Here is a 230686-nt window from a genome sequence, read left to right on the forward strand (position 1 = left end):
TGACCGGTCACTCTGGAGCCGGGAAAAGTACCCTGCTTAAGCTTATCTGCGGTATTGAGCGGCCAAGTGCCGGAAAGATTTCGTTCAGCGGCCATGATATTAGCCGCCTCAAGAGCCGCGAAGTGCCGTTCCTGCGCCGTCAGATTGGTATGATCTTCCAGGATCACCATTTGTTGATGGACAGAACCGTTTACGACAACGTGGCGATCCCGCTGATCATCGCGGGTGCCAGCGGTGAAGACATTCGCCGCCGCGTGTCTGCGGCACTGGATAAAGTTGGCCTGCTCGATAAAGCGAAGAGTTTCCCTATTCAACTTTCAGGCGGCGAACAACAGCGCGTGGGCATTGCTCGTGCGGTGGTGAATAAGCCTGCGGTATTGCTGGCGGATGAACCGACCGGTAACCTTGATGATGCGCTCTCGGAAGGGATTCTGCGTCTGTTCGAGGAGTTTAACCGTGTGGGCGTAACGGTTCTGATGGCGACACACGATATGGGGCTGATTTCCCGCCGTAATTATCGCATGTTGACGTTAAGTGACGGCCATTTGCATGGAGGCCTGGCAGGTGAATAAACGCAGCGCGCTCAATCACATAAAGCGCTTCAGCAACAAGCTGGATAAAATCAACTCGCTGAATAAGTTAGGGGATTTAGGTCGCTCGGTGAAAAAACGCGGCAAAGGGCCTCAATCGAAAAGCAAATCCCTCAAGGGCGGTGTGAACGAACAGTTCCGCTACGCCTGGCAGGGGGCTGTTCAAGATTTACGCAGCAAGCCTTTAGCCACTTTCCTGACGGTCATGGTTATCGCCATTTCTCTCACACTGCCAAGCGTGTGCTACATGGTTTACAAAAACGTAAATCAGGCCGCCACACAGTATTATCCTTCGCCGCAAATTACCGTTTATCTCGACAAAGCGCTGGATGACAACGCCGCGCAGCAAGTGGTGGGTGCGATTCAGGCAGAAGAGGGCGTCGATAAAGTTAACTATTTATCACGTGACGAAGCGCTGGGCGAATTCCGCAACTGGTCGGGCTTTGGCGGCGCGCTGGATATGTTGGAAGAGAACCCGTTGCCTGCGGTTGCCGTGGTGAATCCGAAACTGGATTTCCAGACCACAGATCACCTGAACACTCTGCGTGACCGTGTCGCTCGTATTAACGGTGTCGATGAAGTGCGCATGGATGACAGCTGGTTTGCGCGTCTTGCCTCGCTGACAGGTCTGGTAGGGCGTGTTGCTGCGATGATTGGCGTGCTGATGGTTGCCGCGGTGTTCCTGGTGATTGGTAACAGCGTGCGCCTGAGCATTTTTGCCCGCCGCGACTCCATCAACGTGCAGAAACTGATTGGTGCGACGGATGGATTCATTCTGCGCCCGTTCTTGTACGGCGGTGCGTTATTAGGCTTTAGCGGGGCGTTTTTATCGCTGATTTTGACCGAAATTCTGGTGTGGCGTTTGTCATCTGCTGTGACCGAAGTGGCGCAAGTATTTGGCACAAAATTCGATCTGACGGGCTTAGGTTTCGACGAATGCCTGCTGCTGCTGCTGGTTTCATCCATGAGCGGCTGGTTGGCTGCGTGGATAGCAACAGTACAACATTTACGTCGTTTTACCCCAGAGTAAAAATTTTTTGATATACTAGTCCCCTGCTACGAAGTACCTATCAGCAGGGGACTCGTTCCCACCTCGGTAAGCGTTTCTCCTGCCATGTTTCATAGCTCTGTCACATTTTGTGTGCAATCTATGCACAGCTTTACACGGAACTTGTGGATAGCATCACTGTCTGAGTTTACTGTGGGTGGTACGGTTTGGCGCTTGACGTGGAGTCAGGTGTGGCACTGTGTAGCAACCTGTACGTTAGTCTCTAAGAGAGGGTTTGAATGACCAAAGAAATGCAAAATTTAGCTTTAGCCCCTGTTGGTAACCTGGAATCTTATATTCGGGCCGCTAACTCCTGGCCGATGTTGACGGCTGAGGAAGAGAAGGAGCTTGCTGAAAAGCTGCATTACCAGGGCGATCTGGAAGCAGCGAAAAGGCTGATCCTGTCTCACCTGCGCTTTGTTGTTCATATCGCTCGTAATTACTCGGGCTATGGCTTGCCGCAGGCTGACTTGATTCAGGAAGGTAACATCGGCCTGATGAAAGCGGTGCGCCGCTTTAACCCGGAAGTGGGTGTCCGCTTGGTGTCCTTTGCTGTGCATTGGATCAAAGCTGAAATTCACGAATACGTTTTGCGTAACTGGCGTATTGTGAAAGTGGCAACCACTAAAGCACAACGTAAGTTGTTCTTTAACCTGCGTAAAACTAAGCAGCGTCTGGGTTGGTTCAACCAGGACGAAGTGGAAATGGTCGCCAACGAGCTGGGTGTTTCCAGCAAAGATGTCCGTGAGATGGAATCTCGCATGGCGGCGCAGGACATGACGTTCGACATGGGCAACGACGACGATTCAGACAGCGCGCCAATGGCTCCGGTGCTGTTCTTGCAGGATAAGTCTTCTAACTTTGCCGATGGCATTGAAGACGACAACTGGGAATCGCACGCGGCTGATAAACTCAGCGATGCCATGTTGGGGCTGGATGAACGCAGCCAGGATATTATCCGTGCCCGTTGGCTCGATGAAGACAACAAAAGCACGCTGCAAGAACTGGCCGACCGTTATGGCGTTTCTGCCGAGCGTGTGCGTCAGCTTGAAAAGAACGCGATGAAAAAACTGCGCATGGCCATCGAAGCGTAAGTTCTTCCGTCAGATAAAAAACCGCCTTCCGGGGCGGTTTTTTTATGCCCGTCACTTTCCCATTCTTATTGTGAAAAAATTGTTATTCCAAAAACCGCAAATTCGGGTATGTTTTTAACTCTGAGTGCGGCGAAGGCACACGCGGTATTCGTAAACCAAAAATAAAACCGTGCCAAAACAACACAACAAATACCAATCACAACAAGAATGGGGATTCTCAGGATGAACATGAAGGGCAAAGCGTTATTGGCTGGTTGTATTGCACTTGCGATGAGCAACGCAGCATTTGCGAAGGATATCAAAGTAGCGGTAGTTGGGGCGATGTCTGGCCCGGTTGCTCAATATGGCGACCAGGAATTTACCGGTGCAGAACAAGCAGTTGCGGATATTAATGCCAAAGGCGGCATCAAAGGCGACAAACTGGTTATCACCAAATATGACGATGCTTGTGACCCGAAACAAGCCGTGGCGGTCGCCAACAAAGTGGTTAACGATGGCATCAAATACGTTATCGGCCACCTGTGTTCTTCTTCCACTCAGCCTGCGTCTGATATCTACGAAGACGAAGGTATTCTGATGATCACCCCTGCGGCTACAGCGCCTGAGCTGACTTCGCGCGGTTACAAATTAACAATGCGTACCACAGGACTGGACTCCGATCAGGGCCCAACGGCTGCGAAATATATCCTTGATCATGTGAAACCGAAAAACATCGCGGTGATTCATGACAAACAACAGTATGGCGAAGGCCTGGCGCGCTCCGTTCAGGACAACCTGAAAAAAGGCGGCGCTAACGTGGTGTTCTTTGACGGTATCACCGCAGGTGAGAAAGACTTCTCCACGCTGGTGGCACGTCTGAAGAAAGAGAGCATCGACTTCGTTTACTACGGTGGCTACCACCCTGAAATGGGCCAGATCCTGCGTCAGTCTCGTGCAGCAGGCCTGAAAACTCAGTTCATGGGTCCAGAAGGTGTAGCGAACGTTTCATTGTCTAACATTGCTGGCGAATCTGCTGAAGGCCTGTTAGTCACCAAACCGAAGAACTACGACCAGGTTCCTGCGAACAAACCGGTTGTAGATGCAATCAAGGCGAAGAAACAAGATCCAAGTGGCGCATTCGTATGGACAACTTACGCAGCACTGCAATCACTGGCGGCGGGTCTGAACAAGTCAGAAGAACCAGCTGAAATCGCTAAATACCTGAAAGGCGCAACGGTTGAAACTGTAATGGGTCCGTTGAGCTGGGATGAGAAGGGCGATCTGGAAGGCTTTGAGTTTGGCGTGTTTACCTGGCATGCCAACGGTACTGCGACCGACGCCAAATAAGCATTAAAATACCCACTCTCAAGGAGTGGGTATTTTTTGGTGGATGACGCTGGCGCTTATCCACCCTACGCAAACCTGGCCCGTAGGTCGGATAAGCGCAGCGTCATCCGACGCATTCATATCACTTCTTCCAGCCACCACTCTGAACTTCAAACCCAACCGCCTGCATAAACGCCGTCATCACATCACGGTCTTCCACGCCTGCATCGCTCATCCACCAACCGGTGATGTCAGGATTATCGCGAATCACTTCTTCGACCAGATACTGCCCCACGCCACGGCGACGGGTGATTTCTCGTACCCGCAGCGAATCCAGCGTGGCTTCATGGCCCGCAAGCGTAACGCGCACCGCGCCGAGCAGTCGCTCATTAAATTTTGCCGCGTAAATTCTGTGGGTATCACTAAGCGTAAGCGAGGCGCTGGAATATTCCGGCCAGATCTTAGCGAGATCGATCTCATCCTGGGCACTACACTCAAACAGACGAATGATGGTGAGTTTCATAAGCGAGCTAACCAAAAAGCGGGAAAACCCCGAGTGTAACCAATTTATTTGCGCCAGACGCTTTCTCTTTTATCTGTCATATACCAGACGATTAATTTTCGCGTCAAACATATGCCAGTTCGATAAATGGCAGATTGAAAAATGGTCAGTATAAAACCCTAAAACCTAGTGATTTATTCCGCTCTTTGTATCGCTATTTTATGCTGAAAAAGCTGCTTTTTTTTGTTTATCTCTTAGCAAATACAGAATAATATCTTTGCTTAATAGCCTGAAAAATAGAGAGTTTAGCCTTAAAAATTGTAAATTTTAACGCTAAACCCTTAAAGGCACTCATAAAAATGGTTAAAGGCTAAAAAACGTTCAGTTTGTTTTTTGCCCAAAATAAAACCACAAATCACGAACAGGAATTGGATCTATGAAAATGAACGCGAAGACATTACTCGCTGGGGTTATTGCGCTGGCGGTGTCTCACGCGGCAACCGCAGCTGATATCAAAGTTGCCGTTGTTGGTGCTATGTCTGGCCCGGTTGCGCAGTGGGGCGACATGGAATTTAACGGTGCTCGCCAGGCAATCAAAGACATCAATGCAAAAGGCGGCATCAAAGGCGACAAACTTGTCGCGGTTGAATACGACGATGCTTGTGATCCGAAACAAGCCGTAGCGGTTGCCAACAAAATCGTTAACGACGGTGTGCGCTATGTCATCGGCCACCTGTGTTCTTCTTCCACTCAGCCAGCGTCTGATATCTATGAAGATGAAGGCATCCTGATGATCACCCCGGGTGCGACTAACCCAGAGCTGACGGCTCGCGGTTACAAAATGATTATGCGTACCGCAGGCCTGGATTCTTCCCAGGGTCCAACGGCGTCTAAATACATCCTGGAAACCGTAAAACCACAGCGTATCGCTATCATTCATGACAAGCAGCAATACGGTGAAGGTCTGGCGCGTTCTGTACAAGACGGCCTGAAGAAAGGCGGGGCGAACATCGTCTTCTTTGACGGCATTACTGCGGGGGATAAAGACTTCTCCACGCTGGTGGCGCGTCTGCAAAAAGAGAACATCGACTTCGTTTATTACGGCGGCTACTACCCAGAAATGGGCCAGATCCTGCGTCAGGCACGTGCCGTTGGCCTGAAAACTCAGTTTATGGGTCCAGAGGGTGTGGGTAACGCATCGCTGTCCAACATCGCGGGCAGCGCGGGCGAAGGCATGTTAGTCACCATGCCAAAACGCTATGACCAGGACCCAGCGAACAAAGCTATCGTTGATGAACTGAAAACTGAGAAGAAAGACCCAAGTGGCCCATATGTCTGGATCACTTACGCAGCGGTGCAGTCTTTGGCGACAGCACTTGAGCGTACTGGAAGTGCAGAACCTGCTGATTTAGTAAAAGATTTGAAAGCAAACGGTGCGAAAACCGTGATTGGGCCGCTGAACTGGGATGAGAAAGGCGATCTGAAGGGATTTGATTTTGGTGTCTTCCAGTGGCATGCCGACGGTTCGTCTTCTGTAGCGACGAAATAATAGTAGCGGCAACTCTGGGTCATCCCACTTCTCCGGCGGCTATGCGCCGGAGAGGGTATAAATAAGGTTATTGTATGTCCGAGCAGTTCCTCTACTTCCTGCAACAGATGTTTAACGGCGTCACGTTGGGCAGTACTTACGCGTTGATCGCCATCGGTTACACCATGGTTTACGGCATTATCGGCATGATCAACTTCGCCCATGGTGAGGTGTATATGATCGGCAGCTACGTCTCGTTTATGATCATCGCAGCGCTGATGATGATGGGCATTGATGTGGGCTGGATGCTGGTTGGTGCAGGTTTTATTGGTGCAATTGTCATCGCGAGCGCCTACGGCTGGAGCATCGAACGCGTTGCCTACAAGCCAGTGCGTAACTCTAAGCGTCTGATTGCACTGATCTCTGCTATCGGGATGTCTATCTTCCTGCAAAACTACGTCAGCCTGACTGAAGGTTCGCGCGACATCGCGCTGCCAAGCCTGTTTAACGGCCAGTGGGTCGTCGGTGCCAGCGACAACTTCACCGCAACTATCACCACCATGCAGTTGGTGATTTGGGTGGTAACGTTCCTTGCGATGCTGGCTTTGACACTATTCATTCGCTATTCCCGCATGGGCCGTGCGTGCCGTGCGTGTGCAGAAGATTTGAAAATGGCGAGCCTGCTAGGAATTAACACCGACCGTGTTATCTCGCTGACCTTCGTGATTGGCGCTGCCATGGCTGCGGTTGCAGGTGTACTGCTCGGCCAGTTCTACGGCGTTATCAACCCATACATCGGCTTTATGGCTGGGATGAAAGCCTTCACCGCAGCAGTTCTGGGCGGGATCGGTAGTATCCCTGGCGCGATGATTGGCGGCCTGATTTTGGGTGTCGCAGAAGCGCTGACCTCGGCGTATCTGAGCACCGAATATAAAGATGTTGTCTCCTTTGCACTGCTCATCGTGGTTCTGTTGGTTATGCCAACCGGTATCCTGGGCCGTCCGGAGGTAGAAAAAGTATGAAGCCGATGCATGTTGTTCTTGCGCTGCTTTCTGCGGCGATATTCTTCGTGCTGGCGGGCGTCTTTATGGGCGTTCAGCTGAGTCTCGATGGCACTAAGCTTGTCGTTCACAGCGCCGAAACGGTGCGCTGGGAGTGGGTGCTGATCGGTACGGCGATTGTCTTCGTCTTCCAGTTGCTGCGCCCTGCATTCCAGAAAGGCATGAAAAAAGTCTCCGGGCCGAAGTTTGTGCTGCCTGCTTTAGACGGTTCTACGCCGAAACAAAAACTGTTCCTGGCGGCACTGTTGGTGCTTGCGGTTGCGTGGCCGTTTGTGGTGTCACGCGGCACCGTCGACATCGCTACGCTAACCATGATTTACATCATTCTCGGCCTTGGTCTGAACGTGGTTGTGGGTTTGTCCGGCTTGCTGGTTCTGGGCTACGGCGGTTTTTATGCCATCGGCGCTTACACCTTTGCTCTGCTCAACCACTACTACGGTCTGGGATTCTGGACATGCTTGCCAATTGCGGGCCTGGTGTCTGCGGCGGCAGGTTTCCTGCTGGGCTTCCCGGTGCTGCGTTTACGCGGCGATTACCTCGCGATTGTGACGCTCGGCTTTGGTGAAATTGTCCGTATTTTGCTGCTGAACAATACCGAAATTACCGGTGGCCCGAACGGCATCAGCCAGATCCCAAAACCTACGCTATTTGGTCTGGAATTCAGCCGCAGCGCACGTGAAGGTGGGTGGGACACGTTCAGCAACTTCTTTAACATCGCGTACAACCCCGGTGACAGGATTATCTTCCTCTACCTCGTTGCGCTGTTGTTGGTTGTGCTGTCGTTGTTTGTGATTAACCGCCTGCTGCGTATGCCGCTGGGCCGTGCGTGGGAAGCGCTGCGTGAAGATGAAATCGCGTGCCGCTCGCTGGGCCTGAACCCAACGCGTATCAAACTGACCGCGTTTACCATCAGCGCCGCGTTTGCGGGTTTCGCCGGTACGCTGTTTGCTGCACGTCAGGGCTTTGTCAGCCCGGAATCCTTCACCTTTGCCGAATCTGCATTCGTGCTGGCGATTGTGGTGCTCGGCGGGATGGGCTCGCAATTTGCCGTTATCCTCGCCGCCGTGCTGCTGGTGGTGTCGCGCGAACTGATGCGTGATCTGAACGAATACAGCATGTTGGTGCTTGGTGGCTTGATGGTGCTGATGATGATTTGGCGTCCACAAGGCTTGCTGCCAATGTCGCGTCCGCAATTGAAGCTTAAAAAAGAGCAAGTGGAACAAGTGAAAGGAGAGCAGGCATGAGTCAGCCATTGTTATCCGTAAACGGCTTGATGATGCGTTTCGGCGGCCTGCTCGCCGTAAACAATGTTTCTCTGGAACTGCATCCACAAGAAATTGTTTCGTTAATCGGCCCGAACGGTGCCGGTAAAACCACGGTGTTTAACTGCCTGACGGGTTTCTACAAACCTTCAGGCGGAACGATTCTGTTGCGTGACCAGCACCTTGAAGGACTGCCAGGTCAACAAATTGCACGGATGGGCGTAGTGCGTACTTTCCAGCACGTGCGTCTGTTCCGCGAAATGACCGTGATTGAAAACTTGCTGGTTGCCCAGCATATGCAACTCAAAACCGGTGTGTTCTCAGGTCTTCTGAAAACGCCAGCCTTCCGCCGTTCACAAAGCGAAGCGCTCGACCGTGCCGCAACCTGGCTTGAACGTATTGGTCTGCTTGAGCAGGCTAACCGTCAGGCGAGTAACCTGGCATATGGCGACCAGCGTCGCCTTGAGATTGCACGCTGCATGGTGACTCAGCCAGAAATTCTGATGCTTGATGAACCCGCGGCCGGTCTTAACCCGAAAGAAACGCATGAACTCGATGAGTTAATCATGGAGTTACGCAACCATCACAACACTACCGTGCTGTTAATCGAGCACGATATGAAACTGGTGATGGGCATTTCTGACAGGATTTACGTGGTAAACCAGGGGACGCCGCTTGCGAACGGCACGCCGGAGCAAATCCGTAATAACCCTGACGTAATCCGTGCCTACTTAGGTGAAGCATAATGGGGGTGAGGCTTAATATGGAAAATATCATGTTGTCATTTGACCATGTGAGCGCCCACTACGGAAAAATCCAGGCGCTTCATGAGGTCAGTCTGCACATCAAACAGGGCGAAATTGTCACCCTGATTGGCGCGAACGGCGCCGGTAAAACGACGCTGTTGGGAACACTGTGTGGTGATCCACGTGCTTCCAGCGGCAAAATTACCTTTGATGGTAAAGACATCACCGACTGGCATACCGCGCGCATCATGCGTGAAGCAGTGGCGATTGTGCCGGAAGGACGCCGCGTATTTTCTCGCATGACGGTAGAAGAGAACCTGGCGATGGGTGGCTTCTTCGCGGAACGCGACCAGTATCATGAACGCATCCAACGCGTTTACGAACTGTTCCCGCGTCTGCTGGAGCGCCGCATTCAGCGTGCGGGTACGATGTCCGGCGGTGAGCAGCAGATGTTAGCGATTGGTCGTGCGTTGATGAGCCAACCGCGTTTGCTGCTGTTAGATGAGCCATCGCTCGGCCTCGCGCCAATCATCATTCAGCAGATTTTCGATACCATCGAACAACTGCGTAGCGAAGGCATGACCATCTTCCTCGTCGAGCAGAACGCCAACCAGGCGCTGAAACTCGCTGACCGTGGCTACGTGCTGGAAAACGGCCACGTGGTACTGGAAGACACTGGTGATGCGCTTCTGGCTAACGAAGCGGTGCGTAGCGCTTACCTCGGCGGCTAGTTTATCGTTTCAACCACAAGGAGCCTTTGGCTCCTTTTTTTATGACATTTTGCCTCCAGTCATAATTCCTTCACTTCATCGTAACGATCCTGTCACCTCACGGTTATTTTTCTGTCATTCGCGCATGTCATGTTTTGATGCGAACAAAAACGCGTATTTTCGCGCAACTTATTCAACTCAAAATAATTCGAGAGATAAGACATGACTGCATCGTTACGACACACAGCAATTTGCCTGGCGCTTGGATGCGTATTTAGCAGTAGCGCCATCGCCGCCACTTCCATTCCTTTCTGGCACTCGATGGAAGGCGAACTGGGCAAAGAAGTTGATTCACTGGCTCAACGCTTTAACCAGACGCATCCTGACTACAAAATTGTTCCGGTTTATAAAGGCAACTACGAACAAAACCTGGCGGCAGGGATTGCGGCATTCCGTTCGGGCAATGCGCCAGCCATTTTGCAGGTTTATGAAGTGGGCACGGCGACCATGATGGCCTCGAAAGCGATCAAGCCGGTGTATGAAGTATTTAACGATGCAGGCATCAAGTTCGACGAATCTCAGTTTGTGCCGACGGTTTCCGGGTACTACACCGATGCGAAAACCGGGCATCTGCTTTCCCAGCCTTTCAACAGCTCCACGCCGGTGTTGTATTACAACAAAGACGCGTTTAAGAAAGCCGGTCTGAACCCGGATCAGCCGCCAAAAACCTGGCAGGATCTGGCTGATTACACCGCCAAACTGAAAGCAGCGGGCATGAAGTGCGGCTACGCCAGCGGCTGGCAGGGCTGGATTCAAATTGAAAACTTCAGCGCCTGGAACGGCCTGCCCGTTGCGACTAAAAACAACGGCTTTGATGGCACCGACGCGGTTCTGGAATTCAACAAGCCCGAGCAGGTGAAACACATCGCCCTGCTGCAAGAGTTGAACAAGAAAGGCGATTTCAGCTACTTCGGTCGTAAAGACGAATCCACCGAGAAGTTCTACAACGGCGATTGCGCCATTACTACCGCCTCTTCCGGTTCGCTGGCAGATATCCGCCACTACGCCAAATTCAACTACGGCGTGGGCATGATGCCTTACGACGCAACCATCCCGAATGCGCCACAAAACGCCATTATCGGCGGGGCAAGTTTGTGGGTAATGCAGGGTAAAGACGCGGCAACTTACAAAGGCGTTGCCGAGTTTATGCAGTTCCTCGCCCAGCCTGAAATCGCTGCCGAATGGCACCAGAAAACGGGTTACTTGCCGATTACCAAAGCCGCGTATGACCTGACGCGCGAGCAAGGTTTCTACGAGAAAAACCCGGGTGCTGACATCGCCACGCGCCAGATGATGAACAAGCCGCCATTGCCATTCACCAAAGGTCTGCGTCTGGGCAATATGCCGCAGATTCGTACCATCGTGGACGAAGAACTGGAATCGGTGTGGACCGGCAAGAAAACCCCTCAGCAAGCGTTAGACAGCGCGGTTGAGCGTGGCAATCAACTTCTGCGCCGTTTCGAGCAATCGACTAAGTCTTAAGTTTTTCAGTGTCGGATGACGCTTCGCTTATCCGACCTACGAATGGCTGTTTGTAGGTCGGTTAAGGCGAAGCCGTCACCCGACATTGTTCAGGAAAAGAATTACTTATGTCATCATCTCGTCCTGTATTCCGTTCCGGCTGGCTGCCTTATGCGCTGGTTTTGCCGCAGCTGATTATCACCATTATCTTTTTCATCTGGCCTGCGGGCGAAGCGCTGTGGTATTCGCTGCAAAACGTCGATCCGTTTGGGCTTTCAAGCACCTTTGTCGGGCTGGATAACTTCAAACAGCTTTTCCACGACAGCTATTATCTCGACTCCTTCTACACCACCTTAATTTTCAGCGGATTAGTGGCAGGCAGCGGCCTGCTGGTGTCGCTATTTTTCGCTGCCCTCACGGATTATGTGGTGCGCGGCAGCCGTATTTATCAAACGTTGATGTTACTGCCGTATGCGGTGGCGCCCGCGATTGCCGCCGTATTGTGGATCTTCCTGTTCAACCCTGGGCGCGGCCTGTTAACGCACCTGCTGGAGCAGTTTGGTTATCACTGGAACCACGCGCAAAACAGCGGTCAGGCGATGTTCCTTGTGGTGTTTGCCTCGGTCTGGAAGCAAATCAGCTACAACTACCTGTTCTTCTTCGCTGCACTTCAGTCGATTCCTCGATCCTTGGTCGAAGCCGCTTCCATTGATGGGGCCGGGCCGGTGCGCCGCTTCTTTAAATTGTCGCTGCCGCTGATTGCGCCAGTGAGTTTCTTCCTGCTGGTGGTGAATCTGGTTTACGCCTTTTTCGATACCTTCCCGGTTATCGACGCCGCAACTGGCGGTGGCCCGGTACAAGCCACTACCACGCTTATCTACAAAATTTATCGCGAAGGTTTTGCCGGTCTCGACCTTTCCGCATCGGCGGCGCAATCGGTAGTGCTGATGTTCCTGGTCATCATCCTGACCGTCATTCAGTTCCGCTTCGTGGAACGTAAGGTGCGCTACCAATGATTGAGAACCGCCGCGGGCTGACGATTTTCAGCCATACCATGCTCATTCTTGGCATCATCGTGATTCTGTTTCCGCTGTACGTCGCATTTGTGGCGGCAACGCTGGACAGCCAGGCCGTGTTTCAAACGCCAATGACGCTGATCCCAGGCTCCCATCTGCTGGAAAATATGACCCATATTTGGGTACATGGCGTGGGTGCAAACAGTGCGCCGTTTGGCCTGATGCTGCTAAACAGCTTCGTGATGGCGATGGTTATCACCATCGGCAAAATCACGGTGTCGATGCTCTCCGCTTTTGCCATTGTCTGGTTCCGTTTTCCATTGCGTAACCTGTTCTTCTGGATGATTTTCATCACCCTGATGCTGCCGGTCGAAGTGCGAATTTTTCCAACGGTAGAAGTCATCGCCAATCTCAAAATGCTCGACAGCTACACCGGTCTGACGCTGCCGCTAATGGCTTCGGCGACCGCCACGTTTTTGTTCCGCCAGTTCTTTATGACGCTGCCCGACGAGTTAATGGAAGCGGCTCGCATTGATGGTGCAACGCCGATGCGCTTCTTCCGCGACATCGTGCTGCCGCTCTCGAAAACCAATCTGGCGGCGCTATTCGTCATCACCTTTATCTACGGCTGGAACCAGTATCTGTGGCCGTTGCTGATTGTCAGCGACGTCAACCTCGGCACTGCCGTGGCGGGTATCAAAAGCATGATGTCTTCCGGTGAAGGCTCGACCCAGTGGAACCAGGTGATGGCGGCGATGCTGCTAACGCTGATTCCGCCGGTAATTATTGTTTTAGCCATGCAACGCGCGTTTGTGCGTGGCCTTGTTGATAGTGAGAAATAACGTTCATGGCAGGTTTAAAATTACAGGCAGTCAGCAAAAGCTGGGACAACAAAACCCAGGTGATTCAACCGTTAACGCTCGATGTGGCTGATGGCGAATTTATCGTGATGGTCGGGCCGTCGGGCTGTGGTAAATCGACGTTGCTGCGTATGGTTGCCGGGCTTGAGCGCGTCACCAGCGGCGACATCTGGATTGACCGCCAGCGCGTCACAGAAATGGAGCCGAAAGAGCGCGGTATTGCGATGGTGTTCCAGAATTACGCGCTTTATCCGCATATGAGCGTGGAAGAAAACATGGCGTGGGGGCTGAAAATTCGTGGCATGGGCAAAGCGCATATTCAGCAGAAAGTGGCAGAAGCAGCACGTATTCTGGAACTCGATGGTTTGCTAAAACGCCGTCCGCGTGAGCTTTCTGGCGGGCAACGTCAACGCGTGGCGATGGGGCGTGCGATTGTGCGCGATCCGGCGGTATTCCTGTTTGATGAACCGTTATCAAACCTCGACGCTAAACTGCGCGTGCAAATGCGCCTCGAATTACAGCAACTGCATCGCCGCCTGAAAACCACCAGTCTGTACGTCACCCACGATCAGGTCGAAGCGATGACGCTGGCGCAGCGCGTGATGGTGATGAACAAAGGCGTTGCCGAACAAATCGGTACGCCCGTTGAAGTTTACGAGCGCCCGGCAAGCCGCTTTGTGGCGAGTTTTATTGGCTCGCCAGCCATGAATTTGCTGGAAGGTAAAATCAGTGCTGACGGCTCGCGTTTTGAGCTGGCAGGCGGCATGGCGTTACCACTGGGAAATGCGGCAAATCTGCAACGAGGCCGCGCTGTTACCCTGGGTATCCGCCCGGAACATATTGCGCTAAGCTCACAAACCGCAGGCGGCATCCCCTTTAAGGTGGACACGCTGGAGATGCTCGGCGCGGATAATCTGGTGCACGGGCGTTGGGGCGAGCAGAAAATGGTGGTGCGCCTTGGGCATCAGGAACGCCCGCAACCCGGCAGTACGTTATGGCTGCATCTGCCTGAAAACAATCTGCATTTCTTTGATAAAGAAAATGGACAACGTTTATGAGTAACTGGCCATACCCAAAAGTCGCCGCGCATCGTGGCGGCGGAAAACTGGCACCGGAAAACACGCTGGCGGCGATTGATGTGGGTGCGCGATTCGGTCATACGATGATTGAGTTTGACGCGAAGCTGTCAAAAGACGGGCAAATCTTCCTGCTGCATGATGACACGCTGGAGCGCACCAGTAATGGCTGGGGAGTGGCGGGTGATTTGCCGTGGGATAAGCTGCTCAACGTTGACGCCGGAAGCTGGTTTAGCAATGAATTCAAAGGCGAGCCATTGCCGCTGCTTTCGCAGGTTGCAGAGCGCTGTAAAGAACATGGCATGATGGTCAATATCGAAATCAAGCCGACCACGGGCACTGACACCGAAACCGGGAAAGTCATTGCGCTGGCCGCTCGTGAATTATGGCAGGGGCAAACCGCGCCACTACTGTCGTCTTTTTCCATTGATGCGCTGGAAGCGGCACAACATGCGGTTCCAGAGTTACCACGGGGTTTGTTGCTGGATGAATGGCGTGATGACTGGCACGAGCTGACCACTCGCCTGGGCTGCGTATCACTTCATTTGAACCATCAATTGCTGGATGAAACGCGTGTGCGGGAACTCAAAGCGGCGGGTTTATTTATTCTGGTTTATACCGTGAATAATCCCCAACGAGCAGACACGCTGCTGCGCTGGGGAGTCGATACTATTTGCACTGACCGCATCGACCAAATTGGTGCGGACTTTACGGCCCAATAGTTTTCAGCGGAATGCTCGGCTGTAACGTCGAGCTACCATGAGAATTCAGCATGCTGCCATTGGTTCTCGGTTGCAGCATGTGATCCTGCCCGCTGGCGTTCGAACCACTGCCACTCAACATCCCTCCATTCGTATTCGGCAACACCTGTTGCGTCCCGACATCCAGTTCGTTTGGCAACGTTCTCGAATTATTGTTTATCTGCGATTCCAGATGCTGTTGCTGTACGCGTGTTTGTGTTTGTAACTGCTGATTCAACATTCCTTTTTGCTGTATCTGCTGCGTCTGCATTTGCTGCTGCATCCGTTGCTGACTGGGATTCTGGTAACCCGGTTGATTGGGATTATTCAGGGTATTAATCGGCTGTGCCAAACAGGTCAACGGCAGCAAAGCTGCCACAAGTAATATTTTTTTCATCGTCACTTCCTCCATTTGGGGGATCTACTAAGTTTAATCGTTTTCCGTAGTTACGAAGATTATTTAGGAGTTTTAGACCAGGCTTATTGGGCGATTGACTGGACAAACATGGAGAAAACAACGATGAAGCAGTGGAAAACTTTTCGTTCAGAAGTACTGCGTTGGATGACCATTCCTGCGCTCATGATAGGACTTTGCCTTTCTGTTAATGCTGCGCCCCCTCCGGCGGCACCCCCGGTATCCTATGGTGTTGAAGCTGACGTACACCATGCGGTGCGTGCTGAAAATGGCATGGTGGCTTCGCAAGATTCTCTCGCCACACAAGTGGGCGTCGATATTCTGAAACAGGGCGGAAATGCGGTAGATGCCGCAGTTGCAGTCGGTTTTGCGCTGGCGGTGACTCACCCGCAGGCCGGGAATATTGGCGGCGGTGGCTTTATGATGCTGCGCACCAAAGACGGTAAAACCACCGCCATTGATTTCCGTGAAATGGCACCAGAAAAAGCCACGCGTGATATGTTCCTCGACGCGCAAGGCAACGCTGACAGCAAAAAATCCCTCACTTCTCATCTTGCTTCCGGCACACCTGGCACCGTGGCGGGCTTCTCAATGGCGCTGGAAAAATATGGCACTCTGCCGCTCAACAAAGTGATTCAGCCTGCGATTAAACTGGCGCAGGACGGATTTACGGTGAACGATGCACTGGCTGAAGATTTAAAGGTGTATGGCGCGGAAGTGATCCCGAATCACCCAAACAGCAAAGCTATTTTCTGGAAAGCGGATGGCGAACCGCTGCAAAAGGGCGACAAACTGGTGCAGACCAACCTCGCCAAAAGCCTGGAAATGATTGCTGAAAATGGCCCGGATGCTTTCTATAAAGGGGCTATTGCTGACCAGATTGCGGATGAAATGGCAAAAAATGGTGGGCTGATCAGCAAAGCGGATCTGGCGAATTACAAGGCGGTAGAACGTGCGCCAATTAGCGGCGAATACCGTGGCTATGAGATTTTCTCTATGCCGCCGCCGTCTTCCGGTGGCATTCATATCGTGCAAATCCTTAATATTCTGGAAAACTTCGACCTCGCCAAATACGGTTTTGGTAGCGCCGATGCGATGCAACTCACCGCTGAGGCTGAAAAATATGCTTATGCCGATCGCTCAGAATATCTTGGCGATCCGGATTTTGTGAAAGTACCGTGGCAGGCGCTGACCAACAAAGCCTATGCGAAATCGTTGGCAGAACAGATAGATATCAACAAAGCGCGACCATCAAGCGAAATCAAACCGGGCAAACTTGCCCCATATGAAAGCAACCAGACCACGCATTTCTCGGTGGTGGATAAAGACGGCAACGCTGTAGCAGTGACTTACACCCTTAATACCGTGTTCGGCACAGGTATTGTGGCGGGGAATACCGGCATTCTGATGAATAACCAAATGGATGATTTCTCGGCCAAACCGGGTGTTCCGAACGTCTACGGGCTGGTGGGTGGCGATGCCAACGCAGTAGGGCCGCACAAACGTCCGTTGTCGTCGATGTCGCCAACTATCGTGGTCAAAGATGGGAAAACCTGGCTGGTGACGGGTAGCCCAGGCGGTAGCCGAATCATCACCACTGTGCTGCAAATGGTGATGAATACCATTGATTATGGGATGAACGTCGCCGAAGCGACCAACGCGCCGCGTTTCCATCATCAGTGGTTGCCAGATGAGTTACGTGTTGAAAAAGGATTTAGCCCGGACACCATCAAACTGCTGAAAGATAAAGGGCAGAATGTGCAGGTGAAAGAGGCGATGGGCAGTACACAAAGCATTATGGTTGCGCCGGATGGCACGCTGTATGGCGCATCTGACCCGCGTTCCGTGGATGATTTGACGGCGGGTTATTAAGTTGCCCCTCACCCCGGCCCTCTCCCTCAGGAGAGGGAGAAAGCCGTAGAGTCCCCTCTCCTGAGGGAGAGGGTTAGGGTGAGGGCGATTTACTCCGGCTTAATCCGAGCCATAAAATACGCATCCACAAACTTCCCATCACGCAGCGCGAAGTTTTTACCGGTGCCTTCTATCTCAAAGCCGAATTTACGATACACCGCCAGCGCAGGTGCGTTATCAACAAACACCGTCAACTCGATACGCTCGACGCGCAGCCAGTTATCACACAGGTCGGTCATGGCTGCCATCAACGCGCTGGCGACGCCTCTGCCATGAAAATTGCTGTCCACGCCTATGCCAAAGTTTGCGACGTGGCTGCGGCGCGGTGAGGGTTCAATCGCAAGCGTCAGTTGACCAACCACTTTTCTATCAATACATGCGACCAGATTACGGCTACCAGGCTTTGGTTCCTTCAACCGTTCCAGCCACTGCGCTTGCGGAGAATGAGGAATATGTAGCGTGTCGCGTTGCGGCGCCGGTTGAGAGTAAAGTTGATGCAGAGCTTCCGCATCGCCGATTTCAGCATGACGTATCACTATTTCGCTCATTCCTTTTCTCCTCAATTGGTTAGGTAACCCCTTCAACATTATTGACTTTTTAATTTTCGTCAACTGCCAATTATTTCTAAAAAATAGTAGACAAGTGCGAATGATAATGATTATTATTGCCATGCGTTCAGGGGAGACCCTTACGGAGACAACCTGAAAGCACGACATTGCTCACATTGCTTCCAGTATTACTTAGCCAGCCTTGCGCTGGCTTTTTTTTTGCCCTTCTGATTTGAAGCTGTAGCTGCGTTGGCTGCGCTCACTCACCCGAATCACTTACATAAGTAAGCTCATCGGGATTCGTTCTCTTGCCGCCTTGCTACAACTCCAACTCATTCGGGCAAACAACTATCGATCCGTCTTTTCGTAGGGCGGAAAAGCGCAGCGTCCTCCGCCAAAAGCAAACAACTCCATAGCCGCAAAATCACGGTGCCATCCGCCTCCGTCTCAAGTATGGTAATTGCAATTCAAAGTCAAAAAGGACGAAGCAATGACCCTACACTGCGCTTTTATAGGTTTTGGCAAAAGCACCACCCGCTACCACCTTCCTTACGTTCTGGTTCGCAAAGATAAATTCCACGTTGCCCATATCTTCCGCCGCAATGAAAAGCCTGATATCGAGCAGCAGCCGGAATATAGCCACATTCATTTCACCAGCGATTTAGACGAAGTGCTGAACGACCCGCAGGTGAAACTGGTGGTGGTGTGTACCCATGCAGACAGCCACTTTGATTACGCGAAACGCGCGTTGGAAGCCGGTAAAAATGTGCTGGTGGAAAAGCCGTTTACCCCAACGCTGGCTGAAGCGAAAGAATTGTTTGAGCTGGCGAAAGCCAAAGGGCTGACCGTCACGCCGTATCAAAACCGCCGCTTTGACTCCTGCTTCCTGACCATGAAAAAAGCCATCGAAAGCGGAAAACTGGGCGACATCGTCGAGATTGAAAGCCACTTTGACATGTATCGCCCGGTGGCTGAAACCAAACCAGGTCTACCGGCAGACGGCGCGTTCTATGGCCTTGGCGTGCATACCATGGACCAAATTATCTCGCTTTTCGGCCGCCCGGATCATGTCGCCTACGACATTCGCAGCGTGCGCAATAAAGCCAATCCGGACGATACCTTTGAAGCGCAGCTTTTCTATGGCGATATGAAAGCCATCGTCAAAACCAGCCATCTGGTGAAAATCGACTACCCGAAATTCCAGGTTCATGGCACCAAAGGCTCGTTTATTAAATACGGAATCGACCAGCAAGAAACCAGCCTCAAGGCGTACATCATGCCGGGTGAACCGGGCTTTGCGGCTGACAGCAGCGTGGGCCAGCTTGAGTACGCGAATGATGCGGGTGAAACCGTGCGCGAAGAGCTGAAACCGGAAATGGGCGATTATGGGCGCGTGTACGACGCGCTGTATGAAACCATTCTTAACGGCAAACCCAATTACGTCAGAGAAATTGAAGCCCTGACCAACCTTGAGATCCTCGAACGCGGTTTCGAGCAGGCTTCTCCTTCAACAATCACTCTCGCCTGACCTGAAAATTGACGCCGTAAACTCGTTCACTTTTTTTGAACAGAGGCGTCAATTTTCACCCTCTATGATCATTTCCGATTCGAGTCCACACTTAGTCCATCAAACGAATTGCGGAGAAACAAAATGATCTTTTTAAGAAAAGCTGAAGAACGTGGTCACGCGAATCATGGTTGGTTGGATAGCTGGCACACCTTCTCTTTCGCTAACTATTACGATGCCAATTTCATGGGTTTCTCGGCATTACGTGTGATTAACGAAGACGTGGTGGAAGCCGGTGAAGGTTTTGGTACCCATCCACACAAAGACATGGAAATCCTGACTTACGTGCTCGAAGGTGCCGTGGCACACCGCGATAGCATGGGCAACGAAGAGAAAGTCCCTGCGGGTGAATTCCAGATTATGAGCGCCGGGACCGGGATTACTCACTCCGAGTACAACCCAAGTGACACCGAGCGCCTGCGTTTGTACCAAATCTGGATTATTCCAGACAAAACAGGCATCACGCCGCGTTACGATCAGCGCCGTTTTGATGCGCCACAGGGCCGCCAGTTAGTGTTGTCACCGGATGCGCGTGATGGATCTCTGAAAGTGAACCAGGATATGGAGTTGTCGCGTTGGGCATTAGCGAAAGACGAGCAATCTGTCTATCAGATCCCGGCAGATCGCCGCATTTGGGTGCAGGTTGTAAAAGGTGATGTCTCTATCAACGGCACTCAGGCTAAAACCAGCGATGCGGTTGCCGTATGGGACGAACAAGCGATTTCGATTCACGCCAATAGTGAAAGTGAGATTCTTTTGTTCGATTTACCTCCAGTCTAATAAATACCGATAGTTACCGGTCACAACCTTCCTCGAAACCGGGGGAAGGTTGTGCTTTGTCCGTGCTAAACTTCGCTGTCGATAGTTAACCCGCACAGCAAGATAATGAAAAAGAAAAGACCGGTATTACAGGACGTTGCAGATCGCGTCGGCATAACAAAAATGACGGTCAGCCGCTTTTTGCGTAACCCTGACCAGGTTTCCGCTGCATTACAGGTAAAAATTGCCGCCGCCCTTGATGAACTTGGCTACATTCCTAACCGCGCACCTGATATTCTTTCCAACTCAACCAGTCGCGCCATTGGCGTATTACTGCCTTCGCTGACCAACCAGGTTTTTGCCGAAGTGTTGCGTGGTATTGAAAACGTCATTGATGCTTACGGCTACCAGACCATGCTCGCCCACTACGGCTATAAGCCGGAGCTGGAAGAAGAGCGTCTGGAATCCATGCTTTCCTGGAATATCGACGGACTTATCCTCACCGAACGCACCCATACTCCACGCACTTTAAAAATGATTGAAGTGGCGGGGATTCCCGTAGTGGAATTGATGGACAGCATTTCTCCGTGCCTCGATATCGCCGTCGGGTTTGATAACTTCGAAGCTGCACGCCAGATGACTGCGGCGATTATTGCTCGCGGCCACCGCCACGTCGCGTATCTCGGTGCTCGCCTTGATGAACGTACCGTGATTAAGAAAAAAGGTTATGAGCAGGCGATGAACGATGCCGGACTTGTGCCATATAGTGTAATGGTCGAAAACTCCTCCTCATATTCCACCGGTATTGAATTGTTCCGTCAGGCGCGTCGTGAATATCCGCAGCTCGACAGTATCTTCTGCACCAACGATGACTTAGCGATCGGCGCGGCGTTTGAATGCCAGCGCCAGGGTTTGAGCATTCCGAAAGATATGGCGATTGCTGGTTTCCACGGTCACGATATCGGCCAGGTTATGGAGCCGCGTCTTGCCAGTGTACTGACGCCGCGTGAACGAATGGGCCGCATTGGTGCCGAGCGTTTGCTGGCGAGAATTCGCGGTGAAGAGGTCACTCCGCAAATGCTCGACCTGGGTTTCACTTTATCTCCCGGCGGTTCAATTTAACCGTCCCAAAATATGATTTAGCTCACAGTTATACACTTTGCAAGCTAATGGTTATTGCTTATTGCGCAGGCAGCTTAGACAATGTTACCGATAACAGTTACCCGTAACAATTTCCTATAACAAATTGTTGCGCTAGTCGGAGCTTCGCTATGAGCACTACCAACCACGAAAACCACATCTACGTCCTGATGGGCGTCTCTGGCAGCGGTAAATCTGCTGTTGCAAGTGAAGTTGCTCATCAACTCAAAGCCGCGTTCCTCGACGGCGACTTCCTTCATCCGCGCTGCAATATCATGAAAATGGCATCGGGTGAGCCGCTGAACGATGAAGATCGTAAGCCGTGGCTGCAAGCGTTGAACGATGCAGCTTTCGCGATGCAGCGTACCAACAAAGTCTCTTTGATTGTTTGCTCCGCGCTGAAAAAAGTTTATCGCGACCAATTACGCGAAGGTAATCCGAACCTCTCCTTCATCTACATGAAAGGGGATTTCGAGGTCATTGAAAACCGCCTGAAGGCCCGTAAAGGTCACTTCTTCAAAACGCAGATGCTGGTCACTCAGTTTGAAACGCTGCAAGAACCGAAGTCTGACGAACCTGATGTTCTGGTGGTGGATATCGACCAAACGCTTGAAGGCGTAGTCGCCAGCACGATTGATGTGATTAATAAAGGCAGTGCGCAGTGAGTACATTAACTCTTGTTTTAACAGCAGTGGGTTCAGTATTACTGTTGCTGTTTTTAGTGATGAAGGCGCGTATGCACGCCTTCGTTGCTTTGATGGTGGTTTCAATTGGTGCAGGGATCTTTTCCGGAATGCCGCTCGATAAAATTGCGGCAACCATGGAAAAAGGAATGGGCGGGACACTCGGATTCCTCGCCATCGTCGTCGCGCTTGGCGCGATGTTCGGTAAGATTCTCCATGAAACGGGTGCGGTAGACCAAATCGCCGTCAAAATGCTGAAGGCTTTTGGCAAGAGTCGCGCACATTACGCGATTGGCCTGGCGGGCTTGATTTGCGCCCTGCCATTGTTCTTCGAAGTGGCTATCGTTCTGCTGATTAGCGTGGCATTTTCTATGGCCCGCCACACCGGAACTAACCTCGTTAAGCTGGTGATCCCACTGTTTGCGGGCGTCGCCGCTGCCGCAGCGTTTCTGCTGCCCGGGCCTGCGCCTATGTTACTCGCCTCCCAGATGCACGCCGACTTTGGCTGGATGATTCTGCTCGGCTTGTGCGCTGCAATTCCGAGCATGATTATCGCCGGGCCGCTGTTTGGGAACTTCATCAGCAAATATGTCGAGCTGCATATTCCTGACGACATCAGCGAACCGCATTTGGGTGAAGGCAAATTACCGTCGTTTGGTTTTAGCCTGTCGCTGATCCTGTTGCCGCTGGTGCTGGTGGGCATGAAAACCATCGCTGCACGTTTCGTTGAACAGGGTTCCACGCTGTACGAATGGCTCGAGTTTGTCGGCCACCCGTTCACCGCGATTCTGGTCGCGTGTCTGGTTGCGATTTACGGCCTTGCATACCGCCAGGGTATGGCGAAAGAGCGAGTCATGGAAATCTGCGGCCACGCGCTGCAACCCGCGGGTATCATTCTGTTGGTTATCGGCGCGGGCGGTGTGTTCAAGCAAGTGTTGGTGGATTCAGGTGTTGGCCCAGCCTTAGGTGAAGCGTTAACCGGGTTAGGTCTTCCGATCGCGTTAACCTGCTTCGTGCTGGCGGCAGCGGTGCGCATTATCCAGGGCTCCGCAACGGTCGCCTGTTTGACCGCAGTGGGTCTGGTAATGCCTGTTATCGAGCAATTGAACTATAGCGGCGCACAAATGGCAGCGTTGTCGATTTGTATCGCGGGCGGTTCCATTGTGGTGAGCCACGTAAACGACGCCGGTTTCTGGCTATTCGGTAAGTTTACGGGCGCTACCGAAGGGCAAACCCTGAAAACCTGGACCATGATGGAAACCATCCTCGGCACCACCGGTGCACTGGTCGGGATGATTGCTTTTACGCTGCTCTCCTGAAATGGTGCATGACGCTCTGGAAAACCAGAGCGTCATGCTTCTGAAAATACTCTCAAGACATTAACGGCAACAGCTGCTGATAAATCTGATTAAACACTTTGCGACGAGATTTGTAACGTTCATGGCGTGACATATCCGGCTTGTGCTGCTGCTCAAGTGGTAACTGCGGAAGCAGGGATTGCAAAGGTTTTTCTGGCGACATGGCGATTTGTGCCAGTCGTGCAGCACCCAATGCCGGGCCGACATCACCCCCCGTACGGTAATCCAACGTTTGCCCGCTGATATCCGCCAGCATTTGCCGCCAGTACGGACTTCGCGCACCGCCGCCAATCAGCGTGACGCTTTGTGGCGTAACGCCACAGGAATGCACCACGTCCATGCCATCCGCCAACGCGTAACCCACGCCTTCAAGTACCGCGCGCGCCAGTTCTGCCGGGCCGTGCTGATGCGTCAGGCCAAAGAAAACGCCTTTTGCCTGCGGATTATTGTGCGGTGTGCGTTCGCCTGAAAGGTAAGGCAGGAACCAGACATCGCCCGCTTCTTCATTGGCTTGTTCAGCCGCTGCCAGCAACGCAGGAACGGTATCCAGGCCGGTCAGCTTTGCTGCCCAGTCAAGGCAGGACGCCGCGCTCAACATCACGGACATTAAATGCCAGCGGTTGGGCAATGCGTGGCAAAAACTATGTACGGCGCTTTCCGGCTTGCTGAGGAAACCTTCGCTTACGGCAAAATAAACCCCCGAGGTGCCGAGCGACAACATTGCCTGGCCTGCGTCCATCATGCCGACACCCGCTGCGCCTGCTGCGTTATCACCTCCACCGGCCACAACCGGCACCGCAGGCATATTCCACGCCTGCGCCACGTCTGCTTTCAGCGTGCCGGTAATTTCACTGCCTTCGAATAAATCAGGCATTTGCTGGCGGCTGAATTGGCAGGCGTCGAGCATTTTGTCGCTCCAGTCGCGCTTCGCGACATCCAGCCACATTGTGCCGGCTGCGTCAGACATATCGCTGGCAAAAATGCCGGTCATCCGCAAACGTAGATAATCTTTAGGCAATAGCACCTTATCGACTTTTGCAAAAACGCCTGGCTCGTGGCGCTTTACCCACAGCAGTTTTGGCGCGGTAAAACCTGGCATCATCAGGTTGCCAGTAATTTTGCGCGAATCAGTAACGCTGGCTTCCAGCAAAGCGCACTCTTCGCCGCAGCGCCCGTCGTTCCATAAAATCGCCGGGCGTAAAACATTTTGCTGTTCATCAAGCAATGTTGCGCCGTGCATTTGCCCGGCAATCCCGAGTGCTTTAACACCCGCGAGGGAATGTTGTTCACCGAGTGCTTTCATCGCGCGGTCGGTGGCTTGCCACCAGTGTTCAGGATCTTGCTCCGACCACAACGGATGCGGGCGCGACACCGTCAGCGCTTCAGTACGTGTTGCCAGCACCTCGCCTTGCTCATCCAACAAAATCACTTTTACACCCGAGGTGCCGAGATCGATTCCGATGTACATACCGACTCCTACTTATACGCCCGTCATACTTCAAGTTGCAGGGGTGTTGGCTGCAGGATCTCACCCCAGTCACTTACTTATGTAAGCTCCAGGGGATTCGAGCCTTTGCCGCGTTACTCGGCAGAGCCTCGCCCCGTTGGGGCCAGCGCAAGCGCTGTTCAAAATGCTGAAGCCTTTTGTCCTGCAACTCGAATTATTTAGGGCACTCGCTACAGGTTGCACTTCATGACTACGGCTTAGATTTATTTATCGAACAGATAACGATTCACCAGGTTTTCCAGCAACTCCTGATGCCCACTTTGGTGCTGCGGCGCCAGGTTATGTTGTTCAGCGTACTGCGCAACTTGTGCCAGAGACATTTGCCCTTTCAGAATTTGCTGGCCGACTTCACCATTCCAGCCGGCATAACGTTTGGCGACACGCTTATCCAGCTCACCCTCTTCAATCATGCGTGCGGCAATTTTCAGCGACAGCGCCATGACATCCATGGCACCAATATGACCATAGAACAGATCGTACTTATCGGTGCTCTGGCGACGAACTTTGGCATCAAAGTTCAGGCCGCCTGTGGTAAAGCCGCCCGCTTTCAGAATTTCGTACATCACCAGTGAGTTTTCTTCAACGCTGTTCGGGAACTGGTCGGTATCCCAGCCCAGTTGCGGGTCGCCACGGTTCGCATCAACAGAGCCGAAGATACCCAACGCAATCGCGCTGGCAATTTCATGGTGGAAGGAGTGACCGGCCAGTGTTGCGTGGTTCGCCTCAATGTTCACTTTGATCTCTTTTTCCAGACCAAACTGCTTCAGGAAGCCGTAAACCGTTGCAACATCATAGTCATATTGGTGTTTCGTTGGTTCTTGTGGTTTCGGTTCGATAAGCAGCGTTCCACGGAAACCAATTTTGTGTTTGTGCTCAACCACCATCTGCATGAAACGGCCAATTTGCTCGCGTTCCTGGCGCAAATCGGTATTGAGGAGGGATTCGTAACCTTCACGCCCACCCCATAAAACATAGTTCTCGCCGCCTAATTTGTGCGTGGCATTCATCGCGGTGGCGACTTGTGTTGCTGCCCATGCGAACACTTCCGGGTCTGGATTAGTGGCGGCACCTGCACCGTAACGTGGATTGGTAAAGCAGTTAGCCGTACCCCACAGCAACTTCACGCCGCTTTCTTGCTGCTTTTGCGCCAGCACGTCGGTCATTTGCGCGAAGTTATTCAGATACTCTTTCAGCGACGCGCCTTCTGGCGATACGTCAACATCGTGGAAGCAGTAATACGGTACGTTCAGTTTGTGGAAGAACTCAAACGCGACATCGGCTTTGCCTTTTGCCAACGCCAGTGCATCGCCTGCCTGCTGCCATGGGCGTTCAAAAGAACCGACACCAAACATATCTGCGCCATTCCAGCAGAAGTTATGCCAGTAACAGGCCGCAAAGCGCAGGTGATCTTCCATGCGTTTGCCCAGAACGATTTCGTCTGGGTTGTAATGGCGAAACGCCAGAGGATTAGTGGATTTAGTGCCTTCAAAACGTACACGATCGAGTTGGTCGAAATAGGCTTGCATATTTGACTCCGTAATCTTAATCAGGGGGCGGCAAGTAAGCGATTCTGTAACCATCCTGTATTTTCCTTTGGCGTTGCTCAATTACGTTATTTCACACTGCGATTAAGAGAATGCTCAAATGTGCGCTGTCTCGCAAAAAACACTGGAATTAATGAAAGAAATATCTCGAGCGTTATTCCAATAAATAACGCAACAAATGTCTTTTCTAATTTAAAAGAAGATCGCCATCATAAATTAACAATTAAACAAAAAAACGTAATAGGAAGATAAAAATCTGTAATTGCCGGATTGCCATTCACAGACAACAATCACAGCCGGTCGACAGATGTTAATAATTTTTAATCCGATTTATTACACCCTACACAGGTATAAAAATATGAAAATGAAGATTAAGAACCTTTTACTAACGTTGTGTGCCTCACTCGTTCTTACCAGTGTCAGCGGCATCGCCAAAGAAGTTAAAATTGGCATGGCGATAGATGATTTACGCCTCGAACGCTGGCAAAAAGATCGCGATATCTTTGTTAAAAAAGCGGAGTCTCTGGGGGCGAAAGTCTTTGTACAATCCGCTAACGGCAACGAAGAAACGCAAATGTCGCAAATCGAGAACATGATTAACCGTGGCGTTGATGTGTTAGTTATTATTCCTTACAACGGCCAGGTATTAAGTAATGTCATTGCTGAGGCAAAAAGAGAGGGGATAAAAGTATTAGCATATGATCGCATGATTAATAATGCCGACATTGATTATTATATTTCATTCGATAATGAAAAGGTCGGTGAGCTTCAGGCGCAAAGCATTGTTAATAAAGTACCTTCTGGTAATTATTTCTTAATGGGTGGCTCGCCAGTCGATAATAATGCGAAGTTGTTCCGCGCCGGGCAGATGAAAGTATTAAAACCTTATATTGAGAGTGGAAAAATAAAAATCGTCGGCGATCAATGGGCTGACGGTTGGTTGCCAGAAAACGCATTGAAAATTATGGAAAATGCGCTGACGGCAAATAACAACAAAATTGACGCGGTGGTGGCCTCAAACGATGCAACCGCAGGTGGTGCTATTCAGGCGCTGAGCGCACAAGGCCTGGCGGGAAAAGTCGCCATTTCCGGGCAGGACGCTGATCTGGCCGGTGTGAAACGCATTATCGCCGGTACGCAAACCATGACGGTGTACAAGCCGATCACCCAGCTTGCCAATACTGCGGCCGAAATTGCCGTGGAACTCGGTGAGGGCAAACAACCCGCTTCTGACGCCACGTTGAATAATGGCGTCAAAGATGTCCCTTCACGTCTCCTGACGCCAGTCGAGGTCGATAAAGCCAACATCGACGCTACCGTTGTCGCAGACGGTTTCCATAAAAAGAGCGAGCTATAACCCACTGCGCCCGTGCATGCCACGGGCGATACCCTTAATCAGGTAAAGGAGGGGCTATGCCTTGTTTACTGGAAATGAAAAATATCACCAAAGCCTTTGGGGTTGTGAAGGCCGTGGATAACGTCAGCTTGTCAGTTGATGCCGGTGAAGTCATGTCACTTTGCGGCGAAAATGGCTCCGGAAAATCGACGCTGATGAAGGTGTTATGCGGGATTTATCCTTACGGTAGCTACGAAGGTGAAATTTGGTTTGCGGGTGAAAAACTTCAGGCAAGCCATATTCGCGATACTGAACGCAAAGGCATTGCAATCATCCATCAGGAACTGGCGCTGGTTAAGCATTTGACGGTGCTTGAGAATATTTTCCTCGGTGCCGAGCTTTCACAATACGGCGTGCTGGATTACGACAGCATGACGCTGCGCTGCCAAAAACTGCTGGCACAGGTGAGCTTAAATATTTCTCCCGATACCCGTGTTGGCTCGCTGGGGCTTGGGCAACAACAGCTTGTGGAAATAGCTAAAGCGCTGAATAAACAGGTGCGCTTGTTGATTCTCGACGAGCCGACTGCATCGCTTACCGAGCAAGAAACCGCAGTGCTGTTAGAGATCATCCGGGATCTGCAAGCGCATGGTATCGCCTGCATTTATATCTCTCACAAACTCAATGAAGTTAAAGCCATTTCCAACACCGTCTGTGTTATCCGCGACGGGCAGCCCATCGGTACGCGTGATGCCGCATTAATGCGTGAAGAAGACATTATTACCATGATGGTGGGGCGTGAGTTGACCGCACTGTACCCCAATGAACCACACCAGACTGGCGAAGAAATTCTGCGTGTCGAACATCTAACGGCCTGGCATCCGGTTAACCGGCATATCAAACGGGTAAATGATATTTCGTTTTCACTGCACAAGGGCGAAATCCTGGGTATTGCAGGGTTGGTGGGTGCCGGGCGAACCGAAGCGGTGCAGTGCTTATTTGGCGTCTGGCCTGGGAAGTCTGAAGGCCGGATATTTATTGATAACCAGCCGGTCACTATTGGTAACTGCCAGCAAGCTATTGCTCACGGAATTGCCATGGTGCCGGAAGATCGTAAAAAAGACGGCATCGTGCCGGTGATGGCCGTCGGGCAAAATATCACTCTGGCCGCGCTAAACCAATTTTCAGGTGCGCTCTCGCATCTGGATGATGCTGCCGAACAAAACTGCGTCCTGCAATCTATTGCGCGCCTGAAAGTAAAAACCTCCTCGCCTGAACTGGCGATTGGCCGCCTTAGCGGCGGTAATCAGCAAAAAGCGATTCTGGCGCGATGCCTGCTGCTCAACCCACGCATCCTGATCCTTGATGAACCTACGCGCGGCATTGATATCGGCGCGAAATATGAAATCTACAAATTAATCAATCAGCTGGTTCAGCAAGGGATTGCGGTCATTGTTATCTCATCGGAATTGCCGGAGGTGCTCGGTCTTAGCGACAGAGTGCTGGTGATGCACGAGGGGCGAATCAAAGCTGACCTGATAAACCACAACCTGACCCAGGAGCAGGTCATGGAAGCCGCACTGAGGAGTGAAAAGCATGTCGAAAAGCAACCAGTCTGAAATGAAACTTACGGCACCCCCAGCTTCGCCTTTTGCCGCTTTACGGGCGCTGAATCTCCAGGTTTTTGTCATGATTGCGGCGATTGTTGTCATCATGCTGTTTTTCACCTGGACCACAGACGGCGCTTATCTCAGTGCCAGAAACGTATCTAACTTACTGCGGCAAACGGCCATTACCGGGATTCTGGCCGTAGGCATGGTGTTCGTTATTATCTCGGCAGAAATTGATCTTTCCGTCGGCTCGATGATGGGTTTACTCGGCGGCGTCGCGGCGATCTTTGATGTCTGGCTCGGTTGGCCTTTACCGCTAACGATTGCCGTTACGCTGGTTCTCGGGTTGGTGCTGGGGGCCTGGAATGGCTGGTGGGTGGCGTATCGCAAAGTGCCGTCATTTATCGTCACTCTGGCCGGAATGCTGGCGTTTCGCGGTGTGTTGATTGGTATTACTAACGGCACCACCGTTTCGCCAACCAGCGCGGCGATGTCGCAAATCGGCCAAAGCTATCTTCCGGACGGAATTGGTTTTGGTATCGGCACTTTAGGTCTGGTCATTTTTGTGGCCTGGCAATGGCGTATGCGCACTCGCCGCGAGGCGTTAGGGCTGGCAACTCCGGCATCCACAGGTGTCGTCGGGCGGCAGGCCATCACGGCGGTCATCGTGTTAGGGGCAATCTGGTTGCTCAATGATTATCGTGGCGTGCCAACCCCGGTGTTGATCCTGACGTTACTGCTGCTGGCAGGCATGTTTATGGCGACCCGTACCGCGTTTGGACGGCGCATTTATGCGATTGGCGGCAATATCGAAGCAGCACGACTTTCTGGTATTAATGTTGAGCGCACAAAACTCGCCGTCTTCGCCATCAATGGATTAATGGTGGCCATTGCCGGTTTGATTCTCAGCTCGCGTCTGGGGGCGGGTTCTCCTTCCGCAGGCAACATTGCTGAGCTTGATGCCATCGCAGCCTGTGTCATCGGCGGCACGAGTCTCGCTGGCGGCGTGGGAAGCGTTGCTGGCGCGGTGATGGGCGCATTTATCATGGCTTCGCTGGATAACGGCATGAGCATGATGGATGTGCCGACGTTCTGGCAGTACATCGTTAAAGGCGCGATTTTATTGCTGGCCGTATGGATGGATTCGGCGACCAAGCGTAGAGCATAAATGTGCAAATGATCACAATGCCGGGGGAAGGTTGCCCGGCATGGTTGCCGTTATGGTATTGCACTTAAGGTTTTGTTATCAGGAAATAAAAGCATGTTTGAGAAACGTCATCGCATTACGTTGTTATTCAATGCCAATAAAGCCTATGACCGCCAGGTGGTGGAAGGGGTTGGCGAATATTTGCAGGCGTCTCAATCCGAGTGGGACATTTTTATTGAAGAAGATTTTCGTGCTCGTATCGATAACATCAAGGAGTGGTTAGGCGACGGGGTCATCGCCGATTTTGACGATACTGAAATCCAGCGCTTGTTAGCTGGGGCAGACGTGCCGATTGTCGGCGTCGGTGGCTCTTATCACTTGCCTGAACACTATCCACCCGTGCATTACATAGCCACTGACAACCATGCGCTGGTGGAAACTGCCTTTTTGCACCTGAAAGAAAAAGGGGTGCAGCGTTTTGCCTTCTATGGCTTACCCAATTCAAGCGGCAAACGCTGGGCGATGGAGCGCGAATACGCATTTAACCAATTGGTAGCAAAAGAAAAATACCGTGGCGTGGTCTATCAAGGGATAGAAACCGCCCCGGAAAACTGGCAGCACGCCCAAAATCGCCTGGCAGACTGGGTACAAACGCTGCCGCCGCAAACCGGGATTATCGCCGTCACCGATGCTCGCGCCCGCCATTTACTGCAAGTCTGCGAACATCTGCATATTCCGGTGCCGGAAAAGCTCTGCGTGATTGGCATTGATAACGAAGAGCTGACGCGATACTTGTCGCGCGTCGCTCTTTCGTCAGTCGCGCAGGGGACAAGGCAAATGGGGTATCAGGCGGCTAAATTGCTGCACCGTTTGATGGATAACGAGCCGCTTGCCCTGCAACGCGTGTTGGTACCGCCGGTGCGCGTGGTTGAACGTCGTTCAACGGATTATCGTTCTTTGCATGACCCTGCGGTTATCCAGGCGATGCACTACATTCGCAACCACGCCTGCAAAGGCATCAAAGTCGAACAGGTGCTGGATTCTGTGGGGATTTCGCGGTCGAACCTTGAGAAGCGTTTTAAAGAGGAAGTGGGCGAAACCATTCATGCCATGATTCACGCTGAAAAGCTCGAAAAGGCGCGCAGCTTGTTGGTTTCTACGTCGTTGTCTATTAACGAAATATCGCAAATGTGCGGTTATCCGTCATTGCAGTATTTCTATTCAGTCTTTAAGAAAGAGTATGACGCAACGCCGAAGGAACATCGGGAACGGCACAGCGAGATATTGGTTTGAGTGCTGATTTTTAATAAAAAAAACGCCTTCGAATTGAAGGCGTGAATTATTACTTATTATTAACAATCTATTTTAATTATTTAGTTCGGTGCCATAAAACGCTGATTGGATTGGTACATCGCAAATAGATAGTTGTTATAACTACTACCGCGTGTGGAATACCCTTTCAGCTTATGAATCATATTGCTGGCAGTCACTTCTTGATCCGCTTTACGCAATTGAGCACGTGATTTACGGAAAGATTTATAGGCCGGATGCGTATTCAGATTTGTTACGTAAGCGTTAACGCCTTCTTTAACAGAATCGTAATGCAAATAGCCTTTTACTTTGCCTGGTTCACTGTTGCAATGGCGTTTGCTGCACTTCATGCCAAACAAATTGTTATTACTACGCGCAAGTTTAGACGTGCCCCAGCCACTCTCGGCTGCGGCCATCGTTGCCACCATGTTGGTAGGAATGATGTCGACTTTTTCCATCAGCGTATTCCACGGCACACGCTTAGTATTACCGTTCCACGCGATTTTATAGCGCTTAGTGATATCTTTCAGGCGTGTACGCTCTGACGGCGACCAGCGTTGCTCATACTGCTTAGAAACCAGCCAGTTACGGTCAGTCGTGATCGCTGCATTTTGACTTGTAATATATGGCATGACCGTCCGGAGAAACGCTTTTTTTCTAGGTGTTCCGGAAGGGTATTTTCGCAAATCAGGGAGCGATGCTATTTCACTATTGCGAGAATACTCTTTTTTACTACTTGCCAGCTTCTTACTGTGTGTCGTGGTGCTTTTCGTCGTCGTTAATTGGGCTTTATGCGATTTTGGCTCATGTTTACTTGCTAATACCCCAGTTGAAAAACTGAAGGTCAGTAACATAAGTATCGCAGCCCCAAATCGTCGGATTGGGGTTGATATCATTAGATCTCCTGGTCGGATCGTTACGTTTCCAGTGCCTTAATTGTCAAAGGTTTTGAATAAAGCGAACGCAGATACTAACAAAAATAGACCTTCAGAGCACCAAAAGAAATAATCCGATTCCTAAACGAAGTCACGTACGATCTTCTTATGACGGTAAAAAGTATTGCGATATGCGATGGTTATCTCATATTTCAGTAAATTGATAACGCCATCACTCACCCTTTTAACTCATCCCCGATTATCCATTTTTGGGAGGAATTCAGTTAATTAAAACCGTGCCACACTGGATAAAAGATAATCACAGGCTCAACCCTATGAAAACATTACCTCTGTTATTTCTTCTGTTCCCAGGCCTTGTACATGCAGCGTGGGTCGCGCCCGGTTTACCCGCTTTTAAAGAGCAAAATCCGGGGCTATTTGTCAGCGAGGCAAAGCTTGCGAAGGGGGCGTTGCCGCTCAGTCTCAAACTCGGGGAAGCCTGTTGGCAGCCCGCCGAGTCCATCAAGTTGAACCAGGCGCTTTCGCTAAAACCCTGCGAGGGCGAGACTCCGGTCTGGCGCTTATTCCGTGAAGGCGAGTATCGGGTGCAAATTGATACGCGCAGCGGGACGCCTACGCTCAGCCTGAGCGTTAATAGCACACCTCAAGCCGCTCCGGTCGATGTTACGCGCCAGTGCCCAAAATGGGACGGTCAACCGCTCACGCTCGGTGTCAGCAAAACTTTCGCCGAAGGTAGCGAAGTGCGCGATTTTTACAGCGGGGCTACGGCCACGGTAAAGCAAGGCCAGATTACCCTGATGCCTGCGGCGAACAGCAACGGCCTGCTGCTACTGGAATCCACCGCCACCACAAAGGCCGCCCCCTTTAGCTGGCACAACGCCACCGTCTATTTTGTCCTGACCGACCGTTTTGAAAACGGTAACCCGAAAAACGACAACAGCTATGGCCGTCATAAAGATGGCATGCAAGAAATCGGCACCTTTCACGGTGGCGACCTGGCGGGTTTAACCCACAAGCTCGATTATTTGCAGCAGTTGGGCGTTAACGCGTTATGGATTAGCTCGCCACTCGAGCAAATCCATGGCTGGGTCGGCGGCGGGACAAAAGGCGATTTCCCGCATTACGCCTACCACGGTTACTACACCATGGACTGGACAAAACTCGACGCCAATATGGGCACCGAAGATGAATTACGCACCTTAGTGGATGAAGCGCATAAACGCGGGATGCGCATTTTGTTCGACGTCGTAATGAACCACACCGGATACGCGACTCTTGCCGATATGCAGGAATATCAGTTTGGCGCGCTGTACCTCAAAGGCGACGAGCTGACGAAAACGCTCGGAAAACACTGGACCGACTGGAAACCAGGTCCCGGTCAAAGCTGGCATTCCTTCAATGATTACATCAACTTTGGTGACAAAGCGGCATGGCAAAATTGGTGGGGGAAAAACTGGATTCGCACGGATATCGGTAATTACGACACACCGGGTTTTGATGATTTAACCCTGTCCCTGGCCTTCCTGCCGGACCTGAAAACCGAATCGACACAACCCGCCGGTTTACCTGTTTTTTATCGCCATAAGCCTGATACCCACGCCAAAGAAATTGCCGACGCTACCGTGCGCGATTATCTTACTCATTGGCTCAGTCAATGGGTGCGTGATTATGGCATCGACGGTTTCCGGGTCGACACCGCGAAGCATGTCGAAAAAGCTGGCTGGGAGCAGCTTAAAGAGCAGTCGGTTGCCGCCCTGGCCGAATGGAAGAAAGCCAACCCGGACAAAAAGCTGGATGATGCCCCGTTCTGGATGACCGGCGAATCCTGGGGCCACGGCGTGATGAAAAGTGACTACTACAGCAGTGGCTTTGACGCGATGATCAATTTTGATTACCAGGAGCAAGCAGCGAAAGCCGTCAATTGCCTGGCCGATATGGATCTCACCTGGCAGCAAATGGCGACTAAATTGCAGGAGTTTAACGTTCTTAGCTACCTTTCATCGCATGATACCCGACTGTTCCGCGAAGGCGGGCAACGGGCGGCTGAGTTATTGCTGCTGGCACCGGGAGCCGTGCAGATTTTCTATGGTGATGAAACCGAGCGTCCGTTTGGCCTGACCGGTTCCGACCCGCTTCAGGGTACGCGTTCTGACATGAATTGGGGGCAAAACGTTGCAACACTTTCCCACTGGCAAAAAATCAGCCAGTTCCGCGCCCGTCATCCGGCCATTGGCGCGGGTAAGCAGAACACATTAAACATCAAGCAAGGGTATGGTTTTACTCGTGAATTCGGCGATGACAAAGTGCTGGTGGTTTGGGCAGGCAACCCATAAATAACGGCGGATGACGCTGCGCTTATCCGCCCTACAACTTCCCCCGTAGGCTGGATAAGCGCAGCGTCATCCAACATAAAATGCTGGGATGTTAGTTTCAGGCAGCATATTGACCACGAGAGACTAATCTTAATGCGTTTGCACCGCGTCTTATCCGGCGCTATGGTTAGCCTCTTTTTGATGGTCAAAGACAGATCTACGTTATGACGTTTTCACTTTTCGGCGACAAATTTACCCGCCATGCAGGCATCACACGCCTGATGGAGGACCTCAACGATGGTCTACGCACACCTGGAGCAATCATGCTCGGTGGCGGTAATCCTGCGCAAATCCCTGCAATGAACGACTACTTCCAGGCGTTGCTCGCAGATATGCTGGCAAACGGGAAAATGACCGATGCGCTGTGCAATTACGACGGACCGCAGGGGAAAAGTGACTTGCTTGACGCGCTAGCGGAAATGCTGCGCAAAGAATTAGGTTGGGATATTGCCCCGCAGAATATTGCACTGACAAATGGCAGTCAGAGCGCGTTTTTCTACTTGTTTAACCTTTTCGCCGGTCGTTATGCCGATGGCAGCACTAAAAAAGTGCTGTTCCCGCTGGCGCCTGAATATATTGGCTACGCGGATTCCGGCCTTGAAGAAGACCTGTTTGTCTCGACGCGGCCGAACATCGAACTGCTGCCGGAAGGCCAGTTTAAATATCACGTAGACTTTGAGCACCTGCATATCGGCCTGGATACCGGGATGATTTGCGTATCGCGCCCAACCAACCCGACGGGCAACGTCATCACCGACGAAGAGCTGATTAAGCTTGATGCGCTGGCGAATCAGCACGGTATTCCGCTGGTGATTGATAACGCGTATGGCGTGCCATTCCCTGGCATTATTTTCAGCGAAGCGCGCCCGCTGTGGAATCCAAATATCATTCTGTGCATGAGCTTGTCGAAACTCGGTCTGCCGGGCAGCCGTTGCGGCATCATCATCGCCAATGAAAAAATCATCTCAGCTATCAGTAACATGAACGGCATCATCAGCCTGGCACCGGGCGGTGTCGGCCCGGCGATGGCGTGCGAGATGATTAAGCGTAACGATTTGCTGCGTCTGTCTGAAACCGTGATCAAACCGTTTTATTACCAGCGTGTTCAGGACACAATCGCGACCATTCGCCGCTATTTGTCACCGGAACGCTGCTTGATCCACAAACCAGAAGGGGCGATTTTCCTTTGGTTGTGGTTTAAGGATTTGCCGATTTCGACCGAGTTGCTGTACCAGCGCCTGAAAAAACGCGGTGTTTTGATGGTTCCTGGGGATTACTTCTTCCCAGGCCTTGATAAGCCGTGGCCGCATACGCATCAGTGTATGCGTATGAATTACGTGCCGGAGCCGGAGAAAATCGAGGCAGGAGTGAAAATTCTGGCCGAAGAGATTGAACGCGCGTGGGCTGAAGCGAAGTAAATTCTAATAACCTTCTCCCTGGAAAGGGAGAAGGTTTGTCTGATTTAGCGAACCACCAAAGAGTCGTACCCCTTCCAACGATAATTCAGCATCGACACAATCCAGCAGGCAATAAACAGCCCAACCACGATAAAGCCTGCATTGCCGAGGTTTTCATTCAGGGCATCAACCCATTTCCACATGCCGTTATGCAAATCGAATTTATCGGCCAACAGCCCTAATGCTTCCATGCCGCCAATGAACAGCGCGACCACAACCGAGGTGCCGGTGATCGTCATGTTGTAATAAAGTTTGCGCTGCGGTTTGTTGAACGCCCAACCATACGCGCCAACCATAATCATATTGTCGAGCGTATCAATCAGCGCCATCCCGCTGGCAAACAGCGCCGGGAACACCAGAATCGACCATATCGACATGCCGCTGGATGCGCTGGCAGCAGAAATGCCGAGTACGCCAATTTCTGTCGCAGTATCAAACCCTAAACCAAACAAAAAACCGACCAGATACATATGCCAGCTTTTGTTGATCAGCTTAAACGTGGAACGGAACAGCCAGCTCATCATGCCGCCGCCGTTGAAATCAGTGGCTTCAGCAGACAGCGCTTCGCCACGCTTTAGCTGGCGGAAGTTGCGCCACACGCCGCGTAAAATCACCAGATTCACCAGCGCCATTGCCAGTAAGAAGCACGCCGACACTGCCGTACCAATCACGCCGCCGACATCATGGAACCAGTCCATATCACTTTGAAATGCCGCCGCTGTGGCAGCAATCGCGATGGAAGCCAGCACCACAATGCTGGAATGGCCGAGGGAGAACCAGGCGCCGATACCGAACGGGCGTTTCCCTTGCTGCATCATCTTGCGCGTCACGTTATCAATCGCCGCAATATGGTCGGCGTCGACCGCATGGCGTAATCCGTAGCACCAGGCCAGCAAACTCGCGGCCATCAGCGCGGTGCTATGGTGAAACGAAACCAGCGCCCAGGCCCAGGCGGCCAGGTTGGCGGCGACTAACACCACGAGCAAAACAGCGGCGCGTGGATTGTCACGAAGAACACGCAATAACATCATTTTATCCTTGTGAAGGAAGGGTGAAATGGGCAGCGGCAACCAGAGCCTGGCCCAATGCTAGTGCACCGTCACCGGCCGGTAACAGTGTCGGGAAGAGCAGATTGAAATCTGCGAGATGATACGAAAATCGTTCGCGCATCAGTCGGTTATGCAGTACACCACCGCTGAATGCGATGGTGTGAATCGAGAGCCTTTGCGCATGAGTGCGTGCCAAATCGGCAAAGCCTTTCGCCAGGGCGTCATGAAATGCCCAGGCGCGAGCGGCAGCGCAGTCGTGCCAGTTCAACCACTGTTGCCAGAAGGTCGCCAGATCCAGTTTGCCGTCGATAATGGGCAAAGTGACGGGATGGGAACATTGACTACTTTGCGATGCCAGCGCTTCAAAGCGGCAAGCGGCTTCGCCTTCATAGCTTAGTTGCAGCGGAGCGCAGTTTAATGCTGCTGCGGCGGCATCGAACAAACGGCCAGTGGACGAAGCGAGCGGTGCGTTAATGCCACGCGTGATGGCCGTCGCCAGCAATGACCAGTTTTGCGACCTCACCACAGCGGTTTCCGGGTGCTGTTGCCAGTGCGGTACAAACGCCTCGCAATGGGCGAGCAGGTTACGCCACGGTTGGCGAGCGGCGAGGTCGCCACCGGGCAGCGCTACTGCCGGTAAGCCGCCGAGATGCTCGCAATCGCGATAATTAACGCGTAAGCACTCACCGCCCCAAAGCTGGTCGTTCTCGCCATAACCAATACCATCAAGGGTGAGCGCAATCACATCGCCACCGTCCAGTGGCCAGGCGTGCTCTGCCAGACATGCCACAGCGTGAGCGTGATGATGTAAAACTTTGCTCATCGGTAGCCCCATTGCATGCCCAAGGCGCGAACTGTGGTAGCCGGGATGCGCATCCACCGCGACGTGCTCTGGCGTGAAATCCCACGCGTCAAACATCAACTCACGCGCTTTTTGCCACTGCGGCTCCACGCCATCTTCGGCCAGATCGCCTAAATGCTGGCTGAGTACCGCCTGGTTGCCACGGAGTAAACAGAAGGTGTTTTTCAGGTCGGAACCGGTCGCAAAAATGGGTGGCAGCGCGTCAAAACCTGGCGGCAAGGGCAGCGCATCCGGCACAAACCCACGTGCACGGCGCAGCACTTCGCCATCAGCACGTACCACCGAATCATCCATGCGCTGCACGATATCGCGGTTGTGCAGCAGCCAGCCGTCAGCGATATCCGCCAGTTCTTCGAGGGCTTGCTGATGAGTGATTGCAGGCGGTTTGCCATTCAGATTGCCGGAAGTCATCACCAGCGGGCCGCCGAAATCCTGTAACAGCAGGTGTTGTAGCGGGTTGGCGGGCAGCATCACGCCCACTTCGCTTAAATGCGGGGCGATGAACTCGCTTAGCCCGTGCAATACGGATTTCGCCATTAACACAATCGGTGCTGCTGGCGTTTCAAGCCGTGCGACGACCTCGGCAGGTAAACTTTGTGAATCTGAAAGCATCACCGCCAGCGGTTTTGTCGGGCGATGTTTGCGGGCGCGTAAGCGGGAAACAGCGGCGTCGTTACGCGCATCAACCGTCAGGTGGAAACCACCCAGCCCTTTAATCGCAACGATTTTCCCGTCTTTTAATGCCGTAATGGCGGCCTGTAACGCATTTTCGCGCTCAAGTTTTTGCTCGCCACAAAGCCATTCGATTTGCGGCCCGCATTCCGGACAGGCCACTGGTTGGGCGTGGAAGCGCCTGTCCATGGGATTGCGATACTCGCTTTCACACGCCGGGCACAGCGGAAATGCTGCCATTACCGTGTTGGGGCGGTCGTATGGCATCGCTTTAATAATCGTGAATCTTGGGCCGCAATGGGTGCAATTGATAAACGGATAGCGGTAGCGACGGTCGGCGGGGTCGTTCATTTCGCGCAGGCAATCCGGGCAGGTCGCTGCATCGGGAACGATTTGCGTGTTCATCGTGCTGCCTGCACTGTGGCGAATGGTGAAATCCTGCGGTGGCGTTTCCCACTGCATCAGGGTTTGCTCGACGCTATCAATCCGAGCCAGCGGTGGGCAATGTGCGTGAAGCTTGCTGATGAACGCATCGGGCATAGACACCAGGCGCACCAACACGCCCGCGCCGTCATTGCAGACGTCGCCGGTCAGGTTGAGTTTTTGCGCCAGTTGCCAGACGAATGGCCGGAAGCCAACGCCCTGTACTTTGCCGCGAATGCGTAGCATCACGCCGTTAAGATTCACAATTGGTACCCAATTTTAAGAAACTGGTAGGGTGGATAAGCGAAGCGCCATCCACCATTTTTTTAAACCTCTACAGCCTGGCGCAAACGCGCTTTCATATCGCTATAGGTGGTCTGGGCATAATTTTCCGCCCATTGCTGGTCGGCAATCTGGCTGACGTTCACCGCGCAAAACTTGGTTTCCGGTGTTTTGGAAATCGGGTCGAGGTTGTCTTGCGTCAGTTCGTTACACGCGCCAATCCACCATTGATACGTCATGTAAACCGAGCCGAGGTTAATGCGCTCGTTCACTTCCGCACGGCTAATGACTTTGCCACGGCGCGAACTCACCCACACCAGTTGCTTATCTTTGATGTTGAGCAGCTCGGCATCCGTCGGGTTGATTTGCACAAATCCAGGTTCGTCGGCCAGGGTTTGCAGCGCCGCACAGTTGCCGGTCATCGAACGACAAGAGTAGTGGCCGACTTCACGCACGGTGCACAGCACCAGCGGATATTCGGCATCCGGCACTTCAGCAGGCGCACGCCACTCGGCAGCAAAGAGCTGGCCTTTACCGGTTGGGGTATCGAACTTGCTGTCTTTGTAGAGATAAGGCGTTCCTGGATGATCAAGCGTTGGGCACGGCCATTGCACGTGACCCATATCACCCATTTTTTCCCAGGTGACGCCGTAGAACAGCGGGCAAAGCTCGCGCAGTTCATCCCAGATTTGCTGGTTATTGTCATAGTGCATCGGGTAGCCCATCTCGGTGGCGAGCAGGCTGATAATTTCCCAGTCACGTTTGACGTTGTATTTCGGCTCGATGGCCTTTTCAAAACGCTGGAAACCGCGGTCGGCGCAGGTAAATACGCCGCCGTGTTCGCCCCAGGAAGTCGCTGGCAAAATAACGTCGGCAACTTCTGCCGTTTTGGTCATGAAGATGTCTTGCACCACCACAAAATCGAGCGCTTCAAAACCTTTGCGCACCAGGCCGAGATCGGCTTCGGTCTGCAACGGATCTTCACCCATGATGTAGTACGCTTTCATCTCGCCGTGAATCGCCATATGCGGCACTTCGGTAATACGCACGCCGACTTTGTCGTCCATATCATCAACGTTGATGCCCCATGCTTTGGCGAATTTGGCACGCACTTGCGGGTCAACGACATCCTGATAACCCGGGAACTGGTTTGGCAGCACGCCCATATCGCACGCGCCCTGCACGTTGTTTTGCCCGCGTACCGGGCCAACACCGACGTTTTCGCGGCCCAGGTTGCCGGTCAGCAGCGCAAGGCTTGAAAGCCCTTTGACGACATCTACCGCCTGGCCAAACTGAGTCACGCCCATGCCCCACATAATGGTGGCGGAAGGGGCTGCGGCAAATGTGCGCATCGCCTGGCGCACTTGATGCGCAGGCACGCCGGTCAGGTGCTCAACGTCTTCTGGCGCGTAGCCTTTTACCACCTCGCGGTAAGCATCCAGACCTTCGGCGAATTTCGCAACGTACTGTGTATCGTAGAGATTCTCTTCGAGCAGCACGTAGCCAAACGCATTCACCAGCGCCATATTGCAGCCGTTTTTCAGCTGTAAATGTTGATCGGCAATGCGTGCGGTTTCGATGCGACGTGGATCGCAAACAATGATTTTTGCGCCGTTTTCTTTCGCTTTAATGACGCGACGCGCCACAATCGGGTGCGAATCGGCGCAGTTATAGCCGAACACCAACAGACATTTTGAATTTTCGATATCGCCGATGGAGTTACTCATCGCACCATTTCCCAGCGTCACCTGCAAACCCGCAACCGACGGCCCGTGGCAAACACGCGCACAGCAGTCGACGTTGTTGGTATGCAGCACGCCGCGTGCAAACTTCTGCATCACATAGTTGGTTTCGTTACCCGTACCGCGCGAAGAACCCGTGGTCATAATTGAGCGCGGGCCATATTGTTCTTTAATCGCTTTCAGGCGTTTCGCGGTATAGCTAATGGCTTCTTCCCAGCTTACTGGCTGAAGTTTTCCGCCTTTTTCGTAACGAATCATCGGCTGCGTCAGACGCGGTGTGAGCAGCTTAGTGTCATTGAGAAAATCCCAGCCGTAGTAACCTTTCAGGCAGAGTTCATTTTGGTTAGTCACGCCATCAGCCGCTTCAGCACGGATAATTTTGTTCTTCTCAACAACCAGTTTCAGTTTGCAGCCTGCGCCACAATAAGGGCAGACGCTGGTAATTTTTTTCATCAGTAACAGACCTGTTAAAAGTGAATTCAGTGGAATTAGAAAATCAAAGATGAAGTGGCATCAAACGCAGCACGACGGCGTTTTTCGGCACTCATTTGTTCAAGTTTGTTGCGATCAACGCAGATAATGGCGTTAGTTGGGCAGGCTTCCATACAGGCCGGGCCTGATGCGCGGGTGTGGCAAAGGTCGCATTTATTCGCTTCGGCTTTTTCAGCCATCACGTTAAGACCCGCGCCGCTGTTGCGCACAACCGGACGAACAACCACTTCCATTGCGCCGTACGGGCAAGCAACCACACAAGTTTTGCAGCCGATGCAGCGTTCTTGCATCACATTCACAAATCCATGCTCGCGGCTGATAGCGCCGTTAGGGCAGACGTTGGCACACGGTGCGTCTTCGCACTGACGGCACATCGTCGCGGTAGAAACATTCACGCCTTTAATCACGTGAATACGTGGCAGGAAAGTTTGCGGTGTTAATGCCGCGCAATCCTGCGCTTCCTGGTGGGACACGACACAGGCCACTTCGCAAGTGCGACAGCCAATACATTTGCTCGAATCAGCAATGATGAAGCGGTTCATCAGAGACTCCTGTTTTTATAAGTCGGCGATAGACATACATAAAGTGTGCCAACTTTGAAACTAGCGTGATTCAAGGGGTTGTGCATTGATCGGGGAAGGGATGACAGTGACATCGACACATTTGACGATGTCATTTGGGCAGATGACAGAGAGGTTCTGGAAAGCGCCTCGCAATCTCTGCACGTGAAACAAAAAATGACTCAGGGAAAGTTTCCTCTCTTGTTATGTTTCAAGGGACGGAGGGGTTAGAATGTATACAATATTGACGCATGAAGCGGCAGCCGAAGAACTCGTGGCTTTACCCTCGCAATTGCGAGGCCGAATGTTTCGCTTAATTGAACGACTCGAATCCGAAGGAAATCAACTGCGAATGCCTCATAGCCGGGTGCTGGGTAACGGGCTTTTTGAACTGCGAGTGGGTGATAAAGATATTGCTCGCGCGGTCTATGCTTTTAGCTACGGGCAAACCATTTATATCCTGCATGCTTTTACTAAAAAGACGCTCAAAACGCCGGTTAACGCCATTGAAATTGCACGTATAAGGTTGAAGGAGTTTATGAAGTGAAACCCGTCTGTCTTGATGCACTGAAAACGAAAATGCTCAGTGATGATGAATCTGTGCAGGCTTACCATGAAGCGGATAGGGAACTCGCGCTCATTCAGGCGTTATACGAGATGCGTGAACGCGCCGGGCTGACGAAAACAGAGCTGGCAAATAAGCTTGGAACAAACTCGTCAGGTATTAGCCGTCTTGAGAAAAATCCGCTTAGTGCCAGTGTCAAAATGCTTGAACGCTATGCCGCGGCCTGTGGGGCAAGGATTTCACTGGATATTCATTACGTCTGATACCAGCTTGTCGGATGACGCCAGACCCCCAGGCCGGGTAAGCGCAGCGTCATCCGGCAACGGTTACTCGAACTCTGGCGCTTCCAAATCCGCGAAACCGCCTTTTCCTTCCCAACCAGCCAGGCTTTGATATACCGTCTCAACTGCCGCTTTTACCGCGTCGGTCATCGGGTAGTAGAAGCCGACGATATCGGGCTGAATACCTAAGAAAATCACCTCGCCAACATCTTCTTTCAACTGATCAATCAGGTAGTTGAGTGGCATGTTGTGGGTGGTCATCATAAACATTTCGGCGATATCGTCCGGGTCGATGATACGGATTTCGCCAGGGTTCAGGCCCATATCCGTCGCATCGACCAGCAGCAATCTATCCGGGCGCAATTCACGAATCGCGACCACATCGTTTTCAGGGGCGGTGCCGCCGTCGATAACCACCCAGTCGCCTTGTGGGGCGGCCTGGCATTTCTCGGCAAGTAGCGGGCCTGCGCCATCGTCACCCATCATGGTGTTGCCGACGCACAATAGTACGTTTCTGTTAGTCATAACGCCTCCGAACCATCAAATAGATAGCGGGTTCTTGTTGAATGGCTTGCAGCATGTCGAGCAGTTCCTGGCTCCATTCTTGCTGCTGCTCGGTTTGCGTCGGTTTGGCGGCATCAAACGCTTTTGCCAGTAAAACCACATGGCTCTGGTCGATAACGATTTCACCGTAACGCGGCACACCTTCCATTTTGCGCCGTGCTTCGCTGCCTTCTTCAAGCGTGGCAATCCACGCTTTGTAAGGCTCATACGAGCAAACCAGGTTCTCTTTCAGGCAGTCGATAACGCCGAGATGGTGGCCGATTGCCAGGCTGTAATAAACCACCTGTTGCGCATCACTCGGTGTGTTGTCGTTTTCATCGACAAACTTACGGCTAAGCTGGCAAAACACCACCGACTCGCTCATTACACGCGCTCCTGCTTCACCAGTGCTTCCAGATTGCTAACGATCTCCGTCAGACGCGGATCGTTCTCGTGTGCCAGCCATTGCTGAACACTGCCGCCACCGGCGGTCAGGTTTTCCATGTAGCTGTCGGCAATCTGGCGGCCATAGCGATAACCCGCCAGGCGACGCGCTTCGCGATCAATTCGCACACGCAATGGCTGAACCATATCCGGGTGCAGAATCTGCGCCGGTTGAGCATCCATTTCGCTGGCTTCACGGGCATGGATTTTCTGCTCCAGCAGACCCAGCGCCATCGCAAAACCGTACAGCGTTGCCGCAGGCGTTGGCGGGCAGCCAGGAATGTACACATCGACCGGAACGATTTTATCGGTGCCGCCCCAGACGCAATACAGGTCGTGGAAGATGCCGCCGCTGTTGCCGCATGCGCCGTAGGAAATACAAATTTTTGGGTCCGGCGCTGATTCCCATGCGCGCAGCGCGGGGGAACGCATGGCGCGAGTCACAGCGCCGGTAAACAGTAAAATATCCGCATGACGTGGCGACGGAACCACTTTGATACCGAAGCGTTCTGCATCGAAAAGCGGTGAAAGGGTGGCGAAAATTTCGATTTCGCAACCGTTACAGCCACCGCAGTCAACACGATAAACATAGGCGGAACGTTTAATCTTTTTCAGCAACGACGTTTTCATCGCGGCGATGGATTCATCCACCGTCATCGGCACTGGCATGCCGTTGTCGTCGCGTGGGCCGAGTAACATACTCATGAGCGCACCTCTCTTATCTGGCGGCTAAGGTCGATTTGGTCGGAAGACACCAGGCTTTGCTGGCGTTTGCATTCCGGACAGGTTTCAAACGAGGTGCGGTGCGCTTCGGCAAGTTTGTCGCCGTTGTGCTCAAGCAGCGCAATGGCGTAATCAATCTCTTTTTGTACCGCAAAAGGTTTGTGGCACTGACGGCAATTGCACAGGTCAAAACGCGCCTGTTGCAGGAAATCGGCTTTGTTCCACACGGCCAATTCGTATTGCTGAGAAAGCTTAATGGCCGCCGTTGGGCAGACTTCTTCGCAGCGCGCGCAGAAAATGCAGCGCCCCAGGTTGAAGGTCCACGCCAGTTGCCCCGCCACCAGATCGGTTTCCACCGTCAGCGCGTTGGATGGGCACGCATTAACGCATGCCGCACAACCGATGCATTGCTGCGGGTTGTGCTCCGGTTTGCCACGAAAATTCGGATCCACGGCGATCGGTTGAAGCGGGTACGACTCGGTGGCCACGCCGCCTTTAATGGCTTTCTTGATGAAGTTAAACATGGTGACTCCGTCTATTTCAGCGGCGAATTGGTGCGTTCAATGCTGTAACGCTCAAGCTCTTTGTACGGCACCACTTTGGTCTTGCGCTTACGCACATCGACCACCGTCATGCGGTCGGTACAGGAGTAGCAAGGGTCCAGGCTGCCGATGATCAAAGGCGCATCAGAAACGGTATTGCCACGCAGCATGTAACGCAGTGTCGGCCAGTTGGCATACGTCGCCGCGCGGCAACGCCAGCGGTACAGCTTCTGGTTATCGCCAGTCATCGACCAGTGAATATCATCGCCGCGTGGAGCTTCAGAGAAACCAAGCGCGAAACGGTTTGGAATATAGGTGAAACCGTCGACTGCCAGCGGGCCGCCAGGCAAGTTATCGAGGCCGAAATCAATCATATTCAGCGCGGTATAAACCTCGTTGATACGCACTTTCAGGCGCGACAGCACATCGCAGCCAGTTTCGCTGTGAACTTCCATCGGCAGCAAACCGTAACCGACAAACGGGTGATCGGCACGAGTGTCACGGGCGTGACCGCTGGCGCGAACCATTGGACCGACGTTACTGAAATCGCGGGCGATTTGCGGGTCCAGGCGGCCAATGCCGACGGTACGCTGTTCGATGTTTGGCGTGCTCATCAGGATATCGACCAGATCTTTCACTTCGCGGCGCATCTGCTGGGCGAGCTGGCGCGTCTGGATCATGTCGTCTTTCAACAGATCGCGACGAATCCCGCCGATCAGGTTCAGGCCGTAAGTTTTACGCGCCCCGGTGAGGATTTCTGCCATTTTCATCGACATCTCACGCACGCGGAAGAACTGCATAAAGCCTGAGTCGAAGCCAACAAAGTGGCAAGCCAGGCCGAGGTTCAGCAGGTGGCTGTGCAGACGTTCAACTTCCAGCAAGATGGCGCGGATCATCTGGGCGCGTTCTGGCACCACGATACCCATCGCATTTTCTACCGACGTGGTATATGCGGTGGAGTGGGCGAAGCCGCAAATACCGCAAACACGGTCAGACAAGAAGGTGACTTCGTTGTAGCCCATGCGGGTTTCGGCCAGTTTTTCCATGCCACGGTGGACGTAGAACAGGCGGTAATCGGCGTCGATAATGTTTTCGCCATCAACGAACAGGCGGAAGTGGCCGGGTTCATCGCTGGTTACGTGCAGTGGGCCAATCGGCACCACGTTGTTCTTTTTGCTGCCCAGTTCGTTGATGAACTCGTAAGTTTCCTGATCGCTGGTTGGGGCAGGGCGCTGACGGTAATCCATACTGTCTTTACGCAGTGGATACAGGTCATCTGGCCAATCATCTGGCAGCACTAAACGGCGCTCATCCGGCAAACCTACAGGTTGCAGGCCGTACATATCACGCACTTCGCGCTCGCCCCAAACCGCAGCAGGCACGCGTGGCGTAACGGACGGGAATTCCGGTTTGTCGGCGTCAACTTCTACGCGCACGGTAATCCAGCATTTCACGCCGCTTTCCATCGAAAGCACGTAATACACCGCATAGTTGCCGCACAGTTGGCGCTCATCGTTACCGAACAGCACGGATAACCAGCCGCCCTGTTGGTAGTAAAGCCACTCCACCACTTCTGGCAGCATATTGAGCTTCACGGTGACGGTGATTTGGTCTTTGGTCTGCCACGCTTCGTCGATCACCGCATGAGGAAATTGCTTATGCAGCGCCGCGAGATAATGTTGGCCAATCTTTTCTTCAGACATAGATAAATTCTCTTAAATCACGCCGCCAGCAAGGAGACGAAGGCTAAAAAGGCAAAGCCAAAACCGGCCCAGGTAATGCGCGAGGTTTCCAGCATGCGTAAACGCGCCATGCTGTTTTCGAACAGCGCGATAATCAGCACGCCAAGCACCAGCTTGACGGCTGCCAGAACCAGCGCGATGACAAGGCCGCCCCAGCTAAATTCGCTCATCTGGCCCCATGGCAGGAACACGCCGACGAACATTTGCAGCACAACCAATTGCTTGAGGGAAATACCCCATTTCAGCACTGCAAAACCCGCACCGCTGTATTCGGTCAATGGGCCTTCCTGCAACTCTTGCTCGGCTTCTGCGAGGTCAAACGGCAGTTTGCCCATTTCGATAAATGTGGCGAAGGCGCAGGCGGCGAGCGCCAGAATCAGCGTTAAGCTTTGCGCGGTCGGCCAGTGATAAATGGTGGAAGCGATATTGCTGATGTGCGTGCTACCTGCCACTTGCGCGGCAACCCACAGTCCCAGAATCAGGATGGGCTCAACCAGCACGCCGAGCATCGCTTCACGGCTGGCACCGATGCCGGTAAACGGGCTACCGGTGTCGAGACCTGCAATCGCAAAGAAGAAACGGGCGATGGCGAACAGATAGATGAGCGTTATCAAATCGCCCAGCGACGGCAGCGGTGAATACAGCGTCACCACCGGCAGTGCGGTGGCAATCGTCAGCATCACGCCAACCATCACAAACGGCATCAGGCGGAACACCCAGCCGGATGCGGCTGGTGCCACGCTCTGGCGGCTGAATAATTTGAACAGGTCACGATATTCCTGCATCACGCCAGGCCCACGGCGGTTGTGCATGCGGGCGCGAGTCACGCGGGTAATACCGGACAACAGTGGCGCGACGGCAAATAACACCAGCGCCTGAATCAACGAAAAGAAAATGGTATTCATCTCAGGCTCCTTAAGCGCAAACCGCAACCAGCAACACGGCCAGTTCGATCATTGCCAGGCGACGGAACGTACCGGCAAGGCAATCACACTGCCAGCCAGGCACCCACTTCACCGGGTTCAGGGTTTTGCGCAGTTTCAGCAGTGGCGCGAACGCCGCTTTTACTGGTTGAGCAAAACCACCCGCAGTAATCACCATCGCTTGTTCGTGGTCGTAGCCACAAACCCAGGCCGTGCCGCGCGAGCGGTTTGGCAGACGATCGCCACGGAAAATCACCATCAGAATGAATGGCAGCAGTGGGCTGGCAATCAGCAGCAGGGTGATCATCGGTTGTGAAACGGTGGTGTTTGCGGTTTCCAGCGGCAGAGGAATGGCGTTCTGCAACAGCGGAATCAGCCATGGCGCTGCGACACCGGCAATCACACAACATGCTGCGAGTGCCGCCACGCTCAGGTTCATCAGGAACGGTGCGGACGTGGCGTTTTCAGCCTCTGGGGTACGCGGTGCGCCAAGGAAGGTCACGCCATACACTTTCGCCATACACATCACCGCCAGCGCGCCGGTAATCGCCAGGCCTACAGCCAGCATCGGGCCTAAGAAGCGAGTGATAAACAGCGGCAAGGTGCCGAGGTGGAAGAACGACTGGTAAATCACCCATTCGCCAGCAAAACCGTTCAGCGGAGGCAGAGCCGCCATCGCCATCAGGCCGATCAGCATGGCAATAGAAATCAGCGGCATACGCTTGCCAATCCCACCCAGCTTTTCGATATCGCGATGACCGGTGCGGAACCAGACTGCGCCAGCGCCGAGGAACAACGTGGTTTTGAACACGCTATGGTTGAACAGGTGATACAAACCACCAATCATGCCCAGCGCAACCAGCGTAGATTCGTTTAATGCCAGGCCCATCAGGCCAACGCCGAGGCCAAGCAGAATAATGCCGATGTTTTCCAGCGAGTGATAAGCCAGCAGGCGGTTGATGTTGTGCTCCATCAGCGCGTACAGGCCGCCGATAAACGCAGTAATCATCCCCAGAATGACGACCAGAATGCCCCACCACAACGGCATTGCATTGCTGATGAGCGAGAAACTCATGATGCCGTACAGGCCAATTTTCAGCACCACCGCGGAGAACAGCGCCGCAGCCGGAGCAGAAGCGTTGGCGTGAGCCTGCGGCACCCAGCCGTGAAGCGGGATAATGCCTGCCAGCAAACCAAAACCCACCAGACCCAGCAGCCAGACTACGGAGCTAATCGGTGCGCCGTTGGTTATCAGGTGCAATTCGGCATAGCTCAACGTGCCGTACTGTTTCCACAGCATCCAGCATGCGATTGCCAGCAGCACGGTGCCGAGGCGGCCCAGTGCAAACCAAAGCTGCCCGGATTTCTGGCAGCCTGTCAGGAAGTAGCCGCTCAACGCGACGATTTCTGCCAGCACTACCAACATGCCGAGATTATCAGCCACCACAGCCGCAACCGCCGCCGCCATCACCAGATTCACCAGCAAGCCATTGGCTTTTACAGCGTGATGGCGATGCCAGTCGATGTTAAACAAAGAGATGAACAGGCCAGGCAGAGCCAGCGTCACCAGCCACACACCATTAAAAGCGTTGAGCTGTAAATGCAGCTGCCAGACTTGCGCCATACCGGTAAATCCGGTTAACGCATCGAAACCGGCAATCAGCACCAGAACCGAACTTATTGCGCCACCCAGGCCCGCAATCACTCCGCTCAGGGTTTTATTAAATGCCGTGATACCTGCCAGAACTGCGCTCAGCACAAATCCCATCAGCGCCCAATGAATCAGGATAAAAGCACTCATTTTTTCACCTCAGGCTGGGTAAACAGGGTGAGATCGCCAAGCGTCGCGCCCAGAGTCAGTTCACGTTTACGTTTGCTTGATTGGGCAATGTCGTTGTTATCAACCACGCGCAATGCTTTGGTCGGGCAGGTGCGAACACACGCCGGACCATCTTCATCGAAGCTGCACAGGTCGCATTTCACCGCAATGGCACGAACGCCCGGTACCCAGTCGATTAGCGAACTGACGCGAGCAGGTGCGGGAGGAGCAGGCGGTGCTTTCGGACTGTTGGCATTTGCCGGGATATGAATAGGACGGCTGCCGGAGAATTCAATCGAACCGAATGGGCAGGCGATGGCGCACAGTTTGCAACTGACGCACAGGCTTTCATTCAGATGAACAGCCCCATCGACGCGGGTAATGGCGTTAGCGGGGCAAACGCCCGCGCAAGGCGCATCTTCGCATTGGTGGCACATTTGCGGCGCGGAATCATTCGCGTCGCGCATCACTTTCAGGCGTGGCATGGATTGCAATCCATGCAGGCGGTGCGTTTCAGAACAGGCCGCCTCACAGGTATGGCAACCCATGCAAAGTTTGGAGTCGGCGATTATAAAGCGATTCACCAGGTCTTCCTTAGATCACATCATCATTTTTGACGAAACTGTGCCGACGGCTGCCGTTTCGACAGTTTTCGACACCCAACATGGCTATCAGACCTGAGCGCTTTGTTGCAGTTGACCCATCGATACCGGTGTATCGGTGTTAACTGCGCTGTACAGGCTTTCGTATACCGGATGGATTTTTTCGAGGTAATGCTCAAGAACGCTTTCACGGTTACGGTTGCTGATGCTGTTGTCTACGCGGCCTTCGTCATCGAGCATTGCTTTAGCAATCAATACTCTGTCTTCGCCGTTACGTTTCTCAACGTAGTACTCAATGGTGTGGCTGTTGAAGCCTTCAGCCAGGCGTACGTGAATGACGAAATGGTCAAATAAGAAGAAGCGCAGGGAATCATCTGGATTGCACCCGACGGCGTGATGCAGCTTCGCTTTAGAAAGGGTAATGCCCTGAATCAAGCTATTGCAGTAATGTTGCCACTGCGTAAGCAAGCGCTGGTGCTTGTCGGCAATGTATTCGGCTTTTTCGCTCAGTTCCCAAATGTTCATTTTTAAATCGCTCTGTTTTTGCTGATGCGTCTACAGAGCACGTTTCGTGCCAATATTTTATTTAATTGAAATTATTGGGTTTTGTATTAATTGTCAGCAAATAGCCACAGTAATGACATGTCATTTCGTCATGTTTGACGGGGGAATGTCGCCATGGGATATGCCAGCCTCGTTGTTTTCCGTTCACCGTTCCCACATAGATCTGCGAACGGTGAACGGAAAACCTCCATACCTTGGAAGACATCCCCCTTGCCAAATTCCTGGCACCATCCTTGCATTACCTCCCCCAGATATCCCCGGAGGTCATATGCACGAAATCACCCTCTGCCAACGCGCACTGGAACTCATCGAAGCTCAAGCCCGCCAACACGGCGCCACTCGCGTCACCGGTGTCTGGCTCGAAGTGGGCGCTTTCTCATGCGTTGAGCAAAGCGCGCTGGAGTTCTGTTTCGAATTAGTGTGCCGCGACACATTAGCCGAAGGCTGTCAGCTTTATATTCATCAGCAAGAAGCGGAATGCTGGTGCTACGACTGTGAACAGCACATCACTTTGCTAACGCAACTGGTGCGGCGCTGCCCGCTTTGCGAAGGCAGCAATTTACGCATCGTGGCGGATGATGGCGTGCGGATTAAACGTCTGGAAGTCGAGGAGACAAATCATGTGTAGTACTTGTGGTTGCGCTGAAGGCAACTTGTATATAGAAGGCGACGAGCGCAATCCGCATTCGGGTTTCCGTAGCGCACCTTTCGCGCCAGCCGCGCGAGCAACAATGCAAATCACCGGGGTTAAATTTGCCCCTACCGCCGATGAACAGGGCGATCTGCATTATGGACACGGTGCCGCAGGCACTCACGCGCCGGGCATGACGCAACGCCGGATGCTGGAAATCGAACTTAACGTGCTGGATAAAAATAACCAGCTCGCCGTGTATAACCGCGAACAGTTCGCGAAACAGCAACAACTGGTGCTGAACCTGGTTTCAAGTCCAGGCTCCGGTAAAACCACGCTGCTGACCGAAAGCCTGAAACGCCTGATTGGGCGTGTGCCTTGCGCGGTAATTGAAGGCGATCAGCAAACCGTGAACGATGCCGCGCGTATTCGCGCCACCGGCACGCCAGCGATTCAGGTGAACACCGGCAAAGGTTGCCACCTTGATGCGCAGATGATTCGCGATGCCATGCAGCGCCTGCCGCTTGAACGCGACGGCATTCTGTTTATCGAAAACGTCGGCAATCTGGTCTGCCCGGCGAGTTTTGATCTCGGCGAGCGTCATAAAGTGGCGGTGCTTTCTGTTACCGAAGGCGAAGACAAGCCACTGAAATACCCGCATATGTTTGCTGCGGCCTCCCTCATGCTGCTCAACAAAATCGATCTGCTGCCGTACTTACAGTTCGACGTCGATAAATGCCTCGATTACGCCCGTCAGGTGAACCCGGATATTGAAATCATTCTGGTTTCTGCGACCAGCGGTGAAGGCATGGAAGAGTGGTTGAACTGGCTGGAGGTTGAACGATGTGCATAGGCATTCCGGGCCAAATCGTTGAGCGTTTGCCAGACGGTAGCGCCAAAGTCGATGTCTGTGGCATCAAGCGAGACGTCAATCTGATGCTGGTGGGCGATGCGCAAATCGGTCAATGGGTGCTGGTTCACGTCGGGTTTGCGATGGCCATTATTGATGAAGCTGAAGCTCGTGACACGCTCGACGCGCTACAGAATATGTTTGAAGTGGAACCTGACGTCGGTGGCCTGCTGTTTGGGGAAGAACGCGGATGATGCATTTCGTAGACGAATATCGCGCTCCTGAAAAAGTCATGCAGCTTATTGATGTGCTGCGTGAACGCGCGCCTAAACTGCCGTACACCGCACAACGTCCGCTGCGCATTATGGAAGTCTGCGGCGGGCATACACACGCCATCTTCAAGTTTGGCCTCGACCAGCTGCTGCCGGAAAATATCGAGTTTATCCACGGCCCGGGTTGCCCGGTGTGCGTGTTGCCGATGGGGCGCATCGACGCTTGTATCGAAATCGCCAGCCATGCGGACGTGATTTTTTGCACCTTTGGCGACGCGATGCGGGTGCCGGGTAAAAATGGGTCACTGATGCAAGCCAAAGCACGCGGTGCGGATGTGCGCGTGGTGTATTCGCCAATGGATGCGCTCGCTTTGGCAAGTGCGAATCCGGACAAAAAAGTCGTTTTCTTTGGTCTGGGTTTTGAAACCACCATGCCGACGACAGCCATCACGCTGCAACAGGCGAAGGCGCAGGGCGTCACTAATTTTTACTTTTTCTGCCAGCACATTACTTTGATTCCAACGTTGCGCAGCTTGCTTGAGCAGCCGGATAACGGCATTGACGCGTTCCTTGCCCCCGGTCATGTCAGCATGGTGATTGGCACGGCTGCCTATAATTTTATCGCGACGCAGCATCAGCGCCCGCTCGTAGTGGCTGGTTTTGAGCCGCTGGATTTATTGCAGGGCGTGGTGATGCTGGTGGAGCAAAAAATTCATCAGCACAGCAAAGTGGAAAACCAGTACAAACGAGTGGTGCCCGATGCGGGCAATAATCTTGCCCAGCAGGCGATTTCAGAGGTGTTTACCGTGTGTGGTGATGCTGAATGGCGCGGACTTGGCACCATCAGTGATTCTGGTGTGCAACTGACCGATGACTATCGCCAGTTCGATGCGGAGGATCATTTCAAACCCGCGCCGCAGCAGGTTTACGACGACCCGCTCGCCCGCTGCGGCGATGTGCTCACCGGGCGTTGCAAGCCGCATCAGTGTCCGATGTTTGGCAAAGCCTGCAATCCACAAAATGCGTTTGGCGCGCTGATGGTCTCTTCCGAAGGAGCCTGCGCCGCCTGGTATCAATATCGCAGCCAGGAGTGTGAAGCATGAAAACTATCGAACTCGCCCACGGCAGTGGCGGCCAGGCAATGCAAAAGTTGGTAGCTGACTTGTTCGTACAAGCGTTTGATAATCCGTGGCTGGCAGAGCAGGAAGATCAGGCGCGTTTACCGTTGGCTGAACTCACGGCCAGCGGCGATCGTTTAGCCTTTTCAACCGACAGTTACGTGATCGACCCGCTGTTTTTCCCCGGTGGTGATATCGGCAAACTCGCGGTTTGCGGAACCGCCAACGATGTTGCCGTTAGCGGAGCCACACCTCGCTGGTTATCGTGCGGGTTCATTCTTGAGGAAGGTTTACCTCTTGAAACGCTGGAGCGCGTGGTCAGCAGTATGGCGGCTACGGCAAAAGCCGCGGGCATCGCGGTGGTGACGGGCGATACCAAAGTTGTGCAGCGCGGGGCGGCGGATAAACTGTTTATCAATACCGCGGGCATTGGCGCGATTCCGGCAGGTTTGAGCTGGGGTGCGCAGCAAATTAGCGCAGGCGACGTGCTTATTGTTAGCGGAACGCTGGGCGATCACGGAGCGACAATCCTCAACCTGCGCGAATCACTGGGGCTGGAAGGGGCGTTAATCAGCGATTGTGCTGTGCTGGCACCGTTAATTGCGCCGCTGGTGAATATCCCCGGTGTAAAAGCGCTGCGCGATGCCACGCGCGGTGGCGTGAATGCCGTATTACATGAGTTTGCCGCATCCAGCGGATGTGGAATGGAAGTCGCTGAAAGCCAGCTGCCGTTAAATCCTGCGGTACGAGGCGTGTGCGAATTGCTCGGACTCGATGCCCTTAACTTTGCCAATGAAGGCAAACTGGTGATTGCGGTTGCGAGGAACGCCGCAGAAAGTGTTCTTGCCGCTTTACAGGCAAATCCATTGGGGCAAGATGCCGCTATTATCGGTGAAGTGGTTGAGCGCAAAGGTGTTCGGGTCGCCGGATTATATGGCGTTAAACGGACGCTGGATTTGCCGCATTCAGAGCCACTCCCGCGTATTTGTTGACCTGAGCCATAAACGCAGTGTGCTGTCCTGGCTACACTTAAGCGCTATTTATATGACAAATCGCTGGGCGTTTAGATTTTGTAGGGTGGATAAGCGCCAGCGTCATCCACCCCCTCCGCACCACCAATTGGATAAGCACAATGCCATACACACCGATGAGCGATCTCGGGCAACAGGGTCTATTTGATATAACGCGCACCCTGTTGCAGCAACCTGATCTCCCGGCGCTTGCTAACTGCCTGACGCAAATGGCAAAGCAAGGTGCGCTGGCGGACAGAGTGAATATTCTGCTTTATCATCCGCTGCATCAGCGTGTGTCCTTTTTTGGCACGGATAAGCATGGCAAGGAATGGCATTACGAAGATGAAATGGTGTTGGCAAATGGCCCGGTGCGGCGCGTGCTCTCACGCCCGGAAGCGCTGATTTGCACCCATGAAGAATTTAGTGATACCTGGCCGCAGGTACTGAATCTCGAGCTATACGCGCCGTTTGGTCGTTATTGCCTGTTGCCATTGGCTGCCGAAGGTAAAATTTTTGGTGGCTGCGAGTTTATTCGCAATAACGACGCTGAATGGACAGATAAAGAACTTAACCGCTTACACACCATGGCACAGGTTGTCGCGCTGGTGGCGGAACAAATTCAAAGCCGCCTCGACTCAAACCTGGGTTATCAGCAGCTTTGCCGCGAACGCGACGATTTCCGTATTCTGGTGGCGGTCACTAACGCCGTGCTTTCTAAGCTCGATCTCGACGAATTGATCAGCGAAATCGCCCGTGAGATTCACCACTATTTCTCAATCGATTCCATCAGTATCGTCCTGCGGACCAACCGCAAAGACCGCCTCAATATCTATTCCACCCACTTTGTGGAAGAGCAATCGCCAATCCATGATCACAGTGATGTCGCTCTGGCGGGCACGCTTTCCGAGCGGGTATTTAAAAGCGGCGAAATGCTGCTGTTGAATTTGCATCACGGCGATCAACTTGCGCCGTACGAACGCATGTTGTTCGAGATGTGGGGCAACCAAATTCAAACGCTGTGCCTGTTGCCGCTGACTTTCGGCAATAACATGCTGGGCGTGTTGAAACTGGCGCAATGCGAGGCGGGCGTATTCACCCCACAAAACCTCAAGCTGCTACGGCAGATTGCAGAACGCATTGCGATTGCGGTGGATAACGCGCTGGCGTACCAGGAAATCAATCGTCTGAAAGAAAACCTGGTGGACGAAAATCTGTATCTGACCGAGCAAATCAATAATGTCGCCAGCGATTTCGGCGAGATTATTGGCCGCAGCGACGTGATGTCGAATGTGCTCAAACAGGTTGAGATGGTCGCGAAAAGCGACAGTACGGTGCTGATCCTCGGTGAAACAGGAACGGGCAAGGAGCTGATTGCCCGCGCGATTCACAATCTGAGCGAGCGTAACAGCCGCCGGATGGTGAAAATTAACTGTGCGGCGATGCCTGCCGGATTGCTGGAAAGCGACTTGTTCGGCCATGAACGCGGGGCCTTTACAGGTGCTAACACTCAGCGTATCGGCCGTTTTGAACTGGCGGATAAAAGCTCGCTGTTTCTTGATGAAGTCGGCGATATGCCGCTGGAGCTGCAACCCAAACTGTTGCGCGTGCTTCAGGAACAAGAATTTGAACGCCTCGGGAGCAACAAAGTTCAGCAAGTGGATGTGCGTTTAATTGCTGCGACCAACCGTAATCTTAAAGAGATGGTGCTGGATCGCGAGTTCCGCAGTGACCTCTATTACCGTCTGAATGTCTTCCCGATTATGTTGCCGCCGCTGCGTGAGCGCCCGGAAGATATCCCGCTGCTGGTGAAATCCTTCACCTTTAAAATCGCCCATCGCATGAACCGCAATATCGACAGTATTCCGGCAGAAACGTTGCGCGCTCTCAGCCGTATGGACTGGCCGGGTAACGTGCGTGAGCTGGAAAACGTGATTGAACGCGCGGTGCTGCTGACTCGCGGCAATGTGCTGCATCTTTCCTTGCCGGAAATGGACTACTGCGTGCCGGAAGAAAAACCGATGCAGTTGGTGGCGAGCGAAGAGATTCGCGAAGGCGAGGATGAAGCCCAAAGAATTATGCGCGTGCTTAAAGAAACTAACGGTGTGGTGGCTGGCCCCCGGGGTGCCGCGCAACGCCTGGGATTAAAGCGCACCACGCTGCTTTCTCGCATGAAACGTTTGGGGATTGATAAAGAGGGAATATAAACTAGTTATAACCCTACATTTTTTACCAGGTAATAGCGATTATGGCTCTGATCCCAAAAAACTACACGCGGCTGGAAAGCGGCTACCGAGAGAAAGCGCTGAAGTTGTTCCCGTGGGTATGCGGACGCTGCTCGCGTGAGTTTGTGTATTCTAATTTGCGCGAACTCACCGTACACCACATGGACCACGACCATACCAACAACCCGGAAGACGGCAGTAACTGGGAGCTTTTGTGTCTGTATTGTCACGATCACGAGCACTCAAAATACACCGAAGCTGACCAGTACGGTTCGACGGTGGTTGCGGGCGAAGACGCGCAGAAGGATGTGGGAGAAGCGACCTACAACCCATTTGCCGACTTAAAATCCATGCTCAACAAGAAGAAGTAGTTGGGCACCGCCTTTCAATGCATTCAGGTGGGTAACTCACCGTTACTCACCTTTTACCGTCTTAACTCTTTGATTTCCCCTTGTAGCTCTCCATTTCAGGTCTTTCGGAATTATCTCGGGGCGTTTACGGAATTTTCGCAGTTTTTCAAATTCCAACCTCACTGCATGATTGATCACCGCTTGAAATTCAGCGCTCAGAAATCATTCTGATTCCGCAAAAATTCGGCACGTCATTTGTGCCAGCGGAATAAAAAACACCCAATACGCCAATATAGCTATTACTTTTTAACCTTATAAACAGTGCCTTCTGCCCTTTTCAGCGCCTAAATTCCGCCGCGGATTTTGTGGTATTTCCTTCTGACGGCAGCCGGAGGCGCTGAAGATAGGGTTTTTGCTTTTACCCGAAACGCCAAAATGCCCACCCAAAATCCCCTAAAAACCTTCGCAGACTTTGGGCATTACCGAATAGAAATATCTCGGACCAGAAAAATGCACGACCTTATCGATAAAAATCATTATTTTTCAGCTTGTTACTGTATTTCTTTAAACGGGATGTTACAACTGGATTTCACCGTTTTTATGGAAGAGAAATACACTTCACATTCTGCTGTATCAGAAAATTCCTGGAGCATTCATTGGCCGCATGAAAGATCAAGAAAAGCACTTCTTGCACACGATGTTGGGTTTAAAGTCAGTTAACAGTCAGCACTTTTAACTCAATATTCACCCGTATCATCCTCGAACGATATTTATTATATATGGCATTATTTTCAATATCGATATAAATGAAATTTAATAAATTATTAATTAAATAAAATGAATCATCACGATGAAAACATTATTAAAGAGTGTATTTCCTTCTGGTTAATAAACAAAAACACCCCGCAAATAAATCCTGATTAACATGAAAATCAGTAATAAATCAATAATTTCAAATATCTTAGTAGTAATTAATTAAATTAAACTTAGCTTTTGATTATAGTGTGATTTTTCATATCTTGTTGTTTTTAATGCTATTTAATTTTACTTTAAAAAACTAATAACGCTACGAAACTTATCGAGTATGAATGAAAATAAAAAACATGTCTTTTTGCGATGATAAAAACAATGCCATATGATTCGTCCGACTCCACTATTCCATACATTAATGATGTTACATGGGTAGTGCTGCTCGCGAATATGTGAAATGGATTTTTTGTATGGCAAGTGGATATATTCGCTTTCGCCATGGGCGGTAGCGTTGTTAAAGATAAATAAGGTATTACCATCATGAGTAAAGATATTTTCATCATGTTTATAACAGCGATGATTGCTCTCCTTATTGCTCGCATGGTGGCCTTGATGTGTGGTCTGGTCGATAAACCTGGCGGGCGTAAACAGCACAAAGGTGAAGTTCCTCTGGTGGGTGGCATCTCTTTCTATTGCGCAATTGCGATGTTTTACATCTTCATGCCTGAAACGCTGCCTCTCAGCGAAGCGCATTTCCTGACTTACCTACTCAGCATCTCTTTATTGTTGCTGGTAGGCATTGCTGACGATCGCTTTGACCTTCCCGTCGTGCCGCGCGTGGTTATTCAGGCCATGTCCGCCATTATTTTGATGATTGATGGCCTGTATCTACACACGTTTGGGCATGTGCTGGGGTCTTTCGAACTGGTGTTAGGACCGGTGGGCTATTTGGTCACGCTGTTCGCGACCTGGGCGGCAATCAATGCCTACAACATGATTGATGGCATTGATGGATTACTCGGTTCGGTGGCGGGTGCAACCTTTGCCGCGCTGATGGTGGTCTTCCTTCTGGCCGGTTCAGAAATACGCGCAATGTGGTGTCTGTTAATGATAGTCGCCTTAATCCCCTATTTGATGCTCAACATGGGGTTAATCGGCAGCAAACGGCTGAAAGTATTTATGGGTGATGCAGGCAGCATGGTGATTGGTTTTACCGTGTTGTGGCTCGTAATGCTGAGTAGCCAGGGTGAGAACGCCGAAATGGCGCCGGTTATTGCATTGTGGCTGATAGCTCTGCCGTTGATGGACATGGTTGCCATCATGATTCGCCGAGTACGCCGTGGACACAGCCCGTTCCACCCGGATCGCGATCACTTGCACCACATCCTACTGCGCAGCGGGCTAACGTCTCGCCAGACAGTATTAGTTATGACGATCCTCACGGCCACTATTGCAGGTTTCGGCATTGTGCTTTCCATTTTAGGGACGCCTGAATGGCTCTCCTTAGTGTTCTTCTTTGGGGTATTTATCAGCTACATATTAGCGAACAATCGGCTGCAATCCCTTAACCCAGATATGAGAGCGCAATTTAGCCGGCCAGGAACCGCAACGTTCACTGCCAGTAATCGTTAATCCCCCCTCTATTTTCCTGGCGTAGACCCCAGCGTGTCTGGGTTTTACACTCTTTGATGAAGTAAGTGACCAACATGATGACTGTAAAATTAGCAGCTGTTCCGCTTTTGATTTCAGCTGTTTTACTCAGTGGCTGTACGATTGTGCCTGGCAGCAACCTCACGACCTACGGTAAAACCATCGTCAATAAAGACGACACTGTGAATATCAATGACAAAGTCAATGTCTATCGCGTGACGCCAAAATTGATTGAGTCACTCGCTGCCGCACCTGTAGTGGCACGGACTAACCCGCAGTTAGAAAGCGAAGTTCAGGATTACCAATACCGAATTGGCGTAGGCGATGTGCTGATGGTCACAGTGTGGGATCACCCGGAACTGACGACGCCAGCGGGCCAGTATCGCAGTGCTTCCGACACCGGTAACTGGGTGCAATCCGACGGCACGATCTTCTACCCGTACGCAGGCAAGGTAAAAGTGGTGGGCCGTACACTCGCCCAGTTGCGCGAGGAGCTGACCAACAAACTGGCGGCTTACATTGAAACTCCGCAAATCGACATCAGTGTTGCCGCATTCCGTTCCCAAAAAGCCTATGTGACGGGTGAAGTCGCCCACTCCGGCCAGTTGTCTATTTCTAATGTGCCTCTAACCATCATGGATGCGATCAATCAGGCCGGTGGCCTGGGGGAAAACGCCGACTGGAATAACGCGGTGCTGACCCACAACGGTAAAGATGAGCGAATTTCCCTGCAGGCGCTGATGAAAAATGGGGATCTTCAACAAAACCGCCTGATGTACAACGGCGACATTCTTTATGTACCACGTAACGATGACCTGAAAGTGTTCGTGATGGGAGAAGTGAAAAAGCAAACCACGCTCAGAATGGACCGCAGCGGTATGACACTGACCGAAGCGCTGGGTAATGCGGAAGGCATCGACCAGATGACATCCGATGCGACGGGTATTTTCGTTATTCGCTCGACACGCGCAAAAGAAAATAGCGGCAAAATTGCCAACGTCTATCAGTTGGATGTTTCCGATGCGACAGCGTTGGTGATGGGCACTGAATTCAAACTGCAACCTTATGACATCGTGTATGTCACCACCGCACCAATTACTCGCTGGAATCGCGTGCTGGGTCAGTTAGTCCCAACAATTACAGGGGTTAACGATATGACTGAAACCGTCCGCATGATTAAGAACTGGTAATTATGTTTGATTCAATATTAGTGGTTTGCATCGGCAATATCTGCCGCTCCCCAACCGGGGAGCGATTATTACGAAAAGCTCTGCCGGCTATAAAGATTGATTCTGCTGGATTAGGTGCGCTGGTTGGTGAAGGTGCCAACCCAATAGCGGCACAAGTTGCTGCGGAAAATGGCTTATTGCTTGATGGACATTGCGCCCAGGCATTCTCTTCAGAGCTTGCGATGCAATATGACCTGATTCTGGTGATGGAAAAATCCCATCTTGAGCGCATAAAAAAAAACTACCCGGAAGCGAGTGGCAAAACCATGTTAATGGGCCACTGGCAGAACCAGCTTGAAATTGGTGACCCCTACAAAAAAAGCCGAGAAATGTACCAACTGGTTTATACACAGCTGGCTCAAAGCACCGCGCGTTGGGTTCTGGCATTAAAGAAATAGATACCGTAAAGAGATGTCGCTAAATGTCTGAAGTAACCTCTAGTTTTAATAAAAACAATAATAAAACTGAAGATATTAATTTATCTGATCTGATAGGTGTGCTGCGCGATAATAAGTGGAAGATTACAATAATCACCACTCTATTTACTGTGCTAAGTATTACTTATGCCTTGTTAGCCACGCCGATATATAGTGCCAGCGCATTGGTCCAGGTGGAACAAACGGCTGGAGGAAATGTGTTGAGCAAACTTTCAGAAATTATTCCGGACGGGAAACCGGAGTCGCAGACAGAAATAGGTTTACTGCAGTCTCGTTTAGTTATCGGGCAAACAGTTGATGATCTGGCCCTGGACACAGTGATTAAGCAAAGGCATTTCCCACTTTTCGGCAAAGGTCTGTCTCGTCTGCTTGGTTATCCTGATGGAAGGATAGCTATTTCACGATTAACGGTTCCAGATGAATTATTGGATACTCCATTCACCCTTACTGTATTGTCGCCAAATGAGTACAGCATTTCTATAAATGATCTAACTCTACAAGGCAAAACAGGTGAATTACTAGAGAAGAATGGTATTAGCTTGTTAGTCAGCGATATTTCAGCAAAAGCAGATACTACTTTTGTAGTGACCAAGCTTGCAAAGCTAACAGCTATTAATAATTTGCTAGATAATTTCTCTGTAACTGACATGAGCAAAGATAGTGGCATGTTGCAATTAACGTTTAAAGAAGAGAGTGTTAAGCAAGCAACAGATATATTAAACAGCATCAGTAATAACTATCTACAACAAAACGTCGGCCGCAAATCAGAAGAGGCCGCAAGAAGTCTTGATTTCCTCAAGGAACAATTGCCATTAATTCGTTCAAAATTAGACGATGCAGAAAATAGTTTGAACTTGTATCGTCAGAAAAATGAGTCGGTGGATTTATCGTTAGAAGCGAAATCTGTACTTGATAACACTGTCTCGCTAGAAACACAGATAAACGAACTTACCTTTAAAGAGGCAGAAATTTCCAAACTCTATACTCGTGATCACCCTGCCTATAGAACGCTTTTGGAAAAGAAAGCGTTATTGCTTAAAGAACGTGACAAATTAAATGTTCGCATCAGTAATATGCCAAAGACACAGCAGGAGATATTAAGTCTAACACGGGATGTGCAGTCCGGGCAGGAAGTGTATATGCTGTTGCTAAATAAGCAGCAAGAATTAAACATTAATAAAGCCAGTACCGTTGGTAATGTACGTATTATAGATAATGCCGTCGCCGATCATAAGCCTGTAGCACCCAAAAAACCTATTGTTGTTTTAGTGGGTATGCTTTTGGGTTTGTTTATTTCAGTTGTTTATTGCATCGTTCGTAAGTTATTACATAGTGGAATTGAAAGTAGCGAACAGATTGAGGGCTTAGGGCTTAATGTCTATGCAACTATTCCAACATCGAAATGGTTGAAAGATAAAAACCAGAAACTGGGGAGAAATAAGAGAAAAACAATACGGTCGGTAAATTTGTTGGCGAAAGATAATCCGACAGATCTCTCTGTTGAAGCTTTTAGAAGCCTTCGAACCAGTTTGCATTTTGCCATGTTACAAGCTGAAAATAACATATTACTCATTTCTGGCGCGACTCCAGAAGCGGGCAAAACATTTGTAAGTTGTAACCTTGCGGCAGTGATCGCGCAGTCGGACAAAAAAGTATTGCTGATTGATGCCGATTTACGTAAAGGTCAGGTTCATCATATTCTTGGTTGCTCAGAGAAAAAAGGATTGTCTGATATTTTGGTTGGTAAAGACTCTTATGATGTAAATATCAAGAAAACAGAAATTGAGAATCTGGATTTTATCTCCAGAGGGCAAATACCTCCGAATCCTTCTGAGCTTTTAATGAATGCCAACTTTAAACATTTAATGGTGTGGGCAGCGAGTAAGTATGATCTGGTCATTGTCGATACACCACCAGTCCTGGCGGTTAGTGATGCATGTATAGCTGCGAAATATGCAGGGACCACTATGCTTGTGGCCCGTTTCCAGCAAAACACCCTGAAAGAAATAGAAGTCTCAGCTAAACGATTTGCTCAAAATAATCTAACAGTGAATGGCATAATTTTTAATGGTGTTGAAAAAACCTCACATAATTATTATGAGTATGGTAGCTATACCCAATATCAAAGCAATTAAATGAAATATAGTAGATAGATAACCAGTAATTAACTAATTAGTGAATGGGGTTTCGCTAATTAGTTTTTATACAAAACCGGAATGTTAAATGTGTTACTAAATTATATATGATTACTTTACTGTACTCCTTGATGTTTGTTATCTCTATATACATGCCTGTGATACGCTTTTCTGGAATGCCGTTTCTACTGTCAGATTTGATTCTGGGTGTAGTTTTTCTGTTCTCATTATTTAAACTTACGCAGCATAAAGAAATTCAAATACCCCCCTTTTTACTCATGACTCCATTTTTATTTGGATTCATGTTGATTCTTATAAGGAGTATTTATGGTTCTTTTGAACTAAAAGACCTTATAATTCCTATAATTCATTTGAAAATGTTCCTGTTTGTTTTTTCCTCTTTCACATTATGGACGAGTATAAATAAAAAGGTTGTCTTTAAAGTTGTATATTACAGTATATTAGTGCAATTGTGTGTGGCGACACTTCAGAAACTTGGAATGCAAGGTTTTGCAACTGGATTTTTTTATAATATAGCGGTTAATAATGCAATGAGTAACGTCTATTATGGCGGTGATGTTGCACATATAATATCAACGCATTTAAACGTAACATTTAGGCCAATTGGTTTTATTGGTTCGCCAACAATATTGGCCACTTACTTTGTCATAATATTCCACTTGTTTGATCTATGTTCACCTGGTGTCAGATTTAAGTCGCTGGTTTATTACTCATTGCTTTTATGCTTCAGTAAGATTACCTTAATTGGTTTTTTTGTTTCAAACAATATTGTTCTACCAATAATAAATTATAACTTCAAAAAGATATTTATATCATTGATGTCTTCTTTTATCATTATTGCCGCTTTCTTAATATTTATTAGCTATAACGAAAGGATGAATGATTATTTTATGCTTTTTATTAATGGCGATGATTATGGTGTAACGCATAGAATTTCAGTTATTGATTTCATGTCAGGGCTAAACATAACGCAGATATTCTTTGGTGTTGGGGGCAGTACTAGCTTTATTTTTGACAGTGGTTTCTTGCTGACCATTTACAGATTTGGGATTGTTTATTTATTAATTGTATATATGACTTATTTCATGGTTTTAAAGAAATTCTCCTATAATAAATCACACGTTTTTTTACTAATAATGTTCATATTGACTGATTTGACAATTGGCTCATTCCATAATCAGATGTTCTTTTACCTTATAGCGTTCAGTATATTGTACTCAAAGTATATGTATGAAATGTCAAGTATTCCTTCTAAAACTGTGCGTGAGAAAAATGTTAGTCAAATTAATTAAGCTTTGTAAATATATTGATCAGTTTTCTTTCGCAGCTTTAAATGTTGGAATGATTTTTTTTGCATCCCGATTTCTTGATAATTCCCAAGCAGCTAAATATATAATTATAAATTCTTACTCTTCCTTTAGTCTGGTGGTAATTGTATCACTAGTAATTTCACCATTTTGGGTTTTTAGTGTAGAGAGAAAAAATCAAGGTTATCATTACAGACTGTCTTTAAAATTGACGATTTTGATAAGTTTTATATCAGCGACACTACTCTCCTCATTCATGTTCTATAGTGAACAAGACTGGAGGTACGGTCTGTTAATTTTTGGTTTATCAGTTTGCTATCCTTTGTATGATTTTTTGCGCCGTAGTCTCTATATTGTTAAGAAGGAATTTATCTCAGCAATACTTTCGGCGTTACTATTGTTGGTCTCAACGCTGAGTTATTGCCTGATGTATTTTTGTGGCGTGCGTGAAGCTGGAGATTATCTTTCAGCTCTCATCTTCATAATGAGCTTTATATCTTTGATAATAATTTTCATTAATAATAAAAACTATCATTCATATCCTTTTGAGGAGGATCTTAAAAAAATACTTCTTGAGTACTGGACAATAGGTAAATGGTCGGCAGCCTCAATGCTTTGTTTTTGGATTATTACGCAAGGCAGTTTTATTTACCTTGAAAAAGTAATTGATAATGAACAGTTGGTGTTTACCAGGCTTGCATTGAGCCTGGCGGGAATAATAGCTATATACTTTTCAGCAGTAGAAAATAAGCTCATGCCTGAAATTAGAGGGATAATATACAGTGGAGATTCAAATCTACTGATCTCCCTATGGAGAAGTTATTTTAAAAACGGGTTGATTATTTCATTCGTATGCACTCTATTTGTCATTTTGTTCTATATTATATTTTTCGACATCAATCAATATCAGTTGTCTATCATATTACTTATGTGTTTGTATCAATCCATTAGCGGTATTTTTAAATTTAGTTCATTCCACCTTAAAGCTAAAAAGCTTCATCGATCTGTATTTTTCTGTAATCTTATTTCAGTAATAATTGTAGTTTTATTTTATATGGATGTAGGCATAGATAACTCATTTTCATTGCCATTAATTATATTAGCTAACGGGATTGTAAGTTCTTTATTGTATGGCTATTTTTTACATATTAACCGAGGTGTATAACATTGTTTTTTGATAACGCATCATCAAAAATAGGGATTTTGAACACAAGTATTTGTTCAATGAATATTGGTGATTTCATCATCATGGATTCGGCATATAAACAAATTTCAAAAATTTTCCCTCAGTCACAGAAAGTGCATTTCCCTACCCATGAAAGAATTACTCGTGTGGGAATGAAAAGACAAAAAGAAATCTCAATCAATATTCTTTGCGGTACTAATTGTCTCAATTCCTCCATGTTATTACACAGACAATGGAATGTTGATCTTTATAACGCCTTCTTTATGAAAGAAGTGATTACTTTAGGTGTTGGTTGGACTAATTATCAGGATAAGCCTGGTCCTTACACCTCTTTTTTATTGAGGCACATTCTCAGTAACACCCATATGCATTCTGTCCGGGATTCATATACCGAAAAGCTTTTGAAAAGTGCCGGCATAACGAATGTTGTCAATACTGCCTGTGCGACAATGTGGGATTTAACAGAAGATCACTGCGCACAAATCGTTCCTAAAAAATCTAAGGATGTAATATTTACGCTGACTGATTATAGGAAAGATTATGCAAAAGATTTGATCCTGATTGAAGCGTTAAAGAAATCATATGATGATGTCTACTTTTGGGTGCAAGGCTCTCAGGATTATGAGTACTTCCAGTCATTTGGTTGTTTAATTAATGGTATTAAAGTTGTACCAGCAAACCTTTCCGACTTCGATTACGTCTTAGAGAATGTTCCGTCTATAGATTATGTTGGAACACGTTTGCACGCGGGTATCCGAGCTTTACAGAAATTAAGAAGAAGTATTATTATTTCTGTTGATAACCGGGCAGAAGAAAAAAGAAAAGACTTTAATCTGTATGTTATCTCACGAGATCTTTGCGTTGACGAATATGTGAGTATTTTCAACGAGGAACATAGCGCTAATATTTCTTTGCCGCTTAAATCGATTGAGCTATGGAAATCTCAGTTTGAATAAAAATATTCTTTTTTTGGTCTCTTCTTTAACAAGAGGAGGGCCAATAAATCAACTTTATGAACTTATTAGTAGTGAAGCATTTCAGGATTGCCGCAGCACAATTTCAATAATTTCCTTATCTTCTTTGGATGTGAATAAATCTCGCGCTTTGGATTTCATAAAATTGGGGTGTCACGTAGAGTCATTTAACAATGATTCTTATGATTTTTTGAAACTTTCAAGAAAAATAGTTTCATTCATAAAAACTAATGACATTGATGTCGTGGTTTCACAAGGGATAAGATCTGACGTTTCTTTATCGCTTGTTCTCAATAAGATAAAAGCAAAATGTTATTGTATTTTGCATAACTATATAGGACCGGACTATAAGTTAACATATGATAAGTTGATATCGAGATTGATGATTAACTTTCATTTATATGCATTGAGGCGATTAAATGTAATTTCCGTTTCAAAAAGCGTCGCAGACTATGTAAAGCAAAATTATAATCTTACAAGCACACCTATAAAAAATGGGGTGCGTTCTGTTGATTACACTCCTTCTACAGTTGAACACTCGCCCGTCAAGTTGATTTATGTTGGTGTAGTGAATAAAAGAAAGAGAGTGAAAGAGTTAGTCGAATGCTGTAATCAGTTAGAGCACGACAATGTTGTCCTAAGCATTGTCGGAAGTTGTGAGAGTAATAACCTGAATAAAAAAGACAAGAACGCAATATATCTTGGGCAAAGAAATGATATTCCTGAACTTCTTTCACAGAACCATATCTTTGTTTCTTTTTCGGCTTTCGAAGGTCTACCTATGGCTGCATTAGAAGCATTGGCGATGGGTACTCCTTGCATTTTGTCAGATATTCCACCGCATAAAGAGATCATTGGAATAAGCCCGAGTTTTGGTTGTATTTGTGATATTAACGATCCCAAGTCCCTTAGCGATGTGATAAAGCATTGCTTAACTTTAAATCCGCTTGATATAAAGCGTGACTTTGATCTTTTCTTATCTTCAGAGGTCATGGCGAATTCCTATTATGGGATTTTAATGAAATAACCGTCGTATAGTAGGCATCTATAAATTTGATTAATTTTTTTCTACTATTGAGAATGGACTAATATGAAGAATAAAATATCAGTTATTATGAGTTTATATAAAAATGATACACCTGAGTACGCCACTGCTGCGATAGAAAGTTTATTATCACAAGATGTTTATTGCGATATATTGATTTATCGGGATGGTAAGGTGAGTGATGCCTTGCAGGCGGTACTTGATGGCTATTCTGAAAACACTCGATGCAAAATATTCGAATTTGATGAAAATAAAGGACTGGCAAGTGCGTTAAATTATTTAATTGAGCGTTGTCTGGAGGGGGGCTATAAGTTTATTGCTCGTATGGATAGTGATGATATTTCGCATCCTGATAGACTCCTCAAACAAATGAATTATATGAAAACATGTAGTGATATTGACGTATTGGGGACGTCTTGTCATGAATTTGGCGCTAATTTTGCTTTAGACCAAAAGCATCTTCCTCTTTGCCATAATGATTTATTGAAGTTCAGCATTATCAGATGCCCTTTTATTCATCCATCCGTCATGTTCCGCCGCAAAGTTTTCGAGAAAGGTTTCCGTTATCCGGTGGATACTACGTTAACTGAAGACATGGCATTATGGTTCTACCTGTTACATAACGGCTTTAGATTTGCCAATATTAAAGACGTACTGCTGGACTATCGGCTTGATGAGGATACTGTCCATCGCAGAAAAGGATTTAGCAAAGCGTTGAGTGAAATAAAGCTAAGAAGTAAATATATGTGGGTGTTAAAGCAAACCTCAATAAGAAATATATTATTCATATATTCTCGCATCGTATTTCATTTAATGCCAGCCCACCTTTTACGTATTGCTTATAAATGGGCGAGATAAGTTAACAACCTCTCTTTAATTATAATCATTTAATAGATAGCGTTCCTGTTAAGCCCCTTTGTTCATTAATGGAGTTTCTGAATATACCAGAAAGGATATCCTGTGTGTTCGTTAAAAGATAATGTTATTCGTGTCACCGTCAGTATTACCTTATTAAGTATCAGCATCGCAACAAATGCATCGGGATTACTTTTACCCGATGAAATGCTGCGCAACGATCTGGCCTTTTTGTCGGAAAGGGGAATTATCAACCTCGGTCTTTCCACCTGGCCTCTTAGCCAGGATGAGGTTGAAAGGGCGCTGAAAAATGCCCGAACGCAAAATGCATCTGAGCGCGTGGTTTTACAACGAGTCGATCATCGGTTGGCAGCCCTGAAATCCAACGCGCGAATCACCGCTCACTCATTTAGCCATGAGACTGGTACACCGCAGGAATTTGCCGATTCAGTTTATGCCGGACAAGATCTTTCGCTGGCGTTGAATCTCGGCGGCGAAGAATGGGACGTGCATTTGCAGGGCAACGCAGAAGCAGACATGCAGATAAGCAATGGTTCCCGTTTCAACCTCAACAGTTCTTATGCCGGATTGAAGTTTTTTAATCAGTGGTTAGCTTTCGGGCAGATCCCACAATGGTGGGGAGCGGGCTATGAGGGCAGCCTTATTCGTTCTGATGCAGCACGTCCGGTCACAGGATTTTTAATGCAGCGTGCAGAACAAACTGCCCCCGTAACCTGGTGGTTGAACTGGATTGGGCCATGGCAATATCAACTGACTGCAGGCGAACTCAATCAATACACTGCGGTCCCTCATACGCTACTCACCGGTGGACGAGTGACTTTTGCCCCGCTGTCATCACTTGAACTTGGTGCGTCGCGCATGATGCAGTGGGGAGGAGATGGTAGATCAAAGTCATTCAGTACATTTATGGATGGTATAACCGGGCAAGATAACACCGGTACCGGTAATGAACCGGGCAACCAGTTGGCCGGTTTTGATTTCAAATTGAAGCTTCAGCCCACGCTTGGGTGGCCAGTCAACTTTTATGGTCAGATTATTGGAGAAGACGAAGCAGGTTTCATGCCTAGCGGAAATCTCTTCCTCGGTGGCGTAGAAGGCCATCATATAGTCGGAAAAGATGCCATTAACTGGTATGTGGAAGCTCATGATACGCGCAGAAACTTCGGGCGCTTGGGTTCCAGCTACACCCATCATATTTACACCGATGGCTATTATCAGCAGGGATATCCATTGGGTGATGCTATTGGTGGTGATGGGCGGCTACTTGCAGGCAAGGTGGAACTGGCTACTGAAGACAGCCAGCGCTGGAGTGCTCGTTTGGTTTACGCCAGGGTCAATCCTGAAAGTAAGGATATTAACCAGGCTTTCCCTCGGTCAGATACTCTGACAGGGCTGCAACTCGGCTGGAGCGGAGATGTTTATCGCTCGGCGAGGCTGAAAATGGGCATCTGGTACACCGAAGCAAAACACAGTGATAACGACGCCGGTGTGGGCGTCGGGGCGGAGATTCCGTTCAACTGGTAAGATTGTGCTTAAATTACCGTACTGCGGATAAACCGCTTCGTAGGTCGGATAAGTACGGCGTCATCCGGCACCACTGGCGAAAATAGTGGATGACGCTAACGCTTATCCAACCTACAAAACCGGTTTATCACCTTTTAAATTGCCAGGTGTTGGTAAAAGCAAAGTGCCTTTAGAATTCTACCCAATTATCTCTATTGTTCGGTGCGGATTTTTTGCTCGGCACTTGAGCAATGACGTAGTTGGCTGCTGGGCGAGTTTCTGTTTCATCGACTTGCGTTTTTGACACTCGAAATATCGACACCACCTTCTCAAGTTGCACGGCTTGTTCTTCTAACGAACTGGCTGCTGCGGAAGATTCTTCGACCAACGCCGCATTTTGCTGCGTAGTGGTATCCATTTCTGCCATCGCCTGCGCAATCTGCGCAATACCGCGGCTCTGTTCATCCGTGGCGGCGGCAATCTCACTCATAATATCCCGCACCTGGATGACTGAAGTTTCGATGTTATCCATCGCCACACCTGCACCTTCCACCAGACGGAAGCCCGAGTCGACATACGACGCCGACTCATGAATTAGCGCTTCAATCTCTTTCGCCGACTGCGCACTGCGCTGCGCCAGGTTGCGCACTTCGCCAGCGACTACCGCAAAACCTTTCCCTTGATCCCCTGCTCGTGCCGCTTCCACTGCCGCATTCAACGCCAGGATATTGGTCTGGAAGGCGATGCTATTAATCACCGTGGTGATTTCAGAAATACGGTGCGAGCTGTTCTGCACGTTTTTCATGGTGTCGATAACCATCTTCGAAATCTGGCTACCTTCATTGGCTTTTTGCGAGGCCGCTTCCGCAAGTTGGCGCGCATGTCGGGCGTTTTCGGCATTGAGCGCCACGGTTGAGGTCAGCTCTTCCATACTGGCGGCGGTTTCAACCACGGCGGCAGATTGCTGCTCGGTACGCGAAGATAAGTCAATGTTCCCGGCGGCAATTTCAGATGACGAACGGGCCACGCTATCCACGCCATCACGCACATTTTGAATAATATTTTTCAGGTTGTTATTCATCGTCGCCACGGCCTGCATCAACAAACCAGGTTCATCGCGACGCTGGCTTTCCAGTGTGCCGGTAAGGTCACCTTTAGCGATTTGTTCAGCAACCAGTAAGGTTTCATTGAGCGGACGGGTGATGGAGCGAGTCATTGCATACGCAATGAGAATGCCAAGCAATATGCCAATAATGGCGACAATCTCCATTTCACGTTCTGCTTTAACCACCACGTCTTCAGCCGCTTTCTGCTGGAGGAGATATAAGGTGTTAATTGTGCGAGTCAGTTCCACTGCGCTGTTGGTTAGTTTGATTGAGAGGGAATTCTGTAGCTTCCAGGCTTCGCGATAACTGGAAAGATTGGCAGAAAAACGCTGAATTTCAGTCACGCCTCTTGCCACCCAGCTTTGATCTGCCGCTGACAATACAGGTAACAACTGTTGTGCAAGAGCGGTTCCGGCTGTTAAGCGGGCCTGCATCGTTTGTTCTAAGCCCTCACTTGGTTTGAGTTTGAAATCGTTAAGCGAAGAGTCGATGTCGTTCCAGCTAAATCCTAGCTGTGATACCAGGGTTTTTTGCGCGTCTGGCAGCGCATCGTTGCGGCTCAATTTATCTGCCAGCACCGATTTTTTATATAAATCCTGCGAATTCATATGATCTTCAATGCTCTTCTTTTGATTCAGAGCATTAATGAACGGTGCGGTATTCGCCATATAATTATTCACCGCACTTTCAGTTTTCAGTAGCGCAGCGAGTCCCTGCGGGGACCATTTTAATTTCTTAAGTTTAGCAATCTGCTCCATCATGCCATTCAGGGAATGGTTATTCTGTTCAAGATATTGTAGATCGTAGGTATATTGATAATTGGTACGGCTTAAGCGCGCAACGGTCAGGTCGTTATTTAACTCGCTGGTTATTGCACTTTTATTAATTTTGTCCTGAATGTCATTTAAGCCAATCATTGCCGAGATAACAATAATAATGGTGACTAAAAAGACAATTGCGAAGCCTAAGTATAGCTTCTTGCTAACTTTTAAATTTGAGAAAGCGTTAAATATACTCATGTTTTATCCATTAATGGCGGCCAGGCCTTTGGTGAGCGTTGTTTTTTAAAATTGCTATCATTCTAATAATACAAGTGTGGGCTTTTATAAATACCCTCATCAACACTGGATTAACGAACGGAGAGGTCGCGTGAACCCACCACCAATGAAGGTATTTATAAAAAAAAGGCCCTAAGTATTTTCATAATCAGGGCAAATGCATCCTACGTGGTCGCACTTACTCAAGGTGTGACCTTATGGTGTTATTCCTTTTCTCTCCCAGAGGTAAGGCTGAGATCACTTATTCGGTAATAAATGGGTGTTACGTCTACATAATTAATTATATAACCACTGCCTTTCATGTTTAGGATGAAATCGCCTGGCAATCCCAACAGGTGTAGTTTTTTATTGAGGTTGTTTAACACCTGCCATAAACGTTGTGTTGATGGTATGAGGTTGTTTTCTTCCCATACATTTTTAAGTAACTCGTCTTTCGTGACTTTTTTATGTCGCGCATGTAATAACAGATAAATAAATAGCTGTAACATGGTTCCATTAAAAAATATCGAACCAAAAATGAAGCTTCGCTCTGTGCCACTGGCTGGAAGTCGGTATATCCTTCCGTTATCAATATCGAAATGGATTTCTTTGCCGATCATAAATCCATGCAATTGATAGTCCATATCTTTCATGCTCATATAAAATAAATCCGACTGTTGTACCGTTGCCCGTGTTCATTTCCTATAAGCCCTACTCTTTATAAGGGAGGATTATATGACTACCGTGAATACTTACAATATATGGTGCAACAGAGCAGATCACGGCCAGCTTACGGATATACATGGAGTTTAAAACTTGTTTCATCTGATTATTTGGAATAAAAAACTACTCTTTTGCAAATCACATCGCTTACATACGGAAAACCATTATGAGTGCATGACTCAAGATAAAAATCTAAATTAATTATCATTGGTAGCATGTTGCTCTGGTTTGACCACTAATTGTCTGTTTTAGAAATCTATTTAATTTCCTTTCATCAGTGCGGTTATCTGCGATTAATCTTAAAATTTTTAAGGTCATTACGGCAGAGGGCGTTTTCGAGATGGAACTAGCTTAGCGATTTTGTCCGGCAGGAGGAGTGATTTTCTATGAATTATACTTAGTCAGAAATCCGGTAATAGAGATGAAGGCTGGTAACATAAAATTGTAATTTATTGATTATAAAATTAAAAAATCTGAATCAGGTTTTTTGCTGCGACGTTTCACTCAATGAAGCCGCTTTGAGGGTTAAAATTTCGGCGAGGATAAAATGATGAACACCGTCTTTTTGATCAATGACACGCTTCTTTTCGACCCGAATGATCACAGTCTGCGTCCAATCGAAGGGCTGCCTGGCAGCAGGGTCGTTATTCATACTCCGGCAAGTGAATGCTTACTGCTTTTACTGCGGCACAATCACCAGGTCTTAACCCAACGGTTTCTCTTTGAGCAGGTATGGGAGAAGCAAGGGGCGGTGGTCACCACCAATGCGCTCTATCAAAGCATAGCCTCGCTCAGAAAAGGGCTTCATGCGGCCGGGCTTACGGAAAATATTATAAAAACCGTCCCGAAGATGGGGTTTAAATCGGTGGCTACTGTTCGTGAAGGAACAGCCGATGAGTTTATCGTTCCAGTACCTGTCATCTCGTTACCGCCAGCGGGTGTAAATAAAGCGGCCGAAACGGCACTTTACGAACTGCCACAACGTAGAACGCGCGTTGCTGACTTTTTTAATTCACGTTTGGCATATCTGCTGGCTGGCATCGCATTTATTCTTTCTTGTGGCGTCGTTTATATGCAGCGCGCGGGGGGAGAATCTTTCTATTCCGATTACAGTTACATCGGGCAGGTCAATGGTTGTTTGCTTTATTCCTCCTGGTCTGGTGAAGAGAAAAGTGCTCAAACTTTTCGTGCACTGGGTAGCCGTTATTCTTTGACTTGCAAATCGGGAGGGGTTGCTTATTTAACCCTCAATCGTTCTCTGCAAGGTTTATCCGTATTGATATGTGACCGGAAAATTGCATACAGCACGGCTGAGTGCCAATCTTACATATTCAGGAAAGATCGCTATGAAAGCTAGCAAAAGGGTGGCGTGTTGGGTGCTGATCGTTTTATTGATTGCTTTACCTTTAATATTTGCCTGGTATCAGGCATATAAACGCGATCACTTTTCTTGTGATGCTACCGCAACCATTGTTGGTAAAAATATCAGCTACGAGATGATTACCCATTTTGTCTTTAATGAGGGCGCCGGGACTTATACGGCATCCGGACAACTGCACGAAGAAGGCAAGCCAGAGATGAATACCAATAACCATTTCACCTTTAAATACTGGCACGAAGAGGAGAAAATCATCATGATCTCGAAAGAAAATAGCGGGATGGAGAATATTTTCAGCCACTATTTCCCCTATACACCTGATTTCTTTTTGTACCGTGAGCGAGGCATTAGCCTGGAAATTAAACGTGAAAACGCATCGAGCTATTTGTTTAGCTACGATGGCACCCCGCTGTTTTATTGCACGCTAACAAAGACGAATTGAACCTTAAGCCAAATTTAATCCGAATTAATATGCACTTTACAATAGCGCCGCTTCCATGCCGCGGGCGTCAATCCCATCGTTTTACGAAACACCTTCCTGAAATAGCCCACATCCTGAAACCCACTGCGCTGCGCCACTTCGCTTAACGAACAAGAATCACTAATCAGCATTTTCTCTGCACTGAGTACGCGCTGGCGGTGAATAGCCTCGGTGATGGTTAATTCAAATGTCTGCCGGTAAACACGGCCAAGATAATCCGCATTGCAATGTAATTGACTGGCGAGTGATGACGTCGAAACCGGCAGATGAAATTGTGTACGGATTAACTGCTGGGCTTTATACGCCAACGCCACGCCGCTGTTGTCGGCCTGGGGATTGTCATTCGCCGCCACTGAAAGTTGCTGCATGATCAACAATAAAATTAGCTCCAGCGAGTCGCTACGGTTAATGGCTTCCTGTTCGCTTAAAAACTGGCGAAATAAAGAAATAACATATTGTGGATTAATCACTTGCCCATGCTGTGGCATAGAAATTAATGAAACCGGGTAGTCTGATGGATTATCGCCATGTGAATTGAGTTCAAAATGCAGCCAGTAAAATTTTAAATCAGCGGGGAAGTTGCCCACCCCGACATGTTTCCGATGTGGCCAGAGCAATAAACTTTCCCCCGCCTTAACGCTGAAAAGCGTGTCCTCTTCTTTGATCGTAAGTGTCCCTTTTTCAACGAAAATCAGCTCCCACGAGTCCAGTTCCCGCTGTGGATGGCTGCCCACACCACGTGAAATAAACAAACCACCGTTTTGCACGCGAAGTGGTAAAGATATTTTTAAATCAAACAATTACGTAATCCTCAAATCCATTCCTCAGCCATAGTGTAGATAAAATAAACCGGGCGGTGGATTTGTCGCAGGCGTTTGGCGATCTCCTTCACAGTTTTATCCTCAGGTCGGAATTGTCATCTTTTTATACTTTTCTATCGCCTTGTTGGTATATGGATTGAGTGTCAATTTATTGGGGTATACCCGTCATAATTCAAGCCGCATCTTTGTTGGCTGCGTTCACTTACCCGAATCACTTACTTATGTAAGCTCATCGGGATGCGTTTACTTGCCGCCTCGATGCAACTCGAATTATTTAGGGTAAGCAATAATAAAAACTTCCGGTTCTTAATCTGAAACGAGGTGTAAATAAATCATGACCTCTACCCCTATAAATAATACTGATATTGCGGCTACAGATTTAAATGACAGGCTCTCGGTACGCGAGAAAATAGGTTACGGATTAGGTGATGCAGGCGGAACGGTTATTACCTGCCTTATCATGAACTTCCTGACTTTTTTCTACACAGATGTTTTCGGTTTGACCCCTGCAATTGTCGGCACGTTGTTTATTGCATTACGTGTTTTCGACGCGATTTCTGACCCGCTGATGGGCATTCTGGCTGACCGTACGCAAAGCCGTTTTGGCCGCTTTCGCCCATGGCAATTGTGGGTTGCTGTGCCAATTGGCGTGATCGGCGTGCTGACGTTTACGGTGCCGGATCTGAGCGCCAATATGAAAATCCTCTGGGCATTCGGAACTTATCTTCTGCTTTCCGTGGGTTACACCGCCATCAACGTACCGTATTGCGCGCTAATCAACACCATGACCACGCGCCACGATGAAGTGATTTCCTGCCAGTCCTGGCGCTTTGTGTTATGCGGTGTGGCGGGCTTCTTAGTGTCGGTTGGCCTGCCGTGGTTGGTGGAAATCATCGGCCAGGGAAATGCCGCGAAAGGCTACCAGATGGGGGTTGGCATTTTGTGTGCCGTGGCGGTGGTGATGTTCCTGTGCTGCTTCTTCTGGGTTCGTGAACGTGTGCCACTGGCGCTGATGGGCAAATTTACTCTGCGCGAACACCTGGCGGGTTTGCGTAAAAACGACCAGCTATTACTGAGCCTGGTGATGTCGTTCCTGCTCATTAACGTGTTTAACTTGCGCGGCGGCGGCTACATGTATTTCATCACTTATGTGCTGCAAGGCAGCGCCGGGTTTGCCTCGCTGTTCTTCACGATGGTGACATTCGCATCCATCCTCGGCGCGGTGATTGTGAACCCGCTCGCCAAACGCTTTGATACCGTAAAACTCTACTATTACACCAACCTGGTTTTAGCGGTGTTGGCCGCGGGGATGTGGCTTTTGCCGACGGGCGCGGCGTTCCAGACCTTATGGCTGCTGGTGATTCTGGCTAACGGCATCATTCTTGGATTCACTCTGCCACTGCACTTTTCCATCATGGCGTTTGCCGATGACTACGGCGAGTGGAAAACCGGCGTGCGTTCATCGGGGATGAACTTCGCATTCAATCTTTTCTTCATCAAATTAGCCTGGGCTGCTAGCGCCGGGATCATCAGCCTGGTGTTTATTTTCGTGGCCTATCAACCCGGCCCGGAACACCAGACGGCGGCCTCACTTTCTGGCATTACCGCGCTGGAAACGCTGCTGCCAGCCGTATTCCACCTGTTACTGGCTCTGGCGATTCGCCGTTGCCGTTTGAATAATCCTATGATGGCGCAGATTTCCACTGACTTACGTCAGCGCCATGTCCAGACCGCCTGAGGAGTTGTTATGAATCAGCCTGATATTTTACAGGAAGTAGACCTGCACCAACTGAAAGTGACCGATGCGTTTTTAGGCCAGTATCAGCGTCTGGTGCGCGACGTGGTGATCCCGTATCAGTGGGATGCCCTGAACGACCGCATTCCCGAAGCGGACCCGAGCCACGCCATCGAAAACTTTGAAATCGCGGCGGGGCGCAAAGAAGGCGAGTTTTACGGCATGGTTTTCCAGGACAGCGACGTGGCGAAATGGCTCGAAGCGGTGGCGTGGTCGCTGTGCCAGAAGCCGGATGCGGAGCTTGAAAAAACTGCCGATGACGTTATCGAACTGGTGGAGGCGGCGCAGTGCGAAGACGGGTATCTGAATACTTATTTCACCGTAAAAGCTCCGGATGAGCGCTGGACGAACCTCGCTGAATGCCACGAGCTTTACTGCGCCGGGCACATGATTGAAGCAGGTGTCGCGTTCTTTCAGGCGACCGGAAAACGCCGCCTGCTGGATGTGGTATGCCGTCTGGCTGACCATATCGACCGCGTGTTTGGCTCAGGCGTTAATCAGCTTCATGGCTATCCAGGCCATCCGGAAATCGAACTGGCGCTGATGCGTTTATATGAAGTGACGGACAATCCGCGCTATCTAAATCTGGTGAATTACTTCGTTGAAGAACGTGGAGCGCAGCCGCATTTTTACGATATCGAATATGAAAAACGTGGGCGTACCTCGCACTGGAACATTCACGGCCCAGCCTGGATGGTGAAAGACAAAGCCTACAGCCAGGCGCATGAACCGCTGGCGTTGCAGCAAACAGCCATCGGCCACGCGGTGCGTTTTGTCTATTTAATGGCAGGCGTCGCGCACCTGGCGCGTCTGCACAAAGACGAGGAAAAACGCCAGACCTGCCTGCGCCTGTGGGACAACATGGTGCAGCGCCAGCTGTACATTACCGGCGGTATCGGTTCGCAAAGCAGCGGCGAAGCGTTCAGCTCGGATTACGATTTGCCGAATGACACGGTGTACGCCGAAAGCTGTGCGTCCATTGGGCTGATGATGTACGCCCGCCGCATGCTGCAAATGGAAGCCGACAGCCGCTTTGCCGATGTGATGGAACGCGCGCTATACAACACAGTTTTGGGCGGCATGGCGCTGGACGGCAAACATTTCTTTTATGTGAACCCGTTGGAAGTGCACCCGAAAACGCTGGCCTTCAACCATATTTACGACCACGTAAAACCGGTTCGCCAACGCTGGTTTGGTTGCGCCTGCTGCCCGCCGAATATCGCACGCGTGCTGACTTCGCTCGGCCACTACATTTACACGCCGCAGCCGGAAGCGCTGTATGTGCATCTGTATGTCGGCAACGAAATGGCAGTGCCGGTGAGCGGTAAAGAGCTGCGCCTGAAAATCAGCGGTAATTATCCGTGGGATGAGCAGATAGACATTGCCGTGACGTCGCCGCAAGCCGTGCAACATACCCTTGCGCTACGTTTACCGGACTGGTGCGAAAACCCGCAGGTGTTGCTCAATGGCGAGAGTTGCGCTGGGGAGATCCGAAAAGGTTATCTGCATATTCACCGCCTGTGGCAGGAGGGCGACACCCTTCGTCTGACGCTGCCGATGCCGGTTCGTCGCGTGTACGGCAATCCGCTGTTGCGCCATATTGCAGGCAAAGTTGCGGTGCAACGTGGGCCGCTGGTTTATTGCCTGGAAGAGGCGGATAACGGTGCCGAATTGCATAACCTGTATTTGCCGAAAGAGAGCACTTTCAGCCTGATTGAAGGCAAAGGTTTGTTCGCCCACAAAGTGCTGATTCAGGCTGACGGCGAGCGTAAGTCATGTGAGCAGGCATCTTCACAGGCGTTGTATCACTATGATAATTCGCCAGTAAACACCGAAGCGAAAAAGCTGACCTTTATTCCGTGGTTTAGTTGGGCGAACCGTGGGGAAGGGGAAATGCGGATCTGGGTTAACGGCGAGTAATCCAGGATCGACGGGATCTCTGCTGCCAGAGATCCCGTTGATCGGTCAGTGATCGATATAAAGGTAGTGCGTCCAGCTTGTCATGCGCAGCAAGATTTTGCGCAGAATCGACAAGTGCTCCACGTGCTCGGTGTACACCGCCGCCTGGGCGGTCGTCCCTTTCGGCAGCGCGTCGATAGCGGAATTCGGGTCCAGGGTAATGTCCGCATAAATACCGTCCAGCCCTGGATTCTGACTCAACCCCTGCAAGAACCCCTGTGCCTGGAAGCTGCTATTAGCGACCACCGGCAGTATCTGCTTCACCGTGCCTGGGAAGACTTTGCCCGGCAGACCGTTAAACACCACCTCGGCTTTGTCACCTGCGTGTAAACGTAACGCGGAATTTTGGCGGAATGCCGCATAAATATCGGTTTTTTGCTCAGGGACAAATACCATTGCCGGGCGAAGCGGCAGCGGACGTAAAAACATGCCGGGTTTGAGTAAGACCTGGGTAACATAACCCGCTTCAGGTGCGCGAACGGTGGTTCTGTCGAGGTAGTATTGCGCCTCTTTCAGGCTCGATTCGAGCTTATAGACCGTGGCGTTTTCGTTGCCCACTAATGCATCCAGCTGTGCTTTGGTTTGCTCACGTTTCGCCTGTGCCGAACGCCATTGTGCTTGTGCCGCCAGTGCGTGTTCCTGCGCGCTGACGACTTCCTGATCGGTAAATGGGCTTTTCATGCGGTCGCGGCTGCCTTCGCGATAACGGTTGGCATCTTTTAACGCCAGGTCGCGGTTAGCTTTGTACTGTTCAATATCGGCGGTTTGCGAGGCGAGTCGGGCTTTGAGAACTTCGACATTTTGCTGCGCAGTTTCAATTTCGCCTTTAATCACATCGACTTTTGACTGGTAAGGCGTGGGGTCAATACTGAAAAGAAAATCTCCTTTCTTCAGCATCTTATTCGTGTCCTGAGTGACCCTGGTTACCGTTCCCTGAACTTCAGGAATAATCGGCACCGTTACGGTCAGCATCTGTGCTCGTTCAGTGTACGGATGGTTATAATTCATCGTCAGGACCAGACTGCTTAACAGAATAACCCCACCCAATATCGCCGTTGGCACAGACCATTTATTAAGAGGTATTTTAAAAAGTTTAAATATACAAATACAAATAGCAGCATAAATAAGGATCAGTAATAATTCCACGATATTTCCTGGTCATTTAATTAGTCTGAATGGGGTAAATCTTTCTGGCTGTTGACGCTTTGCGCCGCGAGTTGTTGCTCAAGCAGCGTGAGACGGGCTTGCAGCTGCGCCATGTTATCGCTTTCTTTAGCACGAAAGCCCCAGCCCCGGTCTTCGCGGTACAACATTGCCCAAATCCAAATAAAAGGCCATAGCACATGTAACATTAAGAGACTGACCCATCCGGCGGCGTGAATAGCGTCCTGATGAGGGTGATTGCGCTCAACGGCGATTTCGTAGGGAATATCGTGAATGACAATTATTCCGTAAAACACGGCCAGAGCGGCAAAGCACAATAAGCCCAGTGCGAAATAATCTAAGAACATAAGAATAATTTCCGGTGAAATGGGAACCGGCAAAGGTAGGGGTAAATAGCGGAATTGGCTACTGATAATTTAATTAAAATTAAATTTTGCTGACGTATGTGGTTATTTTAACTGAGGATAAATTGTTTCTGGATATTCATTTGTTACGTTTGTGATGATGCCCGGATAACGCATTTCGCTCAATGTGACTTTTATTTATTTATAAATTTCTGGAAAAATGTATATAATCATATTGAAGTCATTCACTGAGGAAAAACTATGCCGTTATCTGCCCCCGTCAGACCGGATGAATCAATTGGGCGTTTACTTGAAGCACTGAAGCCTTTCAGTACAGAAATGAGTGTGGTCCCACGTAAAAGATTACACTGGGAATACAAGGGCGAAGCGCAGTTATATCTCTTTATGCAAGGTGAGTTGTCCGTGTTGCGCGTAACCGACGGGCTGGTGATTGCCGGTGCCTACGTTCCGCATCTGTTTGGCTTAGCGGAGGCGCTTCAACCTTCACGCTGCCATATTCTGCGCGTCGATATTGATTCCACTATATTGCGAGTCAGCGCTAAAAAAGCCATGGAAATATTCGATCAACAAAACCTGTGGCGTGACGTTTCTATTACCTTAGCTTACTTTAATAGTTACCTCTTTTATCGTGACGATCTGGTTGTTCAACAGCGTACCTATTCCGTTATTTGCAACCATTTACAGGAAATCATTCAGTTACCGCTGGAAACAAGAATGCGTGTCTCCGTCCTTGAATATATTCAGGAAAGAACGCACTTATCCCGCAGCAGCGTGCTTAATGTTTTGTTTGCGTTAAAGGAAGCCAATTATCTCTCTCTGAAAAGAGGCGGTTATTTAATTGAGATGAATGAATTACCCGAGAAGATTTGACGTGCGCGAAAGAAATAAACATGTGGCTTTAGCACTTTATGTTAATTACCAGGCTCCATTATATGATGGTGTCTGGTAATTAACGTCATTGAAAATAAAACGTTTAAAAATAAACTTATTATAATTTCAAGTGAGTGAACTATTTCTCTATTATCCGTGTCGACAAACTTATGGTTTTTTAATTCTGAGTCGTTTGCTCAGAAACTGGATATGTTAGGGAATATATGAAAAAGACTCTTGTGGCTTTAATCGTGCTGAATGCTTGCGCAGTTTCTAACGTATTTGCTGCGGCAGACGCGAACACCTGGTACGGCGGCGCTAAAATGGGCTGGTCCCACTATTTTGATGCCAGCGGCAACAAAGATTTCAACGATAACGTGAGCAACGCGACTGACTTCGATTTCGATAAAGATAATGTCAGCGGTGGTGTATTTGCAGGTTATCAGGTTCTGCCATGGTTAGCGGTGGAAGGGGGTTATGACTACCTCGGCAACATGGGTATTAACGGTAATAACGGCGTTTCTGGCGCGAAAATGAAAAGCCAGGGGCTGCAACTGTCTCTGAAAGCCAGCTACGGTTTGACGGATAGCTGGGATATCTATGGCCGTGCTGGTGCGATGGGTTATCGCGCAGAAACCAGTGGCGCAGGTCGTAGCGATTTTGAAACTGGCGTGCGTCCACTGGCCGCAGTCGGTACTGAATATGCCTTCACTAAAAACTGGGCGGGTCGCCTGGAATACCAATGGGTGAGCAACGTCGGTAACTCCAACCAGATTGGTATCAGCAGCGATGTAAGCTCTGTTTCAGCGGGTATTGTGTACCGTTTCGGTCAGCATGATGACGCCGTTTTGGCACCTGTTGTTGCACCGGTGGCAGCAGCACCCGAAGTGAAAAAATTCAATCTGAAATCTGACGTGCTGTTCGGCTTTAATTCCGCAGAACTGACGCCAGAAGGCCACGCGGCAATTTCGCAGCTGTATAGCAGTCCGGAAATGCAGGCGGCGAAAAACAGCTCAACGACGGTAGTCGGTTACAGCGATCGCCTGGGTTCAGAAAACTACAATCAGCAGCTTTCTTCTCAGCGTGCGCAAGCCGTGGTTGATGCGCTGGTGGCACAAGGTATGCCTGCTCAGAACGTGCGTGCTGAAGGTCGTGGTGAGAGTGATCCTGTTACCGGCAATAGCTGCGATAACAACATGTCAAAATCACAGCTTATCGACTGCCTGGCACCGGATCGCCGCGTAGTGGTTGAGATTGCTGGCGAAAAATAATTCGAATCTGGTGGATGACGCTTCGCTTGTCCACCCTACAAAGACTTGAATTGTTTTGGGTATACAGAACCTTGATGTGCAGCATATAAAATAAAAAGTTTTACTATCGTCCGTTGCCCGGTCTCTTCGCCGGGCTTTTTTGCGTCTGGACTACTTCTGTTTTGCCAGCCACACTGCACCTAACATGCCCGCTTTATTCCCCAGTTTGCAAGGGCGAATCGGCACTTTCAGCACATCCCAGAATTTAAAACCTTCCAGATGCCGCTCAAGCATCGGGTACAGCATGGGCTGCGTACTGACGCCGCCGCCGAGCAAAATAGCCTGCGGGTCGAACAGTGACACCACGCTATAAATGCCACGCGCCAGATATTTCACCCAGTTGTCGATAACGCCCTGAATATGAAGGTCGGTTTCGGCGCGGGCGAAAATATCCTGGCCGCGGATTTTTTCATCGGCGGGGATATTCATCTCGCGGCGACAGGCGTCCATCAGCCCTTTGGCCGATGCCAGTTGGTGCATGTCTTCGCCATATTTGCCCACCGGCAGCACGCCAAATTCACCGGCCCGAAAGTGCGAGCCGCGCATTAGCTCGCGGTTCACAATGATGCCGCCGCCGATGCCCGTACCAATAGTGACGCAAACCAGAGAGTCGTATTCGTTGCCCGCACCCAGCCACATTTCACCGAGTGCGGCACAGTTGGCGTCATTTTCAACGGTGACTGGAAGGTCAGTCAGTGCGCCGAAAATGTCCAGAAGGTTGCTGCCATCCAGAAACTCCAGGGCGCCAGCCTTGGGGACATTACCTGTGTGCGGGTTTATGTATCCGGGGAAGCTGATAGCAATACCGGCAATTTCATTATGCTGCCGATACCCCGCCACCACGCTTTGCCATGCATCCAGAAACAGCTGCTTGTCGTAGTGGGTGTCATATTCTTCGGCGATAAGCACCTCTCCCTCTTCAGTGAACAAACCGTGCTTAACATGAGTACCTCCGACATCGAAGCCTATAAACAGCCGCATAAGCATTCCTAGTTGTGAAACGGGAAAATGAATCTTTAAGTATGTATCAAAACCAATAACCTGCTGATTGATTACTCCGAATCAGCAGATGTTTAATCCGTGATCGGTGTCGTAAAGCCTCCAAACACTGGCGAAGAAATCACCTGTGGCGTCTACGCTTGAGAGTGCAAACCGACAAGGAGAACCCCATGACAAATAATCCTCCCGATACCCGAATTATTCCCGGCGAATATGGTTTCCCGCTCAAACTTAAGCCTCGTTACGACAACTTTATTGGTGGCCAATGGGTGCCTCCGGTTGACGGGAAATACTACGAAAACCTGACGCCCGTCACCGGCCAACCGTTATGTGAAATCGCCAGTTCCAGCAAAGGTGATATCGACCTTGCCCTGGATGCGGCGCACGAAGCTAAAGCAGGCTGGGGCGGCATGTCCATTCAGGATCGCGCCAATATCCTGCTAAAAATTGCCGACCGTATGGAGCAGAATATTGAGCTGCTGGCGGCGGCAGAAACCTGGGATAACGGCAAACCGATTCGTGAAACCAGCGGCGCTGACGTACCTCTGGCTATCGACCATTTCCGCTATTTCGCGTCCTGTATTCGTGCCCAGGAAGGCGGGATCAGTGAAGTTGACGGCGATACGGTGGCGTATCACTTCCACGAACCGCTTGGTGTCGTCGCGCAAATTATTCCGTGGAACTTCCCGTTGCTGATGGCGAGCTGGAAAATGGCTCCGGCGCTGGCGGCGGGCAACTGTGTTGTGCTGAAACCGGCGCGTTTAACGCCGCTGTCTGTTTTGCTGCTGATGGAGCTGGTGGGCGATTTACTGCCGCCGGGAGTCATCAACGTGGTGAATGGCGCTGGGGGTGAAATCGGTGAATATCTGGCGACGTCTAAACGCATCGCCAAAGTCGCGTTTACCGGCTCGACCGAAGTTGGCCAGCAAATCATGCAGTATGCGACGCAAAACATTATTCCCGTCACGCTGGAGCTGGGCGGCAAATCCCCGAATATCTTCTTTGCTGATGTGATGGACGAAGAGGATGCCTTCTTCGACAAAGCGCTGGAAGGTTTCGCGCTGTTTGCCTTCAACCAGGGCGAAGTTTGCACCTGCCCGAGCCGCGCACTGGTGCAGGAATCTATTTACGAACGCTTTATGGAACGCGCCATCCGCCGGGTGGAATCGATCCGCAGTGGAAACCCGCTGGATGTGAACACACAGATGGGCGCGCAGGTATCCCAGGGGCAGATGGAAACCATTCTGAACTATATTGATATCGGTAAAAAAGAGGGGGCTGATGTGCTCACCGGCGGGCGTCGCAAAGCGCTGGAAGGGGATTTGAAAGCCGGTTATTACCTCGAGCCAACCATTCTGTTCGGTAAAAACAACATGCGCGTTTTCCAGGAAGAAATCTTCGGCCCGGTGCTCGCTGTGACGACGTTTAAAACCATGGAAGAAGCCCTGGAACTGGCGAACGATACCGAATATGGCCTGGGTGCAGGCGTCTGGAGCCGTAACGGCAACCTGGCGTATAAAATGGGGCGCGGCATTCAGGCGGGGCGCGTGTGGACCAACTGCTATCACGCCTATCCGGCACATGCCGCGTTCGGGGGATATAAACAATCCGGTATCGGGCGTGAAACTCACAAAATGATGCTGGATCATTATCAGCAGACTAAGTGTCTGTTGGTGAGTTACTCCGATAAGCCGTTAGGGTTGTTCTGATATACCCGTCATACTTCAAGTTGCAGGGGTGTTGGCTGCATTCACAAACCCGAATCACTTACTTGAGTAAGCTCATCGGGATTTGCTCACTTGCCGCCTACCTGCAACTCGAATTATTTTGGGTATAGATAAGGATGATCAGGTTTGGTTGGGTGGATAAGCCGCAGGCGTCATCCACCATTTGTGCCCGTTTTGTCAGATGACGCTGGCGCTTACCCGACCTACGACTTCTCAACCATAAATAACGCCTTATCACGCAGTAAATGGTCATTCCCACGGCGGCGGGTAAAACCAATGCGGTCAAAGTACTCGAGGATTTGCACCGCGAGTTTGCGTCCCACACCGAGACTGTCGCGGAAATCGGCAGCACTGGTAGCGCCTTGCGTTTGATCCAGCTCGCGAATCAGGTTTGCGAAAGTTTGAATCCTGTCGTTCCGGTAATAACGATCTTTTAAAATGGCCGTCACCAGCCCAAGCTGCGCGGCAAAGCGCAGTAACTGGCGCATGGTTTGTTCATCTTGCTGCGTTTCTCGCGCAAGATCGCGCACCCACCACGGGTCATCGCCAAACAGCACATCTACTTTTTCCCATATCGCCAGTTGTTCGGCGGAGAAGCCCGGTTTGTGGTCTGGAAGATGCAGCCAGCCCTGGCGGCTTGCGAGCAACTCTTCCTGACGCATTTTCTCGATTAACGCCAGAACCAGTGGTTCGTCTTCGCCAGGCAGCGCCATACGGCGTAAGCGTTCGCGCCCCGGGCCGGGTTGGTCATCGTGCTGCTGATGATAACGCTCGAGCGTATCGAGCAATTTTTGCTTCCAGCGCGTCGCCATTTCATCGCTCAGCAAGCTGTTGCCCGCGCGCAGATAATCAGGTCGGGTTAGCAGTTCCTGCAAGCCCTGAGCGGTGAGTTGCCGCGCCCAGGCAAAATCACTCAATGTCACAGCGCTACGCTGCAAATGGGTGTCGAGCGCCTGTTGGTCATTTTCAGCGTGTTTTAGCTGCTGTAACCAGGCCAAAAATGCAGGCTGACGTTTACCACGGCGCGGCGCGTGCAGAAGAATCGCTCTCGCACCGGCTAATGTGACGCGAGCACTGATATCGCGCAGCACCAGACGGTCGTTATCGGCAAGCCACAACGGCACATCCAGGACCAGCTCAGCGAGATCATCTTCGAGCAGAGAAATACGCCCGGTGACGTGGCTCGCGGCATGGTGAATATGCAACGGCTGCCATTGCTGTAACGGTGCGTGGCTTTGCAACTGAACAATCACACGTTCTACGGGCTGGAGCGGTTGCTCAGCCAATAACCAGTCGCCACGTTTGATATCGAGCTTTTCAGCATCGCCACTGATATTGAGTGCGATACGCTGCCCGGCAAATGCACTTTCTGTTTTGCTATTCTGGGCATGTAACCCGCGCACACGCATGGGTTTATCGGCACCTGTCAGCCACAGTGAATCGCCAATTTTTACTTCGCCGCTAAGTGCGGTTCCCGTCACCACTAAACCTGCGCCTTTTACGGTAAAAGCACGGTCAATGGCGAGACGGAAACGATACTGGCGCGGATGGGCTCGCTCTGACAGTGAAAGTAAGTGCTCACGTAGTTCATTAATCCCTGTGCCGCTGGTGGCTGCGGTGACAAACAGAACAGCATCTTGCCAGCCAAATTCTTTGATCGTTTCCAGCACGGATTCACGGACTTCATCGATACGCGCTTCGCTCACCCGGTCGGCTTTGGTTAAGGCGACGGTTAACGATGGTTTGCCGGTTAATTGCAAAATGGCGAGATGCTCGCGAGTTTGCGCCATCACACCGTCGTCGCAAGCAACGACTAACAGCGCGTGGTCAATGCCGCCCACGCCTGCCAGCATGTTGGCGAGGAATTTTTCATGCCCCGGAACATCAATGAAACCGGGAATTCTGCCATCGGGTTGCGGCCAGTAGGCGTAACCGAGATCGATGGTCATGCCGCGTTTTTTCTCTTCCGGCAGACGGTCAGCATTCACGCCAGTTATAGCTTGTAGCAGGGTAGTTTTGCCGTGGTCAACGTGCCCGGCGGTCGCAATAATCATGGTTTCAGGTTCTCCATGAAGCCCGTTTCATCTTCAAGGCAGCGTAAATCCAGCCATAAACGCCCGTCGCTGATACGGCCGATAATGGGTTTGGGTAATTCACGCAGGCTTTGGGTGAGTGCGCCCAGCGTGGAGCCTCGGCCATCTTTCGGGCTAAATGTCAGCGCCGAACTTGGTAATCGATCTACCGGCAAAGAGCCGCTGCCAATTTGCGATAAACATGGCTCCACGCAGACGGTGAATTGCTCGCCGTATTGGCTCTGGAATGCAGGCAGCAGACGTTGCGCAAGTTCTGTGATTTCGTTCGCATCACGCGTTAACAGGCGTAACGTCGGCAATCTTTCAACCAGCGTTTCCGGGTGCTGATATAAACGTAAGGTCGCTTCAAGGGCTGCCAGCGTTATTTTATCCGCGCGCAGGGCGCGTTTGAGCGGGTGCTGCTGAATACGCGCAATAAGCTCTTTTTTACCAACGATAATGCCTGCCTGCGGCCCACCGAGCAGTTTATCACCAGAGAAGCTCACCAGACTTACGCCTGCGGCAATCAGTTGTTGCGGCATCGGTTCTTCTGGCAATCCCCATTGAGTGAGGTCAACCAGCGAACCGCTGCCCAAATCGGTCACTACCGGAATGTTTAGCTCGTTGCCAAGCTCCACCAGTTCGGCTTCGGTAACGGATTTGGTAAAGCCTGCCACCTGATAATTGCTGGTGTGGACTTTCATCAATAGCGCCGTATTTTCACCCGCGGCCTGACGATAATCTTTGAGATGCGTGCGGTTTGTCGTACCAACTTCCACAAGTTGGCAACCCGCCTGGCGCATCACATCTGGAATGCGGAATGCACCGCCGATTTCAACCAGTTCACCGCGCGAGACAATCACGTTTTCACCACTGGCGCAGGCTGCCAGCATCAGCAAAACCGCTGCCGCATTGTTATTAACGATGCAGGCGTCTTCCGCACCGGTCAACTCGCAAAGCAAGGCTGCCAGCGCTTTATCGCGATGACCGCGTTCTGCACCGTGTAAATCATATTCCAGAGTCACCGGGAAGCGCATCGCGTGGGTCACGGCTTCGATTGCCGCTTCTGCCTGCAATGCGCGGCCCAGATTGGTATGCAGTACGGTTCCTGTGAGGTTAAACACGGGCTGGAGAGCACTGCGCTGGTGAGATTCCAACTGTACTTGTGCCTGAGCCGCCCAATTTCCATTCCATGTCGGGAGCTGTTGTTGGGTTCGGATGTATTCGCGGGCGGTTTCCAGCATTTCACGTAAGGTGCTGACCACTTGTGTGTGGCCGAAATTGCGTAGCAAATCGCTGAAAGAAGCGTCACGTAACAGTTTATCGATAGCTGGAAGCTGGCTGTACAAGTTGCGATCGGGTGTCATGGCAAGCCGCTGAGTGGTGAAATATGGCGATAGTTTACAGGGGGAGCTGGCCCCCTGTCATGGCGGGAGATCATGCCGTTGGCGGTTCTGTCCGTGCAAAACTTTCGCGTTCAAAGAGTTTCTCGACCAGCTTTACCAAATGCGGGCGGTCGACACACCAGCCCGGGGAAACCCGGCGGAAGTTGAGATAGCCCACAGCGCAAGCCACCGCGATGGTCGCCACGCAAAGTTCATCGGCATTGAGTTTTTTATCCGCAGCGTATTGTTCGAGCAGTGTCAGGCCTCGGCTGATTTTTTCGCGCTGGCGCAGGAGTTCTATTTCAGATTGCTGCTCGATCGGGCGCTGACGCTCGCGCACTGAAACCAGGGCGGCGTCCATTACACCGTCTGCCAACGCTTCAATCTGGCGCATTTGCAGGGCGGCTTTTGGGTCACGGGGGATCAGGGCAGGGGCGATGTCCAAAAGCTCGAGGTATTGCGCAATAATTGGAGAATCGAACCAATACTCGCCATCGTCCGTCACCAGCGCCGGTACTTTGCCCAGCGGGTTGTATTGCGCAGTGGTGCTGTCGGACGTCCACGGGTTGTCGTTCACAAATTCAAACGTGATGCCCTTTTCCAGCAGGATGACGGATATTTTGCGCACGTACGGGCTGGTGTAATTACCGATAAGTTTCATTACATCGTCCATTTTCAATCGACAAAGCGTAAGTATGGTTCAGGAATTATGAAGACGCCTGGGGTCGCGCGATGTTGTTTGCCGCTGCGCTGTAATTTTCTGACAAAACGAAAGGCTTCTGGCAGGTGGGGCTGCCCTGGATCACACTCGCGAAAATCCACGTAAAATATTTTGTGAATCACATCACATTTAAATAACAAAGTCTCAGCAAGTAAATGTGACTCTTGTCACATAAAGACATCAATGATGCGCAAAAATTAGCTGCTGTGTTTTTTTTACACACTAATTATGTGATCTGGATCGCCAGATCATGACTCGTCACACCCTGTAATGAGTGATCTCCATCACACTAATTTCCATGCGCTGGACACCTTAACGATTCAGTGCCAGATTTGCCTCACTTAGAGCATCTGGCAGCACTGCTTGCCACCACATTAACAATAAACCTCGGGCTGCTTTCCCAGCACGTAAACACAACAAGGGGTGTGCGTATGTCATCCGATATCAAGATCAGAGTGCAAAGCTTTGGTCGTTTCCTGAGCAACATGGTAATGCCAAACATCGGCGCATTCATCGCCTGGGGTATTATCACCGCTTTATTTATTCCAACCGGATGGTTGCCAAGCGAAACACTGGCGAAACTGGTCGGCCCGATGATTACTTACCTGCTGCCGTTGCTCATCGGTTATACCGGTGGTCGCTTAATCGGTGGCGACCGTGGTGGTGTGGTCGGCGCAATCACAACCATGGGTGTTATCGTCGGTGCGGATATGCCGATGTTCCTCGGTGCGATGATTGCGGGTCCTCTGGGCGGCTGGGCGATTAAACATTTCGACGCATGGGTAGACGGCAAGATTAAATCCGGCTTTGAAATGCTGGTGAACAACTTCTCCGCTGGCATCATCGGTATGATTCTGGCGATTCTGGCGTTCATGGGAATCGGCCCTGCGGTTGAAGTCCTGTCCAAAGTTCTGGCGGCAGGCGTTAACTTCATGGTTGTCCATGACATGCTGCCACTGGCTTCTATCTTCGTAGAACCAGCGAAAATCCTGTTCCTGAACAACGCAATCAACCACGGTATCTTCTCGCCGCTGGGTATTCAGCAGTCCCACGAACTGGGCAAATCAATCTTCTTCCTGATTGAAGCAAACCCTGGTCCGGGTATGGGCGTGCTGATGGCGTACATGTTCTTCGGTCGTGGTAATGCTAAGCAGTCTGCGGGCGGCGCGGCAATCATCCACTTCCTGGGCGGTATCCACGAAATTTACTTCCCATATGTGCTGATGAACCCACGTCTGATCCTGGCCGTTATCCTCGGCGGTATGACTGGCGTGTTCACTCTGACTCTGCTGAACGGCGGCCTGGTTTCCCCGGCATCTCCGGGTTCCATCCTGGCGGTCCTGGCGATGACACCAAAAGGTGCCTACTTCGCTAACATCGCGGCAATCGTGGCGGCAACAGCAGTTTCCTTCGTCGTCTCTGCCATCTTGCTGAAAACCAGCAAAGTAAAAGAAGAAGACGATATCGAAGCAGCCGCTCGCCGCATGGCTGAGATGAAAGCAGAATCCAAAGGGGCTACAGCGCCACTGGCGGTAGGTGCAGGCTTGTCTAACGACCTGAGCCACGTGCGCAAAATCATCGTGGCATGTGATGCAGGCATGGGTTCAAGTGCGATGGGTGCGGGTGTGCTGCGTAAGAAAGTAAACGATGCAGGCCTGAAAAATATCTCTGTCACCAACTGTGCAATCAACAGCTTGCCAGACGATGTTGACCTGGTTATTACGCACCGTGACCTGACCGAGCGCGCTATGCGTCAGGTGCCACAGGCACAGCATATTTCCCTGACTAACTTCCTCGACAGCAGCCTGTACGCCAACCTGACCGAGCGCCTGGTGGCCTCTCATAACCTGAGCGAGAAAGAAGTGAAGGTCATGAGCAGCCTGGAAGACAGCTTCGTTGCTGACGAAGAGATGCTGTTCCGTCTGGGCGCGGGCAACGTGTTCCTCGGCCTGACGGCGGCCACCAAAGAAGAAGCGATTCGCTTTGCCGGTGAGCAACTGGTGAACGGTGGTTACGTTCAGCCTGAATATGTGGATGCGATGTTTGAGCGTGAAAAACTGACCCCAACTTATCTGGGCGAAGGTATCGCGGTTCCACACGGTACGGTTGAAGCGAAAGACCGCGTACTGAAAACCGGCGTTGTGTTCTGCCAGTATCCACACGGTGTTCACTTCGGTGAAGAAAGTGATGATATTGCCCGCCTGGTTATCGGTATTGCTGCGCGTAACAATGAACACATCCAGGTTATCACAAGCCTGACCAACGCACTGGATGATGAGTCGGTGATTGATCGCCTGGCGAATACGACCAGCGTTCAGGAAGTTCTCGACCTGCTGGCCGGTAAGAAGTAAGTCTCAGTTTCCCTCTCCCATCCGGGAGAGGGTTCCGGTGAGGGTCGTTTCCCCAAACGACTCACCCGAACCCTCTCGGGTAATTCAAATTTAAGAAGGTGAACGACATGAAAGCATTACATTTTGGCGCAGGTAATATCGGCCGTGGCTTTATCGGGAAACTGCTGGCAGACGCGGGTATCCAACTGACCTTCGCTGACGTTAACCAAACCGTGCTGGACGCGCTTAACGAGCGCCACAGCTATCAGGTTCATGTGGTGGGTGAGCAAGAGCAAATCGATACGGTTTCTAATGTGAATGCCGTCAGCAGCATCGGCGACGATGTTGTTACGTTGATTGCCGACGTTGACCTAGTGACCACCGCCGTCGGGCCGGTTGTGCTGGAGCGCATCGCGCCAGCTGTCGCAAAAGGTCTGGTTCTGCGTCGCGCTAACGGTAATGAAAAACCCCTGAATATTATTGCCTGCGAGAACATGGTGCGCGGCACCAGCCAGCTGAAAGCTCACGTGATGAAGGCACTTTCTGAAGATGATCAGGCCTGGGTTGAGCAGCATATAGGTTTCGTTGATTCTGCTGTTGACCGTATCGTTCCGCCTTCAGAATCTGCCACCCATGACCCGCTTGAAGTGACTGTTGAAACCTTCAGCGAGTGGATTGTGGATAAAACCCAGTTCAAAGGTGAGCTGCCTAACATTCCTGGCATGGAACTGACTGATAACCTGATGGCGTTTGTTGAGCGCAAACTCTTCACGCTGAATACCGGGCATGCTATAACCGCATACCTTGGTCAACTGGCCGGTCATCAGACCATTCGCGATGCCATTCTCGATGAGAGAATCCGTGCGGTCGTGAAGGGTGCGATGGATGAAAGCGGTGCGGTGCTGATCAAGCGTTATGGCTTTGATGCAGACAAGCATGCAGCCTACATCCAGAAAATCCTTGGTCGTTTCGAGAACCCGTATCTGAAAGATGATGTGGAGCGCGTAGGCCGCCAGCCGCTGCGTAAATTAAGTGCGGGCGACCGTCTGATTAAGCCGCTATTGGGCACTATCGAATACGGTTTGCCACACCAATTTCTGGTTGAAGGTATTGCCGCGGCGATGCATTACCGTAGCGAGCAAGATCCACAGGCGCAGGAGCTGGAGAAATTGCTTGCAGAAAAAGGCCCGCAAGCAACACTTGCCGAAATCTCCGGCCTGGATGCTAACAGCGATGTTGTAGCAGAAGCGGTGAAGGCATATAGCAGCAAATAGTGATGGAAAGCGGGTGTGGCAAGAAGTCGCTGCACCCAATAATACTTTTAGTAATGTAGGCAAAGATGGAAGAAACCCAGGCCTTTGAAAACCGTGTGCTTGAGCGTCTTAATGCCGGGAAAACCGTACGTAGCCTGCTGATTGCCGCTGTCGAACTTCTTACCGAAGCGGTGAATATTCTGGTGTTGCAGGTCTTCCGTAAAGACGATTATGCAGTGAAATACGCGGTTGAACCGTTATTGGATGGCGATGGCCCGTTAGGGGATCTTTCCGTGCGTCTCAAACTTATCTACGGACTTGGCGTACTCAATCGCGTCGAGTACGAAGATTGTGAGTTGCTAATGGCACTGCGAGAAGAGTTGAATCACGACGGTAGCGAATATAATTTTACCGATGATGAAATGCTCGGCCCATTCGGTGAATTGCATTGTGTTTCAGCCCTGCCGCCAACGCCAAAGTTTGTGGATGGCAGCGATCCTGAGCTGTTTGCTATGCAAAAACAGCGTTACCAGCAAATCGTTCGTTCGACGATGGTGCTCTCTTTGACCGAGCTGATCTCGCGGATCAGCTTAAAAAAAGCCTTCCAGAAGTAATTCTGACCAAAGTCCCTTTTCGCCCTCTTACGCCGAATGGTGTATCCTTGCCAGCAATGAAAGTTATTCACGGTTAATCAAAAATGAAAGAAATCGAAAAAGCAGAAATCAAACGTCTTAGCGATCGCCTCGATCTTATCCGTCACGAGATGCCAGAGCTGCATCTGATCAACGATGCTGAAAAGTACGCTGAGATGGAAAAAGAGAAAGCGAAGCTGGAAATTGAGATCGTGCGCCTGCAAGCGGTGCGCAACCAGAAGCTGAGCAAAGAAGCACAAAAACTGATGGCACTGCCGTACAAACGTCCAATCACCAAGAAAGAACAAGCCAACATGGGCGCTCTGAAAAAAGCGGTACGCGGCCTGGTTATCGTCCATCCAATGACGGCGTTAGGCCGTGAGATGGGTCTCGAAGAAATGACAGGTTTTTCTCAGACTGAGTTTTAATGTCGGGTTAGTAAAAATGTCGGGTGGCGCTACGCTTACCCGACCTACGTTGGATCATTCGTAGGGCGGATAAGCGCAAGCGTCATCCGCCAACAATCAATTACTTCAATACCTGCGGGTTCACGCAGTTCTCTTTCACATCTCCTGTCAGCGCCGCAATCAAATTATCTACCGCACATGCAGCCATGTTGTAGCGAGTTTCGTGCGTCGCAGAACCGATGTGCGGCAGCGCCACGACGTTCGGCAAACTAAGCAAAGGTGAGTCCACCGGTAGCGGCTCCTGCTCAAAGACATCCAGCCCAGCGGCGTGAATTTTGCCGTCGACCAGCGCCTGAATTAACGCTTTTTCGTCAACCACCGGGCCACGTCCGGCGTTAATCAAAATCGCTGAAGATTTCATTTTCGCCAGCTGTTCAGCGCCAATCAGATGATACGTTTCATCGGTCAACGGCAGGGAAATACAGACGAAATCGGATTTGGCCAGCAGGGTGTCAAGGTCGCAATAACGGGCGTTAAAGCGGTCTTCCGCTTCCTGATGATGGCGACGCGCGTTATACAGAATCGGCATGTTAAAGCCAAAGTGCGCGCGTTGTGCCAGCGCCAGGCCAATACGGCCCATGCCTAAAATACCCAGCGTTTTATGGTGCACGTCGATTCCAAACCAGTCCGCGCCGATGCTGCCTGTCCACTCGCCGGCTTTGACACGTTCGGCCACTTCTACCGCACGGCGAGCGGTCGCCAACACCAGTGTCATCATGGTATCCGCGACGGTTTCAGTCAGCACGGTTGGCGTATGCATCAGTGCGATACCGCGTGAGGTCAGCGCGTCCACATCAAAATTGTCGTAGCCAACGGAAACGGTAGAGGCGGCGCGCAGCTTAGGCGTATGAGACAAAAACTCTTTACCCACCGTTTCACTGGAACCCAAAATCCCTTCCGCATTGGCAAAAGCATCGGCGTGTTGCTGGAGATTTTCAGGGCTGAGGGAACTGACTTGAGTGACGCTGAAGTGACTTTCAAGACGGGCAAGCAGGTCGTCAGGTAACGTTTTATAGAGGATGACGGACGGCTTCATGACGTTCTCCGTTAACAGTTAAATACAACCAGGCGGTGCAACGACCGCCCGGATTGAGCGATCAGGCGTGGTGCGCTGCCGCTGGAACTTGTTGGTTTGTCGCAGGTTTCACTATCAGAGTTAGCCACACTGACGCGAGCAATGCTACCCCCATAAAAATATAGGATGCAGACGGGCTGCCGGTTGCCCCGTTGAGGTAGCCAACAAACCAGGAGCCGACAAACGAACCGAGCGCACCCATACTGTTGATTAATGCCATCGCGCCACCTGCAACATTGCGGGGTAGCATTTCAGGAATGATGGCGAAGAATGGGCCATATGGCGCATACATGGCGGCACCGGCAATCACCAGCAAAGTGTAGGAAACCCAGAAATGATCGGCGCCTACCAGCCACGAACCCAGGAACGCGAGCGCGCCAATCAGCAGCAGCGGCCAGACAAACAGCTTACGGTTCTGCATTTTGTCGGAAGCCCAGGAGACCACAATCATCGCGATAGTGGCCGCCAGATACGGAACGGATGACAGCCAGCCAACTTCCACCATGCCCATGCCCGCCGTCCCTGCGCCTCGGATGATTGACGGCAGCCACAATACAAAGCCGTACACACCGATACTCCAGCAGAAATATTGCATACACAGCAGCACGACATTGCGCGAACGGAACGCTTCGCTGTAGTTGCGCACCGCTTTAATCCCTTGCTGTTCTTTTTCCAGTTGAGCCTGCAACGCGGATTTTTCTGCATCAGACAACCAGCCAACTTGCGCAGGTTTATCTTTTACCAGCATCCACCAGGCGAATGCCCAGATAACGGCCGGGATACCTTCGAAGATAAACATTTCACGCCAGCCAAAGGCCTGAATCAGATAGCCAGAAACCACCGACATCCACAGCACCGTGACCGGATTACCGAGGATTAAGAAGGTGTTAGCCCGCGAGCGTTCAGACTTAGTGAACCAGTTACTGATGTAAATCAGCATTGCGGGCATCACGGCCGCTTCTACCACGCCGAGGATAAAGCGAATCGCCGCCAGCGCGGGGATATTGCTAACCATGCCGGTGAGTGACGCGCAACCGCCCCACAAAATCAGGCAAACGAAGATCAGTTTGCGCACGCTGCGGCGTTCGGCGTACATCGCGCCGGGGATCTGAAAGAAGAAATAACCGAGGAAAAACAGTGCCCCGAGCAGGGAGGAAATCCCTTTGGTGATACCGAGATCGTCGTTGATACCTGCGGCGGAAGCAAAACTAAAGTTGGCACGGTCGAGGTACGCCAGGCTGTACGTGATAAACACGATTGGCATGATGTACCACCAACGTTTTGGCGCGATTGTCTTTGCTGAAAGGGAATGGGTTTTCATGGGCTTGCCTCTATGTTGAGGAGAGTCGCATCATGCCGGGTGTAGGGCACAGCTGATGCAGTCTTTGTTTATTCGCCAAGCGCGCTACGGGTCGGTAACCCTTCGCTATCGCCGATGACTTGAATCGCCAGTGAGCCGATTTTATTCCCACGGCTGACGGCATGTTCTAAGGTTTTCCCTTCGAGCAGGGCGCTTATCACGCCCACCGCAAAACCGTCGCCTGCACCGACGGTATCGACGACGTTCTCGACTTTTACTGCACTTACTGCCCCTTTTTCACCAGAGGCCGTTTTGAACCATGCGCCGTCAGCACCCGTTTTCAGCACCACGGTCTTAACGCCGTGGTCGAGATAGAAATCGGCAATCGCTTCTGGTGTTTTGTGCCCGGTCAGAATGGCGCCTTCGCTTAATCCTGGCAGCACCCAGTCTGCCTGGAAGGCGAGTTGATTCAATTGTTTCACCATTTCCGCTTCACTCTTCCACAGCACCGGGCGCAGATTGGGGTCAAAAGAGATCGTTTTGCCCTTTTGCTTCATCACGCAGGCGGCATGATTGAGTAATTCTAGCGAGGTATCAGAAAGCGCTGCCGCCACGCCGCTTAAATGTAGATGGCGTGCCGAGCCAAAATACTCTTCATCAAAATCAGCGGTAGAAAGATGACTGGCCGCCGATCCTTTACGGAAGTATTCCACGATGGGATCGGTTCCATTTTCTGCTTTAGATTTAAGCTGAAAGCCTGTAGCAAAGCGCTCGTCTGTCGTCACGCCACAGCTGTCGATATTCTCTTTCGCCAGTTGTTGCAGCACATAGCGACCAAAAGAGTCGTTGCCCACCCGGCTGACCCAGCCCACTTTCAGGCCAAGACGCGCAAGCCCCGTGGCAACGTTTAACTCCGCTCCCGCCACGCGCTTAACGAACTGTTCTGCGGCGGCTAAATCACCGCTTTGGCTGGCGACAAACATCGCCATCGCTTCACCTATGGTGATGACATCAAGTTGGGTCGACATCGCTTACTCCTCGCTTAATAAGTTGACGTAATGGCGCGTAACAGCCGTCAGGTCACGGCCTTCGAGCGGGAATTCAATTCCGCGCGGCGTATCGGCTGGCAGGTTGTTCAGTAATTCAAGCCAGCGCGGTTCCGCGTCATCGAGCGCGATCGCCCGGTAGTGGTAATGGTGTGCCACGGCGGCTTTGACGTGGATATAGCTGACCGACGGCGCAAGTACGCGCGCTGCGGCTTCCGGGGATTCATCGACCCACAGCCAGTTGGCCATATCAAATGTCAGCGTCACCGGAAGGTTTAGCACATTACAGGCGGCCTGGAAGCGCTGCATTGGCGCGAGTTTGCCGCAATTTGTTTGATCGTTTTCCACAACCAGAGGCACGTTTGTTTTCTCAAGCCACTGTTGTAAAAGTGAAAACTGTTGGCTGCCACGGAAGTGACCAAGAGACAGTTTCAGCCAGCTCGCGTTGAGCTGGTGGGCTTCGAGCAGCAAAGAAGGGATCAGCGGATTGAGTTTGCCATCTTCAACAAACAGCGGTTCCGGCGCGGAATAACAGGCTTCGAGTCGGTGTTCAGCAATTTGTTCCGCCAGCTCTGGCAGGGCATCAAGCTGAATGTGATTTAACAATTCGCGGCGGATTTCAACGCCGTCAGCTCCGGCACCGGCGATAATCGGCAACAGCGCTTGTTGGCCGCCCATTGCGGCGATGCGGTCATGTCCGTAAGCGGCGGTGACGACAATAATTTTTCTCGGCATTAATTTCTCCGGCCAGGCTCATCTATCTAATATGACTATTACGCTAGATGGAACCGGTTCCAAAGAAAAGCCAGGCATGTTCAATTTATGATCGCTATCACGAACATTGATTAACGGACGGTTGAACCACGAACGATTAATTCGCCGGAAAAGACCTGTTCATAAACGGTGTCGCTGCCGCCTTCAATGCGCTTCACGACCTGCTGAAGCGCGGCGTAACCAATCTGCCAGGTCGGTTGTTTAAGAGTGGTGATGCCGACTCCCGCAAGCTCCGCCCATTCGAGTTCATCGAAGCCAAGCAGGCCAATATCGCTGCCCCAGTGCAGGCCGATGCGGCGCAGTGAACGGGCCACCTGAAGGGTAAGCGCACCATTCGCTGAAATCACCGCTTTGCGCATGCCACGGTGCGCGGAATGGAACTGGCGCAGGGTATTGTCCATCAAATCGGCTTCGTGCAAAGGCACTTCGGCGTTTTCGGCAACAATGCCGGGGTAGCGTTTGAGAGTGGCGTGGAACGCATTCAGGCGCTCGCGGCGAGTGTTCACGGTGCCGAGCGGTTCGCTGAGGAAAAGAATGGCTTCAAACCCTTGTTCGACCAGGTGCTCGGTCGCCGTGGTTGCCGCCTGGGTGTTATCTAACCCTACGACATCACAGGCAAAGTCGGGAATTTTGCGGTCAATCAGCACCATCGGCAGGGCTGATTGTTGCAGGCGATTTAACCCTTCTTCACGCATGCCCACGGCGTTCACCACAATTCCTTCCACCTGATAACTGCGCAGCAAATCGAGGTAATGCAGCTCCTGATCCACTTCGTTATTGGTGTTACAGACCAGCGGCGTGAAGCCCTTTTCACGGCAGGCGGCTTCGATACCGCTCAACACATCGACGGAGTAGGGGTTAGTGATATCGGCGATGATCAGGCCAATTAAGCGGGTTCGCCCACGTTTCAGGCCGCGAGCCATTTGGCTTGGGCGGTAATCGAGTTCGGCAATCGCCGTTTCAATGCGCAAACGAAGATCGTCTGACAGCACATTTTGCTCGCCGTTAAGATAGCGGGAAACACTGGTTTTTCCGGTCTTTGCCGCTTTCGCGACGTCGCTTATCGTGGGGCGTGCAGCCTTGCTGTTCATGGTTTTCTCCGAAGGTAACTTTCTGGAGAGTAACATAGTTGCCCAGGTCGGATAAGCGTAAGCGTCATCCTACACCCATCCAAAGATCTCAACTGGTCCTGTATCACCCTCACTCTGTCCGTTTTTGGTATTAGCAACTACGCTAACCCCTGCCACAATGGCTTCACACCCAAAGTGAAGGAGTCCGAAAATGTCCCGTTCCGCTCTGATCAATATCGACACGCAGCAATCTTTTTTCCATCGCGATTACTGGCAAGAAGATGACTTTCCGGCATTCCAGCAGGCCATTTCGCAACTCATTTCCGGCTGCCAGGATTTGAACATTCCCGTGGTGGATATCTTCCATGTTGACGATCAAAGCCCGTTTTCACTTGAGTCAGGCTACGTTAAACCGATGCCTTTCTTGCAGCATCAGGCTGATGTGACGTTTCAGAAACACGTGCACAACGCATTTACCGATACTGGCCTCGATCTTTGGCTACGTAGCCGTGATGTTAACCACCTGATTATCTGCGGGGTTCGCACCGAACAGTGTTGCGAAACCACCACGCGAGTGGCGTCGGATTTGGGTTATCGCGTTTCATTTGTCAGTGAGGCGATGCTCACCTTCCCGATGAGCTGGAAAGGGGTTACGCTGGATACGCAAACCCTGCGGCACCGCACTGAAACCGTGCTGGCAGGGCGATTTGCGCAAATTCAAACCGTTGCCGAGTGCCTGGAGTCATTATCGTGAGTATTGGGGTCTGGTTCGTTGTTTTGCCTGGTGTTTTGTCACTCGACTTAACCGGCCCTGCGGAAACGCTGGCGCTGGCGGGGAATGCCTTTCACCTGCATTTCATTGGCCCGGACCCACATGTTTCCACCTCCATCGGACTGAACTTTTCTGGCATCGAACCGCTGCCAGAAAGTTTCCCGCCAGGCAGTTTGCTGGTATTGCCTGGGGTTTGTGATTCAAACCGCTACTTTGACACGCCGCAGGCTGAAGCGGTGCGCCGTTGGCTGACGCGCCTGCAACCGCAGATTCACAGCCAGCAACTCAATTTGATGTGTGTCTGTTCCGGTTCGTTGCTGGCAGCGAAAGCCGGGCTGATGAATGGCGTGCAGTGCACCACCCATCACGATGTGCTGGCGCGATTACGCGCTGCGGCACCCACCGCGCAGGTGAAAGAGAACCGCATTTTTATCGAAGATCGGGGCATCTGGACCAGCGCTGGAATCACCTCCGGCATCGATCTCTCGCTGCATCTGATTAACCGCTATTGCGGGCCGAAAGCCGCGCTGGATGTGGCACGTGAGATGGTGGTGTGGTTCCGCCGTTCGGGCGACGACCCGCAACTATCGCCGTGGCTGCGCTACCGTAACCATATTCATCCGGCAGTGCATCGTGCTCAGGATTTACTTTCGGCAGCACCTGAATCGGCGTGGGATGTGCAGGAAATTGCCGACAAAGTTCATGTCAGCTCACGCCATTTGGCGCGGCTTTTTCAGCAGCATTTGGGAATTTCAGTGCGGGACTATTTAGAACAATTGCGCCTGGCGGTGGCTGAACAGCGTTTGTTGCAAGGGCAGCGTATGGAGCAGGCGGCGATTGCGGCGGGGTTTTCGTCACCCCGCCAGCTGCATCGCGCCCGGATGCGTAAGCCTCATTAAAACTGAGTGAGCAAGTTTTCCAGCGCACCTTGCCTGTTCTTGCCCCAGCTAAAGAAAGCGCGGAACCATTGGCTCTCGGTCGGCGATGTGAAGCTCTCGACTTCCCAGTTATCTTTATACAGCGCGTACAGATTGCACAGCGTATGCCAAAGGCTGTAAAGCATCACCAGCAAGGCCACCAAGACTGCGGCGTAGACCCACCATTCCTGGGCAGGCGGCCAGCGAAATATCGTCCAGCCGATGATAGATGCCTGTAGCGCCGCGCGAAGTAAAAAGCCTTTCAGGAAGAACTGCGTGGCTCGTTGTGCGCTGTAGAAAAATGGGTTGCTTAAGTGCCGACGTTTTTCCTGAACCGGGATGCCTCTCACGAAAACCAGCCAGTCATGCGTCTCACGGTTACTACGCACTGCTCCCTGTTCGGTCAATGTGTTAAGCCGGATGGAAATTAAAACCGGGAAAACGATACCGATAACCATCAGGTAGAGAAACGGTGCCTGGCAGCCGAAAAAATTCAGCCCACAACATAGGGTTGCCCACAGCAAAGATTTGAAGGAATAGAAGTAAAGCGACGTCACTTGATAATTCATTGCTTCATCCATTGATATCCACAATTTATGTGCGTTTACTTTACTCCCGTCTTTTATTTAGCTCACCATTTTTCGGGTGTCGATGCGTTGCAATACCATGGAAAGTAACAAACTTCCGGCCAGCGTGACGCCGAAAATCCACAGAATATCGAGCACCGGAGAGCTTGTGATTTGGTAGCCGTGGGTGCGCAGGAAGTGAATTATCAGCGCATGGAAGCCGTAGATTCCCAGCGAGTGTTGCGAGATTAATGTCAGCCCCGGCAACGGGCGGCTGTTCAGGCAATTTTTTACCAGCACCAGCAAACCGATCGCGGCGATAAACACCAGCGGCCCGCAATAAACATAAAAGGTATCGGCAAAATTACCGTTCACTTCTAACTGATGGCGCGTGCCCGTCGAAATCGAAAAAATACACAGCACAAAAATTCCGGCGGCCAGCCCGCTAATCCAGCGTTTGTCCGTCTCAAACATGCCTATTGCACGCCCCAGCAGGCCATACAGCACGTAATAAAACGTGTCGCCGCGAATGTATAAATTAATCGGCAGCCATTTAAAGCCGTCCAGCGTTTGCGGCACGGTGTTGGGGTTGGCGACAACGCCGAGTAACACCATCAGCCCAAGAATCACCGTCGCGTTGACTTTCTTCACCTGAATCAAAGGCGAAAGAAGGTAGATGACCATGATCGCAAAGAAGAACCACAGGTGATAAAACACCGGTTTTTGCAGGATATAGCGCAGGGAAAGTCCGGCATTAATTGGCGTGAAGAGTTTGATGTAGATAAGCGCAATCACGCTGTAAAACAACAAGCATGTGACGATGCGCAAAAAGTGGCGCTGCTGCGCACTGCGCTCTCCAAAAAACAGATAACCTGAAATCATGAAGAAGAGCGGGACGCTGACGCGGGATGCCGAGTTCAGTACGTTCGATAAATCCCAACTAAACGGACTGACGATATTGGCGTTGGTGATGTACCAGGTTGTGGTATGAATCATGACGACCATCAGGCATGCAATCCCACGCAGGTTGTCAATCCAGTTAATTTTTTGCTGCTGCATGGGTTCCTCTGGTGTTGTTGACGGTGATTTATCTGAGTTTTGTCTTCGTGCTCTTGCCAGATATAAAGTGGATTTGCAGAATGCGGAATACCTGTTAATTATTGAATAACAATAACGATTTTAACGTACACATAACTAATGATGATGCCAAAAATAAAAAATTGCCGTTGGCTGCTGATTTTTGCCGCCGTGTTACTCAGTGCCTGTAGTCATTCGGAACAACACCCACAATACGCGCAAGTCGCTCAACATCCGGTGATCCAGGGCGAAGCGATGATTGAAACCTGCAAAGGAGAAGCGGCGCATCGTTACAACACGCGCGCCGATCGCATCAGCGTGGTGGATTTTAAACAGTATCAGGGGAGCTATGAGATTCTTGGCAGCACCACGCGCCGGGAAGGATTCACCTGCTCCTTCGACGAAAGTGGTCAATTCTTGCACCTTTCGACGACATAAAGCCGCAACGCAAGGCAAACGCACGTGCATTCGGGCTGTATATCTTGCCATCAAAAGGTATACTGACCGCTTCTCTTTTTAACCCTCTCGAACGCGTGCGAAATCAACATGCAAAAGTTTGATACCAAGACCTTTCAAGGCCTGATCCTGACTTTACAGGACTACTGGGCTCGCCAGGGCTGCACCATTGTTCAACCTTTGGACATGGAAGTCGGCGCCGGCACCTCTCACCCAATGACCTGCCTGCGGGCTTTAGGGCCAGAGCCGATGGCGACTGCTTATGTGCAGCCATCTCGCCGTCCTACCGATGGCCGTTACGGTGAAAACCCGAACCGCTTACAGCACTACTATCAGTTCCAGGTGGTGATCAAGCCTTCTCCTGACAACATTCAGGAGCTGTACCTTGGGTCGCTTAAAGAGCTGGGTATGGACCCAACGATTCATGACATTCGCTTCGTAGAAGACAACTGGGAAAACCCAACGCTGGGTGCCTGGGGTCTGGGCTGGGAAGTGTGGCTTAACGGCATGGAAGTGACGCAGTTCACTTACTTCCAGCAAGTTGGCGGCCTGGAATGTAAGCCTGTTACCGGTGAAATCACTTACGGTTTAGAGCGTCTGGCGATGTACATCCAGGGCGTAGACAGCGTTTACGATCTGGTCTGGAGCGATGGCCCGCTGGGTAAAACCACCTATGGCGACGTGTTCCATCAGAACGAAGTTGAGCAATCAACTTATAACTTCGAACACGCCGATGTGGAATTCCTGTTCTCCTGCTTTGAGCAGTATGAGAAAGAAGCGCAGCACCTGCTGGCGCTGGAAAACCCGCTGCCACTGCCTGCTTACGAACGCATTCTGAAAGCCGCGCACAGCTTTAACCTGCTTGATGCCCGCAAGGCCATCTCGGTGACTGAGCGCCAGCGCTACATTCTGCGTATTCGTACTCTGACCAAAGCCGTGGCCGAAGCCTATTACGCTTCTCGTGAAGCGCTTGGCTTCCCGATGTGCAATAAGAACAAATAAGAGGCTGCCATGTCTGAAAAAACTTTTCTGGTGGAGATTGGCACTGAAGAGCTGCCACCAAAAGCCCTGCGCAGCCTGGCTGAATCCTTCGCTGCGAACGTTACAGCGGAACTGGATGCGGCGAATCTCGCTCACGGCGAAGTAAAATGGTTTGCGGCTCCACGCCGTCTGGCGCTGAAAATTTCCAACCTGGCTGAGTCTCAACCAGACCGTGAAGTTGAAAAACGCGGCCCGGCAATTTCTGCGGCATTTGACGCAGAAGGCAAGCCAAGCAAAGCCGCTGAAGGCTGGGCGCGTGGTTGTGGCATTACGGTTGAACAGGCAGAGCGCCTGGCAACGGACAAAGGCGAGTGGTTGATGTACCGCGCCCATGTTAAAGGCGAAAGTGCGCAAGCCCTGCTGCCTGCGATGATTGCCACCGCGCTGACCAAACTGCCGATTCCAAAACTGATGCGCTGGGGCGATAACAACACCCAATTCGTGCGTCCGGTTCACACCGTGACTCTGCTGTTGGGCGATGAAGTGATTCCAGCCACTATTCTGGGTATCGCGTCTGACCGTGTGATTCGTGGCCACCGCTTTATGGGCGAGCCGGAATTCACTATCGATAACGCCGATCAGTACCCTGAAATTCTGTTCACGCGCGGCAAAGTTATTGCCGACTACGAACAGCGTAAAGCGGTGATCAAAGAAGGCGCTGAAGAAGCGGCTCGCAAGATTGGCGGTAACGCTGACCTGAGCGAAAGCCTGCTCGAAGAAGTGACTTCTCTGGTGGAATGGCCGGTTGTTCTGACCGCGAAATTCGAAGAGAAATTCCTTAAAGTGCCTGCGGAAGCGCTGGTTCACACCATGAAAGGGGACCAGAAGTACTTCCCGGTGTACGCCAACGACGGCACATTGCTGCCGAACTTTATCTTTGTTGCCAACATCGAGTCGAAAGACCCGATTCAGATTATCTCTGGTAACGAGAAAGTTGTGCGTCCGCGTCTGGCAGATGCTGAGTTCTTCTTCAATAGCGACCGTAAAAAGCGCCTCGAAGACAACTTGCCGCGTCTGGAAACCGTTCTGTTCCAACAACAGCTCGGTACGCTGCGCGACAAAACCAACCGCATCGAAGCGCTTTCTGGCTGGATCGCGGGTCAAATTGGCGCTGATGTAAACCACGCCACTCGCGCCGGTTTACTGTCCAAATGCGACCTGATGACCAACATGGTGTTCGAGTTTACTGACACCCAGGGCGTGATGGGCATGCACTATGCGCGTCACGACGGCGAAGCCGAAGACGTTGCTGTTGCGCTCAACGAGCAATATCAGCCGCGTTTTGCGGGCGACGAACTGCCGTCTAACCTGGTGGCTTGCTCTGTTGCGATTGCCGATAAAATGGATACCCTCGCGGGCATCTTCGGTATCGGTCAGCATCCAAAAGGCGACAAAGACCCGTTTGCTCTGCGTCGCGCCGCTCTTGGCGTTCTGCGTATCATCGTTGAGAAAAACCTGCCGCTGGATCTGCAAACTCTCACCGAAGAGGCCGTGCGCCTGTACGGCGAGAAGCTGACTAACCAGAAGGTTGTCGACGAAGTCATCGACTTCATGCTGGGCCGCTTCCGCGCCTGGTATCAGGAAGAAGGCCACAGCGTAGATACCATTCAGGCCGTGCTGGCGCGTCGTCCAACCAAACCTGCTGATTTCGATGCGCGCATGAAAGCGGTTTCGCACTTCCGTACCCTGGAAGCGGCGTCAGCTTTGGCCGCTGCGAACAAGCGTGTATCCAACATTCTGGCGAAGTCAGACGAAACGCTGCAAGACCATGTGCGCGCTTCTGTTCTGAAAGAAGCGGAAGAAATGGATCTCGCCCGTCAGCTGGTTATCCTGCGCGATAAACTGGAGCCGTTCTTCGCTGAAGGCCGCTATCAGGAAGCGTTAGTCGAACTGGCCGCGTTGCGTGAGCCAGTCGATAAGTTCTTCGACAAAGTGATGGTGAACGCAGAAGATAAAGAGCTGCGTATCAACCGTCTGACGCTGCTCGCTAAACTGCGCGAGCTGTTCTTGCAGGTTGCAGATATTTCTCTGCTGCAATAATCATTGCTGCAACTGAAACGGCTTCCTTCTGGAAGCCGTTTTTTTTAGCGACAACCGGCTGAATGTGTCACCCTGGCGCACAGACCAACAATTTTTTTATCGCTATAAATATTCATTAACTCCACTTTAAATCCGTAGCGCAAGGCAATGCTGTGTACAATTGCCAGACCTAACCCGCTGCCGTGGGTTTCCGTGGTGTTAAAACGAGCAAAGCGTTCAAATGCGCGATGAAGATGTTCTTCCGGTATACCAGAGCCGTTATCGATAATATCCACGATGGTACAGTCGTTTTCGGTTTTGAGTATCACGTCCACGATAGTTCCTGGTGGAGTGTGTTGCATCGCATTGCCGATCAGATTGTCGAAAAGGCTGCGTAGCTCCTGGTGATTCCCTTCAATCACTGCGCTTTTCTCGCCGGTAAAGCCAATATCAATTCCACGGCGGTCAGCCAGGACCATCAGTTGCTCAATGCTTTCCTTAAGTATTTCTTTAATATCAACACGCTCAACCGTTTTGAACCCCACTTTCCGCCCTTCCTGCCGGGTAAGACTCAATAGTTGTGCCACCAGATGTCGGGTTCTGACAACCCCAGCTTCCAACTGATTAAAGCGTTCAGTAGCGTCGCCTGGCGCGATGTATTGTCGGAGATTTTCTAGCTGTAGGCTAATGGCGGTAATAGGTGTACGTAGCTCATGCGCCGAATCCTGTAAGAAATGACGCTGCGTGTCCAGGGAATGACTTAACCGTTGCAGAATACCGTTATAGGCCTCAACCAGCGGCGATATTTCATCAGGCACATGCTGTAGTGGGAGCGCCGACAGATTATGCGTGTCCTGTGAAGCAATGATGATTGAGGCGTTTTTCAGATTGCGGGATACCCGCCAAACCACCAGCCACAGCACACCAAAAGAGAGCGGGAACAGCATGATCAGCGGAATAATCGCAGAAAGTGCGCGGCGAATAACGATGTCTTGCATATAGCCGATATTGTGAATCAGTTGGACTGCCCCTATCTGGCTTCCAGGCTCTGCCTTTCGGGTATAAACCCGCCATTGCTGATCGCTACTTGAGCCAAAACGTAAGGTATGAAAACCGGATTCTTTTTGCAGAGGAATTTGCAGTGATGGTCTTGAGCTGGCTTGTAGCTCGCCTTTTTTGTCCCAAATTTGCACAATATAGACCCCCTTCTGATCGCTATTGTGCATGCTATGGAGCGTACTACTGATACTCAGTTGAGGCATTTGGGGATTGGTGGCGTAAGCATCAGCCCATTGTTCCAACTGATCGTCTTTGACGGTTTCCATCAGTGCGCCGTAGCTGACGTAAAAATACCAGGCTACGCCACCTATAGTGATCAAATGGATCAGTGCCAGACTGAAAAGAAGTTTATTGCGCAGTGAACGAGTCAAAAAATGGATAAGCCTTTTCATGTTATGCGCACCCGCCAGCCCAGCCCACGCACATTGCTGATCACGTTATTCCCCAGTTTGCGGCGCATCCCGTGAATTAAGACATCCACCGCGTTGCTGGTGACTTCTTCTCCCCATCCATAAATTCTATTTTCCAACTGTTCGCGTGACAAAATCGCGCCGGGGCGCTCCAGCAAGGCATACAACAAGGCATATTCACGTGCGGTAAGCTGTTCGCGTTGCCCCTGAAAAATAGCTTCACGAGTACCCATATCTAACTGAATATCTTTGGTGCCGATGACTGAGTCAGCAGCACCATGACTGCGGCGCATAATCGCTCGCATTCTCGCCAGCACTTCCTGGAAATCGAACGGTTTCAACAAGTAGTCGTCAGCGCCAGCATCCAATCCCTTAATTCGTTCTTCAACGCTGTCTCGCGCAGTCAGAATTAAGACCGGCGTGGCATCTCCTCGGGTGCGAGCTTTACGTAGCACGCTGATTCCGTCATCTCGGGGTAGGCCGAGATCCAGCAACACGCAGCTATAATCGCCGTCGGCCCAGGCGCTAGACGCCAGTTCACCGTCTTTTACCCAGTCGACGGACCAGCCAACGCCTTCCAGCGCCCGCATCAAATTGGCCCCGATCATGACATCATCCTCTACCAGTAATACCCTCACGACCTCTCCTTAGTTCCGAGCTTTACGAAGCATATTACCTGTTATTTCTTAGCAGATAATTATCCCCAGCCCGTTTTCTCCGTTTGCTCATTCTCAGCTAATTATTCGCTAATTCAGGGATAAATCTGCCGCTGTACAGTGAGTGCCATTAAGAAAACCGTGGAACGCTCAGAACATGAAGCTTTATCCAAACCTTATCTGGCCGACGCTATTGGTCTGCTCAATCTTGATTAGCGGCTGTGATGAGCAGGTGAATTCATCGCGGTCTGCCGGTGCATTACCGCTGGCACAAGTGACATACAGACAAATGGAGACGGTTGATATCCCAAAGATTGAAAAGTTTTCCGGTCGCGTGGTGGCTTACCAAACCTCTGAGGTCCGTCCACAGGTCAACGGCATTATTATGGAGCGGTTATTTAACGAAGGAGAAATGATAGTTAAAGGCCAGCCGCTGTACCGACTGGACTCCCGCCTGTATTCTGCAGCGGTCAAACAGGCGGAATCCAATCTGCAAATGACTCGCGCCAGTGCTTCTATTGCTAATGCGTTGGTCAGCCGCTACGCACCATTGGTAAAAACGCAAAGTATCAGTCAGCAGGATTACACCACCGCTGTGGCTAATGCGCAGCAGGCGCAGGCCGCAATTTCCCAGGCGGCAGCGTTGCTCGATACTGCAAAAATCAATCTTGAGTTTGCGACAATTACCGCCCCGATTAGCGGCAGAATTGGCCGCTCATTTTATACCGCAGGCGCACTGGTTACGGCCAATCAGGGCAATGCGTTGGCTACCCTTCAGCAGCTTGATCCAATTTATATCGACATCCAGCAAACCACCTCCGAGCTACTGGCTTTGCAGCAGCAAACTCCGGTAGAGGGGGCGGTAGCCGACCGCGTTCCGGTAAACCTGATGCTGGAAGGCGATATTCCATATGGGCATCAGGGAACGCTGGAGTTTTCTGAAGCGGTGGTTGATCCCGAAACCGGTTCGGTCACTTTACGCGCCCGTTTCCCGAACCCGCAACATACCCTGCTGCCAGGCATGTTCGTTCAGGCATCGTTGTCGCGTGCTACCCAACCGCAGGCTTTCCTGGTACCGCAAAGTGCACTCCAACGCGACACCAAAGGAGAACCTATGGTGTTTGTGATTGACGAACAAAATAAAGTCTCTTTGCAACACATCACGACTCAGGGAACGTTACAGCAAAACTGGGTAGTCACTGATGGTCTGCAGCAGGGTGACAAAGTCTTGACGCAAGGTCTGGTTCGCGTGCGTGCCGGGGATACCGTCAACGCGCAGTCTGAGGCCATTGCGCAGCAAATTGCCTTGCACACCACTCCCGCACAGCATGGAGGCTGAGCAATGATGTCAAAGATCTTTATTAACCGACCGATATTCGCCTGGGTGATTGCCATTGTGGTGATGCTGGCAGGAATCATCGCTATCAACCAACTGCCGGTAGAGCAATATCCCAACGTCGCTCCACCTCAGATAAGTGTCTCCACATCCTATCCAGGCGCATCGGCACAAACCATTCAGAACAGCGTCACACAGGTAATTGAGCAATCTCTGGTCGGTATCGATGGGCTTATCTATTTCAGTTCATCATCCAGTTCCCGTGGCCGGGCGACCATCAATGTCACTTTCGACAATGATGTTGATAGCGATATTGCCCAAGTCCAGGTACAAAACCAGGTACAACAGGTGTTGTCCCGCCTCCCGCAGGAAGTGCAGCAGCAGGGGGTGGAAGTCCGGAAAGCGAACCCGGACAGTCTGATGCTCGTTGGCGTGTATGACTCAACCGATACCATGACGAATATTGATGTAGCGGATTATGTGGCGTCTTCGCTACAGGATGTACTGGGCCGTGTGGCTGGTGTTGGCGATACCGATGTCTATGGGACGCAGTACGCGATGCGTATCTGGCTTGATCCAGTGAAACTGCGTAGCTACCAGTTGGTTCCCGCTGATGTGATTGAGGCGATTCGAAGCCAGAATGCGGAAGTTGCCGCGGGGCAGATTGGTGGACAGCCGCAACCGGAGAGCCAGATGCTCAGTGCGCTGGTCAGCGCGCAATCCAGACTGCAAACTGCCGAACAATTTCGCAATATTGTGCTGAAAACGGAAACCAGTGGTTCTGCAGTCCGATTGAGTAACGTTGCCAGAGTTGAGCTGGGAGCCGAAAACTATGACGCACTGGCGCGCATCAATCGTCACCCTGGCGCCGGGATCTCCATCATGCTGTCTCCTTCTGCGGACGCGCTACGAACCGCTGAACTGGTGAAGGCGGAAGTGAACCGAGTGGCCCGCGATTTTCCACCGGGACTGAAAGTGGTTTTCGCCAATGACAGCACCCGTTTTATCGAGCTGTCGATTAATGAAGTCGTCAAAACGCTGCTCGAAGCCATCGTGCTGGTCGTGCTGGTTATCTTCCTGTTCCTGAAAAAGTGGCGATCAGCGCTGATCCCGGCGATTGCGGTTCCCGTTGTGCTGCTGGGGACTTTTGCTGTGTTGTGGTTCAGTGGATTTTCCATCAATACGATGACGCTATTCGCCCTGGTTTTATCGATTGGTTTGCTGGTTGACGACGCCATAGTGGTGGTGGAAAACGTTGAACGCATCATGAGTGAAAACCCAGGTATGACGCCACGTGAAGCCACCTTCCGTTCAATGTCAGAAATCAGCGTTGCGTTAGTGGCTATCGCGCTGGTGCTATCGGCGGTGTTTTTGCCAATGGCCTTTTTTGGCGGGTCCACCGGGATTATCTATCGGCAGTTCTCGCTGACAGTGGTGACGGCAATGGTGTTATCCGTTTTCGTGGCCTTAATTCTTAGCCCGGCGCTAACTGCAACGTTACTGCAACCGCATCAGCTAAAACCTGAAAGTACCTCCAAAATATCAGCCTACTTTGGGCAATACCTTGCACCTGTACAGCATTTTCTGGCGCGTTGTTCAGTCTCTCTTTTCAACTTGCTTTTGAGCACAGTGCGTAAAGTCATCGCCCGACGCTGGCTGGCGCTAGGAGTCTATGTGCTGATATCGGTGGGATTTGTATGGTTATTTCTACGCCTGCCATCGGGTTTTTTACCGGCAGAAGATCAGGGCCGTGTGATGGTGCAATACCGCTTGCCGGGAGGCGCTACTCTGGGGCGTACCGTCGAGGTGCAAAAACAACTGGAAGACTACCTCCTCACCGCAGAAGGTGGAAACTCAGAAGTTGTATTCACGGTCAGTGGTGGCGGGAGTGCCACAAGCGGCCAAAACACCGGTTCAGCGTTTATCAGCCTGGCGGACTGGAGCCAACGGTTAGACAGTAAGGACAGCGCGAACAGCATTGTTGCGCGTCTTTCACAGGAATTTGGCAATGACAGTAAGGCCCGTATCTTTGCTCTGCTTCCGGCCCCGATTCGTGGCCTGGGAGATACAGGCGGATTTTCACTTGAGCTATTAAACAGCGGCAGTCTGTCCGCAGAGGAATTCCGTGCTGCGCGCGATTCGCTTCTGACTGCCGCACAGCGAGACCCGATGTTAAGTGGCGTCAGAGCGGTTGATCTGCCGGATGTCGCTACATTGCAAGTGAACAGTGACCCGCTGAAATTGTCGGTGCTTGGTCTGTCTCAGCAGAGCGTTAACGACACGCTGGCAACCGCGTGGGGCGGTGTGTATGTCAATGATTTCGTTGACCGTGGGCGAGTTAAACGAGTCTACGTGCAGGGTGACGCTCAGTGGCGCGCCGATCCGGCTGACTTATCCCAATGGTACGTACGAGGCGAGCAGGGGCAGATGACTTCGCTCGGTGCATTCACAACGACATCATGGGCGCAATCCCCCAGCAGCCTGTCGCGCTTTAATGGCGTGCCGTCTTATCAGATTCAGGGCAGTGCCGGGGCGGGTTTCAGTTCAGGTGAGGCGATGAACAGGATGGAGGCTCTGGCTCGCGAGATACCGGGTGTCAACGTCGCATGGTCCGGGCTTTCTTATCAGGAACGTTTATCGTCAGGCCAGGCAACATTGTTGTACGGGTTGTCGATTCTGGTGGTGTTTCTGTGCCTGGCTGCGCTCTATGAAAGCTGGTCGATACCGCTGTCAGTATTAATGGTGATTCCACTGGGCCTGTTTGGGGCTGTCACTGCCGTTACCCTGCGCGGACTAATCAACGATGTCTATTTGCAAATTGGCCTACTGACCACGATGGGGTTGGCGGCGAAAAACGCCATTCTGGTGGTGGAGTTTGCCGAGCAGGCGGAACGTCGCGGTATGTCAGTGACAGAGGCTGCCCTGGAAGCTACCCGGTTGCGTATTCGTCCCATCATGATGACCAGCATCGCTTTTATTTTAGGCGTGTTGCCGCTAGCTATCTCAACGGGTGCAGGGGCTGAAAGTCGTATTGCTATCGGCACTGCCACACTTGGCGGAATGCTGGCCGCAACGGTACTTATCGTTTTTTACATTCCTCTATTTTTCATTCTGGTCCGCCAACTGGTGGCGAAATTCTTCCCTTCATCAACGCTCAGGAGAGCATCATGAAATCAACAACATTACTGGCCTTAGTCTTTTTCTCTACGCTTTCTTTATCCGTTCAGGCGGCTCAACAGATTGATCAAGAGCAGGCAGCCCAACGACAAAGTGTCGGCGTGGTATCCGTCTCAAACCAGAGCGGTTCTCTGGATGATGTCGTCAGAGCACTGGATTCGAAAGCGACAAAAGCAGGCGCGAGTTATTTCCGGATTGTAAGCGCAGGAACACCTGCGGATTCAAGCCACTGGCGTGGTTCCGCTGAGATTTATCGTTAATGATGCCAGATTGAATTAATGCCCCCGCATATCAAGCGGGGGGTTATGACTATTTAATATTTCAGCGAACGACCAGCACAGAACATCTCGCGTGGCGAACCACGGCTGCGGCGTTTGAACCAAGTAAATAAGTCGACATGCTCGGTCGGTGAGAGGCGAGAATAATCACATCGGCATCAATATCTTCGGCAAGCCCGAGGATATGATCTTTTGGTGTACCGCTCAGAACATGCTTTTCGATACGGTCGTCCGGAATCTTAAACTTAGCGATGATATCGCTCAGTGTTTCCATGGCAGCCGCCTCCCTTTCTCTGGCATCCGGCGCAATCGAAGCATAACCCAGGCCGTAAGAGGCAAAATAGGTATAGTCGGGGATAACGGCCAGGAAGTGGATTGTGGCATCGTCGAGCTTTGCATAGTTTTCTACATGTGGAATGACCTGTTTGGTCAGTTCCATTTCGGAGATATCGATAGGGACGAGGATTTTCTTAGACATACAACCTCCTGTTGATTGCTTGTGATAACCCTCTTTAATTTATGGTTAATATTTGCGATTTCTGTAGTGACCTGAGTCTAAATTTGGGAAATTGCCGCTGCGATGATGCAAAAACAACAAACCCCGCGTCAGGCGGGGTTTTGGTTAAGGCAATCAGGGTACAAATGATAAAATTATTCCATCAACTGCTTACTGATGGTTGGATTCGCTTGTATCAAGCGCATCAACTTCAGTTCGGTATTGGAGGGTCTGAGTCGTTTTGATTCCCACTCCTGTACCATCGTCACGCTAACACCCATTGCGCGGGCAAAATCATCAATCTTAAGTCCGGTACTTTTTCTTAGTTGTTCAAATTCAGAAAATGCATTGGGCTTATCACTAAGAGCCATCGTTTGTGGCCTGTCTTTAAACACAATCTGCTCAAGGTTGCTCAGCAGCTCAATCATTGGATCTTTATATTCCATCGAGTACTCCTCATAAATCACACAATGGACAGTGAACACGTAAGAAGCTCATTAAGAGTAGTTGGAAAAAAAGCGGGCCGATGATTTTCAGGCTAACTATTTTTTTACTGAAAGCGGCTTATGCGTTTCAGCAAAAAAACTAAGCGGCATAACGAATTGAAAAGTCGGTGTAGTTGCGGCGTGAGTATAAATTTGTAAATGGATATGCAAATTATGCAAAACGGCGGGGCTAGCCCGCCGCGTACTTGTTTAAGTAAAAAAATATTCCATCATGCTTTTTGCGTAGCTTTATCCAGCTCGTGATTTTCTACGCGATTTACCCCATGCGCTCGCAGGCCTGCCCAGGATTTCACCATCAGCGCAGTGGCAGAAAGCACTGCCGGAATCGCCAGTAACATGAAAATAGTTTTGAACGACAGCTCGGCCTGCATCAGGAATGCACCACTAAATGCACCCAGAATACCGCCGAAACGCCCAAGCCCTAACATCCACGCCACGCCCGTTGCACGCCCTTGCGTTGGATAAAAGCCCGCTGCCAGCGCAGGCATCGACGATTGTGCGCCATTCATAATGGTGCCTGCGATAAACACCATCACGCCCATTAACACCAGGCTTGAGGTCGAGAAACCGACCAGGCAGACGAACGCGCCTGTCAGCAAATAACCCACCGCGACCACTTTGTTCGGGTTTAGCTTGTCCATCAGCGCACCAATAATGAGTACACCAATGCCACCGCCCAGTGGGAACAGCGCGGTGATAATCGACGCCTGGCTCAGTGTTGCTCCGGTTTCACGAATCAACAGAGGCAGCCAACTGGTCAGGAGATAGAAAATCAGCAAGCCCATGAAGTAGGTGATGCACAGCATTAATGTTCCCACCAGATAACGCGGTGAGAAAATAACGCCAAGCGCCGTTTTATCTTTGATATGACCGCCCACTTCGTTCAGCACGAAGCGCAGGTTTTCACCCGACGGTAACGGCGCGATACGCCGCATAATCGTGGCGATATCTTTTTGTGGTTTGTTTTTTACCACCAGATAGCGGGCTGATTCAGGAAGCCAAATCATCAGCACCACGGACAGAATCAGTGGCATCACACCGCCGAGCACTAAAACGCTTTGCCAACCGTAATGGGGAATCATCCACGCGGAGACAAAACCGCCCATCGATGACCCAATCGGGAAGCCAACGAACATCAGGTTCACCAACAGCGCACGTTTACGCTCGGGTGCGTATTCGGACATTAATGTTGCGGCATTGGGCATGGCGGCACCAAGACCCAGACCGGTTAAAAAACGCAGCAGGGCGAGGGACGTCAGGCTGGTGGCAAAGGCGGTCAGCAAGCTAAATCCGCCGAAAACCAGAATCGAGAGCACTAACACTTTTTTGCGCCCGATACGGTCAGCCATTGGCCCGGCGGTTAATGCGCCCACCGCCAGCCCAACCAGAGCCGCACTCATTACCGGGCCAAGATCGGATTTCTGCACACCCCATTCCTGCACCAGATCAGAGGCTATAAAACCGATGATTGCGGTATCGAAGCCGTCCAGTGCTACGGTAATAAAACAGAGAACGAGGATCATCCATTGGTATCTTGAAAAGCGATTATTGTTTATAAATGCCTGAATATCAGTCGTTGTTGTCTTTGTCATAAGGCATGTCCTGTAGGATACAGAGATGTTCGATTATCGAACAATAATTCGTTAATCGTTCGTTAAATCAAACCACTCAGCAGGCTATTGGGCAATCATCCCTCGGGTGTTAGTGTGCGATTATCGTACTGATTACGTGGGTGTTGACGGGATGATTGAAATTAACCTTTTAATATTAATAGGTTGGTAGTGTTTTCTCAGCGACAAAGCGACGCCGAATTTGTGAGAAAGATAACAATCATGCAACATCAATTTGCCTTAAGAGATTAATGCGAAAGGGTATCTTGCAAAGTCAGGTTGGACTATCCTTAGCAGCATTATTGGGTATACCCGTTGCCCTTCAATATGCAGGGTTGTTGGCTGCATCCTGAGGCTGCCTGGGTATATTGTTGAATGGTGAAAGGAGTAGAAAAGATGGCGACAGGTAAGTCCTGGTCACGCTGGTTTGCGCCGCTTGCGGCAATTTTAATGGTAGTGAGCTTGAGCGGTTGCTTTGATAAAGAAGGCGATCAGCGCAAGGCATTTATCGATTTCCTGCAAAATACGGCGATGCGCAGCGGTGAACGTTTGCCGACGCTGACAACCGACCAGAAAAAGCAGTTTGGCCCGTTGGTTTCTGATTACGCGATTCTGTATGGTTTCTCCCAGCAGGTGAACCAGGCGATGGACGATGGCATGCGCCCGGTAGCCGACAGCGTAAACAGCATTCGTGTACCGCAGGATTACATGACCCAGAGCGGTCCACTGCGTCAGGCGAACGGTTCTCTGAATGTGTTAGGCCAGCAAGTCCAGAATGCAAAAATGCAGGCTGACAGCGCACGTTCCACGTTGAAGCAACCAGACGATCTGAAAGTGGTGTACGACAAGGTTTATGAGAAAGTGGTTATTGCTCCGGCAGATGCCATGGCTCCGCTGATCCCAGCGGCACAAACCTTCACTGCGCAACTGGTGCAAGTGGGTGATTTCATCCAGCAGCAGGGAACTCAGGTTGGTTTCACCGCGGGTGGTATTCAGTTCCCAACGTCACAGCAAGCCAGCCAGTACAACTCGCTGATTGCTCCGCTGGCGTCACAGCATCAGGCGTTTATGCAGGCTTATTCAACGGCAAAAAACTCCATGCAGTAATGGCGATTTCCCCCGCTTAATTGCGGGGGATCCCAGAGGTGGCTTGAGCTCCAGCCCTGTGGACGGCTAAAATAAACCTTGTTATTCACCCTGCTTATATGAGTTAATACATCCATCGGTTTGAAGCACAGAACCTTTAAGCAGTTTAGTAGCGCAGTCCTCAAAGAGTTATCATAGATACCCTTCGACGTGATCTACCTTCCTTTATCGCTTTAAAAATCTGTAAAACATTCCAATTGCGCCGGAAGGCAAATTTAATTTAAAAGGTAATATCTATGTCTAACAAAATGACTGGTCTCGTAAAATGGTTCAACTCTGACAAAGGCTTCGGCTTCATCACTCCTGACGATGGCTCAAAAGACGTGTTCGTACACTTCTCTGCTATCCAGAACGATGGCTACAAGTCTCTGGACGAAGGCCAGAAAGTGTCTTTCACCATCGAAAGTGGTGCTAAAGGCCCAGCTGCTGGTAACGTAACTAGCCTGTAAGGTTAGCGTTAGCAAAGCTAAGAATTTAAAAACCCGCCTCGGCGGGTTTTTTCGTATCTGGGATTTATTTACCCAGCTTACTTACCAAATAAACGCCGCGAATTATCCTCGATCTTCCCGGAAATGCGCCTTTTCTGCATAGTGCGCGTCCAGCTGACGGACAGCCCCGCCGCCGACAGCAATCGGTGATACTGCTCATCATCAAACGGCATATGCCACGCTGTAGCAATCGCTTCTGCCACCGTCACATCACTCAGACGAGAAACCAGCTCCAGCGGTGATTCCGTCGATACATTTCCCGCCAAAACTACCCGATACAGCCAGCCGCAATAACCCGTTTCCTGCATCAAGGACGACATATCGTTAATGCCAAAATGGTAATTCAGCTTGTAGCACGGCGAACGCGGTTGCGTGACCTGAATCAGGGCGTCGCCCCAACGGAAAATATCGCCGATATAAACATCTTTTTCGGTCAGGCCTTCGGTCGATAAATTTTCACCATAGGCCGGAGCCGTAAATAGCTCTGCCTGCTCAGGGAATTCACGCGCCCAGTACGTGTAATGCTCACGTGGATAGTGGCACAACGCGCGATCTGGCCCACCGTGCACAACTTTTTCAGCCTGCTGATCGCCTTCCAGCCCAAGCTCAGTGAGTTTAAGTTCACCATCTACCTGATATTTGGCGATAGCGCTGGGTTTGCTGCCTTCGTATTCGCGGACTTTGCCAAGATAAACGTTTAGCGGATAGTGCATCTGAACCTCCCTGCAACAGACATAAAAAAAGCGAGCCATCAGGCTCGCCTCTCGTCAGCTGCAATGCAACTTATTTTTTAGCGGCAAAACGTGTTGCTGCTTCGTCCCAGTTCACAACATCCCAGAATGCTTTGATGTAGTCAGGGCGACGGTTTTGGAATTTCAGGTAGTAAGCGTGTTCCCACACGTCCAGACCCACGATTGGGAAGCCGGAAACGCCAGAAACTGCTTCGCCCATCAACGGGCTGTCCTGGTTTGCAGTAGAAACGACAGCCAGTTTGTCACCTTTCAGAACCAGCCACGCCCAGCCGGAGCCGAAGCGAGTTGCTGCTGCTTTCTCAAATTCTGCTTTGAAGTTGTCAACGCTACCGAAATCACGCTCGATGGCAGCCTTCAGATCACCTTGCAGAGTGGTGCCAGTTTTCAGGCCTTTCCAGAAGAAGCTGTGGTTAGCGTGGCCGCCCGCGTTGTTACGCAGAACGGTTTTTTTGTCAGCTGGCAGTTGATCCAGTTTAGCGATCAGCTCTTCAACTGGCAGGCTTGCGAACTCTGGCAGAGATTCCAGCGCTGCATTCGCGTTGTTTACGTACGCCTGGTGGTGTTTGCTGTGATGGATTTCCATCGTTTGCTTGTCGAAATGCGGTTCCAGTGCGTCGTATGCGTAAGGCAGGGATGGCAGGGTATAGCTCATATTCTTAACTCCTTGAAGGGGTAAAGTATCAACTGGCGCATATCTGTTAACGCCGCGTAATCAGTTGGTTCATTATAGTTAATTAAATGATATTGAAAATGATTATCAATGCCGTACTTTTTATAAGGTTATCACTTTTCATCATGATGGCGAAAATGTGAGCATTGTCAGGCGGATAAATCGTTTTTTGCCACGCTGTTCAGAAACTGGCATTACGGCAAAGGCAGTGCAGCAAAATTAGGGTGATAGTCGGCGTTTCTTTGAATCCTGGAGCATCATCATGTCGCTTAACGTCGCCCTTTTTGGTATTGGCCTTGATACTTACTGGCCGCAGTTTTCTGGTCTGGAACAACGTCTGACGGGTTACTTGCAGCAAATTGACCAGCGCCTCACGAAGCTTAATGCCACGGTGATCAACGGCGGCCTGATTGATAGCGTGGCCAAAGCCGATATTTTTGCCACGCACCTGCAAAGCCAACCGGTCGATGCCATCGTGCTTTATATCAGCACCTACGCGCTGAGTTCCACGGTTCTGCAGCTGGTACAAAAGATCAACAAGCCGGTGATTATCCTCGCCCTGCAACCCGAGCTGGGTTTGCCGTACGGGAAAATCCGCGACATGGCCGATCGTGGCGAACGCACCGGCGAATGGCTGGCCCATTGTCAGGCGTGTAGCGTGCGGCATCTTCTCGGCGGGTATGTCATTTGCGATGGACGCCGCAAAACCGATGCATGAAGCTGCCGCTGCGTTAGGTGTGGACCCGTTGTATGTCGCGCTGCCAAGTTACGTGATTATCATGGGCGGTGGTGCGGTGATTAACCTCGGTTATTGCTTCATTCGACTGGCAAACATGAAGAGTTTGTCGATAAAAGCCGACTTCTCGCTGGCAAAACCGCTGATCATCAGCAATGTGTTATTCGCCGCGCTGGCCGGTTTAATGTGGTATCTGCAATTCTTCTTCTACGCCTGGGGCCACGCCAAAATCCCGGCACAATACGACTACATGAGCTGGATGTTGCACATGAGCTTCTACGTGCTGTGTGGCGGGTTGGTTGGCTTGATCATGAAAGAGTGGAAATCAGCAGGCAGAAGGCCGGTTGGTGTATTGAGCATCGGTTGCGTGGTGATTATCATCGCTGCGAATATCGTCGGATTAGGCATGGCTGCGTAATTACGCTTCTACCGTGTACCGTTGACGCCACATCCGTGGCGTCATCCCCGTTTCTTTCGTAAACACTACCGAAAAGTAATTACTGTCCTCAAAGCCGCAACGCGTGGCGACATCTCCAATCAACAGTTCACTATGACGCAGCAAATCCTGGGCCTGGCAAATCTTTAACTGGCGTAAATACTGGCTAATCGTCATGCCGGTTTGTTGGCGGAAGAACTGGCGCAATTGGCGCTCTGCCACCTGATGCTGCTGGCAAAACTGCGACAGTTCAAAAGGCACATCGAGACTTTTTCCCAGGGCAGCCATCAGTAAATCGAGAGTTTCGTTGCTGTCAGGCCCGGCGGAGTCCTGAGATTGGTAACGGTGGCGACGCAGCAAAATACACAGTTGCAGAAACAGGCTTTCCGTCAAACATAACGACAGCGCATCGGGCTTCACGCTTTCGTGTTCCAGTTGCGCGATTAACTGCCTTGCCTGCGCCATACCGTGGCTGCTCAGTCGCCAGCGCGGATCCTTCCCTGCCACCGTGGTGTTTTGCAGCAAATCCTTCCAGTCGACGTTCAGTTTCAACCGTTCCGGGCAGTAAATAATATTATGCAGCACCAGGCCGTTCACTGATTCGTAGCTGTGGCGATCTTCGGCACGAATGTAAAACAGGTCGCCGCAGGTTATGCGATAAGGGCGGTCATTGAGAATATGCAGGCCGTTGCCGCGCCACACCAGAACCAGCTCGCAGAAATCATGGGTATGTTCGGCAAAGACGTTTTGCGGATAGCGGTCAGCCACCGCCACGGGCTGCGTGGCAGAGGCGAAAAAATCTGCTTTCTTGAGAACTAAATGACCCGCCACCGTGATGCCTCAAAAACCGAAAGAATCAGAAAGTATTGGCTTTTTTGGCTAAAAAAACGGTGACTGCCTTCGCGATTACTGAAGTTGCGTGTCGCGCCCCTGGCGAATCTCACGCGGGGACCAGGAAAACTCACGCTTAAAAAGCGTCGAAAAATGGTTACTGTCGCCAAAACCGCACTGGAAGGCGATTTCCGTCACGCTCTCCTCGCCATGGCGCAGCAAATGACGCGCTTTCATCAGGCGCAAACGGTTGAGATAACGCTGCGGCGTCATGCCGGTTTGCTGTTTAAGCTGCCGATGCAACGTGCGCAAGGAAAGAGTGAATTGCGAGGCTAACTGTTCCCAACAAATATCCTCGGCAAAATGGTCTTCCAGCCACGCCATCAGTTGATTTAAGCGGCCTTCCGAATTGCTTGCGCCTTCCATCATGCTGCCTTTACGCAGCAAGACCAGAAGCTGCATAAACAGAATTTCACGGTTGGCGACGGCGTGCGTGTCTGCCGCTTCGCCAATGTGCTCAAACTGATCAATCAGACCACGTACCTGTTGCAGCACCGGCTGGTTCACGCGCCAGTGCGACGGATAATTGCCGTCTTGTTCCTGCGGCAGCAACTTATCGAGACCGGATAAAAAGCAAAACGCATCCGGGGCGCGATACAGAATATTGGTCAGGCACAGATTTTCGGTGTGCTCGTACAAATGACGGTCGTGGTCACGGACAAAGCAGACTGAACCGCCGCTCAATGTGTATGGCTGGCCGTTAAAAACGTGCGTTCCAGTGCCATGTTCCACAATAACAATTTCATAAAAATCATGATGATGTTCAGGGAATGCAGCCTGGGGTAAGCGCGGCTCAATTGCCACGGATGAATGTCCAGATGGGAAAAAGTCAAAACCATGTAATACCGTCATCATTACCCCCAAGCTTTTTTAACATTGCCTGATAGTAGGTAACGATTCTCATCTGCACCTTAAAGTTTCGACACGAAATCAGTTAAAACTTGCTCGTTTTTTAAGAACGGGCGGGAATTATCAGGAAATGCGGAGAGCGTCACAGGGCGGCTTTATGGGTGATAAACATGAATCTGTGACATCACTCACGTTCACCTTTGCCTTTTTGCCAACGGCTGGTAGGCACTGTCAGTGTCGAGAAGGTGGACGACGGCGTTACTTTTTAGAGTGGGGGCAATTAATTTAGCAAGGACCCCCAAAATGACTCTACGCCATAGTGTTGCGGTAGACCTGGGCGCATCAAGCGGCCGTGTCATGCTGGCGCGTTTTGATAGCGACACTCGCAGTATCTGCCTGCGCGAAATTCATCGTTTCACTAACTGCTTAAAACTGGCCGAAGCTTCCACCGTCTGGGACGTCGACGCGCTGGAAGATGAAATCCGTACCGGCCTGCAAAAAGCCTGTGACGAAGGCATTTCTATCGACAGCATCGGCATCGACACCTGGGGTGTGGATTACGTGCTGATTGACCGCGAAGGCAAACGCGTCGGGCAGCCCATTTCCTACCGCGACAGCCGTACCGATGGCGTCATGGACACCGCGTTTAAGCAGTTGGGGCGTGAAGATATTTACCGCCGCACCGGCATTCAATTCCTGCCATTTAACACGCTCTATCAGTTCCGTGCACTGGTGGAACAGCAGCCGGAACTGATCGATAACGTCGAGCACGCCCTGTTGATCCCGGACTATTTCTGCTTCCGCCTGACTGGCGCACTGAACTGGGAATATACCAACGCGACCACCACGCAACTGGTGAATATCAACAGCGACAACTGGGATGAAACGCTGCTCGACTGGGCGGGCGTGCCGCATAAATGGTTCGGCACACCGACGCATCCGGGCAACGTCATCGGCCAGTGGATTTGCCGTGAAGGCAACAAAATCCCGGTGGTTTCGGTTGCCACGCATGACACCGCCAGCGCGGTGATTGGTGCTCCGCTGAAAGACAAAGATGCCGCGTATCTCTCTTCCGGCACCTGGTCGCTGATGGGTTTTGAGAGCAAAACGCCTTATGCCAATAGCGCGGCGCTGGCCGCCAACATCACCAACGAAGGTGGTGCGGAAGGGCGCTATCGGGTACTGAAAAACATTATGGGCCTGTGGCTATTGCAGCGCGTGACCCGCGAACTGGGCATCACCGATCTGTCAGATCTTATCGATCGTACCAGACAAACTCCGGCCTGCCGTTTTGTGATCAACCCGAACGACGATCGTTTTATTAATCCGGAAAGCATGAGCCGCGAAATTCAGGCAGCGTGTCGCGAAAGCAACCAGCCGGTGCCGTTCACCGACAACGAACTGGCGCGCTGCATTTTCGACAGCCTGGCGCTGCTGTATGCCAAAACGCTGTCAGAACTCGCCACCGTCCGTGGCCGCCCGTTTAGCTGCCTGCACATTGTCGGTGGCGGTAGCCAGAACGCCTTACTCAATCAGCTATGCGCCGATGCCTGCGGTATTCCGGTGTTCGCCGGGCCGATTGAAGCCTCAACGCTCGGCAATATCGGCTGCCAGTTAATGGCGCTGGACGAAATCACTGATGTCGATGACTTCCGCAAAGTTGTCGCCGCCAACTATGAACTGAAATCTTTTTCCCCCGAAACAGAAAGCGAAATTGCCCGCTATATCGCGCAGTTTCCGCTGAACATTCAAACACGAAAGGAGTTTTGCGCATGACCACATCTCTTGAAACAGCCTGGGAACTGGCGAAACAGCGCTTTGCTGCTGTCGGTGTTGATGTTGAAGCCGCACTGCAACAGCTCGACCGTTTACCGGTTTCTATGCACTGCTGGCAGGGCGATGACGTTGCCGGATTTGAAAACCCGGAAGGCGCGCTGAGCGGCGGGATTCAGGCGACGGGCAATTACCCGGGTAAAGCGCGCAATGCCGCTGAATTACGCTCGGATCTGGAACGCGCATTAAGCCTGATTCCTGGGCCAAAACGCCTGAATCTGCACGCGATTTATCTGGAGTCTGAACAGCCGGTTTCCCGCGACAAAATCAAACCAGAACATTTTAAAAACTGGGTTGAGTGGGCGAAAACCAACAAACTAGGGCTGGATTTTAACCCGTCTTGTTTCTCGCACCCGTTAAGCGCCGACGGTTTTACGCTTTCGCACGCTAATGATGAAATCCGCCAGTTCTGGATTGACCACGTTAAGGCCAGCCGCAAAGTGTCCGCGTACTTCGGCGAACAATTGGGCACGCCGTCAGTCATGAACATCTGGATCCCGGATGGCATGAAAGACATCACCGTTGACCGACTGGCCCCGCGCCAGCGTTTAGTCGCCGCCCTTGATGAAGCGATGAGCGAAAAACTCAATCCGCAACACCACATCGACGCGGTAGAAAGCAAACTGTTCGGTATCGGTGCGGAAAGCTACACCGTCGGCTCCAACGAATTCTATTTTGGTTACGCGACCAGCCGCCAGACCGCACTGTGTCTGGATGCGGGCCACTTCCATCCGACCGAAGTTATCTCCGACAAAATCTCCAGCGCCATGTTGTATGTGCCGCGCCTGCTGCTGCATGTGAGCCGTCCGGTGCGTTGGGACAGCGACCACGTGGTGCTGCTGGATGATGAAACTCAGGCGATCGCCAGCGAGATTATTCGCCACGATCTGTTCGATCGTGTGCACATCGGCCTGGATTTCTTCGACGCCTCCATTAACCGCATCGCCGCGTGGGTTATCGGCACGCGCAATATGAAGAAAGCGCTGCTGCGTGCGCTGCTTGAGCCAACTGAAACCCTGCGCCAGCTCGAGCTGGAAGGCGATTACACCGCGCGTCTGGCATTGCTTGAAGAGCAAAAATCGCTGCCCTGGGCGGCGGTCTGGGAAATGTACTGCCAGCGCAACGACACGCCGGTTGATGCCCAGTGGCTGAAAACAGTGCGGACTTATGAAAAAGACGTGTTGAGCCAACGCGCTTAACCACCCTCATCCCAACCTTCTCCCTGAGGGAGAAGGGGAAAAATGAACACAACAGGAACCACAAGACTATGCAGAACATCCTTAACGCCTGGTTTGTAGAAGGCATGATCAAAGCAACGAGCGACGCCTGGCTGAAAGGCTGGGACGAGCGCAATGGCGGCAACATCACCATGCGTCTGGATGAAGCGGATATCACGCCATTCCAGGCTGAATTCCACGCCGCTCCGCGTTATATCGCCCTAAGCCAGCCGATGCCTGAACTGGCGAACACGCCGTTCATCGTGACCGGTTCCGGCAAATTCTTCCGTAACGTGCAGCTCGACCCGGCAGCAAATATTGGCGTGGTGAAAGTGGACAATCGCGGTACGGGCTACCACATTTTGTGGGGGCTGGAGAACGAAGCGGTGCCGACTTCGGAACTGGCTTCGCATTTCCAGTCACACAGCGTGCGTATCAAAATCACCGGCGGAAAAGATCGCGTCATTATGCATTGCCACGCCACCAACCTGATTGCCCTGACGTACGTGCTGGAAAACACGACCGACGTGATTACCCGCAAATTGTGGGAAGGCAGCACCGAGTGTCTGGTGGTGTTCCCGGACGGCGTGGGCATTCTGCCGTGGATGGTACCGGGCACCGATGAAATTGGCACGGCGACCGCTGGCGAGATGACAAAACATTCGCTGGTGTTGTGGCCGTTCCACGGGGTATTCGGTAGCGGCCCGACGCTTGATGAAGCGTTTGGTCTTATTGATACCGCCGAGAAGTCTGCCGAAGTATTGGTAAAAGTCATTTCGATGGGTGGCATGAAACAAACCATTTCTCGTGATGAGCTTATCGCGCTCGGCAAGCGTTTTGGTGTCACCCCATTAGCCAGTGCTTTAGAGCTTTAAGTCGTAAACATAGAGCGGGTTAACCCGCTCTATGACAAAAATAAAAAACACCTGCAAACCCTACATACATCGGAGTACAAGCAATGAAAACTAAAGCAATATTAGGTTGTACGCTCACCGTTGTCGCACTGGCTCTGTCCAGCTCTGCCCTTGCTGAAGTGAAAATCGCGCTGGTGGCGAAATCCCTCGGGAATGGTTTCTTTGAAGCAGCAAACGTCGGGGCGCAGGAAGCCGCCAAAGAGTTGGGGGATGTAAAAGTTATTTATACTGGCCCCACGACGACAACCGCCGAAGCACAAATTGAAGTTCTCAACGGCTTGATCGCTCAGGGTGTTGATGCCATTGCTATTTCTGCCAATGACCCTGACGCGCTGGTTCCGGTGCTGAAAAAGGCCATGCAGCGCGGCATTAAAGTGGTTTCATGGGATTCCGGCGTGGCAAAAGAGGGCCGCCAGATTCACCTTAATCCTTCCAATAACGCGTTGATTGGCGAAACCAACGTCAAGCTGGCGGCTGATGCTTTAAAAGCGATGAATCTGGAAAAGGGTGATGTCGCGATTCTGAGCGCAACACCCACCTCAACTAACCAGAATATCTGGATTGCTGAGATGAAAAAGGTGCTGCCGAAATACCCTTCCGTGAACCTGGTGACGGTCGCTTATGGCGATGATCTGTCTGATAAAAGCTACCGTGAAACCGTCGGCCTGTTGAAATCCTACCCGGATTTAAAAGTGATAGTCTCGCCGTCGTCCGTCGGGATTGTTGCCGCGGCGCAAGCGGTGAAAGACCAGGGCAAAATCGGCAAAGTTTATGTGACGGGCCTGGGTTTACCGTCTGAAATGGCGGGTGCGGTGAAATCTGGCGCGTCGAAAAGTTTTGCTATCTGGAACCCGATTGATTTGGGTTACGCCGCCACGTATCTGGCGGACGATTTAGTGAAAGGGACGGCGACCAAAACCGAAGCCAGCATGGGCAAACTGGGCAAAGTGAAGCTGGATGCCGACGGCAGCGGCGCGATGGCTGAGCCGTTTGTTTACGATGCCAGCAACATCGATAAATTCTCCAAAATATTCTGATTGGGTATTGGCGGGTGACGCTTTGCTTACCCGCCCTACAAAGGCCAAACGTAGGGTGGATAAGCGTTCGCGCCATCCACCATTTTGGATGGGGAATTTACCATGACACTCACTACACCATTGCTGTCCCTGAAGGGGATAACGAAAGTCTTCCCCGGTGTGCGCGCGCTTGAAAACGTCCACCTCGATTTGTGGCCAGGAAAAGTCACGGCGCTTATCGGTGAAAACGGCGCAGGTAAATCCACACTGGTTAAAGTCATGACCGGGATTTATCAGCCGGAAGAGGGCGAACTGCTTTATAAAGCGATACCGATAACGCTGCCAAACCCGGAAGCGGCGCATAAAGTCGGCATCACGGCGATTCATCAGGAAACGGTGCTGTTCGATGAACTGACCGTCACCGAAAATATTTTTGTCGGCCACTATATTTATCGCGGCTTCTTCAAGAAGCTCGACTGGCCCGCCATGCACCAACAAGCGCAAGACATCCTCACTCGCCTGGAAGTGCAAATTAACCCTCGCGCCACGCTCAAAACGCTGAGTATTGCCCAACGTCACATGGTGGCGATTGCCCGCGCGCTGTCGTTTGAAGCGCAAGTGGTGATTCTGGATGAACCGACCGCCGCACTTTCGCAGCATGAAATTGTCGAGTTCTATCAAATCGTCGAGCGCCTGAAAGCCGAGGGGAAAGCGATTCTGTTTATCTCGCACAAGTTCGACGAGATTTTTGCCATCGCCGATCACTACACCATTTTGCGCGACGGTATCTATATCAGTTCCGGACAAATCAGCGAGATAACCGAAGAGCGGATGGTCACGATGATGGTCGGTCGGGAAATTACTCACGCCTTCCCGAAAGTGAATTGCGAGCCAGGCGAGGTGGTGCTGGAGGTGAAAGACCTCTGCCATCCAACCGAATTTGCCCATATCGACTTCCAGTTACGCAAAGGGGAAATCCTCGGTTTCTACGGCTTAGTCGGTGCCGGGCGTACCGAGTTAATGCAGGCGCTATCGGGGGTTTCGCGCCCGTCCCACGGCGAAATCTTGCTCAATGGCCAGGCGATGCAGTTCCGCCAGCCAGCGGACGCGATCAAAGCCGGGATTGTTTGCGTGCCGGAAGAGCGCCAGAAGCAGGGCGCGATTATCGAACTGCCGATTTATCAAAACATTAGCCTGCCGCAACTGAGCCGCCTTAACCCGCGCGGTATCTTAAACGATGCGCGCGAATGGGCGCTGGCGGACGAATACGCCAAACGGTTACAGGTAAAAGCCTTTAGCTGGAAACAGCCGGTTGAAACGCTTTCCGGCGGCAACCAGCAGAAGGTGGTGATCGGCAAATGGCTGGCGACTCAGCCGGAAGTCATCATTCTCGACGAACCGACCAAAGGAATCGACATCGGCTCGAAAGCGGCGGTGCACCAGTTTATGTCCGAGTTGGTCGGCCACGGCCTGGCGGTGATTATGGTGTCGTCCGAATTGCCGGAAGTGATGGGCATGGCGGATCGCATTATCGTGATGCACGAAGGGCTGATGGTGGCGCAATTTGAGGCGGGTGAAGCGAGTGCTGAGATGATTGTCAGCGCCGCCAGCGGTTCCCATGAGGAGGCAGCATAATGTGGCAATCTCTTCTCAAACATCGCGAATTCCTGCTGGCGGGCGTCATCTTGCTGATGATTCTGGGGATTGGCAGCCGCGTGCCGTCGTTCCTGGCGCCCGGCAACCTCGTAGAAATGTTCAATGACACCTCGATTCTGATCATTCTCGCCCTCGGCCAGATGATGGTGCTGCTGACCAAAGGCATTGATTTGTCGATGGCGGCGAACCTGGCGCTCACCGGCATGATTGTCGCCTTGCTTAACTTCCACTATCCGCAAATCCCGGTCTGGGCGCTGCTATCCCTGGCGACCGTTCTTGGTCTGGTGATGGGGGTGATTAACGGTTTGCTGGTCTGGAAGCTCGGCATTCCGGCGATTGTCGTCACGCTGGGCACCATGAGTATTTATCGCGGCATCATCTTCCTGCTCTCAAACGGCGGCTGGATTAATGCGCATCAGATGAGTAGCGATTTTCTCGGATTGCCGCGTGCGGTCGTGCTGGGCATGCCGTTGCTGAGTTGGTGTGCGGTCGCTGCCCTTTTGCTGGTGGGGTATTTCTTGCGTTACAGCCGCACCGGGCGGGCGATGTACACCGCGGGCGGCAACGCGACGGCGGCGTATTACACCGGAATCAATGCCGGGAAAATGCAGTTCATCAGTTTTAGCCTCTCGGGGGCGCTGGCCGGTTTTTGCGGCTATTTGTGGATTTCTCGATTTGCCGTTGCGTATGTCGACGTAGCTAACGGTTTTGAACTGCAAATCGTCGCAGCCTGTGTGATTGGTGGAATTAGCACCATGGGTGGAATCGGTCGCGTGCTCGGATGCCTGCTGGGCGCTCTGTTCCTCGGCGTGATCAACAACGCGCTGCCGGTGATTGGCGTATCGCCATTCTGGCAAATGGCGATATCGGGTGCGGTGATTGTGATTGCGGTGCTGCTTAACGAACGCGGCAATAAACGCAAAGGGCGGCTGATTCTGCGCGACGCAGCGCTTGCACGACAAACTTCGGGAGCGAGCCATGAATAAAACGCTGATCTCTGAATCTGTGCCTCCGCAGGCTGGAGCGGCTCCGCTGTTGCGTCGCTTGCTGTGCTGGGAGTCCTTTTTACTGGCGGTAACGCTGGCGGTGTTTGTGGTAAATGCGCTCGCTTCACCGTATTTCCTCAACATCTGGAACCTGTCAGATGCCACCTTTAACTTCACGGAAAAAGCGATCATCGTCTTGCCGATGGCGATGTTGATTATCGCCCGTGAAATCGACTTGTCTGTAGCGTCAACCATTGCGCTCAGTTCAACGGCCATGGGCTTTTGCGCTCAGGCAGGTGTCGATACCGCAGGGCTGGTGTGCATCGGGCTTGGCGTCGGGTTGTTGTGCGGTTTGTTCAACGGCCTGCTGGTTACGCGTTTTAACCTTTCTTCGATTGTTATCACCATCGGTACCATGAGTCTGTATCGCGGCATTACCTACATTTTGCTGGGCGACCAGGCGCTAAACCACTACCCGGAAAGTTTTGCCTGGTTTGGGCAGGGCTATGTCTGGGGGGCGCTGTCGTTTGAATTTGCGCTCTTCATTGTGCTGGGGGCGGTTTTCGCCTTCCTGCTGCATAAAACTAACTTTGGCCGCCGGACTTACGCCATCGGCAATAACCCGACCGGCGCGTGGTATTCCGGCATCAACGTGAAACGTCACAACCTGATGTTGTTTGTGCTGGTGGGCGTGATGGCAGGGCTTGCCTCCGTGTTGCTGACCTCACGTCTTGGCAGCACACGCCCAACCATTGCTATGGGTTGGGAGTTAAGCGTAGTCACCATGGCGGTGTTGGGCGGCGTCAATATTCTGGGCGGCTCTGGCAGCATGGCGGGCGTGATTATTGCCGCGTTCCTGATGGGTCTCGTTACCTTCGGACTCAGTCTTTTGAATGTGCCGGGCATCGTGATGTCGATTATTGTCGGCGCGATGCTGATTACCGTGATTTCTCTACCCATTATTACCCGCCGCATTATGCAACGGACACGGCGCTGAATACCGAGGCGATGGCCGGGTGGCCATCGTCATAATATTAAGGAGAATAGCAATGAGCTTTATGTTGGCCTTACCAAAAATCAGCCTTCACGGCGCAGGTGCCATCGGCGATATGGTGAAATTAATTGCCGCTAAACCCTGGGGAAAAGCATTAGTGATTACCGACGGGCAACTGGTGAAAATGGGTCTGCTCGACAGCCTGTTTAGTGCGCTCGATGAACATCAACTTTCTTACGAACTGTTCGACGAAGTGTTCCCGAACCCGACCGAAGAACTGGTGCAAAAAGGTTTTGCCGCGTACCAGGCGGCAAGTTGCGATTACCTGATTGCCTTCGGTGGCGGCAGCCCGATTGATACCGCCAAAGCGGTGAAAATCCTGACGGCAAACCCTGGCCCATCCACCGCATATTCTGGCGTAGGCAAAGTCACCAACCCAGGCGTGCCGCTGGTGGCAATCAACACCACGGCAGGAACGGCTGCGGAGATGACCAGCAATGCGGTGATCATCGATTCTGTGCGCCATGTGAAAGAAGTGATTATCGACACCAACCTGATCCCGGATATCGCTGTGGATGATGCAAGCGTGATGCTCGATATCCCGGCAAGTGTGACCGCCGCAACCGGCATGGACGCGCTGACTCACGCTATCGAAGCCTATGTTTCCGTTGCCGCTCACCCGCTGACCGACGCCAACGCACTGGAGTCTATTCGCCTGATTAGCCAGTGGTTGCCAACAGCCGTCGACGAAGGGCACAACCTCGAAGCGCGTGAAATGATGGCTTACGGCCAATACCTGGCGGGAATGGCATTTAATAGCGCCGGCCTTGGCCTGGTGCACGCGTTGGCACACCAGCCGGGTGCGACGCACAACCTGCCGCACGGCGTATGTAATGCCATCTTGTTGCCCGTCATCGAAGCCTTTAACCGCCCGAAAGCCGTTGCACGTTTTGCGAAAGTTGCCGCAGCGATGGGCGTGAATACTCAGGGTATGAACGAAGAAGAAGCCAGTTTTGAGGCGATTCTGGCGATTCGTGCGCTTTCTACTCGCGTTGGCATTCCATCTGGCTTTAGCCAGCTTGGAATTCAAACTGCAGATATCGAAGGCTGGCTGGATAACGCTCTGGCTGACCCATGCGCAGGGTGTAATCCACGCCCGGCAACACGTGAGGAAGTGCGCGAGCTTTACCTGGAGGCACTATGATCAACAAGGGAGGGATCCGCAAAGCTTTTGTAATGCAGGTGAATTCCGATGCTCATGAAGAATATCAACGCCGCCATACGCCGATTTGGCCGGAGCTGGAAGCGGTACTTAAACAGCACGGTGCTCATCACTACGCTATTTATCTTGATGCAGCACGTAACCTACTTTTTGCCACGGTAGAGATTGAGTCCGAAGCCCGCTGGAACGCGGTTGCCCAAACGGAAGTTTGCCAGCGCTGGTGGAAGCATATGAGCGAAATCATGCCGAGTAATGCCGACAACAGCCCGGTGAGTGCGGAGCTGAAAGAGGTGTTTTATTTGGAGTAATGGGTAGCGGGCAGGATTTTACTCTTGCCCGCTTTTTTGACCTGAATACTATTTCTGGCTTCTTGTTCTCTATTTTCTTGATGTTGTTAATCGAAAACCAAACCTGCTTCTGTCCACATCCAGATTTTTCATTATGTGACGTTTATCACAATCAACATCCTACCTTCTCTTTACCGTATAACCAAGCTATCAATTTGATTTTATTGCATTTATCAGGCTAATAGTTCAGTTTCAACTATTAGCTCTGGTCAATAATTCCACGGACAGGAAAGGGCTTCCATCATGGCTTCAGACGGCACCCGCTTTACCTTCACCGCCGGGCGTACTCCGGCGGACACCTTTGCGGTGGTGAACTTTAAGCTTAAACAGTCCCTCTCTTCCCTGTTCAGCCTGGATATCTCCGTCGCCTGCAATGACCCGGCGATTGGCTTTAAAGCCATTCTCGATGAATACGCGCTGCTCACCATCTGGCAGGGCGAGGTGATTAAGCGCCGGGTACGCGGGATCGTCACCTTCTGCGAACAGGGTGACAGCGGCAAGCACCAGACGCTTTACTCGATGACGGTGCGCCCGGAGTTCTGGCGCAGCTCGCAACGGCAGAACTGCCGCAGCTTTCAGAATTACGACATCCAGTACATCTTCGCAAAGTTGCTCAAAGAAATGCGTATCCGCACGCATGACGCGCTGTTCCGGCGTCCGCATCCGCCGCGCGAATTCTGTGTTCAGTTTATGGAATCGGATTACGATTTCATTGCCCGCCTCGCCGCCGAAGAAGGCATTTTTTTCTTCGAGGATGAATATCTGGATGACCGTGACCAGAAGCTGACCTTCACCGATGACCGCAGCAACCTGCGCGGCCTAGGGGCTTTTCCGTATAACCCGAATGCCGCCTCGGAATCCTCCACCTACTGCATCAACACCTTTCGCCGCAGCGCGCAAATCCGCCCGGCAAAAGTCACCACCCAGGATTGCACCTTCACCGCGCCGAACTGGCAGGCGCAGTATCAGGAAGAAGGGGCAGACCTGTCGTATCAGCGCCCGGATTATGAGATTTTTGACTATCCGGGGCGTTTTAAGGATGAACAGCACGGGGCCGATTTTGCGAAATATCAGATGGACGGCTGGCGCAATAACGTCGATTTTGCCAGCGGTACCAGTAACTGCCCGCAGTTACAGCCGGGGCGCTGGTTCACCCTTACCGACCATCCGCGTGAAGATTTAAACAGCCCGTGGCAGGTGGTGTCGAGCGAGATGACCGGCAGCCAGCCGCAGGCGCAAATCGGCAGCTCCGGCCAGGGCACCACGCTCACCAACCGCTTTCATGTTATCCCTGCCACACAGACCTGGCGCCCTGCGCCGTTACTGAAACCGCTGGTGGACGGCCCGCAAATCGGCATTGTCACCGGTCCGGCCGGGGAAGAAATCTACTGCGACGAGCACGGGCGCGTGACGGTGAAATTTGCCTGGGACCGCTACAACAAAAGCAACGAAGAAAGCTCGTGCTGGGTGCGCGTCTCTCAGGCGTGGGCAGGCACCGGATTCGGCAACATCGCCATCCCGCGCGTCGGCCAGGAGGTGATTGTCGATTTCCTCAACGGCGACCCGGACCAGCCGATTATCACCGGACGGACTTATCACGCCGCCAACCGTGCACCGGGCGACCTGCCGGGCACCAAAACCCAGATGGCGATACGCTCGCAGACGTATAAGGGTAATGGATACAACGAATTAATGTTTGACGACCAGACCGGCCAGGAGCTGCTGTCGGTGCATGCCCAGAAGGACATGAAGACGGTGGTGCTCAATAACCGCGATACGAATGTGAAAGTCGACCACAGCGAAACCATCGGCCATAACCAGAAGGTCACGGTCGGGCTGGGGCAGACGGTAAAAGTCGGCAAGGAGAACGCCGTCGGACACGACCAGACAATCACCGTGGCGCACGACCGCAGCATCACCGTACGCAATGACCAGACGCTGAAAGTCACCCGCGACCGGAGGGGAAACAGCGGCCGCGATGACAATCTGTATGTGGAGCGTGACCGCAAAATAACGGTGAAAGGTAGCCAGCAGCACAACACGACCCAAGACCATATCAGCCTGGTGAAGGGCCATCACAGCCTGGAAGTGAAAGGCGACCTGGCGCAGAAAGTGGCGGGGGCGCTGGGTGTGGATGCGCAGGGTGATATCGTGCTGCAGAGTCAAATCAAAATCACGCTGCGGGTGGGGAGTTCGTTTGTGGTCATCCACCCCGGCGGCGTGGACATCACCGGGCTGAAAATCAATCTTAACGGTGGGGGAAGTCCGGGAGCGCCTGTGAAGACCCTGCAGGCGGCGGTACTGAGCCGTCTGAGCGATGAGGAGGGTTCAGAACCAGAACAGTACAATATCCAGTTTTCTTTTAAAGATGATGATGGAGTACCTTATTCAAATACACGTTATGTAGGGTATTTAGAGGATGGTACACAATTCCGGGGAGTGACTGATAATAAAGGATGTACAGAAAATTTTGCTACCGACGGTTCGCAAGTAGTAAAGGTTAGATTATTACATCAGAGTATTGATATGGTTGAAGGAGGGGTATATGAGTAATGAAAATTCGGCAAATAAAAATGGAATATCAGAGTCTAATAGCGAACAGAAAAAGGAATGTGTTAAAGAGTTTTTAGTATCTGATAAGTTTAAACCTATGATTGAAGAAGTATTTATATCCGTTAAAAAGGTTTTGGCGCAAAGAAAACAAAACCTTACTGATTGGACAAGCATAGATGAAGAAGAGTTTATTCGCATATTTGGTATAAATAAAGATGTTGAGATACAAAGTAAATACTCGGCAAGAAATGAAACTGAAAAACGAATAGAGAAGGTAAAAGCACGCGAGTTTATGCTAAGTGGCATTAATCGTTTTATAGAAATATGTAATAACATTTCCGTTGAGAACCGCACATGTGTGAATGGCGAGAATTTGTATGGGAATTTCTTAAACTATACACATATTACTCCAGGCTCTGCACGAATAGAATCAACACAAACCTTGGGGTGTACTCCTAAAGGTGATGATGAAGAAATAGAAAAGTATTATGGAAACACGAAAGTAATGGTTCGCCGTAAAAGTTACAAAGATAAACTTCGAATTGAAATATTGCATAATTTTTTAAATAAACCTCTTTGGGGCCATGACTCTAAAGTATCCACGCTATGTCATGAATTATCTCATCTTTGTAGGTACGGTGTAGATAATGAAAGTTATGGTGGTATGGGAACACTGGATTTACCTACAGTAGACTTTGATCCAGATTTCAACTATGAAAAATTTGCGGCTGAACTCGTAGGTAACCCCGAAGTGTTTAAGAACTCTTATAATATAGAAAGGTATTTTGAGATTAAGGTGAAATGAATAATATTATATATTTTATGCCCTTGCTTTTTTCATTTCTTATCTTGCAGCAAGGTAATGCAACTCCAATAAAATATGGGTACGGTAACTCGAATGGAGTTGAGATAGGGAAAACTCATCTCTTATCAGAAGATGAGACGATTCTTAATTACAAAATTAGTGAAAATGAGAGTAAAAATCAACAGGTTAAATATAATATTCAAGTCGCATTATTAATAAGGCAGGAGGGTTCACATTTACTAGCCTCGGTTTTATTTAATAATGAAAGTAGAGGGAACTATTTTGTACATAGAAACAGGCTTGCTCTTGATAATAATGGTGCGGATATTAATGCTACGTCTGAGATGTGTGGAGAGTCATTTCTTATCACTACTGGTAATATTGTACTAGACTATAGTGGACATAAATGTGAATTTGATGAATCGAGTTTTGAATATGACTGGGTGGAAATTAAACCAAGAAAGGACGTTGTATTTAACTTTGAACTTGGCAGGTATTATAATTTCCTTCCGAAAAACAACTCGTATAATATTGGTTCTTTAGAGTATTATGTAGCGGATGAAAAGTGGTTTACCGTGAAAAAGATTTATAAATATTTTTTTCGAATAATGAATATTAGATATGAAGCATGCGATTCAACAAGCGAAGACGTGCTCTGTAAGTTTAATCCTCAGCCAGAAGATACTATCAAATATTTCCTGGAAACATTCTACTTAAATGGTGGGAGAGAGGGTGAATATTTTAAAATTAGAACTAATCAAATGAAAATGAATGTTGATGGGGATCGTATAAAAGTTGGGTAGGATTATGTTTGGTAAAAATTTTAATGTGCTCAAGGAGATCAATATGTCACTGGCTGCAAAACTCAACGACAAAGGCTCCTGACATGATGACTTCCACGAAATTGTCATTACTGCGGATTCACCAGCAATATTAATTGATGAATTGTCTACCGCGAGAACTGGTGATGCTATTGATTGTGGGGGCTGTTTGTAGCGGTGTGGCTATCTATGGAGGTTGAAATGAGAAAGTTAATTATCTTTCTGGTGCCCTTTGTCTTTTTTATGGCCGGGCATGTGCAAATCAACATAAACTGCTCCTGAGTGATGTAAAGGTTATCAGTTTAAAATAGTGTTTAGATCTCAATTATAGTCGGCTTAATTTATCAAAATCACTCGTGAAAAACACTGAAAGTAATATGGTATTTATATTATGCATGAGGTTTTATAATTCAAAGGGACTCAGTGATTATCTTGAAAATAAAATAATTGATTAAATATATGGATGATTTTGATCTGCTATTTAACTAAGATAATTTTTCATCATACGGTCAGTTGTATTCGCTCATAAAACGAGATATTCAATGCTTCTCACGAGTATCGAAGGCCCCTCTCTCACGGTGATATGAAGAAGAAAGCAAGGGATTACATATTGATTCAGTTCAAACTTATCCTGTTCCATATGAGCAGAATCCAACTGTGAACGGGGAAAATTTGCCCAAAATTTTATTTCAAAGACCTGTTTTTACTTTGGATATCATAATATTTTATTTTTTAGCTGGCATACTCCAGCTAAATCTAAAAGGGGCATCAAGAAGCCATTAAAGATAATCTTTCTTGGCGGCTCTTCAGGTTTTACGCCGGAACTGATACATGGATTTATTAAAAGACACGCTGAACTTCCCATCAGTAAATTTAGGTTGAGGGACATTGAAACAGGCTGTGCAATGCAGAAAGTATTTGGTGTGACCCATCTTGAAGATGGCAAAGCGTTTAATTTTTCTTGCAGGCAAACGTGCAAAAAGATTCAAAATAAAAAATAGTTGGGTAGAGGAGTCGTAAATACCAGGCGGGCTTTGTATGGTGGATAAGCCTCAGCGCCTATCCACCGTTTTCGCCTGTTTAAACCACCACCCCTTCCAGCGCCTTATTAATCACCTGTGATAACTCTTTCACATCGAACTTCGCCACATAGCCATTCGCGCCGACTTTACGCACGTGGTCTTCATTGGCGCTGCCTGATAATGACGAGTGAATCACCACCGGAATGTGTTTTAACGTGATATCCGTTTTGATATTTCGCGTCAGGGTAAATCCGTCCATTTCCGGCATTTCAATATCCGTTAAAACCATACCAATGCGGTCTGTGATTGGCTGACCTGCGGCTTTGGCTTCGGCGGCGATAACTTTGATTTTATCCCAGGCCTCTAAACCCGTGGAGTGCATCAATACCGGGATCCCCATCCCTTTCAGCCCTTGCTCAAGCATCTGGCGGGCGACTTTTGAATCTTCGGCAACAATTGCGACAGCACCCGGTTTCAGAGGGTTTGTGTTCCCTTCGATGGCCGCCATATCGACTTTGCGCCCGGAAGGAATAATGTCGTAAAGAATCTGTTCTACATCGAGTACCAGCGCCAGCTCGCCTTTATATTCGTCGCTGTTCAGAGACGCAATACTGGTGATGTTACGACTACTCACACCGGATTCGGCGGCGTGAACCTGGCTCCAGTCGAGGCGGATAATATTTTCTACCGACTCCACCGCAAATGCCTGCGTGCTGCGGGCGTACTCGGTTATCAGCAATAAATTCAAGCCGGTTTGTGGCGTGCAACCCGTAACGGCGGGCAGGTCGATGACCGGAATAAACTGGTCGCGAATATTTGCCATGCCCAGCAGGGGGGATTTCATTCCCGCTGCGCGGTTGATTTTCGGCATCGGCACAATTTCACGCAGTTTAAAAACGTTAATGCCATACAGCTCCGACTTCCCGCCATGCTGGCCTTCACCTAAGCGGAACAATAACAACTCAAATTTGTTGGATAACGCCAGGTTAGCCCTTTCATCAATATCTTTTTGAAAACTATCCATTTAAACCTCGATTGGTAACCCGGCGGGTCATCATTGCCCATTTCATGTCTAAGTTATCGGCAGTTTGAGTAAAAAGTGGAGCCTGTTTTAGGATGAAAATCCCCCTTTGCTTCACCCGAGCGCTTGCCCTACTATTAACGCCGTGTCGGAAAGGGACAAAAAATGAAAAAGCCGCTAACAATCAAGGATATTGCTGAACTGGCGAATGTATCCATCGCCACCGTTTCCAGGGTCTTGAATAACAACAGTTGGGTGTCGGATAAAACCCGCGCCCGCGTTGAACAAGTGATTCAGGAACAGCAGTTCAGCCCGAATTTACTGGCACGCGGTATGATTTCCAAAAAGACGCAGACGCTGGCAATTGTGGTTTCCGATATTAGTAACCCTTATTTTGTGATGCTGGTTGCTCAAATCGAAAATGAAAGTTTGCGTGCGGGATATAAAGTCACCCTTTACGATACTCAATCGGCTAATAAATCGTCTTCCCAGAGTGAGATTATCCCTGAGGAGAATATTTTTAACTCCATTACCGATAGCCAGATAGATGGTGTCATTATTCTGGGTGGTAATATTGACTATAACAATGTGCCAGAGTCTTATTTGCAGGAGCTTAAAAAACTCTGCGCAACGATTCCGGTTATTGTCGTGGGCAGGCAACTGGTAGATATTGATTATTCTTGTGTAGAACGCGATCAATCTGGTTGTGTCACGCTTGCCACTAATCACCTGATAAACAAAGGCTATAAGCGTATCGGATTTATTGGTGGTTCTAAAAGCGTTTATATTACAAGACTGCGTGTCGAGGCGTTCCGCGATGCGCTAAACAATGCGAACTTAACCATTGTCGATAATCATATTGTGCAAAATAATTTCTATTTGCAGCATGGCTATGAAGCCGTAGAGAAACTATTAGCTCAAAATAGTGAATTACCTGAAGCGATTGTTGCCATTAATGATCACGTCGCAAAAGGTGCCATCAGAGCATTAAAAGACCACCAGATCGCTGTGCCGGAAGATATTGCCCTGGTCAGTTGCGAATATTTCCCTGGCAGTGAATATTTTATTCCACGAATTACCACTGTAAACCATCACAATGAGCTTATCGGTAAAACAGTCATGCAGGTTTTAATGACTTTACTGAAAGATGATGAGCAAGCGAAGCTCCCAGAAAAAATTCCGCTAAGTCTGTTCCCCGGTGAGTCCTGCTAGCCCAAAAAGCCGCTTCACGATATTTTTTGATCCCCACCACAATTGCTGAAAAGTGCATTGACAACTCTGCTCCTGCTCCTCTAGCCTAAAACCTGAAAACGTTTTCAGGTTTTGATTTCAGGAGGGCCGATGAAGCCGACAATGATGACTTACATACACGAAGAGCAAGCCACACTTTCAGCGATGCTTACTCGTTATCCACATGATCTTCCAGAAATTAAAGGGAAGGCAACATGGTTGGTTTTAGCTACCGGCTCCAGTATTAACGCCATTAAAAGTGCGAAATACTACGTTGAAAACCTGGCAAACGTGCGCGTCAGCGTGGAAGAGCCATTCCACTTTCAACATTACGAAAAAATGGATGCCTCCACTGATTTGGTACTCGGTGTTTCACAAAGCGGTGAAAGCACCTCGACCATCAACGCGATAAAACATATCCGTAAAAGTTACCCGATTGCGACCTACGGCTTGACCAGTAAACTGACCAGCGAACTGGCGCAGACGGTGGATCACGCCATCGACATCGAAATTGGTGAAGAGCGTGTGGGATATGTCACCAAAGGATATGTGGCGACCATTTTCAAATTCATGCTGCTGGGTGTTTATACCGCGCGCTGTAACGGTTTGATTAGCGAAGCCCAGGAAGCTGAAGAGTTGGCTAAATTGGCTTTAGCGGTGAAATCTATTCCAGAGATTATTGATTCGACAGAAGTTTTCTTTGAAAAATGGAAAGATGAATTAACGGCTTCTCCACGATTCACCGCCATTGGCTACGGCCCAGGCGTCGGCGTGATTAAAGAGATGGAAACGAAATTTGCGGAAACTATTCGCGTACCGTCGCAAGGCGTTGAGTTAGAAACGTTCATGCATGGCCCTTATTTTGAAGTGAATGGCAACCACCGTATGTTTTTCCTCGACACACCGGGCGAGGCACGTGAGCGCTTATTATTGCTAAAAGCTTATGAACAGAAATATACCGATTATATTTACACCGTTAAATTAGGTGAAAGCAACGATGCAAGAACGCTCGCTATTAACGTTGATGTCGATATTTTTATTGCCCCGTTGCTAATGGTGATTCCTTTCCAGATTCTGGCGCATCATATTGCGGAAGCGAAAGGGAATAATTTGCCACAACGTATTTTCACTGATTTTGGTATTTCTGTTAAGAGTAAAACAAAACCTGGCGATTACGCCTGATTATAATCTGATTACAGCTTTACCCTACAACGTTGCCTGATAAAAATATCAGGCAATATATAGCGCAAACCTTGATGCTAAGGAATTACTATGGCTACATTCAGTCATCTTGCCCAGCAGATTATTCATCATGTTGGCGAATCCGAAAACATAGAACATATTACTCATTGCGCAACACGTTTACGTTTTACTCTGAAAGATAAAAATAAAGTTAATCAGGAAGCGTTATATGAACTTCCTGAGGTCGTGAAATTAGTCGATAACCCAGCCCAATTCCAGATTGTTATTGGACCGAAGGTTGAGCAGGTATTTAACGCCATTAAAGAGCTTCTCGGTGAACACACGCTAACAACGGAAGAGGCGGCACCGCAGGGTTCCTGGGCCAGTCGTTTACTGGCAACGCTTTCCGCCATTTTTACGCCTTACATCGGTGTCCTGGCGGGGGTCGGTGTCGTAAAAGGGATTGTGGTATTGCTGCAAACCATGAACCTGGTCGATACCCACTCGTATATCTTTACTGTATTTAATGCGCTGTCGAGTGGCGTATTTGTGATGCTACCGCTGTTTATTGCCGTTACGGCCGCAGAGCGTTTTAAAACGAATAAATTCACCGCGTTGGCGCTGACTGCTGCGATGATTTTCCCGTTAACGGACCCAGGCGTTCCTGGCGCATTCCATATTATGGGGCTGGCGCTGAACGTTAAAATATACGGTGGGGCGGTGATCCCCGCGGTATTTGCCGTGCTGTTTCTGAGCTACGTGGAGCGCTGGCTGAAAAAGGTCATCCCGGAAATTGCTGCACTGGTGTTCGTGCCTTGCCTGTCGCTAATTATCTGCGGGTTTGTGGTGTTTACCTTTATCGGCCCAGTTGCCGATTACGTTGGGGTCGGCATTGCCAACGGTTACGCGTGGCTTTACAACCTCAGCCCGGTTATTTCTGGTGCATTGTTGGCAGGCATCGGCCAACTGTTTGTGGTATTCGGTGTGCACTGGGGCATTATTCCGCTGGCGCTTATCAACATTCAGGTCAACGGCTATGACACCATCATGGCGATGTTTATGTCCGCGGTAATGGGGCAGTTTGGCGCCGCATTCGGCGCAATCTTTATTGCGCGCAATATCAAAGATAAGCAGATTGCGATTTCCGCCTCTATTTCAGCGTTCTTTGGGATTACCGAACCGGCGTTATATGGCGTGAACCTGAAATACAGAATGCTGTTTGTCTTCGGTTGTATCGGTGCGGCGTTAGGCGGGGGGATTACTGGTTTGCTGGGCGTGAAAACTTACAGCTTCCTGCCTGTTTTAAACGTCTTTGAATTGGGATTATTTAGCGGCCCAGACTCAAAAATGATCTACGAAGTGTTTGCGATAGCCGTGGCGTTCACGGTGCCTGCGGTGCTGACCATTATTTATGGGAAAACGCGAAAACTGGTGGCTTCTCCAGCTTCCTGATTTCTCCGAAGCCCTCTGGATAGCAGAGGGCTTAATCGACCAACGACAATAACATTCGAGTTAGTTTCCAAATTCTTTACTCAGCCATGCCACGAGACCCGCTGTGTCTATCGGCTCGCGGTGGTCCACGGTATAAACCGGCCCAAGCGACATCGGCTCTGCGTTATTCGCAAGTTTTACCAACTCCGGCAGATATTCTTCCCCTGGGTGCCCGTGGCGTCTTACGCCAAGCCGCTGCGCATAACGTTCGGCAGCAAGGGGACCAGGAATGTGGTTCCACACCTCCAGAACCCGGGTGACTCCCGCCTGCTCAAGATAACGCTCGAGCGCTTCTTTCGGCTGGAAGCCAAACCATGCATCGACAATAAAGATACATTGCGTTGGGCTATCAGACACTATCGACCAAATCACTTCGTAGGCCGCGCTTCCCAGGCGGCGATTAAACGGCCTGTCTATCTCCTCGAACTGGGCCATAAAAGGTTCTTTGATACCGTCGATAGTTAGCAGCGGTAACGTAAACGCTTCGGACAACAAACGGGCGATAGTGCTTTTTCCTGATGCGGGTACGCCGTTCACAAGTACCACCGTTTTGCCCTGTGTTCGCGTGGACTGGCTCATAATATTGCGATCACCTCTTCCTTAACTTTTGCCCGACGCAGTTTTGCCATCACATCGTCATCACCTAACAAATTCACAATCGCGCGGATACCTTCTTCGATGTGCCCGTTGCTGTCGCAGGCGGCAAACATAATCACGATGTCGGCCTTTCCGCTGTCGGCAAAGGCGATGGGTTCATCAAGTAACACCAGACTGAAGCCATTTTTTATCACCCCGCACTCAGGGCGAGCGTGGGGCATGGCAACGCCTTCTTCAAAAACGTAATACGCGCCATGCTCCAGAGTGTTTTTAATGACTGCCTCGTGATAAGAAGGCAGGATATAGCCCTTTTCAACCAACGGCTGAGCCGCAAGTCTAATCACCTTTTTCCAGTCTGTTTCGCGTATGCCAACTTGTATCGCCTGGGCTTCAATTAGTAACTCTTTAATAGCCATGCGAACTCCCTAAATAGTCTTGCGAATAATATTTCGTAGCTCATCAATTTTGACAAATAAACCATCGATATGCTGACGGTGCGTTTTACTCTTCGCATAGACTTGTAACGCCTGGTTATAGCGCAGCATTAAGTTTTTCTGTGCTTCGCTATTGTCAGGATTATTCTTCAGTGTATTTTCCAGTGTCGTTAATTCAGCTTCATACTGTTGCGCCTGAATATCATATTGCGTGCTGTCTGAATTATTTTTCTGGAATAAACGTTTTAAAGATTCAAGCATAGCTATCTCCCGCCCCGACGGTTGCCGGGCAACCAGGGTTACATTGAAGAGTAAAGAATAACGCGGCGGTTATTTAAATAATGCGATCTTTTCGATTAAAACAGCAGCGACGGCGTCATTGGCCGGAATTAAAAATTTACGCACGCTGTCGTTCACTTTGCCCTTCTCGAAGGTTTCTTTGCAGTGCCCGACCCACTGCACGTTCATTTCAGTGCCGACGTTAACTTTATCAATCCCCCCGGCGACGGCGCGCCGCATATCTTCATCGCTCACACCTGTGCCACCGTGCAGCACCAGCGGGGTTTTGGTCACTTCACTGATATCTGCCAGCCGCTGATGCTGAATTTTCGCTTTGCCGGTATACAGGCCGTGTACCGTACCGACGGACACCGCCAGCATATCCACACCGGTTTCATCAACGAAACGTTTGGCGTCTTCGGTGGTGGTAAAGCAGATATCTTCCATGGCAACCGCTTTGCCATCTTCTGAGCCGCCAATTGCGCCTAATTCTGCTTCTACAGAGATATTTCGCGGGCGGGCAATATCAATAACCTTACGCGTATTGGCGATATTATCGGCCATATCCAGATGCGAACCGTCATACATGACCGAGCTAAATCCGGCGTCGATGGCTGTTTTAATGGACTCAATATCCGAACAGTGATCCAGATGCAAACAGGTCGGTATTTGCTGACTTTCAGATAAAGAACGAATGGAATCGACCAATAAACGATAACCTAAATATTCCGCAGTCCCGGTAGAAATTTGAATCATTAACGGGCTATTGGTTGCTTTGGCAGCTTTAAAATAAGCGGGCAGCATTTCAAGGCAATGCAAATTAAAGGAGCCTACCGCTTTAAATTTACGCTCTTTGGCTACCTGTAATAAATCCGGGAAGTTATACAGACTCATGTGCTTTTTCCTCTTGAGGTTTGGTTGATTTACCATTCACGAACCAGGCGATAAGCGCCACGAACAGGATGAATAGGCCGACAAACGTCCAGTTATTCTGGAATACATGCCCCAAAATCAGGCCGCTACTGATCACATCTGAATCGCTGAAAGTCACACCGGTAAAGCCGTAGCTTTCAAGCATTGGCACCAGGATGGCTGGCAGGAAGGTAATAAACAGGCCGTGTACTACGCCGCCGATAATCGCGCCGCGTCTGCCGCCCATTGCGTTACCGAAAATCCCAGCGGTGCCGCCAGCAAAGAAGTTGGTCAACAAGCCAGGCAGAATCATCGCCAGGCCAAACATTGGGAACACAATCATGCCGATGATGGAGCCAACGGTAGTAGCCAGGAAGCCAACAATCACGGCGTTGGGGGCGTAAGGGAACAGCACCGGGCAGTCCAGCGCCGGTTTGGCATCCGGTACGATGCGCATCGCAATACCACGGAATGCAGGCACTAGTTCGTTAAGCAGCAAACGCACACCGCTGTAGAGCACAAATACCCCGGCAACAAACTGAATCGCCTGCATAAAAGCAAACATCAGGTAATTCACGCCGTTGGAGTATTGGCCGATGTATTCCGGGCCTGCCGCCAGCGCCGGGATGAGGTACATAGGGATCATCACCACGGCCATCGAAAGGTAAGTGTCTTGCAAGAATTTGAAGTTATCCGGTAGCACCAGATCTTCGGTAGATTTAGAACCCTTGCCGACAACCTTCGCCACTGCGGCCTGCACCAGATAACCAATAGTGCAGAAGTGGCCCAGCGCGACATCGTCAGAACCGGTAATGCGGCGTACCACAGGTTGGGCGAGAGCAGGCATCAGCACCGCCATAATTCCGCCGAATATCCCGCCCGTGAGAATCAACGGCAGCCCCGTCAGCCCGGCTTTATAGCCGATAACGGCACCAATCGTTGCCATCCAGAGCAGTGCTTGCCCGGTGAGAAAGATGTACTTAAACGGTGTGATACGCGCAATGATGATGTTGATGATAAATATCACCATCAGCGTGAGTGCCACTTCGGAACCCAGCTCACGGTTTGCAAGGCCGGCAATAGCGGCCACATCGGTGATGTAGCCTTTCATACCGAAACCGTGGGTGAAGATGTCGTTCAGGAAAGTCAGCGTATCAACAATAATGTTGATACCCGCCATCATGATTAAAAAACCAAGCAGCGTTTTAAACGTCCCTTCCGCGACTTTACCCTTCGATTTTTTTTGCAGCAAAAGACCGAGCATGGCAATAAAGGCAATCAATATTGATGCCTGTCCTAGCAGGTCTTTAACAATAAAGTTAATGATGCTATTCATGGTCGAATACCTTCACATTGCGTTCTTTTAAAAAGGCGACAATCTTTTGTTCGATTTCGTCTTTATCCGTGAGGCGGTGCAGCACAATGACGCGTTTAATTTCCTCTTCGCTCGCATCGGCCGTTAAAATATCGGCGAACGTTTTTTGCGTTAAAATAATGTCAGATTTAAAGGCCCCAGCTTCTGATACGGTGGTGTGATCAATTTCTGCCGGAATCTGAAGTTTTTTAAGTACCGCAGTTGCAGCCATTTCAATGGCGAAACTGGAACCTAAACCACAGCCGCATACACAAAGAATTTTAAGCATTGAAAGTCTCCTCAAATAATATTGAGCTGCTTCGCTAATTTATAATGATGCCCTTCGGTGTCGACGAGGCGTTTTTGCATACTGATTAAATCTATAGGGATCGGTTTGTTACTCGAATTAATAATAATGGCTTTATTTCTCATGCCGGACTGGATACAACGAACGACTTCACCTGCCATAATTGTGCCCTGATAAATTTCCTCGCAGGTAGGGTCACCGTTACGCAAGCTATAACCAATAATCGACTTACGAATTCGTACGCCAATTTTTGGCTCAAGTTGTTTAATCATGGTGTCAATCGCCCCCTGGAAGCCGGGGGAATATTCTTTGGTGTAACCTTCGGAGCACAAAATCACGACGCTGTTTTGTGTCTCAAGGCGTGCGCTAATCTTGTGTGCCAGTTCGCTCAATGACTGTTGGCACTCGGGGATTAGCGCAAAATCAGCGTTGCTTTTAATCGCCGATTGCAGCGTCAACTCACCACAATATCCGCCGAGCAGTTCAACCATAAAAACCCGCCCTGGCAAAGCGCGACCTGTATTACGCAGTTTGCCGACTTCTTTAATGACTTGTTCACAGGCAGTTGAAAAACCAATGGTGTAATCACTGCCGTAAACATCGTTGTCGATGGTCATACCGACACCGAAACAATTCACACCATATTCGCTAAGGTTATTCAGAAACTGTAAGGAGCCGTCTCCGCCTGCCATAATAAGCACATCGATATGCAGGGTTTTTAACTGTTTTGCGATAGTTTCATATTCGCTACCCATTAATTTACGATGAGTTCTGCCTGAAGACATAATCGGAATGGCGGCAACAGAAAAATCCACTAGATCCCGTACGGAAATAGCCTGGTGATTATTCTGCAATAAACCTGGAATACCACCGTTAAACAAAACGATTTCTGCCTGTGCCAGTCGGGAAATCTGAAAAACAAAATTATTTATTCCCGTGACATCACCGCCGCTAATTACCATGCCGATTCTCATGATGCTCGCCTCGTTTATTTGCTTGCAGACATTTTTCCCTTTAAACAAGACTTGAATTTGCAATGGATGTCACAAAAGCAGGATTCATTTAAGCCTGGAGGTCATTGACAGAGGGTTTTTAGGGGCGTTTTTTGTGATATGAATCACTGCTAATTAATGGCGGGAAACAAAGTATTTGTTGAAAATATTTTATATTTCAATGGATTAATCTTGGCGGGTGAAAACTAATAATATCAGCGTGCACTTGGTTTTGATGGGGAATTATTAGCTTTCAAAAATGTGACTGCTAACGCATTTTTATATGGCTGAAAAGGAATGGGGTTAATTTGGATGTCTAAAATAAATAAGCGTGAAGACGGATAAGCCATCCGTCTTCATCATTTAAAAGAGCATTCTAATCAGCAAAAGCCAATTTATCTTCCGCGCTAATGTCACGCAGCACCCGGCAAGGCACGCCTGCGGCAACCACGTTTGGCGGAATAGATTTTGTCACTACGCTGCCCGCGCCAATCACGCTGTTGCGACCAATCACCACGCCGGGGTTGATGATGACGCCCGTTCCCAGCCACACGTTATCTTCAATGGTGACGGGCAAAGAGAACTGCTGCCCGGTGATGCGGATTTCCGAGTCTATCGGATGCCCGGCGGTAGAAATGGTCACATTGGGCGCAACCATCACGTTATCGCCAATCGTCACCGTGGCATCGTCCACCACGATGAAATTAAAGTTAGCGTAAAAGTTTTTGCCGATATGCGTGTGGCTGCCATAAGCCACGCGGATGGGCGGCTCGACCCAGCAATTTTCACCCACGCTGCCAAACAATTGCTGGAGCAGTTCAGCGCGGCGAGCCTCTTGCGAAGGGCGCGTCATGTTGTAGTCATAGACCCACTCTTTGCCTGCCCGGCGCTCTTCCGGCAACCCTTCACAATGGTCCGTATACAGTTCGCCAACTTCCATTTTTCTTCGTACTGACATGTTCTCTCTTCCTTAATTTACCGGAGCCGCCGCAGTTTGTGGGAGCGGAACTCTGTGATTTGACAGGGTAAACGCTGACACGACGGTGATGGTCAGCACGATACCGCCCAGAATCAGATAGGTATCCTGGAAGCCAATCTTATCGTACATATTTCCGGCAAAAGCCGAGAGGAAAATCGCCGCGGACTGTTTGGCAAACTGGAAACCAATCAAATAAATCGTGGCCGACAGGCGGGTGTCGAACACGCCGGTAATATATTTAAACGCCCCAACCAGCAGGAACGGCACTTCCAGCGCATGCAACATTTTGAGTGCAATCACTTCAAACGCCGTGGTGGCAAAAGCCGAGCCGATGATACGGGTGGTCATGATCGCCCCGGCAATCAGCAGCGTGTTTTTGGCGCCGATGCGGTTAATGATCCACGGCGAGCAGAACATAATAATCGCGTTGCAAATTTCTCCGGCAGTGGTCGCAAAACCGAAGGCTTGGGTGCCTTGCTGTGGGGTATCAAAGAAGGTTTTAAAGAAGGTCGCAAACTGTTGATCGAAGACGTCATAAACGCATGCCACACCCACCACATAGAGAATGAACATCCACATTTTGGGCATTTTAAATAACGAAAAGACCATTTTTGCAGAAATCTGGCGCTGATTGGCACCCAAAGAATCCATTACCTGCGCGGTCTGGTTTGCCTGCGGGCGAGCGACCAGCAACAGCACCATCAAAATCACTGCCGCACCTGAACCCATCCAGAACACAAACGCCGGATTAACGTTAAATAACATCCCTGCGGTCGAAGCGCACAACCCCCAACCCAGGCAGCCAAACATCCGCGCTTTTCCATACTCAAAATAGCTATTGCGGCTCACGCGTTCGATATACGCCTCAATCGCGCCGGAACCGGCAGAGAATACAAAACCGATATAAATCCCGCCCGCAAGCGCACCGAGCACGATATTGGCTTTTAGCAGCGGAGCGAAAACATACAGGAAGAAGGGGGCGAAGAAGAACAGCATCAGGGTTATGACCCACAGCAAATGCTTTTTAAGCCCCAGTTTGTCGGAAATGATCCCCAGAACGGGCTGGCAGAGAATGGCAAACAGCGAAATACAGGAAAACACGATCCCGGTATGCGTTTTATTCAGGCCGATCACGTCCGAAAGCCAGATGGGCAGGAACGGGAAACAGGTCGCCATAATGAAAAAGTAGAGAAAGAAAAACAGGCCAAAAATCCAGAAGTTAGGGTTATTTTTATGGGTACAGGCAGGCATGCTCATTGTGTTTTCCTCAAAGGGACAAACTTGATGGGGCAGCGCGTGCCACCCCGATGTCATGGTATTACACGCGTTCAAAGCCAATCAAAATGGCGCTTTCCGGGTCGAGGATCGGTAGTGCTAATCCGGCCTGTGCCAGCCATTCTCCGCTAACGGTTTGCGTTGTTTCCATCCAGCCCGGCAGCTTGCGCATGGTATGACCGCCTTTGCCCACCACGCTGATTTGTGGATGGTCGAGCAGGGTAATGCGATAACGAGCCGCCGGGTCCAGCCCTGGCACGCGCAAATTACCGGCGAGCGTATAATCCGGCATCGCCAGTTGGCTGACCAAATACAGCGCCTGAGATTTATCTTCCGCAACGACACCTTGCACTTGCGTTGTGGCATCTGGCATATCCACACGCCACTGTTTGCCGGTATGCAGCAGCGGTCGCCACTGTTTGTAGAGTTGCACGTAGCGCTCGTAACCTGCGCTTTCGGCAGCGTCGGCCGTCATCGGGTCAAGCTCCATACCCAGATGCCCGAACAGGGCTGTCAGGCCACGAAAATCAATGCTGTGCTGGCGATAGGTGGCATGGCAACGCAGATTGCCGATGTGCGCACCCATCACTTCCGGCGGGAAGAAATAGCTCATGCCGCGCTGGATGGTATTACGCTCCAGCGCATCATTATTGTCTGACGCCCAGAAGCGGTGGGTGCGTTTTAACACTTCATAGTCGATTCGCCCGCCACCCGATGCGCAGGATTCAAACTCAACGTGTGGGTATTTGCGGTTAAGTTCGTCCAACAGGCGGTAAAACTGACGAGTTTGTGCATCCGCTGCCGCTTTGCCATTGTGCCCCGCCTGAACCAGCTCGCGGTTCATATCCCACTTCACGTAATCAATCGGATGTTCGCCCAGCAGCCAGTTCATGCGCTCTAAAAGATAATCGAACACCTGTGGATTACTAAGATCCAGCACCCACTGGTAGCGCCCGGTGGCCTGCTCGTAGCCCGGCAGCGCCAGTACCCAATCGGGATGCGCACGGTATAAATCGGAATCCGGGTTAATCATTTCCGGCTCGACCCAAATACCAAATTCCATGCCGCACGCTTTCACATGGTTGATAACCGGCATCAAACCGTTCGGATATTTTTGCTCATCAAGATACCAGTCGCCGAGCGCTGCCCGGTCATGATTGCGGCCTTTAAACCAGCCGTCATCAATGATGAAACGCTCCACACCCAGCTCGGCGGCGCGGCTCGCCATTTGCATGATGTATTCCGGGTTATGGTCGAAATAGATCCCTTCCCACGTATTGAGATGCACCGGGCGCGGCTTATTTTCCGGGAAGCGAATAACCTGTTCGCGCAGGAATTGGTGGAACTGCTGGCTCATGCCATTCAGACCGCTGGCCGAGTGGCTGGCATAAAGCCATGGCGTATGCAGCGTTTCGCCTTCACCCAGCGCCATTTCGCCCGCCAGATACAGCGCTTCGGCTTGCAGATAACGACGGCCATCCGTTTTCACTTCGCAGCGCAAGCGGTGGTTGCCGCTCCAGCCCAAATGCACGCCCCACACATCGCCTTGCTGTTCACTAAATGCGGCCGTTCCCGCAATCATGGCCGGGAAATGTTCGTGCGAGGTGCGCCCACGGCGATTTTCCAGCACGAAGCTGTCATGCTCAAGGCGAATGCGATGTGGCTGGAATTCACGTGTCCAGCGACCATGAAACGCCATGACTTCGAGTGCGCGTTCGGCAATGGGCAGAGTGATGGCCAGGCGATCCACTTGCCACGGAGTCGCGCGTAAGTTGGCCAGCCCATGGCGAATTTGCAACACGCCGCTGCTGTCAAGACGAAGCTCGCTAATCAGGCGCAAACCGGCCTGCTTATCCTCAGCGGTGATCGTTATATTCTGGCCGTTTTGTTCAACCTGCGTGGTGGTAAAAACCGGAGAGGCATCCAGGCCGTTGCGATGGCCTTCAATCCCCGGCGAGCCAAACAAACCGCGCCCGAGTTCTGCACCTAAGGTTATCGGCGTATCAATATCAAGGCGGCCATTGGCGATGGGGCGATCCAGGCTGGCGCTATCTTGCGGTGAAAAGTGCGCAAGATGCTGGCCCCAGTAGACTATTTCGGCGAAAGGTTGGGTTCTTATAACGATGTCGCTTTGGGCGCTGGTTAAGCGATGATAAATCGGTTCCATGAATGGCATCTCTGGGAAAGTGATGTCATTACTGTTGATCCGAAACGTTTCGGATGCCAATCAAAACGTTTCGGTAATGTGATCGTGATTATAAAATCAGTGAAATTCAGGCTGGAGGATTAGTGGTGACGCCGGGAATAAATTCCGGTTGCCAAAGTACTTGCAGGGAATCGATAGGTTGGCCGGAAATCAGGCCTAGCACCATGCTTGAAATTTGCTTTCCGACGCCTTCACGCGTCGATTGAACCACGGCGGCGACGTCAGTTTCGACAATGCTGTCCGTTGGCAAACCATCGTAAACCACTAAAGAAACGCGATTTTCACCGGTCAATAAGCCCATATGCTGCAATGCCATCGCGGCACCGTCGCCATGCGAGTTGCAGTCGGTAACTATCGCCGTGGGTGGCGAGGGTAACGCCATTAACTCTTGCACGGCTTTGTAACCCGCGCGGCGGGTTGGTGGCACTTCGCGTAGATAATCCATGGATAAATGGTGGTTTGCGAGCGCATCAAGATAACCGTTGCGGCGTTGTGTGATAAATGCCTGATAGTTATTTTCACCTAGCAAAGCGATTCGCTCATGTCCCAGTGAAATCAGATGGTTAGCCGCATTAAATGTGCCAGCGTGGTTGTCAAAATCAAACCATGCGTAGGGTTGAGCCAGTTGGCTGCGACCCAGCGCTAAAAATGGGAAACCGGCAGATTGTAGCTGTTGCAAACGTGGATCGTTATCGAGAGTGTGAGCCACAATCAGCGCATCGACACGGCGGCCTTGCACCATTCGCATAAATCCGTGCCGATCGGCATTATCGTCATCGGCAATGAGCAGCAAATCCACTTCATGTTGCGCCAGTTCGCGGCTAATTTCGCCGACCATGTCCATAAAGACGCTGTTATTGAGCGGCACGGGATGAACAGGGAAAACCAGGCCAACGGCATCAATTTTCCCCATCTTCAGGCGACGGGCAAAGGTATTTGGGCGGTAACCACGGCGCTGTGCTTCGGCTTCGACACGTGCTTTTGTCTCTTGCGATACATCGTCATAACCGTTCAGCGCGCGGCTGACAGTCGTAACAGAAAGTCCGAGTTGTTTGGCGATGGCTTTAAGCGACATAAAAATCCGTGTCTGGTGAGTAAGTGGCGGAGCTGAAAGCTAGTTTCCCGCAACAATGTGTACCCGTCCACAGAATAACGTAATTAAGAGTCGCAAATATGTCACCGGGTCTGTGACATATCCGCTGTTATTAGAAGCTGTTTAACTTTCTACACTATCGCTCTGAATCTTCGATGGAGCGAACAGATGTCCTTCCTCAATGCCAATGCGGTAAACCTCAATATTGGCGGCAACAGCGCTTATTCAGTGCTGAAAAACCTTGCTGCAATGGCGGCAGATCTTGGCTACATCAATGACAAACAAGCCTTTATGCAAACGCTACTCCTGCGTGAACAAAACCATTCCACGGGTTTTGGTTCCGGCGTAGCGGTTCCCCACGGCAAAAGCGCTGCGGTAGTAAAACCCTTTGTTTTGTTCGCCAGAAGCCCCCTGGATATTGACTGGAAAGCGATGGATGACGAAGGGGTTAACTGCTGGATTTGCATCGGCATTCCCGAGATCGGCGGCGAAGAACAGGTGAATGCGATTTCCACATTGTGCCGCAAAATTATTCACCAGGATTTTATCCAACAGCTGAAAACCGGCAATGCGCAGGATGTTGTCGCGCTGCTCAACCAAACCCTCTCCTGAGCCTGAGGAATACGCCATGGAAGCCCCTCTCAAACTTGTCGCGATAACAAACTGCCCGGCGGGGATTGCCCACACCTACATGGTGGCTGAGGCGCTGGAGCAAAAAGCCCGTTCGCTTGGGCATGTCATTAAAGTTGAAACACAAGGTGCAAACGGAGTCGAAAACCGCCTGTTGGACAGCGAAATCGCTGCGGCAGATTACGTCATTCTCTCCATTGGGCGCGGGCTAAACGAAGATGACCGCGCCCGTTTCGCCGGGAAAAAAGTGTATGAATTGCCCATCTCGCAGGCGCTGAAAAACATTAATCAGATTTTTGAACAGTTGCCGACGCACTCAAAACTTTTCACGGCTGATAGCGGCGTGAAGCTGGGAAATCAGGAAGTAAAGCAGGGCAGTGTGATGAGTCACCTGATGGCGGGTGTTTCGGCCGCTCTCCCGTTCGTGATTGGCGGCGGTATTCTGGTGGCAATCGCCAATATGCTGGTGCAATTTGGCCTGCCGTATCAGGACATGAGCAAAGGCGCGCCGTCGTTTAGCTGGATTATCGAGTCCATCGGCTATCTTGGCTTCAAATTTATGATCCCGATAATGGGCGCGTATATCGCCTGGTCAATTAGCGATAAACCCGCGTTTGCTCCGGCGTTTATCGTCTGTTACCTCGCAAATGACAAAGGTTTACTCGGCACGCAATCTGGCGCGGGTTTCTTAGGCGCGGTCGTGCTCGGTCTGGCGATTGGCTATTTCGTTCGTTACTTCCGCAAGGTCAAACTGGGCAAGGCGCTGCAACCACTGCTTGGCTCTATGCTCATCCCATTCGTTACGCTTTTCGTGTTTGGTGTTTTGACGTATTACGTCGTCGGGCCGTTTATGGCGAGCATCATGGACGGGCTGCTGCATTTCCTGAATACCATTCCACCGTCGATGAAACTTGGCGCGGCGTTCCTCGTGGGGGCAATGCTGGCGTTTGATATGGGCGGGCCAATCAACAAAACCGCATGGTTCTTTTGCTTTTCGCTACTCGAAAAACACATTTATGACTGGTACGCGATTGTCGGCGTGGTGGCATTAATGCCGCCGATGGCTGCTGGTATCGCCACCTTTATTGCGCCGAAATTGTTTACCCAGCAGGAAAAAGACGCCGCAGGCAGCGCGATTGTGGTGGGGGCTACCGTGGCAACCGAACCGGCAATACCGTATGCGCTGGCGGCGCCGTTACCGATGATTACCGCGAACACCTTAAGCGGCGGGATCACTGGAATGTTGGTTATTGCGTTTGGTATTCAACGCCTGGCGCCGGGCCTTGGCGTATTCGACCCGCTGATTGGTTTGATGTCGCCGGTCATTCCATTTTATGCGGTGCTTGCCGCGGGACTGGCGTTGAATATCACGCTGATTATTGTGCTCAAAGGTGCATGGCTTAAACATAGCGCTCGTAAACTCGCCGCAAAACAGGACGTTGCTCATGAAATTTAACTTCTTAAAACAGCTTTGTGACGCCAGCGCAGTCAGTGGCGACGAACATGAAGTCCGCCACATTCTGGCGCACCAGTTACGCCCCTTCGCGGATGAAATTACTTTCGATGGACTGGGCAGTTTTATCGCCTGCAAAGGCAATAAAGGCCCGAAAGTGGCGATAGTCGGCCATATGGACGAAGTCGGTTTTATGGTGAAACACATCACCGAACAAGGCTTTATTTGGTTCGATACCATTGGTTCATGGTGGAACCAGTCAATGCTGAATCACCGCGTAACAATCAGAACCCGTAGCGGCGAGAAAATCCCCGGTCTGATTGGTTCTGTAGCGCCTCATGCCTTGAGTGAAAAGCAAAAACAGCAGCCGATGGCGCACGAAGAAATGTTTATCGATATCGGTGCCAGCAGCCGGGAAGAAGTCTGCTCACGCGGCGTCGCTATCGGGGATTTTATTAGTCCGGAGGCGAATTTTGCCCGCTGGGGTGAAGATAAAATCACCGCGAAAGCGCTGGATAATCGTGCGGGTTGCGCATTAATGGCGGAGTTATTTGAGAGTGTTAATAACCCTGACATCACGCTCTACGGCATTGCGACGGTGGAAGAAGAAGTCGGTCTGCGCGGGGCTCAAACGTCTGCCGAATTCGTTAAACCGGATATTGTGATTGTGCTGGATACCGCCGTGGCAGGGGATATTCCCGGCATCGACCCCATTAAATTCCCGCTCAAACTTGGCCACGGCCCGGCGGTAATGCTGTTTGATAAACGTTATTTCCCCAACCAAAAGCTGGTGGCAGCGCTGAAGCAAAGTAGTGAAGCCGCAGGCGCGCCTGTGCAGTTTTGCACAATGAAAACGGGAGCCACAGACGGCGGGCGTTTTAATGTGATGGGAGGAGGCCGCCCGGTCGTGTCCATTTGCCTGCCAACACGTTATCTGCACGCGAATAGTTCGATGATTTCCGGGAACGATTATGCCGCGGCTTTTCGCGTGATCCATCATCTTCTAAATAGAATTAACGCTTCATTTATTGATGAGGTAAATACTTATATTTAAAGATAATTACGGGATTGCGTAAGTTCTGGAATGTATCTCGCAAACCCGTTTTTTGATGCTTGCCATTCTCCCGGCGAATCGCAAAAGTGGTTATGTTTTCTTCAACCCGGTACGCCATCAATGCTTAGTGAACGTCAGTTGTCCCTGCTCGAAAGACTGGAAAACCAGAACCTGACCATGAAAGATCTGGCGAGCGGGGGAAATGTCTCCAGCCGGACTGTGCTGCGCGATATCGACTACCTGAATTTTACTCTCAGCGATGCGGCACGCATTAGCACCAACGGTAGTGGCTACCAGTTAGATATTTTCGACAGAAACCGTTATTTCATGCAGTTACAGCGCCATGATAACGACGACAGAATGCTTTTTGTCTTACTCACCAACCTGTACACCACACGGCTGCAACTGGCAGAAGCTCTCAATTTGCCGGAGAAAATCGTTAACGACCAACTCGCACGGCTTAAGCAGCGAACCTCACGTTGGTTCAGGATTGCCAGCAGGCCAAATTCCGGGCACTACATTGATGAGCCGCGTCGAAAGAAACTGATCATTCTGGCTAATTTAATCAAAAAATCGCCGTCGACAGTCTGCGCCAGTCTCAACCTTGAAAGCCGGGTATTTCAGGTTCTGCAACAGAATATTGAAGGCATCAGCGATAATCCCGAATACTGCGCAACGTTATTGTTGGCGGTTTACGCGCTGCGAAATCAAAAATCGCCTTCTGTACCGGCAGGCAACAGCCAGACTTTCCATGCCGCTTACGAGTCCGCTGGACTGTATCTTTCTCATGACGCGTTGAAGGAAGCCGATTCGCTGGTGAAAGCGCTGCAAGATAGTGCTTCGCAAGTTACCACCACAGTGATAGGCGAGTTGACGCTGGAATTATTGATTAGCCACGGTTTGGGCGAACTGGATGAGCAACTGATTGATGACCTGACCGCTCATATTACGCGGTGTGCGGCGCGGCCTTTATGGTTACAAGAAAGCCGACAAGGGTCTATGAACAACCTGAAAGCGGCGTGGCCGGTGGCGTTTGATCTGAGTATTGGGCTGATTAACCAAATCAGGCAGCGGCTGAATATTGAAATTTATGACAGCGATTTGATTGGCCTGTATTTCGCCTGTGCGCTGGAACGCAACCAGGGTGAAAAGCACACCATTGTTTTGCTCGCCGAGCAAAATGCCATCGCTACTATCAATCAACTGGCTATTGAACGTGAGTTGCATAATTGCCGGGTGGTTATCGCTCTCCAGCCTGCGCAGTTGTATGCATTGTGTGAAGAAATGACTCCCGCTCTGATTATCAATAACAGCGCTTTTCCACTGGATAAACTCGTGGCAGAAATGCTGGTTATCAAGAATATTATTAATCCGGCAGGTATTAACCTGGTGAAAGAGAGGCTGGATTATTCATTGATAAAACAAAAGCTCCCGCAATTTATCCCAGAGGAGTGCAGTTTTGTTTATGCCAATACTCCGGGTGATCAGTGGCTAACCATCATCAAAGATATCTGTGCCAGGTTAGTGAAGCGGGGGCTTTTAAATAAGGATGATGCGCGTAGTGTTTATCAACGAGAAACGGAAGGGGAAAACCTGGTCGTCAATCGTATCGCCATCCCCCATTGCTGGAGCGAATCGAGCAATCAATTTCGCAGCTATTTTATTTGCCTTAAACACCCGGTGATGATTAACGGCGAGTCCGTTGCCCATTTGTTGTTAGCCTGCACCAGCACTTCGTTGCGCCAGGAGCTAAAGATTTTCAGCTACTTAGCTAATGCGTTAAACCGCTACGATGCGCATGAGATTGAACGCATCAGGAGCTACCAGCAGTTTATGGCGTTACTTTGCGGATAAACTGTTTCGCAGTCAGTTCGTAATCTTCAATTTGTTTTTTTAACTCATCGATAGCCGTTTATAATTCGCCCGTTATTGCTAATGCTTTTTCAGTATCAAAAGTATCCTGGCTAATTATTGTTGGTCGTTAACAACGTCTATCGCGAAGTAGAGAAATAAAATGGCGTGAAATAACGAAAAAAACACCCGGCAAGCCGAGTGTTTTAGAGTCGAGGGATTTTGTTACTGGCTTATGCAGCAGGTTTAACCGCTGGTTTTGCTGCTGGCGCTACTGTGTGAGTCGCTTTTTTGTGGTGCTTTTTGGCAGCCTGAGCTTTCTGTGGAGCGGCTGCGGCTGCTTTATGTGTGGTTGTTTTGTGGTGCTTTTTAGCTGCCTGCGCTTTCTGAGCGACAGGTGCTGCTTTATGGTGTTTCTTGTGGTGCACAGTAGTGGTGTGTTTTGCCGGAGCAGGGGCTGCGGTAGTATCAGCAGCGAAAGCAACAGAAGACAGACCCATTACAGCAACAGCAATCAGTGTTAATACTTTTTTCATTTTAATCGTCTCGTATTTGTTTGCGTGTGGCCTGCTGGCCCGTTGAAATAACTTTATTCCAGTAAACAAATACGTTCAGTGAGTGATTGGTGTCGGTACGTAACGGAATGTACTACTGTTTAACGCAGCCGCTGTGGGTGCGTATAAACCGTGGCTCGACCTGGTTTGCTAAAGCCAACCAGCGTCAAATTGCAGCGCTGTGCGACTTCGACGGCAAGCGTCGTCGCCGCAGAAACGGCAAACAGAATTTCGACGCCGCACTGTGCCGATTTTTGCACCATTTCATAGCTGGCACGGCTTGAGACTAAAACCGCCCCGTTGTGCCAGGCCTCGCGAGAACGTGCACCGAGCAGTTTATCTAATGCCACATGGCGGCCAATATCTTCTCTGCCATCCAGAATGGTGCCGCTTGCATCAAGCCAAAGTGCGGCGTGAGTACAACCCGTGAGTTGCCCGACCGGTTGGTATTCGCGCATCTGGTTTACGGCGGCATCAAGATGGTTTAAATCGAAGGTTTGCGTAAATGGCAGCGGGGTTATCGGGCGGCCAATATCGTTGAGTTGCTCCACACCGCAGACGCCACAACCGGTGCGCCCGGCAAGGGAGCGTCGGCGCTCTTTCAGCCCCATAAAGCGGCGGCTGGAAAGCTCAATCTGAACCTCTAAACCGTTACAAACGGCTAAAACATCAATTCCGTAAATGTCTGCCGGAGATTCAATAATCCCTTCAGATAAAGAGAAACCGAGCGCAAAAAGTTCCAAATCTTTGGGCGAGGCCATCATGACCACGTGAGAAATCCCGTTGTAGACCAGCGCTACTGGCACTTCTTCAGCCAGCCAGTCGCCTTTGGCCGTGAGCAAATCCTGGCGTTGCCACAGCTCTATAGTCCGCGCACCAGTGACGGTGTTCACAATTTTGCTTTGATTTGGGTTGGAATTGTTCACTTTGTCTTAACCTGATTGGAACAGCCTTAATTCTAATGTGGTATTCTGGAAACACTAACCCTTCTGGAGTAGGGGATATTTCCAGTTCGGTTTGATTGTGGACTTTTGCGGCGCAGACCGCAAAAAAAATACACCTATAAGTCATGTGAAAATGTCGAAACAAGGAGCACCCATGCAGGTCAGCAGAAGACAGTTCTTTAAGATCTGTGCTGGCGGTATGGCAGGGACTACAGCAGCGGCACTGGGTTTTGCCCCGGGCGTTGCACTGGCGGAAACACGGCAATACAAATTACTACGTACCCGTGAAACGCGTAATACCTGCACATACTGTTCCGTCGGTTGCGGGCTATTGATGTACAGCCTCGGTGACGGCGCGAAAAATGCCAAAGCATCTATCTTCCATATTGAAGGTGACCCGGACCATCCGGTAAACCGTGGTGCACTTTGCCCTAAAGGCGCAGGACTGGTGGATTTCATCCACAGCGAAAGCCGTCTTAAATTCCCTTCATACCGCGCACCAGGCTCGGATAAGTGGGAACAAATCAGCTGGGAAACGGCGTTTGACCGTATCGCCAAACTGATGAAAGAAGACCGCGATGCTAACTTTATTGCGCAGAACGACCAGGGAACCACGGTCAACCGTTGGCTCTCCACCGGTATGTTGTGTGCATCAGCCTCCAGTAATGAAACCGGCTATTTAACCCAGAAATTTTCCCGCGCCCTCGGCATGTTAGCCGTAGATAACCAGGCGCGTGTCTGACACGGACCAACGGTAGCAAGTCTTGCTCCAACATTTGGTCGCGGTGCGATGACCAACCACTGGGTTGATATCAAGAACGCCGATCTCGTTATAGTTATGGGTGGCAACGCCGCAGAAGCGCATCCCGTCGGGTTCCGCTGGGCGATGGAAGCCAAAATCCACAACGGTGCGAAGCTGATTGTTATCGATCCGCGCTTTACGCGTACCGCTTCGGTGGCGGATTTCTACACCCCTATTCGTTCCGGTTCAGACATCGCTTTCTTGTCTGGCGTGTTGCTGTACCTGATCAACAACAATAAATACAACCGTGAATACGTTGAGGCTTACACCAACGCCAATCTGATTGTGCGTGAGGATTACAGCTTCGATGACGGCCTGTTCTCGGGCTATGACGCGGCGAACCGTAAATACGACAAAACCACCTGGAACTATGAGCTGGACGAAAAAGGCTTCGCGAAACGCGACCTGACGCTGACTCATCCACGTTGCGTGTGGAACCTGCTCAAAGAGCACGTTTCCCGTTATACGCCAGAAGTGGTTTCCAATATTTGTGGCACCCCGAAAGACGACTTCCTGAAAGTTTGTGAATACATCGCAGCGACCAGCGTAAAAGATAAAACCGCGTCGTTCTTGTACGCGCTGGGCTGGACGCAACACTCGGTTGGCGCGCAGAACATTCGCACCATGGCGATGATTCAGTTGCTGCTCGGCAACATGGGAATGGCAGGCGGCGGCGTGAACGCCCTGCGTGGCCACTCCAACATTCAGGGTCTGACGGATCTCGGCCTGCTGTCACAAAGCCTGCCAGGCTATATGACGCTGCCGAATGAAAAACAGCCTGACCTCCAGACTTACCTTGCTGCCAACACGCCGAAACCGCTGCTTGAAGGCCAGGTCAACTACTGGGGCAACTACCCGAAATTCTTCGTTTCGATGATGAAAGCCTTCTTTGGCGACAAAGCCACAGCGGAAAATAGCTGGGGTTATGACTGGTTGCCGAAATGGGACAAGGGCTACGACGTCCTGCAATATTTCGAGATGATGAACCAGGGCAAGGTGAACGGCTATCTGTGCCAGGGCTTCAACCCTGTTGCCTCGTTCCCGAACAAAAACAAAGTCATTGCGTCACTGTCGAAGCTGAAATTCCTCGTGACCATCGACCCGCTGAACACTGAAACCTCGAACTTCTGGCAAAACCACGGCGAGATAAACGATGTCGACCCGTCGAAAATCCAGACCGAAGTGTTCCGCCTGCCATCCACCTGCTTTGCTGAAGAAAACGGTTCTATCGTTAACTCCGGTCGCTGGTTGCAGTGGCACTGGAAAGGTGCGGACGCCCCAGGGGAAGCGCTGAACGACGGCGAAATCCTTGCGGGTATCTTTAGCCGTATGCGCCACATGTACCAGAGCGAAGGCGGTGCGCTGCCTGAGCAAGTGCTGAACATGACCTGGAATTACCTGACGCCAGACAACCCGGCTCCGGAAGAAGTGGCGATGGAAAGCAACGGCAAAGCGTTGCAGGACGTGGTCGATCCGGCAACCGGCGCGGTACTGGTGAAAAAAGGTCAACAGCTCAGTTCGTTCGCGCAACTGCGCGATGACGGCACCACGTCCAGTGGCTGCTGGATTTTCGCCGGTTCCTGGACGCCAGACGGCAACCAGATGGCACGCCGCGATAACGCTGATCCGTCTGGTTTGGGTAACACGCTAGGCTGGGCCTGGGCGTGGCCGCTCAACCGCCGCATTCTGTATAACCGTGCTTCTGCTGATCCCGCGGGTAAACCGTGGGATGAAAAACGCCGCCTGATCTCCTGGGATGGCGCGAAGTGGAGCGGCGCGGATATTGCCGACTACAGCACTGCCGCACCGGGCACTGACGTTGGGCCGTTCATCATGCAGCCGGAAGGTTTAGGGCGCTTGTTTGCTATCGACAAGATGGCAGAAGGGCCGTTCCCGGAACACTACGAGCCGTTTGAAACGCCGCTAGGCACCAACCCGCTGCACCCGAATGTGGTTTCTAACCCGGCGGCACGCGTGTTCAAAGGTGATCTGGAAGCGATGGGCAAGCACGACAAGTTCCCGTATGTCGGCACCACGTATCGTTTGACCGAGCATTTCCACTACTGGACTAAACACGCGGTACTGAACGCCATCGCACAGCCAGAGCAGTTTATCGAGATTGGCGAAAAGCTCGCAAATTCACTCGGCATTGCTCACGGCGACACGGTGAAAGTCTCCTCCAACCGTGGCTTTATCAAAGCCAAAGCGGTGGTTACTAAGCGTATTCGCCAGCTCGATGTGAACGGTCAGAAAGTGGACACCATCGGTATTCCGATTCACTGGGGTTATGAAGGTGTGGCGAAGAAAGGCTTTATTGCTAACACCCTGACGCCATTTGTCGGTGATGCCAACACGCAAACGCCTGAATTTAAGGCGTTCCTGGTCAATGTGGAAAAGGTGTAACGGAGACGAATTATGGCTTATCAATCTCAGGACATCATCCGTCGTTCCGCCACCAACGGCCTCACGCCCGCGCCACAAGCGCGGGGAAGTCAGCAAGAGGTCGCGAAACTTATCGACGTCACCACCTGTATCGGCTGCAAAGCCTGCCAGGTGGCGTGTTCGGAGTGGAACGATCTGCGTGATGAAATCGGCAGCAACGTCGGAGTTTACGACAACCCGGCTGATTTGACCGCCAAATCATGGACGGTCATGCGCTTCTCGGAAGTGGAGCAAAACGACAAACTGGAATGGTTAATCCGCAAAGATGGCTGTATGCACTGTGCGGACCCTGGCTGCCTGAAAGCCTGCCCGGCTGAAGGTGCCATCATTCAGTACGCCAATGGTATTGTCGATTTCCAGTCCGAGCAGTGCATCGGCTGCGGTTACTGCATCGCCGGTTGCCCGTTTGATGTGCCGCGCCTGAACCCGGAGGACAACCGCGTCTACAAATGCACCCTGTGCGTAGACCGTGTGACCGTCGGCCAGGAGCCTGCTTGCGTGAAAACTTGCCCGACCGGTGCGATTCATTTTGGCTCGAAAGAGTCGATGAAAACCCTGGCGGGCGAGCGCGTGGCAGAGCTGAAAACACGCGGTTATGACAACGCCGGATTGTACGACCCGGAAGGCGTTGGCGGCACTCACGTTATGTACGTGCTGCATCATGCGGACAAGCCGACGCTGTACCACGGCCTGCCGGAGAATCCGTCCATCAGCCCAACCGTGAAATTCTGGAAAGGTGTCTGGAAGCCGCTCGCCGCTATTGGCTTTGCTGCGACCTTCGCCGCCAGCGTGTTCCACTATGTGGGAGTCGGCCCGAACCGTGCCGATGATGAAGACGAAAACTTGCACCATGACGATGACGAGGTGCGCAAACCATGAAAAAACAAGTGACCATTCAACGTTACAGCGCACCAGAGCGTATCAACCACTGGATCACCGCCTTCTGCTTCATACTGGCGGCGGTGAGCGGGCTGGGGTTCTTCTTCCCATCCTTTAACTGGCTGATGCACATTCTGGGTACGCCGCAGCTGGCGCGCATCCTCCATCCGTTCGTCGGTGTGGTGATGTTTGCCTCGTTTATCATCATGTTTTTCCGTTACTGGCACCACAATCTAATCAATCGGGATGATATCTTTTGGGCGAAGAATATTCGTAAGATCGTCGTCAACGAGGAAGTGGGTGACACCGGGCGTTATAACTTCGGCCAGAAATGCGTGTTCTGGGCGGCGATTATTTTCCTGGTGCTACTGCTGGTGAGCGGCGTGATTATCTGGCGTCCTTACTTCGCTCCTGCTTTCTCAATCCCGGTGATTCGCGTAGCCCTGATGGTGCATTCATTTGCCGCAGTGGCACTGATTGTGGTTATTATGGTCCACATCTACGCCGCCCTTTGGGTGAAAGGCACGATTACCGCGATGGTGGAAGGCTGGGTCACAACATCCTGGGCGAAGAAACACCATCCAAAATGGTATCGTGAAGTTCGCCAAAAACAGGAAAAACGACAGGAATGAGCATTCGCATAATCCCGCAAGACCAGCTGGATAAGAGCGAGAAACGTACGGCGGAGACTATCCCGCCGTTACTGTTCCCCCGGCTGAAAAATCTCTACAACCGCCGTGCAGAACGCCTGCGCGAACTGGCGACCGACAATCCGCTGGGTGATTTCCTGCGCTTTGCGGCGCTTATTGCCCACGCGCAGGAAGTGGTGCTGTACGACCATCCGCTGGAAATGGATTTAACGGCGCTGATTCAGAAATCTTCTGAAACTGGCAAGCCGCCGCTGGATATCCATGTTCTGCCGCGTGACCCGCACTGGCAGCGCCTGCTGAATTCGTTGATTGCTGAACTGAAACCAGAGATGAGCGGCCAGGCACTGGCGGTTATCGAAAACCTGGAAAAGGCTTCAACGCAAGAGCTGGAAGAGATGGCGACTGCGCTGTTTAACGCTGATTTTGCGCTGGTTTCCAGCGACAAAGCCCCGTTCATTTGGGCTGCGTTATCGCTTTACTGGGCGCAAATGGCGAGCCTGATTCCAGGGCGTGCGAAAGCGGAATACGGCGAGCAACGCCAGTTCTGCCCGGTTTGCGGTTCGATGCCGGTTTCCAGCATCGTTCAGATTGGCGGCACCAGTGGCTTGCGTTACTTGCACTGCAACTTGTGTGAAACCGAGTGGCACGTGGTGCGTGTGAAATGTAGCAACTGCGAGCAAACCCGCGATTTGAACTACTGGTCGCTGGAAAGCGAACAGTCAGCGATTAAAGCGGAAAGCTGTGGCGACTGCGGCACCTACTTGAAGATTCTCTATCAGGAAAAAGATGCCAAAGTAGAAGCCGTGGCCGACGATTTAGCCACGCTGGTGCTGGATGCACGCATGGAGCAAGAAGGTTTTGCCCGCAGCAGTATCAATCCTTTCCTCTTCCCAGGGGAAGGCGAGTAATAAGTCCCCGGGGCGGAGAGCGTTGGCTTATCCGCCCTGGTCATCACACAGGATCACAGTATGTCCCTCGAACCCGCAATTGCCGGGCTGGTTGATGAATTCATCGACTCTGGCCGTCCTTCTTCACGCCAACAAACTTTTGCTGAACGCCGCGCCGGGTATATCGCCAGCGCTGTTTTAGCGGGCGAAACCGAAACCCGAGTCGACGTGAAAGACATCAGTCTTAATGGCTGCACGTTACGTATATTTTCCCCACTCAAGGCGGCTGGGTCACTCCCCGCCGTGATCTACTACCACGGCGGTTGCTTTGTTAGCGGTGGGTTTGAAACCCATGACAATCAGTTACGTCAGCTTTGCTATCACAGTGGTTGCCGGGTGATTGCCGTTCAGTATCGTCTGGCACCGGAGCACACTTATCCGGCTGCGCATGATGATGCTGAGCGTGCAGCGGACGCTATCTGGAAAGCGGCGGAACAACTGGAAGTGAATCGTGAACGAATTACGCTCGCGGGCGACAGCGCCGGCGGACACATTGCCCTGGTGACGGCTCTGCGCCTGAAAAGTGCGGGAAACTGGCTGCCTGCACGGTTGATGCTGATTTACCCGATGCTGGACGCGACGGCAGAATCTGTCAGTTATCAGGAAAATGGCTACGACTACATCATTACCCGCGATACGCTGCTTTCAGGTTACGAAGCCTATATGCCCGACCTTGACTCAATGGATGAAGAGGCCAGCCCGTTATTTCGTGAAGATTTTGCAGGCTTGCCACCGGTACATATTATCACCGCTGAATACGACCCCCTTCGTAATGAAGGCGAGGTTCTGCATGAGTGCCTGATGGATCAAGGCGTTGAGTCCACCTGCCAACGCTATCTCGGCGTGATCCACGGCTTTTTCCAGCTTGGTGGTATCAGCCAGGCAGCCCGCGATGCCATGCGTGATGTTGCGTGGCGGGTCGGTCAATAAGCTCAATCACCCCCTCGCACCACTCCGGCCAGGTTGTTCTGGCCGGGGCTTTTTGTTCAGAGAAACCCGATTCTCCGCACTCAGCCTTCCGTTAGCTCGTCATAAAGATTGCGAAGACGGGTTCGTAGATAAAGCACGGCCTTGTGTTTGCGGGATAACAGGGCCTGAACGCTAATACCTGTTTCTTCCGCTAACTCTTTAAAGCTGTAGCCGTGGAGTTCGGTTTTTTCGAACGCCTCACGTTGCGCCACAGGAAGCTCCGACATCGCATCTTCCAGCTCATCCCAGAGCAGCTGACTCAAATATTCGTCTTCCGGTGACTGTGGTACGCCAAACAACGTTTCCGCCAGTTCGTCTTCAGGAAGGAAGCCATCATCGTCGTCAGAGTAATAGTCAGAAAGCGGAAGCTCGCGCTTTTTACGCGCCCTGTCGGTCATTTCATTACGTGCAGCGCGAAACAACCAGGCGGCGACGTTCTCCACCGGTTGCTCCACTTTCATCAACTGCCATGTTACTTCTTGCAGGATATCGTCTGCGTCATCACGTATCGGCGTGCGGCCAACGATAAACGCTTTCAGCTTCGAGCGACACGCAGTGAGCGCCAACATGACTCGAGAATGTCCTGCCGTCCCGGCTTTCATTATCGTCACTCAGCTTGCGTCGGTTTCTGGGCGTTATCTTCCGGCTTCTGACGGCAATGCTCATGCTCACCATGGCGCTCGTGGCGATCGGCATGATGCTCATCGCGATGATGGCAATGCCCGCGACCATGACGCCAGAATCCCCCACGGCGCTGCTGAACGAATTGCTCGCGCTGCTCTGGTGTCATTTGCATCCAGCGTTCATGCATACGACGGCGATCGCGGCCCATACCGAACATCCCAGGACGTAGACCCAAACCGCCGAACAGAATCCGACACAGCACCAGCAACCCAAGCGCCTGCCAGAAACCAATGCTTTTCACGCCGATAATTGCAGGCAACAGCGCATTCCACAGCGACATCACCAGCAGGCTTAACACGGCAATAAACACAATACCCATCAGCAATGGTTTAGCCATCGGGTGGCCGCCGAATCCGCGACCGTGCTCCCGACCATGTCCACGCATATCAAAATCTCTCATCGTTTTTACTCCTCATCAGATTAGTTAATTATTGCTTCTGATGAGGTAGACGAATGAGAAGCAGAAATATTGCCAGGAAAATGAAATTTTTTTGCAGGCTGGAAGGAATGTGCGTTATTGGCTGCGTGCGCTTTTGCGAAGCAAGGAGTCATTTATCCCAGGGAATAGGGCAAAATTACGCCTGGTAGATCCTTAAAGTCTTTTGAATTTCGAGTAATGAGTTTCCTTGCATTGATTTGCGTACTGGCCAAAATGATTGCATCAGGTAATTTCATTCCATGTTGCCGACGTAGCGCTACAGAGTGTTCTGCCACCGCCTGATTAATCGGCAAAATTTCAAATCCACTCAGAAAGTGCCGGGTCTGCTGCTCCTGATCGTGGTGTTTTGCCCCCACCATGATTTCCATCCACGTCACAATGCTAATTGACGGGGAATTACCATAGCTTTCAATGGTTTCACGCGCTTGCGGAATCCCTTTCAGATAATCGATTAAAATATTGGTATCAAAAACAGCAGATTGCATAATCTTCACCATTCCTCGCGAAGTTTGCGTTCATATTCCAAACCATCAGGTACATCTTCGCCCCAAAGACCAAATGCTTCTTTGATACTGGTTTGAGCCTGCCTTTCCAGATACTCCTCTACCGCTTCCCGTAAAAGCTCTGCTCGCGGTAAATTGCGTTTCTGTTTAAGGCTTTCAAGGCGGCTGATTGCCTCATCAGACAGATCCAGAAGAATTCGTCCCATCATCTCTCCAAACATCGTAGCCATATATCATCTTAATATATCATTTTAGTACGAATTTAAAGCGCTGCTGTTCGCAAATCAAACCCATGTGTGGGGAAGATATTTGTCAGCATCGGCTGGTTGGTATTTCTGTCTTTGGCCTTGTAAAAATGCACTATACCCCTCAAAAAGTGAGGTGTTATCTACTTTTTCTTACGGCTTTATGAATGTGCGAGGTGTCTTCCAGAGTAAATATTTTCCAGGGGAATACGAGAAGGGGCATACCAGCCAAACTAAGCTGGCTGGTATTTGTAGCGTAAATCAGTCCTTCTTAATCATCTCAACGATTTGGTCGTTGTTAATCTGGCGTTCATTGCCTTGTTCATCGGTGTAGCGCGTCATACCTGTGTCTTTATCCACTTCTGGCTTCCCTTGCGTGACGATCATATCGCCCGTTTTGGTGGACATCACATAGTCGCTTGAGCAAGCGGTAACGGAGAGCGCAACGCCGCTTAATAGCAAAACCGCCATCAATTTTTTCATGCTGAATTTCCCTTTAAAAGTTGAAGGGGATTTTACCTGCTCGGTGCAAGACAGATTGTTAAGGTGTATTACGAAGGGTTTTTGAGAGTTTATTTCTCCCAGCCATAAAACCAAAAAGCCCACATGAATTCATCATGTGGGCTTTTAACTTTTCGGATTTTACCAACGTCGTAGCAAGGTTTAAGAACTCAGATGAGCCTGTTTTCTACGCGCGACATCTATGTACAAAATGCTGGCGGCAAAGGATAAGCAGGAACCAATAATCAGGACAAAAAGATAGGAAGTGACGTAGCTATATTCTTTATCCAAATGGGAAAGCTGTTCTGAAATCAGGTCAATGTTATCAATGGTGTAGTTCTTGCAAACGTACAGCCCGTACCAGAAGGCACTGAAGGCGATCATGCAGGTGTAACTGAACCAGGTGAGTTTTTTATTTATATACTCCAGATAAAATTTTGGGTCTGAATAGGCGACTTTGAGAAGCCCCAAAAAACAGCCAAAGTAGATGCCAATCAACCACTTCAACACATCCCAGTTCATACAAACCTCTTAAATTGCTGCTACCCGTTTCGTCAGGCATTAAAAAAGGGCTACGCGTCACGTAACCCCTTGTTTTCTTTTGCTTACGCCAGGTTGTTTTTTGTGGCGGGAACAATATCGGCACAGTATGTCACATGCCGCATCGACAAAGAAGACCGTACAGGTTGTGCGGCAGGGGATGTAGGGTGGATAAGCGATAGCGTCATCCACCATTTTGTCGGGTGACGCTGCGCTTACCCGACCTACGAAAACCTAGTGAATCCCAGGCACTGCCTCGCCGCTAATCATCACCAGCCCGCCATCTGTGCTAACAAAGCGTGGTGCTTTTAAATCCTCTACCAGAACGTTAACCAACTCGAATAACAGCCCAGTGATGTGTTCTTTCTGCTCGGGCGACTGCTGGTGTTGCAGCAATAAGATGGTGAGTGCGGAACAATACTCGCGCAGAGTTTCGGAATCAGTCGTTAGCGCACCGCGATAGTTATCGGGTTCTGCCACATCCACTGTCAGTCGTTCGATTAAATACGCGGGTAACGGCGCATTTAGCGCAACTTTCAATACTTCGAGCGCGGCAAGCAAGCGCCCACACAATGCCATGCGCTCAGTGTTGTCGTCGTTTTCAATCAGCGCATCAACATAATGCTGGCAGGCGTCGAGCACCTGGAAGAGATCATGTGTGGCACCGAACGGGGTTTTTAATAGCGTTGTGATTGCAGATTCAATTACTGGTTGATTGCACAGGATTTCAGGGCCAGCGGTTGTGGTAGTATTGGTGTTAGCCATTGCGTTAGGTCCTTAACGTTTGTGGTTAAACGCCTCGGTAGTGTTGACGCACTCCGGGGCGTTGCTATTTGTTGATTCTGTTTTCGATGGTAGTTACCATCCGTGAAATAACATAGACCTTTTGGTACCTACCATGCAAGAGAAAAAATCTAAACTCGCCTTTGACCGATCAAAAAGTACAATGAAGAACATTCGCTTCGAAGATGAGCTTTTGGCACAGATTGAGAAAGCTGCGGGAAAAGGGAATTTTAGTGCTTGGGTGAAAGAAGCTTGTCGGTTGCGTTTGAGTGGAAGTAAATAGATTAAATGCATACTGAAAGATATGTTAAACCATTACTGTTATTAGGGCTTGGGTACAAAACTGAGGAAAACTGAAATGAACACTGTAAAAAAAGGAGATGCTTTCGAAGAGGAAGTATACAATCTTTTAAAGAATTACATAAACAGTGGTAATTTCTGGCTTAATCCCAAATTTTGCAAATTTCATAGGAAGAAAAAATATTATTCTAAAAAGAGAGATGGGTATATTATCGTTGATATTTCAATCGAGTGCTTTTTGGAAGGGAAAGAAGATTATTCGCAATTGATAGTTATTGAATGCAAAGATTATAAATCAAAAATTCCTGTTGACGACATCGAAGAATTTGAATCAAAACTACATCAAATTTCTGGTGTAAATATTAAAGGTATTTTTGCATCAAGAACGCCCTTTCAATCAGGTGCATTTAACGTTGCGAAGAATATTGGTATGGCTTTGATTAGAATCCTTCCTGAAGACAAGATAGATTGGGTCCTTCAAAGAAATCCTTTGTCTTCGAAACCGGCTGACAGAATTAAGGAAGATAGGGTTACTTCAGAATACGCACTCAAAAATGAAGATTTTATTGGTCAGTCACAAAATATTTTCTGTTATTGTAATAACTATACGTCATATATAATCGATATATTAAATCACTTAGTATGTGGTGATAAAAAGCCATTTCACAAAACCATTCAAAATAAATATAAAATAATTAGAGCAAAAAACCTTTCATATTTGAGTCTTGATGAAATTGACTCCAGAGGGTTGCAGTTAGCTTTGGCTGCGGAGGCAAGTACAAGAGGAACTGTTGATTTATCGAAAATTGTATCTCATTTGAAAGAAAGAGAAGGCTTAAAATTTGATCTCTCTCATGAGTTAGGTACCGATGAGATTTATACATCAGCCCTTGGATCTATGGATGCTAAAAATAATATAATAAAAATATCAAGTCTATTAGACTATAATTCACCTAGTTGGAGGTTCACACTTGCGCATGAAATTGGTCATTATATTTTTCATCATGAGTTTATGTTAAAAAATAAAATAGATGAGCATTTTGATACAAATGATAATTATTCTATAGTTGAATTCAATATGACATCTAATTTATTTAGAAGACTAGAGTGGCAAGCTAATATGTTTGCAAATAGTTTATTAATGCCAAAAATGGATGTTTTCTTTTCTATAGGTTCTCTCATTACACAGCTTGACATTAGAAACTTTAACTGTGGAATAATATATGTTGATAATCAGCAATGTAATCTTCATAACTACAACTATATAGTATCCAAACTAAAGAAGGAGTTTAATGTTTCCGCGACTATTGTAGAAATAAGATTGAAGCAATTAAGAATTTTGAATGATAAAAGAATTTCTCCAGCGAGATTTAACTTTGGCTCATTAGGTATTTAATAGTTGCCACGTATTAAAATTAAATATTCTATTTAATAAGTAAAAAATGGCGGAAGATCACAGGAGTGCTTAACTTAACGTAAATGCATGAATAATATTAATATTTGCATATGCCACTTGTCTTGATATACACATGCCTATACACATTTGATTGGCTGTATGAAATTTGTTCTCAATATTCTTCTAGATGATATCTAACCAAATCTAATAAGTGCTTCGAGAAAAAATCTCTTTTTCCGTTTAAATGCTCACTCTGTTCACTTTTGATTTTTATGATTCAAAATCATAATGTTAGGTGGTGATCAGAATGTGATGAGTGAATAGAGAGCTGTTCATCTTTTTTAGCAGAAAAGAGCGTTAGGTTTTGTCGGGGTCTGGTATGCCGGTACTATTATCAGAAAAAATCTTTTTTTCCATTTAACTGTTCACTCTGTTCACCCTACATTTTTGTTATGTAAAATCATTGAGTTAGGTGGTGATCATACAGTGAAGGGTGAACAGTCCATTGTTCACCTCCTATGGAATGACCTGGCTCGAGGGTTGTCGGGTTCCGATGCATCTGGATCATTTGTCAGGAAAAAAACTTTTTTTCGGTTTAACTGTTCACTCTGTTCATCCTGCATTTTTATTATTTAAAATCATTATGTTAGGTGGTGAACAAACGGTGAAGGGTGAACAGTCCATTGTTCACCCCGACCATGTTCGGGTGTTAAAAAACCGGCTTGCGCCGGTTATGTAGGTTAAATCGCGAGCGTGTCATCGCACTTGGGTAGCCAGTCGGGGTTGCTGTCCTCTGTCAGCATCAGGTTGGTTTGCGTTCCCTGTTTCGTGTGCCGCTTCTCATAATCCAGCCCGTACTCCTTGAGCATCATTGGCAGCCCCAGCCCGAACATTTTCAGGCTCAGCACGTTCTTGTACCCGTTCGCCTCCATGTATGTGAGGTAAGCATGGTAAAGATAGTTACGGGGCTGTCGCGGCACTATATTGGCGTTACCCATATACATGCCGGTTGGCTGTGCCAGCGCTTCAAGGTAGCCGCAAAAATCAAATACCGGATCGGCATCGCGCTTGATGTTAATCGCCTCGTCAGAGTTCTACTGTGCCTGTAGCAGGTTGCGCGCCGTCGCCGGTTGGCTGAACTGCTGCATAAGCTGGCGCACGATAACAGCCAGCTCTCGTGAGATTTTATCCCTGAGCTGCGGGTCGCGTTCTTCCGGGGCAATCTGCTCCGGGAAGTGCAGAATGACACGACGACGGGAAACACCGCCGCTGCGGTCGGTAAAGCGCATCGGGTTGTTGTTCACCGCCAGAATCACCGCCGGGATATGCGTCGAGTAGGCGTCGCGGTATTTCGGATCGACTGAGACCGCATCGCCGCCGGTAATGGCTTTAATCCCCGCACCGTCACCGCTCCATTTCTCCTGGTCAGGCAGAATAATCAGCGAGTAGCCAATCACCGCCGCACGTTCGCGGGATGATTCCAGTGTTTCGATAGTGGCTGAGGTGGTGTTGTCCTTCCCGGCGAGCATCGTCGCAATTTCGGCCATGATACTTTTCCCGCTGCCCCCTGGCCCGGTCACTTCGAGAAAGAGCTGCCAGTCGTAGCGGTTCGCCAGCACCATAAACAGCGCGGCGAGAATAATGTCGCGTTTCTGTGCGTTCCGTCCTGCGGCACGGTCGAGCCACTGCCAGAAATGCGGCGCATCACGCTCCAGCGTTTCACCGGCCACCGGAGGGGTGAAATCCACATCACACAGAGTGCGCAGCCAGTGCGTTTTGCTGTGCGGATTAAAGATGCCGCTGATCGTATCGAGTACCCCGTTACGAAAACCGATTAAACGCCGTGCCGGGGCTTCGTGCTGCGCCAGAATAAGCTTGAGCGTATCGACCACCGCCGAGATTTTACCCGATGAGAAACCGGCACCGATACGCTGGAACAGGGCGGCCACATCGCGGGCAAACTGCGTGGAGGGCAGCACTTTCCAGGCACCGGCGTCATAGCGGGAAATTATCTCCCCGTTCGGGTCAACGGCCAGCGCATGGCCGTAATGCTCGCTGACACGCATCGCCTTTTCACTGGTACTCATGGCGGTAAATTCGGCCTCGCTCATCTGGTCGAACGGACTCGCCGCCGGTGTCTTTAATACCTCCTGTAATGCGCTGCGGGTGGCCTCTTCGCCGTGCTGCATAAAGGCATCATTCCAGTCACCAAATACCGGCGGCAACGCAACAATCCCCTGACAGGCATTTGCAGCGGCTGCGGCTTTGGTCTGCCCGTCGCCGTTGAGGTCACGGTCGGCGGCAATGATGATTTGCTGTGCCGGGTGCCGTTCCCGGACAAGGCTTGCCAGAGAAAGGAGGTTCACGGACGAGAGCGCCACCAGAACGGTATCGCCGGTGAGCTGGTTTACCGTCAGGCCGGTGGCGTACCCTTCCACTAACCAGAGCCGTTTTGAGGCAGTGTTTTTCCCCCCGATAGTGTGACAGGTGCCTTTCACCTGACCGCCTTTGAGCGTGCGTTTGGTGCCGTCGACATTGATAAGCTGGAGGTTAACCAGTTCCCCCTCAGGGGTGTGCAGTGGCACAAGCACATCACCGGCGCGGTAAGTGATGGTTGCCACCTTATGCGTGGTGGTCAGCACCTGACAGGCTCGCTGTGCTAACCCTTTGCGGGTGAGATAGGCATTGCCGGTGGCGGTGCGGCTGCTTTCCAGCAGACGGGAGGCGAGGGTTGCGGCCTCCCTCATCGCTTTATCACTGCCCGGGGCGGTGGCGATTTCATCCGCTGGCACCGGCGGCAGGTTGCCGGTCACGCTGTTGACCTGGCTTGCGGCTTCCGCGACCGACACGGCCAGCGCTTTTGAAACCAGGCTCAGGCCGTCACCGGCTCCGCACTGATTACAGAACCAGGTGCCGCGCCCGTCTTTATCGTCAAAACGGAAACGGTCTTTACCCTGGCACACCGGACAGGGCTGATGACGGTTAAGCACCACATTCACGCCCAGCGCCGGGAGGATGTGCGGCCACTGGCCTTTAGCGGCGTTCACGGCTTCGGTAACTTTCATGTTCATTGCTAATTTCCTTACGGCTGCGCCGGTTGCGTTAAGTGGCGGGTGCAAAGTTCGTCCATGACGGCCAGCCCGAGAAACGAGAGCGCCGGTGTTGTCTTGAGTGCGCCGCTTTCGAGTAAGTCCTCCAGTAATGCACAGGCAATTTCCCGGCCTTTCTCCAGTCCGTGCTGGCGCAGATAAAACCCCTCCAGTTCACCGGCAATGGCATCTTCTAATGTGGTGAGGGTGAGCTGCGGATAACGTTGCTGTTGCTGGCAGATATTGAGCCAGGCACAGGCCACGGTGCGACGGTAGAGCGCTGTGCGCAGAACGGGTGAAAGTGGCATTCTTTTCATTAGTTTTTCTCCGGAGCCATCCAGCTCATATGGCAGCGTTCGACCACACCGTCGAGCTGGGTGGTCATCAGAAACAGCAGGGAAGCGAGTTGTGTCTGTTGTGCCGGGGGTTGTTTCAGCACGGTGCATTCCTGATGCTCCAGCAAATCACCGGCGAACTGGCCGACACGTAATAAATGCTCAAGGCAACGCAGGTCATCCAGCGTAATGGTGGCGTTAATTCCTGACGGTGTTACCGGCTGCGTGATATTCATGATTCGGTCTCCTGAGGGTGTGCGAAGCCCTGTGCAGATACGCACATAAATTGAATGAGTGATTTAATTACAGGTAATGGCGGTAGCTGGTATCCGGCTCAGGGCGGGGAATATCACGCCACGAATACACCACCGGGATATTTTTTATTACCGGTTTATTCTCTTCCGGATAAATATCAATATTCCGTTTACGCCAGATCTGTAATACCGGGTCATTCGTTATTATTTTCAGCACGGTATAACGGTTCTCAGGGTTTCGCTTAAATACGTCAGGATGAATACAGGTAAATTCCCGCAGGAAGCGTCCGAGCGGTATTTCAATCACCTGCCCGTCAGACTCAATACGAATAAGGATGCTGTAAGGCTTGCGGAACGGGTTCCAGACCATATCCGGGCAGCGGTAAGGCAAATCCCACGGAATACCATCGGCCAGAATGCCCACCACCGTCACCGCAGCATAAATATCCGTGCGGTATTTTTCACCCGGCTGAGGAAAATCAAACATGTTTATTCCCCGCCGTTTAATTCAGTTAAACCGCTCTGCGACAGAAATTCCTGGCACAGCCCTTTCGCTTTTAATTCCTCCAGCACAAAACTGATGTCTTCATGCAGATAGCTGAATATCTGCGGAATATAGAGCTGGTGTAAGCCATTCATTTCCCGGCGCTGTAAATCACCGCCGACAAACTGCGATACGGCACTGGCGCGGTTGAGTTTGTGATACGCCTCGACGCTCAGGTGAGCGGCGAGAGATTTCTCGTTACCACGACGGGCAGAGACATTTTTAGATGGAGTTGCGTTATGCATGCACCACCTCCGCAACAGGCAGACGGGCGGCAAAGGAAAGAATGTAATCACGGACAAGGGAAAGGCGGGCGGCTTGCTCGTCACCGGCGACAGTGCGGAGCATGGAAACGCGGGGCTTGCGCTCGGTACGACGAACGGCGGCAAAAACAAAGACGAATTGTGGGTGAGTCGGGGTGAGGGTCGAAGCCATAAGGGCAACCTCCATTGAGTAGCGATTATCGCCACCACTGGAGTTGCAAATCTCACTGGTGGTGGCTCGAACAGGGTTTGCAATACCGGCCTCAATGACTACCGGCCAGCCCGAAGGCTGCCCTGCCCGAACCACCATTATCTGAATGGAACCACGGTGTAAACACCACAGCCCGAAATAAAGGTGTGTCTGAGCTACGACGTAAAAAAAGACGCATGGCGCGTCAGGTGTCGCCATTGAGTTAAACAGGTTGCAAATCCTGGCTGTCGATTTTGCGACAGCGGAAAAACTATAACCGCAAACCTGGAAGGGATGCAAGCCAGGGGAAAGGGCTTTTTGAAAAGCGGGCTGATTCATGCGTCACATCCCCGGTTACGTTCTGCGATACGTTCGGCCATCCAAACGGTGACTTCTGACTGGAGCCAGGCGACATTTTTACCGCCGAGCGAGACCTGTGACGGGAACGCATTGCGGGCGATTAAATCGTAGAGGGTGGAGCGGGACAGACCGCACTGGTGAATAACTTCCGGGAGGCGTAAAAAACGCTCCTGAGTCGGGGCAGAAACAGGCGGAAGATGCGCGGCTGGCGCGGAAGATGGTGCGGAAAAAGCGGTGTGCATAAAGCTACCTCATAACAGTCCATAGAGATCCGGTCGTGTCCGTCCGGCTTCGGGTAGCTCTCTATTTTGTGAATATTTTCCCTCAATGCAACAAGGTGAATTTGTATGAGGCACAGAACAAGGAGTCTGTTTTTTAAGCGAAATTACTTTTTTAGGTACTGTAGGCAACAGGAAGCAACTGGAAGAGCAATAACTTAGATTTGCAATTATTATCAGCAATTAATTAAAGAAAATTAATAGTTTAAAACATCCAATAAAAGCACAAAGTGATTTTGGTCGGGTGAACAGTGGTGAACAGACGGTGAACAGTCAGACCTCGATTGTTCACCCTCTAATATACTGTATTACTTATCTTTTTTTTAAAGGTGAACAGAGTGAATAGTTAATAGCTAAAAAATAATAAAAGAGGGGGGTATGTTCCTGAGACCTTTCCTCTGGCAAGCCGGTTTTCAGGTCTTCTTGTGTCATATCTGGTACATCCGGAGTGGCTCACTGATGTTGTGCCATCACAGGCAGAATGACGTCAGGTTGAAAAAACGGAGAACTCAATGATGAAAACTGACTCACTCAACACGGCAACCAAAGCCACCAGTAGCGCGCAGGATGGAAAAACGCAGAACGGCGTCAAAAATGCGCTGAATACGCTGAACGGACAGGAAAGCCAGGTTCTCACTGCCGCACTGACCCGCGACCTGAAATCATTCGGCGAGGCGAAATCCCGACATACCGCAAACATGCTTGAGCTTAATGAGATTGGCACCGCCATCAGCCGCAGCGAGAAGGAGCGACAGGTCGCACTGGAAGAAAGTGAGGAAGCAGAACACAGCTGGCGCAGCCGGTTCCGTGCCCTCAAAGGTGCCATTACACCGGAAATGAAAAACGAGCACAGCCAGCGGATTGCTAATCGCGAGCTGGCGGAGGAGTTCACCGCGCTGATTGGCGAACTGGAAACAGATAAAACCCGCGCCATGCTCAGTGCCTGCGCATCAGGCAAGGCCTATGTCGAGGCACACCGTACCGCTTTTAGCACCTATGCCAACAATGAATGGAATGCGGCAATTAAAGACCTGAGTCCGGCCCTGATCCGGGCATTCTGCCTGCGCCTGCGCGAGCTGGAAATTCAGGGGAATGAGGCACCGAAAAGAACGCTGGTACAGGAGCTGGGCGACCGCATTCTCAGCCAGAGCCAGCTCCACAGTTTCAGCATGGAAAATGAACCCGTACTTTCTCAGCTTGGCCTGTACCGTCCTGCACTGACCGGCGTCGATATGAATCTCTACGACAGCCCCATCAAACGGTCGATGATAGCCAGAGAGCTGGCAGAGAAAGCAGACAAAAAACAGGAGGGCTGATCATGATGCACTGCCCGTTTTGTAGAAATTCGGCGCATTCACGCACAAGCCGTTATCTGTCTGACAGCGTCAAACATCGCTACTACCAGTGCCAGAATGTGCTTTGTTCGGCAACGTTCCGCTCAATGGAGTCCGTTGAGTCGATTATCCGCCAGCCAGTAGCCGGTGATGAACCGGCTGATGAATTTATCCAGGGTGAAATGGATAAAGCACCGAAACAGCGACAGTCAGCAACACAATGACCAGCCGGGGATGAATCCATGAGCGACACACCATTACAGCAGGCCTTTGCCGTGTGTCAGGCGAATAAAACCGCCTGGCAGAATAAAAAAGATGAACTGAAAGCGGCAGAGACTGCGCTGGATGAACAGCTTGCACCGGGACATCCCCGGAACGCAGAGCGGATTACTTATCTGAGTGAATATATCGACGTTAAACAGTGGGAAATCACCTGTGCGGCGGGGCGTTATATTCGCTCGCATGAAGCGGTACAGCACACCAGTATTTGTCATTCACTCAATGCATTTATGAAGCAAAACGGGGCAGCACTGGTCAGTACGCTGGCACCGGAATTAATGGGGATTAATCAGCTTCCGGCGGCAATCCGCGAGCTGGCCATACGGCGAGCGACGCATTACGTCGGGGAAGCCCTGCGGGATTATCTGGCGACCGGCCCGGAAATTCATTACACAGCGGAAAACAGCGACATTTTGACAGCCATCGGATTCAGGCCTGATAAGGCTTCGCGGGCTGATACTCAGCAGAAATATACACCGGCACAAAACCATGTTTACGCGCACCGGCAGACAGAACTGAGCCAGCAACCACCCGCATAAAATCGACCTGAAAACACCGCCATTTAATTCAATTAAACCATGCATTACGGTGCATGGTTTTGCATGTAAAACCCCGTATTTTTCACACCTCATCACCCCAGAGCTAGCGCGGCTCCGGGGTGTTCATGCACCTGCATTAAAACCCACCCATGAAGCGGGCAGGCGTGGCGGGGAGAGCATTGCGCGCCAGCATTAAAGTTATTATTCTTCATGGCCTGAACGGATTACCGCGCCGTACGGGCCATGGGAGTGTCAAAAGGTTTGAGGTCGTGACGAAACTTTGAGGAGGGGAAATAAAAATCAGCCATAAGCTGCAGAAATTATCTTCCACAAGTTTGTTCGATTGCTATTGCATTGGATAAATAATCAATAAGTACTTCGATAACTTACATAGTGGATACAATAACGCCATCCTAAAATGGCGTTATAAATAGTGATGTTTTACTTTTTTGTTAATTTTTCAATGATTAATGAATATTTAGTTTCTTCAAAGCTGAAGCCATATTTTTTGAATGACTGTAAATAATTCAAATGCCCCTTTAACGCATTAATTGTTAACGAGGTTTGATCATTTGACTTTATTGCTTGGTCAAATATTGCTCTAACTCTTCGGCGATATGCTCTAGGTGGCCTTAGTGGGCCGTTAATTAAAATCCCAGTAACCGCTTGTCTGTTGTTATATGAGAGCAGCCTATACTTTTCATTATTTAAGGTGAAGCCCATGGCGTTTATTTTATTTTTTGCGAGGCTGACAAGTTCTTCTATTAAATGTCTATTATCGCCACTTATGGTTATATCGTCAGAATATCGAGTGTATACACAGTCTCTAACTAAAGCTTGGTTTGTCATTAATTCATCGAATTCATACAATATGGCATTTGATATATTAGGGCTAGTAGGTGCACCCTGTGGTAAAGTACCATAGAGAGTTGTTAAACCAGCAATAGTATTAACTATATGTTCAGATATATTATTTCTTAAAAGACAGTTCTTTATCATGGTTTTATTAATGGAACCAAAATAGTTTTCAATGTCTATATTGGCAATAAACTTATTATTTTGATGTGGATAAGCATTGTCATGAATACTGATCCCCTTTCTATATGAGAAACATGAAGAGTGAATATTTAGTCTATTCAAAAAATAATCATTTATCCAGTACTGTGTTACCTTCATGAATTTCCGTGGTGCTGATATTTTTCTAACACCACCGCTCTTTTTACGCATATCAAAAATCCGATAATATCTATCTGGATTTTTTATCATAGAGCTTATAAGTCGTGGTGTAAGTCCGATACAAGATGCGACCGTTAAAATACCGTTATTTTCGAAAAGGGGACTGTTTAGTGACTTGTAAGAATAGAAAATTGGAGCTGCGATAATTTTTTTTTCGGGAATTAGGCTGTCACTATCTTTTGAAAGGATGCTAGCCTGACTACTGGACATTGAACCAATTCGTAATTGCTCAAAGATCCGCACCCAAGCCTGTCTTGGGCGGCTGGGCAAGGTCCCGGACGCCCAAGACAGGCTTGGGTGCGGAACCTCTTTTATGTAAGGCCTTAACTGCAAAGACGGCGGTGCGCCGTCCATATTCTTTGTATCAGTAGAGGCTAGCACACCCAATTTAGTGGATTTATGGCATTTGTCAAGAAGGAAAATGCGCAACTTGTCTCTTAGTTTTTTTAAATTTGCTGAAAGTTTTTCATCGCCAGAGGGAGTTATAGAATACAGCTCGTTTTTAATGGAAACTAATTCCACATAGCCAATTTTATGTAATTCTTTAAGGTGCTGTTTTAATGAATCAATATTAGGTAATGCTCCATCATCTGTTAATATTAATCTCAAGTAATATAATATCTCAGATGGGGCTGCAGGTTGAATAATTGAGGTGGCCCATAAAAGTAAGCGAAAGTTTATTGAGTTAGACATTTACCCTCCCAAAAGGCCTTTATTTTTAGAAACGAGCTTTTTATTCCTGACTCGTCTAATAATATTTTCAATTTTTTCATCTTCAATGTCGGATATGTCAAATATTTTAATACTGTTATCGTCACAATATTGAAGAACACCTAATGAAAAAAAACGATCGAGATTTTTTATTTCGTCATTGCAGATGACTATCAAATCTGGATTTTTAATATCTTTAGTTATTTTGTAATAACTTATTAAAGTTATCTGCGATAGGGTTAATTCATCTAAGACAAATATGATGATACTATCACACTTTTTGTTAATAAAATCCAATTCTGCTATATGTATATACACACTTTCAGTATCGGGCAGAGTTTGCTTTCCTCCCCCTTCATAAATCACAGCATCTATTTTACTAAGTTCGGTTTTAAGATTTTTGATGCAAGAGTCAAATAATTTATCTTTCAAAATGTTCGGATAGCATAAAAAAACATTAAGTTCAGAATTAACTAATTCGCCCTCTAGGGTATCTATTATATTCTCTCTAAGTTCATTTGTAATTGACAAAACATCATTGGCGTAAATTGAAATGTTGAATTGGTTGACCTTGGTTTCATTATTTGAACCAATAATGTTTACATTTGATTTTTGAGCGTTGCTATTGCTCATTTTTCTGAGTATTTTTTGTTTTATTATTCGACCCAATTGAAAACATGCAAGATTTTTGTTTATTTGATTTAATCCCATCATTTTTAGACCGAAAGAAGATTTTTGCGATAACAGTAATAGCTAGCAATCCTGCGCCAGAGAATAGCCATTCTTTATTTAATAAAACCCAATTAATTACATCTTGCATGAAATCAATCCCTTTTTAGAATGTAGTCAGCGTACCATTGTAACATTTTTCTTCTATTTTGTTCGTAACTGGCATGATTGTAAATGCCACGAATGCTGTTTTTATCTACATGTGCTAATTGCATCTCAATCCATGCACTTTCAAAACCCTGTTCATGCAAGATTGTCGACATTGTATGCCGAAAACCGTGACCTGTAGAACGTCCTCTATAACCAAGTAATTCAATCACGTGAGAGACACTTTCCTTACAGATTGGTTTGCTTCGGTTGTTTCTGCCAATAAAAATATATGGGTAGTGACCCGTGATAGGTTTGAGTTGTTTAAAGAGGTCAATCACCTGTGTAGATAAAGGCACGACGTGAGGCCTACGCATTTTCATCCGTTCTGCTGGTATTTCCCAAATCCCTTTTTCAAGATCTACTTCCTCCCAGGTCGCGAAGCGTAACTCTTGCGTCCTGACACCGGTCAGCATGAGTATCTTAGTCGCATTTTTAGTAATGATACTGCCTGTGTAAGCTTCAAGGTCGCGGATAAAATGAGGTAGTTCTTCTGCGGACAAAAACGGATGATGTTTTTGTTTAGGAACGGCCAGCGCGATAGCTAAATCTGGCGCTGGGTTGTACTCAGCGCGGCCTGTAATGATTGCGTATTTAAAAACCTCACCGCAGCGTTGACGCACCTTTCTCGTTTTCTCTAATGCACCGCGCTTTTCAATACGGCGAAGCACTTCCAATAGCTCAAGTGGTTTAATTTCAGAGATTGGGCGGTGCCCGATATACGGGTAAACGTCCTGCTCGAATGTCTTAATGATCTCCTCACGATAAGCCACCGTCCAGCGGTCGGCTTTGTTCGTGTGCCACTCACGGCTAATTGCTTCGAAAGAATTTTCAATGGAGAGCTGCTGCGCAAGCTTTTGAGCTTTACGCTCTTCGACGGGGTCTATGCCGTTAGCAACTTGTTTGCGGGCTGTGTCCCGCTTTTCGCGAGCTTCTGCAAGCGAGATGAGACTATATGAGCCAAAGGACATCAAACGAGCCTTACCCGCGAATCGGTATCGGAATCTCCAGCCCTTGCTACCGTCGGGATTGATGAGCATGGATAAGCCTTGTCCATCGTTTAGGGTATAGGGCTTGTCTTGCGGCTTCGCACGTCGGATTTGTATGTCAGTAAGGGGCATGTGTATAAGTGATTTTGTGTATAAAAAATTTATACACATCATTATACATATTTTTCACGGATTCAGGCAGATGTGCTCGGACTTGTGTGGACTATGTTGTGGCGTAACTTGATGAATTTATAGGAATTAAAAGATGTTCTCGGAAGGTCTCGGACAATAGATGGCGGAAGATCACAGGAGTTGAACCTGCCCGGCACCGCTGGCGGCACCAACTGGATTTGAAGTCCAGCCGCCTCACCGGAGACGACGATCTTCCTAGCCTCGATTGCTACATGGAGGCGGTGCGCAGTATACCTGGTTTCTCCCGCTTACCAAACAATGCTTTGCCCTTTCCACAATGATTTCCTGAAAACTATTAGCCGGATCAATTAAACCGTACGAAATCCACGCGTTTAGCACTTCTGACACCCGCTATTGAGCGACTCTGCTCACACTTATCAAGAAACGTAATCTGATAACCAGAAATTAGAATTCCGGCCCGCCTCCCGATGCTTTAAAACCTGAACTATCGAATTTTTTACACTCGCTTTTAAAGGTGATCACCAGACCCACTGGCACACCGTTTCCAAAAATTCAGTATTCAAAAGGACGGCATAATGAAAATTAGTGACGGCAATTGGCTGATTCAGCCGGGTTTATCGCTTATCCACCCGGTGCAGGTTTTCGATGTGGAGCATCAGGGCAACGAGATGGTGGTGTACGCGGGCATGAAGGATGTGCGCGAGCGGGGGAGTCAGCTTGATACTCCACTGTTTACGCTGCGATTTTTCTCCCCGCAGGAAGGGATTGTCGGTGTGCGCATCGAGCATTTCCAGGGCGCGGTGAATAACGGCCCGCATTATCCGCTCAACGTATTGCACGATGTGAAAGTGACCATGCAAAACACCGCTGAATTTGCCGAGCTGAAAAGCGGCAATCTGGCGGTGCGCGTGACCAAAGGCACTGAATGGGCGCTGGATTTCCTGCGCGATGGCGTGCGCATCACCGGTAGTGCGGTGAAAAACAACGGTTATGTGCAGGATGCTAACAGCGGTAATACGCACATGTTCGAGCGCCTGGATTTGGGCGTTGGCGAAACGGTTTATGGCCTGGGTGAGCGTTTTACCGCGCTGGTGAAAAATGGTCAGACGGTGGAAACCTGGAACCGCGATGGCGGCACCAGCACCGAGCAATCCTACAAAAATATTCCGTTCTACCTCACCAATCGCGGTTATGGCGTACTGGTGAACCACCCGGAATGTGTCTCCTTTGAAGTTGGTTCCGAGAAAGTCTCCAAAGTGCAGTTCAGTGTCGCAGGCGAATATCTCGAATATTTCGTGATTGACGGCCCAACGCCGAAAGCGGTTCTCGACCGTTACACTCGCTTTACAGGCCGCCCGGCGTTGCCGCCAGCGTGGTCGTTTGGCCTGTGGCTCACCACTTCCTTTACCACTAACTACGACGAAGCGACGGTGAACAGTTTTATCGACGGCATGGCCGAACGTAACCTGCCGCTGCACGTGTTCCACTTCGACTGCTTCTGGATGAAAGCCTTCCAGTGGTGCGATTTTGAGTGGGACCCGGTGACGTTCCCCGATCCGGAAGGCATGTTGAAACGCCTGAAAGCGCGTGGCCTGAAAATCTGCGTGTGGATTAACCCGTACATCGGCCAGAAATCCCCGCTGTTCCGCGAGGGAATGGAAAAAGGCTATCTGCTCAAGCGCCCGAACGGCGCGGTGTGGCAGTGGGATAAATGGCAGCCAGGTCAGGCGATTGTCGATTTCACCAACCCGGCGGCCTGCGAATGGTATGCAGGGCATCTGAAACGCCTGGTGCGCATGGGGGTGGATTGCTTCAAAACGGACTTTGGCGAGCGCATTCCAACGGATGTGGTGTGGCACGATGGTTCCGACCCGCAGAAAATGCACAACCATTACGCGTTCATCTATAACGAGCTGGTGTGGAACGTGCTCAAACAAGAACTGGGCGACGAAGAAGCGGTGCTGTTTGCCCGTTCAGCCTCCGTTGGCGCACAACAATTCCCAGTTCACTGGGGTGGCGACTGCTACGCCAACTACGAATCAATGGCGGAAAGCCTGCGCGGCGGCCTGTCACTCGGCATGTCCGGCTTTGGCTTCTGGAGCCACGATATTGGCGGCTTCGAAAATACCGCTCCGGCGCATGTGTATAAACGCTGGTGCGCGTTCGGGCTGCTTTCCAGCCACAGCCGCCTGCACGGTAGCAAATCCTACCGTGTGCCATGGGCGTATGACGACGAAGCCTGCGACGTGGTGCGCCACTTCACACAGCTGAAATCACGCATGATGCCGTATCTGTACCGTCAGGCGGCGCAGGCCGCAGAGTTCGGCACACCGATGATGCGCGCCATGATGCTGGAGTTCCCGGACGATCCAGGCTGCGATTATCTCGACCGCCAGTACATGCTGGGCGATTCCGTGATGGTTGCGCCGGTGTTCTCGGAGGCGGGCGACGTGCAGTTCTATCTGCCAGAAGGGCGCTGGACGCATTTGCTCAACAACCAGCAAGCGCAAGGTAGCCGCTGGCATAAAGAGAAGCATGATTTCCAGAGCCTGCCGGTGTATGTGCGTGACAACACGCTGTTAGCGCTGGGCAATAATGACCAGAAACCGGATTACGCGTGGCATGAAGGCACCGCCTTCCAGCTGTTTAATCTTGACGATGGGCGCGAGGTGCTTTGCGAAGTCCCGGCCGCTGACGGCTCGGTTATCTTCACGCTGAAAGTGCGTCGTGAAGGCAATACGCTGGCGGTGCAGTGCGATGGTCAGGCAAAAGACTGGACGCTGTGTCTGCGCAATATCGGCAACGTGAAAGGCGTGAAACAAGGTAAGAGTGCCGCGGGTGAGCAGGGTGTGGTGATTACACCGGATTCGCACGAGGCGGGATTGGTTATCGAGCTTTAATTGATCTTTCCCCTCTCCCTAAGGGAGAGGGGACTAAAAATTTAACCTTTCATCCAGATACGCAGCCCATCCAGGAACATCTGCGTCGCCAGCATGACCAGCACCAGCCCCATCAGGCGTTCCAGTGCGTTCACGCCTTTCTCGCCCAGCAGGCGCAAGAACAGCGACGATTGCAGCAAAATTGCCACAGTGCCGCCCCAGGCCAGCAATAGCGCTATCACTAAATGGCCCATTTGATTCGGATACTGGTGCGATAACAGCATTAACGTTGCCAGCAGCGTTGGCCCGGCAACCAGCGGAATAGCCAGCGGCACAATAAAGGGTTCTTCACCCGCAGGCAGGCCAGAGGCGTTCCCTTCGTGGCTTGGGAAGATCATTTTAATCGCAATCAGGAACAAAATTATCCCGCCGGAAATCGACACGCTTTCTGCGCGCAGGTTAAGAAACGCGAGAATTTTTTCCCCGGCAAACAGGAAGATCAGCATGATGATCAGCGCAATAAGCAGCTCGCGGATCATGATGGCCCGGCGGCGCTTCGGCTCGGTATGCTTGAGCACTGACATAAAAATGGGCAGGTTTCCCAACGGGTCCATAATCAGGATTAACAGTACTGCCGCAGAAATGATTTCGGTCATGAATAGTGTTCTCTAATAAATAACGTGTTCATTGATAAGTTGTATTTCTAATAGCTCGCATATCATTGATTAATTTCACTTGCGACTTTGGCAGCATTTTGTAATGTGGGCAGTAATCTCAATTAATGTGCACAACGCAAACACCTCTCCAGGATTAGTCGCTATGAAAAATGTTGGTTTTATCGGTTGGCGCGGTATGGTCGGTTCCGTTCTCATGCAACGCATGGTTGAAGAACGCGATTTTGACGCCATTCGTCCGGTTTTCTTCTCCACTTCTCAGCTTGGCCTCGCGGCTCCGTCTTTTGCCGGCCAGAACAACGGCACGTTGCAGGACGCGTATGACCTGGAAGCGCTGAAGGCACTGGACATCATCATTACCTGCCAGGGCGGCGATTATACCAACGAAATCTATCCAAAGCTTCGTGAAAGCGGCTGGCAAGGTTACTGGATTGATGCGGCTTCTTCTCTGCGTATGAAAGATGATGCGATTATCATCCTTGACCCGGTAAACCAGCACGTTATTCAGGAAGGTCTGAACAACGGCGTGAAAACCTTTGTGGGCGGTAACTGTACCGTCAGCCTGATGCTGATGTCCCTCGGTGGCCTGTTCGCGAACGACCTGGTTGACTGGGTTTCCGTTGCCACTTACCAGGCGGCATCCGGCGGCGGTGCGCGTCATATGCGTGAACTACTGACTCAAATGGGCCAACTGCATAGCCATGTTGCCAGCGAGCTGGCGGACCCTGCTTCTGCCATCCTGAACATCGAACGTAAAGTGACGGATCTTGCCCGTAGCGGCAGCCTGCCAACGGATAACTTTGGCGTGCCACTGGCTGGCAGCCTGATCCCATGGATCGACAAGCAGCTTGATAACGGCCAGACCCGCGAAGAGTGGAAAGGCCAGGCTGAAACCAACAAGATTCTGAATACCGGCACCGTCATTCCTGTTGATGGCCTGTGTGTCCGCGTTGGTGCACTGCGCTGCCATAGCCAGGCATTCACTATCAAAATGAAGAAAGATGTCTCTCTGCCAACTATCGAAGCGATGCTGGCCGCCCATAACGATTGGGTGAAAGTGGTGCCAAACGACCGCGATATCACTATGCGTGAACTGACGCCTGCGGCAGTCACCGGCACATTGACCACACCTGTCGGTCGTTTGCGTAAGCTGAACATGGGGCCGGAATATCTATCAGCCTTCACAGTTGGCGACCAATTATTGTGGGGTGCTGCAGAGCCGTTGCGCAGAATGTTGCGCTTGCTCGCATAGTTACACTTACACACCAAAGGGGCATTGCAGCCCCTTTTTTTATCACGTCATATACCCTTCATACTTCACGTTATGGATGTGTTGGTTGCACTCCGTCACCCCAGTCACTTACTTAAGTAAGCTCCTGGGGATTCCTGAGTTTACCGCCTTCCCATAACGTGAATTATTTGGGTATACATAGAGTGTATGACTTTCGTGCATTAATTTTCGGGAGCAAAACAGAGCGTTGGCTATGCTTTATTCAGGGCGATAAACCGCCATGAAAATTAGTTGGGCGGAACGGCTTGCAGGAAAACAATGTTATTGCCGTCCGTTAGGGTCAATGAATGACAAAAAACAGGACGAATGCCATGTCTGTTCATCCAGAAAAAGACGTGATAAATGCGCTAATTGCGGGTCATTTTGCTGATCCTTTTTCTCTGCTGGGAATGCATAAAACAGAAGCCGGGCTGGAAGTACGCGCCCTGTTACCCAACGCCACAGAAGTCTGGATTATCGACCCTAAAACCGGTGGGAAGGTCGGTAAATTAGAATGTATTGATTCCCGTGGTTTCTTTTGCGGGGTTATTCCCCGGCGTAAAAATCCTTTTCGTTACCAATTGGCTGTCGTCTGGCATGGCCATGAAAATCTCATTGATGATCCCTATCGCTTTGGGCCGCTAATTCAGGAAATGGATAGCTGGCTGTTGTCCGAAGGGACACATTTACGCCCTTACGAAACGCTCGGTGCACACGCCGACACCATGGATGGCGTCACCGGCACGCGCTTTTCCGTATGGGCACCCAACGCCCGCCGCGTCTCGGTTGTGGGTCAATTCAACTATTGGGATGGTCGTCGCCACCCGATGCGTTTGCGCCGTGAAAGCGGGATCTGGGAACTCTTTATTCCAGGTGCTCACCCCGGGCAGTTATATAAATTCGAGCTTATCGACACCGAAGGGCATCTGCGCCTGAAGGCTGACCCGTATGCGTTTGAGTCGCAAATGCGCCCGGAAACGGCGTCGCTGATTTGTGGCCTGCCTGAAAAAACCACGCTGAGTCCTGCGCGGCAACGCGCCAACGGCTTTGACCAGCCGATTTCAATTTACGAAGTGCATCTCGGTTCCTGGCGTCGTCATACCGAGAATAATTTCTGGCTCAGCTATCGCGAACTGGCAGACCAACTGGTGCCGTACGTGAAAGAGATGGGCTTTACGCACCTCGAACTGTTGCCGATTAACGAGCATCCGTTCGATGGCAGTTGGGGCTACCAGCCACAAGGGATGTATGCGCCGACACGCCGCTTCGGCACACGTGACGACTTTCGCTATTTCATTAATGCCGCACACGCTGCGGGCCTGAATGTGCTGCTGGACTGGGTTCCAGGGCATTTCCCGACGGACGACGCTGGCCTTGCGAAATTCGATGGCACCTCGCTTTATGAGCACGGCGACCCGCGTGAGGGTTATCACCAGGACTGGAACACGCTGATTTATAACTATGGGCGGCGTGAAGTCAGCAACTATCTGGTCGGCAATGGTCTGTACTGGATTGAGCGCTTCGGCATTGACGGTCTGCGCGTTGATGCGGTGGCATCAATGATTTATCGCGACTACAGCCGCCAGCCTGGCGAGTGGATACCGAACGATAAAGGCGGGCGAGAAAACCTCGAAGCTATCGAATTCCTGCGTAATACCAACCGTATTATCGGCGAGCAAACGCCGGGTGCGGTGACGATGGCGGAAGAGTCCACCGACTTTGCAGGCGTGTCGCGCCCGGCGTCAATGGGCGGCTTAGGTTTCTGGTTTAAATGGAACCTCGGCTGGATGCACGACACTCTCGACTATATGAAACTCGACCCGGTGCATCGCCAGTATCATCACAACAAAATGACCTTCGGCATGCTGTACAACAGCACCGAAAACTTCGTGCTGCCGTTGTCGCATGATGAAGTGGTCCACGGCAAAAAATCTATTCTCGACCGTATGCCGGGTGATGCGTGGCAGAAGTTTGCCAACTTGCGTGCGTACTACGGTTGGATGTGGGCATTCCCCGGCAAAAAATTGTTGTTCATGGGCAATGAATTCGCCCAGGGCCGCGAGTGGAACCACGACAGCAGCCTCGACTGGCATTTGCTGGAAGGCGGCGATAACTGGCACCACGGCGTGAAACGCCTGGTCCGCGATTTAAACCACACTTATCGGCATCATGCTGCAATGCATGAGCTGGATTTCGACAGCTACGGTTTTGAATGGCTGGTGGTCGAAGACAACGTGAATTCGGTGTTTATCTTTGTGCGCCGGGATTCGAAAGGGAATGAAATTATTGTCGCCAGTAACTTTACCCCGGTGCCGCGTTACAACTATCGCTTTGGCATTAACCAGCCAGGCCGCTGGCGTGAAGAGCTGAACACGGACTCGATGCACTATCACGGCAGTAACGCCGGGAACAGTGGCGCGGTGCACAGCGATGAGATCCCAAGCCACGGTCGTGAGAATTCCCTGAGTCTGACCCTGCCGCCACTTTCCACGATTTGGTTGGTAAGGGAGGCTGAATGACACAACTCACTGCCGGAAACTCCGCGCCTTACGGCTCGTTTTATGATGGAAAAGGGGTGAACTTCACCCTGTTTTCCGCCAATGCTCATAAAGTCGAACTGTGCGTGTTCGACGAGCACGGTCACGAACAACGCTACGATTTGCCGGTGCGAACCGGCGACATCTGGCACGGTTATCTGCCTAACGCCAAACCGGGTTTGAAATACGGCTACCGCGTGCATGGGCCGTGGGAACCGCACAACGGCCACCTTTTTAACCCGGCCAAATTGCTGCTCGACCCTTGCGCCCGCGTGGTGGTGGGTGGGGTTGAGCATCATCCCCATTTGCATGGCGGTTATGACGAACCGAATCTGGAAGACAGCGCCCCGCATATGGCGAAATGCGTGGTGGTGCAGGATAAGTTTGACTGGGAAGACGATGAACATCCGCGCACTGCGTGGGGCGATACCATTATCTACGAAGCTCATGTTCGTGGCCTGACGCTGCTTCATCCAGGCATTCCCGAAGAACTGCGCGGAACCTACGCTGCACTTGGCCATCCGGTGATGATTAACTACTTCAAACGTCTGGGGATTACGGCGCTGGAGCTGTTACCGGTGGCGCATTTTATTAGCGAGCCGCGCGTTTCACACCTCGGGCTGAGCAACTACTGGGGCTACAACCCGCGCTCTATCTATGCCGTCGAAGGTTATTACGCGGTGAATCACGATCCGCTCAGTGCCGCCAATGAGTTACGTGGCGCGATTAAAGCGTTACACAGCGCGGGTATCGAGGTGATTCTCGACATTGTGCTCAACCACAGCGCGGAACTGGATCGCGATGGCCCGACCCTCTCACTAAGCGGAATCGATAACCGTAGCTATTATTGGTTAATGGAGAATGGCGATTACCAGAACTGGACCGGTTGCGGTAATACGTTGAATTTGAGTACGCCAGGCGTGGTCGCCCAGGTTGTGGATTGCCTGCGCTACTGGGTTGATAGCCTGCATGTTGACGGTTTCCGTTTTGATTTGGCGTCGATCATGGGGCGCACGCCGGAGTTTCGCCAGGATGCACCGCTCTTTGAAGCCATCAAAAACGATCCGGTGTTGTCGCAAATAAAACTGATTGCTGAACCCTGGGATATTGGCCCTGGCGGTTATCAGGTCGGCAACTATCCGCCGTTATTTGCGGAATGGAATGACCATTTTCGTGATGGCCTGCGGCGTTTCTGGCTGCGACAAGATCTATCGTTAGGAGGATTCGCGTGCCGCTTTGCCGGTTCGAGCGATGTGTATCGTCGAGGCGAGCGTAAGCCTTCAACCAGCATCAATTTAATCACGGCGCATGATGGTTTCACGCTGCGTGACTGTGTCAGCTTCAATCAAAAGCACAATGAAGCGAACGGCGAAGATAACCGTGATGGCACCAACAATAATTACAGTAACAATTACGGTTTCGAAGGGCTGGAAGCCTCGTTGTATATCAAAGAACGGCGGCGCGACAGTGTTCACGCCTTGCTGACATTGTTACTGCTTTCCCAGGGGACGCCGATGCTTTTGGCCGGTGACGAACATGGTCACAGCCAGCACGGTAATAACAACGCTTACTGCCAGGATAACCAACTGACATGGCTTGACTGGGAGCATTGTAACGATGGCTTAACCACATTTACCGCGGCATTGATTCATCTACGCAAGACGATTCCGGCACTAACCCAGAATGTCTGGTGGGAGGACGGTGATGGCAATGTTCGCTGGTGGAATAAAGAGGCTCAGCCTCTGAGTGCTGACGAGTGGGAAAACGGCGTTCATCGCCTGCAAATCCAGCTTTCAGAACGTTGGCTTATTACGATTAACGCTACCGAAGAAGTGGCCGACATCGTATTACCCGAAGGGGAATGGCGCGCCATTCCTCCGTTTGCCGGCGAAGACAACCCGGTGGTGATGGCTGTATGGCATGGTCCGGCGCACGGAGTCTGCGTATTCCAGAAGTCATAAAAAAGGAGTCAGTCATGGTTAGGCTTGATAAGAACGATCCTCTGATGTTGGCAAGACAACTGCCAAATAAATCTGTCGCCCTGATTCTGGCTGGTGGGCGCGGTACCCGATTGAAAGATTTAACCTCTACACGCGCCAAGCCTGCCGTTCACTTTGGTGGCAAGTTCCGAATCATTGATTTCGCGCTGTCGAATTGCATTAACTCAGGTATTCGCCGCATCGGCGTGATCACCCAATATCAGTCACATACGCTGGTGCAGCATATTCAGCGCGGCTGGTCGTTTTTCAGTGAAGAGATGAACGAATTTGTCGATTTGCTCCCGGCGCAGCAGCGGGTACACGGTGAAAACTGGTATCGCGGCACGGCGGATGCGGTGACGCAAAACCTCGACATTATTCGCCGCTACAAAGCGGAGTATGTCGTTATCCTCGCGGGCGATCATATCTACAAGCAAGATTACTCCCGTATGTTGATTGACCACGTGGAGAAAGGGGCGCGTTGTACGGTGGCATGTATGCCAGTGCCGTTGCACGAAGCTTCGGCATTTGGTGTGATGGCGGTGGATAGCGAAGAGAAAATTATCGAATTCGTGGAAAAACCGGCTAACCCGCCGTCGATGCCAGGCGACGATAGCAAAGCGCTCGCCAGCATGGGGATCTACGTTTTCGATGCAGATTATCTCTACGAATTGCTGGAAGCCGACGACAAAGACGAAAACTCAAGCCACGACTTCGGGAAAGATATCATTCCGTACGTCATGAAATCCGGCTCGGCCTTCGCCCATCCATTCCCGCTTTCTTGCGTGCAGTCTGACCCTGATGCCGAACCATACTGGCGCGATGTCGGGACGCTGGAAGCCTACTGGAAAGCCAACCTCGACCTCGCTTCGGTAACACCAGAGCTGGATATGTACGATCGGGATTGGCCGATCCGTACTCATATGGAACCGTTGCCTCCGGCGAAATTTGTACAAGACCGCTCGGGCAGCCACGGCATGACGCTGAACTCGTTGGTTTCTGGCGGCTGCATTATTTCCGGTTCGGTGGTGGTTCAGTCGGTGTTGTTCCCGCGAGTGCGCGTCAATTCGTTTTGCAACATTGACTCTTCAGTATTGCTGCCAGATGTCATTGTCGGGCGCTCCTGCCGTTTACGCCGTTGTATTATCGACCGCGCCTGCATCATTCCTGAAGGCATGGTAGTGGGGGAAAACGCTGAAGAAGATGCACGCCGTTTCTACCGTTCCGAAGAAGGTATTGTGCTGGTGACACGGGAAATGCTGGCCAAACTGCCAGGTTAGGATTGACCTACGCGCAGCAGGGGCTGCGCGTTGTAATTTTATCGTTTGGCGTTTGATTTTTTACGCCACGACTTTCCATACGGGAGCGATAATGCAGGTCTTACATGTATGTTCTGAAATGTTTCCACTGCTAAAAACGGGTGGTCTGGCAGATGTGCTTGGTGCTCTACCGGCGGCACAAATTGCAGGAGGTGTTGAGACGAGAGTCCTGCTGCCTGCATTCCCGGATATCCGTCGTGGCATTGTTGATGCGCAGGTCGTCGCACATCGTGACACCTTCGCGGGTCATATGACTTTGTTATATGGCCACTTCAACGGCGTGGGGATTTACCTGATTGACGCTCCACATTTATACGAACGCCCAGGCAGCCCGTATCACGATACTAACCAGTTCGCTTACACCGATAACGTGCACCGTTTTGCATTGCTCGGATGGGTCGGCGCTGAGATGGCATGTGGTCTGGATCCCTTCTGGCACCCGGATATTGTGCATGCGCATGACTGGCATGCGGGCCTGGTGCCAGCGTATCTCGAGGCCCGTGGTCGCCCGGCAAAGTCGGTATTTACCGTTCACAACCTGGCTTACCAGGGGCTGTTTTACGCCCATCATATGAATGAAATTGACCTGCCATGGTCGTTCTACAACATGAACGGCCTGGAGTTTAACGGTCAAATTTCGTACTTGAAAGCTGGCCTTTACTATGCTGATCATATTACGGCGGTCAGCCCGACGTATGCCCGTGAGATCACCGAGCCGCAATTTGCTTACGGGATGGAAGGGCTGCTGCGCCAGCGCCACCGCGAGGGACGGCTGTCCGGCATTCTTAACGGCGTAGACGAAAAAATTTGGGACCCGGCTCATGACTTGCTTCTGGCTTCGCGTTACACCCGCGACACGCTGGAAGAAAAAGCCGAGAACAAGCGTCAGTTGCAGGTGGCGATGGGGCTGAAGGTTAACGACAAAGCGCCGCTGTTTGCGGTAGTGAGCCGTTTGACCAGCCAGAAAGGTTTGGATTTGGTGCTGGAAGCGTTGCCGGGATTGCTCGAGCAAGGCGGGCAACTGGCGTTGCTGGGCGCGGGTGATACCGTCATGCAGGAAGGTTTCCTGGCGGCGGCGGCCGAACACCCTGGGCAAGTTGGGGTTCAAATCGGTTATCACGAAGCTTTCTCGCACCGCATTATGGGGGGCGCCGATGTGATTCTGGTGCCGAGCCGTTTTGAGCCTTGTGGTTTAACGCAATTGTATGGTTTGAAGTACGGCACTTTGCCGCTGGTACGGCGTACGGGTGGGCTTGCAGACACCGTATCTGACAGCTCGCTGGAAAACCTGGCTGACGGTATCGCCAGTGGATTCGTGTTTGAAGACAGTAATGCCTGGTCGCTACTAAGAGCGATTCGGCGTGCCTTCGTGTTGTGGTCTCGCCCTTCGCTGTGGCGGTTTGTTCAGCGTCAGGCAATGGGCATGGATTTTAGCTGGCAGGTAGCGGCGCATTCCTACCGCGACTTGTACCAACGTTTGCTGTAGACATCCACCAGGAATCACTGATATGAACGCACCCTTTTCCTATGCTTCACCGACGCTCAGTATTGAGGCGTTAAAGCACTCAATAGCTTATAAACTGATGTTTACGGTTGGGAAAGACCCTGCCATTGCGAACAAGCATGAGTGGCTCAACGCCACATTATTTGCCGTTCGTGACCGGTTGGTAGAACGCTGGCTGCGTTCAAACCGTGCTCAGCTTTCCCAGGAAGTTCGCCAGGTTTACTATCTGTCGATGGAGTTTTTGATTGGCCGCACTCTTTCTAACGCACTGCTTTCATTAGGCATTTATGAAGATGTCAAAAATGCGCTGGAAGAGATGGGGCTTGATCTCGAAGAGTTGATTGACGAAGAGAACGACCCCGGCCTCGGCAATGGCGGGTTAGGTCGTCTCGCCGCCTGTTTCCTCGATTCAATGGCAACGCTTGGTTTGCCTGGCCGTGGTTACGGTATTCGCTACGACTACGGCATGTTTAAACAAAATATCGTTGATGGCCGCCAGAAAGAGTCCCCGGATTATTGGCTTGAATACGGTAATCCGTGGGAATTTAAACGCCACAATACGCGCTACAAAGTGCGCTTTGGCGGGCGTGTGCAAATGGAAGCGAAGAAATTCCGCTGGGTAGAAACCGAAGAGATTTTGGCGGTGGCGTATGACCAGATAATCCCTGGCTACGACACCGATGCGACTAACACGCTGCGCCTGTGGAATGCCCAGGCGAGTAGCGAGATTAATCTGGGTAAATTTAACCAGGGCGATTATTTCGCTGCGGTAGAAGATAAAAACCATTCGGAAAACGTCTCCCGCGTACTTTACCCGGATGACTCGACCTATTCCGGCCGGGAACTGCGTTTGCGCCAGGAATATTTCCTCGTCTCCTCCACTGTGCAGGACATTCTCAGCCGCCATTACCAGTTGCATAAAACCTACGACAATCTGGCGGATAAAATCGCCATTCACCTTAACGATACGCACCCGGTGTTGGCGATCCCTGAGCTGATGCGTTTGCTCATCGACGAGCATAAATTCACCTGGGAAGATGCGTTTGAAGTCACCTGCCAGGTGTTCTCGTACACCAACCACACGCTGATGAGCGAGGCGCTGGAAACCTGGCCGGTAGACATGTTAGGTAAAATTCTGCCGCGCCATTTGCAGATCATCTTTGAGATTAACGACTACTTCCTGAAAACCTTGCAGGAGCAGTATCCGAACGATACCGGTCTGCTGGGGCGCACCTCGATTATTGATGAATCGAACGGGCGTAAAGTCCGTATGGCGTGGCTTGCGGTGGTCGCCAGCCATAAAGTGAACGGCGTTTCTGAGCTGCACTCCAACCTGATGGTGCAGTCGCTGTTTGCCGATTTCGCCGCGATCTTCCCGATGCGTTTTTGCAACAAAACCAACGGTGTGACGCCGCGCCGCTGGCTGGCACTGGCGAACCCGCCGCTTTCAGAAGTGCTGGATGAAAATATCGGGCGCACCTGGCGCACCGATCTCAGCCAACTGAACGATCTGAAGCAGCATATTGATTACCCGACGGTGCATCAGGATGTTCGCAAGGCGAAGCTCGCCAACAAGAAGCGCCTGGCAAGTTACATCGGCCAGCAGCTCAATGTAGTGGTGAACCCGAACGCGTTATTTGATGTGCAAATCAAACGTATTCACGAGTACAAACGCCAGCTGATGAACGTGCTGCACGTGATTACGCGCTACAACCGCATCAAGGCCGATCCGACAGCAGATTGGGTGCCGCGCGTGAATATCTTCGCCGGTAAAGCGGCGTCAGCGTATTACATGGCGAAGCACATCATTCATCTCATCAATGATGTGGCGACGGTGATCAACAACGATCCGGTGGTAAAAGATCGTTTAAAAGTCGTGTTCATCCCGAACTACAGCGTTAGCCTGGCGCAGATCATTATTCCGGCGGCGGATCTCTCCGAGCAGATTTCGCTGGCGGGAACGGAGGCTTCCGGCACAAGTAACATGAAGTTTGGCCTGAACGGTGCGCTGACTATCGGCACGCTCGACGGTGCAAACGTTGAAATGCTGGAGCACGTTGGCGCGGATAATATCTTTATCTTCGGCAATACGGCGGAAGAGGTCGAAACGCTGCGGCGTAAAGGCTATAAGCCGCGTGAATATTACGAGCAAGATGAAGAGCTGCATCAGGTGCTGACGCAAATCGGCACGGGGACGTTCAGCCCGGATGAGCCAACGCGTTACCGTGATCTGCTGGATTCACTGATTAACTTTGGTGACCACTATCAGGTGCTGGCAGATTACCGCAGCTATGTGGATTGCCAGGACAGGGTAGATGAGCTGTATCGCCAGCCGGAAGAGTGGACGATTCGCACTATGCACAATATCGCCAATATGGGTTATTTCTCGTCAGACAGGACGATTCAGGAATACGCCGATGAGATTTGGCATATTAAGCCGGTGAGATTGTAACTATTCCCCTCACCCTAACCCTCTCCCTCAGGGAGAGGGCCGGGGTGAGGGTTGTTCTCACGCAAATATCAGCACAACTCCAGTTGCACGTTATTCTCGGCAATCACCTGCATCACGCCTGCGGGCGGCATCATATCGGTATAAACCTGGTCGACAAGGCTAATACTGCCAAGATTCACCATCGCATTCCGGCCAAATTTAGAGTGATCCACCACCAGCATTACGCAGCGCGAGTTTTCAATAATCGCGCGTTTGGTGCGAACTTCGTGGTAATCAAATTCCAGCAGCGAGCCGTCGCCATCGATGCCGCTGATCCCCAGAATGCCGAAATCCAGGCGGAACTGAGAGATAAAATCGAGCGTCGCTTCGCCGATAATTCCGCCGTCGCGGCTGCGTAACTCGCCGCCTGCCAGAATAATGCGGAAATCTTCTTTAACTTTGAGCGTATTCGCCACGTTCAGGTTGTTGGTCACGACGCGCAAATTGCTGTGGTTTAGCAACGCATGAGCGACCGCTTCTGGCGTGGTGCCGATATCAATAAACAGCGTGGCACCATTTGGGATTTGGCTGGCCACCTTTTGCGCGATGCGCTCTTTTTCCGCTGTTTGAGTCGCTTTGCGGTCATGCCACGGTGTATTCACAGAACTTGAAGGCAGTGCCGCGCCTCCGTGGTGGCGCATGATCAAGTTCTGGTCAGCCAGATCGTTGAGATCGCGGCGAATGGTTTGCGGGCTAACCGCAAACTGCTCAACCAGCTCTTCTGTGCTGACATATCCCTGTTTTTTAACCAGTTCGACAATCGCATCATGACGTTGTGTTTGCTTCACGCTGTTTTATTCTCCTGAAATGCTATGTTCGTTTTCGCGCATGCATTGTATCAACCAGCGCCATCGCCAGGCCAACAACCAGGCCGGTGATGTGTGCGGCGTTGGCGATAGACATTCCTAAAACATCGAAAAATCCTATCACAATCCACAATACCGCAAAGGCTAACAGGCCGCGCTGCATGTAGATGCCGCTGTCGGGGTCACGTTCGCCACGCAGCCAGACATAACCCATTAATGCGTATACCACACCGGATAAGCCACCAAACAGCGGGCCGCCGAATTTCGCCTGCACGAAACCGCTCAGAAGCGCTGAAACGAGCGTCAACGTAATGAGTTTACCGCTGCCGAGGCGCTTTTCCACCGGGCCGCCGAGATACCACCACCACAGCAAGTTAAACGCGATATGCATAATAGAAAAGTGCATCAACGCGTGGCTGAAGTAGCGCCACAGCTCGTAGTGCAAACTCTCTTTATACGGCCAGGCGAGCCAAACCATGACGGTACGATCGCCCATCACCTGCATCAGCAGGTAGACCAGCACGCAGGCGGCCATGATGACCATGGTGAAGGGCCCAGCTTTCTGCGTAATGGTGGCGAGGAAAGGGTAGCGCTGGTACTGCAAGCCGCTGCCGGTGTGGCCCGTGTTCCAGCTTGCCGCCAGATAACGTGCATCACCGGGATTCACGAGGAATTGTTCAAGCTCGGCACGGACACGGGATTCCTGGCTGTCGTTCGCTAGCCAGATATCACTTTGCTCATGCCGTTGAATCGTGAGGATAATCCCCTGCGTCGCCATATAGTCGACAAATGCCTGCGCGACTCGCGGGTTGGCAAACGAGGTAATCATGATCATAAGGTTTCAACTAAATCCGTATAAAAAAATGATTATACCTGCAACGCCACCATTTCCTGACGACTTAAGACGCGCCGTGTTCGACTTCTGCCGGGAAATGGCGATGCCATGCGTCAAAACCACCGTCGACGCTATACACCTGATCGTAACCTTGTTGCAGCAGATATTGCGCCGCACCTTTGCTGCTATTGCCGTGATAGCACATCACCATCACCGGGGTTTCAAAATCGGTTTGCTGCATAAAGGCAACCAAACGATCGTTAGTCAGATGAAACGCGCCCGGCGTGTGGCCCATCGCAAAGCTCTGCGGATCGCGGATATCAACTAATACTGCCTGGTTTTGTTGCAACTTCTGGTGCGCTTCTTCCACACCAATACACTCAAACGTTTCCATGGATTTGCTCGTATTTTTATTAAATTGGCTTACGCCATATTAAGGGAATCTGCCCTCTGGCCGCTGATATTAACGCCATTATGTTATCCATATCACGCAGTAATGTTTTTTTTTCGTTACAAACCGCGCGTAGTCTTGCTAGTATGAGCGATAACGAACATATTTGAACTTTAACGAAAGCGTGTGAGGGCAACATGGAAACTAAAGATCTGATTGTGATTGGCGGAGGAATTAACGGGGCAGGTATCGCCGCTGACGCTGCAGGCCGTGGTTTATTCGTGTTGATGCTTGAAGCTCAGGACTTAGCCAGCGCCACCTCGTCGCAAAGCTCGAAGCTTATCCACGGCGGCCTGCGCTACCTGGAACATTACGAATTCCGCCTGGTGAGTGAAGCACTTGCCGAGCGCGAAGTGCTGTTGAATATGGCTCCTCATATTGCTTTCCCGATGCGCTTTCGTTTGCCACACCGCCCGCATTTACGCCCGGCGTGGATGATTCGTATTGGCCTGTTTATGTACGACCACCTGGGTAAACGCACCAGTTTGCCGGCATCCACCAGTTTGCGTTTTGGCGCAGATTCCGTCCTGAAACCCAATATTGTGCGCGGTTTCGAATATTCTGACTGCTGGGTAGATGATGCTCGCCTGGTTCTGGCGAACGCGCAGATGGTGACGCGCGAAGGCGGCGAGGTGAAAACCCGTACCCGCGCCACCCGTGCGCGTCGTGAAAACGGCCTGTGGGTTGTGGAAGCGCAGGATATTGATACCGGCGAAACCTTTACCTGGCGTGCTCGCGGCCTGGTCAACGCGACTGGCCCGTGGGTGAAAAACTTCTTTGACGACGGCCTACAACTGCCTTCGCCATACGGCATCCGCCTGATTAAAGGCAGCCACATTGTGGTGCCGCGCGTGCACAACCAGAAGCAGGCTTATATTCTGCAAAACGAAGATAAGCGCATTGTGTTCGTGATTCCGTGGATGGATGAGTTCTCTATTATTGGCACTACCGATGTGGAATATAAGGGCGATCCGAAAGATGTTCACATTGATGATAACGAAATCAATTACCTGCTGAATGCCTATAACGCGCACTTTAAAAAGACGCTGAGCCGCGAAGATATCGTCTGGACATACTCCGGCGTGCGCCCACTTTGCGATGATGAATCTGATTCGCCGCAGGCAATTACGCGTGATTACACGCTCGATATCCATGACGAGCAGGGCAAAGCGCCGCTGTTGTCGGTATTTGGCGGCAAACTGACGACCTACCGCAAACTGGCAGAACACGCGCTGGATAAGCTGAAAGGCTATTACCCGAAAATGGGACCGAGCTGGACAAAAGGCAGCACGTTGCCAGGCGGTGATATTCAGGGCGATCGCGATGATTACGCGGCACAGCTGCGCCGCCGTTATACCTTCCTGACCGAAAGCCTGGCTCGCCGTTTCTCACGCACTTACGGTAGTAATAGCGATTTGATTCTGGCAGGAAAGACCAGCATTGGCGATTTAGGCGAAGATTTCGGGCACGAGTTTTTTGAAGCCGAATTGCGTTACCTGGTCGAACATGAGTGGGTGCGTAGCGTTGATGATGCGATCTGGCGTCGTACCAAATTAGGGATGTGGCTTACGAAAGAGCAGCAGGAGCGAGTCGCGCAATGGCTGGGAAAGCGTAACGGTAAGGCGCATTTGTCACTGGCTTCGTGATGTTGCAGAAACTCCCGCAAGGGAGTTTCTGATTTTACAGCCACGCCTGTTTTAAAGTTAAAACGGCGCTAAGAATATCCGGCTCACTAATCCCCGCAAAACCCAGAATCAGCCCGTAATGGTTGGCATTTTCTGGTGCTCCTGCAAGCCAGAGCGAGCTTAAGGGTGTGATTTCCACTCCCGCTGCTGCCGCTTTAGTGTGTAACTCTTGTTCACGTTCCTGAGAAACAAGCCGAACCGTAACATGCAGCCCAGAGTTAACTTCCGGCATTTCACCGATATGGCTTAAATGTTCGCGCCAGGCTGCCAGCAATGTGTTGCGTCGGGCAAGTGATACACGTCTCATGCGGCGAATGTGCGGATGAAAATAGCCTTCAGCAATAAAGTCTGCCATCACACGCTGATCGTTAATCGGTGGCTGGCGGCTGGAAAGCGTGCGGAGTAAAACAAGATTTTCAACAAGATGCGCAGGTGCGACCAGGTAACCCAGGCGCAAGCTGGGGTACATCACTTTCGAAAAAGAGCCGATATAAAGTACACGCTGCGCTTTATCAAGTGCTGCCAGTGGCATGATCGGAGTGCCGCTGTAACGGTATTCGCCATCGTAATCATCCTCAATGATCCACGCCTGATTTTGCTGCGCCCAATTCAGTAACTCAATTCGCCTTGGCAGTGACATGGTTGCACCTGTCGGGTACTGACATGAAGGGCTGACATAGGCGAGGCGCGCGTCCGGGTAATCGTTCAGCTGGTCGGTCATTAAGCCTTCTTCATCAACATTTATCGGGTTGATGTTGAGCCCCAGACAAGAAAATACGCCTGCTGCTGCCCAGTAGCAGGGGTTTTCCAGAACGACATTGTCGCCTGGATACGTCAGGATCCCTGTTGCCGTCATGATGGCTTGCTGCGCGCCAAGAGTAATGAGGATTTGCGACGGTTCGCACTTTATCCCACGGGTGTTGCGCAGGTAGTGGGCAAGTAGTTCGCGTAGTTGAAGGTCTCCCGCAGGATCGCCATAACCCATATGCTGTATAGGATGCCGCCTCCAGAAACGATTTTGCAGCCGCGACCAGACTTCAAAGGGAAACTGATCCAGCGCGGGTAAACCGATTCGGAAAGCTTTCGGTAATCCACCATGTATTAAATGACGATTAAAGGCTTCTGCATGTAACAAGCGTGGCCGGACGGAGCGCGGAAAGTTTATCCGTACTTCTGGGGCCTCTGGCGCTACGGGGGAAAGGTCTTTAATGAATGTCCCATCACCAAGCCGCACTTCCAAAAATCCCTCTGCATATAGCCTTTCGTAAACATTCACGACGGTATTACGCGATATGCCCAGTAATTTTGCCAGTTCGCGTGTCGCCGGTAGCTTCGCACCGCCCGAACCGGGCATCGTTAAAATACGTTCTCTTAGGGCAATATAGAGTTGTTCCGTGCGTTTCCTGCCAGGCTGTAGGGTAATCCCTGTGAGTTCAAAAGAGGGTTTAGTCTGCAAAAATTGGCACCTTAATATTGGTGGTTTTTGGCTCTTTTATACAACCAATGTGGCCAATAAGATAGCGGCATAGTGCGCTGGCCTGGTCATATTTTCACCGGTGTCAGAGCGACTCTTTTTGCTAACTGATAAAGGCTTCCTCATGACTAATAATGCATTCGTTATCTATGCCGCAAAAAAAATTATTACTATGTGTCCTTCGCAGCCAGAAGCGACGCACGTAGCGGTTCGTGACGGTAAAATCCTGGCTGTGGGATCGCTCGAGGAACTTCAGGGTTGGGGCGAATACATCCTGGATCAAACCTTTGCCGATAAAATCATTGTCCCAGGCCTGGTCGAAGCGCATTCCCACGCAACGGGTGGGGGCATGTGGCAGTTCCCGTATGTTGGATATTACGATCGCCCGGATTACACCGGCAAAGTCTGGAAGGGCTGCCGTTCATTTGATGAAGTGGTCGCTGCGCTGAAAATCATCGAGTCTGAGATGACTGACCCCGATGCTCCGCTGATCGCCTGGGGCGTTGATCCCATCTATTTTGGCAGCGAAAAATTAGGGCGCAAACACCTCGACCAGGTATCGACGACTCGTCCGGTGGCGGTTATTCATATGAGCATCCACTTGATGGGGGCTAACACCTGCGCTCTGCACGATTGCGGAATTTACGACGACTGCGCCATTGAAGGTGTAGTGAAAAATGACGACGGCACACTGCACGGTGAGCTGGTCGAATTCGCGGCTATGGGGCCTATTCTGGATAAATATGGATTCTGGGATGAGCTAACAACCGAAAAGGCCATCCGTAATTTCGGCCAGGAAGCATTTCGCGCGGGTTGTACCAGTGCCGCGGACATGGGGCTGACAGACTTTAGCAATCCGGAGCTTACCGCGAACTACATCCGTATGACGCGTGAAAGCAGTTTTCCGATCCGCCTTTTAGTCGCTTACGGTCCTCCATTTGTGAAAAAACCGTTTATTGAAGCGATCGACTTTGCCACTGATGTCATGAAACATGGCCATGAGAAAATGATTTTCGGCCCAATGAAAATCTTCCTGGATGGTTCGATTCAGGGTGGGTCAGGGCGTATGTTGTCGCCAGGGTATTACCAGACGGGTAAAAACGGCGCCTGGAATGCCACGCCTGAGCAGGTTGACAGCCAGGTATATGAAATTATGTCTCGGGGTTATCAGGTGCATTGTCATTGCAATGGTGATGAGGCATCTGAAGCGTTTATTCAGGCCGTTGAGAAAACGCTAAACCGCATCCCGGCGGCGAATCATCGCGCCACTATGCAGCATGCGCAGATGCTGCGTGAAGATCAGTTCAGACGTATCAAGACCTTGGGCATGTGTGTGAACTTCTTTAGTAACCATATCTATTACTGGGGCGATCAGCATTACGCTAAAACGATGGGACCTGAGCGTGCAAAACGCATGAACGCCTGTGGTAGCGCGGTGCGTCACGGTATTCCTTTTGCTTTCCATAGTGACTGCGGTATTACACCGGTTAACCCGCTGTTTACCGGCTGGTGCGCGGTTAATCGTCTGACAGCGTCAGGGCGCACACTGGGTGAATACGAGAAAATTTCCGTGGAGCAAGCGCTGTACGGCATGACGCTTGGTGCGGCCTATACCATGAAAGCCGACCATCTGATTGGCAGCATCGAATGTGGTAAATATGCAGATTTCACCATTCTGGAAGAAGATCCTCTCGCTATTAACCCAGTGAAACTCAAAGACATTGGCGTGTGGGGAACGGTTCTGGGTGGTCGGGTTCAGCCGATCGACGCTTAACGCCCTCTCTTTATGGCAGCTTATCGCTGCCAGTTTTCTTGAAAATTTATTAACTGATTGATTGTCAGTGGATTTTCTATTGCCCTAAATAGATGAAAAGGTAATTTGCTATGAGTTCATATGCCCCTTCACTGGGTGGTTCATCCGGTGTAAAAACGTCGACCGGAATGCAATGGCTACCTCTGCTGGTTTTGTGCCTTGCTCAGCTCTCAACCTCAGGTGATAACGCGACCCTGAGTATTGCAACGGGGGCGCTGGTCAGCGATCTTCACGCTTCTATGGCGCTGGTGAGTATCGCCAATGCCATGTATTCGCTGGCTGCTGGCTCGCTGATGGTTGCTGCGGGTATGGTGGGTTTGATTGTTGGCTGGAAGAAAACATTTCGTATCGGCTGCTCTTTGTTATTCCTCGCTGAACTGACGGCATTTTTCTCCCCTAATATGGAAGTGTTCACCTACGGGGCGCGTTTGCTTTCAGGTATCGGGGGGAGCTTTATGATCCCTTCAGTTTTGGGTCTTATCGCCAGTAACTACAAAGGCTCACAGCAGGCGGTCGCGTTTGGAGCCATTGGTGCTGCAAGCGGAGTCTCGTTTGTTGCCGGACCAATCGTGTGTGGTTTGTTGGTGGATCATCTTGGCTGGCGTTATGCTTTTGCCGCGATCGCCTGTTTGTGCGTGGTTATTTTTGCGGGTTCTTTTTTGGTTCCCACGCCTGCCAAACCAGAACGCAAAGTGACTTTTGATCTGCCGGGCGTCGTGTTAACGGTCATCGGCCTGTTTAGTGTGATCTTAGGTTTCCTGAAAGTTTCAAGTTGGGGTCTTTTCACCCCGTTCGATGCACCGTTCACGATTTTCGGTTGCAGCCCAGCGCCGTTCCTCGTGCTGTTTGGTTTGGTTGTGCTGGCTATCATGCTGAAATGGGAGCGTTATCGCGAAGCGAAAGTTGGCAGCGCACTTATTCCTCTCTCTTTCTTGTCCACACCGCAAGTCCGTAACGGTCTGTGCCTGACGGCGTTTATTTTCCTCGCTTACGGCTCCGGTATTTTCGTTACAGTCAGCTTTGTTCAGGTTGTTGTCGGCCTCAATAGCATCCAGACCGGCTTGATGATTTTACCGTTCGCGCTGGGTGTGGTGATCTTTTCGCTTGGCTTGCCAGTCGTCTACAAAAACGCTAATCCAAAACGTATGTGTCAGGGCGCGCTGGTGATTGGAACCATCGGTTCCGTACTGTGTATTTTTGGTTTCCAGCCCGCAAGTTTTACCGCGATTGTCCCGCTGGGCATGTGTTTTATTGGGATTAGCATGGGTGTGGTTTCTGCTTATTCCAGCTACATTGTCACCAGTGCATTACCGGCCCGCGATGCGCAGCAATCAGGAGGTGTGCAGGCGACTTCCCGTAACGTTGGTCAGGCCATTGGTGTGGCCGTTTGCGGTATGGTGATGCTGACTGCTGTGACGATGAGTGTACAAAGTGCCACCCGCAATGACAGCCAGCTAAGCCCGGACTCTCAGGCTAAGGTCTCTCAAATGGCCGTTATACCTTATCTGAGTGACGCCAATTTCTCTAAACTCATGTTAAAAAATGGAATTTCTCAGCATGATGTTCCAGCATTAACCAATGACTACCAGCATGCGCGTTTAAATGCGACTCGAGCGGGGATGGTGGCGACTGCGGTTATGACCTTATTGTTCCTGTTTGGGACTCGTAATCTGCCTACACGTACTAAAACCAATCAGTCTGATGAAGTTGAAGATAAACGTAAGAATAAAGCGCTGTAACTCAAATGAATTAATGAGTTTTTGCTGTCGCTCAAGCTGATCATTGCCAGCGCGCATTCTTTATTGAATGTGCGCTTTGGCGCTTCCAGAGCAACGAGAAAAATATGACAACACATTCCTCCTCTCCTCAAGTCGCTTTTTGGTTGCCGCTAGCGGTACTTTGTTTAGCCCAATTTATCGCTTCTGCCGATAACGTCACATTAAGTATTGCCACTCATGCGCTGATGAACGATCTCGGTGCATCAATGAGCCAGGTCAGTACCGCCAACACCATGTATCCGCTGGTGGCAGGGACATTTATGATTGCGGGCGGCATGCTCGGTGGAGTAATCGGCTGGCGTCGCAATTTCCGTTTAGGATGTGCAATCTATTTACTTGCAGAACTTTGCGCCATCCTCTCGCCATCCATAGATGTCTTTATTTGGGTTGCGCGCATTCTTGCGGGGATTGGCGGTAGTTTTATGATCCCCTCGGTGTTTGGGTTAATTACCGGGCTTTATCGTGGCCGCCAGCAGGCTATGGCCTTTGGCGCATTGGGCGCGGCAAGCGGTGTTTCTTTCGCGCTTGGGCCGATTGTCTGTGGGGCTTTGCTGGATACGCTGGGCTGGCGCTGGGCCTTCGGTGCGATGAGTCTGCTGCTCATCGGGGTTTTAAGTTGCTCGTTGCTGATTAAAGAACCAGAGCAAAGTGGTCAGGCTATTCGTTTTGATTTTCCGGGTTTTATTCTGGCCACTCTTGGCCTTTTTTTAGTGATTTTCGGCATCCTGCAAATTTCGAGTTGGGGACTCCTGACCCCGTTTAACCCTCCTTTTACCTTGTTCTCACTAAGCCCTGCGTTATTTCTGGTTGCGGTGGGAGGATTGGTGTTGTTTCTCATGCTGCGCTGGGAGCGTATTCGTGAGCGACGCACCGGGAGTGCAATGGTGCCACGCGCTTTTCTTCACACGCCGCAAGTTCGAGCAGGACTCTACTTAACGGCCTATATTTTCTTCGCCTACAGCTCAGGTATTTTCTGTGTGGTGAGCTTTTCACAGCTGGTTATTGGACTCAATGCGATAGAAACCGGCTGGCTGATTGTTCCGTTTGCGTTATGTCTTGCCAGTTGTTCTTTAGGTTTACCCATTATTTTACATAAGCGTAATCCGCGCAAAGAGTGCCGTATCGGCCTGTGTGCCGGGATTCTGGGGGCGCTAGTGACAGCTGCCGGAATTAATGAGCACATTTTCAGCCTGGCGCTGATAACCCTTGGCTTATGTTTTATTGGTGCCAGCATGGGCATTATTGCTGCAAATGCGCCGTTTTTAGTTACCAGCGGATTGCCGGAAAAAGAATCGCGCCAGTCGGGAGGGATTCAGGCGGCAGCTCGGGATATTGGGCAGGCTTTAGGGGTCGCATTGGTGAGTATGGTGATGCTAACCACCTTAACGTTAAGCATGAAAAACCAGACCCAGGATGTGCCGCTGAGTTCACAAACACGGCAGATAATGCAGCATTTGGCGGTCATCCCCTATCTTGGCGACACCACGTTTAATGCCTTTATGGTTCAGACCGGGGTTAAATCTCAGGATTTACCCGCGTTAAATCACGTTTATCAACGTTCACGCGCAAAAGTAACGCGCTCAGGCTTATGGGCGATGGCTATCTTCACATTGTTATTTTTAGCAGGGACAAAAAACATCCCTACCGGAAAAAGGAATGACTCCGAAGGTTAAACCCCGTAGCCCATCATCTTCAGTAATTTCTGCGCATGCTGCACCGCATCCTGGCGGTGCGCGACGCCCAACTTCTGATACAAATTACGAATATGCGTTTTAATCGTGGTGGCCGCGACATCCAGTTCACCCGCGATTTGCTCATTGCTGTAACCCGAATAAATCAGCCCTAAAACTTGCCATTCGCGCTGAGTCAAAGGGCTGGTGCGGATTAACTCCGGCACTTCAGGGTGATTCAATAAACGGTTAACGAAGTTTTCGTCGAAGTGGGCGAACTTATGGCGATGGTGCTGGTTAATCTCACGCAAAATACGCTGCGCACGATGCTGATCTAATTCGGGTAGCGTGTTGAGCTGAATCAACTGGCGTAATTGCTGCGCCATCGCTTCCCCTTCAATCACAAAGTGACTGATAAACCCGGTGCGATTCGCCAGCGCCAACGCTTCCAGCAACACGCGCTGGGCATCGCTCTTACGCCCGGCTTGCCAGTAAAGCTGGTTCAGCAGCAGCAAGTTGCGGTTGAGATCACTCATTAAACGCAGGCTGCGGGCATTTTCGTTTAACTCTTCGAGCACCATTTCAGCCGGTTCGAAATCACTCAGCAAAATTTGTGCGCGGGCGATATTACGCCACTGGCTTTGGAGGAAATGGTTGTTGGCAAATTCTGGCTTGGGCGTCAGACGCAGCCAGTTGGCAGCAGATTTTTTATCTCCCGTCATTTGCCAGTAAATCACCCGGACTTTGTCCGCGTTAGAAACCCAGTCGCTATGGAATGCACCGTTGCCGAGCAAGTTTTCAAGTCTGTTCAGGTGATTACGCGCGTTATCTAAATCGCCTCTCGCCAGCGAACATTGCACTAACAGCGCCAGGCACTGTAACTGTTGTTGTGGCTGGTAGCCGGAAAGCACTTCCAGACCCATTCGCGTGGTGGCTTCCGCCTCATCCAGACGCGACCACGCCCACAGCAGTTGCGCACGAATACGCAGTAAAAACTCATGCAGAGGAAGTTGCTCAAGGTGTTGCTCTTCGATAAGCGCAAAGGCTTTCTCCTGGGACTCCCAGGCCGATTGCAGGAAACCCTGCGCCAGCAAAATTTCACTCTGCTGGCATAAGCCCCATAACGCGTAGTGCCACATGTCATGGCGGCGCGCCATTTGTTCAGTTTGCTGCATCACGGACAACGATTTGGTCAGCTCGCCTTTGCAATGCAGCACTTCGCCGTGGACGGAAGTGGCGACAATGCGGCTATAAAAACTGGCGAGCGGCAGCGTGTCGAGGGCAATCATCGCCAGGCGTTCGGCTTCATCAGGATTACCGTCATTAATGGCAACCTGAGCGCGTAGCGCATTGAACTCACCGTGCATGGTGTCGTCCATCACGACATTCATTTCTTGCTCGGCGCGGGCCAGCAGCGTGTTCACTTCGCTGTAGCGGTGCTGGCTTTGCATCAACCATGCTTGCAGGAGGACAAGTTTTGGATTTTCCAGCAAACTTTCCCACGGCAGCGCTTTTAACGACTCTTCCAGCAGCGTGAGCTCGCTGTGATTAAACAGCGCCCAGGCATGATGCAGCAAAATATCGCGCAGCAAGGTCGCGTCGCCTGCGGCTAAAGCGTGGTGAATGGCTTCACTTGGGAAGCCTTGCGCCATCCAGCTTTCTGCGGCGGCGCGATGGATATCCGGCAATTCAGTTGCCAGCTCCCACTGGCAACGCTGACGCAAGAAATTGCCAAACAGCGGGTGGAAACGGAACCACTCACCACTGTCGTCCATACGCTGAATAAACAAACCCTGACGCTCTGTCTCTTCCAGGCGCATCTGGCCATTTTCTTCGCCGGTGACGCGCACAATCAGCGCATCGTTCATGGAACGCAGAATCGAGCTGCGCAACAGGAAGTTACGGGTTTGCGCATCGACTTTATCCAGCACTTCATCGGCCAGATAGTCAGACAAATGGCTGGCGTTAATCCCAGAAAGGCGGCGCGCGGAATGATGTGCCGAAGAGTTACTGTTTTGCCTGGCGGAGAGCGCGATAAGTTGCAGCGCGGTTGCCCAACCTGCGACGTCGTCACACAGACTGTTGCTGTCGACGTGTTCGAGGGGGGAATTCAGGCGATGGTCGAAAAACAGCTTCGCTTCGTGGTGGGTGAAAGCAAGCTGTTGGCTACCGATTTCCAGCAGCTGATCGCGCACGCGTAAGTTAGCGATACCCAACTGCGGCAAATTGCGCGACAGCACCACCAGAGTCAGGTTTTCTGGCTGGTGGCGGATGAAAAAGCGCATCGCTTCGTGAATGACCGGGTTGGTAATCAGATGGTAATCATCGATGACTAAAAATAGCGGACGATGCCATTCCACCATTTCAATAAATAGCTGGGCGAATAACGCAGTCAGGCTCGAATACTGGCGCTTTTGCACCATCACTTCGCTGGTAACACAGTGACCAGACGTTGCTTGCTGAATTGCTGCTATCAAATAGCTGGCGAAACGTTCTTGTTGGTTATCGCCTTCATCAAGGGAGTACCAACCGAGTTCATTTTTCCCTGCCGCCCACTGCGAAACTAGCGTTGTTTTTCCATAGCCCGCCGGGCTGGTTATCAATGCCAGTCGATAGTTATTGGCTGTTGATAATTTCATCAACAGCCGGTCGCGGACCACTGTATTTTCCAGGCGTACTGGACGACTTAATTTGGAGGGAATCAGCATGGTCTGTCACTTCACTGTGTATGAAATATACCCGTCACCCTTCAAGATGCAGGGTTGTTGGCCGCTCTCATTCACCCGAATCACTTACTTGAGTAAGCTCATCGGGATTCATTCGATTGCCGCCTACCTGCATCTTGAAGTTGCTCGGGTATATGTACGAATATGATTTTTTTTACGCTTCGTAATTAATACTTACTACAAAGTCGTTCAGATTGAGGGTTATTGCAAGATTGTTCAGGGTTTCAGACGTTGTAAGTTGCTCCTGCTCACAAATCTATTCATTAGTTGAATCCATCTGGAATAGTTACTGTCGGACATGGAGAAGTCAGGACTGGTGGGCATTTCTGGCAAGAGCACCTAACTTTAAGTGGCGGCGATCACATTTTCAGCTACTCCCCGCTACTCCTCCCTCCGTAATCCCCCTCAGGAGGAGGAATTAGCCCAGGGCACCCGGCACACTAGCGGGTAATGAAATTAGAACCTCACAGGACCCGAGTCACTATGTCACAGACGACCTTCAATAAAGCACAATTTCAGGCTGCACTGACACGTCAGTGGCAGCGTTATGGGCTGCATTCCGCCTCCGAAATGACTCAGCAACAATGGTGGCATGCCGTCAGCGGCGCGCTGGCAGAACTGCTGGCGGCACAGCCTGTTGCGAAACCAGAGAAGAAACAGCGCCACGTAAACTACATCTCAATGGAGTTCCTGATTGGCCGCCTGACGGGCAATAACTTGCTGAACCTCGGCTGGTATCAGGACGTGGCTGACGAACTCAAAGCGTTTGATATCAATCTCACTGACCTGCTGGAAGAAGAAACTGACCCGGCATTGGGTAACGGCGGGTTAGGGCGTCTTGCGGCGTGCTTCCTGGATTCCATGGCTACGGTTGGGCAATCGGCGATCGGTTACGGCCTGAATTACCAGTACGGCCTGTTCCGCCAGTCCTTCCAGGATGGTCATCAAATGGAAGCGCCTGATGACTGGAAGCGCGGAAGCTATCCGTGGTTCCAGCATAACTCGGCACTCGACGTGCAGGTTGGCGTCGGTGGTAAAGTGATTAAAGACGGCAAAACCGTGCGCTGGGAACCGGCGTTTATTTTCCACGGCGAAGCCTGGGATTTACCCGTGCTTGGCTACCGTAACGGCGTGGCGCAACCACTGCGTTTGTGGCAGGCGAAACACGCGCATCCGTTTGATTTAACGAAATTCAACGACGGCGATTTCCTGAAAGCAGAACAACAGGGTATCGACGCCGAAAAACTGACGAAAGTGCTCTACCCGAACGATAACCATCTGAACGGTAAGAAGTTGCGTTTGATGCAGCAGTACTTCCAGTGTGCATGCTCGGTGGGCGATATTTTACGCCGTCACCATCTTTCGGGTCGTAAGGTTTCTGAGCTGGCCGATTACGAAGTTATTCAGCTTAACGACACGCACCCGACTATTGCCATTCCAGAACTGTTGCGCGTGCTGATCGACGAGCACCAGATGAGCTGGGACGATGCCTGGGCCATCACCAGCAAAACCTTCGCCTACACCAACCACACGTTGATGCCTGAAGCGCTGGAGTGCTGGGACGAGAAGCTGGTAAAGGCGCTGTTGCCTCGACACATGCAAATTATCAATGAGATCAATGCCCGCTTTAAGAAGCTGGTGGATAAAACCTGGCCAGGCGACGAAGCCGTTTGGGCAAAACTGGCGGTGGTTCATGACAAACAAGTTCGCATGGCGAACATGTGCGTGGTAAGTGGCTTCGCGGTAAACGGTGTGGCGGCGTTGCACTCCGATTTAGTGGTGAAAGATCTGTTCCCGGAATATCACCAACTGTGGCCGAACAAATTCCATAACGTTACCAACGGCATTACGCCACGCCGCTGGATTAAACAATGCAATCCGGCATTGGCTGCTCTGCTTGATAAGAAATTGAAGAAAGAGTGGGCTAACGATCTGGATGTGCTCGAAGGGCTGGAAAAATATGCCGACGACGCGAAATTCCGCAAAGAATACCGCGACATCAAATATCAGAACAAAGTGAAACTGGCGGCGTTCGTCAAAGCACGCACCGGCATTATCATCAACCCGGATGCGCTGTTCGACGTGCAAATCAAACGCCTGCACGAATACAAACGCCAGCACCTGAACTTGCTGCATATTCTCGCGCAGTATAAAGAAATCCGCGAAAACCCGACGGCTGACCGCGTGCCGCGCGTGTATCTGTTCGGTGCTAAAGCCGCACCGGGCTACTACCTTGCGAAAAACATTATCTTTGCGATCAACAAAGTGGCGCACGCCATCAATAACGATCCGGTGGTTGGCGACAAGTTGAAAGTGGTGTTCCTGCCGGACTACTGCGTTTCTGCGGCAGAGGTAATGATCCCGGCGGCGGATATTTCCGAGCAAATCTCGACTGCGGGTAAAGAAGCGTCCGGCACTGGCAACATGAAACTGGCGCTTAACGGCGCGTTGACGGTCGGCACGCTGGATGGCGCGAACGTCGAAATCGCCGAGAAAGTGGGCGAGGAAAACATCTTTATCTTCGGTCATACCGTGGAAGAAGTGAAAGCCCTGAAAGCCAAAGGCTACGACCCGGTGAAATGGCGCAAGAAAGACAAAGCGCTGGATGCCGTGCTCAAAGAGCTTGAGAAAGGTATTTATGCCGACGGCGATAAACACGCGTTCGACCAGATGCTGCACAGCATCGGCAAACAAGGCGGCGACCCGTATTTGGTGATGGCAGATTTCACCGCTTATGCGCAAGCGCAAAAATTGGCGGATGCACTGTATCTCGACCAGGAGGCGTGGACGCGTGCCGCCATTCTTAACACGGCTCGCTGCGGCATGTTTAGCTCCGATCGCTCTATCGGTGATTATCAGCAACGCATCTGGCAGGCAAAACGCTAAGGGAACGCATGGACAGCAAACGTCTTGATAACGCCGCCCTCGAGGCGGGAATTAGCCCCAACTATATTAACGCCCACGGCAAACCGCAGGCCATTCCTGCGGATACCAAGCAGCGTTTGCTGGAAGCCATGAGCCGTCCCACCGCCGTGAAAAAGGTGGCGGTGACACCAGTGGCAAATGTTCTGGTGTTTACTTCTGGCACCCGTATGGCGACGATGCTGGAAGGCAACGGCGATTACAACTGGCAGTTAACGACCGAAGACGGTAAGCAACATAAAGGGCATGCGCTGGCGGGTAAAAAACTGACGCTGCCCGCCGCGCTGCCGGAAGGCTATCACGACCTCACGGTTAGCCAGAATGAACACCACTGGCAATGCCGTGTGATTGTGGCGCCGAAACGTTGTTACGAATCCGCGGCACTTCTGCGTGATGAAAAGCTATGGGGCGCGTGTGTACAGCTTTACACACTTCGTTCGGCACATAACTGGGGAATCGGTGATTTCGGTGATTTGCAGCGCATGCTGGTGGATGTGGCAAAGCGGGGCGGTTCGTTTATCGGCCTGAACCCAATCCACGCGCTGTATCCGGCGAATCCCGAAAGCGCCAGTCCGTATAGCCCGTCGTCACGCCGTTGGTTGAACGTGATTTATATCGACGTGAACGCGGTAGATGATTTCTTGCTTAGTGATGAAGCGCAAGACTGGTGGAAAATGCCGGTCACGCAACAAATGCTGAGCGAAGTCCGCGATGCACAGTGGGTGGATTATGCCACCGTTACCGTGCTGAAAATGGCCGCACTTCGCATGGCGTGGAAGCAATTCTCGCGGCGTGGTGCGCGTGATGAGCAAGTTGTTGCCTTCCATAAGTTTGTCCAGGAAGGTGGCGACAGCCTGTATTACCAGGCGGCGTTTGATGCGCTGCATGCTTATCAGGTTAAAGAAGATGAAATGCGTTGGGGCTGGCCGGTGTGGCCGGAAGGCTTCCGCGACGCGCACAACCCGGAAGTGAAAGAGTTTTGTACCGAACACAGTGATGAAGTGAATTTCTATCTGTGGCTGCAATATCTGGCCTATGCGCAGTTTGATGCGTGCTGGCAAACCAGCCAGGGCTTCAAAATGCCGATTGGTTTGTATCGCGACTTAGCAGTTGGCGTGGCGGAAGGCGGCTCGGAAACCTGGTGTGACCGTGAGCTTTACTGCCTGAAAGCCTCGGTCGGTGCGCCGCCGGATATTCTTGGCCCGCTCGGCCAGAACTGGGGTTTGCCGCCGATGGACCCGCATGTGATTACCGCGCGCGCCTATCAACCGTTTATCGAACTGTTGCGTTCTAACATGACCAGTTGCGGCGCGCTGCGCATTGACCACGTGATGTCGATGCTGCGCTTATGGTGGATACCTTACGGCGAAACTGCCGATAAAGGTGCTTACGTGCATTATCCGGTGGACGATCTGCTGTCGATCCTGGCGCTGGAAAGTAAGCGTCATAACTGCATGGTGATCGGTGAGGATCTGGGAACCGTGCCGGTTGAGATCGTCGGCAAGCTGCGCGACAGCGGCGTTTACTCGTACAAAGTGCTGTATTTCGAGCACGATCAGGAAAAACAGTTCCGCGCCCCGAAATCGTGGCCGAAACAATCTATGGCGGTGGCGACGACCCACGATTTACCGACGCTGCGAGGGTACTGGGAAAGCGGTGATTTAGCGCTGGGTAAAACGCTGGGGCTTTATCCTGATGAAGAGATGTTGACCGAGCTGTATCAGGATCGCGAACGCGCCAAACAAGGTTTGCTGGATGGACTGCATGAATATGGCTGTCTGCCAAAACGCGCCGGGCACAAAGCCTCGCTGATGGCGATGACGCCAACGCTTAATCGCGGAATGCAGCGTTACATTGCCGACAGCAACAGTGCGTTGTTGGGTCTGCAACCGGAAGATTGGTTGGGGATGGCGGAGCCGGTGAACATTCCGGGTACCAGCTACCAGTATAAAAACTGGCGACGCAAGTTATCGACTTCTCTTGAGGCGATGTTCGCTGATGAAGAAGTGAATAAGTTGCTGAAGGATTTGGATAAGCGACGTAAGAAGAGATAAGAGAAATGTCGGATGTCGCGTAGCGACATCCGACATTTCAATCAATAATACGAATGCTCGCCGCGCTGGTGTTCGGTCAAATCACGAACGCCTTTCAATTCCGGGAACTCTGCCAGCAATTGTTTTTCGATGCCTTCTTTCAGGGTCACGTCGACCATTGAACAGCCGTTACAACCGCCGCCGAATTGCAGAATCGCAAAGCCTTCGTCAGTGATTTCCATCAGCGTCACACGGCCGCCGTGGCCTGCCAGCTGCGGGTTAACCGTCGCTTGCAGCATGTATTCAACGCGTTCCATCAGCGGTGCGTCGTCGGACACTTTACGCATTTTAGCGTTCGGTGCTTTCAGCGTGAGCTGTGAGCCGAGTTGGTCGGTAACAAAATCAATTTCGGCGTCTTCAAGATAAGGTGCGCTCAGTTCATCAACATACGCGGTCAACTGCTCGAATTTCAGGGCAGTATCTGACGCTTCTACCGCATCCGGCGGGCAGTAAGACACCCCGCACTCCGCATTTGGAGTACCAGGATTGATGACGAATACGCGAATTTGCGTCCCTTCTTCCTGACCTGCCAGCAGTTTGGCAAAGTGGGATTGTGCTGTATCGGAAATACGGATCATAACGATTGCTCAATAGTTGACTATTTTAGTCGGTTATAATACGCCCATCATCGAGGGTCTACAAGGTTCGACAAAGGCACCACACCTGGATAGTCGCCGCGCCCTGCTTTTTCAGCAGCCGCGCAATTTCCGCCACCGTACTGCCCGTCGTGACGACATCATCCACAATAATTATATGGCGGCCTGCTACCGGAAAATCAACCCTGAAAGCACCTTTAAGGTTATTTCGCCGCCTTCGTGCGTTGAGCTGACGCTGGGTTTGCGTCGCGCGGATTCGGCTGATTCCCTTGGGAAAATAGTCACATTGCAGCCAGCGTGAAAGGTGATTTGCCAGCAGATCACTTTGGTTAAATCCACGACGCCAGGCGCGGCGTGAATGCAGCGGAACGGACACAATACAGTCGGGTTTCTGGTGTCTTGTGGAAAGAACCTTAAGTAATAACAAACGTGCCAAAGCCTGAGCCAACGCGACGGTGGCATTAAATTTAAATCGCTGGATGAGCCGATTGAGCGGCAGGCAATAATCGGTGACGAACACGATAGAATCCCAGAAGGGTGGCTGTTGCAGGCAGCGTCCGCAGGGTGAATGTATGTTAGCGCAGGGTAATCCACAGCGCGGGCAGCACGGCGGCGCGGGTAACGCTTTGGCGCAGCATGAACAAACGCCCCAATGTGCGCATGCGAGAGGCATCTGGCATAGCCAACACAGCCCTGGGATTGTTAGCATGTTCGCTTCCTTGCGTAGAAAAATGAGAACAGTAACTGATGAGCACGCTTTGGTGGCAGACAAAAGGTGAAGGAAAAGACGATCTTGTGCTGCTGCACGGATGGGGACTGAACGCGGAAGTGTGGCATTGCATTTGCGAGGAACTCGGCTCGCATTTTCGTCTTCATCTTGTCGATTTGCCGGGCTATGGTCGCAGCCAGGATTTCGGCGCGCTGACGCTTGAGGAGATGGCCGATATCGTGCTGGCGCAAGCTCCAGAGCAGGCGATTTGGCTGGGCTGGAGTTTAGGCGGGCTGGTGGCCAGCCGGATTGCACTCAGCCATCCGCAGCGCGTAAAAGGGTTGGTCACGGTTGCCTCCTCGCCCTGTTTTGCCGCAAACGACGAATGGCCGGGGATCAAACCTGAAGTGCTGGCGAATTTCCAGCACCAGCTCAGTGAAGATTTTCAGCGGACGGTTGAGCGTTTTCTTGCGCTGCAAACTCTGGGGACTGAAACCGCGCGCCAGGACGCTCGCCGTCTGAAGGCGGTTGTTCTCGAGCAGCCAATGCCGAGTGTAGAGGTGCTAAACGGGGGGCTGGAAATCCTGAAAACGGCAGATTTACGTGAGCCGTTGAGCCATCTTGAAGTGCCATTCTTGCGTTTATATGGGCATTTAGATGGGCTAGTGCCGCGCAAAATTGCCGGTTTGCTGGATGAACGTTGGCCGCAAAGCGAGGCGGTGATTTTCCCGAAAGCGGCTCATGCACCGTTTATTTCGCACCCGCAGGAATTTTGCCGGGTGGTTGAGGAATTTTGCAGGATGGATAAGTCCCAGGCGTCATCCACCCTTTAAAAATCTTATGCCCGCAGCGCCCACACTTCCCGAACACATTTTTTCCCTTCCGGGCAGCTTTTACAGCTGCCGGTCAGGCAATCACTCTGGTCTTCGGTGATACGCATCGCTTTGCCCATTGCTTCAAGGCGACTCAGCATGGCGTTCACCAGCGGCAACGGCGTGGCGAGCTGTTGGCTAATTTGCGCCGCATCCAGTCGCCCTTGCAGCGCCAGTGCATCACGAATCTCAATTAAACTCGCCATACCATCTCCTTAGTGGCAATCGCCAGCGGTGCTTTTACAGCAGGCCGCTTCGACTGTTTTGCGGGTCGTCATCAGGCTGACATCCACACGGCTACGTGCCTTACGCAAACCACCAATCAACAACACGTTGAACAACACCACCGCGAGAATACAGACCAGGCTGTACTTCGGATGAGCGCTAAACGTTACCGTCTGGTAGTAAAGCGTGGACAGTGAGTAAGCGATGTTCAGCCCCCACAGCACCGAGAACATCATCCAGCCACGGCTGGATTCACGGGCAACGGCGCCCATCACCGAAATACATGGGATATAGAGCAGAACAAAAATCAGGTAGCTGTAGGCCGCAGCCGGGCTGCCAAATTTGCTGCTCATAACGCCCATCGCACCGCTTGCCATTTCGCCGTCGCCTTTACTGGCTTCGATTGGGTTGGCCAACACGCTCAGGCTGAAGGTGTCTTTCAGGCTCTGCCAGGTTTCGCCTGCGGCGGCACCTAATTCATCGGTCAGGCTGAAACTTGCCGCATCAAACGGTTCTTCGTGCATATCTTCAGCGGTGTATAGCGTGTTCAACGTACCGACAACGACTTCTTTTGCCATTGCCCCAGTGAACAGGCCAACGGTCGCTTGCCAGTTATCTTCGTGGACACCAATCGGCTGCAACAACGGCGTCAGCACGCGACTCACGGAGGCCAGTGCCGAGTCGTTGATGTTGTCGACTTCTTTGCCGCTAAACGAGAAGCTGTTCAGTGCGCCAATGAAAATACTCACAATCACGATCACTTTACCGGCACGCAGCACGAACCCTTTCAGGCGCTGCCAGGTTTGCAGTAACAGACTTTTCAGATGCGGGACGTGATAGACCGGCAGTTCCATCACAAATGGCGTTGCTTCACCGCGCATGATGGTGTGTTTGAGCATCAGGCCGGTAAGGATCGCCATCACGATGCCGAGAATATAGAGCGAGAAGACGACTAACGCGCCTTCCTGGCCGAAGAACGCGGCGGCAAACACCGCAAAAATCGCCAGACGTGCACCGCATGACATAAACGGCGCCATCATGATGGTCATCAGGCGTTCACGCGGGGCATCCAGCGTACGCGCACCCATTACCGACGGCACGTTACAACCGAAGCCGACAATCAACGGTACGAATGATTTACCCGGCAAGCCGAGGGATTGCATCAGGCGGTCCATAACGAATGCCGCGCGCGCCATGTAACCGGAGTCTTCAAGGAACGAAAGGAACAGGTACATCATGCCGATTTGCGGCACCAGTGGCAGCACGGTGTTGATACCGCCGCCGATCCCCTGGGCTAAGAAAATCGTCAGCCAGCTCGGGAAGTGCAGGGTGGCGCCAATCCACTGAATACCGTGGATAAAGATGGCCGCTGAACCGCCGTCAAAAATTGGCTGTAATGCGCCGCCGATGTTAATTGCCAGCAAGAACATCACGTACATCACCAGCAGGAAAACAGGCAAACCGAGGAATCGGTTCAGGATGATTTTATCCATCATTGCCGTTAAACGATGTGGTTCGGCGGTCAGACTGTTGCTGATGGAGTCACAAATCGCGGCAATGGTTTGGTAACGCGCGTCGGCAATCAGCAGCGCCGGATCTTCGTTTTCTTCGGCCAGTTGTGCACGCACTGCGTCCAGTTTATCGGCGGCGTGGCCTGCATATTCGCGGCTGTAAATATCGCCTTCCAGCATTTGCAGAGCCAGCCAACGACGCTGTTGGGCAGACATATCGGCAGGCATTTGCGCGGCCAGATTGTCGGCCTCTTCAAGCAGTCTTGGTGGGTAAAGCACTAAATCGGTGTGCGTGTTTGGCAGGCGGCGGTCGATGGCCAGCTTCAGCCCCTCCATACCACGCGCGCGGGTCGAAACCAGTGGCACAACCGGGCAGCCCAGGCGTGCAGCCAGCGCATCGATATCAATGCGAATGTCTTGCTTTTCGGCGATGTCGAGCATGTTGAGCGCGACGACACACGGAATGCCGAGTTCCAGCAATTGCAGTGTCAGGTACAGATTGCGCTCAAGGTTGGAGGCGTCGACGACGTTTATCAGTAAGTCTGCTTCACCACTCAAAATGTAGTGACAGGCAATTTGTTCATCCAAAGAAGTTTGCGATGAAATGGTGGTCAGCGAGTAAGTACCCGGCAAGTCGACCAATGTGACCTGATGCGCCAGCGTTGAAAACTGACCTTCTTTACGTTCTACGGTAACGCCCGCCCAGTTACCCACTCGTTGGCGTGAGCCGGTGAGTTGGTTGAATAACGTGGTTTTCCCGGAGTTAGGGTTACCGATTAAGCCGATAGTTAATTTTTTCATTTTTTTCGTGAACTTAAAGAAAATAGCAACGAGCGCGAGCGCTCACCCCGCCAATCAGGCAATGGCTTCAACGTGCAGTAGTTCGAGATCTTTTTTGCGTAATACCAGACTGACGCGACGTGTTTGAATATGAATCGGGTCGCCTAATGGCGCGACACGTACAACGTTGAATGAAGAGCCGGGCAACATACCGAGCGATAATAATTTCTGGCGATATGACGGGCTAATTTCGCTGGCAAAGCCGGTAATTTTCCACGCACTACTTGGCAAGAATTGCATAGGACCTACTTAGAGCTGCGCTCTGGTATTTATGCTAACGAGAGTTTTCGTTGGATAAAGGAGAAATAACGAACAAATCAATGATAATGAGAATGGTTTCTGTCTTCAATAATTATTTTTGTGATGAATAAGTCGTTTAGCTTATTTTCCACAGTGAAGTTGTTTATTATTTTCTCGAGGTGTTTGGTGGGGTTTTTATAAAAAATCAATAATTAACAGTGGGTTGTGTTTTTTGTAAATGCGTAGTTTTATTAATTAATCTTCGTTAATGTTGTCTGGTTATTTCATCTGTTACAGATTTGATAAATATCGGGGCTGTTTTTAAATTGTTGCAGAAATTGATCTGCCGCAAACTTATTCTAATTGGGATGAATTGGTTAGGGTGATAACGAAATGTTATTTAGACCATGCCAGCTTAAAACAAACAAATTGTGCTGAATCTGGGGTCAGGGAAATCCACCCTCCCGCCATTGAGTGGGAGAGGGTGGAATTGTTCATCAATGATTAGCGCTTTTTAAAAGCCGCTGCCAGTGCATCACTCATCGCACTGTTGCCTGCACTACTGCTGCTGGCGTTATCACGTCCGCGCGGTTTTTGTTGCGGCGCCGGGCGACGTTCAGTTTGCTCACGCGGTGCGGAACCACGGCGGTTGGATTCGCCAGGTTGCTCATCCAGACGCATAGTCAGTGCAATACGCTTACGCGACATATCCACTTCCATCACTTTCACTTTGACGATATCACCGGCTTTCACCACTTTATGCGGGTCGTCGATGAATTTGTCTGAAAGCGAGGAGATATGGACTAAGCCATCCTGATGCACACCGATGTCCACAAACGCGCCAAAGTTAGTCACGTTGGTGACAGCGCCTTCCAGCACCATGCCAGGCTGAAGGTCGTTCATGGTTTCTACGCCATCAGCAAACTTCGCGGTTTTGAATTCCGGGCGCGGGTCACGGCCTGGTTTTTCCAGCTCTTTGATGATGTCAGTCACCGTTGGCACACCAAAACGTTCATCGGTGAAATCGCGTGGGCTTAGGCCGCGCAGTGCTTCACCATTGCCCATCAAATCCTGCAATGCTTGCTCGGTTGCCGCCAGAATGCGCTCAACAATCGGGTACGCTTCCGGGTGAACGGTGGAGGCATCCAGCGGGTTATCGCCGTGGTTAATACGCAGGAAGCCCGCGCATTGCTCGAACGCTTTCGGCCCTAAACGACTGACTTTCAGCAGTTGCTGGCGATTCTGGAAGCGGCCATTTTCGTCACGCCAGTTCACGATGTTCTGCGCCATCATGCGCGTTAAACCTGCGACGCGAGTCAGTAACGGCACAGAGGCGGTGTTCAGATCCACGCCCACGGCGTTTACGCAGTCTTCGACTACGGCATCGAGTTTTTTCGCTAACTGAGACTGGCTAACATCGTGCTGATACTGGCCGACACCGATAGATTTCGGGTCGATTTTCACCAACTCTGCGAGTGGATCTTGCAGGCGACGAGCAATCGACACGGCGCCACGAATTGAAACATCGAGATCCGGGAATTCCAGTGCTGCCAGCTCAGATGCGGAATACACCGATGCACCCGCTTCACTGACAATCACTTTCTGCGCGGTGACTTTCGGGAACTGCGCCTGCACATCAAGGAAGAAACGTTCGGTTTCACGCGATGCCGTGCCGTTGCCGATAGCCACTAATTCTACGTTGTGCTTCTCGCAAAGTGCCGCAACAGCGACCGCCGCTTTCGCAGCTTGCCCGGTGTGCGGGTAAATAGTATCGGTGGCGACCAGTTTACCGGTGGAATCTACCACGGCGACTTTTACGCCGGTACGCAGACCCGGATCGAGACCCATTGTCGCGCGCAGGCCAGCAGGAGCGGCCATCAGCAAATCATGCATGTTACGGGCGAACACGTTAATCGCTTCGTCTTCGGCGCGTTCACGCACGGTACCCATCAGCTCAGTTTCGAGGTGCATCAGCACTTTGATACGCCAGGTCCAGCTCACCACGGCACGACGCCAGGCATCTGCCGGAGCATTGTTCAGGCGCAAACCGAGATGGTCGATAATGATTTGTTCGCAATAGCTTTCACGCGGTGGTTCATCGTGCTGCGGGTCGGCATTTAGCGCGAGCTGTAAAATGCCTTCGTTACGACCACGGAACATGGCGAGGGCGCGGTGTGACGGGACGGTAGCAATCGGTTCGTGATGGTCGAAGTAGTCGCGGAATTTCGCGCCTTCTTCCTCTTTACCCGCAACAACATTGGCAACCAGGTGCGCGTTCTTCCATAAATAGTTACGCACTTTTGCGAGCAACGCCGCGTCTTCGGCGAAACGCTCCATCAGAATATAGCGAGCGCCATCCAGTGCGGCTTTGGTATCAGCAACGCCTTTGTCGGCATCAACGTAACGGGCGGCTTCTTCTTCAGGCGTGTGGGACGGGTCGTTCCATAGCAGCTCGGCCAGCGGTTCCAGACCTGCTTCGATAGCAATTTGCCCGCGAGTACGGCGCTTTTGCTTATACGGCAAATAGAGGTCTTCAAGCTCGGTTTTACTCAGCGTGCCATTGATGGCGGCGGCAAGCTCGTCACTCATTTTACCTTGTTCGGTAATAGACTTGAGGATTGTCTGACGGCGGTCTTCTAATTCGCGCAGATAGCCCAGACGAGTTTCCAGCTGACGCAGTTGGGTGTCATCCAGACCGCCAGTGACTTCCTTACGATAGCGTGCAATAAACGGCACGGTATTCCCTTCATCGAGCAGGCGAACGGCGGCTTCAACCTGTTCATCTTTGGCCTTAAGCTCGCTGGCAATAATGCGGCAGAGTGAATCATTCATCATGGTTTTTTCATCTGTTTGAGTCGAAATTTCAGAGTGTAGTTATACGGATTGGAGGGTGAAAATGCCAGCCACAGCGCCCGAGAGGTGATGAATCGGACTGTTCTGTTGCCGGCCTGTGTGCTATTTCACATACTCGATTTCATTGATGTACCACTGCGCTTCACCGGCGGGCGTTTGCACGATAGCGAGATCACCCACTTCTTTTTTCAGCAGTGCACGTGCCATAGGTGAATCGATAGAAATGTAATCTTTGCGGCCAAAAATTTCGTCATAGCCGACGATGCGAAAACGCAGTTGGTTTCCGTCATCATTTTCAATTTCTACCCACGCCCCAAAGAACACTTTGCCTTCTTGTTGTGGCGAATAATCGACAATTTTCAGCTGTTCGAGGCATTTCGTGAGATATCGCACTCTTCGATCTATTTCTCGCAGCCGTTTTTTGTTGTACTGGTAGTCGGCATTTTCACTGCGATCGCCAAGACTTGCGGCCCAGGTGACCTTTTTAGTCACCTCCGGACGTTCTTCACGCCACAAGGTGTCCTTTTCTTGTTTGAGCTTTTCATAGCCTTCGCGGGTAATTAATGGCGTTTTCATCGTCAAGCCTTGAATGGGTAGAACAATAAAGATGATTTAAACCGAAATATCAGGGTGATGGCAATCCTGTCGATTTGCGAAGTAAGTCATTATTCTGTGTTAAAAAGTACCTATAACCATCTGTTTAATATGCTTTGTAACAATTTCGACTAGAATATATACCAGATTTGACTGGTCGTAACGCCGCAGTTTTTTAAGAATACGCACTCACTGTTCGAGCCTTTGGGAGTATAAGAATGCAAGAGAATTATAAGATTCTGGTCGTGGATGACGACATGCGCCTGCGTGCGCTGCTGGAACGTTACCTCACCGAACAAGGCTTCCAGGTCCGTAGCGTTGCTAACGCAGAACAGATGGATCGCCTGCTAACCCGTGAATCCTTCCACTTGATGGTCCTTGATTTGATGTTGCCAGGCGAAGATGGTTTGTCTATCTGCCGTCGCCTGCGTAGCCAAAGCAACCCGATGCCAATCATTATGGTTACCGCGAAAGGCGAAGAAGTTGACCGCATCGTAGGGCTGGAAATTGGCGCGGATGACTACATTCCAAAACCGTTTAACCCGCGTGAACTGCTCGCCCGTATCCGTGCTGTTCTGCGCCGTCAGGCCAACGAACTGCCAGGTGCACCTTCCCAGGAAGAAGCGGTTATCGCGTTTGGTAAGTTTAAGCTGAACCTCGGCACCCGAGAGATGTTCCGTGAAGATGAGCCTATGCCATTAACCAGCGGCGAGTTCGCAGTGCTAAAAGCGCTGGTGAGCCATCCGCGCGAGCCGTTATCACGCGACAAACTGATGAACCTGGCCCGTGGTCGTGAATACAGTGCGATGGAACGCTCTATCGACGTACAGATTTCTCGCCTGCGCCGTATGGTCGAAGAAGATCCTGCACATCCACGCTATATCCAGACCGTATGGGGCCTGGGCTACGTATTCGTGCCGGACGGTTCCAAGGCATGAGGCGAGTCCGCTTCTCCCCCAGAAGCTCGTTTGCCCGCACGCTGTTATTGATCGTCACCTTGCTGTTTGTCAGCCTGGTGACGACCTACCTTGTGGTGTTGAACTTCGCCATTCTGCCGAGTTTGCAACAGTTTAATAAGGTACTGGCTTACGAAGTCCGTATGCTGATGACCGATAAACTGCAACTTGAAGATGGGACGCAACTGGTGGTTCCGCCTGCATTTCGGCGTGAAATCTACCGTGAGTTGGGAATCTCTTTGTATTCCAATGAAGCGGCGGAAGACGCGGGGTTGCGCTGGGCGCAGCATTACGAATTCTTAAGTCATCAAATGGCGCAGCAATTGGGTGGCCCAACCGAAGTTCGCGTTGAGGTTAACAAAAGCTCGCCGGTTGTCTGGCTGAAGACGTGGCTGTCGCCAAATATCTGGGTTCGCGTTCCGCTGACTGAAATTCACCAGGGCGACTTCTCACCGCTGTTCCGCTATACGCTTGCCATAATGCTGCTGGCGATAGGCGGTGCGTGGCTGTTTATTCGAATACAGAACCGACCCTTGGTTGATCTCGAGCATGCCGCTTTGCAGGTCGGTAAAGGGATTATTCCGCCGCCGCTTCGTGAATATGGTGCGTCGGAGGTGCGTTCAGTTACCCGGGCGTTCAACCATATGGCCGCTGGTGTGAAGCAACTGGCCGATGACCGCACGCTGTTAATGGCGGGGGTCAGCCACGATTTGCGTACGCCGCTCACTCGTATTCGTCTGGCAACAGAAATGATGAGTGAAGAAGATGGTTATCTCTCTGAATCGATAAATAAAGATATCGAAGAGTGTAATGCGATCATCGAACAGTTCATCGATTACCTGCGTACCGGGCAAGAGATGCCACTGGAAACTGCCGATCTCAACAGTGTGTTGGGTGAAGTGGTGGCTGCAGAAAGCGGTTACGAGCGGGAGATTGAAACCGATCTTCAAGCAGGCGAATTACTGGTGAATATCCATCCGCTGTCCATTAAACGAGCCGTCGCCAATATGGTGGTGAATGCCGCGCGTTATGGAAATGGCTGGATTAAAGTCAGCAGTGGCGGCGAGCTTAACCGCGCCTGGTTCCAGGTCGAAGATGACGGCCCGGGCATTAAGCCTGAGCAGCTTAAACACCTGTTCCAGCCGTTTGTGCGCGGCGACAGTGCGCGTACTACCAGCGGCACCGGTCTGGGGTTGGCAATCGTACAACGTATTATCGACAACCATAACGGTCTGTTGGATATCGGTGTGAGTGAGCGGGGCGGTTTACGGATTCGGGCTTATTTGCCAGTGCCGATGAACAAAACCTTCAGCCAGATTAAAGAAAGCTGAGTGATAAAGAAAAAGCGAACCTCTTGGGGTTCGCTTTTTTGTCGGTTGGTTTAGCGTAGAGGGTGGATGTCACTTGCGCTAATCCACCTTATAAACTCATTCGCTATTCAAATATTAGATCTTCGGCCCTGCACTCACAAGCGCTGCACCCGCTGGGGTGTCGGTGTATTTCTCGAAGTTTTCGATAAACAACTTAGCCAGTTGCTCTGACTTTTCCTGCCACTGTTCAGGCGTTGCGTAAGTCTTACGCGGATCCAGAATGTTTTCGTCAACACCTGCCAGTGCTGTCGGCACTGCAAGGCCAAAGATTGGTAGTGTGAACGTTTCTGTATCGTCCAGAGAACCATCAAGAATCGCATCAATAATCGCACGCGTGTCTTTGATGGAGATACGTTTGCCGGTGCCGTTCCAGCCAGTGTTAACCAGATACGCCTGAGCGCCCGCAGCCTGCATGCGTTTCACCAGCACTTCTGCGTATTGCGTCGGGTGCAGAGACAAGAATGCCGCACCAAAACAAGAAGAGAAAGTTGGCGTCGGTTCGGTAATGCCACGCTCAGTACCTGCAAGTTTGGCGGTAAAGCCAGACAGGAAGTGGTACTGCGTTTGGTTTGCCGTCAGGCGTGAAACCGGGGGTAAAACACCGAAAGCATCAGCGGTAAGGAAGATGACTTTGGTGGCGTGGCCTGCTTTAGAAACCGGTTTAACGATGTTTTCAATATGGTAAATCGGGTAGGAGACACGCGTGTTTTCAGTTTTAGATCCGTCATCAAAGTCGATGGAACCGTCGGCGCGAACCGTGACGTTTTCCAGCAGCGCATCGCGGCGAATCGCATTAAAGATTTCCGGCTCGGCTTCTTTGGATAAACGAATGGTTTTCGCGTAGCAGCCGCCTTCGAAATTGAACACACCGTCGTCGTCCCAGCCGTGTTCGTCATCGCCAATCAGGCGGCGCTTTGGATCGGTAGAAAGCGTGGTTTTGCCCGTGCCAGACAAACCAAAGAACACGGCGACATCGTCTTTTTCGCCGACGTTTGCCGAACAGTGCATGGAAGCAATGCCTCTGAGCGGTAACAGGTAGTTCATGATAGAGAACATCCCTTTCTTCATTTCACCGCCGTACCAGGTGCCGCCAATTAATTGCACGCGCTCGGTCAGGTTAAAGGCGATGAAGTTTTCAGAATTCAGACCCTGCTCTTTCCATTGTGGGTTGGTGCATTTCGCGCCGTTCATCACCACAAAATCAGCTTCGAATGCTTCCAGCTCTTCGTCAGTTGGACGGATAAACATGTTCTTAACGAAATGAGCCTGCCAGGCCACTTCGGTAATAAAACGCACCGAGAGACGGGTATCAGCATTCGCACCGCAGAAAGCATCAATAATAAAGAGGCGTTTGCCAGAGAGTTGATTGGTGACGAGTCCTTTCAGATGCTGCCAGGTTTCTTCACTCAGCGGTTTATTGTCGTTTTTGCCTTTGCCATTATCCGCCCACCACAGCGTATCGCGGGTAGTGTCGTCGCGGACGATGTATTTATCTTTTGGGGAACGGCCGGTAAAAATACCGGTATCAACAGCAATTGCACCGAGGTTTGTTTCTACGCCGCGCTCAAAACCTTCCAGATTGGGATTTAGCTCTTCATGGTACAAGGTGTCGTAATCGGGGTTGTAAATGACTTCGCTTACATCATGAATACCATAAGCCTTGAGATCTTGCGCTGTTATGCCTTTAACTCGCATTTCACTGCTCCTTAGCCAATTTGTACTGCTTGAGATTGTAGGGTTGTTTATTGGTTGTTAACCGCGACACCTATCATAGAATTGAGCATCCACCCAAATCCATATAGCGGAAAACGCTGTGAAGCGAGTCACAACGGGGTGAGAGTATGGCAGGAAATGCTAATGAGGCAGGGAAAATATTCTGAATATGTTAAAAAATAGTGCGATTAACGGACGAGGTGTGAGCGAGAGCGCATTTATATGAAACGATGAATTGCCCTTCCTTTAGCAGGAAGGGCAAAAGAGAATTAATGCACCTGCGGGTCAGCCGGGGAGGCGTTGCTGCGGATTTCAGCGATGTCCATAGAGTTGAACACGTAGTGATTGCCACAGTAATCGCAGTTCATGTCGATTTCACCTTCTTCGGCAATGATGCTATCCACTTCTTCATCAGGCAGCGTTCTCAGTGCATCGGCACAACGTTCGCGGGAACAAGTGCACTTAAACTCGACGTTTTGCGGATCGTAAAGTGTCACTTCTTCTTCGTGATACAAACGCCACAGCACATCGTTTGCCGGTAAAGTCAGCAGTTCTTCAGCCTTGATGGTTTCAGTTAACGCCGCGAGATGATTGAAGTCATCGGCCTGCGCATCTTGTGCTGGCAGGACTTGCAGCAACATGCCGCCAGCAGCGGGTTGGCCATCTACGTCGCCAGTACGGATAAACAGGCGCGTTGGTAACTGCTCGGAACGTAAGAAGTAATCTTCCAGACATGCCGCGAGCGTATCGCCTTCCAGCCCAACCACGCCCTGGTAGCGTTCACCTTGTGCTGGTGTGATGGTGATAACTAGGTAGCCATTGCCCACCAGAGTTTTCAGATCCGCATCGGCAGGGATTTCACCTTTAAAGCGCGCGACACCACGCATTTGCTGGTTATTGTTACCGTTAATCACCGCGAGAGTCATCGGGCCATCACCTTGTAATTGCACGGTAATATCGCCATCAAACTTGAGGGTTGCGGTCAGCAGGCTGGTTGCGACCAGCAATTCACCGAGAATAGTTTTCACCGGTGCCGGGTAATCATGGTTTTCCATGATCTGTTTCCAGGTCTCGGAAACCGTTACCAGCTCACCGCGTACGGCGAAGTTTTCAAACAAATAACGGTGCAATTGGTCGTGTTGGGTCATAATTTTCTCTCATTCAGATGGCAGCTATACCCTTCATCTTTCAAGTTGTCGATGGGGTCTACTCGTTGCCACCGTGTTTAAATTTCATCAAATCGCGCCGCTCTTTTTTATCAGGGCGACGGTCGGGGTGGGGCATTGTCAGCGCATTCATTTTGCGCGCCAGCGCCACTTTCTCCCGTTTAGCGATACTTTCCGC

General features: G+C 50.8%; 203 protein-coding genes, 1 tRNA gene and 3 pseudogenes (2 of these 207 cut by a window edge). 114 read left to right on the forward strand and 93 right to left on the reverse strand.

The window, feature by feature from the left end; all coding sequences use genetic code 11:
• The 4 genes from ftsE to DY231_RS00555 all read left to right on the forward strand — a co-directional run.
• Positions 1-572, forward strand: the 3' portion of a protein-coding gene (gene ftsE / locus DY231_RS00540; protein ID WP_034499534.1) for a cell division ATP-binding protein FtsE. It extends 97 nt beyond the left edge of the window; 572 of the gene's 669 nt are visible here — the last part of the coding sequence; the start codon falls outside the window, past its left edge; it ends in the stop codon at positions 570-572.
• A complete protein-coding gene (gene ftsX / locus DY231_RS00545) occupies positions 565-1620 on the forward strand; it encodes a permease-like cell division protein FtsX (protein WP_034499630.1) in 1056 nt (351 codons plus the stop codon). The genes ftsE and ftsX overlap by 8 nt, the downstream gene beginning before the upstream one ends.
• A 257-nt stretch (positions 1621-1877) precedes the next feature.
• The gene (gene rpoH, locus DY231_RS00550; protein ID WP_034499532.1) at positions 1878-2732 is read left to right on the forward strand and encodes an RNA polymerase sigma factor RpoH; all 855 of its coding nucleotides are present in this window, start codon (positions 1878-1880) and stop codon (positions 2730-2732) included.
• Positions 2733-2954: 222 nt separating this feature from the next.
• A complete protein-coding gene (locus DY231_RS00555) occupies positions 2955-4058 on the forward strand; it encodes a branched-chain amino acid ABC transporter substrate-binding protein (RefSeq protein ID WP_115626897.1) in 1104 nt (367 codons plus the stop codon).
• 121 nt (positions 4059-4179) lie between these two features.
• On the opposite strand, the gene panM is transcribed toward DY231_RS00555, so the two are convergent.
• Positions 4180-4560, reverse strand: a complete 381-nt coding sequence (panM, locus tag DY231_RS00560; protein ID WP_115626898.1) for an aspartate 1-decarboxylase autocleavage activator PanM — start codon at positions 4558-4560, stop codon at positions 4180-4182.
• A 415-nt stretch (positions 4561-4975) separates the two neighbouring features.
• Between panM and livK the strand changes: the two genes are divergently transcribed.
• The 10 genes from livK (at position 4976) to ugpQ (ending at position 15041) form a co-directional block, all read left to right on the forward strand.
• The gene (gene livK / locus DY231_RS00565) at positions 4976-6088 is read left to right on the forward strand and encodes a high-affinity branched-chain amino acid ABC transporter substrate-binding protein LivK (RefSeq protein ID WP_115626899.1); all 1113 of its coding nucleotides are present in this window, start codon (positions 4976-4978) and stop codon (positions 6086-6088) included.
• A gap of 74 nt (positions 6089-6162) precedes the next feature.
• The gene (livH, locus tag DY231_RS00570) at positions 6163-7089 is read left to right on the forward strand and encodes a high-affinity branched-chain amino acid ABC transporter permease LivH (RefSeq protein ID WP_064514637.1); all 927 of its coding nucleotides are present in this window, start codon (positions 6163-6165) and stop codon (positions 7087-7089) included.
• Positions 7086-8372 (forward strand): high-affinity branched-chain amino acid ABC transporter permease LivM, encoded by a 1287-nt coding sequence (locus tag DY231_RS00575; protein ID WP_115626900.1) that lies wholly within the window; start codon positions 7086-7088, stop codon positions 8370-8372. Before livH ends, DY231_RS00575 begins: the two co-directional genes overlap by 4 nt.
• Positions 8369-9136: a high-affinity branched-chain amino acid ABC transporter ATP-binding protein LivG gene (gene livG, locus DY231_RS00580; protein ID WP_034499524.1), complete on the forward strand. Its 768-nt coding sequence runs from the start codon at positions 8369-8371 to the stop codon at positions 9134-9136. Before DY231_RS00575 ends, livG begins: the two co-directional genes overlap by 4 nt.
• Before the next feature lie 17 nt (positions 9137-9153).
• Entirely contained in the window at positions 9154-9867 is a 714-nt protein-coding gene (gene livF, locus DY231_RS00585; RefSeq protein WP_034499522.1) for a high-affinity branched-chain amino acid ABC transporter ATP-binding protein LivF, read from the forward strand.
• Positions 9868-10068: 201 nt separating this feature from the next.
• Positions 10069-11388: a sn-glycerol-3-phosphate ABC transporter substrate-binding protein UgpB gene (ugpB, locus tag DY231_RS00590; protein ID WP_034499520.1), complete on the forward strand. Its 1320-nt coding sequence runs from the start codon at positions 10069-10071 to the stop codon at positions 11386-11388.
• 107 nt (positions 11389-11495) lie between these two features.
• Entirely contained in the window at positions 11496-12383 is an 888-nt protein-coding gene (ugpA, locus tag DY231_RS00595) for a sn-glycerol-3-phosphate ABC transporter permease UgpA (RefSeq protein ID WP_115626901.1), read from the forward strand.
• Positions 12380-13225: a sn-glycerol-3-phosphate ABC transporter permease UgpE gene (ugpE, locus tag DY231_RS00600; protein ID WP_034499515.1), complete on the forward strand. Its 846-nt coding sequence runs from the start codon at positions 12380-12382 to the stop codon at positions 13223-13225. Before ugpA ends, ugpE begins: the two co-directional genes overlap by 4 nt.
• Before the next feature lie 5 nt (positions 13226-13230).
• Positions 13231-14301, forward strand: a complete 1071-nt coding sequence (locus DY231_RS00605; protein WP_115626902.1) for a sn-glycerol-3-phosphate import ATP-binding protein UgpC — start codon at positions 13231-13233, stop codon at positions 14299-14301.
• Complete coding sequence (gene ugpQ / locus DY231_RS00610) at positions 14298-15041, forward strand: glycerophosphodiester phosphodiesterase (RefSeq protein ID WP_115626903.1); 744 nt, start codon at positions 14298-14300, stop codon at positions 15039-15041. The genes DY231_RS00605 and ugpQ overlap by 4 nt, the downstream gene beginning before the upstream one ends.
• Here the strand turns inward: ugpQ and DY231_RS00615 are convergent.
• Entirely contained in the window at positions 15028-15456 is a 429-nt protein-coding gene (locus DY231_RS00615; protein WP_115626904.1) for a DUF2756 family protein, read from the reverse strand. The genes ugpQ and DY231_RS00615 overlap by 14 nt on opposite strands.
• Positions 15457-15579: 123 nt before the next feature.
• Here DY231_RS00615 and ggt point away from each other — a divergent pair, with 123 nt between their 5' ends.
• The gene (ggt, locus tag DY231_RS00620; protein WP_115626905.1) at positions 15580-17346 is read left to right on the forward strand and encodes a gamma-glutamyltransferase; all 1767 of its coding nucleotides are present in this window, start codon (positions 15580-15582) and stop codon (positions 17344-17346) included.
• A gap of 89 nt (positions 17347-17435) precedes the next feature.
• Here ggt and yhhY read toward each other — a convergent pair whose 3' ends face one another.
• Complete coding sequence (yhhY, locus tag DY231_RS00625) at positions 17436-17933, reverse strand: N-acetyltransferase (RefSeq protein WP_115626906.1); 498 nt, start codon at positions 17931-17933, stop codon at positions 17436-17438.
• Positions 17934-18423: 490 nt separating this feature from the next.
• On the opposite strand from yhhY, the gene DY231_RS00630 reads away from it, so the two are divergent.
• The 5 genes from DY231_RS00630 (at position 18424) to gntU (ending at position 23401) form a co-directional block, all read left to right on the forward strand.
• The gene (locus DY231_RS00630; protein ID WP_115626907.1) at positions 18424-19461 is read left to right on the forward strand and encodes an oxidoreductase; all 1038 of its coding nucleotides are present in this window, start codon (positions 18424-18426) and stop codon (positions 19459-19461) included.
• A 123-nt stretch (positions 19462-19584) separates the two neighbouring features.
• Positions 19585-20280, forward strand: coding sequence for a pirin family protein (locus tag DY231_RS00635; protein WP_115626908.1), 696 nt, complete (start codon positions 19585-19587; stop codon positions 20278-20280).
• A 105-nt stretch (positions 20281-20385) separates the two neighbouring features.
• Complete coding sequence (gene gntR, locus DY231_RS00640) at positions 20386-21381, forward strand: gluconate operon transcriptional repressor GntR (RefSeq protein WP_115626909.1); 996 nt, start codon at positions 20386-20388, stop codon at positions 21379-21381.
• A gap of 149 nt (positions 21382-21530) precedes the next feature.
• Positions 21531-22064, forward strand: a complete 534-nt coding sequence (gene gntK, locus DY231_RS00645; RefSeq protein ID WP_115626910.1) for a gluconokinase — start codon at positions 21531-21533, stop codon at positions 22062-22064.
• Entirely contained in the window at positions 22061-23401 is a 1341-nt protein-coding gene (gntU, locus tag DY231_RS00650) for a gluconate transporter (protein WP_115626911.1), read from the forward strand. Before gntK ends, gntU begins: the two co-directional genes overlap by 4 nt.
• A 52-nt stretch (positions 23402-23453) precedes the next feature.
• On the opposite strand, the gene xylB is transcribed toward gntU, so the two are convergent.
• The gene (gene xylB, locus DY231_RS00655) at positions 23454-24908 is read right to left on the reverse strand and encodes a xylulokinase (protein ID WP_115626912.1); all 1455 of its coding nucleotides are present in this window, start codon (positions 24906-24908) and stop codon (positions 23454-23456) included.
• Positions 24909-25150: 242 nt separating this feature from the next.
• Complete coding sequence (xylA, locus tag DY231_RS00665) at positions 25151-26473, reverse strand: xylose isomerase (RefSeq protein WP_115626914.1); 1323 nt, start codon at positions 26471-26473, stop codon at positions 25151-25153.
• A 382-nt stretch (positions 26474-26855) separates the two neighbouring features.
• Here xylA and xylF point away from each other — a divergent pair, with 382 nt between their 5' ends.
• From xylF to xylR, 4 genes are all read left to right on the forward strand, one after another.
• On the forward strand, positions 26856-27848 hold the full coding sequence (gene xylF / locus DY231_RS00670) for a D-xylose ABC transporter substrate-binding protein (RefSeq protein ID WP_115631737.1): 993 nt from the start codon (positions 26856-26858) through the stop codon (positions 27846-27848).
• Positions 27849-27904: 56 nt separating this feature from the next.
• Positions 27905-29446 carry a xylose ABC transporter ATP-binding protein gene (locus DY231_RS00675; RefSeq protein ID WP_115626915.1) on the forward strand — a complete coding sequence of 514 codons (1542 nt, stop codon included), beginning with the start codon at positions 27905-27907 and terminating at the stop codon, positions 29444-29446.
• The gene (xylH, locus tag DY231_RS00680; protein WP_034499489.1) at positions 29424-30605 is read left to right on the forward strand and encodes a xylose ABC transporter permease XylH; all 1182 of its coding nucleotides are present in this window, start codon (positions 29424-29426) and stop codon (positions 30603-30605) included. Before DY231_RS00675 ends, xylH begins: the two co-directional genes overlap by 23 nt.
• 93 nt (positions 30606-30698) lie before the next feature.
• Positions 30699-31877 (forward strand): D-xylose utilization transcriptional activator XylR, encoded by a 1179-nt coding sequence (xylR, locus tag DY231_RS00685; protein ID WP_115626916.1) that lies wholly within the window; start codon positions 30699-30701, stop codon positions 31875-31877.
• 80 nt (positions 31878-31957) lie between these two features.
• Here xylR and DY231_RS00690 read toward each other — a convergent pair whose 3' ends face one another.
• Entirely contained in the window at positions 31958-32791 is an 834-nt protein-coding gene (locus DY231_RS00690) for a protein bax (protein WP_115626917.1), read from the reverse strand.
• 314 nt (positions 32792-33105) lie between these two features.
• Here DY231_RS00690 and DY231_RS00695 point away from each other — a divergent pair, with 314 nt between their 5' ends.
• Positions 33106-35124 (forward strand): alpha-amylase, encoded by a 2019-nt coding sequence (locus DY231_RS00695; RefSeq protein ID WP_115626918.1) that lies wholly within the window; start codon positions 33106-33108, stop codon positions 35122-35124.
• A gap of 203 nt (positions 35125-35327) precedes the next feature.
• Positions 35328-36581: a valine--pyruvate transaminase gene (gene avtA / locus DY231_RS00700; RefSeq protein WP_115626919.1), complete on the forward strand. Its 1254-nt coding sequence runs from the start codon at positions 35328-35330 to the stop codon at positions 36579-36581.
• 44 nt (positions 36582-36625) lie between these two features.
• Here the strand turns inward: avtA and DY231_RS00705 are convergent, their stop codons facing one another.
• The 4 genes from DY231_RS00705 to hydN form a co-directional block, all read right to left on the reverse strand.
• On the reverse strand, positions 36626-37648 hold the full coding sequence (locus DY231_RS00705; protein ID WP_034499624.1) for a HoxN/HupN/NixA family nickel/cobalt transporter: 1023 nt from the start codon (positions 37646-37648) through the stop codon (positions 36626-36628).
• 4 nt (positions 37649-37652) lie between these two features.
• A complete protein-coding gene (gene hypF, locus DY231_RS00710; protein ID WP_115626920.1) occupies positions 37653-39872 on the reverse strand; it encodes a carbamoyltransferase HypF in 2220 nt (739 codons plus the stop codon).
• An 80-nt stretch (positions 39873-39952) separates the two neighbouring features.
• On the reverse strand, positions 39953-42103 hold the full coding sequence (gene fdhF, locus DY231_RS00715) for a formate dehydrogenase subunit alpha (RefSeq protein WP_115626921.1): 2151 nt from the start codon (positions 42101-42103) through the stop codon (positions 39953-39955).
• 35 nt (positions 42104-42138) lie between these two features.
• Positions 42139-42684, reverse strand: coding sequence for an electron transport protein HydN (gene hydN / locus DY231_RS00720; RefSeq protein ID WP_034499478.1), 546 nt, complete (start codon positions 42682-42684; stop codon positions 42139-42141).
• A 250-nt stretch (positions 42685-42934) separates the two neighbouring features.
• On the opposite strand from hydN, the gene DY231_RS00725 reads away from it, so the two are divergent.
• Positions 42935-43249, forward strand: a complete 315-nt coding sequence (locus DY231_RS00725; protein ID WP_034499476.1) for a type II toxin-antitoxin system RelE/ParE family toxin — start codon at positions 42935-42937, stop codon at positions 43247-43249.
• The gene (locus tag DY231_RS00730) at positions 43246-43530 is read left to right on the forward strand and encodes a helix-turn-helix domain-containing protein (RefSeq protein ID WP_034499474.1); all 285 of its coding nucleotides are present in this window, start codon (positions 43246-43248) and stop codon (positions 43528-43530) included. The genes DY231_RS00725 and DY231_RS00730 overlap by 4 nt, the downstream gene beginning before the upstream one ends.
• A gap of 63 nt (positions 43531-43593) precedes the next feature.
• Here DY231_RS00730 and hycI read toward each other — a convergent pair whose 3' ends face one another.
• The 9 genes from hycI to hycA all read right to left on the reverse strand — a co-directional run bounded on the left by hycI (position 43594) and on the right by hycA (position 51411).
• A complete protein-coding gene (gene hycI, locus DY231_RS00735; protein ID WP_115626922.1) occupies positions 43594-44073 on the reverse strand; it encodes a hydrogenase maturation peptidase HycI in 480 nt (159 codons plus the stop codon).
• The gene (locus DY231_RS00740; protein WP_115626923.1) at positions 44066-44476 is read right to left on the reverse strand and encodes a formate hydrogenlyase maturation HycH family protein; all 411 of its coding nucleotides are present in this window, start codon (positions 44474-44476) and stop codon (positions 44066-44068) included. Before DY231_RS00740 ends, hycI begins: the two co-directional genes overlap by 8 nt.
• Positions 44476-45240 carry an NADH-quinone oxidoreductase subunit B family protein gene (locus DY231_RS00745; RefSeq protein WP_115626924.1) on the reverse strand — a complete coding sequence of 255 codons (765 nt, stop codon included), beginning with the start codon at positions 45238-45240 and terminating at the stop codon, positions 44476-44478. The genes DY231_RS00740 and DY231_RS00745 overlap by 1 nt, the downstream gene beginning before the upstream one ends.
• Positions 45237-45782: a formate hydrogenlyase complex iron-sulfur subunit gene (locus DY231_RS00750; protein WP_115626925.1), complete on the reverse strand. Its 546-nt coding sequence runs from the start codon at positions 45780-45782 to the stop codon at positions 45237-45239. The genes DY231_RS00745 and DY231_RS00750 overlap by 4 nt, the downstream gene beginning before the upstream one ends.
• Before the next feature lie 11 nt (positions 45783-45793).
• Positions 45794-47503: a hydrogenase large subunit gene (locus DY231_RS00755; RefSeq protein WP_034499468.1), complete on the reverse strand. Its 1710-nt coding sequence runs from the start codon at positions 47501-47503 to the stop codon at positions 45794-45796.
• 17 nt (positions 47504-47520) lie between these two features.
• Positions 47521-48447, reverse strand: a complete 927-nt coding sequence (locus DY231_RS00760) for a respiratory chain complex I subunit 1 family protein (protein ID WP_115626926.1) — start codon at positions 48445-48447, stop codon at positions 47521-47523.
• A gap of 10 nt (positions 48448-48457) precedes the next feature.
• Positions 48458-50266 carry a formate hydrogenlyase subunit 3 gene (hycC, locus tag DY231_RS00765; RefSeq protein ID WP_115626927.1) on the reverse strand — a complete coding sequence of 603 codons (1809 nt, stop codon included), beginning with the start codon at positions 50264-50266 and terminating at the stop codon, positions 48458-48460.
• A complete protein-coding gene (locus tag DY231_RS00770) occupies positions 50263-50868 on the reverse strand; it encodes a 4Fe-4S dicluster domain-containing protein (protein WP_034499462.1) in 606 nt (201 codons plus the stop codon). Before DY231_RS00770 ends, hycC begins: the two co-directional genes overlap by 4 nt.
• Positions 50869-50955: 87 nt before the next feature.
• Positions 50956-51411: a formate hydrogenlyase regulator HycA gene (gene hycA, locus DY231_RS00775; RefSeq protein ID WP_034499460.1), complete on the reverse strand. Its 456-nt coding sequence runs from the start codon at positions 51409-51411 to the stop codon at positions 50956-50958.
• A gap of 307 nt (positions 51412-51718) precedes the next feature.
• Here hycA and hypA point away from each other — a divergent pair, with 307 nt between their 5' ends.
• From hypA to DY231_RS00860, 17 genes are all read left to right on the forward strand, one after another.
• Positions 51719-52078 (forward strand): hydrogenase maturation nickel metallochaperone HypA, encoded by a 360-nt coding sequence (gene hypA / locus DY231_RS00780; RefSeq protein ID WP_115626928.1) that lies wholly within the window; start codon positions 51719-51721, stop codon positions 52076-52078.
• Entirely contained in the window at positions 52071-52934 is an 864-nt protein-coding gene (gene hypB, locus DY231_RS00785; RefSeq protein WP_115626929.1) for a hydrogenase nickel incorporation protein HypB, read from the forward strand. Before hypA ends, hypB begins: the two co-directional genes overlap by 8 nt.
• Complete coding sequence (locus DY231_RS00790; RefSeq protein ID WP_034499454.1) at positions 52925-53185, forward strand: HypC/HybG/HupF family hydrogenase formation chaperone; 261 nt, start codon at positions 52925-52927, stop codon at positions 53183-53185. The genes hypB and DY231_RS00790 overlap by 10 nt, the downstream gene beginning before the upstream one ends.
• Positions 53185-54306 carry a hydrogenase formation protein HypD gene (gene hypD / locus DY231_RS00795; protein WP_115631738.1) on the forward strand — a complete coding sequence of 374 codons (1122 nt, stop codon included), beginning with the start codon at positions 53185-53187 and terminating at the stop codon, positions 54304-54306. Before DY231_RS00790 ends, hypD begins: the two co-directional genes overlap by 1 nt.
• The gene (hypE, locus tag DY231_RS00800; RefSeq protein ID WP_115626930.1) at positions 54303-55313 is read left to right on the forward strand and encodes a hydrogenase expression/formation protein HypE; all 1011 of its coding nucleotides are present in this window, start codon (positions 54303-54305) and stop codon (positions 55311-55313) included. The genes hypD and hypE overlap by 4 nt, the downstream gene beginning before the upstream one ends.
• A gap of 140 nt (positions 55314-55453) precedes the next feature.
• Entirely contained in the window at positions 55454-57538 is a 2085-nt protein-coding gene (gene flhA / locus DY231_RS00805; protein ID WP_115626931.1) for a formate hydrogenlyase transcriptional activator FlhA, read from the forward strand.
• Between the two features lie 41 nt (positions 57539-57579).
• Positions 57580-57927 (forward strand): HNH nuclease YajD, encoded by a 348-nt coding sequence (gene yajD / locus DY231_RS00810; RefSeq protein WP_064561273.1) that lies wholly within the window; start codon positions 57580-57582, stop codon positions 57925-57927.
• Between the two features lie 1269 nt (positions 57928-59196).
• The gene (gene wecA / locus DY231_RS00815) at positions 59197-60288 is read left to right on the forward strand and encodes a UDP-N-acetylglucosamine--undecaprenyl-phosphate N-acetylglucosaminephosphotransferase (RefSeq protein ID WP_115626932.1); all 1092 of its coding nucleotides are present in this window, start codon (positions 59197-59199) and stop codon (positions 60286-60288) included.
• 74 nt (positions 60289-60362) lie between these two features.
• Positions 60363-61496 carry a polysaccharide export protein gene (locus tag DY231_RS00820; protein WP_115626933.1) on the forward strand — a complete coding sequence of 378 codons (1134 nt, stop codon included), beginning with the start codon at positions 60363-60365 and terminating at the stop codon, positions 61494-61496.
• A gap of 2 nt (positions 61497-61498) precedes the next feature.
• On the forward strand, positions 61499-61933 hold the full coding sequence (locus tag DY231_RS00825; RefSeq protein WP_115626934.1) for an arsenate reductase/protein-tyrosine-phosphatase family protein: 435 nt from the start codon (positions 61499-61501) through the stop codon (positions 61931-61933).
• A 23-nt stretch (positions 61934-61956) separates the two neighbouring features.
• Positions 61957-64107, forward strand: coding sequence for a polysaccharide biosynthesis tyrosine autokinase (locus tag DY231_RS00830; RefSeq protein WP_115626935.1), 2151 nt, complete (start codon positions 61957-61959; stop codon positions 64105-64107).
• 500 nt (positions 64108-64607) lie between these two features.
• Positions 64608-65420 (forward strand): hypothetical protein, encoded by an 813-nt coding sequence (locus DY231_RS00835; RefSeq protein ID WP_147295615.1) that lies wholly within the window; start codon positions 64608-64610, stop codon positions 65418-65420.
• On the forward strand, positions 65401-66600 hold the full coding sequence (locus DY231_RS00840; protein WP_115626937.1) for a hypothetical protein: 1200 nt from the start codon (positions 65401-65403) through the stop codon (positions 66598-66600). The genes DY231_RS00835 and DY231_RS00840 overlap by 20 nt, the downstream gene beginning before the upstream one ends.
• A gap of 59 nt (positions 66601-66659) precedes the next feature.
• A complete protein-coding gene (locus DY231_RS00845; protein WP_115631739.1) occupies positions 66660-67577 on the forward strand; it encodes a polysaccharide pyruvyl transferase family protein in 918 nt (305 codons plus the stop codon).
• Complete coding sequence (locus DY231_RS00850) at positions 67570-68622, forward strand: glycosyltransferase family 4 protein (RefSeq protein WP_115626938.1); 1053 nt, start codon at positions 67570-67572, stop codon at positions 68620-68622. Before DY231_RS00845 ends, DY231_RS00850 begins: the two co-directional genes overlap by 8 nt.
• A gap of 63 nt (positions 68623-68685) precedes the next feature.
• Positions 68686-69498 carry a glycosyltransferase gene (locus tag DY231_RS00855; RefSeq protein WP_115626939.1) on the forward strand — a complete coding sequence of 271 codons (813 nt, stop codon included), beginning with the start codon at positions 68686-68688 and terminating at the stop codon, positions 69496-69498.
• 102 nt (positions 69499-69600) lie between these two features.
• Positions 69601-71040, forward strand: a complete 1440-nt coding sequence (locus tag DY231_RS00860; RefSeq protein ID WP_370511257.1) for a capsule assembly Wzi family protein — start codon at positions 69601-69603, stop codon at positions 71038-71040.
• Between the two features lie 169 nt (positions 71041-71209).
• On the opposite strand, the gene DY231_RS00865 is transcribed toward DY231_RS00860, so the two are convergent.
• Both DY231_RS00865 and DY231_RS00870 read right to left on the reverse strand, forming a co-directional pair.
• On the reverse strand, positions 71210-73144 hold the full coding sequence (locus DY231_RS00865) for a methyl-accepting chemotaxis protein (protein ID WP_115626940.1): 1935 nt from the start codon (positions 73142-73144) through the stop codon (positions 71210-71212).
• 242 nt (positions 73145-73386) lie between these two features.
• A complete protein-coding gene (locus tag DY231_RS00870; protein WP_305954876.1) occupies positions 73387-73821 on the reverse strand; it encodes a winged helix-turn-helix domain-containing protein in 435 nt (144 codons plus the stop codon).
• 614 nt (positions 73822-74435) lie between these two features.
• On the opposite strand from DY231_RS00870, the gene DY231_RS00875 reads away from it, so the two are divergent.
• Both DY231_RS00875 and DY231_RS00880 read left to right on the forward strand, forming a co-directional pair.
• Positions 74436-75242 (forward strand): winged helix-turn-helix domain-containing protein, encoded by an 807-nt coding sequence (locus tag DY231_RS00875; RefSeq protein WP_172588646.1) that lies wholly within the window; start codon positions 74436-74438, stop codon positions 75240-75242.
• Complete coding sequence (locus DY231_RS00880) at positions 75232-75705, forward strand: YqeJ family protein (protein WP_115626943.1); 474 nt, start codon at positions 75232-75234, stop codon at positions 75703-75705. The genes DY231_RS00875 and DY231_RS00880 overlap by 11 nt, the downstream gene beginning before the upstream one ends.
• 14 nt (positions 75706-75719) lie before the next feature.
• Here the strand turns inward: DY231_RS00880 and DY231_RS00885 are convergent, their stop codons facing one another.
• Positions 75720-76544 (reverse strand): AraC family transcriptional regulator, encoded by an 825-nt coding sequence (locus tag DY231_RS00885; protein WP_115626944.1) that lies wholly within the window; start codon positions 76542-76544, stop codon positions 75720-75722.
• A 355-nt stretch (positions 76545-76899) separates the two neighbouring features.
• On the opposite strand from DY231_RS00885, the gene DY231_RS00895 reads away from it, so the two are divergent.
• Both DY231_RS00895 and DY231_RS00900 read left to right on the forward strand, forming a co-directional pair.
• The gene (locus DY231_RS00895) at positions 76900-78303 is read left to right on the forward strand and encodes an MFS transporter (RefSeq protein WP_115626945.1); all 1404 of its coding nucleotides are present in this window, start codon (positions 76900-76902) and stop codon (positions 78301-78303) included.
• A 9-nt stretch (positions 78304-78312) separates the two neighbouring features.
• Complete coding sequence (locus DY231_RS00900; RefSeq protein WP_115626946.1) at positions 78313-80280, forward strand: glycoside hydrolase family 127 protein; 1968 nt, start codon at positions 78313-78315, stop codon at positions 80278-80280.
• Between the two features lie 45 nt (positions 80281-80325).
• Here the strand turns inward: DY231_RS00900 and DY231_RS00905 are convergent, their stop codons facing one another.
• Both DY231_RS00905 and DY231_RS00910 read right to left on the reverse strand, forming a co-directional pair.
• Positions 80326-81465, reverse strand: coding sequence for an HlyD family secretion protein (locus DY231_RS00905; protein ID WP_115626947.1), 1140 nt, complete (start codon positions 81463-81465; stop codon positions 80326-80328).
• 20 nt (positions 81466-81485) lie between these two features.
• On the reverse strand, positions 81486-81830 hold the full coding sequence (locus tag DY231_RS00910) for a DUF3302 domain-containing protein (protein ID WP_115626948.1): 345 nt from the start codon (positions 81828-81830) through the stop codon (positions 81486-81488).
• A 258-nt stretch (positions 81831-82088) separates the two neighbouring features.
• On the opposite strand from DY231_RS00910, the gene DY231_RS00915 reads away from it, so the two are divergent.
• Together DY231_RS00915 and ompA are read left to right on the forward strand one after the other, a co-directional pair.
• The gene (locus DY231_RS00915; RefSeq protein ID WP_115626949.1) at positions 82089-82718 is read left to right on the forward strand and encodes a helix-turn-helix domain-containing protein; all 630 of its coding nucleotides are present in this window, start codon (positions 82089-82091) and stop codon (positions 82716-82718) included.
• A gap of 224 nt (positions 82719-82942) precedes the next feature.
• Positions 82943-83989: a porin OmpA gene (ompA, locus tag DY231_RS00920; protein ID WP_034499416.1), complete on the forward strand. Its 1047-nt coding sequence runs from the start codon at positions 82943-82945 to the stop codon at positions 83987-83989.
• Between the two features lie 150 nt (positions 83990-84139).
• Here ompA and DY231_RS00925 read toward each other — a convergent pair whose 3' ends face one another.
• The gene (locus DY231_RS00925) at positions 84140-85009 is read right to left on the reverse strand and encodes an ROK family protein (protein WP_115626950.1); all 870 of its coding nucleotides are present in this window, start codon (positions 85007-85009) and stop codon (positions 84140-84142) included.
• Positions 85010-85197: 188 nt separating this feature from the next.
• On the opposite strand from DY231_RS00925, the gene exaC reads away from it, so the two are divergent.
• Positions 85198-86736 carry an acetaldehyde dehydrogenase ExaC gene (gene exaC, locus DY231_RS00930; RefSeq protein WP_115626951.1) on the forward strand — a complete coding sequence of 513 codons (1539 nt, stop codon included), beginning with the start codon at positions 85198-85200 and terminating at the stop codon, positions 86734-86736.
• Positions 86737-86957: 221 nt separating this feature from the next.
• Here the strand turns inward: exaC and selB are convergent, their stop codons facing one another.
• The 3 genes from selB to DY231_RS00945 all read right to left on the reverse strand — a co-directional run bounded on the left by selB (position 86958) and on the right by DY231_RS00945 (position 90872).
• The gene (gene selB, locus DY231_RS00935) at positions 86958-88808 is read right to left on the reverse strand and encodes a selenocysteine-specific translation elongation factor (protein WP_115626952.1); all 1851 of its coding nucleotides are present in this window, start codon (positions 88806-88808) and stop codon (positions 86958-86960) included.
• Entirely contained in the window at positions 88805-90193 is a 1389-nt protein-coding gene (selA, locus tag DY231_RS00940; RefSeq protein WP_115626953.1) for an L-seryl-tRNA(Sec) selenium transferase, read from the reverse strand. The genes selB and selA overlap by 4 nt, the downstream gene beginning before the upstream one ends.
• A gap of 70 nt (positions 90194-90263) precedes the next feature.
• The gene (locus DY231_RS00945) at positions 90264-90872 is read right to left on the reverse strand and encodes a glutathione S-transferase (RefSeq protein WP_115626954.1); all 609 of its coding nucleotides are present in this window, start codon (positions 90870-90872) and stop codon (positions 90264-90266) included.
• 491 nt (positions 90873-91363) lie between these two features.
• Between DY231_RS00945 and DY231_RS00950 the strand changes: the two genes are divergently transcribed.
• From DY231_RS00950 to DY231_RS00965, 4 genes are all read left to right on the forward strand, one after another.
• Positions 91364-93283 (forward strand): PTS mannitol transporter subunit IICBA, encoded by a 1920-nt coding sequence (locus DY231_RS00950; RefSeq protein ID WP_115626955.1) that lies wholly within the window; start codon positions 91364-91366, stop codon positions 93281-93283.
• A gap of 107 nt (positions 93284-93390) precedes the next feature.
• Positions 93391-94536, forward strand: a complete 1146-nt coding sequence (gene mtlD / locus DY231_RS00955) for a mannitol-1-phosphate 5-dehydrogenase (protein WP_115626956.1) — start codon at positions 93391-93393, stop codon at positions 94534-94536.
• Between the two features lie 65 nt (positions 94537-94601).
• Positions 94602-95129, forward strand: a complete 528-nt coding sequence (locus DY231_RS00960; protein ID WP_115626957.1) for an MltR family transcriptional regulator — start codon at positions 94602-94604, stop codon at positions 95127-95129.
• An 83-nt stretch (positions 95130-95212) separates the two neighbouring features.
• On the forward strand, positions 95213-95575 hold the full coding sequence (locus DY231_RS00965) for a YibL family ribosome-associated protein (protein WP_115626958.1): 363 nt from the start codon (positions 95213-95215) through the stop codon (positions 95573-95575).
• Between the two features lie 100 nt (positions 95576-95675).
• Here DY231_RS00965 and ghrB read toward each other — a convergent pair whose 3' ends face one another.
• The 5 genes from ghrB to DY231_RS00990 all read right to left on the reverse strand — a co-directional run bounded on the left by ghrB (position 95676) and on the right by DY231_RS00990 (position 100900).
• Positions 95676-96650, reverse strand: coding sequence for a glyoxylate/hydroxypyruvate reductase GhrB (ghrB, locus tag DY231_RS00970; RefSeq protein ID WP_115626959.1), 975 nt, complete (start codon positions 96648-96650; stop codon positions 95676-95678).
• Between the two features lie 61 nt (positions 96651-96711).
• Positions 96712-98010, reverse strand: coding sequence for an MFS transporter (locus DY231_RS00975; protein ID WP_115626960.1), 1299 nt, complete (start codon positions 98008-98010; stop codon positions 96712-96714).
• 68 nt (positions 98011-98078) lie between these two features.
• A complete protein-coding gene (locus DY231_RS00980; protein ID WP_115626961.1) occupies positions 98079-99017 on the reverse strand; it encodes a sugar kinase in 939 nt (312 codons plus the stop codon).
• 3 nt (positions 99018-99020) lie between these two features.
• The gene (locus DY231_RS00985; protein WP_115626962.1) at positions 99021-99770 is read right to left on the reverse strand and encodes a sugar phosphate isomerase/epimerase family protein; all 750 of its coding nucleotides are present in this window, start codon (positions 99768-99770) and stop codon (positions 99021-99023) included.
• A 110-nt stretch (positions 99771-99880) separates the two neighbouring features.
• The gene (locus DY231_RS00990) at positions 99881-100900 is read right to left on the reverse strand and encodes a LacI family DNA-binding transcriptional regulator (protein ID WP_115626963.1); all 1020 of its coding nucleotides are present in this window, start codon (positions 100898-100900) and stop codon (positions 99881-99883) included.
• A gap of 190 nt (positions 100901-101090) precedes the next feature.
• On the opposite strand from DY231_RS00990, the gene DY231_RS00995 reads away from it, so the two are divergent.
• Complete coding sequence (locus DY231_RS00995; protein WP_115626964.1) at positions 101091-101633, forward strand: isochorismatase family protein; 543 nt, start codon at positions 101091-101093, stop codon at positions 101631-101633.
• Entirely contained in the window at positions 101630-102550 is a 921-nt protein-coding gene (locus DY231_RS01000; RefSeq protein ID WP_115626965.1) for a GlxA family transcriptional regulator, read from the forward strand. The genes DY231_RS00995 and DY231_RS01000 overlap by 4 nt, the downstream gene beginning before the upstream one ends.
• Here DY231_RS01000 and DY231_RS01005 read toward each other — a convergent pair.
• Both DY231_RS01005 and DY231_RS01010 read right to left on the reverse strand, forming a co-directional pair.
• Complete coding sequence (locus DY231_RS01005; protein ID WP_147295616.1) at positions 102547-103137, reverse strand: hypothetical protein; 591 nt, start codon at positions 103135-103137, stop codon at positions 102547-102549. The two genes, DY231_RS01000 and DY231_RS01005, sit on opposite strands and share 4 nt — an antisense overlap.
• A gap of 57 nt (positions 103138-103194) precedes the next feature.
• Positions 103195-104193 (reverse strand): acyltransferase, encoded by a 999-nt coding sequence (locus DY231_RS01010; RefSeq protein WP_034499366.1) that lies wholly within the window; start codon positions 104191-104193, stop codon positions 103195-103197.
• 138 nt (positions 104194-104331) lie between these two features.
• On the opposite strand from DY231_RS01010, the gene DY231_RS01015 reads away from it, so the two are divergent.
• The 3 genes from DY231_RS01015 (at position 104332) to glyS (ending at position 107748) form a co-directional block, all read left to right on the forward strand.
• Positions 104332-104649 carry a YsaB family lipoprotein gene (locus DY231_RS01015; protein ID WP_370511259.1) on the forward strand — a complete coding sequence of 106 codons (318 nt, stop codon included), beginning with the start codon at positions 104332-104334 and terminating at the stop codon, positions 104647-104649.
• A 108-nt stretch (positions 104650-104757) separates the two neighbouring features.
• Positions 104758-105669 carry a glycine--tRNA ligase subunit alpha gene (gene glyQ / locus DY231_RS01020; protein ID WP_034499364.1) on the forward strand — a complete coding sequence of 304 codons (912 nt, stop codon included), beginning with the start codon at positions 104758-104760 and terminating at the stop codon, positions 105667-105669.
• A 9-nt stretch (positions 105670-105678) separates the two neighbouring features.
• Positions 105679-107748 (forward strand): glycine--tRNA ligase subunit beta, encoded by a 2070-nt coding sequence (glyS, locus tag DY231_RS01025; RefSeq protein WP_115626967.1) that lies wholly within the window; start codon positions 105679-105681, stop codon positions 107746-107748.
• Positions 107749-107792: 44 nt separating this feature from the next.
• Here the strand turns inward: glyS and DY231_RS01030 are convergent, their stop codons facing one another.
• Both DY231_RS01030 and DY231_RS01035 read right to left on the reverse strand, forming a co-directional pair.
• A complete protein-coding gene (locus tag DY231_RS01030) occupies positions 107793-109178 on the reverse strand; it encodes a sensor histidine kinase (protein ID WP_115626968.1) in 1386 nt (461 codons plus the stop codon).
• Positions 109175-109834: a response regulator gene (locus DY231_RS01035; RefSeq protein ID WP_115626969.1), complete on the reverse strand. Its 660-nt coding sequence runs from the start codon at positions 109832-109834 to the stop codon at positions 109175-109177. The genes DY231_RS01030 and DY231_RS01035 overlap by 4 nt, the downstream gene beginning before the upstream one ends.
• Before the next feature lie 175 nt (positions 109835-110009).
• Here DY231_RS01035 and DY231_RS01040 point away from each other — a divergent pair, with 175 nt between their 5' ends.
• From DY231_RS01040 to DY231_RS01050, 3 genes are read left to right on the forward strand one after another with little or no spacing between them, the layout of a single operon-like run.
• The gene (locus DY231_RS01040; RefSeq protein ID WP_115626970.1) at positions 110010-111191 is read left to right on the forward strand and encodes an efflux RND transporter periplasmic adaptor subunit; all 1182 of its coding nucleotides are present in this window, start codon (positions 110010-110012) and stop codon (positions 111189-111191) included.
• A gap of 3 nt (positions 111192-111194) precedes the next feature.
• A complete protein-coding gene (locus DY231_RS01045) occupies positions 111195-114359 on the forward strand; it encodes an efflux RND transporter permease subunit (RefSeq protein WP_147295617.1) in 3165 nt (1054 codons plus the stop codon).
• A complete protein-coding gene (locus DY231_RS01050; RefSeq protein WP_115626971.1) occupies positions 114356-114625 on the forward strand; it encodes a YdgH/BhsA/McbA family protein in 270 nt (89 codons plus the stop codon). Before DY231_RS01045 ends, DY231_RS01050 begins: the two co-directional genes overlap by 4 nt.
• A gap of 61 nt (positions 114626-114686) precedes the next feature.
• Here DY231_RS01050 and uspF read toward each other — a convergent pair whose 3' ends face one another.
• The 3 genes from uspF to DY231_RS01065 all read right to left on the reverse strand — a co-directional run bounded on the left by uspF (position 114687) and on the right by DY231_RS01065 (position 117237).
• On the reverse strand, positions 114687-115121 hold the full coding sequence (uspF, locus tag DY231_RS01055; RefSeq protein ID WP_115626972.1) for a universal stress protein UspF: 435 nt from the start codon (positions 115119-115121) through the stop codon (positions 114687-114689).
• A 173-nt stretch (positions 115122-115294) separates the two neighbouring features.
• Positions 115295-115585, reverse strand: a complete 291-nt coding sequence (locus DY231_RS01060; protein WP_115626973.1) for an HTH-type transcriptional regulator — start codon at positions 115583-115585, stop codon at positions 115295-115297.
• Positions 115586-115854: 269 nt separating this feature from the next.
• Entirely contained in the window at positions 115855-117237 is a 1383-nt protein-coding gene (locus DY231_RS01065; protein ID WP_115626974.1) for an MFS transporter, read from the reverse strand.
• 414 nt (positions 117238-117651) lie between these two features.
• Between DY231_RS01065 and DY231_RS01070 the strand changes: the two genes are divergently transcribed.
• Together DY231_RS01070 and cspE are read left to right on the forward strand one after the other, a co-directional pair.
• The gene (locus DY231_RS01070; protein WP_115626975.1) at positions 117652-118362 is read left to right on the forward strand and encodes a DUF3053 domain-containing protein; all 711 of its coding nucleotides are present in this window, start codon (positions 117652-117654) and stop codon (positions 118360-118362) included.
• A 275-nt stretch (positions 118363-118637) separates the two neighbouring features.
• Complete coding sequence (gene cspE / locus DY231_RS01075; protein ID WP_034499351.1) at positions 118638-118850, forward strand: transcription antiterminator/RNA stability regulator CspE; 213 nt, start codon at positions 118638-118640, stop codon at positions 118848-118850.
• Positions 118851-118927: 77 nt separating this feature from the next.
• Here the strand turns inward: cspE and yiiM are convergent, their stop codons facing one another.
• Positions 118928-119602, reverse strand: coding sequence for a 6-hydroxyaminopurine reductase (gene yiiM, locus DY231_RS01080; protein WP_115626976.1), 675 nt, complete (start codon positions 119600-119602; stop codon positions 118928-118930).
• A gap of 70 nt (positions 119603-119672) precedes the next feature.
• The gene (gene sodA / locus DY231_RS01085) at positions 119673-120293 is read right to left on the reverse strand and encodes a superoxide dismutase [Mn] (protein WP_115626977.1); all 621 of its coding nucleotides are present in this window, start codon (positions 120291-120293) and stop codon (positions 119673-119675) included.
• A gap of 280 nt (positions 120294-120573) precedes the next feature.
• On the opposite strand from sodA, the pseudogene DY231_RS01090 reads away from it, so the two are divergent.
• Positions 120574-120981, forward strand: a pseudogene (locus tag DY231_RS01090) (arabinose isomerase); the annotation flags it as partial.
• Positions 120965-121465, forward strand: a pseudogene (locus DY231_RS01095) (L-rhamnose/proton symporter RhaT); the annotation flags it as partial. The pseudogenes DY231_RS01090 and DY231_RS01095, both read left to right, overlap by 17 nt.
• Here DY231_RS01095 and rhaR read toward each other — a convergent pair.
• The gene (gene rhaR, locus DY231_RS01100; RefSeq protein ID WP_115626978.1) at positions 121466-122314 is read right to left on the reverse strand and encodes an HTH-type transcriptional activator RhaR; all 849 of its coding nucleotides are present in this window, start codon (positions 122312-122314) and stop codon (positions 121466-121468) included.
• 75 nt (positions 122315-122389) lie between these two features.
• Complete coding sequence (gene rhaS, locus DY231_RS01105) at positions 122390-123226, reverse strand: HTH-type transcriptional activator RhaS (protein ID WP_115631743.1); 837 nt, start codon at positions 123224-123226, stop codon at positions 122390-122392.
• 300 nt (positions 123227-123526) lie between these two features.
• Between rhaS (DY231_RS01105) and rhaB the strand changes: the two genes are divergently transcribed.
• The 13 genes from rhaB to DY231_RS25580 all read left to right on the forward strand — a co-directional run bounded on the left by rhaB (position 123527) and on the right by DY231_RS25580 (position 138588).
• On the forward strand, positions 123527-124999 hold the full coding sequence (gene rhaB, locus DY231_RS01110; protein ID WP_115626979.1) for a rhamnulokinase: 1473 nt from the start codon (positions 123527-123529) through the stop codon (positions 124997-124999).
• Complete coding sequence (locus DY231_RS01115; protein WP_115626980.1) at positions 124996-126255, forward strand: L-rhamnose isomerase; 1260 nt, start codon at positions 124996-124998, stop codon at positions 126253-126255. Before rhaB ends, DY231_RS01115 begins: the two co-directional genes overlap by 4 nt.
• 68 nt (positions 126256-126323) lie before the next feature.
• Positions 126324-127148 carry a rhamnulose-1-phosphate aldolase gene (gene rhaD, locus DY231_RS01120; protein ID WP_115626981.1) on the forward strand — a complete coding sequence of 275 codons (825 nt, stop codon included), beginning with the start codon at positions 126324-126326 and terminating at the stop codon, positions 127146-127148.
• Between the two features lie 83 nt (positions 127149-127231).
• Positions 127232-128224 (forward strand): rhamnose ABC transporter substrate-binding protein, encoded by a 993-nt coding sequence (gene rhaS / locus DY231_RS01125; RefSeq protein ID WP_115626982.1) that lies wholly within the window; start codon positions 127232-127234, stop codon positions 128222-128224.
• Positions 128225-128326: 102 nt separating this feature from the next.
• Positions 128327-129838 (forward strand): sugar ABC transporter ATP-binding protein, encoded by a 1512-nt coding sequence (locus DY231_RS01130; RefSeq protein ID WP_115626983.1) that lies wholly within the window; start codon positions 128327-128329, stop codon positions 129836-129838.
• A complete protein-coding gene (locus DY231_RS01135; RefSeq protein ID WP_034499321.1) occupies positions 129838-130845 on the forward strand; it encodes an ABC transporter permease in 1008 nt (335 codons plus the stop codon). Before DY231_RS01130 ends, DY231_RS01135 begins: the two co-directional genes overlap by 1 nt.
• Complete coding sequence (locus tag DY231_RS01140; RefSeq protein ID WP_115626984.1) at positions 130838-131842, forward strand: ABC transporter permease; 1005 nt, start codon at positions 130838-130840, stop codon at positions 131840-131842. The genes DY231_RS01135 and DY231_RS01140 overlap by 8 nt, the downstream gene beginning before the upstream one ends.
• A 52-nt stretch (positions 131843-131894) precedes the next feature.
• Positions 131895-133043 (forward strand): lactaldehyde reductase, encoded by a 1149-nt coding sequence (fucO, locus tag DY231_RS01145; RefSeq protein ID WP_115626985.1) that lies wholly within the window; start codon positions 131895-131897, stop codon positions 133041-133043.
• Entirely contained in the window at positions 133040-133369 is a 330-nt protein-coding gene (gene rhaM / locus DY231_RS01150) for an L-rhamnose mutarotase (protein WP_115626986.1), read from the forward strand. Before fucO ends, rhaM begins: the two co-directional genes overlap by 4 nt.
• A gap of 282 nt (positions 133370-133651) precedes the next feature.
• Complete coding sequence (gene tssI / locus DY231_RS01160; protein WP_115626988.1) at positions 133652-135961, forward strand: type VI secretion system tip protein TssI/VgrG; 2310 nt, start codon at positions 133652-133654, stop codon at positions 135959-135961.
• A complete protein-coding gene (locus tag DY231_RS01165; RefSeq protein WP_115626989.1) occupies positions 135954-136766 on the forward strand; it encodes a M35 family metalloendopeptidase in 813 nt (270 codons plus the stop codon). Before tssI ends, DY231_RS01165 begins: the two co-directional genes overlap by 8 nt.
• Positions 136763-137569, forward strand: coding sequence for a hypothetical protein (locus tag DY231_RS01170; protein WP_115626990.1), 807 nt, complete (start codon positions 136763-136765; stop codon positions 137567-137569). Before DY231_RS01165 ends, DY231_RS01170 begins: the two co-directional genes overlap by 4 nt.
• An 806-nt stretch (positions 137570-138375) precedes the next feature.
• Positions 138376-138588 (forward strand): hypothetical protein, encoded by a 213-nt coding sequence (locus DY231_RS25580; protein ID WP_370511343.1) that lies wholly within the window; start codon positions 138376-138378, stop codon positions 138586-138588.
• Positions 138589-138667: 79 nt separating this feature from the next.
• Here the strand turns inward: DY231_RS25580 and DY231_RS01180 are convergent, their stop codons facing one another.
• Positions 138668-139633, reverse strand: a complete 966-nt coding sequence (locus tag DY231_RS01180; protein WP_115626992.1) for a chemotaxis protein — start codon at positions 139631-139633, stop codon at positions 138668-138670.
• A gap of 162 nt (positions 139634-139795) precedes the next feature.
• Here DY231_RS01180 and DY231_RS01185 point away from each other — a divergent pair, with 162 nt between their 5' ends.
• From DY231_RS01185 to DY231_RS01195, 3 genes are all read left to right on the forward strand, one after another.
• Complete coding sequence (locus DY231_RS01185) at positions 139796-140842, forward strand: LacI family DNA-binding transcriptional regulator (RefSeq protein ID WP_115626993.1); 1047 nt, start codon at positions 139796-139798, stop codon at positions 140840-140842.
• 129 nt (positions 140843-140971) lie between these two features.
• On the forward strand, positions 140972-142042 hold the full coding sequence (locus DY231_RS01190; RefSeq protein WP_115626994.1) for an SIS domain-containing protein: 1071 nt from the start codon (positions 140972-140974) through the stop codon (positions 142040-142042).
• Between the two features lie 90 nt (positions 142043-142132).
• Entirely contained in the window at positions 142133-143494 is a 1362-nt protein-coding gene (locus DY231_RS01195; protein ID WP_115626995.1) for a PTS transporter subunit EIIC, read from the forward strand.
• Between the two features lie 60 nt (positions 143495-143554).
• Here the strand turns inward: DY231_RS01195 and DY231_RS01200 are convergent, their stop codons facing one another.
• From DY231_RS01200 to DY231_RS01250, 11 genes are all read right to left on the reverse strand, one after another.
• Complete coding sequence (locus tag DY231_RS01200; protein WP_115626996.1) at positions 143555-144112, reverse strand: P-loop nucleotide/nucleoside kinase family protein; 558 nt, start codon at positions 144110-144112, stop codon at positions 143555-143557.
• Positions 144109-144546: a PTS sugar transporter subunit IIA gene (locus tag DY231_RS01205; protein WP_115626997.1), complete on the reverse strand. Its 438-nt coding sequence runs from the start codon at positions 144544-144546 to the stop codon at positions 144109-144111. Before DY231_RS01205 ends, DY231_RS01200 begins: the two co-directional genes overlap by 4 nt.
• Positions 144547-144555: 9 nt before the next feature.
• A complete protein-coding gene (locus DY231_RS01210; RefSeq protein ID WP_115626998.1) occupies positions 144556-144825 on the reverse strand; it encodes a hypothetical protein in 270 nt (89 codons plus the stop codon).
• A gap of 69 nt (positions 144826-144894) precedes the next feature.
• The gene (locus tag DY231_RS01215; RefSeq protein ID WP_034499299.1) at positions 144895-145737 is read right to left on the reverse strand and encodes a class II fructose-bisphosphate aldolase; all 843 of its coding nucleotides are present in this window, start codon (positions 145735-145737) and stop codon (positions 144895-144897) included.
• Positions 145724-147091 (reverse strand): PTS sugar transporter subunit IIC, encoded by a 1368-nt coding sequence (locus tag DY231_RS01220; protein ID WP_115626999.1) that lies wholly within the window; start codon positions 147089-147091, stop codon positions 145724-145726. Before DY231_RS01220 ends, DY231_RS01215 begins: the two co-directional genes overlap by 14 nt.
• Positions 147084-147398, reverse strand: a complete 315-nt coding sequence (locus DY231_RS01225; RefSeq protein WP_034499295.1) for a PTS sugar transporter subunit IIB — start codon at positions 147396-147398, stop codon at positions 147084-147086. Before DY231_RS01225 ends, DY231_RS01220 begins: the two co-directional genes overlap by 8 nt.
• A gap of 11 nt (positions 147399-147409) precedes the next feature.
• Positions 147410-148390, reverse strand: a complete 981-nt coding sequence (locus DY231_RS01230) for a 6-phosphofructokinase (RefSeq protein ID WP_115627000.1) — start codon at positions 148388-148390, stop codon at positions 147410-147412.
• Between the two features lie 394 nt (positions 148391-148784).
• On the reverse strand, positions 148785-149366 hold the full coding sequence (locus tag DY231_RS01235) for a maltose acetyltransferase domain-containing protein (protein WP_115627001.1): 582 nt from the start codon (positions 149364-149366) through the stop codon (positions 148785-148787).
• Positions 149367-149378: 12 nt separating this feature from the next.
• The gene (locus DY231_RS01240; protein WP_115627002.1) at positions 149379-150644 is read right to left on the reverse strand and encodes an MFS transporter; all 1266 of its coding nucleotides are present in this window, start codon (positions 150642-150644) and stop codon (positions 149379-149381) included.
• A gap of 61 nt (positions 150645-150705) precedes the next feature.
• A complete protein-coding gene (locus DY231_RS01245) occupies positions 150706-152829 on the reverse strand; it encodes an alpha-galactosidase (protein WP_115627003.1) in 2124 nt (707 codons plus the stop codon).
• 106 nt (positions 152830-152935) lie between these two features.
• Entirely contained in the window at positions 152936-153943 is a 1008-nt protein-coding gene (locus DY231_RS01250; RefSeq protein WP_115627004.1) for a substrate-binding domain-containing protein, read from the reverse strand.
• Positions 153944-154129: 186 nt separating this feature from the next.
• Between DY231_RS01250 and DY231_RS01255 the strand changes: the two genes are divergently transcribed.
• From DY231_RS01255 to DY231_RS01270, 4 genes are all read left to right on the forward strand, one after another.
• Positions 154130-154573: a PTS fructose transporter subunit IIA gene (locus DY231_RS01255; RefSeq protein WP_115627005.1), complete on the forward strand. Its 444-nt coding sequence runs from the start codon at positions 154130-154132 to the stop codon at positions 154571-154573.
• Between the two features lie 16 nt (positions 154574-154589).
• Complete coding sequence (locus DY231_RS01260; protein ID WP_115627006.1) at positions 154590-156047, forward strand: PTS fructose-like transporter subunit IIBC; 1458 nt, start codon at positions 154590-154592, stop codon at positions 156045-156047.
• Positions 156037-157098, forward strand: a complete 1062-nt coding sequence (locus DY231_RS01265) for an aminopeptidase (protein WP_115627007.1) — start codon at positions 156037-156039, stop codon at positions 157096-157098. Before DY231_RS01260 ends, DY231_RS01265 begins: the two co-directional genes overlap by 11 nt.
• 120 nt (positions 157099-157218) lie before the next feature.
• Positions 157219-158952 (forward strand): putative frv operon regulatory protein, encoded by a 1734-nt coding sequence (locus DY231_RS01270; protein WP_172588647.1) that lies wholly within the window; start codon positions 157219-157221, stop codon positions 158950-158952.
• Between the two features lie 230 nt (positions 158953-159182).
• Here DY231_RS01270 and asr read toward each other — a convergent pair whose 3' ends face one another.
• Positions 159183-159485 carry an acid resistance repetitive basic protein Asr gene (gene asr, locus DY231_RS01275; protein WP_115627009.1) on the reverse strand — a complete coding sequence of 101 codons (303 nt, stop codon included), beginning with the start codon at positions 159483-159485 and terminating at the stop codon, positions 159183-159185.
• A gap of 119 nt (positions 159486-159604) precedes the next feature.
• Positions 159605-160429 (reverse strand): formate dehydrogenase accessory sulfurtransferase FdhD, encoded by an 825-nt coding sequence (fdhD, locus tag DY231_RS01280; protein WP_115627010.1) that lies wholly within the window; start codon positions 160427-160429, stop codon positions 159605-159607.
• A gap of 172 nt (positions 160430-160601) precedes the next feature.
• Between fdhD and fdnG the strand changes: the two genes are divergently transcribed.
• From fdnG to DY231_RS01310, 5 genes are read left to right on the forward strand one after another with little or no spacing between them, the layout of a single operon-like run.
• Positions 160602-163652, forward strand: coding sequence for a formate dehydrogenase-N subunit alpha (fdnG, locus tag DY231_RS01290; RefSeq protein WP_147295618.1), 3051 nt, complete (start codon positions 160602-160604; stop codon positions 163650-163652).
• A 12-nt stretch (positions 163653-163664) separates the two neighbouring features.
• On the forward strand, positions 163665-164570 hold the full coding sequence (gene fdxH / locus DY231_RS01295) for a formate dehydrogenase subunit beta (protein WP_115627013.1): 906 nt from the start codon (positions 163665-163667) through the stop codon (positions 164568-164570).
• The gene (gene fdoI, locus DY231_RS01300) at positions 164567-165202 is read left to right on the forward strand and encodes a formate dehydrogenase cytochrome b556 subunit (protein WP_115627014.1); all 636 of its coding nucleotides are present in this window, start codon (positions 164567-164569) and stop codon (positions 165200-165202) included. The genes fdxH and fdoI overlap by 4 nt, the downstream gene beginning before the upstream one ends.
• Positions 165199-166128: a formate dehydrogenase accessory protein FdhE gene (gene fdhE, locus DY231_RS01305; protein ID WP_115627015.1), complete on the forward strand. Its 930-nt coding sequence runs from the start codon at positions 165199-165201 to the stop codon at positions 166126-166128. Before fdoI ends, fdhE begins: the two co-directional genes overlap by 4 nt.
• A gap of 60 nt (positions 166129-166188) precedes the next feature.
• Positions 166189-167097 carry an alpha/beta hydrolase gene (locus tag DY231_RS01310; RefSeq protein ID WP_115627016.1) on the forward strand — a complete coding sequence of 303 codons (909 nt, stop codon included), beginning with the start codon at positions 166189-166191 and terminating at the stop codon, positions 167095-167097.
• 80 nt (positions 167098-167177) lie between these two features.
• Here the strand turns inward: DY231_RS01310 and DY231_RS01315 are convergent, their stop codons facing one another.
• The 7 genes from DY231_RS01315 to DY231_RS01345 form a co-directional block, all read right to left on the reverse strand.
• A complete protein-coding gene (locus tag DY231_RS01315; RefSeq protein ID WP_115627017.1) occupies positions 167178-167738 on the reverse strand; it encodes an RNA polymerase sigma factor in 561 nt (186 codons plus the stop codon).
• 5 nt (positions 167739-167743) lie between these two features.
• Positions 167744-168220, reverse strand: coding sequence for a hypothetical protein (locus DY231_RS01320; protein WP_115627018.1), 477 nt, complete (start codon positions 168218-168220; stop codon positions 167744-167746).
• 152 nt (positions 168221-168372) lie between these two features.
• Positions 168373-168744 (reverse strand): type II toxin-antitoxin system VapC family toxin, encoded by a 372-nt coding sequence (locus tag DY231_RS01325; RefSeq protein ID WP_256682634.1) that lies wholly within the window; start codon positions 168742-168744, stop codon positions 168373-168375.
• Between the two features lie 5 nt (positions 168745-168749).
• A complete protein-coding gene (locus DY231_RS01330; protein WP_115627020.1) occupies positions 168750-168992 on the reverse strand; it encodes a ribbon-helix-helix domain-containing protein in 243 nt (80 codons plus the stop codon).
• A gap of 276 nt (positions 168993-169268) precedes the next feature.
• On the reverse strand, positions 169269-169490 hold the full coding sequence (locus DY231_RS01335) for a YgdI/YgdR family lipoprotein (protein WP_115627021.1): 222 nt from the start codon (positions 169488-169490) through the stop codon (positions 169269-169271).
• Positions 169491-169670: 180 nt separating this feature from the next.
• Positions 169671-170030 carry a hypothetical protein gene (locus tag DY231_RS01340; RefSeq protein WP_115627022.1) on the reverse strand — a complete coding sequence of 120 codons (360 nt, stop codon included), beginning with the start codon at positions 170028-170030 and terminating at the stop codon, positions 169671-169673.
• A gap of 252 nt (positions 170031-170282) precedes the next feature.
• On the reverse strand, positions 170283-170813 hold the full coding sequence (locus DY231_RS01345) for a hypothetical protein (RefSeq protein WP_115627023.1): 531 nt from the start codon (positions 170811-170813) through the stop codon (positions 170283-170285).
• Positions 170814-170946: 133 nt separating this feature from the next.
• On the opposite strand from DY231_RS01345, the gene DY231_RS01350 reads away from it, so the two are divergent.
• Together DY231_RS01350 and DY231_RS01355 are read left to right on the forward strand one after the other, a co-directional pair.
• A complete protein-coding gene (locus DY231_RS01350) occupies positions 170947-171114 on the forward strand; it encodes a YlcI/YnfO family protein (protein WP_115627024.1) in 168 nt (55 codons plus the stop codon).
• A 75-nt stretch (positions 171115-171189) separates the two neighbouring features.
• On the forward strand, positions 171190-172527 hold the full coding sequence (locus tag DY231_RS01355; protein WP_115627025.1) for an ImmA/IrrE family metallo-endopeptidase: 1338 nt from the start codon (positions 171190-171192) through the stop codon (positions 172525-172527).
• Between the two features lie 740 nt (positions 172528-173267).
• Here the strand turns inward: DY231_RS01355 and DY231_RS01365 are convergent.
• The 7 genes and pseudogenes from DY231_RS01365 to DY231_RS01395 form a co-directional block, all read right to left on the reverse strand.
• Positions 173268-175598: pseudogene (locus DY231_RS01365) on the reverse strand (primase-helicase zinc-binding domain-containing protein).
• Between the two features lie 11 nt (positions 175599-175609).
• Complete coding sequence (locus DY231_RS01370; protein WP_115627027.1) at positions 175610-175933, reverse strand: DUF5375 family protein; 324 nt, start codon at positions 175931-175933, stop codon at positions 175610-175612.
• Positions 175933-176187: a hypothetical protein gene (locus DY231_RS01375; protein WP_115627028.1), complete on the reverse strand. Its 255-nt coding sequence runs from the start codon at positions 176185-176187 to the stop codon at positions 175933-175935. The genes DY231_RS01370 and DY231_RS01375 overlap by 1 nt, the downstream gene beginning before the upstream one ends.
• Before the next feature lie 67 nt (positions 176188-176254).
• Positions 176255-176692 carry a hypothetical protein gene (locus DY231_RS01380; protein WP_115627029.1) on the reverse strand — a complete coding sequence of 146 codons (438 nt, stop codon included), beginning with the start codon at positions 176690-176692 and terminating at the stop codon, positions 176255-176257.
• Positions 176693-176694: 2 nt separating this feature from the next.
• Positions 176695-176994 carry a derepression protein gene (locus tag DY231_RS01385; protein ID WP_256682635.1) on the reverse strand — a complete coding sequence of 100 codons (300 nt, stop codon included), beginning with the start codon at positions 176992-176994 and terminating at the stop codon, positions 176695-176697.
• On the reverse strand, positions 176987-177541 hold the full coding sequence (locus tag DY231_RS01390; protein ID WP_115627030.1) for a host cell division inhibitor Icd-like protein: 555 nt from the start codon (positions 177539-177541) through the stop codon (positions 176987-176989). The genes DY231_RS01385 and DY231_RS01390 overlap by 8 nt, the downstream gene beginning before the upstream one ends.
• Entirely contained in the window at positions 177538-177804 is a 267-nt protein-coding gene (locus DY231_RS01395; RefSeq protein WP_115627031.1) for a helix-turn-helix transcriptional regulator, read from the reverse strand. Before DY231_RS01395 ends, DY231_RS01390 begins: the two co-directional genes overlap by 4 nt.
• A gap of 548 nt (positions 177805-178352) precedes the next feature.
• Between DY231_RS01395 and sid the strand changes: the two genes are divergently transcribed.
• The 3 genes from sid to DY231_RS01410 are packed head-to-tail and all read left to right on the forward strand — an operon-like array spanning position 178353 to position 179992.
• On the forward strand, positions 178353-179156 hold the full coding sequence (sid, locus tag DY231_RS01400; RefSeq protein ID WP_256682636.1) for a capsid size-determining scaffold Sid: 804 nt from the start codon (positions 178353-178355) through the stop codon (positions 179154-179156).
• A gap of 2 nt (positions 179157-179158) precedes the next feature.
• Positions 179159-179398: an ogr/Delta-like zinc finger family protein gene (locus DY231_RS01405; protein WP_115627032.1), complete on the forward strand. Its 240-nt coding sequence runs from the start codon at positions 179159-179161 to the stop codon at positions 179396-179398.
• A gap of 18 nt (positions 179399-179416) precedes the next feature.
• On the forward strand, positions 179417-179992 hold the full coding sequence (locus tag DY231_RS01410; protein ID WP_034497820.1) for a phage polarity suppression protein: 576 nt from the start codon (positions 179417-179419) through the stop codon (positions 179990-179992).
• A gap of 441 nt (positions 179993-180433) precedes the next feature.
• Here the strand turns inward: DY231_RS01410 and DY231_RS01415 are convergent, their stop codons facing one another.
• The 5 genes from DY231_RS01415 to DY231_RS01435 form a co-directional block, all read right to left on the reverse strand.
• Positions 180434-181921 carry a reverse transcriptase domain-containing protein gene (locus DY231_RS01415; protein WP_115627033.1) on the reverse strand — a complete coding sequence of 496 codons (1488 nt, stop codon included), beginning with the start codon at positions 181919-181921 and terminating at the stop codon, positions 180434-180436.
• Positions 181922-182572: a hypothetical protein gene (locus DY231_RS01420; protein WP_115627034.1), complete on the reverse strand. Its 651-nt coding sequence runs from the start codon at positions 182570-182572 to the stop codon at positions 181922-181924.
• Complete coding sequence (locus DY231_RS01425) at positions 182562-182759, reverse strand: hypothetical protein (protein WP_071425400.1); 198 nt, start codon at positions 182757-182759, stop codon at positions 182562-182564. Before DY231_RS01425 ends, DY231_RS01420 begins: the two co-directional genes overlap by 11 nt.
• Before the next feature lie 4 nt (positions 182760-182763).
• A complete protein-coding gene (locus DY231_RS01430; protein WP_115631746.1) occupies positions 182764-183936 on the reverse strand; it encodes a tyrosine-type recombinase/integrase in 1173 nt (390 codons plus the stop codon).
• A 161-nt stretch (positions 183937-184097) separates the two neighbouring features.
• Positions 184098-184192 (reverse strand) — tRNA-Sec (locus tag DY231_RS01435).
• A 340-nt stretch (positions 184193-184532) separates the two neighbouring features.
• Here DY231_RS01435 and yicI point away from each other — a divergent pair.
• Positions 184533-186857, forward strand: a complete 2325-nt coding sequence (gene yicI, locus DY231_RS01440) for an alpha-xylosidase (protein ID WP_115627035.1) — start codon at positions 184533-184535, stop codon at positions 186855-186857.
• Positions 186858-186898: 41 nt separating this feature from the next.
• Here yicI and DY231_RS01445 read toward each other — a convergent pair whose 3' ends face one another.
• Positions 186899-187492 (reverse strand): YhgN family NAAT transporter, encoded by a 594-nt coding sequence (locus tag DY231_RS01445; protein WP_115627036.1) that lies wholly within the window; start codon positions 187490-187492, stop codon positions 186899-186901.
• 163 nt (positions 187493-187655) lie between these two features.
• Between DY231_RS01445 and asd the strand changes: the two genes are divergently transcribed.
• From asd to glgP, 6 genes are all read left to right on the forward strand, one after another.
• The gene (gene asd, locus DY231_RS01450) at positions 187656-188762 is read left to right on the forward strand and encodes an aspartate-semialdehyde dehydrogenase (protein WP_115627037.1); all 1107 of its coding nucleotides are present in this window, start codon (positions 187656-187658) and stop codon (positions 188760-188762) included.
• Between the two features lie 350 nt (positions 188763-189112).
• Positions 189113-191299 (forward strand): 1,4-alpha-glucan branching enzyme, encoded by a 2187-nt coding sequence (gene glgB / locus DY231_RS01460; protein WP_115627039.1) that lies wholly within the window; start codon positions 189113-189115, stop codon positions 191297-191299.
• Positions 191296-193278, forward strand: a complete 1983-nt coding sequence (gene glgX / locus DY231_RS01465; RefSeq protein ID WP_115627040.1) for a glycogen debranching protein GlgX — start codon at positions 191296-191298, stop codon at positions 193276-193278. Before glgB ends, glgX begins: the two co-directional genes overlap by 4 nt.
• 14 nt (positions 193279-193292) lie before the next feature.
• Entirely contained in the window at positions 193293-194576 is a 1284-nt protein-coding gene (gene glgC, locus DY231_RS01470; RefSeq protein WP_115627041.1) for a glucose-1-phosphate adenylyltransferase, read from the forward strand.
• A 91-nt stretch (positions 194577-194667) separates the two neighbouring features.
• Entirely contained in the window at positions 194668-196101 is a 1434-nt protein-coding gene (gene glgA, locus DY231_RS01475; RefSeq protein WP_034499218.1) for a glycogen synthase GlgA, read from the forward strand.
• A 22-nt stretch (positions 196102-196123) separates the two neighbouring features.
• The gene (gene glgP, locus DY231_RS01480) at positions 196124-198571 is read left to right on the forward strand and encodes a glycogen phosphorylase (RefSeq protein ID WP_115627042.1); all 2448 of its coding nucleotides are present in this window, start codon (positions 196124-196126) and stop codon (positions 198569-198571) included.
• Positions 198572-198639: 68 nt separating this feature from the next.
• Here the strand turns inward: glgP and DY231_RS01485 are convergent, their stop codons facing one another.
• From DY231_RS01485 to glpE, 3 genes are all read right to left on the reverse strand, one after another.
• Positions 198640-199398 carry a DeoR/GlpR family transcriptional regulator gene (locus DY231_RS01485; RefSeq protein WP_034499201.1) on the reverse strand — a complete coding sequence of 253 codons (759 nt, stop codon included), beginning with the start codon at positions 199396-199398 and terminating at the stop codon, positions 198640-198642.
• 22 nt (positions 199399-199420) lie between these two features.
• A complete protein-coding gene (glpG, locus tag DY231_RS01490) occupies positions 199421-200251 on the reverse strand; it encodes a rhomboid family intramembrane serine protease GlpG (RefSeq protein ID WP_115627043.1) in 831 nt (276 codons plus the stop codon).
• A gap of 64 nt (positions 200252-200315) precedes the next feature.
• Positions 200316-200645: a thiosulfate sulfurtransferase GlpE gene (gene glpE / locus DY231_RS01495; protein ID WP_115627044.1), complete on the reverse strand. Its 330-nt coding sequence runs from the start codon at positions 200643-200645 to the stop codon at positions 200316-200318.
• 194 nt (positions 200646-200839) lie between these two features.
• Between glpE and glpD the strand changes: the two genes are divergently transcribed.
• Positions 200840-202348, forward strand: coding sequence for a glycerol-3-phosphate dehydrogenase (glpD, locus tag DY231_RS01500; protein ID WP_115627045.1), 1509 nt, complete (start codon positions 200840-200842; stop codon positions 202346-202348).
• Positions 202349-202382: 34 nt separating this feature from the next.
• On the opposite strand, the gene pdxR is transcribed toward glpD, so the two are convergent.
• Positions 202383-203843, reverse strand: coding sequence for a MocR-like pyridoxine biosynthesis transcription factor PdxR (gene pdxR, locus DY231_RS01505; RefSeq protein ID WP_115627046.1), 1461 nt, complete (start codon positions 203841-203843; stop codon positions 202383-202385).
• A gap of 142 nt (positions 203844-203985) precedes the next feature.
• Between pdxR and DY231_RS01510 the strand changes: the two genes are divergently transcribed.
• The 3 genes from DY231_RS01510 (at position 203986) to DY231_RS01520 (ending at position 209125) form a co-directional block, all read left to right on the forward strand.
• Entirely contained in the window at positions 203986-205635 is a 1650-nt protein-coding gene (locus DY231_RS01510; protein ID WP_115627047.1) for an amidohydrolase, read from the forward strand.
• Positions 205636-205745: 110 nt separating this feature from the next.
• Complete coding sequence (locus DY231_RS01515) at positions 205746-207413, forward strand: MFS transporter (RefSeq protein WP_115627048.1); 1668 nt, start codon at positions 205746-205748, stop codon at positions 207411-207413.
• Positions 207414-207517: 104 nt separating this feature from the next.
• Positions 207518-209125, forward strand: coding sequence for an MFS transporter (locus DY231_RS01520; RefSeq protein WP_115627049.1), 1608 nt, complete (start codon positions 207518-207520; stop codon positions 209123-209125).
• Here the strand turns inward: DY231_RS01520 and malT are convergent.
• Positions 209122-211830, reverse strand: coding sequence for an HTH-type transcriptional regulator MalT (malT, locus tag DY231_RS01525; RefSeq protein ID WP_115627050.1), 2709 nt, complete (start codon positions 211828-211830; stop codon positions 209122-209124). The genes DY231_RS01520 and malT overlap by 4 nt on opposite strands.
• A gap of 501 nt (positions 211831-212331) precedes the next feature.
• Here malT and malP point away from each other — a divergent pair.
• Together malP and malQ are read left to right on the forward strand one after the other, a co-directional pair.
• Complete coding sequence (gene malP, locus DY231_RS01530) at positions 212332-214734, forward strand: maltodextrin phosphorylase (protein ID WP_115627051.1); 2403 nt, start codon at positions 212332-212334, stop codon at positions 214732-214734.
• Positions 214735-214742: 8 nt separating this feature from the next.
• Positions 214743-216824, forward strand: coding sequence for a 4-alpha-glucanotransferase (gene malQ / locus DY231_RS01535; RefSeq protein WP_115627052.1), 2082 nt, complete (start codon positions 214743-214745; stop codon positions 216822-216824).
• 41 nt (positions 216825-216865) lie between these two features.
• Here the strand turns inward: malQ and nfuA are convergent, their stop codons facing one another.
• Together nfuA and gntX are read right to left on the reverse strand one after the other, a co-directional pair.
• Positions 216866-217441, reverse strand: coding sequence for a Fe-S biogenesis protein NfuA (gene nfuA, locus DY231_RS01540; RefSeq protein WP_034460317.1), 576 nt, complete (start codon positions 217439-217441; stop codon positions 216866-216868).
• A gap of 58 nt (positions 217442-217499) precedes the next feature.
• Positions 217500-218168, reverse strand: coding sequence for a DNA utilization protein GntX (gntX, locus tag DY231_RS01545; RefSeq protein ID WP_115627053.1), 669 nt, complete (start codon positions 218166-218168; stop codon positions 217500-217502).
• A 38-nt stretch (positions 218169-218206) separates the two neighbouring features.
• Here gntX and bioH point away from each other — a divergent pair, with 38 nt between their 5' ends.
• Entirely contained in the window at positions 218207-219001 is a 795-nt protein-coding gene (gene bioH / locus DY231_RS01550) for a pimeloyl-ACP methyl ester esterase BioH (protein ID WP_115627054.1), read from the forward strand.
• A gap of 5 nt (positions 219002-219006) precedes the next feature.
• Here the strand turns inward: bioH and feoC are convergent, their stop codons facing one another.
• The 5 genes from feoC to greB form a co-directional block, all read right to left on the reverse strand.
• On the reverse strand, positions 219007-219246 hold the full coding sequence (feoC, locus tag DY231_RS01555) for a [Fe-S]-dependent transcriptional repressor FeoC (protein ID WP_115627055.1): 240 nt from the start codon (positions 219244-219246) through the stop codon (positions 219007-219009).
• A gap of 9 nt (positions 219247-219255) precedes the next feature.
• On the reverse strand, positions 219256-221577 hold the full coding sequence (feoB, locus tag DY231_RS01560) for a Fe(2+) transporter permease subunit FeoB (RefSeq protein ID WP_115627056.1): 2322 nt from the start codon (positions 221575-221577) through the stop codon (positions 219256-219258).
• Between the two features lie 54 nt (positions 221578-221631).
• Positions 221632-221856 (reverse strand): ferrous iron transporter A, encoded by a 225-nt coding sequence (feoA, locus tag DY231_RS01565; protein WP_034499160.1) that lies wholly within the window; start codon positions 221854-221856, stop codon positions 221632-221634.
• Between the two features lie 504 nt (positions 221857-222360).
• The gene (locus DY231_RS01570; protein ID WP_115627057.1) at positions 222361-224691 is read right to left on the reverse strand and encodes a Tex family protein; all 2331 of its coding nucleotides are present in this window, start codon (positions 224689-224691) and stop codon (positions 222361-222363) included.
• 120 nt (positions 224692-224811) lie between these two features.
• Positions 224812-225285 carry a transcription elongation factor GreB gene (greB, locus tag DY231_RS01575; protein WP_034499154.1) on the reverse strand — a complete coding sequence of 158 codons (474 nt, stop codon included), beginning with the start codon at positions 225283-225285 and terminating at the stop codon, positions 224812-224814.
• A gap of 236 nt (positions 225286-225521) precedes the next feature.
• Here greB and ompR point away from each other — a divergent pair, with 236 nt between their 5' ends.
• Together ompR and envZ are read left to right on the forward strand one after the other, a co-directional pair.
• Complete coding sequence (gene ompR / locus DY231_RS01580; protein ID WP_001157751.1) at positions 225522-226241, forward strand: osmolarity response regulator transcription factor OmpR; 720 nt, start codon at positions 225522-225524, stop codon at positions 226239-226241.
• A complete protein-coding gene (envZ, locus tag DY231_RS01585; RefSeq protein ID WP_115627058.1) occupies positions 226238-227590 on the forward strand; it encodes a two-component system sensor histidine kinase EnvZ in 1353 nt (450 codons plus the stop codon). The genes ompR and envZ overlap by 4 nt, the downstream gene beginning before the upstream one ends.
• Before the next feature lie 114 nt (positions 227591-227704).
• On the opposite strand, the gene pckA is transcribed toward envZ, so the two are convergent.
• The 3 genes from pckA to hslR form a co-directional block, all read right to left on the reverse strand.
• Positions 227705-229324: a phosphoenolpyruvate carboxykinase (ATP) gene (gene pckA, locus DY231_RS01590; RefSeq protein WP_115627059.1), complete on the reverse strand. Its 1620-nt coding sequence runs from the start codon at positions 229322-229324 to the stop codon at positions 227705-227707.
• Between the two features lie 287 nt (positions 229325-229611).
• A complete protein-coding gene (hslO, locus tag DY231_RS01595; protein ID WP_034499148.1) occupies positions 229612-230490 on the reverse strand; it encodes an Hsp33 family molecular chaperone HslO in 879 nt (292 codons plus the stop codon).
• 58 nt (positions 230491-230548) lie between these two features.
• Positions 230549-230686: the 3' end of a ribosome-associated heat shock protein Hsp15 gene (gene hslR, locus DY231_RS01600; protein ID WP_115627060.1), read on the reverse strand. 264 nt of this gene lie beyond the right edge of the window; the window shows 138 of its 402 coding nt (coding positions 265-402); its start codon lies off the right edge, out of view; it ends in the stop codon at positions 230549-230551.

Origin of the sequence: Buttiauxella agrestis (assembly GCF_900446255.1) — a bacterium.
GTDB classification, from domain to species: Bacteria; Pseudomonadota; Gammaproteobacteria; order Enterobacterales; family Enterobacteriaceae; genus Buttiauxella; species Buttiauxella agrestis.

Coding starts and splice junctions, on each gene's coding strand:
- rpoH (WP_034499532.1), top strand. CDS start 1,878: ATGACCAAAGAAATGCAAAATTTAGCTTTAGCCCCTGTTGGTAACCTG.
- DY231_RS00555 (WP_115626897.1), top strand. CDS start 2,955: ATGAACATGAAGGGCAAAGCGTTATTGGCTGGTTGTATTGCACTTGCG.
- panM (WP_115626898.1), bottom strand. CDS start 4,560: ATGAAACTCACCATCATTCGTCTGTTTGAGTGTAGTGCCCAGGATGAG.
- livK (WP_115626899.1), top strand. CDS start 4,976: ATGAAAATGAACGCGAAGACATTACTCGCTGGGGTTATTGCGCTGGCG.
- livH (WP_064514637.1), top strand. CDS start 6,163: ATGTCCGAGCAGTTCCTCTACTTCCTGCAACAGATGTTTAACGGCGTC.
- DY231_RS00575 (WP_115626900.1), top strand. CDS start 7,086: ATGAAGCCGATGCATGTTGTTCTTGCGCTGCTTTCTGCGGCGATATTC.
- livG (WP_034499524.1), top strand. CDS start 8,369: ATGAGTCAGCCATTGTTATCCGTAAACGGCTTGATGATGCGTTTCGGC.
- livF (WP_034499522.1), top strand. CDS start 9,154: ATGGAAAATATCATGTTGTCATTTGACCATGTGAGCGCCCACTACGGA.
- ugpB (WP_034499520.1), top strand. CDS start 10,069: ATGACTGCATCGTTACGACACACAGCAATTTGCCTGGCGCTTGGATGC.
- ugpA (WP_115626901.1), top strand. CDS start 11,496: ATGTCATCATCTCGTCCTGTATTCCGTTCCGGCTGGCTGCCTTATGCG.
- ugpE (WP_034499515.1), top strand. CDS start 12,380: ATGATTGAGAACCGCCGCGGGCTGACGATTTTCAGCCATACCATGCTC.
- DY231_RS00605 (WP_115626902.1), top strand. CDS start 13,231: ATGGCAGGTTTAAAATTACAGGCAGTCAGCAAAAGCTGGGACAACAAA.
- ugpQ (WP_115626903.1), top strand. CDS start 14,298: ATGAGTAACTGGCCATACCCAAAAGTCGCCGCGCATCGTGGCGGCGGA.
- DY231_RS00615 (WP_115626904.1), bottom strand. CDS start 15,456: ATGAAAAAAATATTACTTGTGGCAGCTTTGCTGCCGTTGACCTGTTTG.
- ggt (WP_115626905.1), top strand. CDS start 15,580: ATGAAGCAGTGGAAAACTTTTCGTTCAGAAGTACTGCGTTGGATGACC.
- yhhY (WP_115626906.1), bottom strand. CDS start 17,933: ATGAGCGAAATAGTGATACGTCATGCTGAAATCGGCGATGCGGAAGCT.
- DY231_RS00630 (WP_115626907.1), top strand. CDS start 18,424: ATGACCCTACACTGCGCTTTTATAGGTTTTGGCAAAAGCACCACCCGC.
- DY231_RS00635 (WP_115626908.1), top strand. CDS start 19,585: ATGATCTTTTTAAGAAAAGCTGAAGAACGTGGTCACGCGAATCATGGT.
- gntR (WP_115626909.1), top strand. CDS start 20,386: ATGAAAAAGAAAAGACCGGTATTACAGGACGTTGCAGATCGCGTCGGC.
- gntK (WP_115626910.1), top strand. CDS start 21,531: ATGAGCACTACCAACCACGAAAACCACATCTACGTCCTGATGGGCGTC.
- xylB (WP_115626912.1), bottom strand. CDS start 24,908: ATGTACATCGGAATCGATCTCGGCACCTCGGGTGTAAAAGTGATTTTG.
- xylA (WP_115626914.1), bottom strand. CDS start 26,473: ATGCAAGCCTATTTCGACCAACTCGATCGTGTACGTTTTGAAGGCACT.
- xylF (WP_115631737.1), top strand. CDS start 26,856: ATGAAGATTAAGAACCTTTTACTAACGTTGTGTGCCTCACTCGTTCTT.
- DY231_RS00675 (WP_115626915.1), top strand. CDS start 27,905: ATGCCTTGTTTACTGGAAATGAAAAATATCACCAAAGCCTTTGGGGTT.
- xylH (WP_034499489.1), top strand. CDS start 29,424: ATGTCGAAAAGCAACCAGTCTGAAATGAAACTTACGGCACCCCCAGCT.
- xylR (WP_115626916.1), top strand. CDS start 30,699: ATGTTTGAGAAACGTCATCGCATTACGTTGTTATTCAATGCCAATAAA.
- DY231_RS00690 (WP_115626917.1), bottom strand. CDS start 32,791: ATGATATCAACCCCAATCCGACGATTTGGGGCTGCGATACTTATGTTA.
- DY231_RS00695 (WP_115626918.1), top strand. CDS start 33,106: ATGAAAACATTACCTCTGTTATTTCTTCTGTTCCCAGGCCTTGTACAT.
- avtA (WP_115626919.1), top strand. CDS start 35,328: ATGACGTTTTCACTTTTCGGCGACAAATTTACCCGCCATGCAGGCATC.
- DY231_RS00705 (WP_034499624.1), bottom strand. CDS start 37,648: ATGTTATTGCGTGTTCTTCGTGACAATCCACGCGCCGCTGTTTTGCTC.
- hypF (WP_115626920.1), bottom strand. CDS start 39,872: ATGCTACGCATTCGCGGCAAAGTACAGGGCGTTGGCTTCCGGCCATTC.
- fdhF (WP_115626921.1), bottom strand. CDS start 42,103: ATGAAAAAAATTACCAGCGTCTGCCCTTATTGTGGCGCAGGCTGCAAA.
- hydN (WP_034499478.1), bottom strand. CDS start 42,684: ATGAACCGCTTCATCATTGCTGATTCGAGCAAATGTATTGGCTGTCGC.
- DY231_RS00725 (WP_034499476.1), top strand. CDS start 42,935: ATGTATACAATATTGACGCATGAAGCGGCAGCCGAAGAACTCGTGGCT.
- hycI (WP_115626922.1), bottom strand. CDS start 44,073: ATGACTAACAGAAACGTACTATTGTGCGTCGGCAACACCATGATGGGT.
- DY231_RS00740 (WP_115626923.1), bottom strand. CDS start 44,476: ATGAGCGAGTCGGTGGTGTTTTGCCAGCTTAGCCGTAAGTTTGTCGAT.
- DY231_RS00745 (WP_115626924.1), bottom strand. CDS start 45,240: ATGAGTATGTTACTCGGCCCACGCGACGACAACGGCATGCCAGTGCCG.
- DY231_RS00750 (WP_115626925.1), bottom strand. CDS start 45,782: ATGTTTAACTTCATCAAGAAAGCCATTAAAGGCGGCGTGGCCACCGAG.
- DY231_RS00755 (WP_034499468.1), bottom strand. CDS start 47,503: ATGTCTGAAGAAAAGATTGGCCAACATTATCTCGCGGCGCTGCATAAG.
- DY231_RS00760 (WP_115626926.1), bottom strand. CDS start 48,447: ATGAATACCATTTTCTTTTCGTTGATTCAGGCGCTGGTGTTATTTGCC.
- hycC (WP_115626927.1), bottom strand. CDS start 50,266: ATGAGTGCTTTTATCCTGATTCATTGGGCGCTGATGGGATTTGTGCTG.
- hycA (WP_034499460.1), bottom strand. CDS start 51,411: ATGAACATTTGGGAACTGAGCGAAAAAGCCGAATACATTGCCGACAAG.
- hypA (WP_115626928.1), top strand. CDS start 51,719: ATGCACGAAATCACCCTCTGCCAACGCGCACTGGAACTCATCGAAGCT.
- hypB (WP_115626929.1), top strand. CDS start 52,071: ATGTGTAGTACTTGTGGTTGCGCTGAAGGCAACTTGTATATAGAAGGC.
- DY231_RS00790 (WP_034499454.1), top strand. CDS start 52,925: ATGTGCATAGGCATTCCGGGCCAAATCGTTGAGCGTTTGCCAGACGGT.
- hypD (WP_115631738.1), top strand. CDS start 53,185: ATGCATTTCGTAGACGAATATCGCGCTCCTGAAAAAGTCATGCAGCTT.
- hypE (WP_115626930.1), top strand. CDS start 54,303: ATGAAAACTATCGAACTCGCCCACGGCAGTGGCGGCCAGGCAATGCAA.
- flhA (WP_115626931.1), top strand. CDS start 55,454: ATGCCATACACACCGATGAGCGATCTCGGGCAACAGGGTCTATTTGAT.
- yajD (WP_064561273.1), top strand. CDS start 57,580: ATGGCTCTGATCCCAAAAAACTACACGCGGCTGGAAAGCGGCTACCGA.
- wecA (WP_115626932.1), top strand. CDS start 59,197: ATGAGTAAAGATATTTTCATCATGTTTATAACAGCGATGATTGCTCTC.
- DY231_RS00820 (WP_115626933.1), top strand. CDS start 60,363: ATGATGACTGTAAAATTAGCAGCTGTTCCGCTTTTGATTTCAGCTGTT.
- DY231_RS00825 (WP_115626934.1), top strand. CDS start 61,499: ATGTTTGATTCAATATTAGTGGTTTGCATCGGCAATATCTGCCGCTCC.
- DY231_RS00830 (WP_115626935.1), top strand. CDS start 61,957: ATGTCTGAAGTAACCTCTAGTTTTAATAAAAACAATAATAAAACTGAA.
- DY231_RS00835 (WP_147295615.1), top strand. CDS start 64,608: ATGCAAGGTTTTGCAACTGGATTTTTTTATAATATAGCGGTTAATAAT.
- DY231_RS00840 (WP_115626937.1), top strand. CDS start 65,401: ATGTTAGTCAAATTAATTAAGCTTTGTAAATATATTGATCAGTTTTCT.
- DY231_RS00845 (WP_115631739.1), top strand. CDS start 66,660: ATGAATATTGGTGATTTCATCATCATGGATTCGGCATATAAACAAATT.
- DY231_RS00855 (WP_115626939.1), top strand. CDS start 68,686: ATGAAGAATAAAATATCAGTTATTATGAGTTTATATAAAAATGATACA.
- DY231_RS00865 (WP_115626940.1), bottom strand. CDS start 73,144: ATGAGTATATTTAACGCTTTCTCAAATTTAAAAGTTAGCAAGAAGCTA.
- DY231_RS00870 (WP_305954876.1), bottom strand. CDS start 73,821: ATGAGCATGAAAGATATGGACTATCAATTGCATGGATTTATGATCGGC.
- DY231_RS00875 (WP_172588646.1), top strand. CDS start 74,436: ATGAACACCGTCTTTTTGATCAATGACACGCTTCTTTTCGACCCGAAT.
- DY231_RS00880 (WP_115626943.1), top strand. CDS start 75,232: ATGAAAGCTAGCAAAAGGGTGGCGTGTTGGGTGCTGATCGTTTTATTG.
- DY231_RS00895 (WP_115626945.1), top strand. CDS start 76,900: ATGACCTCTACCCCTATAAATAATACTGATATTGCGGCTACAGATTTA.
- DY231_RS00900 (WP_115626946.1), top strand. CDS start 78,313: ATGAATCAGCCTGATATTTTACAGGAAGTAGACCTGCACCAACTGAAA.
- DY231_RS00910 (WP_115626948.1), bottom strand. CDS start 81,830: ATGTTCTTAGATTATTTCGCACTGGGCTTATTGTGCTTTGCCGCTCTG.
- DY231_RS00915 (WP_115626949.1), top strand. CDS start 82,089: ATGCCGTTATCTGCCCCCGTCAGACCGGATGAATCAATTGGGCGTTTA.
- ompA (WP_034499416.1), top strand. CDS start 82,943: ATGAAAAAGACTCTTGTGGCTTTAATCGTGCTGAATGCTTGCGCAGTT.
- DY231_RS00925 (WP_115626950.1), bottom strand. CDS start 85,009: ATGCGGCTGTTTATAGGCTTCGATGTCGGAGGTACTCATGTTAAGCAC.
- exaC (WP_115626951.1), top strand. CDS start 85,198: ATGACAAATAATCCTCCCGATACCCGAATTATTCCCGGCGAATATGGT.
- selB (WP_115626952.1), bottom strand. CDS start 88,808: ATGATTATTGCGACCGCCGGGCACGTTGACCACGGCAAAACTACCCTG.
- selA (WP_115626953.1), bottom strand. CDS start 90,193: ATGACACCCGATCGCAACTTGTACAGCCAGCTTCCAGCTATCGATAAA.
- DY231_RS00945 (WP_115626954.1), bottom strand. CDS start 90,872: ATGAAACTTATCGGTAATTACACCAGCCCGTACGTGCGCAAAATATCC.
- DY231_RS00950 (WP_115626955.1), top strand. CDS start 91,364: ATGTCATCCGATATCAAGATCAGAGTGCAAAGCTTTGGTCGTTTCCTG.
- mtlD (WP_115626956.1), top strand. CDS start 93,391: ATGAAAGCATTACATTTTGGCGCAGGTAATATCGGCCGTGGCTTTATC.
- DY231_RS00960 (WP_115626957.1), top strand. CDS start 94,602: ATGGAAGAAACCCAGGCCTTTGAAAACCGTGTGCTTGAGCGTCTTAAT.
- DY231_RS00965 (WP_115626958.1), top strand. CDS start 95,213: ATGAAAGAAATCGAAAAAGCAGAAATCAAACGTCTTAGCGATCGCCTC.
- ghrB (WP_115626959.1), bottom strand. CDS start 96,650: ATGAAGCCGTCCGTCATCCTCTATAAAACGTTACCTGACGACCTGCTT.
- DY231_RS00975 (WP_115626960.1), bottom strand. CDS start 98,010: ATGAAAACCCATTCCCTTTCAGCAAAGACAATCGCGCCAAAACGTTGG.
- DY231_RS00980 (WP_115626961.1), bottom strand. CDS start 99,017: ATGTCGACCCAACTTGATGTCATCACCATAGGTGAAGCGATGGCGATG.
- DY231_RS00985 (WP_115626962.1), bottom strand. CDS start 99,770: ATGCCGAGAAAAATTATTGTCGTCACCGCCGCTTACGGACATGACCGC.
- DY231_RS00990 (WP_115626963.1), bottom strand. CDS start 100,900: ATGAACAGCAAGGCTGCACGCCCCACGATAAGCGACGTCGCGAAAGCG.
- DY231_RS00995 (WP_115626964.1), top strand. CDS start 101,091: ATGTCCCGTTCCGCTCTGATCAATATCGACACGCAGCAATCTTTTTTC.
- DY231_RS01005 (WP_147295616.1), bottom strand. CDS start 103,137: ATGAATTATCAAGTGACGTCGCTTTACTTCTATTCCTTCAAATCTTTG.
- DY231_RS01010 (WP_034499366.1), bottom strand. CDS start 104,193: ATGCAGCAGCAAAAAATTAACTGGATTGACAACCTGCGTGGGATTGCA.
- DY231_RS01015 (WP_370511259.1), top strand. CDS start 104,332: ATGATGATGCCAAAAATAAAAAATTGCCGTTGGCTGCTGATTTTTGCC.
- glyQ (WP_034499364.1), top strand. CDS start 104,758: ATGCAAAAGTTTGATACCAAGACCTTTCAAGGCCTGATCCTGACTTTA.
- glyS (WP_115626967.1), top strand. CDS start 105,679: ATGTCTGAAAAAACTTTTCTGGTGGAGATTGGCACTGAAGAGCTGCCA.
- DY231_RS01030 (WP_115626968.1), bottom strand. CDS start 109,178: ATGAAAAGGCTTATCCATTTTTTGACTCGTTCACTGCGCAATAAACTT.
- DY231_RS01040 (WP_115626970.1), top strand. CDS start 110,010: ATGAAGCTTTATCCAAACCTTATCTGGCCGACGCTATTGGTCTGCTCA.
- DY231_RS01045 (WP_147295617.1), top strand. CDS start 111,195: ATGATGTCAAAGATCTTTATTAACCGACCGATATTCGCCTGGGTGATT.
- DY231_RS01050 (WP_115626971.1), top strand. CDS start 114,356: ATGAAATCAACAACATTACTGGCCTTAGTCTTTTTCTCTACGCTTTCT.
- uspF (WP_115626972.1), bottom strand. CDS start 115,121: ATGTCTAAGAAAATCCTCGTCCCTATCGATATCTCCGAAATGGAACTG.
- DY231_RS01060 (WP_115626973.1), bottom strand. CDS start 115,585: ATGGAATATAAAGATCCAATGATTGAGCTGCTGAGCAACCTTGAGCAG.
- DY231_RS01065 (WP_115626974.1), bottom strand. CDS start 117,237: ATGACAAAGACAACAACGACTGATATTCAGGCATTTATAAACAATAAT.
- DY231_RS01070 (WP_115626975.1), top strand. CDS start 117,652: ATGGCGACAGGTAAGTCCTGGTCACGCTGGTTTGCGCCGCTTGCGGCA.
- cspE (WP_034499351.1), top strand. CDS start 118,638: ATGTCTAACAAAATGACTGGTCTCGTAAAATGGTTCAACTCTGACAAA.
- yiiM (WP_115626976.1), bottom strand. CDS start 119,602: ATGCACTATCCGCTAAACGTTTATCTTGGCAAAGTCCGCGAATACGAA.
- sodA (WP_115626977.1), bottom strand. CDS start 120,293: ATGAGCTATACCCTGCCATCCCTGCCTTACGCATACGACGCACTGGAA.
- rhaS (WP_115631743.1), bottom strand. CDS start 123,226: ATGACGGTATTACATGGTTTTGACTTTTTCCCATCTGGACATTCATCC.
- rhaB (WP_115626979.1), top strand. CDS start 123,527: ATGACTCTACGCCATAGTGTTGCGGTAGACCTGGGCGCATCAAGCGGC.
- DY231_RS01115 (WP_115626980.1), top strand. CDS start 124,996: ATGACCACATCTCTTGAAACAGCCTGGGAACTGGCGAAACAGCGCTTT.
- rhaD (WP_115626981.1), top strand. CDS start 126,324: ATGCAGAACATCCTTAACGCCTGGTTTGTAGAAGGCATGATCAAAGCA.
- rhaS (WP_115626982.1), top strand. CDS start 127,232: ATGAAAACTAAAGCAATATTAGGTTGTACGCTCACCGTTGTCGCACTG.
- DY231_RS01130 (WP_115626983.1), top strand. CDS start 128,327: ATGACACTCACTACACCATTGCTGTCCCTGAAGGGGATAACGAAAGTC.
- DY231_RS01135 (WP_034499321.1), top strand. CDS start 129,838: ATGTGGCAATCTCTTCTCAAACATCGCGAATTCCTGCTGGCGGGCGTC.
- DY231_RS01140 (WP_115626984.1), top strand. CDS start 130,838: ATGAATAAAACGCTGATCTCTGAATCTGTGCCTCCGCAGGCTGGAGCG.
- fucO (WP_115626985.1), top strand. CDS start 131,895: ATGAGCTTTATGTTGGCCTTACCAAAAATCAGCCTTCACGGCGCAGGT.
- rhaM (WP_115626986.1), top strand. CDS start 133,040: ATGATCAACAAGGGAGGGATCCGCAAAGCTTTTGTAATGCAGGTGAAT.
- tssI (WP_115626988.1), top strand. CDS start 133,652: ATGGCTTCAGACGGCACCCGCTTTACCTTCACCGCCGGGCGTACTCCG.
- DY231_RS01165 (WP_115626989.1), top strand. CDS start 135,954: ATGAGTAATGAAAATTCGGCAAATAAAAATGGAATATCAGAGTCTAAT.
- DY231_RS01170 (WP_115626990.1), top strand. CDS start 136,763: ATGAATAATATTATATATTTTATGCCCTTGCTTTTTTCATTTCTTATC.
- DY231_RS01180 (WP_115626992.1), bottom strand. CDS start 139,633: ATGGATAGTTTTCAAAAAGATATTGATGAAAGGGCTAACCTGGCGTTA.
- DY231_RS01185 (WP_115626993.1), top strand. CDS start 139,796: ATGAAAAAGCCGCTAACAATCAAGGATATTGCTGAACTGGCGAATGTA.
- DY231_RS01190 (WP_115626994.1), top strand. CDS start 140,972: ATGAAGCCGACAATGATGACTTACATACACGAAGAGCAAGCCACACTT.
- DY231_RS01195 (WP_115626995.1), top strand. CDS start 142,133: ATGGCTACATTCAGTCATCTTGCCCAGCAGATTATTCATCATGTTGGC.
- DY231_RS01200 (WP_115626996.1), bottom strand. CDS start 144,112: ATGAGCCAGTCCACGCGAACACAGGGCAAAACGGTGGTACTTGTGAAC.
- DY231_RS01205 (WP_115626997.1), bottom strand. CDS start 144,546: ATGGCTATTAAAGAGTTACTAATTGAAGCCCAGGCGATACAAGTTGGC.
- DY231_RS01210 (WP_115626998.1), bottom strand. CDS start 144,825: ATGCTTGAATCTTTAAAACGTTTATTCCAGAAAAATAATTCAGACAGC.
- DY231_RS01215 (WP_034499299.1), bottom strand. CDS start 145,737: ATGAGTCTGTATAACTTCCCGGATTTATTACAGGTAGCCAAAGAGCGT.
- DY231_RS01220 (WP_115626999.1), bottom strand. CDS start 147,091: ATGAATAGCATCATTAACTTTATTGTTAAAGACCTGCTAGGACAGGCA.
- DY231_RS01225 (WP_034499295.1), bottom strand. CDS start 147,398: ATGCTTAAAATTCTTTGTGTATGCGGCTGTGGTTTAGGTTCCAGTTTC.
- DY231_RS01230 (WP_115627000.1), bottom strand. CDS start 148,390: ATGAGAATCGGCATGGTAATTAGCGGCGGTGATGTCACGGGAATAAAT.
- DY231_RS01235 (WP_115627001.1), bottom strand. CDS start 149,366: ATGTCAGTACGAAGAAAAATGGAAGTTGGCGAACTGTATACGGACCAT.
- DY231_RS01240 (WP_115627002.1), bottom strand. CDS start 150,644: ATGAGCATGCCTGCCTGTACCCATAAAAATAACCCTAACTTCTGGATT.
- DY231_RS01245 (WP_115627003.1), bottom strand. CDS start 152,829: ATGGAACCGATTTATCATCGCTTAACCAGCGCCCAAAGCGACATCGTT.
- DY231_RS01250 (WP_115627004.1), bottom strand. CDS start 153,943: ATGTCGCTTAAAGCCATCGCCAAACAACTCGGACTTTCTGTTACGACT.
- DY231_RS01255 (WP_115627005.1), top strand. CDS start 154,130: ATGTCCTTCCTCAATGCCAATGCGGTAAACCTCAATATTGGCGGCAAC.
- DY231_RS01260 (WP_115627006.1), top strand. CDS start 154,590: ATGGAAGCCCCTCTCAAACTTGTCGCGATAACAAACTGCCCGGCGGGG.
- DY231_RS01265 (WP_115627007.1), top strand. CDS start 156,037: ATGAAATTTAACTTCTTAAAACAGCTTTGTGACGCCAGCGCAGTCAGT.
- DY231_RS01270 (WP_172588647.1), top strand. CDS start 157,219: ATGCTTAGTGAACGTCAGTTGTCCCTGCTCGAAAGACTGGAAAACCAG.
- asr (WP_115627009.1), bottom strand. CDS start 159,485: ATGAAAAAAGTATTAACACTGATTGCTGTTGCTGTAATGGGTCTGTCT.
- fdxH (WP_115627013.1), top strand. CDS start 163,665: ATGGCTTATCAATCTCAGGACATCATCCGTCGTTCCGCCACCAACGGC.
- fdoI (WP_115627014.1), top strand. CDS start 164,567: ATGAAAAAACAAGTGACCATTCAACGTTACAGCGCACCAGAGCGTATC.
- fdhE (WP_115627015.1), top strand. CDS start 165,199: ATGAGCATTCGCATAATCCCGCAAGACCAGCTGGATAAGAGCGAGAAA.
- DY231_RS01310 (WP_115627016.1), top strand. CDS start 166,189: ATGTCCCTCGAACCCGCAATTGCCGGGCTGGTTGATGAATTCATCGAC.
- DY231_RS01315 (WP_115627017.1), bottom strand. CDS start 167,738: ATGAAAGCCGGGACGGCAGGACATTCTCGAGTCATGTTGGCGCTCACT.
- DY231_RS01320 (WP_115627018.1), bottom strand. CDS start 168,220: ATGAGAGATTTTGATATGCGTGGACATGGTCGGGAGCACGGTCGCGGA.
- DY231_RS01325 (WP_256682634.1), bottom strand. CDS start 168,744: ATGCAATCTGCTGTTTTTGATACCAATATTTTAATCGATTATCTGAAA.
- DY231_RS01330 (WP_115627020.1), bottom strand. CDS start 168,992: ATGGCTACGATGTTTGGAGAGATGATGGGACGAATTCTTCTGGATCTG.
- DY231_RS01335 (WP_115627021.1), bottom strand. CDS start 169,490: ATGAAAAAATTGATGGCGGTTTTGCTATTAAGCGGCGTTGCGCTCTCC.
- DY231_RS01340 (WP_115627022.1), bottom strand. CDS start 170,030: ATGAACTGGGATGTGTTGAAGTGGTTGATTGGCATCTACTTTGGCTGT.
- DY231_RS01345 (WP_115627023.1), bottom strand. CDS start 170,813: ATGGCTAACACCAATACTACCACAACCGCTGGCCCTGAAATCCTGTGC.
- DY231_RS01350 (WP_115627024.1), top strand. CDS start 170,947: ATGCAAGAGAAAAAATCTAAACTCGCCTTTGACCGATCAAAAAGTACA.
- DY231_RS01355 (WP_115627025.1), top strand. CDS start 171,190: ATGAACACTGTAAAAAAAGGAGATGCTTTCGAAGAGGAAGTATACAAT.
- DY231_RS01370 (WP_115627027.1), bottom strand. CDS start 175,933: ATGAAAAGAATGCCACTTTCACCCGTTCTGCGCACAGCGCTCTACCGT.
- DY231_RS01375 (WP_115627028.1), bottom strand. CDS start 176,187: ATGAATATCACGCAGCCGGTAACACCGTCAGGAATTAACGCCACCATT.
- DY231_RS01380 (WP_115627029.1), bottom strand. CDS start 176,692: ATGTTTGATTTTCCTCAGCCGGGTGAAAAATACCGCACGGATATTTAT.
- DY231_RS01385 (WP_256682635.1), bottom strand. CDS start 176,994: ATGCATAACGCAACTCCATCTAAAAATGTCTCTGCCCGTCGTGGTAAC.
- DY231_RS01390 (WP_115627030.1), bottom strand. CDS start 177,541: ATGAATCAGCCCGCTTTTCAAAAAGCCCTTTCCCCTGGCTTGCATCCC.
- DY231_RS01395 (WP_115627031.1), bottom strand. CDS start 177,804: ATGCACACCGCTTTTTCCGCACCATCTTCCGCGCCAGCCGCGCATCTT.
- sid (WP_256682636.1), top strand. CDS start 178,353: ATGATGAAAACTGACTCACTCAACACGGCAACCAAAGCCACCAGTAGC.
- DY231_RS01405 (WP_115627032.1), top strand. CDS start 179,159: ATGATGCACTGCCCGTTTTGTAGAAATTCGGCGCATTCACGCACAAGC.
- DY231_RS01410 (WP_034497820.1), top strand. CDS start 179,417: ATGAGCGACACACCATTACAGCAGGCCTTTGCCGTGTGTCAGGCGAAT.
- DY231_RS01415 (WP_115627033.1), bottom strand. CDS start 181,921: ATGTCTAACTCAATAAACTTTCGCTTACTTTTATGGGCCACCTCAATT.
- DY231_RS01420 (WP_115627034.1), bottom strand. CDS start 182,572: ATGAGCAATAGCAACGCTCAAAAATCAAATGTAAACATTATTGGTTCA.
- DY231_RS01425 (WP_071425400.1), bottom strand. CDS start 182,759: ATGCAAGATGTAATTAATTGGGTTTTATTAAATAAAGAATGGCTATTC.
- DY231_RS01430 (WP_115631746.1), bottom strand. CDS start 183,936: ATGCCCCTTACTGACATACAAATCCGACGTGCGAAGCCGCAAGACAAG.
- yicI (WP_115627035.1), top strand. CDS start 184,533: ATGAAAATTAGTGACGGCAATTGGCTGATTCAGCCGGGTTTATCGCTT.
- DY231_RS01445 (WP_115627036.1), bottom strand. CDS start 187,492: ATGACCGAAATCATTTCTGCGGCAGTACTGTTAATCCTGATTATGGAC.
- asd (WP_115627037.1), top strand. CDS start 187,656: ATGAAAAATGTTGGTTTTATCGGTTGGCGCGGTATGGTCGGTTCCGTT.
- glgB (WP_115627039.1), top strand. CDS start 189,113: ATGTCTGTTCATCCAGAAAAAGACGTGATAAATGCGCTAATTGCGGGT.
- glgX (WP_115627040.1), top strand. CDS start 191,296: ATGACACAACTCACTGCCGGAAACTCCGCGCCTTACGGCTCGTTTTAT.
- glgC (WP_115627041.1), top strand. CDS start 193,293: ATGGTTAGGCTTGATAAGAACGATCCTCTGATGTTGGCAAGACAACTG.
- glgA (WP_034499218.1), top strand. CDS start 194,668: ATGCAGGTCTTACATGTATGTTCTGAAATGTTTCCACTGCTAAAAACG.
- glgP (WP_115627042.1), top strand. CDS start 196,124: ATGAACGCACCCTTTTCCTATGCTTCACCGACGCTCAGTATTGAGGCG.
- glpG (WP_115627043.1), bottom strand. CDS start 200,251: ATGATCATGATTACCTCGTTTGCCAACCCGCGAGTCGCGCAGGCATTT.
- glpE (WP_115627044.1), bottom strand. CDS start 200,645: ATGGAAACGTTTGAGTGTATTGGTGTGGAAGAAGCGCACCAGAAGTTG.
- glpD (WP_115627045.1), top strand. CDS start 200,840: ATGGAAACTAAAGATCTGATTGTGATTGGCGGAGGAATTAACGGGGCA.
- DY231_RS01510 (WP_115627047.1), top strand. CDS start 203,986: ATGACTAATAATGCATTCGTTATCTATGCCGCAAAAAAAATTATTACT.
- DY231_RS01515 (WP_115627048.1), top strand. CDS start 205,746: ATGAGTTCATATGCCCCTTCACTGGGTGGTTCATCCGGTGTAAAAACG.
- DY231_RS01520 (WP_115627049.1), top strand. CDS start 207,518: ATGACAACACATTCCTCCTCTCCTCAAGTCGCTTTTTGGTTGCCGCTA.
- malT (WP_115627050.1), bottom strand. CDS start 211,830: ATGCTGATTCCCTCCAAATTAAGTCGTCCAGTACGCCTGGAAAATACA.
- malP (WP_115627051.1), top strand. CDS start 212,332: ATGTCACAGACGACCTTCAATAAAGCACAATTTCAGGCTGCACTGACA.
- malQ (WP_115627052.1), top strand. CDS start 214,743: ATGGACAGCAAACGTCTTGATAACGCCGCCCTCGAGGCGGGAATTAGC.
- nfuA (WP_034460317.1), bottom strand. CDS start 217,441: ATGATCCGTATTTCCGATACAGCACAATCCCACTTTGCCAAACTGCTG.
- gntX (WP_115627053.1), bottom strand. CDS start 218,168: ATGCTAACAATCCCAGGGCTGTGTTGGCTATGCCAGATGCCTCTCGCA.
- bioH (WP_115627054.1), top strand. CDS start 218,207: ATGAGCACGCTTTGGTGGCAGACAAAAGGTGAAGGAAAAGACGATCTT.
- feoC (WP_115627055.1), bottom strand. CDS start 219,246: ATGGCGAGTTTAATTGAGATTCGTGATGCACTGGCGCTGCAAGGGCGA.
- feoB (WP_115627056.1), bottom strand. CDS start 221,577: ATGAAAAAATTAACTATCGGCTTAATCGGTAACCCTAACTCCGGGAAA.
- feoA (WP_034499160.1), bottom strand. CDS start 221,856: ATGCAATTCTTGCCAAGTAGTGCGTGGAAAATTACCGGCTTTGCCAGC.
- DY231_RS01570 (WP_115627057.1), bottom strand. CDS start 224,691: ATGATGAATGATTCACTCTGCCGCATTATTGCCAGCGAGCTTAAGGCC.
- greB (WP_034499154.1), bottom strand. CDS start 225,285: ATGAAAACGCCATTAATTACCCGCGAAGGCTATGAAAAGCTCAAACAA.
- ompR (WP_001157751.1), top strand. CDS start 225,522: ATGCAAGAGAATTATAAGATTCTGGTCGTGGATGACGACATGCGCCTG.
- envZ (WP_115627058.1), top strand. CDS start 226,238: ATGAGGCGAGTCCGCTTCTCCCCCAGAAGCTCGTTTGCCCGCACGCTG.
- pckA (WP_115627059.1), bottom strand. CDS start 229,324: ATGCGAGTTAAAGGCATAACAGCGCAAGATCTCAAGGCTTATGGTATT.
- hslO (WP_034499148.1), bottom strand. CDS start 230,490: ATGACCCAACACGACCAATTGCACCGTTATTTGTTTGAAAACTTCGCC.